Source organism: Pedobacter sp., assembly GCF_041645105.1.
GTDB lineage: Bacteria > Bacteroidota > Bacteroidia > Sphingobacteriales > Sphingobacteriaceae > Pedobacter.
This window is the reverse complement of sequence record NZ_JBAZQQ010000004.1, coordinates 230,687-461,372: the sequence shown is the minus strand read 5'-3', so window position 1 is coordinate 461,372 and position 230,686 is coordinate 230,687. Positions and strand designations below refer to the sequence as shown.

Sequence of the window (230,686 nt, the reverse complement as noted above, 5' to 3'; positions counted from 1 at the left end):
TAAGCGCAGATCCGGCAAGCACCTTTTTCAGCGCCTCATTGATATCTGCGTTTTTCAGGCTTATATCAACCAGTTTGTTTTTAGGTATTATTTTACCGTCATAAAAAAAGTCATACTGGCTCTGCGTTCTGATTTCTTTTAACAACGACTCTATAGAAACATTCTTTCGGTTAATCGTAATTTGCTGGCCATATGTTGATGCACTGACCTGCAAAATAGATGCTATTAATATTACGGTGGTTAATCGCATAATCAGCATAATTTTAAACAAGAGGGTTCTGGATATCCCCCCGTATCTGTGAGAAATTTTATACATTTGTTTAGTTTGATTATTACAGCAATCCTTGACTTTCGACGGACCAGGTTACTGTAGTTGACGTTTAGTTAATTTCAAGCTGTACCAGTTCCAAGCACATTGGGACTGGTTCTTTTTTAGGACTATGGTAGCTTTTTCTGCATGTTTGGTTGGTTTAGGTTCTATAATTAGGTTTGTTATATCTTAAATAGTTCAGCAAGCTTTGCTTCCAGTTCCTCGCCATGCAAATCCATAGCGACAATATTTCCTTTATGATCAATCAGCAGGTTTCTGGGAATAGCTATGATGTTATATTTTTTACTCATCGGAGATTCAAAGCCCTTCAAATCACTCAGATTCGTCCAGGTGTAGCCATCTGCCTGGCTCGCTTTCTTCCAGGCTTTTACATCAGTATCCAGCGAAACGGCAATCACATCGAAGCCCTTTGATTTATAATTGTTGTAAATGGGGATCAATTCGCGCCCCTGAGCTCTACATGGAGTGCACCAGCTGGCCCAAAAGTCAATAAATGTATACTTACTTTTTGAGGTAATGTCTTTAGATGAAACCATTTTACCATCCATGTCGGCCATTGTAAAATCCTCATAAGCAAATGAACTTGTGGTTTTAGTCTGCGAATTACTGGAATTCAGGGTACCCTCAGCTGCTGCAGCTTCATTGGCCTTATCGTTTAATTCAAGTGTAAACTGCTTTTTCGATGGCGGAAGACACATCTGATTGGTACATGCCATGTATTTAATAGTAAAAGCCAATGTGGTCTTCCTTTCAGACACTAATTTGACTGTCTGGGTAAATGTCACCCCTTTTGAGTAATAGGCTAAACTTCCCCCATCCTTCTGCTCTTCTCCCCGTTCTTTCATCTCACCAACAAATTCTACATTGTCATCTTGATCAAACAAAAATTCAGTAGGCATTCCCATACCTCCTGCAGACCCTTGTGGGTAAATGTGATAGGGTTCCTGCACAGTAGCGTGCAATTTGATTTGATAAGTTAGGGGCGCAATCTTTTCACTACTGAACTTCCAGGAAACCGGATGATTGTTCTGCGCAAGAGCCGAAAATGCTGCCTGAAAAATGATGATAAAGAAAATAAATCGTTTCATGTTGTACCTATTTAAATTATTGGATTACGTAGATTTTTCTGCCCTCTACCTTAAATTTCACCAGGCCGGAGGCTTCTATTGACTTCAACACTGCTGACAACGGCTTATCTCTTGATATCCATCCGCCTGATTCCATATTGTCGGGTACATTCTCATCGTAAATAATATCCATGTCATACCATCTTGCAATTTTTCTCATGGCTGTTTTAAAATCTATATGATTCAGGTTAAAGTCGCCGTTTTTCCAGTCCATAACATTATCCACGTCAATTTCGCGGACGGTCATACCACCAGATCTGCTTAGTACTTGTTCGCCCGGCCTAATGATTTTCTGCTGATTTCCGGCCTTAACTTTTACAGAGCCTTCCAACAAAGTTGTGACGGCACCTGGTTCATCGCTATAACTATTTACATTAAAATGAGTTCCCAATACCTCTATTTGCTGACCTTTACTAGAGACGATAAATGGGCGATGTTTGTCTTTCTTCACCTCAAAGTATGCTTCTCCTTCTAAGAATACCTCACGGATAGTATTATTAAAATGTTGTATGAATGAAATCTTTGAATCGACATTTAGCCAGACCCTGGTTCCATCAGGTAAGGTAAAAATATAAGTCTGCCCCCTTGCGGTAGTAGCGGTGATTTTTTGATCCTGAAGACCTTTTTCCGTACTTACTGCAGTTCCATCAGTATAAGCCAGACGATCAGTCCCAATTACTAACCCGTTTTTGCGGTCGCTTAACGGAATAACTTTACCACCAGCAAGGGTGATTGTTGCACCATTGCGGCCTGGTTTAATATCAGTAGCTGCCAATCCGTAGTCAGATTGTGCAGAGGTATCTGCGCGATGGGGTGCGTTGAAAAAATAAATGAAAAGTGCCAATGCGGTCACTGCCGCGGCTATGCCGGCAATGCGCGGCCAAAGTTTTATGCGTTTGCCAGTGGCGGCAGGTGCTGACACCGGGTTTTCTTTAAGTCCTGCTGCTGTGAGCTGCCAGATATGATCAGTGTCAAGTTGACTGAAATTTTTAAACTCCTGCAAAAAGTTGTCCCGGGCGACAAAACGGTTATAAAAAGCAAGGTGGTCGGGATCAGCATCTTTCCAGGCCTGAAGTTCCATAGCCTGCTCCTGGCTGAGCGTTCCTTCGAGTTCAGCACTGATCAGCTTAGCAATATGGAATTCTTGTTCTATCATTGTAGCCATTTTTATTCAATCTAACACTTTCTAAAATGTTTAATGATATAGAAACGGGATGACAGCCCAAAACAACCATATATATTTAAGTTTTTTTTCCTATTTATGCATAAAAAGCAAGAAAGCCAGCTGCATGGCGTCAGAAACGCCTTTTTTCAGTAAAGAATTTTTAATCATATCGACGGCCTTTGTCTTTTGGTTTCTTACCGTCTGTATGGATAGCCCCAGTTCTTCAGCAATTTCGCTGGTACTTTTCCCTTCTACATAAAGCATTTTAAAAATCACTTTCATTTTTTCGGGGAGGGCTTCAATCTCTTTGTTTAACCTATCCAGTACTTCGGTTTGGATCACATCATATAGCAGGGTTTCCTCGCCATGCTGTAGGTGTTCCATGTACCTTTGCTGTCCCGCAGTTCTGACTTTTAAACTCGCTAGATAATCCAGACATGCATTCCGACAGCTGATATAGAGGAAAGCTTTGATGTTTTGTTCGGAATCGAAATCTGTGTGCTTTTGCCAAAGTTTTAAAAAACATCTGGAAACGATATCATCCGCCTCCGTCTTATCGTCCAGCATACGTCCGGCGAAATAGGCAAGAGACTTACTGTGGAGTTTGAAAAAATAAGCTAGGGCCTGCTCCTCTCCATTCCGAAATGCCTCCATCCAATCGTAACCGATATGTATTTCCTTCTCTGCCATTAAGCGATATTTTTCCGGCGGCAATATCCGCAAATATTTTTATATCCAAGACATGAGGAATCTTGGACTGACGATGGATCATGCAGTTCATCTAGTCCTTTTACGACGACGCTACATAAATCCAGGCTTCCTGTCCTGATGCGAACTGCAGTTTAACCCGTTGATAAGCATCGGTTTCATACCCATCCGCTGCCAGCAGTTCGTCATGAGTAATTTCGAAAATAACACCATCAATGCTGTCAGTTGCCACTTCAGATGGTATGGCCAGAAGATGAATTTCCTGTTCGCTTTTAGCCAGGACATCTTCGTCGACAATCACGATCGTTGAAAGCTTATAACCTGGTAAAGTATCTTTGGAACCTTTCAATAACCTGCCGAAGGTTTCGAGCTGCACTTTATCTTTTTGCAGCGTGCCGTAAGAAAACAGATATTCGTTCATGCTAGGGCAAATTTAAACAAATAAATATATGTTATTATCCATCTGTGGATAATCTGATGAATATTATTTAAATTTGAAATATGGAAAGCATTGTTATACATCCGGAAAGCAATGAACAGCTTAAAACTATTAAAGCTGTACTGAAAGCGTTGAAAGTTCAGTTTGAAGCTCAGCAAACGCCATCTTTGCCTGATCATCTAATGAAAAGTGCCACAAAAAGTATTAAACAATACGAAGCTGGACAGACTATGTCTTTCAATGAATTTGCTGATAAGCATTTTATTAATAAATGAGTTTTGAGATCAGATTTACACCTGAATCAGGTATTACCTATACTGCGGTTGAAACACAACTTCAGGAAAAATGGGGTGAAAAAGTTGTGCTAAAATTTGAAGCCAAGCTAAAAAAAACTATTAAAACCCTTTCAAATAATCCTTATTTATACGCAGTTATTCACGAAGATCTACAATTAAGAAAATGCGTATTACATAGTAATTGTTCAGTTATTTACAGAATTTATAAAAAAGAAGTACTTATTGTTACTTTTTGGGACAATCGACAGGATCCAGCATTTTGATAAATGTCAGGCTATATATGCTAATCCCTCCACAAATACGGAAAAAGCATTTTTTTTCATCAATCAATGCTAATACTGATGTTCTCATTTTGACTTAATGCAGTGCTGAACGCTCCCTTTGAATAAAGCTGATGACCGAAATAAACGCCAGGCAGTAACTCCTTATCCGAAATGAGTTTTTCGATATGCATCACCGTAGAAAAGGCCGTTAAATTCGCTTGTCCCTTTTCATTGATCAAGCTGATTTTTATCGACTTACCTGTTTTGGATTTTATCTGTATATCAAAGGCAGTTTTATCTCCTGTGCCGTTGGCGTAAAAAAGCTTTTTACGTATCGACATGGGTAGTATATCAAATACATGCAACTTTTGCATAAGGTTTAAAAGGAGTCCTGATAGGTTATCCCCGTAGGTTATTGCACTTGAAACTGTGGGTATTTGTTCAACATGATGCAGCACATAATTGTCGGGCGCATCAAAGTGATACAAGGTTAAAACCGATTTAGAGAATGCAAACCGGTGTTTTATCCCCCCTTCAAAATGCCGGACATATTTCGTTTTACCCTGACTGTAAATCGGGAATTTCTGAGCCGCATTTTGTGCCATAAAATCAGCGGCACTCGCACCTGCTTTATCGCGCATCGAATAGTAAATCAGCAATTCTACCGCTTCTATATCCGACCACTTGACAGCATCCTGAATCAATCCCGGTACTACACTTCCCATCCAACTCGATGCCAGGACAATTTTGCTGTTTAATTTTTGAGATAAGGCTACCTTTTGCGCTTCTGCAATAGCCGTACTGGTCTTTGTTATGTCTAAATAATCCAAGCCATGCTCGATACAAAATTGCAATAATTCGTTTTTAGGATCAACGGTACACATTACCACCAAATCAATTGGAACAGTTAGTATGTTTTGAAAGGTATGTGGTTGAGCAACATCGATTAGAATTGTTGCCGAACCCTCTTTTCTACTGCTTATAAAAATCTTCGCTGAAGTTTGTCGCTCTTGCAGGAGTTGTTGCGTCAATTGACCTTGTAGTCCTGTGCCTCCTACCAATAAAATATTTTTCATATAGGGTTTCTCTTTTTGAAATCATATCCCATCACTACCCCTTCTTCGTTATTGGCTCGAGCTCAAACGAGTTTGATAGTGATTTTGTTTTTTTTCAAAGGTAGATCCGACAAGAACTCCAAAAAGTAGCCATTTGTCTATAAAAGCGATTTGCGAATTCGCGTTAATTGTCGGGTAGAGATTCCCAGGTAAGATGCTATATAGGGCTGTGGGATCATATTGAGTTGCTTCGAATAATTCTTTAACAGGTATTCATAGCGGTGCGAACTGTTCTGTTGCTGAAATTCCGTATGATGTAAATCCATAAAAATATACTGATTTTCAACAAGTTTACGTCCCAGTTTTTGCCAGGCCATACTGCTGTCATATAGTTTTTCTAAATCCTCAAAACGCATCACTTCTATTTCAGTGTGTTGCAATGCATGTATAGTTTCACGCGATTTTTGTTGTTGGATAAAACTCGGATAAGCCGCCATAAATTCATTGTCGAATGCAATACAGCTCGTCACTTGTTCGCCCTTATAATTCCAATAATAACTGCGTAGTACCCCGGAAACCACAAACAAAAGTTCTCGACAAACCTTGTTTTCCTCGAGTAATACCGCACCCTTTTCAACCCTGCGTTTTACGATATACGCATCGATTTGATTTAATTCGGATGTGGAGAGTATGTTTAAGGAAGCTAAATATTCTTTCATTGCTGCCGAAATTACCTTTTATCTGCAAATTATAATCCATAAATGTCGGATAAGTAATAATAAAGTTGAAATCATGATAATATTTAAAACTGTTAGCGTTAGAATAACAATTAAGATTATTTAATTTTGTTGTATGGGAATAATAGCGCAATATATACGGATAGACCAAAATACTTTAATGGGTTATCTTGATAACAGCCAGTTACTGCAAGATGACCTTTTTGCTACTCCGAATTCAAAAAAAACGAACCTATTAGACATAGGTAAAAGTTGGGATGGCTTGTTTTATGTCCTCACAGGTGAGCCTTTAAGTAATTACAAACAGGTCAGCCCGCCGCTACAATGGCTAATATTTGGTCCCAATATACTAGACGTGGAACAGGATATGGGATATGGCCCTGCGAAATACCTTACTGCAGCTCAGACTAAAGAATTATTTGAAGCTGTGAACGTCATCTCTGAATCCTCTTTATCAGATAGGTTTGATGCCGACAAAATGAATGAGGAAGGTGTTTATCCTGAGTTTTGGGAAGATCCTGAAGCACTAAATTACCTGATTCAGGAATTCAGAAAATTGAAAGAATTTTTGCAAATAGCGGCAGCAGAAGATCAAGCTTTGATTACCTTTCTTTGCTAATTTTATTTTAAGGACCAGAAGCTATATCAGCATTTTTTTTCTTTTTGAAAAATCAATATAGCATCTTATTATTCAAAAGGCAAACAAGAAAATCTATAGTGAAGAAGTATTTAGTATTAATTTTATTGACGTTCTTCTTCGGGAACCTTAACGCTCAGAATGCTGTTGAAACCGCTGCAAATGAATATCATAAGGTTGTAGAAGGTAGTAACCAGCAACTATTGTTGGCCGGTAAATATGCTCATGCACTTTTTTTTAATGGTCGGCAAAAGGAAGCCATGGAATTGCTGCAAAAAAATATCGATAGAGCTGCTAAAAAGGCTGATGGACAATATGCCGCGCAGTTATGTGGGATCGCCGCCATGAACAGCAAGCTGCTAGAAGATAATACATCTGCTAACAGATATCTTGCGCAGGCTAAAGTATTTGCAAAAAAAACCAAAGAGCTGAGCATTAAAGGGTATGTGTCGTATTGTGAGGGTTGGATGCATGCCAGGAATAACCAGGAGCATCAGGCCATCCGATGCTTCCAGCAAGCTTTAGAATTTTACGACAAAGCATCCCAGACAGATGTTGTTATATCTAGAAAAACTGCAATTTATAAGGAACTTTCCTCGATCTATTCAAACTGGAAAACATATGACTTACAGGAAAAATATGCTACACTGACCCTGGAAGTAGCCAAATTAAGAAATAAACCCATGGATATTTTTGACGCTTACATGTCTATGGGATATAATTATCAGGAGCAGTACATCAGCCAGCCCAAAAATGAAAATCTTCGTAATCAGTCCGAAAGCTATTATCTCCAGGCCATTAAATTCTATGAAAAGAACAGCCACTTAATGGCTGTGCCTTCTGACTTATCTTTTGCAGCAATTAACCTGGCAAACCTGTATCTGCAGTATTATCCACAATCCTACAAAACAAAATCACTACAGTACGCTCAACTGGGACTAGAAGTTGGGCAAAAAACAGAACAATATGCGCAGGTAGCTTCAGCCTATGGAATAATGGCAGAATACAGCATGAAAGAAGGTGATACACAAACCGCAAAAAAATACCTTCTGGCTTCATTAGCAGCTCTTATGAAGGATGCTGTAATAGAAAATACGATTGCCCTGAGCTTATATCAAAAGCTAGCAGAGGTATATGAGGCAGAAGGACAATACAATGAAGCCTATCACTACTACAAACAATATGTAAAGCTCTATGAAGAGGTTTTCAATGCAAATAAAATGGAACAGGGGCGCAGATTAGAAGCGCAGTTTGAAAAAGAGAGGCAACAACAACAGCTGATGCGACTGCGATTTGAGGCTGAAAAGAGAAAGCAACAAATCTCGTTGATGCATGCGCATAGTAAGGTGCAGCTGCAGGATTTGGAAAACTTGAAATTGAATAAAGAAATTCAGCGTCAGCAGATAGAAGTGATCCAGCTAGAGGCAGATAACAGAGGTAAAGAACTTAAACTTTCACGTGTTGAGATACAACAGCGTGCAGCACAACTTAAAACTTCTCAAAAAGAACTTGCCTATAAATCAAAAATAAATTCAGTCTATTTTTTCCTTATCCTGACATTTCTAATAGCCGCAATGTTGGTATATTATGCTTATCGCCAGCATCTCAAGACATTAAAACAGAAAGAAAGTCTACAGGTTTTGGTCTCCATGTTAGAGGGGCAGGAAACTGAACGCTCACGTATAGCGAGAGATCTTCATGATGGTTTAGGTGGTATTTTGTCCGGCACAAAAATCACTTTATCTGGTCTTACGCTATTGCATGAGAATGATTCCAGCAGAAATATGCTAAATAAATCTTTAGATCAGCTCGATGTTGCGGTGGTTGAATTACGCCGAATTGCGCATAATCTTATGCCTGAATTACTGGATAAATATGGCTTGAAAGAGGCTCTTAAGGAATATGTTGAACGAATGAGTAACGATGAGCTTGAGATTTCCAGTCATTTTGTAAATTTTGAGGCCGAGCTTTCAAAAGATAAACAAATAGTAGTCTACCGGATTATCCAGGAGCTGGTGAATAATGCAGTGAAACATGCTCAGGCTTCACAAATTATGGTGCAGCTTTCACAACATAATGATCATATACTGATCACTGTAGAAGATAATGGAAAGGGATTTGATCCGCATCTTGCAGATGAAAAAAAATCAGCCGGAATACACAATGTACAATCCCGCCTTGAATTTTTAAGCGGGCAGATGCATATTTATTCCGGTGCCGGAAAAGGTACAAGCATTGAAATAGAGTTCCCGATAAATAATAATACGCATTATGGTTAATATTGTAATTACTGATGATCACCCGATGATGCTGGAAGGGTTAAAAAATATTCTGGCAGCGGAACCCGATTTTAAAATTTTAGATTGCTTTACAGATGGTAAGTCAACACTTGAAAATATTAAACGTATTCAGCCTGATATATTATTGCTCGACATCAATCTTCCTGATACCAATAGCATAGAACTGGTCCCTTTATTTAAGAAACGGTGTCCAAATATGAAGATTGTTGCCATCAGTGTTCATAATGAATACGCTGTAATTAATAGTATGATTACCGAAGGTGCGGACGGATATATCCAAAAGAACGCTTCGGGACCTGAGATTATAGCTGGTATTCGGAGCGTGTTTCAGGGAGAACTCTTTTTATGTGCGAAGACCAAGCTCAAAATGAGTAAGAAAGACGATAATGGCCTGCAAAATGTACCTAAGCTCACGCGAAGAGAGAAGGAAATATTAATGGAAGCAATTAAGGGCTCAACTACCCTGCAAATAGCCGAAACTTTATTTATCAGTCACCATACAGTTGAAAGTCACAGGAAGAATCTCATAGAAAAATTTGGGGTGAAAAGCACTGCCTCTGTGATCAAACTTGCATTGGAATATGGCATTCTTCGTGACTAATGGCCCAAAAACCACTATATTCAGGGATTTACTGAAATCTTTTCATCCTTTAAATTTGTGTAACCTTCAGAAGAGGGTTTAACAAATTATCAACCTAAAAATTAAAATGAAATGAAAAAAGTGATTTCAGGAAGTGCTGCTTTGATTATGGTCTGCACACTTTTAAGCTGTGGTGGAAAAAAAGATCCTGTGGCCTACAACAATGAACTGATGACGGTTATCAACAGTGAAGAGGCACATATTAACGAAATGAACAGCGCAATGCAGTCTAAAAAATATGATGAAGCAGAAAAAGTGGCCCTTAAATGGGACGAAGCTGTGAAAGAAGATATTAAAAAGATTGAAAAAATCGGGGATTTCAACGGTGATGACCAATTGCAGCAAGCTATTCTTAATGGATTGAAAGGCTATGGTAAAATCGTTACAGACGATTATCCAAAATTGATTGCCATTAGAAAGAGTAGCACCCAAGACCCGGTAGCAGAACAAAAATTGCTGGATAATATTAATAAGGCATTTGAAGATATGGCAAATGGTGTCAATGTTGCTTCGGATAAATTTGAGAAAGATTACGCCAAAAAATAGTTATAAATAAGAATAAACAAAATAGCCGGTGATGGAGATCACCGGCTATTTTGTTTATTAACTCTTACGCTTTAATAGCTTAAGCGATCTCCTTCAATCGGCAGTGTAGTTCCCTTCTCTGTAAGAAACTTCCATTTATCTCCTTCCTTTACTGGCATTGGAAAAAACTGTACAGGTGAAGCGTAACCGTAGAAATCATAAACTCTCATTCCAACGTCATCAAAGGACAAGGGCACAACCCATTTACCTTCGGCATCTGTTATCCCATATTTACGTCCTTTTTTTACCAGTAAATATTGATCATTCTTTACAGGGCTGATCCGGTCATATATAGGTTCAAGTAATTCTTTTCCTGCACTATTGACAAGTCCATATTTCAGTTCCTGATTTTTAGGATTATATTTCGTTAACAGGATTTTTCCTACTACAAAGAAGTTGTCATAAAAAGAATCCAGATAACTATCGTTTAGAGGAATAACAAAATTGCCCTTTTTATTAATGAAGCCAATTTTAGAATAAGTATGGTAGTTATCTGCAGCATCATTTGCCACAAGGGCAACTCCTAAACTATCGAAACTGCTGGCCTTATCGAATGTGGCTGGTACGATCAACGTTCCACTTTCATTGATATAGCCCAGCTTGTTATTTTGACCAATTACTGCCATTCCGTTTTTAAACAGGTTCACTATTGCAGGCTGATCTGTAGCGTATGAAGTAGGCTCATCGCGAAATGAAAAACGATATTTCACAGGAAGCTCTTTGGAGGTATGGAAGTTGTAAAGTTTTGCCTTGCCATCTTCATTAGACACAGCCAACACTTGATTTGATCCTATATAAGCTGCGAAGTTATAGGGTAGATTTTTGATTGTTTTTTTTACAGCATTATATAAACCATACTTATTACTCTTCCAGTCGCTTAATAAATAGGTTGTACTATCAATCGAGGCAATTTCAGAATAGTACTGTTCAGTAAGTAGCTTTCCATCCTTAACCAAACGTAGTTCAATGCGAGGAGACTCATATTCACCTGACCGGCAAACTAAGGTCTGTTGATCCAGACCAATGAAATCAAAATAGTCGCGGTACATGGGAGGGATTAATTCCTGCTGTGTATCAAGGTCATAAATGCCTATCTTTCCATCTCTCTGCACCTGGACACGTTTATTTCCGAGTGGTGTTAAGAAGGTGTAGCCATTGTATTTACCGGGAACCAGCATGTTCCCTTCTAAATCAAATACGGTCTTTATTCCCTGTCGCTCTCCAATAATCAAATCATATATTTTACTCCCGGCTTTATGATCTACACCGATATCATAAAACTGCGGTTCATAATACTTACCAGTATTTGCAAAGTATAAACCCAAAAAAGCTTTCTTAACTATTCTGAAAATCGGAAGTGGTTCTATCCCCCCCTCACTACTGCCGTCAATATAAGTAATTTGTCCATCTTCCACACTGATCAGCTCTTTGAGTTTAGCATCTGCCAAAATGGTCATTGTCCCTTTTTTCAGTATAAAATAATTATTGCTAACCTTTACCTGTTCATACTGAATTGGAACAACAACTGCTCCGTTTAAATCAATCACCCCCTGAAATTCTCCTTTGGTAACAATCAGGTAATTGCCTGGGAAATTTTGATAGGCACCAGCACCTTCTATGTCAATACGGTCATATATGAAAGGAACGACAAGCTTCCCTTGCTGGTTATAAGCGCCAAACTTTCCCTTCTCCGTATAGATCAGCAAGCCCTTTGCGATAGTGCTGTGTTCCTGCACCGCAAACTCCTGCCCACTTTTTATGTTGACAATTACAGGTGTATTTTTTTTAGAAAAAGCCTGCACCCAGTTATCACTACGCATTTGAATATGTTCATGATCATATTCAAATGGTACAAGTACTTGTCCGTCGAAACCCACAATGCCCCATTTGCCGTCTTTTTTTGCATAGACATAATCTGATTTTCTTGAACAGCCTCCGCAATAGTCAAAAGCCTCATAGGAAGCATTGATAACCATTTCTTTTTTCTTTGAATCATAAACGCCCCACTTAGTACCTTGTTTTACATCAAAGTAGCGGCCATCCAGGTAATTGATTTCATCAAAAAAAGGAAGCTTAACCCAACCTGGCAGGTACATACTTTTCTTCCCATCTAATGAGAGCTTCCAATAGGACGGGTTCTTCAAATCTATCTGATCATACTGAGCCGGAAGGATTTCTTTTCCATCGGGCGACATTGCCCCTTTTTTACCATCTTTTACAAACAGAATGACTGTCTGTGGCATTTCACCTTTCTCCTTCAACTCTTTTTGAAAATCCAGGATATCGTATTTATCTCCCAGTTTAGCTTCTTCATTATTGACCATATAGTCAAAAGCTTTCTGTCCATTGACGTCAATGTAAAACTCCTTTCCATCTTTATTAATCCGGGCGAAACCCTGCCGAAAAGGACTGATTTCGGTACCCTTCATCAGAGGATCCTGACGCCCTGGTTTATATTCAGCGTTTCCTACCATAGGTGGAGAAATAATCTGCCCGGTTGACTTATTGACAAAAAAAACGGTAAGTATCAGTATATATGGTTTCATTTTCTTATTCAATTTTCGATTTCCCTAATATGATTGGTTTGTTTGTTCCTTCATTAATAAATGAGAACTCATTGCCTTCTTTAGCCAGAATTGGCCATGTACGATTTTTACCATTATAATTTCTTCTTAGATGATCAAACCTAGGCTCTAAAACTATTTTCCCATTTCTATCTACAAGGCCAGATTTGTCTTTTAATGTGATCTCTATCAGCTCAGGTGAAAAGCTATTGATCATATCATATATAGGCTCAAGTATCATTTTGCCCTGAAGGTTCAGAACTCCATACTTTTCTTTCTTTTTTACCAGCATCAGATCCGGATGGTCATTGATCGCATCCAGACGGTCAAATTGAGGTTCAACAACTACATTTCCTTTAGTATCAATCGCCCCATAAAGCATTTTATCTCCTCTTTTGCTAACTACCCAGGCCAGGTTGTCATAAAATTCGCCAACATAGGCAAAGTCATTAAAGTGAAACTGTTTTCCCTGTTCATCAATAAATAAATTATCTCCCTTAATCTTGATCTTGAAAAGTCCACTTTGAAAAGGTTTGGCATCCTCCTTTCCAGTTTCCGGTATTTTATAATTGTTGTAGTAGCCGCTCCTGTTCCATTCTGGACGTTCAAACACTTTTTCACCTTTCATGTTATAAATGACATATTGTGAGCCTTGTTCTGCCTGCAGGAGGTTATCGGTGAGCATCTTTACAAGATAAATATCTTTAGTGAACGGTATCACTACTTCTCCATTGCTGTTATATACTGCCGATTCTTGGGTATAGCCCGTTCCCTCCTCTTTTCTCCTAATCTCAAAAATTTGGGCATTTAACCAGGTGATTTCTACATTGCCTACTGGAATAATAAACTGTTTCTTTAGACTGTTGTAGATGCCCAGTCGTTTATCATCATAAACCGGGAAAATATAAGGACTTTCGTTAAGATCGCCATAGGTGTATCTTCGATTGATATAGATATCGGACTGTACACGGTATTTCGGAGGTAATATTTCTTTACCCAGTTTATCGTAAATTCCATAGAGATTCCCATTTACAGCATAAAAATAAGTTTCCCCTTGCTGATTTACGATGGCGATTTCCGTAAAATTTGCCGGCAAAATAGGTTTTGCCTTTTGCCAATCGAAAATTCCTACTTTACCCCTGTCTTTTACCCTTAGATAATAGGGCATCGCATCCACTTTAGCTTCAGCTGCTAGCCTTTCAAGGTATTCTTTGGAAGCATTTACAACAGAAGGCATGAGTGATATGCGCACACCATCAAACATTGTTTGTCCCGCTGAGTTTTTGAACTCGATCTCGTCATACTGGGGCGACAATAACAATTCACCCCTTTCATCAATTAGTCCTACCCTACCCGCCTTTTCGACAATAGCATGACCTCTTACAAAATCATTGATCTTATCATACAATGGAGGGGTGACTTCTTTTCCGGTAGCATCAATGAGCCCTTGCAGACCACGTTCTTCAATCTTAAGAAAATCACTTCCTCTAACAGGAATTAGTGATTTGTGGACTGCAGGAACTACTACAGTCCCCAGAGAGTCTATCAGACCATAGGCATTATTTTGAAAAAAAGCAGTGTACTTTCTGGTTTTAAGGAAGATGTTGCTCAGGCCTTCGTAGGTTGGAGGAATAACTACTTTACCACTTTTATGTGCTATTCCTTGTTTTCCATTGAGATGAATTTGAAGCATATCTTTAAATAGATAATTTCTGCCCAATTCATCATATAAAGGAGGCTGTATAATTTCACCATCCGTTGCACTTAGCCATCCCCATTTATTGTTTTCTTTAAAACCAATGATATCTTTGTTTATGATCTCCAATTCCTGGAAACGTGGTTCGCAAATTACTTTTCCCTGCTGGTCGATAAGTCCATACTTTCCCTTTTTTTTCGTTTGTGCAAACTGATAATTGTAATGGATTCCCGCATACCATTGCCCGTCATAATGGGTAAGTAAAGTCACCTCATCGTATTCAAAGTCGCTTAATAATTTTCCATTTGTGTGGACCACTGCATACGCTCCGTCTTTCACTACCGAAAGCAAGTCGCCTGAATGATCTTTAACATCATCGACTAACACTCCGGTAACTGGATGACAGAAATAAATTTCACTGGCTTTTCTCACTTTTACAAAAGGAGAACTATTATCAAAACCGATAGCATCAAAGATAACAGGGGTCTGGGCGGTTGCTGAACCGATTGTGAAAAGTATGAGGAATAGTAAAAGTTTGTTGATCATCGTTTTTGGTTTTGGTTTATTGCAATTTTTTTCAAAGGGAATTTCAGCTCCTGCGTGTTCGATACTAATGGTTTTTGATGAGATTCACTGTCTATAAAAACAGCGGACATTTTATATTTTCCAGCGGATAAACCGTCTGGAAAGAATGGTACATAAGGGTACTCATCCACCTCGTCGTTCTCACTTTTATCATGAAAAATAACGAACTGTTTTTTTTCAACATCCCATTGGACCATATTGTCATCAATTACAGCTCCAGGTTTAAACCACTTTCCATCCGCTTTATTGATATGCGTATCTTTAGGATTTTGTGGCGGTAGGTTTAAATCTCCTGTATTGTAAAGAGGGTATAGGAGTTTGTTGCCGTTCTCATTTTCCAAAAAAATGTAAATTTTTCCGTAAGAGGATTCGAATACTTTGTTGGAATAATTGTTCAGTGCGATACAGAAATAAAAGCTACCATTTCCATGCTGAGGATCTATCATGACAAGGTTTAGGCCATTTTTGTCCTCCACATACTGAAGTTTGCTAATATCCATCTTTAATTCTGAGACATTGACCCATCGTTCCAGGGTTTCTTTAGCATATTTATATTTTATTTTTAGCCACTCCTTTCCTTCAAAAGCGGTGATTTCGAGTAGAGCACCTTTTTCGACATAGATATTAGATCCAGCGTTATATCCTGGTTCATCGTATAATCGAAGCCTTGCTACCTGTACTTCAAGTAGAGGTATCTTTTCATTTTCAAAAGTTTCTAGTTTTACGCTTTTTACGCTCCCGTCTAAGTTATACATACGGATTTGATAGAGGTTAAGCGCAAGTTGATAGTCATTCAATACCCGTGACTCTCCACTGCGATACAGTTCTGATTGCTTATTAAATCCGAATTTAAGCCATTCCTGCGCATTGATATAGCTGATGATCATGCCAGGCTCTTGCTCGGTGATGATGAGGTTACTGAATTCATGGCCCGGATAGCTGAGTTCCTTATAAGATGAAGATTTAGGCTCAAATAAAAATATAAGGGCATGATTTGGCTGATGTTCTTCCGAGTTGAGAACCAGATCCATATGACCGTCATTATTGACGTCGTAAGTTTCAATAAAAGAAAGCGCCCGTTTCCATTTTTTAAGGAACACCGTTTTATTATTATTCAGCTTTGCAACAATGCCTTTTTCCGTTTCATCGACAGTAACTTTAAAAGTCTCGTTTACTTCCAAAGTAGGAAATCGCGATTGCGCATGTGTGCTCAGATTAGCGACAAATGAACATAATAAAAGACCGAGCAATTTTTTGTATGCTGTAGAAAATGTCATTTGCCAAAACTACGCATATCCTGTTTACAAAAACATCCCTGAATCCAGCGAAATTTTTAAGTTCTTTTGCTCTGGCTCCACCTTTTTGTCGGATATATTAGCTTAACTAACTCCACATACACTTAATCCCGCCACAAATACGGAAATAGCAATAGAGACACTGCCATAACCAGCACGTTGATGACCAGCAATATCCCAACCTCATCCCAGCTTACACTTCTGTCTAGTCCATCAATTGCATTTTTTGTGAGCTTGATCAATACAACCAATACTGGAATTATAATAGGGAAGCCAAGGATAGCCATCAGCATACCACCATTTCCTGCCTTGGATGCAATTGCAGAAATCATAGTAAATATGGTTGAAAAACTAAGACTCCCTAAAATTGTCGCGATAAAGTACATCAGTAAATCCTGAGGCACACGACCGAATACCATCATGTGAAAACTCAGTGCAATAACTGTAAGCAAGGTCATCAACAGTACGTTATAAATCGTTTTACTAATGATTAATGCTATAGGACTTGCAATGGTATATATGTAAAGTTGTCTGCCTTTGCTTTCCTGTAAAAAGCTTTTAGAAACTGCGTTTATTGATGCGAAAAGCATAATGATCCAAAACAACGCATTCCAGGTAATGATGTCAATACTTACAAAAGATAAGAAACATACAAACACTGTAGAAACCACATACAACAACACACCGTTTAGGGCATATTTTGAGCGCCACTCCAGCAGCAATTCCTTTTTAACTAAGTGTTTTACCTGGCTACTTAAATTCATGTAGCGACAAAGATACTATTTCGCTTTATATCCAACCAATTCAGGGGTTAAAATCCTGGCAATAACAACAATTTTTAGCCATGCTAAATAGGTCATAATTGATATTGGTTACTTGTTCCTTTTATAAAAATGGAAAGGATACCAAATATTAGTTCAAATTCCTAAAAAATTACACAAAATCTTAAATTATTACAAATACAGAAAAAATAAACACTAATAGTTATTTTATAATTACGTTTGATTAACAAACAATAAGCAAAATATGAAAAACCATCAATCCTCTTCCCTACCTATTTTTGAACAGATTAAAGAAATAGATGAAAATGGAAATGAGTTTTGGGGAGCAAGAAAACTCTCTAAAGCACTGGAATATACTGATTTCAGAAATTTCCTTGTCGTAATAGAAAAGGCTAAAGTTGCCTGTAAAAATAGCGAGCAGCAGATAGAAAACCATTTCGTTGACTTCAACGAAATGGTTACAATTGGTTCAAGTGCTAATCGAACAATATCCAATATTAAACTTTCCCGATACGCATGCTATTTAATTGTCCAGAATGCCGACCCATCAAAAGAAGTAGTGGCTCTTGGTCAAACTTATTTCGCTGTGCAAACCAGATTGCAAGAAATAAGGCAAATGGAAGAATATAGTCAATTAAGTACTGAGGATGAAAAACGAATTTTCCTACGTAAGGAACTTAAACGACATAATCTAAACCTTGCAGACGCAGCGAAGGATGCTGGCGTAATTAGTTCAAGAGACTATGCCATCTTTCAAAACCATGGATATAAAGGTTTATATGGTGGTTTCGATGCTAAGGCAATCCACACCAATAAAGGTTTAAAGAAAAGTGAAAATATTTTAGATCATATGGGCAGCACAGAGTTGGCGGCAAATCTGTTTCGCGCTACCCAGACTGAAGACAAATTGAAACGGGATCAGGTCAGAGAAAAATCAAAGGCGAATAAAACACATTTTGATGTTGGGACTAGGGTACGTCAAACGATCAAGGACATTGGTGGTACTATGCCCGAAAACTTACCTGTGGAAGAAAGTATAAAGAAACTTAATCCCAGCACAGATACAATTTACCCTCAGCAACACCCGAAACCGACTAAGTGACCGACTAAGTAACCGAACAAGTCATTAGTCTATTGATCTGCTTTGGGCAAGAAGCAGAATCTAGCAAAGAACTAATGATTAAATTAGGTATAAAGCATCGTCAAACATTCCTTTATACCTATTTACAGGTTGCTTTAACATTGGGATTAATCGAAATGACCCTCCCTGACAAACCAAATAGCAGATTTCAAAAATACAAGCTGACTCCTTTAGGAGCTAGATATCGGAAAGATAATTAACTAGTACCAAACACATCAGCGAATAAGTCACCGAACAAGTCACCGACCAAGTGACCGACCAAGTCACTTTGCTTTATATCCAACTAATTCTGGCGTCAAAATCCTGGCAATAACGGGATCCTTTGCAATCTGATCTGCACCTACCTGCAAGGGTTGTTTACGAGCCTGGCCATCCATATCAACTGTGATCAATGGATATACCCCAGTAGCATTTAAACCAGCGCTGGCAGCAGAAAGATGAAAAGTTCCGGTCGCATTTCTAACCATTTTAGGATCGAAAGTTTTATAACTTCCCTCAGGCATATTACCCGCTCCTTTTGTTTGGTAAATAATGTTCCCCTCCCATTTAGGATTAAGAAAAGGGCCATTGATCAAAGCGGCTTCTTCTCCACCTTGAATCACATTGTTGATAATGGTAATATGAGTAGCCCCTAATTCTACTGGTTTCCTCGGATTAAGAACAATGTTCTTTTTATTGTTAACCAATGTATTAAAAGCAATCAACACCCTATCTGGACGATCATGGGAAGTCAAGGGTGCTCCATCTGCAACTTCTGCACCACCATTTCCGATATTAATTGCAGGGTTACAGTTTTCGAAATAGTTGCTGTATATAAGATGATCGTCTCCAAAAATTCTTAAACCCGGTGTGTTACTGAAATAGTTACCATACACCTTATTGAAATTACCATGTCTTAAGGTAATATGTGCCTTGCAATCGCGCACAGTATTGTACCTAACAGTTACCGCAGAAGATTTAACAGACAACAATTCCGCTTCTCCATCACATTTTTCAAACAAATTATGTTCAAAAATGCTATTGCTGGAAGAAAGACTAAAGCCGCTTAAACCAAACTGCACTGCCTCTGCCCCATTCCCGGTCTGCGGAGAAAAGTTATAGAAGTAATTGTGATGAATCCATAAACGCTCAGCAATCTGTTTTCCTGTTCCCCGAACTCCAATAAATTTACCCATTGAATTTTTGTTCTGAAAAGTATTGTAATCCACCTGATGATCAGCTCCGTTTATAGTTAGGTAATTGCCTTCACCCGGACACTCGAAAATGTTCCTGGTCCACTGACAAAAAGCTGTTCCCCCAGCCAGATCATTCTTACCCGCCGAGTTGCTAAACTTAAAACCTCTTACGATGATATAGGCTCCCGGACTTTTAATACCGATACCGCCAGTTCCTGAGATTTCTGTCTCCCCTATCGTTTGAGCCGCAATGGTAATCGGCTTTTCTTTAGTACCTGCACGTTTAACGATAATATCTTCAGTACTGACATAAACACCGCTTTTAAGCAAAATCACATCACCGGCAACAGCCTTATCTATTGCTTTTTGTAACTCGGCTAAAGAAGCTACAGTAATTGTTGCAGCAAAGGTGGTTAATGGCCCTGTTAGTAATAAAATCAGTAAAGACATACATCTAAACATTTTCTTTCTTTTTCGGGTTTTATTGAAATTCATAATTGGAATAAGGTTACAAAAGCTGATGTAAGTTAACTCTTCTATACTTATTTAAAGTAAACTAAATACCCCTTTTTATATACAATAACAGCAGAAATATGTGTTATATTTATGATCATGAACGAATACCTGGACATTATCTTACGGAGTCTGGCTGTTTATGCTTTTATGCTGATAGCCATTCGCTTAACCGGGAAAAAAGAGCTTTCTCAGTTAAACACGACTGATGTCGTTTTAATTTTATTGATTAGTAATTCTGTGCAGAATGCGATGGTAGGTAACAACACCAGTTTAGCAGGTGGCCTGGTTGCAGCTGCTGTATTATTTCTGCTTAATTACCTGTTAAAGAAGCTGATGTTTAAAAATGCAAGATTCAGAAACCTTATTTCTGAGAAGCCGGAAATCCTTATCCACAATGGAAATCTTGATTTCACGATGTTGAGCAAGCTCGGCATCACTAATGAAGAACTTCAAGAGGCCATCAGAGAGCATGGGATAGAAAAGTATAAAGATGTAAAATTAGCTATTATGGAAGCTGATGGAAATATCAGCATCATTAGTGGGAACGAAAATCTGAAACAGAGTCAGTATAAGCGTAAGCGCAAACATAAATCATTAAGCGACCTGAACTGATCGCTTAATGATTATAAATATTATATAACTGGTTCCTGTACAACAACAACCGGTTTAGGTTTTCTAACCGTAATGAGTAAAAAGGCTCCGGCAGCAATTACATACCATCCCCATTTGTATTTTACCAAGCCGGCAGCAAAGTTTACCGCCTTTTTAAAGTGAAGGAAACCGAACGAATCATGTGCTTTAAAATATACTCCGGCAAGCGTAACTGCTACAAGTACAAGCGCTGCCCATCCGGCAAATTTTATCATGCCTGCTTTTCCGGTAAATGCTCCGATTAACCCGACAACAACCATTACATAAAAAGTAATGGCCAGTGTTTGGTCAAGATCAAAATAATTCCAGTTTCCCATAATTGGTACACGAACCAGTGGACACATTCCTCCAATAGCCATCAATGCCGCACCAACAATCCCTTGCGTTCTCATGCTGATTATCCTTGTGTATTGATCCCCATTTTATCTGCGAAATGCGCACAGTAATCACGCAAATCTTCTACAATCAGGTTTTCACCTGTAGCTTTTAAAAAGCTGTCTCCCATGGTCTGTAAAGTTTCGTAGAAGAACCTTTTCATTTCATCAACAGGCATATCTTTAGTCCACAGATCTATACGCATTGAGTTTTTGTAATTGTGATCCCAAAGGGCCAACATCATTGATTTAACAGGCACTTGCTCTTTTGTTTCCGCATCTGTCGATTCCCACATTATATTTTCGGGCACATTATTATCATCCAGTTGAACTGTGATTTTGATTTCTGCTTCTTTCATTATACTACACTAGATTTTATTATAAATATTAAAATGACGATAAAAACGATTAACACACTTTCGATTATCCACAGCTTTTTAAGGCTTGGAACGAATCTTCTGAAAATAAGGTCGGAGATAAAAGCGATTACTGCTGTTAACAAACAAAAGCCTGCTAACAGTCCTGTTATGTTGACATGACTGTTATATCCTGACGGTTTTTTTTCCAATAGTACCAATACAGCAACTACCAGAGATAATGCCGAAACAATATTAAGCGGGGTTAACTTTACTTTCAATTCCGTTTAGCTTTTAAAGACTACTTTTTAAACTTCTTCTTTTTCCAGGCCGGTTGTTTGTTGGTTTTGTTTCTAGCTGCAGCTGCAATTGCGGCCGCATGTTTTTTCTCATGGAATGCTCCTTTAAAATCAGGATCTTCCCTACGTTTCTGATCATCTATTGCACGGGCAATGGCTTGTTTCTCCTCGTATTGAGTTTCTTCAACAAAAACTTCTGGCGGCAAAGGTACAACAGGAATCTGTTGTCTGATGAGTTTCTCTATTTTCTCAATGTAATATTTCTCGGACGGATTACAGAATGTTAAAGCATCACCTTTAGAGTAAGCCCTACCTGTTCTTCCAATCCTGTGTACATAATCTTCTATAATGATTGGTACATCAAAATTAATTACATGACTTACCTCTGTCACATCAATCCCTCTGGAAGCAACATCTGTAGCCACTAAAACCCGTACATTACCTTCTTTAAAGGCATTAATGGAGTTGATTCTTGTATTTTGACCTTTATTGGCATGGATTACCCTTACAGCTTCTTCACCAAAACGGCGCACAATAAAACTGAATATATTATCTGCAACAGTTTTAGTCTTACAGAAAATGATTAGGCGTTTAAACTCCTCATCGTTTTTCAGTAGGTGCTGCAATAAATTGATTTTGGTTTTAAAGTTCGGAACTTCGTACAATGTCTGCGTAACTGTAGCTGCCGGAGTTGCCTGTTCTGCTACTTCAATAACGGTTGGATTTTTAAGGAAATCTCCTGCTATCTTTTGCACAAGGTTACTCATCGTTGCCGAGAAAAGCAGATTTTGCCTTTTACGCGGTACAATTTCCAGAATTCTGTGGATAGAACCAATGAAGCCCATATCCATCATTTTATCGGCTTCATCAAGCACTAAAAATTTTAAATATTGGGTATTGATATGTCCTGCCAGATAAATATCAAGGAACCTTCCAGGTGTAGCAATGATAATATCTACGCCAGCTTTTATTTGTTCAATCTGAGTTTTAGGACCTATACCTCCATATACTACTACTGAACGTAGATCTGTATAGGTAGAGAACATTTTTACATGTTCTGCTATTTGCATGGCCAACTCTCTTGTTGGTGCCAAAATCAATGCACGGGCTGAATCGCCCTGAGTATATTTCAGTTGCATTAAAATTGGTAAAACGTAGGCCGCAGTTTTACCTGTGCCTGTTTGTGCAATTCCAAAAATATCTTGTCCCGACAAAACGGGTGCAATTGCTTTTTCCTGTATCGGGGTTGCAGTAGTAAATCCTGCATCCGCCACGGCGTTTAAGATTTGCCTGTTTAAATTAAATTCTTCGAAGCTTTTCGCCATTGTGCAAAAATAGACAAAATTTATTTAGTCATTAGTGAAAACTACTTTTCCAACTTGATATCACAAACTGTGACATCAAGTTGAAAAAGTATATTACAAATATTACTACCTGTAATATATAATAAGAGTTTTTTGTAGTTTTGGCAATATGAATACCATTCTGATAAAAGCTGCTTCAATAGTGAACGAGGGGCAAATTATAGTTGCCGACCTGCTCATTAAAAATGGATTAATTGAAAAAATAGCACCTCATATTGATGCTCCTGCCGATCAGGAAATCAATGCTGAAGGCTTACATCTTTTTCCTGGGATGATTGATGATCAGGTGCACTTCAGAGAGCCTGGATTAACACATAAAGCAGATATTTTTACAGAAAGCATGGCAGCCGTTGCCGGAGGGATCACCTCTTTCATGGAAATGCCAAACACTGTACCCAATACTTTAACTCAAGAACTACTGGCAGACAAGTATGCAATTGCATCAGAAATGTCATTGGCAAATTACTCCTTTTTCATGGGAGCATCCAATAACAACCTGGATGAGGTATTGAAAACCGATCCTAAAAACGTTTGTGGTATTAAGGTATTCATGGGCTCTTCGACCGGAAATATGCTGGTTGATAATGAAAAAGTATTGGAAAACATCTTTAGAGAGGCCCCAATGCTTGTGGCTACACATTGCGAAGATGAACAGACCATACAACAGAATATGGCTGAGTATAAGGCAAAATATGGCGATAACATCACCATAGACATGCATCCATTAATCCGCAGTGCTGAGGCTTGTTATAAATCTTCTTCATTAGCAGTAGAACTGGCTAAGAAATATGATACAAGATTACATATCCTGCACATTTCAACAGCAAGGGAAGTAGCATTGTTCGACAATAAAACACCGCTTACAGATAAAAAAATAACTGCCGAAGCTTGTGTTCATCACCTTTGGTTTGACGATCGAGATTATGCTACAAAAGGCAACTGGATCAAATGGAACCCGGCAGTAAAAACAGCATCAGATAAAGATGGCATTTTAAAGGGTTTATTGGATGGTTATATCGACATCATTGCTACGGACCATGCGCCACATACGATTGAAGAAAAGGAACAACCTTATCTACAAGCACCTTCTGGTGGCCCATTGGTACAACATGCTTTACCTGCGTTGTTCGAAATGTATCACCAGAACAAAATATCATTAACACAGATCGCAGAAAAGACAGCTCATAACGTGGCTACTTGCTTTAACATCGACAGGAGAGGTTTTATCAGAGAAGGTTATTGGGCAGATCTTGTACTTGTAAACCTGAATGATCCTTTTAAAGTAACACGGACAAATGTATTGTACAAATGTGGCTGGTCGCCCTTTGAAGGACAAACTTTCCAGGCTGAGGTTACCCATACTTTTGTTTCTGGAAACCTGGCTTATCAAAAAGGGCGTTTCACAACGCAAGAAACCGGACAAAGGCTTTCATTTAACCGCTAATGTATATCGTATACCTGCCTAAGCTAAAGCAATTCATCTTGCTTTTTGTCCTTTCGGCATTGGTATATGCTATTGGCTTCAACAGCAATTGGGTAGAGCAATATTACGCACAGGGATTATACAGATTCACTTCTGTTATACAGCGATTTATCAGCAGTATAGTCCCCTTTGCTTTGGGTGATTTCCTGTACTTATTGCTCATCTTATTTGTACTGAGAAGTCTGTATTTATTTTATAAAAAGGTAGTTCAAAAGAGGTTAAAAAGAGCAGATCGTATAAATATACCCTTACAGGTTATTAATTTCTTTTTGATACTGTATTTGGTATTTAAAGTATTGTGGGGACTAAATTATTCGCGCTTACCAATAGCGAAACAGCTAAATATTAGTGATGAAAAGTATACTACTGCACAATTGGTTTCCCTTGGACAATACTTCATTAATCGTCTCAACCAATTTCAGCATGTTAAAAGAGTAAATTATAGCATCCAGGAACTCCGTCAAAAAGCCAAAGTTGCTTACGATGGGATGCAGCAAAAAAATGCTTTCTTTACTTATAAAAATCCTTCTGTTAAACCAGTACTAAATAGTTGGGTAATCACTAAAATAGGAATTGAGGGATATTACAGTCCGCTTTCCGGCGAGGCAAATGTTAATATGCGTTTACCCGGGACATCTTTACCCTTTATAACTTGCCATGAAATAGCTCATCAGTTAGGTGTAGCCAGAGAAGATGAAGCCAACTTAGTTGGCTACCTGGTGGGTAGCAATAGCAGCGATCCTCTTTTCCAATACTCAGCGACATACGAAGTATTTAAAAACATCATTTTTGAAATTAAAATGAAATCGCCGGAGGATTATGAAAAGCTTTACAATACTATAAACCCGGTTACCATAAATGATTTAAAAGTTGACAGAAATTTCTGGAAAATTTACAACAGCAATATGTTCGCTTATATGGATGTGGCTTTTGATCGGTTTTTAAAATTAAACAACCAATCTAAAGGCACTGATAGTTATCAGGATATTGTATTGTGGTTGTATAATATCCATAAGGCAGAGCTCGATATTCCTTAAAGGAATTACTGGCTATAGCTTCTCTATTTCTTCTATAGATAGTTTAGTGAATTTTGAAATTTTATCAACAGGAAATTTATCCTTTTTCATTTCACGGGCAATTTCCAAACTTCTTTGATAAATTCCTTTCTCAATTCCTTTTTCAATTCCTTTCTCAATTCCCTGTTTCTCCCGTCTTTCCATTAATATCTCTATAACGCCCATAGGTTCTTTATTTCCTTTTAATTGTTCAACTTCTTCTTCAAACTTAATCATCATTTCCGGCTTCTCAAAACTTACGTAGTAAGTCAGAAATGCCATAATTTTATCCCGTTTCCTTTTATCCAACTTCCTTTTGATCAATTCACGTGTCAAATCAATCTTAATCCTTTTTAAATCTTCGTCCTTAATTTTCTTGTTTTTTAAAGCCATTAGAACTGTTAATGCTACAACAGCAAAAGGATTAGGATTCGCCCTCAACTCTGCTTCATCCTGATCAAAAATCTTATAGGTATTAAATTCGTAACTAAGCTTTGTGCCCAGATATTCCTCTTTATATGATTTAGGATGGTAACTTTTAACATCGTCTATTAAAACTGCAAATGCAGTGATTGATGTATTGTGCTTGTCTTTGGTTCTATAAAAATACCGGAACATCCTTAATCCCAAATCTTCGTGTCCCTTGTTACCCTGAACCTCTACATGCACAAGTATAAATTTAGAACCCCCATCTTTTAAATACACTTTAACTAATTTATCAACGAATCTTACCCCAACAGCATTCACTTCTGGAGGGAAGAATCGATTAAATTCCTTGTCAAGAAAAACAAACTTCTTATTGAAATTAAATAGCCCATCAGCATCTGAAAAAAAGAAACGTAAAAAATCTTCAAAAACATCGTCCAAAATCCCTTTCCACAACTCATCATCTCTTCTGGATGGTTTTTTATTGGTTCTTTGTTCTCGTTTTGCGACTGGCTTCTTTCGCACAGTAACCAGGTTCAGGTCTTCTAACATATTTATATCTGAAAGTATGTTAGCAAACATAATGAGACTATAAACATGATCTCTCCTTTATTTCAATTTCAGAGGAAAACGCAGTTCCACCTTGTGTTTTTAAAATAAAATATGGCTTCCCTTATCCTAAACTTGATCATTTAAAATATACTATTGTTCGGCAGAACCTAGGCTGCTTATTAAAGTTCATTCTATAATCACCCTACCCTACAATTAACTCACTGAAAACAAAACAAATATTTCGTAGATCATGTTATAATCTCTATATTACAGATCAATTGAGCACAATAAATAAAGTATCCCTTTCTGAAGAAGAACTCATTAGTAAACTGAAAAGTCGGGATACGTTGGCTATACGCGCATTGTACGATATGTATTCCTCGGCCTTATTTGGAGTAATCTCCAGGCTAGTACCCCACACAGAAGTAGCCGAAGATATTTTACAAGAAACTTTCATTAAAATATGGAACGCTGCTGACAGCTATGATAGTAGTAAAGGTCGTTTGTTTACCTGGATGATGAATATTGCACGTAATCTGTCTATCGACAAAGTGCGTTCTAAAGATTTTAGAAATTCAGAAAAAAACCAAGACATCGATAATAACGTAGATTTCATTGATGCACAAAAAGAAATTACCTTTAATGCAGATTTACTGGGATTGAAAGATATAGTTGATACACTAAAACCTGAATACAATAATGTATTAGATATGGTGTATTTTAAAGGCTATACACATGTTGAAACTGCTGAAGAATTGAACTTACCTTTGGGTACCGTAAAAACACGCCTCAGAATGGCAATTTTAGAGCTTAGAAAGTATTTTAATTAAATTGGAAGAACTAAAAACATATATTGAATCAGGCATACTTGAGCTTTACGTTCTAGGGCAATTAAATGCAATAGAACAAGCCGAAGTAGAAGATATGGCAGCAAAACATCCTGAAATAAAACAGGAGATTGAAGCTATTGAAATTGCTATGGAACAGTATGCACAAAAAAACGCAGTAGCACCTAATCCCAATATTGAAAGTAAAATATTAGCCGAGATAAGTAAACCTTCTGTGCAGGATGCAATCCCTATTATTCCATTTAATTATGCGCCTTACGAATCGAAAATAAAAACCTTACGTATTGCACTTGCAGCATGTGCTGCATTACTTGTTGTTAGTGGCGTTGCACTGTATAATACACACAATGAATTAGGCAATGCTAAAGATCAAATTGCATTACTAAGCACTGAGAAAGAACAATATACTACTACAGTAAATTATATTAAGCAGTCGAATGCTGATTTGCAAAAGATTGCAGATATGGTGACCAATCCAGCCTGGAAAATTGTACAGCTTGCTGGAACAAAGATGGATCCCAATGCTAAAATGGTAGTTTATTGGGATACTTCTAAGCAAAATGTAATTGTAGATCAATCGAAAATGCAACTCCCACTAAATGATGCTGATCATCAATATCAGCTTTGGGCTCTTGTAAATGGTAAACCTGTAGATTTAGGTGTATTTGATGTGAAAGCTGACAGTTCACAAATTCTGATAAACATGAAAGCTATTGCGGATGCGCAAACTTTTGCTGTTACCCTGGAAAAACGTGGCGGAAGTCCAACACCAACCATGACTCAGCTTATTGTTGCGGGTAATGTTTCTATATAAATATTGAAAGTAAAATCTGACATACCAGTTTTTAATCAAAGTAGCGAAGCGATTGGCGGAATCCATGTTGTAAAATTATTTACCAAGGACACAGACTATCCAACTGAAAAAATGGGTGTCCATAGAGATGATTACTTTATCTTCTTTGTATTAACAGAAGGTAATGTTGTGATACTCTGCGACGGGGAAGAAGTTGTATTAGAATCAATTGGTGTTGGATTTATTAGACCTTTTCAAGTACATTCTGTTAAGCAAATTACGAACAATACGATTGGATATTTTATAAGCATTGCACCTTTTCTGATTCCTGACAGTTGTTTAGAAATATTTCAAAGTATAGCAATAGCTGAACAAGGAAAAAAAATAGATGGTATTTTTCAAGAAGATCTTATTAGTCATATTTCATTATTGTATAACTCTTTTCACACACAAAAACAAAACAAACCACAAATTATCAATGGACTTTTCAACGCTTTGATTTACGAATTTGCAGATTTGTTTCAATCGTCAGAAAAAACTATCCCTAAAGCCAAAAATCAATCAGCTTTGATTTCTACAAATTTTAAGAAACTCATCAATAGAAATAATTTTTTAAAAAGCCCTTCATTTTTTGCAAAAAAACTAAACATTAGTCCTTCGCATTTGACTGACTGTGTAAGCGAAAATACTGGAAAATCACCAACATATTGGCTTCAAAACGCTATGATTATAGAAGCTCAAAGGTTCTTGTATTACACCGAAAATGATGTAAAAGAAATTGCTTTTACTCTTGGATTTGAAGATCATTCCTATTTTTCAAGAATATTTAAGAAAGTAACTAATGAAACCCCAATAAGTTTTCGAAGAAAATTCCGTAAATAGTCCTATCATTACCCCTATATATCTATCTATAAATTTTCAGGCTTGTATCAATTTTGCATAAAATTAATACAGCGCAATTATGCCAACAGCACCAAAATTTATAGGCGATTTTCTTGAGTTTGCTTTTAGTAACAGAATTTGTAAAGTAAGTGTGGTTTCAACTGAAATGATAAGCAAAAAAGTTAAAGCTATTATATTTAAAGGGACATTTCCGAATGTCAAATTCAAAATAGGACAAGCTATAATAATTCGAGTTGACAACAGGAATTATAGAAATTATACGCCCAGTAAATGGGATAGCGAACTAGGAACATTTGAAGTCATTTTTCATATTCACGGAAATGGACCGGGAAGTCATTTTATAAATAATCTACAAACCGGCGACCAATTAACTATTGGTTTACCCAGAGGTTTTAATATTTATAAACAAGAAGCTAAACATCATTTCTTCTTTGGGGATGAAACTTGTATAAGTGTTTTCAAAAGCCTAAAGGACAAAGTAAATGGTGACGAGAATAATTACTTGGGCATTTTGGAAATGGACGATATTTCTATTCAAGAACTAAAAAACACAGGGCTGATGTTGGATATGGTACCAAAATCAATAAACAAAGCTGAATATGCAATTGATAGTTTAAGAAACTTAGATGTTAAAATTTGGGACTTATGGAAAAACGGATATTTTTATTTGATGGGCAATGCAAAATCAATCCAAACATTTAGAAAAGCGTTAAAAGAGAAAGGAATACAAAGTAATAACATTTATACACAACCATTTTGGGCAGACGGTAAAGTGGGACTTTAAAATATAAAACCCCGCAGGTGATTAGAAACCTACGGGGCATTACTATTTACCTAACTGTTCTTTATTTGATAAATAAACTAGCTATAGCTAAGACAGCTGGTTTAGTTAAAGGTTCGTCAAAGCTTTCTACAGCCGCAGCTTTTGTTACACCGGTAGCTATGCCTGTAATGGTTATACCAGCCTGCGCATCGAGATTTTCACCTGCATAAACATCATTAACGGCAGCAATCCCAGTATCATTGGCAACATCACCAGGTCCAAGACTGATCCAGGGTTTGATGGTCGCTCCGCGCGCCGCTCTCATTGAACGTATATGTGCAGCGTGACGAGCTTCTACTGAATGAATTTGCAAGGCTGTAGTTAAAACTGCCATTCCTTTTAGTGCGGTTGCTTGTCCTTTATATGCCCTTACCCCTGTATCCTCAAATGCTTGTGCTACGGCAAGAAAAGTATCATAATTTGTATATACTGTTGGAAAGGTGTTCTTGGCTGTAAAGTCGAACTGATCATAAGTAAAAGAAACCGGCGTACCACCATTAGCTGTAATTGCGCCTTTCAGTAAATCTACGTGTGCTTTTTCATGATCACGGATTGTCGTAATTGCGGTAGTTGCAGCTCCAGCCGGAATTAGACCAGGAGCTGCAAGTAAAGAATGGTTATAAAAATGATATTCCAGATATTCGAGAGTTAAAGCATAGTTTAACACATCAATGACCGCGGATGGCGCAGTTTGTCCGTATGCCTTTGTAAACATGGAACCCAATGCAAGTGGTGCGGCAGATAAAGCAACTTTTTTCCCAAGATTAAAAAAATCTTTCATTGCTGCTCTTCTCGGGTTTAATCTCTCATAGATCTCACCATCTACTTTTTCTATCTCTTCTAATATATTTACAATATTCATGTTTTCTAAGGTTTAAAGGTTAATGACATTAATTTTGGTCTTGATGAATTTTCCGGCAGCAGCCAAAACTTTATCAGGCGATAAAGCCATATCCAAGCCCTGAGCATTGACCACTTCTGCATTTGCAAAGCTTCCGTTCGAAATTAAATCGCGAACATAAGCTGCGTGGCGGGCTTCAACAGATACAATTTTACCAGCGGCTACCAGATAAGCATCTGTTTTAATACGAGCCCCGGCACCATTATATGCAGCAACACCTAAATCTTCAAAAGCCTTAGCCGCATTTAAAACACTAGTACGATCATTAAAATTTATAGTGGAAAAATCCACTTCCAGACTACCTATTGCAGCAGTATTCAATGCTTTTTTAAAAAACTCTCTGTGTGCGATTTCATGAAATTGAATATCCTGAAAATATGTTTTTTCGGCTGGACTGAATGTAGTAGGCGGTTTAGAAGCTACCTGAATATAAAATGCTGCTTCAAGTTGCTCTAAAGCATAAGCGTAATTTAATACGCCAAAATCATCCTTAAAATCTAATGTAACCCCCGAAGGCATCGGCCCATTGTTTCTGTCTTTTTTGCAACCCACTGCAACTAAAGCCATAGCTGCAGCTCCCGCCCCTGCAAACTGGAGGAAAGAACGACGCTGCAATGGTGCAGTCAGCATACTTTTTTCTTGTAAATTTTTCATAGTCTTTTAAGTTTAAATGTCTAAAGGAACTGCTTGTACAGTCCACTAACTTTTTGGTTCTAAAGTTTTATATGGAGACTTACGAAAGAAAAGTGCATCCGGTTTTCAAACATTGCAACATTCCAACAAAAAAGACCCGAAACATTCCTAAATTTGCCAGACTATGGCAAAGATCTCCATTAACCTGGCAACAGGTTCCCTGCAAAAAGAAGAAATCATCGTTGGAATTGATTTGGGTACTACGAATAGTTTAGTGGCATTTATCAATCCCGATAAAAAACCCATTGTGATTAATGATACTGGAAAAGGCCTTTTAGTTCCTTCTGTAGTTCATTTCAACAAACAAGGCGATTCTATTGTAGGTACTGAAGCTAAAGAGTTTTTAACCACAGATCCTGAAAATACTATATTCTCAGTAAAACGCCTATTAGGCCGTTCTTATAAAGATGTCGCTGGTCACCAGGATACTTTTTCTTATAAAATCATTGATGACGAGAACGATTCACTGGTAAAGATAAAAGCGGGAGATAAATTCTATACTCCTATTGAGTTATCAGCAGAGATTTTAAAAGAATTAAAAGCACGTGCAGAACATGCATTAAAGACGCCTGTAAACAGAGCTGTCATTACAGTCCCTGCTTACTTTAACGATAGTCAGCGCCAAGCTACCAGAGATGCGGGTAGATTAGCTGGATTGGATGTTTTAAGAATCGTTAACGAACCAACAGCCGCCAGTCTGGCTTATGGAATCGGTCTTGATCCTACTCAACAAAAAACTATTGCAGTATACGATCTGGGTGGTGGAACATTTGACGTTTCTATTCTTTCTATACAGAACGGCATATTTGAAGTTTTGGCTACTAATGGTAATACATTTTTAGGGGGCGATGATTTTGACCGTGCAATTGTTCACTACTGGATAGAGAAAAATAAAATTGATCCGGCTAAACTTGCAGAAGATGCGTCATTAATGCAATCATTAAGATTAAAAGCTGAAGCTGCTAAAAAAGCCTTAAGTACCCAGAACCTATTTAATGAACAAATGGGCGATATCTGGTGTACATTAGATAAACAAACATTTGAGCAACTTATCGCTCCAAAAGTTCAGGAAACCATTAGCTCCTGCAAACAAGCATTGAGTGATGCAAAATTAACTGTAGCTGAGATTGATGAAGTAGTATTGGTTGGCGGATCAACCAGAACACCTTATGTTAAATCGCAGGTAGCTGAATTCTTTGGCATTCAGCCTCATGATCAGATCAATCCTGATGAAGTAGTTGCCCTTGGTGCAGCAATTCAGGCAGATATTCTTGCCGGAAACCGTTCTGACATTCTTCTGCTTGACGTAACACCACTTTCGTTAGGGATTGAAACAATGGGAGGATTAATGGATGTGATTATCCCGAGAAATTCAAAAGTACCTACTAAGGCTGGCCGACAATACACAACTTCGGTTGATGGGCAGGTAAACATGAAGATCACTGTTTTCCAGGGAGAACGTGATTTGGTACAGGAAAACAGAAGACTTGCAGAATTTGACCTGAAAGGAATCCCAGCAATGCCAGCAGGCCTGCCAAAGGTTGACATTAACTTTATCCTGAATGCCGACGGTATTCTTACAGTACAAGCAGTAGAATTACGCTCAGGCGTTAAACAGGAGATAGATATTAAACCTAGTTATGGTTTAACAGATGATACAGTTGAAAAAATGCTGGTAGACAGTATTACTCATGCTAAAAGTGATGTAGAACAGCGTATGCTGATTGAAGCAAGAAGTGAGGGTGAACAATTGGTATATACTGCAGAACGTTTTATTGAAAAACATGCGACATACCTTACAGAAGCTGAAATAGCTGATACCAAAACACATATTGAAGCTTTAAAAGTAGCATTGACAAATCCCCAAAAGGATGAAATCCTTAAAAAGGCCGATGAGCTAAATGAATTCACCCGTCCATTTGCCGAAAGGGTGATGGATGTAGCAGTTTCTGCTGCTATGAAAGGAAAAAGTATAGAATAAATTACCAGGCAATAGCCCAATTGATATAGACTTACAGTAATGAAAAATCTATTCGTTACTGTAAGTCTAATCGTTATCCTTATCACCTGCAGCTCCTGGGGTTTCTACGCCCATATGCGCATCAACCATTTAGCCGTTTTTACGCTCCCTGCTGGCATCAATTCTTTTTATAAGAACAACATCAAATACATTTCAGATCATGCTGTAGACCCTGATAAACGGAGGTATGCAGATACGGCTGAAGCTGCAAGACACTTTTTGGATGTAGAATTATATGAGAAACATATAGATAGCATCCCCTACAAATGGGAAGATGCATTAAAACGCTATGGGTGGACTAAACTAAACAAGAATGGTATCTTACCCTGGCAGATCCAAAAAAGCTATTATAAACTTGTCAATGCTTTTAAAGAGAAAGATTCCTTAAAAATATTAATCTATTCCGCCTATTTAGGCCATTATATTGCAGATGCACATGTTCCACTGCATACCACACAAAACCATAATGGTCAACTCACAAGCCAATTGGGCATACATGCTTTTTGGGAAAGTCGTTTACCAGAACTATTTGCAAAACGTTATAACTATGTTGTTGGAACTGCCCGTTATATAGAGAATCCTTTAAAAGAAGCCTGGAAGATTGTGAAGAATACGCATACCATGGTAGATACGGTATTACATTTTGAAGCCAGGTTAAGTAAAGAATTTCCGGCCCACAAAAAGTATAGCTATTCTAAAAGAAACAATCAATTATTGAGGCAATATTCCTTTGCCTATTCAAAAGCATATCACGATAGAATGGAAAATATGGTTGAGCGACAAATGCGCTCAGCCATATTAAGTATCGGATCATATTGGTATACTGCCTGGATTGATGCCGGACAGCCAATATTAAAATATTAGTTTGTTTTTTCTTCTTCCTCTGGAGTAAGTGCTTCGTCCAGTACTTCCACTACAGGTTTCTTTTGAAATTTAGATTTCAAAGCTGCATATACTGCTGGGAAGAAAGTAACGACTGCGATTACAATAATTACAACATCGAAGTTCTTTTTAACTACAGGAATTTGCCCCAGTAAAAAGCCAGCCAATAATAAACCAGCAATCCAGGCTACCCCACCAACAACATTGAATAGGGTAAATCTTCCGAAAGGCATTTTTGCTACACCAGCCACAAAAGGAGCAATAGTTCTAAAAATAGGTAAGAACCTACTGAAGATTATAGCTTTACCACCATGCTTTTCAAAAAACTCATGCGATTGATTGTAGTATTCTAACTTAAGAATCTTATTCCCCGGTTTAAATACCTTTACACCAAAAAAGCTCCCGAGTTTATAATTCAGGGAGTTTCCTAAAATTGCAGCAACGATGAGCAAGATCATCATTACCCAAATACTCAAACCAGTATTTCCGCCGGCAATTAATGCACCCATTGCGAAAAGCAAAGAATCTCCTGGCAAAAATGGTGTTACCACAAAGCCTGTTTCAGCGAAAATGATTAAAAAAAGGATAGCGTAGGTCCAGGTACTGTAATCTCTGATGATTTCTTCCAGGTGCTTGTCAATGTGCAGGAGGAAGTCTATTAAAAAACTGAAAAATTCCAAATCTTATAAATTAAGCCCAAAAATAAATATATCATGGCATAAACCATGATATATTTATAAATAGAAATGTCATATTAATTTTATTCTTTATTAAACTAGTTCTGTTCGAAAATATGTCCGATTAACTGTTTATTGGCAGGATCAGTGTTTCCATCAATCCATATCGTATAAGTTTTACCGGCAACAATAGCACCATCATAATCAGTAGCAGTAAGCCAGCCAGTTGCAGAAAAAGAAAACTTTGTACCTGCATCAACTGGAAAAAAATCTGAAATAGCTTGAGCACCTAAAGAAGGAATAGTAGGAGAAACTACACCAACTGTATGCACTGTTAATTGACTGTTTAAAGTAGTGTTCAAATTAATAAATCTTACATTCGCTTTGCCAGCAACAGGATTACTTGCTACATCAGGAACCGGAGCCAATACCAATTTGCCTTCAGGATGTTTAAAATACAAAAAAGTAAATCGGTCGCCAATAGAAACGTTCCCTTGAATACTTGCATTTACTACAGTAGAACCCGCATCATTCAAGTTAAAAGCATTCTGCCCTGAAGTAATTGTCAAATTTTCGGAGGTTGCTCCATAGGCCAGAGGTGTTGTGCTTTTTTTAGTTCCATTCACATAGAAATCTTGTGCGGCTGAGCCATGTAAAGCATTAACAAATCTGATTTTAGCATCACCTACCGGCTCAGGTACAGGATCATATTTTTTACCACAAGAAGCAACTAATACTATTACGCTTAGACAAACTACCATGAAAACTTTTCCAGCTTTCGATGATAATAAAAATGATGGTTTCATATCTTTATTTTTAGAATCGTTAAAAACAAAATGGCTCGGTCAAAAACCAAGCCATTCTAGCTAATTATTTTAAGTACTAATTGTAATTGTTTAACATTACAGGCATTACAAGCATCAGAACATCCTCATTTTCATCATTAGTCTGAGGGATTAATAAGCCTGCGCGATTTGGTGTTGAAAGCTCCAGAGTTACTTCCTCTCCACTTAAATTACTCAACATCTCGATAAGGAATTTAGCATTAAATCCGATTTCAAGATCTTCACCTTCATACTGGCAGCTTAGGCGCTCATGTGCTTCATTAGCGAAATCAAGATCTTCAGAAGAGATGTTTAATTCACTGCCATTAATTTTTAAACGTACCTGGTGTGTAGTTTTATTTGCAAAAATCACTACCCTACGTAATGTATTTAAGAACAAAGCTCTGTCGATAACCAATTTGTTAGGGTTATTTGCAGGAATAACAGCTTCATAATCTGGATAACGCTCATCAATCAGGCGACAAACAAGGTTAATATTTTCAAATTTAAAGAATGCACTTGTAGCATTATAATCTACAGAAACATTGATATCAGTTGATGGTAAAGCAGCTTTTAACAAGGTCAAAGCTTTTTTCGGCAAAATAAAAGAAGAACTCTTTTCACCTTTGCTATCCATACGCCTATATCTTACCAATTTATGCGCGTCGGTAGCTACAAAAGTAATATGCTGCTCAGAAAGCTGACAAAATACACCAGTCATTGCAGGGCGAAGTTCATCACTACTTACCGCAAAAATAGTTTTTGTAATCGCTTCAGTTAATACAGAAGCAGGTAAATTCACAGAAGAAGCATTTTCTACTACTGGAATTTTCGGAAAATCGTCACCGTTCTCTCCACTTAATTTATACTTACCATCACCTGCACTGATCTCGATAGAGAAAGTACTGTCATCAATATTGAATGATATTGGTTGATCAGGTAATGTTTTTAAAGTGTCTAACAGGATTCTTGCCGGTACTGCAACTTTCCCGCCTTCTTTAGATTCAACAGGCAATGAGGTAGTCATACTAGTCTGCAAATCTGTAGCAGAGATCGTTAAATTTCCATCTTTAATCTCAAACAGGAAATTTTCCAGTATAGGTAAAACAGTGCTGCTGCTCGATGCACCGTTAACAGTTTGCAAATGTTTTAATAGCGTTGATGTGGATACAATAAATCTCATAATTATGATCTAGTAAGTTCTCAAAAATATAAAAATTACCGTGTATACTTATGTTTACGGTAATAATGTTGAAAAATTGCAAAGGATATTAACAATAGTAAAGGTACAATTATATTAATCAGTTGCCATTGTAACTTTTCGGCACGCAGCTTAGTCTTATCCAATAACCTGATCTTAACCTCTTTATTGCGTAAACTGATTAAATTATTATCATTGGACAGATAATCTGCGATATTTAATAACAATGCTTTATTTCCAAAATTTCTTTGTGAATACCTATCAAAACCCAATGGAAATGTAGATCCATCCCTCCCACTTACCTGATTTTTGAAAATATCACCATCTCCAATTACAATCATTTTTGTGGGTTTGCTAAGTTGAGGTGATCCATAATCCTTTTCAATGCCTGCAGGTAAGGCGCGGTTTAAAAAGACAGAAGGAAATTCTCCTTCTAATAATACCCCTACAGTACGTGGCACACTAGCATAGTCACGCGGATCAGGCTGTTCGGCCACCATTTGTAAAGAAAGCATTTGAGGTGCATTAAAAACCTTATTAAATGATGAGGTCTGAAGTATAGACTTTTTACTGATTCCTTTAACACCAATGGTATCAACTGTACTTACAAACTCAGTCCGGATATTATCAATATTTTTTACAATTGAGCTTGATGAATCTGGCATTAGTAAGGGGTAATATACCCATGGCGCCATTTGTATTTGTGCTTGTGCACCACCCATTGCCAAAGGTATTTCAGCACAGTTTGCATCAGCAACAAGGTTGTAATTGATTCTTGCACCATACATAAACAACATATCATCAAGATTCAGTTTTCTGTTAAAAGCCAGCTGTTCACCACCTTTTAAACTATCCAGATCTGCCCCTACCTGATCAATGCTCCATACTACTCTACCGCCATTCATCACAAAATAATTAATCTTGTACTTCTGGGCTTCAGTAAATTCCTTTTGTGGCTTGGTAATAAACAGTAATTTCAATTTATCCAACCCACTTTTATCAATCTGATCCAGATTCACTCGTCCAACTTCATAACTTTCAGAAAGGCTCTTGATGGCATCGTGTAAGTATACATCAGGCAATTCACCATTCCCTTCTGTAAAACCAATCCGAGGATGCTCACCACTCAGCACTTTTTGCATACCCGAAGTGAACAGATATTCCAGGTTTTGAATAGAATTATTTATATTTTCCTCATAATTACCAGTTGCGTCGAGATTCTGTAACAACTTTACTGGAAGAAGTTTCCCGTCGGCAGCAATCATTGCCATTGGAAAAATAGTCTTCTGAGCGAAGCCATTATCGTTCTTAATATTCAATGTTGTAGCTTCAATGCCGGCCTGATACAAATTATTAATTGCTGTATCTTGTTCAGCAGCAGATAAACCCGAAATAGGATCCACAAAAATCACCTTTATGTCTGTCCCAGCATAAGCTTTATAATCTGCCAATAAATCCTTCGTCGAATTTCTAAGTCGTTTAAAAGCAGCAGGTAGCTCACCATCTAAAAAAACAGTTATACTAACCGGGCTCTTTACATTCTTTAAGATTTCTTTAGATTTAGGGCTAAGTGTGTAACGTTGCTCTTTGGTAAAATCTATTCTGGTATAAAAATACTGCACGGCAATATTTAAAAGGACAATCGTTACTACAAAAGCAAGTATTCCAAGCCATTTACTCTTCTTATTTACCATTTCTTACCTCCAATTACTAAGCGGGTAAGACCTAAAAACACCATTACAAAACTGATAAAATAAACCAGGTCACGCGTGTCTAATACCCCACGACTAATAGACTGGTAATGTTCGTTGACACTTAGACTTAACAATACCGTTTCAAAATATTGTAGTCCAAATATCCTGCTCATTGCATCAAACCCCTGAAAAGTAATAAAACAGACAAATACAGCTACTGCGAATGCTATTACCTGGTTTTTCGTGATTGATGAAGCAAAAATACCAATAGCAGTAAATGCGGCTCCCAATAACAAAAGACCAATATAACTGCCAGTTACTGCACCTCCATCAATATTCCCTTTAGGAAAGCCCAATTCGGATATGGAATAGTAATAAATAAGCGTTGGGATCAGTGAAAAAAGCACCAATACCAAACAAGCCAGGTATTTAGCCATTATAATCTGCCAGTCTGTTATAGGCCGTGTGGCTAATAATATATAAGTTCCCTCCCTACGCTCTTCAGCAAAAGAGCGCATGGTAATTGCGGGAATTAAAAACATGAAAAGAAAAGGCACCAGGCTAAAAAAACCATTGAGTTCAGCATATCCATAATCCAGTATAGAAGTATCTGGAAAAAACCATAACAGCAAGCCCATGACCAAAAGAAAAATTCCGATGGTGATATAGGCCATCATGGAATTCAACAAACTAAATAATTCCCGTTTAAAAACTGCGTACATGCATTCAGATTATTAACGCCGAAGTTAGAAAATTATCCGCTAAAAATTGTATCCTGCCCTTATTCCTCCGAATGAACGTGTACCACCACTCCTGCTCCAGCTTTCATAACTCAGTCCAACATCTAATGTTCCGGAGTTCGAGATTTTAAATTCAGTGCCTATTTTTGGTGCATAAGTAAATGCAGTTCCTGTTCCGTAACCATTGGCTGTAGAGATCGCGACACCAAGCTCTGCGGCGCCATAAATTGTGGGAATGATAACATATCTTGCACCTGCTTTTATGGGTACATATCCTTCTTTGTATTTGATGTTGCTATAAATAGCAGGACCATGAAACCTCATATAACCGATGTTACCAGTGATACTTAAATTCTCGGTCAAAGGCTTTTGATACAGTAGTGAAACACCAATACCATAATCAGCAACGTCTTTATAACTTCCAACAGGAAATGCAGCATCCAGGCCTAGTCCAAGTTTAGCCTCGCCAGCTTTTGACTGAGCATATGTATTGCATAACATTAAAAATCCGGCTGCTGCCGTTAACAGTATTCTCTTCATTACAATCAAATTTTGATTAATCAGCGATATTATAAAAAATTATGTAGTTACACTGCCATATTCATGTTATTATAAAAATTCTAATTACTCGCATAGGATTAATAATGTTTAAAAGAAAAAGGTTGCCCGAAATACTTCGAACAACCTTTTTATAATATTCTTTACAGAATAAGTGTTTTAACTAGATACCGAAGTTAAATGCAGCTCTTAAACCGATGAAAGAAGCAGTTCCTCCACTTACTGAATGGCCTTCATAACGTGCACCTAATTCTACAGATGACTTATCAGAAACTTCAAATTCAACACCTGCTCCAGGAGCATAAATAAATGCAGTAGATCCTCCTTTTTCAGTAGAGAAACCAGCTCCCAATTCACCGTTTACAAAAAAGTTCTCACCAAAATAGTATCTCGCACCAGCTTTAACCGGAATAACCCCTACATTTCCACCTTTTACAGTAACACCACCAAAGTCAAAGTCCTTACCTTTGAAATTCAGATAACCTGCGCTTCCTGTTAATAATAAATTCTCAGCAACAGGATGTTGATATTGCAATGATCCACCAAATGCGAAGTCAGTTCCTTCACTTGCATCACCAATTGGAAATCCAAAATCCGCTCCAACACTTAATTTTGGAGATTTAATAACTTGTGCGTTAACACTTGAGAATGCAAATAAACCTGCAACTGCTGTTAATAGTAATAATTTTTTCATGTTTATATTTTTAATTTGATTTACTCCTTAGATACAAAAACTTTGCCATTGTTACACAATTAGAAAATTCCATATCTAAAACGCAAAAAAAAAGAGGTTACCTATGATCTTTCTTACCTCTACCCAGAAGTTAACTTTCTAAAAATATCCTCTAAACTACTACCTGGATGGCTAGCTTTCAATTCGGCAATAGAATTATTAGCTACAATATTCCCCTTGTTAATAATGATCACATCATCACAAATAGCTTCAACCTCCTGCATGATATGTGTAGAAAGAATAACCGTTTTATCTTTACCCAGACTTTTGATCAAATCTCTGATTTCTGAAAGCTGGTTAGGATCGAGCCCTGAAGTCGGTTCATCAAGAATCAATACTTCAGGATTATGAATAATAGCTTGAGCTAGTCCTACGCGTTGTTTATACCCTTTAGACAACATCGAAATCCTTTTATGTTGCTCTGCACCAAGCCCTACTTGTTTAATTGTCTCTTCAACTCTTAGAGATGCATTTTTCAACTGATAAGTATTGGCCACAAACAACAGAAATTCCTTTACATACATGTCCATATATAAAGGTGTATTTTCTGGTAGATAGCCCATGATCCTTCTTAAGGAGAGGCTTTGAGTCTGAGTATCAAAACCACATAAAGTTGCAGTACCTGAGGTAGGTGAAGTATAGCCAGTGAGCATACGCATAGTAGTAGATTTTCCTGCCCCATTTGGGCCCAAAAAACCTAAAATACGACCAGGCTTAACTTCAAAACTAATCCCATCAACTGCTTTTTGCTTATCGAAATGTTTGGATAATGCACTTACCTGAATACTCAATTTCTTAAATTTTTAATACTAATCGGATGATCAAACTCAAAAGTAGGAAAAACACCGTAATTTTATCTAAGTTTGCATCATTATGGCAAAGAATACTAACGACGAGCAACTTAAAAAAGTAATATCACACGCTAAGGAATACGGATTTGTATTTCAGAGCAGCGAAATTTATGACGGACTAAGCGCTGTATATGATTACGGCCAATTGGGTGCTGAATTAAAAAACAACCTTAAAACTTATTGGTGGAAATCAATGGTGCAAATGCATGAAAATATTGTAGGCATCGACTCTGCCATTTTTATGCATCCAAAGGTTTGGAAAGCCAGTGGTCACGTAGATGGTTTTAATGATCCGATGATAGACAATAAGGACTCAAAAAAACGTTACCGTGCCGACCAGTTATTAGAAGATAAAATTGCCCGTTATGAAAAAGACGGCAAAACAGATAAAGCAGCGCAGTTACAAGCTGATATGGATGATGCCTTAAAAGCGGAAAACTTGCCATTGCTTAAAAAACTAATTGAAGACCATGACATTGTGTGTCCTGTGAGTGGTACAAAAAACTGGACAGATGTACGACAGTTCAACCTGATGTTCAGTACGCAGTTTGGAGCTATGTCTGAAGATTCTGACGAGGTTTACCTACGTCCGGAAACTGCTCAAGGTATCTTCGTAAACTTCCTGAATGTACAAAAAACAGGACGTATGAAAATCCCTTTTGGAATTGCACAAATCGGAAAAGCATTTAGAAATGAAGTAATTGCACGTCAGTTCATCATGCGTATGCGTGAATTCGAGCAGATGGAAATGCAATTCTTTGTTCGCCCGGGCGAAGACCAAAAATGGTTTGCTTACTGGAAAGAAGCACGCTTAAAGTGGCATACTGCTTTGGGTACTCCAACGGAAAAATATCGTTTCCATGACCATGTTAAGTTAGCACATTATGCCAATGCTGCTACTGATATTGAATTTGAATTCCCATTCGGATTTAAAGAAGTAGAAGGTATTCATAGCCGTACTGATTTCGATTTGACACAACATCAGGAGTTCTCTGGTAAGAAGATGCAATACTTTGACAATGACTTAAATGAGGAAGGTAAGCCATATGGCAACTATGTTCCTTATGTTATTGAAACTTCAATTGGTTTGGATCGTCTGTTCTTGTTAACAATGACTAATGCACTTGAAGAGCAGGATCTAAGTGATGGAGATAAACAAGACAGCAGAACTTTATTACGCCTTCATCCTTGTCTGGCGCCTGTTAAAGTTGCCATATTCCCATTAACTAAGAAAGATGGATTGCCAGAAAAAGCAAGGGAAATCATGGATAGTTTAAAACTTGATTTCAACTGCGTTTATGAAGAAAAAGATGCTATTGGTAAACGCTACCGCCGTCAGGATGCTATAGGTACTCCTTTCTGTGTAACTGTAGATCATCAGACCCTTGAAGATAATACGGTAACGATTCGTCACCGTGATACAATGGAGCAGCAACGTATTGAGATCAGTCATCTTGATGAACTGATTGCAAGTAAAACAAGCTGGAAGACATTGTTAAGGAAGTAAAAAATAACCGTTCTCTTCGGAATCTGGCATCTTTTTCTGAAGTGAAAAAGCGCCTGAGGCTTCCTCAGTGAAGGTGATTTTTTCTTAAAGCATGATGCAGAAAAAAATAAAAAAAAGAGGATGTATTTATCATCCTCTTTTTGTACAAATAGTACTAAAGTTCTATTTGGGGTGACAGCCATGAACAAGGTATTTGCTTTAGATGCTGCTACAGGAAAGCTAAAATGGGAATACATAAAAACCCCATAACCTAAAGGTATACGGGGCTTTGTATTAAATGGAGATTATTTCTGATCGTTATAATCCTGATAATTGATCAATTATTTCTTTCAACTTTGGACTGTCGGGCATTGGCGCCTTATAAACCAACAATTTGCTTTCCATATCATAGATCATATAATGAGGAATTCCTGAAATATTTAGCTTTTTGGTAAAAGCACCAGTCTGGTCTAAATACTGATGACCATGCATATTTAGTTCTTTCATTTTGCTTAACCAGGCATGTTTATTACCATCAATTGAGATGGCTACAAAAGTAATGTTCCTTCCCTCATACTCCTTTTCTAACTTCTGCACCAGAGGTGTCATTTTGATACAAGGAACACACCATGAAGCCCAGAAATCAATAAAAAGATATTTCCCTTTAAACTGTTCGAGATCTACGGTTTTACCTTCTGCATCTTCAAATTTCAAGTCGGGTAAAGCACCTCCTCTCATTGTATACCTTAAGTTTTCAAAATCCTTCTTTACCTTAGATCTGATTGCAACGTCATTAATTTGCGCTGCAACTTTAACATAGGTTTTCAAGTCTTGCTCAAAATCATTGGTAATTTTATAGGAAGCAGTATAGCTACTCAGCAAACTTTCTATCACCTGATCAATTAATGGTACATTAGACACCATACTTTTTAACAAGTCAATCTGAGTATTGATTTCCTTCAGTGTTTTGCTTCTTTTATAAACAGGCATTTCTATATATACTTCAAGATACCTGATCACATTTGACACTCCATTTGCAAAAAGCAAAATTGTTGGGTCATTAAAGTAAAAAAGGGGATCTACAGGCTGAGCATAAAAGCCCGCCCCAACAGGAACAGTGTTTTTAGATCCCCTGCTGTATTCTAATGCAAGACGATATAAATGTGTATTGTACACATCAAAAGCTTTAAACTTTAAATACTTCTGAACTATAGGGCTGATTTTTTTAGCTGTCAACACCTGATCAGTTAATACATAAAATTGCTTTAACTCTTCTTTTTGATGAACCACATCTGCAGTACTGTTAAATAAAGCACGGAAGTAATCGTTAAATTTCTCGTTGATTTCTAACAGTGCCTTATTATCTGCATTGGTGATTTTACTATAATTACAAACCAATCCGAATTGATTGTTTCCTTGAAATTCCAATTTCAATTTATCATTCGGTTTTAAATAGATAGTACTATTATGTACAGATTTATTATTTTCTTTTTGTGTAACTACAGAAAGACTATAAAAACCGGCTTTATTAATATCCAGTTTCATTGTAAATGAACGTTGGGTTCCAATATTAAGTTCTTCCTCGTATGGCTTACCAACTTCATTACCAAGAACTTCTTTCAAATAAATAGTAACCGTACGGTTGTCTGCTACTTTAATAACGCCATTTAATTTAGTAATGGCCTGACAAATAATACTGCTTCCTAACAAAATGCAAAATAATAAGATCTTCTTCATCACACTAATTCCCCCTCTCTATCTTGGATTCTGTTTGATGTTATTGTTTAAACTAATCACTTTTGAAGGGATTGGTAAAACAAAACGTGGACTATTTGCGGGCAATGTTTTGCTACCATGAGTTACACTGATATTTCTTCCCTCAAGGTTTAACCTCTTGATATCTGCTAAACGTAATCCTGTAAAAGCAAGCTCAATACGACGTTCTCGTAATACCAGATTTAAGGCATCTGCAGGCGTTGCAGCAGTTAAGTCTGCATACTTAGCTGTAGGAATACGTTTCTTTCTAAGTGCATTGACATCATCCAAAGCAAGCTGTGTTTGATTTAAACGTGCTAAAGCTTCAGCACGTGTCAATATTAATTCCTGTGTAGTAATCCCACTATTGTTGTAATCGTAAGTACCATTGAAATCTCTAATTCCCTTTCCATTGTTTACGAAAGCGGTACCTGAAAAACCATAAGGAGATGAACCATAAGTCTCTCTTAAATCATTTACTTTATACGGATCAAAAGAGGCTGGATCTTGAGCAATAGGATTTAACAAGTTGAATTGCTCATTAGAGAAGAGATAGTTAAATTCATAGCTACCAACCTTCAAACTATATTTTAACAATACAATATGTTTTTTAGCTATTGAAGAACTAGGATAACCGGTAATCGCTGAAGATTGTGGTTTTGTTGGGGTTGCCAGGCTAAAGGTCGTATAATCATAAATAAAATTATAAATAGCTAAAGCCTTACCTGCATATTCTGACGCTTTTGTCCAATTCCCCATGTATAAGTACATACGAGCTAAAACACCATACGCCGCAGCCTTATTTGGTCTGTAACTATAAGTTGATTTTTCAGAGAGGATATCAGCAGCTTCCAACAAGTCTTTTTCTACCTGTGCATAAACAGCTTTAACGGAAGCTCTTGCAGGCAAATCATTGATGTCTACTTTTAAATTTAATGGTACACCCATGTCAGTTTCTGAAGTATTGCTATAATGCTTTGCATACTCGTTTACCAAAGTAAGATAGGTATAAGCACGATGAACCAATGCTTCTCCTTTAGCCTGGTTTCTTTTTGCCTGATTTGTTTCTGTATTTGTTTCCAACCCGGATAACACCGAGTTTGCTACATAAATTGTTCTATAGGCTACATTCCAATCTGTGTCTTCCTCAGATACATCATACAACTCTGCTTCAAAATCATAAGCCCTGATCGGACCAGTTCCTGGATAACCAATTGCTCCGGCGCGGTAGGCATCTGGTAAATTTATCTCATCAGTTAGGTAATGAGTATTATTTGAAGTACGTCCAATTTCAAGTGGTGCACTCATTAATGCAAGATAGTCATCTAACTTAGTAGGAATAACTACACCTTTAGGTTCTGCATCCAGGAACTTATTGCAGGAAGTGAAAAGTACTACTGCAAGCATTATTGCTGTATATTTATATATATTAAAAATTTTCATTTCTGTACCAATTAAAAGTTAAGATTTAATGAGAATACGTAGTTTTTTACCGGAGGAAAACCAATGCTTCCTGTAAGTAAATTAACGTAGTCAGGATCTAAGCCCTGTTTGTTGGCTGTCCACAACCATACATTATTAGCCTGTGCAGTTAAACTTGCTGCTGTAAATACATTAAACAAGAATTTTTTAGGCATCTGGTATGATAAACTCATTGATCTTAGACGTACAAATGATGCATCATCATCCCAAACATCAGACTTTCTATAATAGTCGTTCCATTTTGCATCAATGCTTGCTCTATCGAACATACGTGGGATATTGGTGTATTGCTCATCACCCGGATTTTTCCATCTGTTGGCAATATCAGATGTTACACCTGCAGTCATATCTGTTTTTGTAGTGCTCTGACGCATTACATGTCCCATTTTAAAAGTAAACTGCGGACTAAAAGTAAAACCTTTATAACCAACATTAATCATCATTCCTCCATAAACAGGAGGATCCATAGTTCCTACATATTTTAATGCATTGATATCAGTTATACGTGTTTGCGACCAGCTTCTGATATTACCTTCAGCATCATAAATCTGAGGTTCTCCTTTTGAAGATAAACCTGCCCATTTATAACTATATAAAAAGCTAAGTGGTAATCCTGAAATTTGTCCTTCTGAATTCGCATAAGCTGATGCCGTTTTATTTGGTGTCAATACATCTGTTACTTTATTCTTATTATATCCGATATTGAAGTCAGCATCTAAACGAACATCTCCCTCTAAAATACGAGCGTTTAAGTTCAGTTCTACACCATGATTGGTCATAATTGCTGTATTTTTCTCAGCTCTTGAAAAACCTGTTGTCGGGTCTAGAATGCTATTGCCTAACAGGTCATAACTCCTCTTTTTGTATAGGTCAACCGATCCTGAAATACGGCGATTAAATACTGAGAAATCTACCCCAAAGTTGCTAGATGCTGTTTTTTCAGGACGCAAGGCCTGATTTTCAGGATTCATATATGTCAGCATATTCTCTTGCGTATTGAAGTTTTTACCGGTTTGTGCGATTGGATACGGACTTGAATTACCAATGTTACCGTTTATACCATAGGTAGCTCTGACAATTAATTTATCTAAGAAACCTACTGAACTCATAAAATCTTCGTTCGTCATGTTCCAGCTTACACCGGTACTCCATAACGGACGGTAGCGATATTTTGGATCTGTACCAAACAAGTTCGACTGATCTATACGGATACTTCCTGACACCGTGTAACGGCTTTTATAAGTATAAGCAGCATTTGCAAATAAAGAAAAGAACCGCTTATCTGTATCCACAAAATTGGGCAACCATGTATAAGTGCTATAATCACCAAGTCCGTTAAGTTGTGTGATACCAAGCGAAGCCAGATCTATATTATCAGATGTAAGTGCTTTATAGTTATAATTGTAATAACGTTCAGAATTACTTGTAAAGCCTACTTTTCTTAACTCCATACCCGCGACAGCATTAATAGCATGGTCAGAACCAAACTGTCTGTCGAGGTTTGCCACGTTACGGAATGTCCAGCTGTTTTGGTTTTCCTTACCTTTATCAAATACAGGACCTACCGGAAACTTGTTTACAAAAGAGCCTGATCCCGTAGGCACTCTCCATGTATTAGCCATTAATCGTGGATAATAGGCATTGATACCTTGTAAATTTTCATTATTTGTAAACCTCAACTCTGTCTGGAACTGAGAACTGAAATTTAATCCCTTTATGATCTCGTAATCTGCACCAACGTTAATTCTTGAGGCAAAAGTACTTTTCTTAGTTGTTGTGTTTTGCATATTCTGCAAAGCGTTATCATCCCAACTTAAATAGCCATTGTCATAAAAGCTTTGTTTCATATGGTCTGGTACTCTGGATGTACGTGAAACATAGTTCCCATTTTCATCTAAAATTCTGTCATATGGTTTTGAAATGCCATAATCATAGCCGGTATTACTACCCTCGTTTTTTACATAAGTACTATTTATGCCCAATGACAAAACTACTTTAGGTAGAACCTGCAGACTATTTTTAAAGTTCAGGATCAGGTTGTCATTGTTTTTACCTGTCAGATTTGTTAACTCTTTAGTGTATAAAGATGAGATGGCAAACATATACTTTTCAGTACCACCACGTACAGATAAATTTAGCTGACGTTGTACTGCTTTGCGGTAAAAAAGATCTTGTTCATTGAGTGAATTGTATTGCTTTAGCTGATCTATTCCGCTATTAACCATGCTCATCGGAAAACCATTAGGATCTTTATAATTTTTATAATACAATCCTGCAACCAATGAGTAAGCATTCTTATCAGCATTGGTAAAAGGGATCCATCCCCTCTTAATGCTCTCAACTTCAGCATCGATATAATCTGAGCTATTGGCCAAACGCTGGAAGGAGAAATCTGGTTTACTGGTTACGCTTAAGTTACTGGTAAAGTTAAATACAGCTTTACCATCATTAGCCATACCACTTTTGGTTTTGATAACAACTACACCATTCGAGGCACGTACACCCCATATTGAAGCGGCAGCTGCATCCTTCAAAAATGTGATATTTTCTATATCATTAGGGTTCACTGTAAAATTACCAGTTTCAATAGGGAAACCATCTACAACGATTAAAACTTCGCGTGTAGCTGATCTAAGTGAGGATGCACCTCTGATCTGCATCTTTCCGTCTGGTCCTACCAACAATCCTGGGACTAATCCTTCCAATCCTTTTGCAAAATCAGTTGCACCAAGATTAGTTATCGCCAGTTTTTTCTGGTCAACAAAGCTAAATGATCCTGTAGCACGTTCCTTAGGTAAATTCTGGTAACCTGTAGATACAACTACATTCACTTCCTTTAGTTTGTTATCACTTTGAATCATGGTAACATTTAATGGCCCAGCTGCACCTATTGTTGCTATTTCCTGACTTTCGTAACCGATATAAGAAAATACCAATACAGCATTATCTGCAACATTACGCAGCTCAAACTCTCCATTGGCATTAGTTGCTGTTTTATTACCTGTGCCTTTTTCAGTGATCACTACACCTGGTAAAGGCTGCCCGTCATTTGTAATTACTTTACCACGGATTTCCTTAAAAGCCTGCCATTTTAAAACCCGATTGTAATCGGCATTAGGAACATCGTTATTAGTCTGAATAGGCTTAATCAGAATTATTTTATTAGTGATTTCGTAAGTGAAATTCTGACCTTTAAGTGAGGCTTTTAAAGCTTCTTCCAATCCGGAATTTTGCAAATTTACACTTACTGGTTTTGCATTTTGAATCAAATCAGTATTGTATAATAGCTGAAAGCCACTTTGCTTCCTTATTGCATGAAGCACGCTTTTTAATGAAGCGCTATTTTTTGAAAGCGTAATCTGTTGAGAAAAACCTTCAGCACTAACCTGTAGACAGGTTACTGTAAGAAGGATTGCAATTAGCTTCATAACTAATATCGTTTTTGATCTTAAAAAGCAAGATAAATTCAGGCTATGCATTAAGCCATACACCCTCTTGCTTAGAAGGTTGAAATTCATAAATTTGTTAGTGTTAAGGTTTGTTGATTTTATTGACTGATTCTCTCTTTTAATAGATAAGCTTACCTTATTGCCGGTAGTGTTCCCGCACTGCCGGCTCTTTATTATGTTCCCGCACAATAAAGTCGTAAAGCCATCCTTCTCTTTTTTGTATAGTTGTTACATATAATGTGTATTTTTGGTTATTTATATACTTTTATTACTTTTCCTTCTATTTTAAACTTTAAGTTCCCTGTTATTTCCAGCATGTTTAATACGTTCGATAGATTAACATTCTTGGAGATATAACCATTATAACGCGTATCTGGGATAGTCGAATAATCTACACCTACATCATACCAGCGTTCCAATTGTCTCATGATACTTGTCAAACGCTCATCATTGAACAGGAAGTTTCCATTTTTCCAGGCAATTACCTCTTCAGTATTTACTTTATTTACATCTACTCCTTTTTCATTTAGCACAGACTGTTCACCAGGTCTCAATTTTAAGTCTGCTGTTACTGAAGAATGTAGTTCTACTGAGCCTTCTAACAAAGTTGTTTTATTGTTTCTTTCGTTCTTGTATGTATTGACGTTGAAATGAGTTCCCAATACTTCTACTTCCTGAAGATCTGAAGCAACTTTAAAGGGCTTAAGCTTATCTTTATGAACTTCAAAATAAGCTTCCCCATTTAACTCCACCCTTCTTTCTTTAAGATCAGAAAATGTTACAGGAAACTTAATTGATGTAGCTGCATTTAGCCAAACCTTAGTACCATCAGGTAAATTAACCTGATATTGTCCTCCTTTAGGTGTTGAAATTGTATTAAACTGCTTAGATACCCCTTTACCAGAACTATTTGAATCTTTAAACTGATAAACCAATTGTCCATCTTTTGTTTTGGTAATAATTACACCACTTTGTTCGGCAAGTTTCCCGTCAGTAGCATCGTCAATTACAATTGTAGTTCCATCGGCCAGTGTAAGCAAGGCTCTGTTACCTCCAGGTTTTACATCCTCCTTAACCAAAGGATCATTACTCTCATAAATTTTATTAGGAGTATTAATAATATAAATTCCTGTTGATAATATCACTAATATCGCCGCTGCTGCTGCAATGCGATACCATAGCTTTAACGACCTTACCGGCTGAGCTGGATGAATATCTTCTTGCTTTAACACATTAGTATACAACCGTTGCTTAAGCTGAGAAACGGTTTCAGCAGAAACTTCATCCAATGAGGTATCGTCAAAAGAATCATACCATTGATTAAACTCAGTTTGTTCCTGAGCTGTAATGGTTCCATCTTTCCATTTCTGGGCAAGTTCAGATAAACGCTGATTGTTTTTTTGGGTATTCATTAAAGGCTACTTTTATATATAGCCAATCAGAATTGACAAATCCCTTAGTCCGAAATGAATTATTTTTATAAAAATATTAAAAAGAACAAACTTCCTAAGCTACCGAACTGATCCTTAATGGTTTTACGAGCTTTAGAAAGATGTGCCTCCACTGTTTTTTCGGATACATTCAATTGGTCTGCGATCTGCTTCTGAGACAATCCATCCTCGTGTTTTAACCGGAATACGATCTGACATTTTTCAGGTAGCTGCCGGACTGTTAATTCAATCTGTGCTTTAAGCTCATTAAAATCTACCTGTTTTGCAGTAGTATCGTCAAATTCTGTGAGTTGAATACTAAGATTCCTTTCAAGATTTTGGATACGCTCCCTTTTCTGAAGTCTGTTGATGACTTCAAATTTTACTGCAACCGAGAAATAATTATTGAATCCTTTATCGAGTTGAAATATTTCTCTTTTACGCCATAGGTTACAAAAGATTTCCTGTACGATTTCTTCACCTTCAAATGTACTGTCCAGACGTTTCCTGGCCACAACATAGAGCTTATCCCAGTAACGATTATAGATTTCACTGAATGCGGCCTCACTTCCGGTTTTTAACAAACCAGCAAGTTCATTTTCAGAATGTTCGCTTAATGAAACCATCGTATAATCAATGGCAAAATTACGATTAAATCCCCGCCTCTACAAAGGTGAACATCCATTTCTGCGGGTTTTTCCAATCTTTACCCTTCAATGATGCTATAGGTAATTTAACCAGAACCTTATTCCAACCTTTCTTAAGCTGAATTTTTGTCGGTTCACGGTATTCATATCCCTCGTCAATTAATGGAAGCTCCATGTCTCCTTTTGCTCCTGCTTGTTTCCATAATGGAGGTGTAACGAGCTGGCCATTTACATAGACCTGACTTGCCCTATTGTCCCATGTCCCCTTTTCAGGTGAATCTGAAGCATAAGAACGTGAAATATTGTTAAAGCCTATCCAGAAGTTACGGGTTTCTTCTTTATCACTCCATACCCTTCTAACCGCATACCAGGTAGTATTCTCCTGTGGATTGTCTAGAATACCTTTTACCAATGGAGCCCACCAATGTCTTAATATTAAAGTACCACCCACTGCCATTAGGTTTGCAGGAGTTGTCTGGATGTTGAAATTCTTATTTTGCGGTGCGAATGTTTTGCTTAAATCGCCTTCATTATTAAATGGTCCATAAAGTTTCCAATGCACATCAGATTGTCTTACATAAGGGAATGGAAGCTTTGCAAAATATAAAGCTTTGTGTGCCATTAAACGATTTTCAAATTCGGCAAAAGTCTTGGCAGCACCAGTTTCCGGAGCCCCGATACAGGCAGTCCAACCACTAGTACCACTACCACTCCAGCTTCTTTCAGCAAAAGCAAGCATTGCCGGGTAAACAGGGTTTTGTATCATTACATCATGTGGACTATTTACCCTCCTATCTGGCCATACACAAATAATTCCGCCCAATGCAGCATCATTCCCCTGATCGAGGTTACAAATCTGCCTGTTAAATATAGTAATCACACTTTCCAGGGGATCCATGTGGTTGATGTAAAGGTGTCTGGAATCTATGTATTTGATGTTTTTATTGCTGCTTACCTTAGTTGCTCCTTCCATCCATAACTGCCTGATGGTACTTTCTGTAAAATTACCTCCAGGCTCCCAGCCGATTACCTTTTTCCCTAGTTTCTCAATCAATGCTGTTACTTCTGGTAAAAAATTCTGATTGGTAATTTTTACTTCATCTGCACCAATATGCAGGTAAGGAAGATCATAGGTATTGCAAAATTCTGTAATGATATTTTTTACTATAGCCAGGCCGCTATCACTTTGCATGTCTGTTTTCATTGCCCTTTTAAAAGCAGCACTATGTCCTGGCATATCTATTTCCGGTATCAGCATAATATGCCTGTCCTTGCAATAACCAATCAACTCTTTCAAGTCTTTTTCTGTATAATATTCTCCCTTATTACGCAGCATAGTTTCAGGGTCAGTAAGTTGTGGGTACAATTTACTTTCTAGTCGCCAGGCAATATCTTCCGTAAAATGAAAATGAAAGATGTTCAATTTATATTTTGCCATCATATCGATCTGCTGTTTGATCAAATCCATTGGTACAAAATTCCTTCCTGCATCTATCATATAGCCCCTCCAATCAAAGGATGGCCAATCAGTAATATCACATGCTGGTATTTGCTTATCTTTCTGAACAAGCTGCTTTAAAGTTTCCAGTCCATAAAAAATCCCAGCCCCACCTGAAGCCGTTACCACAATGCTTCCAGGTGTTACAGCTAAATTATAAGCTTCTTTTGTAGATTTTACCGTTTTAATCTCGGCTTGTTTAAGTACAATTAAACCAGTTTTATAGATAGAGGCTCCATTCTTAATAAGTACATATATACCCTTACTTTTAAGATATTGTTGCATTTGCAAGGCTTCTTTAAAAAAAAGCTTATTACTTACCACAATGACCTTACAGTTTTTAAGATTAAAAAGACCAGTTTTAACAGCCATCTTTTGAGGCATAGGAATTATGTTACCTTGCTGTTTTACGGCCGACTGTGCTTTTACTGTATTGATGATCATCATTAAAACACCAAGACAGCGTACAAGAAAGATAATTTTCTTTTTAATCATTTCTTAATGCACCTTTATGGTTGCTAGTTCAGCAACAGGTTGATTTAAAAATTCATTTAATAAAGTCATGCAATACCACTCCTGTCTTGGCAAGTGAAACGGACCTTTGAACATATTTCCTTTAGCGGTTTGTGCTAAACTCCCATCTCTATGCAGATAACCGAACCATTCACCATTTGCTGCATCATGGAAGTGCTGATAAGAATAATCATGTACCATCTTGTGCCATTCAGCATATTTTTCATCTCCGGTAATGGTGTAGGCCAATAATGTAGCTATAATCACCTCATTATGTGGCCACCAGAACTTCATATCCTGCCAATATTCCTGCACTGGTTTATTGTACACATCTTTAAAATACATGATACCTCCATGCTCTTTATCCCATCCACGTTCCCACATATAATCAAGCATTTTACAACCCAACTTAATCAATCTGGGATCATTATTTCTATATTTTGCTTCATGAAGAATAAACCAGGCACCTTCAATAGCATGGCCTGGATTTAATGTTCTGCCATCAATATGGTCAATAATACTACCATCTGGAGCAACCTGCTCCATTACACAACGGATGTCATCCTTTACAAAATAGGTTTCGATTTCATTGATCCATTTGTCGATCCATTCATCACACCGCGGGTCGCCAATAGTTTCTCTTAACTGCTGAGCTGTATTCATCATGATCATGGGCACTCCAATTCCTTTTGCAGGTCTTGTATCTGTGAATTTACCTGGTAAAATACCGGGTGTAGTCGAATATTCGATACACTTTCCAAACAAATAACGAGCCCGTTCTGCAGCAGCTTCATCTCCACTTGCTTGTGCATAAGCCGCATTAGCAATCACAGCAAAGGTTTCGGAAAAATAATAACGACGTTTACGAATAGGTCTGCCATCACGGGTAACATGGAAAAACATCTGTCCATCTGTATCAAAACAGTACTTGTTTAAAAAATCTATTCCAGATTTTGCAGCATCCAGCCATTCTTGTTTCTGCTCAACTGTGTTATACAAAGTTGATAACAGCCAGGCTGCACGTCCTTGTATCCAAACCGCCTTATCATCATCAATCAGGGTTCCATCCTGATCCCGCATCAATAAGTAACCACCATATTCCTGATCAATTGACCTTGGAAACCAAAAAGGCACTGTATCATTTAATAACTGATGGCTGTAATAAGCCTTAAGTTGTTCTAAATCCTGTGATGTATAGCTCATTTTGAATATTTTTAATTGACTATAATTGAAAATGTAGAAGCTGGTAAGCCTGCTTCATTAGTTAAATTTGCACGGGTAAATGGTTTCCATGCATAATCTACTTTTTTAATATGCTGTCCGTTAGGGATGCTTAATCGTATTTGTTTATTCACAATCATTGCCTTTACAGGAATGATGTGCTGTCCTTTTTCTGTTACCAGTTCAAAGCCTGTAAGGGGTAATTTATCAGCCGTTAACAACTTGTCGCAGTCTGTAAATGAAATCAACACTTCGTTTTGCTGTTTTTTAGCACTCAATGCCACGGGCCCAGATGCGCGTATAGACTTATTGTAAGTATTTTTTAACGCCAGTAAGGCGAGTCGCTCGCCAACCTCTTTCTTTCTTGTTGGATGAACATCAAGAGAATCGCCCAGATCTGAACTTACTGCCATACCTGAATTTGGAATACTTAACTGAAGCTTGCGTTGCGCATCTCTAAAATATGGCCATGATGGCCTGTCTATACTAGAAAGCTGTACAAAATAAAAAGGAAAATTGTATCCCCATTTCGCTCTCCAGCTATTAACTAAGACAGGAAAAGAATGTTCATATTGCTCCACATTTTGAGCATTGCTTTCACCCTGATACCATATGACACCTTTAATAGGAAAATTCGTTAGCTGTGCAATACCAGCCTCATAATTGTAAGCAGGCTCATAAGGGTGACGCTGTTTTACCTTAGCTGCTTTTTTTAAATTTACGTCTGCACGACCTCTGGCCCATTCCTGTATGAAGTCGGATTTACGCCAATCTGTAAGCACATCAACCAATTGCTCATCATGTTCCATGGTATATCTGTCTATCCAGGATTCAATGATCGAACCTCCAACAGCAACTTCTATTAATCCTACAGGAACAGCTTCATCAACTGCGATCTTTTTCCCAAAATAATAGGCTACTGCAGAAAAATCTGCGGCTGAAGCTGTATTTGTTGTTTTCCATTCGCCTTTAAAGTATTTAAGCTGATTGATCTTTTCAAGTGTCGTAGTATCCCAGGCAACATTATTAGTTTCTGCTATCTGATTATATTTCAGCAATCGTAACTGAGGGTTGATTTTTAAATTAGCAAGTTCTGCCTTTCCTGTTGCTGCAGCTTTTAAAGGAAAAGCCATATTAGATTGCCCGGAACATAACCATACATCACCCACTAAAATATCTTTTATTTCAAGACTAACATTATCAGAACTTACCTTTAGCAGATAGGGACCGCCGTGTGTCATTTCAGGGAAAGACACTTTCCATTGTCCATCAGCATCTGAAATTGTTCTAAGCTTTTTATGATTAAAAACAACCTCAATATCTTGATACGCATTTGCTGTACCATATACAGGAATAGGCTTATTACGCTGCATCACCATGTGATCAGTAAATATTGCAGAGAGTTTTAACCCACCATAATTGCCACTTAATTTTTCATATACAGTTTGAGCGATAATAGCTGCTCCCTCTTTATCGGGATGAAGATTATCGGCAAAAAGATCTGGTCTGTAGTGTAGCGGTTTATTTAAGTCAATAATCTGTGCCTGATTTGCTTTTGCGATTACTGGAATGGTTTGTTGAATTTGCCAATACCAATCCCTGGTTCCCGACTTAAACCTAGGGTGGCCATTAAATACAGGCGTAAGCTTACATATGTAAAGTTTAACCTTAGGGTTTTGTTTTTTTAGGGTATCCAGCAGCCAGGCATAATCAGGTTCAAAATCATCTTTATAATCCGGCCAGTTACGAGGATCGGTATCATTTAAGCCCAGGTGTACAATAGCAATATCTGCTTTAAAATCCATTGCTGCAGCAAATTCCTTGGTTTTAAAATATGGCCTATGCCCTTTTTTTAACAGTGTAGCACCACTTAAACCAAAGTTTTTCACCTCATATCCATTTCCCATCAACTTTTGCAATAATGCAGGATAGGCTTCCGTAGCAGGGTTTTTCAAACCAGCACCAAAAGTTACTGAATTTCCAATACAAGCTACTTTTACAGTTTGCGCTGTAGCCATAGCCTGCATCAAAACGATCAGGAATATCAGACTTAAATTTTTAAGCATTTTATGAATTGTTGAGATCCTGTTTTATCACTTAATGATATCTTTGACAGGGATTTTCACAAATAGCATACTTCTTATTCCTTCATATAAAATACCCAGGGTTTGGTCATCTATTTTGGTAAGGGCCGAGTATCCATAGGATTTACGCTCATCAAGGTATAAAAGGTTTGCTGGCTGCCAACTTTCACCCAAGTCTAAACTAGCCTTAATGGTCGTATGCGCTCTTGGTGATTTTGAAGTATTCAGGTTACTAAAGAATAACACATCTTTATTTGCCCCCTTAACATTTACATCTGCTTTAATGAAACTTGCCATACATACCGGATCAGGTAAAGCACTGTAAGAAGTAGCATGTTCCGTCCAGGTTTGCCCCATATCAGTCGTAGTTGCTACGCTTCTGAACTTGCCCCTGTTATCTCTCATATTCAACATCAATGTTCCTGGGGTAGTTTCTACAAGCTGACTTTCGGTTGTGTTTGATTTAGCTCCCACACCAGATTTCCATGTTTTGCCATGATCGTCGCTATAAACTAAAGTTGAGTATGGCATTTTTACTGCATCCCAGTATTGGGCAGGGAAAACAATTTTTCCATCGGCCATTGCAATTCCATTACCCGGGCCAGGGAAAAATAAACGCCATTCTGGATTTTTCACTTGTGAAGTGATACTATACGGCTTACTCCAGGTTAAACCATCATCAGTACTGCTACATACAATGAACTGTCCCGTTTCATCGGGTGTTAAACCAGGTCCTGATCCTTTAATAGATTTATCCCCTTTACTCCATAAAGCCGAAACCCATATAGTTTTAGTAACCGGATCAAAAAGTATAGATGGATCACCGGCACCACTATTATCTAATGGGCCACCCATATCCATAATATTTTTCATTCCCTCCCAGGTTTTACCTTCGTCTGTACTTCTGCTCATGCCCACATCTATATTTCCTGGAAGATCTACATCATTATCGTAACGGATATCATAAACTGAAATCAGGGTTCCTTTATCGGTGGTGATGATCCCTGGGATACGGTACGTATGTACACCTTCATCCATAGGTTTGCGCAATGCAATTCCAAGGTAACGTGATGTTACTTCATTTTGAGTTACTTTATAAGCCAAGCCAGTTCCATCATTCATCTGATCTGCTTTGATGGTTAGTTTATGATCAATATCCGCATCATCATTTAGCGTAACGCTTAACCATAAATTGTGTTTTCCAGCCGTCAATGCAGTTGTAAAAGGGATAACAAATTTACTTGAAATCGTTGCTGTACTACCAACTAAGGTGCTTTTGGAAATATCTTCCTGATCATTACCAAGGTAAAGTTCCAGTTTTGCGATATCTTTCCACCCATCAGCAGCTATTGTGCCCTTTAACTGGCGATAATTGATTTCCTTTCCTTCTGGAATAACAAGCTCAAAGCGTAAATACGGATTGGTTTCCATTCGTTTAAAAATCGGATTTACCGTTGGCTTCGCAATAATTGTGATGGCATCTTTACCCGTTCCTTTATAAACTTTATCAGCACAGGCTGATACACTTAATATAGCGAGGAGCAAAAAGCAATTAAATATGTGATGTGTCTTCATTAGAATATATTTTAAAAGTTACACGCTGGAATCAGCGAAGTCATTATTTTTTGGCTTTAAAAAATAAAGCTGTACAACCAAAGCAACCAATACTATACCGGCAAGCATGGCAAAATCTTTACCGAGATGACCGGCATCGGTTGATTTTCCGAGTAAATCGGTGATATAAGCCCCAGAGAATACCCCAACCATATTCATCAGTCCGTAAGCTGTTGCACGGTATTTAGCCGAGACAAACTGACATAGGATAGGCATATTATTGGCATCAAACATTCCAAATCCAACCCCAAAACATACCGCAGCACCTACCACATGAAAAAGTGTGTGTCCGAAACCAAGCAATAGCAATGAAGGGATAGTTAGTCCTAAACCTATCGCACTGGTATATATCCTGCCTTTAAGATTTTTCTGCACCCATCTGTCTGATAAAATACCACCGGCTATAACACCAATAAAAGATGAAACAGCAATAGTTATAGTAGACAATGGCCCTGCTGTAGCCATTGGAATATTTAAGTTCTGTGCAAAAAGTGTTGGTAACCAATTTTTAGCAGCCCATCCTGGTAAGCTTGGAACAGCGAAATAAAACAGGATAATCCAAAATGAGATATTTGTAAAAAGCAATCCCAAACCTTTAAACAAGGATGGTTTTACTTTTATCTGATCGGTCGAGTGTTCTTCTGCTATTTTTGCTTCTCTCAGGAAAAACACTAATATAAAAGCATAGAAAATACCTACTATACCAAAATAATGAAAAGTGGATTGCCAGGAATATTCCTCAGCAATTGTAGCCCCAAAACCACCAAGCGCTTGCCCCATATATAAACCCGTCATGTGGATGCCTATAGCAAGAGACCTTGTTTTTGGAGAATGGAAATCTGCAATTAATGATAATGCTGCAGGAATATATAAAGCTTCACTAACGCCCATTAATGCACGTAACCAATAAATCTGATTGAAAGTTTCTGCATAACCCATCATATAAGTAACGGCTGACCAGACAAACAGACTACCAACGATTAACCATTTTCTATTAAATTTATCCGCTATAATTCCTGACACAGGACTCATAAACCCATAAATCCACAGGAAAATAGCCATGAGGTAACCAAAGTTAGTGGCCGACTGCAATTCGGCAATATCCAATTGCATAGCTGGTTTCATGGTCGACAACATTTGCCTGTCCATATAATTCAGTAATGCAACAACCCAAAGTAATCCTACAACAACCCAGGCATATCTACTTGTATCTTTCATCTCATTTTGGTCTAATAAAATTGCTTAGTTTTTAGTTTTAGATATTATTGTTTTATAGTACCTAACATTACGTTTGGCGTTCGTATACCTGGTTTTACTTCTCCATTAGAAAGAACAATCTTCCCATCCCACAATGTGGCTTTTGTAGTAACCTGAGCAAGAAAAGGCAAGTCGCCAATCTTAGTCCAAGTATTGGTTAAGGTATTGTATAACAACATACCCCGGTAAAACCCTTTATGATTAATATTTAGTTCATTCTTCTCTTTTGTGAGCTTTCTTTTAAGTTCATCATTACTGCTTTTGGCAATTTGCGTAAGGTAATTCTCTATTTTATTGAATGTTTTTCCATCGTCTCCGCCCGTAATCAGGATAAAATGATCTCCTATAGCAACACCCGAACCTGCAGAAAAGTTAGTTACATTTTTGCCATCACTTATTGGAGCAGCATCTCTCCATTTTTGTTTTTCAAAATCAAAAACAAAAGTGCTATGATACAGATTACTAATTCCTGATGAAGTTTTGGCTCTTCCTCCGATCATATAAATACTCTTCCCATGATTATATTGCTGAACCACTACTAGAGTATTAGCTAATGCAACTGGAAGATTGGGCATATTTTCCCATTTTGCGTTTTCTTTGGAAAGATCAAGGCTTAAAAATGCATTTGAAGACTTATTTTGTAAATCACCTCCTACTGCGTAAACGATATGACCAATATTAGTTAAAGCAATATTGGTTATAGCGACAGGCAGATTTGCCAATTGTTTTATAATAACACTTTCACTAGCATCATCCCAATTTAAAAGATAGGCCCGGTTTGAAAAACCATTATTATTTTCCCCTCCAGCATAAACAATTCCTTGGGCTGTTGATGTGTAACCACAATAACCTATAGGTTCCGGCAGTTTAGCTTTTACAGCCTTATTCCAAGCATATCCCTCCGTAGTTTTTTGCAGTACATGAATTTCGTTGGCATAATGCTTCTTACCACCATCCCAAGGCATTTTGTCGGGAAAATTTGCACCTCCCGCCACAATAAACACATCATTATCGATTGCATTAATAGCTCCGGCAAAACCCAGCGAGCGATTTCCATCACTATCTTTGAGTTCAGCTGCAAGCGTCCATTCCACGCTTTGTAGTTTTGCTTTTTGAGCAACAACAAGTTCAGTAATTAACATGATATAAAAGGATAGGAAGATGTATTTGTACATTTTTTAAAAATTTAACCAATCTAGCCGACTGATTTAAAGTGATCAAAGCCCAGGGCTTCAACATCCTTTTTAAACAGCACTGATTGAGTTTCATTCATATTTTTAACTGGCAATCTAAATTCACCGCAATTCAAGTTAATCAATTTCATGTAAGCCTTTCCTACAGAAATACCACCGTATTTACCTAACAATCGAATCATATCGATTGATTTTTGTTGCAATTCGCGAGCTTTTACCAAGTCATTAGCATTAAATGCATCAATTAAATCATAATAAAGTGGAGCCGCATAGTTAAAAGTACTACCTACAGCTCCTTTTGCACCTAATACCAAAGCAGATAACATGTTTTCATCACGCCCCCATAACATGTCGTATTTACCATCTTTAAAGCTCATGCAACTTTGAAAATCCATAAAATCTTCATGGGTGTATTTGATACCTGCAAAATTTGGAATTTTACCATCAACAGCATGTAAGAGATCAATCATTGCATAATTACCACCAGTTAAAACAGGAATGTGGTAATAATAAAAAGGCATTTCAGGAACTACAGATGCAATCTCCTCACAAATCTGGCCCAAAACTTCTGCATTTGCCGGTTTAAAATAAAATGGGGACGTAAAGGAAATGGCATATAATCCGATCTGACTTGCATATAGCGCAAGGTCTTTACAATCGGCAATACTTGTACCTCCTAAAAGCATCATTACCTTAAAATCATCATCGTCATCCGTACATTCTGCCCACTGAGCAGCTACTTTCTTTTTCTCTTCGGTGGTCATAGACACACCTTCTCCAGTCGAACCACAAATAAATGCACCAGTAACGCGATTTGATTTTAAGAAATTATAATACTTAGGTATTAAAGATAAATTTAATACTCCATTTTCATCCATTGGCGTAAATGGAGCGGCTATTAAGCCTTCTAGTTTTGAAACTATCATTTTGTGTAGATATTATTTGTAAAAGATTTGTGCATAACTTTAATAAACCAGCAGCAGTTTTAAACTGCCACTGATTAAACCAAAGGAAACAATATTTTAAAATTGCGGATAACCGTCTGTCTGTGTTAAAGCCCTGTTGTTTGTCAATGAAGCTCTATCTATTGGCCATAGAAGCTTGTAAGATTCACCAGCAGACAATCCAGTATTAGCATACACGTAGCTATCCCCCATACGTCTTAAGTCGTACCATCTTTTGCCCTCTCCTATAAACTCGAATAAACGCTCGTTCAGAATTACATTTTTGATATCTCCATCACCAGGTAGATTAGGAAATCCTTGCACTGCTACGTTGTAATTAGCACCATAAGCTCTGGCCCTTACTTCATTGATCTCTGCGGCCGGACTTTCACCCAAAACCTCTTTTGCTTCAGCCATTAACAGCAATAAGTCTGCATAACGATAAATCGGAAAATCGTTGGTGTATTTTCTATTTCCTGCATCTTGTTGCCCCTGGTATTTTCTTAGGAAACAGCCTGCAATCTTATATACATTTGGACTTACCAAAGAGTAAGCAGCCTGAATAGATGCATCTTTACGTGTATCTTTATCACTGAACTTTCTATAAGTAGCAATTTTAATTGGTGCACGTAGCAGGCCTCCATAATTTTCAGAAGAAGTATTAAACTTACGGTTTGCTAATGAATCGTAAAAGTTAGCTATCAGACCTGCTTGAGGTGTAAAGGATGTCGGAATAAATAACATCTCTGCTTCATTCAATTGATTTCGACTAACCATTATCATTTCCTTATTTCCTTTTGTTGCAAAAACATCAGCGTAAGGAGAATTTAAAGGATTAGATGAAACTGTAACCAAACCTAATGCAGGTATGTTGGTTTTGATGTCATTTAATGCAGTTTTTGCAATATTGGCATCAGTCATTCCACCAGTTCTATGTGCAGTCCACAAATAAACTTCAGCTTTCAACATTAAAGTGGCGGCTTTAGACCAATAGGATTTTGTACGTCTAATGGAATAATCCGCTCCAAAATTATCATTAGATGTATTAATGTCATCCTGAATTAATTTCAACACCTCAGCCTCAGATGATGCCGGTTTTGACAGATTAAAGAGATCCAGATTTGCTGCATCTATAAATTCCGTCTGGATTACAGTTTTCCCCCAGGTTCTATACATTTGGAAATAATAATAGGCCCGCATTCCATAAGCAATACCTAAGTAATATTTCTTTGCTGGTTCGGACAAAATTGTTCCGGTATTCAGCTTATTAATTAATAGATTCAGCTGATTGATATTGGTATAAAAAGTTCCAAAATTACTCACCCCAGCAGCATCTAAAGTTAATGTATGTAACCACATCCGTTCCAATCCCTGAGAGGCTTCACCGGTAAAGGAAGCCGTAGTTCCCGGATCATTACCATATATCCCCGAACGGAGCTCACCTAGAAACATAAAATTACCGTTATGTCCGCGGAACTTACTATGCATACCCGAGACAAAGGCATCGTATTGATCTGCATTTTTCCAATAAGTGTCATCACTTAAATTACTAATTGGTTTTAATTCCAGATCCTTTTTACAGGAACTCATGGTTACTGTGAGCAATACTAAGATTGCTATTAAATTTCTATAATACTTTTTCATGACGCTTAACCTTTAAAATGAAACTTCCAAACCGAATACAAATGTTCTAGGCGTAGGATAAGTTCCTGCATATATGCCTGTAATGTTATTATTAGCATCCATTGGCGCTTCTGGTGTTGGACCTGTAAAACCAGTTATGTAAAACAAATTGCTTCCTGTAGCATAAACCCTTGTGTTAGAAAGGAATTTAGTTTTTGTCATTAACGATTTAGGCAATGTATAAGAAAGGGTCACTTCTCTTAACGCAAGGTAATCTCCTTTTTCATAAAACCTTGAATTGTTACTATTTAGTACAGAATTTGCATTATTTGCCCTGGTGTAATTTTGTTTTGAACCTAAGACCTGATCAGCAAAGTATACTTTTGGAACATCGGTAACTGTGTTGGTTGGCGACCAGGATTGTTTCATTAAATCGATATAATTAAATGTACCCTGATAGTTACCCATAGTTCTTGATACTAAATCATTATAAATGGTATGACCAGTTGCAAATTCGAAACGAGTAGATAATGAAACACCTTTATAAGCTGCATTGGCACTAAAACCACCTGTCCATTTCGGCATAATATTACCCAGGTAAACCTGATCTCTTGAGTCGATGATGTTATCTCCATTTAAATCTTCCCAGTTTACATCACCAGGAGTGATACGACCGTTTGCTCCTGCAGGCAAATTTGGACCAGTAATCCCAGCTATTGCATCAGTTCTGTTTCCCGCTACACGAGCTACTTCTTCAGCATCTTTGAAGATAGACACTTGCTTATAAGCATAAATATCCCCTATAGCACGGCCTTCTTGAATTCCACCTACCCAAATGACCTGGCCAGATGCTGGATCATAGACCTGTAATCCACCTTGTCTATTATTTTCATTCCCATTGAAAGGAAGTTGCAAAACTTTGTTTTTGACAAAACTTGCATTGGCACCCAGGTTTAGCGTAAATCCACCTTGTGTACTTAATACCCTTGCATTTACAGCAACCTCATAACCCTTATTTTGTAAAGTACCCAGATTTGTTTTTAAAGGAGGATATCCGATATAACTTGGTAACTGAAGGTCAGTTAAAAGATCAGAAGTTCTACGATCGTAATAATCAAATAATAAAGTTATTTTATCATTCAACAAACCCACATCCAAACCAAAGTCGAGGGTTTTACTTTTTTCCCATCTAAGGTTTTGATTAGGTAATTTATCATGGAAAAATCCACCTAAACCATCATAATTAGCTGGAGAAGTGTACACCCCCTGCACATCATACCTCCCTAAACCTGCTATGTTCCCATTCACACCATAACTTACGCGTGGTTTTAAAGTAGAAACATAATTTTTCAACCCAGTATTTTGGAAGAATGCTTCTTTATGTACATTCCACCCTGCAGATACTCCAGGGAAATACCCCCATTGATTACCTTCAGGTAAACTAGAAACTCCATCTGCTCTAAATACTGCTGTAAATAAGTACTTCTGATCAAAATCATAAGCCAACCTGCTGAATACCGAATTGATTCGAAACTGAGACTTCTCACTATAATTCACTTTAGTTGTACCAATAGTTGCTGGAAATACTGTTGAAGCATTAATAGTTGGAATTTCATCAGTTGGTGCATTTTGTCCATAGATTTGTGCGTTTAATGTCTTGGTAAGAAATGTTTCCGCACCTACCATTGCATTCAGATTATGCTTCCCAAATTCTTTATTATAATTTAAGATTCCATTAAATTGTGTCTGAAAATCTCTTCTACGTAAATTAATTGCATCCCTGCTACTACTACTAATAGTTTGTGGGTTGGCAAATATGTTAGTATATAACTGTGTAGACTTTTGAAAAGACTCATCTAGCCTATCCAGCAAATATGCATTTCCTGTACCTTTAAAATACAAACCTGGAATAATGTCCCATTTTAAGGAACCATTTACGACTACTTTATTTACCTCATTCGATCTATTTAGTCTACCCAACCAATACAATGGATTACCATCATTTACACCATTACCAGGGTTTGGAAGTGTTTTTGCCTCATCTAACCATGGGTTAAAAGTTGGCCAGATAGCAAGATTCCGATAAAGGTTATTTACCTCACTACCTAAAGCTCCAATCTGTGATGACGTAGAAAGTGTAACACCTCCCCCCACTTCAACACTTGGTTTTACTTTGTATGAGCCATTGATATCACCTGTATAACGTTTGTATTTAGAACCAACAATTACACCATCTTCATTATAAGCATCAAAAGAAGCAAAATACTTTCCATTATCATTTCCACCCATTGCGCTTAGATAGTGGTCTTTAGTGTAGGTATTACGAAATACCACATCTTCAACTTCACCACCATGATCTTTAAACATAATCTGACCACCATATGGGTCATCCATAATTTCCCAACCTGTAGGTAGCGTCGTAGTTCCCGCAACATATGATCTGATATCAAAAGTAGCAAGATTGGCCGCATCAGTTAACAAACCCAAACCTCTGGAACTATTAACCTGTGCAAGTGTCCTGTTTGCATTAAGATATCCTAAACGGGTATAATAGATATAGTCTCTTGCACCTAAGTATTGATACCCCTCTCTTCGTTGATTGTATCCACCGGTAAATTTGTAATTGATCTGAGCCATTCCAGCTTTACCAGTTTTAGTGGTAATTAAAATAACTCCATTGTTAGCCCTTGCACCATAAATGGCAGTCGCTGAGGCATCCTTTAAAACTTCCATTGATTCGATATTCTCTGAAGAAATATCATTATAATCTCTGATTACTCCATCTACAATAACCAATGGAGTACCGGGACTATTAATACTTGCACCACCTCTAAGTGTGATTGTTGGCCCTGCACCAGGCTGTCCAGTTTTGTTTACCACCTGTAAACCTGCAATCGTGCCTTGTAAAGCACTACCCACATTTGACCTTGGTGCATTAGCCAGTACATCCTTGTCCAATTTAGCTATCGAACTTGTAACATTACGTCTGTTCTGTGTTCCATAACCTACTACCACCACCTCATCAAGATTAGCGGCAGCTGGTTTTAACACCACTTTTAAACTTGTACTTGTGCCTACTTTGATTTCTTGAGTTAAGTAACCCAGGTAAGTAAAAACTAAAACATCATTTGCTGTAGCCTCTAAACTAAACTTACCATTCATATCAGTTTGCGTACCTGCTTTGGTTCCTTTTACAGAAACACTAACACTTGGAATTGAGAGTCCGTCGTCTTCTCCTATAACCGTACCGGTTACTTTTTTACTTTGTGCGAATACGCCTATAGAGAACAGCGAACAACACAGCAAAATAAAGGATTTCAAATAAAACTGTTTCATACTATTGAGATTTGGTTTTGGCATTATGTATAACATAATAAATCTAAGGTAATGACTTTTCCACTTCATATGCAAGAAATATTTTATTTTTTTTATCGAATTATCCTCAATACCACTATATTTGAGTCTTAAAAGCAATTTAACCAGAAAAAATATTATAATACATAATAATGGAAAGCATAACCGAATCGTTTCAACCACTAGACACGAGCTCTCTGGTTGACAAAGTAGAAGCGAACCTTGTGAAACTCCTTCAGGAAAAGAAACTTAGAGTAGGAGATACTATCCCTACAGAGTTGGATCTATCCAAAACTCTAGGTGTAAGCAGGACTGTTACCCGTGAAGCTATCTTGCGTTTAAGAATGATGGGATTAATTGAAACCAAAAAGAAAAAAGGATCGGTAATAACCAGTCCTGACATATTTGGTATCATGAGTAAAACAATGAACCCTCATGTACTTGATCAAGATACATTAAAAGGGATATTTGAAATTAGACTTGCTTTGGAGATTGGAATGGCCGACTTCTTATTTCAGCGCATCACTCCTGAAGACATAAAAGAATTAAAAGAGATTGTAGAAAACGAGCCAGACACTGCTCAGAATTATATATTCCACATAGATCATGAGATAGTTTTCCATGGAAAACTATATGAAATTACAGGAAACGAAACTTTAAAAACCTTTCAAAGGATGCTCTTACCAGTATTTGACTATGTACACAACAGTGGCTTGTTAAAGAAGCAAACGCATATACAGAAATTTGTGTCTCACAAAGGACTGGTAGATATACTGGAAAATGGGTCTCCAGAATTATTTAGGAACGCCATGCGCAATCATCTTGAAAACCATTTTGCAAGGTTATTTGAATAACCTTGCTATTTTTTCAATATACTACTCAATGAGAATTCCCAGTTCATCCTGGCAATATTGAGTACCGAAATACCTTGCGGGCATTCTACTTCACATGCTTCTGTATTGCTACAATGACCAAATTGCTCTTCATCCATACGTGCAACCATAGTAAGCACACGCTTTCTTGATTCCATCTTACCCTGAGGCAATTTTGCCAAATGAGAAATTTTAGCAGATGTAAACAATGCAGCACTCGAATTTTTACAGGTTGCAACGCAGGCCCCACAACCTATACAAGCCGCTGAATCAAATGCTGATTCTACTGTTTCAGAAGTAATAGGAATGCTATTTGCTTCTGGTGCCTGTCCTGTGTTAACAGAAACAAAACCACCAGCCATGATAATCCTGTCGAAAGCAGAACGGTCTACTTTAAGATCTCGTTTTACAGGAAAAGCTTGGGCTCTAAAAGGTTCAACATAAATGGTATCTCCATCTTTAAATTCACGCATATGAAGCTGACAAGTAGTTGTATGCGCAATTGGGCCATGTGCCCTTCCATTGATCATCATACCACACTGTCCACAAATCCCTTCTCTGCAATCATGATCAAACTCGACCGGACGATCACCGGAAAGAACCAATTGTTCATTTAAAGTGTCCATCATTTCCAGGAAAGACATGTGTGAAATCACATTATCCAATTCATAATCAACCAATTTACCCGGGCTTCCCGAATCATTTTGTCTCCATATTTTTAGATAGATCTTCATAAGGCTGATTTATTATTTATAACTTCTTACTGCTAATTCAACATTCTCAAAATACAGAGGCTCAGGAACCAATACTTCTTCACTTCCTTCTCCCTGCCATTGCCAGGCCGATACAAAACAAAAGTTTTTATCATCTCTAAGTGCTTCTCCTTCTGGCGTCTGATATTCTTCTCTGAAATGTGCACCACATGATTCTTCTCGCGTCAAAGCATCTAAGCACATCAGTTCCGCGACCTCCAGATAATCACTAATGCGTCCTGCTTTCTCTAATTCTCCATTCATTTCATCGTCACCACCAGGAACTTTAACATTTTCATAAAAATCATTTCGCAGATTACGAATCTCATTAATGGCATAAGTCAATCCCTCCTTACTCCTTGATAAACCACAATAATCATATAGTAACTTACCTAACGTTTTATGATAGTCATCCACTGTCTTTGTACCATTCACGGCAAGCAACTTCCCAATATGTGCACGTACATTTATTTCAGCATCGACAAATGCCTGGTGATCTAGAGGAATAATTTCGGAACGGATCTCTCCGGAGAGATAATTAGAAATGGTATAAGGCGCTACAAAATAACCGTCGACACATGCCTGTAATAATGAATTTGCACCCAGTCGATTTGCTCCATGATCTGCAAAATTAGCTTCTCCCAATGCGAATAAACCTGGGATGGTAGTCATCAATTCATAATCTACCCACAACCCACCCATTGAAAAATGGGCAGCCGGCGATATCATCATAGGTTCAGCATAGGCATCAATACTTGTTATTTTACGATACATATCGAACAGGTTACCATATTTTTGTGCAATCTTCTCCTGCCCCTGCTCTTTAATAGCTTTAGAGAAATCCAGATAAACAGCATTCTTTTGAGCTCCGATACCATATCCTGCGTCAATTCTTTCTTTTGCTGCACGCGAAGAAATATCCCTGGGCGCAAGGTTCCCAAATGCAGGATATCTCCTTTCCAAATAATAATCTCTTTCAGTTTCCGGTATCTCATTAGGGTTTCTGGTATCATCTTTTTTCAATGGCACCCAAATACGACCATCATTACGTAAAGACTCAGACATCAAGGTTAACTTCGATTGATAAGCTCCCGACTGAGGCAATGAAGTAGGATGTATCTGTGTCCAGCTAGGGCATGCCATTAATGCCCCCTTTTTATGTGCACGCCAAATAGCAGAAGCATTACAGCCCATAGCAAGTGTAGACAAATAATAAATCTTCCCAAATCCTCCTGTAGCTAAGATAACAGCGTGAGCACTATGACGCTCCATTTCTCCGGTATCCAAATTCCGGACGATCACCCCCCTTGCTTTTTCATCCACAACAACTACATCCATCATTTCATGACGGGTAAATAACTGAACACTACCAGCAGCCACTTGTCTCATTAATGCCTGGTAAGCCCCTAGCAGCAATTGTTGCCCGGTTTGTCCTCTTGCATAAAACGTACGACTAACCTGTACCCCACCAAAAGAACGATTGTTCAAATATCCACCATACTCTCTTCCAAAAGGCACACCCTGGGCAACAGCCTGATCAATCAATTGTGCAGAGCATTCAGCCAATCTATATACATTTGCTTCTCGTGATCGAAAATCTCCTCCTTTTAAGGTATCGTAGAACATCCTATAAACACTATCTCCATCATTTTTGTAATTCTTCGCTGCATTCACGCCCCCCTGAGCTGCTACAGAATGTGCTCTCCTGGCAGAGTCCTGAAAGCAAAAAGACTTTACATTATAACCCATTTCAGCTAAAGAAGAAGCGATTGAGCTACCTGCAAGACCGGTGCCGACTACAATTACATTTATTTTTTTTCGGTTTGCGGGATTCACCAACTTTGCATGATCCTTGTAATAATTCCACTTATCCTTCAAAGGCCCCGGAGGTATTTTAGCATTCAGTTCCATAATCCTATCTGTTTAAGTAAATATAAATGGGTATAATAGCAAAGCCGATAGCTATAAAATAACTATAACCTGTACCAAACGCCCTGATCCAGGAAACATATTTTGGGTGATAAACCCCAAGGGAGCGAGCAGCACTAAAAAAGCCATGCAACAAATGGTATCCTAAAGCAAACATAGAAAGCACATAAAATAACACATACCACCAATCCTGATAGGCAGCGATGACGATACTATAAAGATCTTTGTTTCCCTGATCATCCATAGGTAATGTACCGAACTTATATTGGTACCAGAAATCCTTGAAGTGAAAAACAAGGAAAATTAAAATGATAGTCCCCAAGATCCCCATATTTCTGGAGTACCACTTGCTCACTTTAGCGCGATTATCTACAGCATACTTTCCCGCTATTTTTTTATTTTTCAAGGTAATGATCAGTGCATCGATACAATGAACTATGATTGAAGTATATAAAACATAGGAAATGATCTTTATAAAAATATTACCTGATAATAAACGTGAATAACTATTAAAACTTTCCCTGGCGTGTTCAGCTGGGAGTAAAAGCTGTAAATTCCCCAATAAGTGAATCACCAGAAAAAAACAAAGGAAAAGCCCAGTCAGCGCCATTAACGTTTTACGGGTTATAGTTGATAATTGCATTTTTCTATCCATAATTTTAATAAATTCCAATTACTTTCCACCAGGCACCACCAATACCCATCCATATTACCAGAAACACTAAACTTAATATAAATCCGCGCGACCACCATTCTTTGACCTCAACATAAGTACTTCCAAAAAACACTGGTGCCGGTCCGTGACCGTAATGAGTTAATGTGCCATAAATACCACCACAAAAACCCAAAGATAAAGCAAGCAATAGCGGGGGAATGCCCACAGATATTCCTACTCCTAGTAAAGCGGCATACATGGAAGCAACATGTGCAGTAGCACTGGCAAACATATAATGACTATAAAAGTAAACCAGGATAATGATCGGAAAAGCCATAGTCCAGCTCATCCCACCAATTTCGGACTTTACTAGTTCACTAAACCAGGGAATTAATCCTAAATGATTCAATTGACTACCCATCATGACCAGCGCCGAAAACCATACAATTGTATCCCAGGCTCCCTTTTCACTTTTAACATCGTCCCAGTTAAGCACTTGGGACAACAATAAAAACACCAATCCAATAAATGCAGTTGTGGTTGCGTCTATTTTGAAAATATCACCTGTAATCCATAAAAACAACAACACAAAAAAAGCTATAAGCATTAACCACTCGTTGCGTGTAACACTACCCATCTCTTTTAACTTCTCTGAAGCCATTTTAGTTGCCCCCTGTGTTCTTTTAAGTTCTGGCGGATAAATCTTATACAAAATATAAGGCACAGCGATCAACGAAATAAGCCCTGGTACAAGTGCTGCCCACATCCAGGACATCCAGGTAATGTTTATCCCTAAATCCGCAGCAAACTTCTGACACATAGGGTTACTAGCTGTACCTGTAAGGAACATAGATGAAGTGATCAAATTTACATTGTAACAATTTAAGCTTAAATAAGCGCCCAGCTTGCGATGCGTTTCAGGTTTTTCAGGAATCGAACCAAAATTCAAAGCCATAGATTTCATGATGGGATAAATGATCCCACCACCCCTGGCTGTATTACTAGGAATTGCAGGAGCAAGAACCAAATCCGCAAGACCAAGACCATAGCCCAACCCCAATGAACTTCTACCAAACACACGAATAAAGAGATAAGCAATACGACTACCCAGTCCTGTTTTTATAAAGCCTCTGGCGATAAAAAAGGAAATTCCTATCAACCAGATTACCTTATCACCAAAACTACTTAGTGCTAATGAGATGGATTTACCAGGGTCACCTGGGGCAAGAACACCAGTTAATGCCACAAGAGCTATGGCAATCATAGACATAGTTCCCATTGATGCAGCCTTAAGTATAATCCCCAATATCGTTGCTAAAAAAATAGCCAGTAAATGCCAGGCTTCTGGTTTAACACCTTCTGGGACTGGAATAAACCAAATCAACAAACCAAAGGCAAGCGTAACAAAAATCATTTTGTAATTAATTTCCTTCATGTTTTCTAGCATTTAATAAAACAGTTTTACCATTTGAGATTCAAATTAAAATCTCGCTTGTACCTGACAGATGATTCGATCAGTATTATATTGAATTGTGTTAGGAATATTTCGTTGATACCTATCGATCAGATAACCAACCTGCACTCTAATGGCATAAGCTTCGGCAAATGAAGCACTGACCATAGGAATATAACTTTGTCGAGCATTCCCCTCCTGCTTAAAATCAGCATCAAGATATTCGTATCGGAAAGCAAATTCCATTTTTTTTAGCCTTACATTTTTAAAGCTATAACCAATATTTGGCTGTAGATATACCCCACGCATTGCATACCTGTTAATTGGAATTACAGGATCTTCCTGAGCAAAATAAGCTACACTATTAATTCCTTGTTTATACTCTGAGACAAATTCAATATCCCATTTCTCATTTAACCTCTTCTTATAATCTACATCTGCGCCATAAGCCCATATTTTCTGTCCCATATTTTTTCCTGCACCTCCGCTCACACCAAGCTCAGTATTTTTTCCAAGTCCAAAGACCAATCTGGCAGGCACAATCTTTCCATCATCATTATCACCAACTTGATTACGATTATTGCCATTATATACTCCAATAGCGTACTTAACAGGGATGCTGACGTTTTTAATTTCACCAAAATAACTGACGCCAATCTGGAAACTTTGCCAACTATTTGATCCGAAAAGGTAATATTGATTAGAATAATCTATCGACCTGACAAAGTCCACCGGATAATTATCTTCCTGACCAAACTGAGGCCTGAACTGTCCGACCTGAAAATTAACGTAATCGTTGACACTATATTTGATATAGGCATTTTCTAATACTTTGTTCTGGGGATTTCCTGTAAAATCACCAAAGTTAACGAGCATTACAGCATTAATACGCTCATTTATCACTGCATTTACCTGAACACGCGCACGCTTTACTGAAAAAGAATTCCTTGAAAAATGTTCTGAACCAGTATGATGCTTACCTGCAATATCAATATCATTGTCTAGAGAATAGTTAAACTGAGTCTGAATCATACCTGAAAAATTTATTTTAGCTTTTTCAGATACTGCCACATTGATACCCTGAGCTTTTAAGACCTGCGAAAAAAACAAGGGGATAAGAGCGATGATGAGAGAACTATATTTCATAAGTAGGGATGTTTTTATGCAATTGTCTTCCATTTAACAAATTAGAATAAAAAAATGGCAAATAAAAATGTTTAAGATTGTTATTTCTCATGATCTTCGTCAATAAAAGCAATTACCATATCTTTTTAACGTTTAGATAATCGACATGCCGAATCGCTTATATTGATCTGGCTTAGTGAATGTAAAACATGAAATCAACTTTAACTTTTATCTGCCTTTTAATATTCTTCAACACATCGGGTTTAAAAGCTCAAAATGCGGGGATGTGGACCAAAGAGGAATTAAAAATGGCAAATACTGCCGGAAACGCTTCTTATTTAACAGGAGAAGAAAAAGATATAGTGATCTACATGAATTTAGTTCGTATGGATGGAGAGCGATTTTTCAATACATTTTTACAGGACTTCATTGATGATCACAACCAAAAAATGAAGCAGTACAGTAATTATGACCGTCTTAAAATAAGCAGAAATGACAGCTACTACCGAAGTTTGGAAAGAGACCTTAAAAACATCAAACTTCTACCTGTATTCTGGCCGGATGAGGCACTAAGTTGGGTTGCCAAGCAACATGCCAAGGACATGAACAAAAATAATTACGCTGCCCATAATTCAAAAGATGGCCGTACTGCCATCCAAAGGATTGCTAAAATGTATCCGAAAAAATCCAGTGGCGAAAACTTATCATTTGGATTTTCTTCTGGATTGGCAAATGTATGCATGTTATTAATAGACAAAGGCGTTCCTGATCTGGGCCACAGAAAAATGATCCTAAATACTTCCTATCAGTTAAACACTGTTGGTATTAGCATTCAACCCCATAAAACTTATCGCTATTGCGCAGTAATAGATTTTGTAGCATTGCCACATTAGCCACAAAATTCTTAAATTGGCGCCCTCAACTAAAGTCGATTTGAAAAGAAAGAATCCTATTGCAGTAAATCTGTACTTTGCGCTAGCCTACCGCTTCCTAATAGCAATGGAGCTATACACCTTATGCAGACTTGCATTTTATGCCTTTAATCAAGATCTGTTTCAGAATATAACCTTCTCAAAATACCTTTACATGCTATGGGGAGGATTAAAATTTGATGCTTCTGCACTGATTTACATCAATGCCATTTTTATACTTTTACATGTAATCCCCGCTCCTTTTAAATATAATGATGGATATCAACGCTTTTGCAAATGGCTATTTATTATTACAAACAGCATAGGTATTATGGCAAATTTTGCCGACTTTGCTTACTATAGATATACACTTAAACGTACAACTGCAACTGTTTTTAGTCAGTTTAGTCACGAACAGAATAAATTTAAGCTATTCATTGATTTTTTAAGTGATTACTGGTACTTATTTATTCTTTACGCTGTTACTATCTGGTTTTTCATCCGTCTTTACAACATGATAACTGTTAAAAGGGAGAGCCGTTTTAAATGGACAAACTACGCATTACAAACAGTTTTAATGCTAGGTATCGCCCTTGCATGTATCACCGGAGTACGTGGTGGATGGGGTTTTGGGACAAGACCAATTACCTTAAGTAATGCGGGAGAATATGTAGATACTCCAGATCAAATGAGCCTGGTACTTAATACCCCATTTTGTATTTTCAGAACACTTAAAGCGTCAAAACTAAAACCTGTAAATTATTATGACGAGAAAACTCTTAATTCAATTTACAATCCTATCCATCAGCCAGCAGATACCGCAGCCTTTAAAAAGTTGAATGTTGTATTCCTGATCATAGAGAGCTTAGGAAAAGAACATGTAGGTAGCTTAAACAAGGACTTGATGAATGGAAATTATAAGGGCTACACTCCATTCCTGGATTCTTTAATTGGTCAAAGTTTTACTTTTACAAATACCTATGCAAACGGGCGAAAATCTATCGATGCACTTCCTTCAGTAATCACAGGTATTCCCTCCAATAGAGAACCTTATATCTTGTCTATTTATTCAAGTAATGAAACAACAAGTATTGCAAAATTATTGGGCGATAAAGGTTATGAAACTGCGTTTTTCCATGGTGCTCCAAATGGCTCAATGGGATTTTCTTCATATACCCACCTTGCCGGCATAAAACACTATTTCGGACAAAATGAATATGGCAAAACTGGTGATACCGATGGCACATGGGGAATTTGGGATGATCCTTTCATGCAATACATGGCCGATGAAATGAATACACTGAAGCAGCCTTTTTTCTCTGCATTCTTCTCTTTATCTTCTCATCACCCCTTCCGTCTTCCTGAAGAATATGTAGGTAAATTTCCAAAAGGCCCACTTCCTGTGCAGGAAATATTCGGCTATACTGATATGGCACTACGTAATTTCTTCAATAAAGCATCGAAAATGCCATGGTATAACAATACCTTATTTGTATTATGTGCAGATCATGCGACTTTATCTTATTTCCCAGAATATCAAACGACTCCAGGCTATTATTCTATTCCAATTGTATTTTACTACCCAGGTGGTGACCTGAAAGGAAAAACAGATAAAATAGTTCAACAAATAGATATTATGCCTACTGTGCTTAATTACCTGAACTACGACAAACCATATTTCGCACTGGGTTTTGATGCTTTTAGTAAAAATCCAGATAACTTTGCCATCAATAACAATGATAATTTCTTCAGTTTTTACCAGGGAGATTACCTATTGATTGGTGATGGTAAAATAAACAATGCGTTATATAATTTAAAAAAAGACAGACTTACTAAGAATAACATAGTAGATCAGGAACCAGCGGTTACAGAAAAAATGAATAAATACCTTAGAGCATTTATACAGCAATACAACAATAGAATGATTGAGAATAAATTAACAGCGAAATAATACATGCGTAAATTTCTGTTAAGCATTATCGACTTCTTTTATCCACCCTTCTCCCGTTGGTTACCTTTGCATACATTCAGGTACCTTGTTTCTGGAGGTACTACTGCTGTATCTGGTATCCTGAGTTATTACATTGCCTATAATTGGATCTTAGAACAGAAGAATATAAATGTCGATTTCCCATTTCTGCCTAAGTTAATTACAGCACACTCTGCAGCACTCATCATCAGTACTTTCATCAGTTTTATAATTGGCTTTACCTTGAACAAATATCTTGTCTTCACTAAATCTAATTTAAAAGGGAGAATACAAATGTTCAGGTATGCAGCAGTTTTGACTATTAACTTTGGACTCAATTTTGCGATGCTTAAATATATGGTAGAGGGCTTACATTTCTATCCATCCATCTCACAGGCCTTTATCACCTTAACCCTATCTCTGTGTAGTTATTTCCTGCAAAAGCACTTTACATTTCGGGTTAAAAAACATCCTTAAATAAATTTCATATTAAGGTCATTGCGTTGCTTTTTATTTGGTTAACATCCCTGATAGCATTAACTTCGTCTAACTAACTATCATAAAAATGAGTGATTTTAATGACTTCAACAATCCACAGGTAGCTAATCTTCCAAAGCACCTAAGGCAATTTATTGTTGAGCAGCACTATGAAAAATACACGCCCATAGACCAGGCTGTTTGGCGCTATGTAATGCGTCAAAATTATAGTTATTTAAAACATGTAGCATTTTATCCATATATCAAAGGTTTACAACGTGCTGGCTTAAGCATTGAGCATATTCCAGATCTGCAAACTATGAATGACAACCTAGGTAAAATAGGTTGGGGTGCAGTTACTGTAGATGGATTTATTCCACCTGCGGCATTTATGGAATATCAGGCATACCGGGTATTGGTTATTGCTGCTGATATACGACAAATCAATCATATTGAATATACACCAGCACCAGATATCATTCATGAATCAGCTGGTCATGCTCCTATTATTGCAGATACCGACTACAATAACTACCTAAGTTATTTTGGTTCAATTGGTACCAAAGCAATGTTTTCTGCTAAAGATTTTGAACTTTATGAAGCCATCCGTAACCTTTCTATTTTAAAAGAAGCAGTAGACACTCCTGAAGATCATATTGCCAGGGCAGAAAAGCACTTGCAGCAAATCTCAGAAAATATGGGTGAGCCATCAGAAATGGCTTTATTAAGTCGTCTGCATTGGTGGACAGTGGAATATGGATTGATAGGTACATTAGAAAATCCAAAAATATATGGTGCCGGGCTCCTTTCTTCTATCGGAGAAAGTTCGACCTGTATGCAAGATGATGTCAAAAAACTATGGTATAACATAGATACCATTAACTATAGTTACGATATTACAAAACCTCAACCACAACTTTTTGTAACCAAAACATTCCAAAATCTTATTGACGTTCTGGAGACTTTTGCAAATACAATGGCCTTTAGAAAAGGTGGAGTGGAAAGCATTGTTAAAGCTATAGCGTGTAAAAACCCTGCAACAGCAGTATATAGCTCTGGATTACAGGTTACAGGTGTGTTTACAGATATGGGAGTTGATGAGAATGATCAGCTCAGCTTTATAAAAACAACTGGTCCTTCTGCATTGGCAATAGACAATAACCAGTTGGAGAACCATGGAAAATTTTACCATAAAGATGGTTTTTCATCTCCTGTAGGCAAGTTAAAAGGGCATCAGAATGCGCTGGAAGATTTAAACCTTTCGCAACTTGAGGAACTTGGAATCGTAGAAAATAAAAACACAAGCTTTACCTTTGAAAGTGGTATCCATGTGCAGGGACTTGTGAAAAGTATTTTGCAACACAAAGGCAAAACAATATTAATTTCCTTTGAAGATTGCACAGTCAAGGAATCGAATGGAAATATACTCTTCCAACCTGACTGGGGAATGTACGACATGGCAATTGGGCAAACGATCATCTCTGTATTTAATGGGGCAGCTGACAAAGGTGCTTATGAAGAAATTACTCATATTAGTGATAAGCAAACACATAAAGTAGTTTATGATGATACGACGAATGCACTTCATAATATATACAAGACTGTACGCCTGATCAGAGAGCGTGCAACTGGATATGAGCAGTTACCCATTTTATTTGAGGCATTAAAATCAGAGCACCGCCATGATTGGCTTTCAGCTATGGAGATCCTGGAAATTTTATACCACAAACAACAATATCCTGACCTGGAAAAAGAAATCCGTATCTATCTTGAGCTTAAGGCAGAAAATGAGCCTGAACAGAGCAAATTGATTCATGATGGATTACATGTTATTAAAAACCCGGTTACACAACTGATTAACGAAGAAGAAAAGTAATTTAGAAATAAAAATTAATGAATATTGTATTAACAGGCGCCAGCAGTGGAATTGGCTTTGAAGCTGCATTAGAATTCACACTAAATAAAGAAAACAAGGTTGTTTGCATAGCCAGATCAGCTGATAAGCTCCGAAAATTACTCGAAATTGCTAAAGGTATTAATCCAGATTGCACATTATTACCTGTGGAATTTGACATTATTAATGATGATTATGCTGCTTTAGTACCTTTTCTTAAGGAAAAACTAGGCAATATTGATATCTTGATCAACAATGCTGGTGCATTGATTAACAAACCATTTTCTGAGACCACTGCCGAAGATCTGGCCTGTATGTTTGAAAGCAATGTACTTGGACATTTTAATATGATTCAAAACTTACTTCCATTGATGGGCAGTGGAAGTCACATTGTAAATATAGGTAGTATGGGAGGTTTTCAAGGCAGCGTTAAATTCCCTGGACTTTCTGCTTACTCTGCCAGCAAAGCAGCATTACATACCTTAACGGAATGCCTGGCTTTTGAGCTCCTTGAAACTGGTGTAAAAGTGAACTGTCTGGCTCTTGGCTCTGCTCAAACAGAGATGTTGGAACAAGCATTTCCAGGGTACCAATCTCCCGTTCTTGCTTTCGAAATGGGCAAGTATGTGGCCGACTTTGCCCGTACTGGCCACAAATTTTTTAATGGAAAAATACTCCCTGTAGCAGTAACAACTCCTTAATCAATAAGTTATCAACATTTCTTAAACCTAAAGTATTAATTTAATACCTTAGGCAAAGTTAATATGAAGAGTCTCCCAATTGCATTATGTTTTCTTTTTTTGAGTGTGTTTGCGGCTAAATCGCAGACAACCGTACCACTCCAATACCAGCAATTGGTAAACAAACTTTCTGAGCAAAGTAAAGTGGTAAACAAACCGAAACCTGTTGAATCACCTAATCGTTTACTGGAATTCGCAAAATCAATGCTTGGTATAAGATACAGAGCTGCTTCCAGTAGTCCTAGCAAGGGTTTTGACTGCTCTGGTTTCGTCAATTATGTCTTCAGTAATTTTGGGTTTAAAGTTCCTCGTTCATCCAGAGAATTCGCAACAAGTGGAGAGGCTAAAAAACTTGAAGAGGCAAAAATTGGTGATGTGATATTGTTTACAGGCACCAACAGCAGGTCAAGAACACCCGGTCACGTGGGAATCATCTACTCCATAAATGGTGATGAGATTAAGTTTATCCATTCTTCATCTGGAAATGCTAAAGGAGTTACCATTTCAAGCTTAGAGGAAGGTTTTTATAAGAAACGCTTCTTAAAAGTGGTAAGCATTTTATAGCAATACCACTTTTAAAGCATCATTGACATTCCCTTTACTCAGCCATGCTCTGGCCAGTTCATGCAACTCACGTTCACGGTTATTCATATCTCCTATAGTTGCATCAAATATTTCTTTGACTTCCGGGTTGTTCTGAATAGCATCAATTTCATCAGCTTCAGGTAAATATTCAATATTCCCCAACATTCCCAGATCATTACCTGTCAACACTTTAGAATTCCTTACAGCCGCGGGTAAAGCATCAACACCAATACCCAAGGTTGTTAATGGTTTAGCTACCTTAAACAAGTTTTCTGATGTAACGCGGCAATACCAATCGCCACCCAGTCTGGCTACCAGATCTATCTTAGCCTGATCAATTTTACCATCTACATCAAGTATATTTTCTTTAATGTGAATCAGCTTGACTTCCGCAAGTATAAGATTTCCGGCTCCAGGATTTTCCCCAAGATGAATCACTTCTCTTACTACACATTCCATTTGCACAGGTGCCTCAGCCACTCTTGGCGGTTTCACAAGTACCGAGGGCATCATTGTAAAACCTGATTTCTCGAATTCATTAACCCCTTTTGGATATTCCGTACTCGCCAGGCTCATTTGCTGAACCATCGGATAATTCACAATATTGATGACACACTCCTTAACCTCGAGTATATTCTCTAAAGTATGTTTGGTAGTATTATCTCGCACCCTCCTTGCCGGCGAAAAGATGCACAGCGGTGGATTTGCACTAAACATGTTAAAGAAACTAAAGGGGCTAAGGTTAACATTACCCTCCAAATCAATTGTCGTAGCAAAGCAGATCGGCCTCGGTGCAATTGCATATTGCATATAGTTCTGCAACTGCGCCGGGGTCGCTTCAGCTGTATTTATTGTTAACATCAATTATTTTTTTAACGCCAGAATTGAAAAATCTGTATCTGCTTTTTTAATGGTATTACTTAAATGACCAAGACCAGTGACTTCCATTTCTACCACATCTCCATCTTGTAACCATTGAGGTTTAAAGTTAGGGTCATTCAATAAGCCTGTCCCATTCAATTCAAGAAAGCAGCCCGTGCCAACTGTTCCAGAACCGATTACATCTCCAGGTAAAATATCAGCACCATATGCACAACGTTCAATAATTTCAGCAAATGTCCAATCCATATCTGCCATATTCCCAGCCGACACTTCTACTCCATTTACTTTACAGGTCATCTTTAAATCATAAGCATTTCCTGTATGCCCAGCTTTGGCATCTGTCTTATATTGTTCAAGCTCATCAGGAGTAACCAGCCACGGACCAATTACAGTCGAGAAATCTTTTCCTTTAGCTGGCCCCAGGTTTAACAGCATTTCTTCCATTTGCAGCGTTCTGGCACTCATATCATTCATCACCATATAACCGGCAATGTAATCATCTGCTTCAGCAGCTGTTATATTACGCCCTTTCTTACCAATTACTACTGCTACTTCCAATTCGAAATCAAGCTTTTGAAAATGATCAGGCATACATTCTATTTCTCCTGGTCCTTGAATGGCATTGTGATTTGTAAAGTAAAAAATAGGATACTGGTCAAACTCTGCAATCATTTCTACTTTTCTGTTTCTACGTGCTGACGCTACATGCTGACGAAAAGCATAACCATCTCTACATGATGTAGGATGCGGAACCGGTGCAAGCAATTCAAAAAAAGCTTCCTGTTTTGGCTCCAGTTCACCAGATTTAATTTGTGCATCAATCTTTTTAGCTCTCTCCATCAATTCAGCACCGCCTTGCAAAAAAGCATTCATTTCATCAGGCAATAATTTATCACAAGAATTCAGGTTATAAATATGCCCATTTACATAAACACCAAGGTGCTCTATGTCTTCTGTTTTATAGGATACCAGCTTCATATATCAGTTCTTTTTTATTTTTTAAGTAGTTTTCCAAAGCTATATAAAATTAAACAAAAGCACTATAGCAAAGGCACGAGTTAAAGCAAAATGGCAGCTAACAAAAAGCCTACCGCAATGGTTACCGTTACTGTCGTTAAGCCTGGTGGGGTAAATGAATGATTCACCAAAAAACGACCAATCCTTGTTGTTCCTGTTCTGTCGAAACCCATTGCAGCTACCAATGTCGGATAGCTTGGAATAATAAAATCTCCATTAACCGCAGGGAACATTGCAATAAGAGCCGGAGCTGGAATTCCTAAAGCGATGCCTAAAGGCATTAATGCTCTTACAGTTGCTGCTTGACTAAACAGTAAAATAGACATTACAAATAAGGCAATGGCAAAAGTCCAGGGATGATCAGTAACAAATGCACTTAAATGCGTTTCAAAGAAAGGCATATGCGCTTGCAAATAAGTATCGCTCATCCATGCTACCCCAAATATACATATTACTGCTTCGGACCCTGATCTGAAAATGGTACTCTGAGAAACCTTTGTTGCAGGGATTTTAGATACAAAAACAATTACAGCTGCAGCCGCCAGCATTAATAATTCTATCATTTCAACCATCCTCATTGGTTGCATCTTCCCATCTACTGGAAATGATGGTCGAACAGAAGGAATTGCGGCAAAAATCACCACACTTATAACAGCTAACAGAAAAACATACACAGCTCTTTTTGACTCCGCAGTATAAGTTTTTTTTGCGTCCCCCTGCGAAGTATCACCATCTAATAACTTTACGAATTCCGGATCTCTTAGTCGTTCCAGAAACTCCGGATCTTTCATCAGGTCCTTACCTTGCCTATTAGCGATAAGAGCACCCGCCAGCACACCTATTATGGTAGCTGGGATAGCAACAATTAGTATATGAGTCAGCTCATACCCTTTAGGAGCAATTAAGGTAGTTAATGCAACAGTAGCTGCAGAAATAGGACTGGCCGTTATGGCCATATGTGCAGCAATTACAGATATACTGAGTGGACGTTCAGGCCTGACCCTTTTCTTCGTAGCCACCTCGGCTATAATGGGAAGCAGAGAATAAATAATATGTGCTGTTCCTGCTACTAAAGTAAATGTATAGGTAACCAGTGGTCCTAACCAGGTAATATGATTTGGGTTTTTACGCAAAATACGTTCAGCAATTCCAACCATAAAATCCATTCCCCCTGAGGCCTGTAAGGCAGCGGCAGCAGTTACAACAGACAAGATGATCAGCATCACATCAATTGGAGGAGTTGTTGGCTTAAGGCCAAAGCCCAGCGCAAAAATGAGTAGTCCTACCGCACCCATCACTCCTAGTCCTACACCTTTCATGCGCGCACCAACGAGTATAAGCAAAATTAAAATTGCCAATTGTATCCAGATCATCGTTTAATTATTTTGGTTTGTTTGTATGTTTTTTTAACGGTTTTAAATATATAAATTAATTACAACGAATAATATATCCTTTTTCATTAATCAGTAAAGCTGTTGCATAACGTAACATTTATAATTCAACAACATTACTTCGATCAATATGTGGCTTATTATTTTGGTTATTCATTGATTTAATACTTAAATTAGCAGACGTAAAAGAAAATGGTAAAAAGCTGTTTCATATATCAAAGTCAAATTGCCTCGCAAGCGCTGGCAGCATTCAGATATGGCATGCTTTCTAAAATCATTTTCGCACAATATTCCAAATAGCATTTCCATCTTTAATGCCTTCAGTTAAAACGCTTTTCATGGTTTTAACGTTTTACTTATTATTCTAACCAATTAACTGACATATTGCTATGCCTATTTATCATACATTAGGATCCATTCCCGCAAAACGCCATACGGTTTTTCGTAAACCCGATGGAAAACTTTACGCAGAAGAGCTCGTTTCTACGGAGGGTTTCTCAAGCTTATATTCTCTTGTATACCATTGTCACCCACCAACCATGGTAAAAGCACTTGGTGAACCCTATTCTGTTGAACCTAAAATTGCGAGAGAAAAGCATTTAAGGCATACCAGCCTGATTGGCTTTAATATAAAACCTGAAGACGACTATTTAAAAAGCAGAAAACCTGTTTTGGTAAATAGCGACCTTCATATTTCTCTTGCTGCACCTAAAAAATCAATGACCGACTACTTTTATAAAAATAGTCAGGCTGATGAGGTTATCTTTATTCATGAAGGGACAGGTATATTAAAAACAGGTTTTGGGAAGATTTCTTTTAAATATGGAGACTACCTGGTAATTCCGCGTGGCACGATTTACCAGATCGAATTTAATGATGAGAACAACAGACTGTTTATTGTAGAAAGCTTTAGTCCAATACGTACACCTAAACGTTACAGAAATGCTTTTGGGCAACTGGAAGAGCACTCGCCTTTTTGTGAAAGAGATATCAGACGTCCACAGGACCTGGAAACAATTGATGAATACGGTGATTTTAAAGTACTGATCAAAAAACAGGGAATAATGTATCCTTACACTTATGGTACACATCCTTTTGATTTTGTGGGCTGGGATGGCTTCCACTATCCATGGGCATTTTCTATCCATGATTTTGAGCCTATAACCGGCAGATTACATCAGCCTCCACCCGTGCATCAAACTTTTGAAGGACATAATTTCGTGATCTGCTCTTTCGTTCCTCGTAAATACGATTATCACCCACTTTCTATACCTGCTCCTTATAACCACAGCAATGTGGATAGTGATGAGGTGCTATATTATGTTGATGGCGACTTTATGAGTAGAAAAAGTGTGGTGAAGGGACAAATTACTTTGCATCCTGGTGGGATTCCTCATGGACCTCATCCTGGTACAGTTGAGAAATCTATTGGAAAGGAAAGTACTGAAGAATTAGCTGTGATGATTGATCCTTTCCGCCCGCTGATGTTAACAGAAGATGCGGTAAATATTGAAGATGAAGGGTATCATAAGAGCTGGCAAGAAAATATAGAATAAAAAATCCAGTGCTATTCACTGACTCAAACATTTTGCTGAAGGGCAAAATCTTTACATGTCAGCTCATAGCAACTGTATTTTTTTGGAAAGCAGGGAGGGTAAAGCAGGGAGGATAAAGCAAGGTGGAAATAACAGGGAGGATATAGCAGGGCATCGCGAAGAGGAATAGAGGGCAGGTAGCCAAAAAAGAAATAGACTAACTAACTTATTATCATAAAAAAAAAACTAAAAATGTCAACACAAACATTTGCAGAAAAGATTGCTAAAGCGCAGGATTTTCTTCCTATAAATGGAACAGACTACATCGAATTTTATGTCGGTAATGCTAAACAGGCAGCTCATTATTATAAAACAGCGTTTGGTTTTCAGTCGCTCGCCTATGCAGGGCCTGAAACTGGTGTTCGCGACCGTGCTTCTTATGTATTAAAGCAAGGAAAAATCCGATTGGTATTAACCACAGCACTTAAATCTGAAAGTCCTATTTCTGATCATGTGAAATTGCATGGTGATGGAGTAAAAATCCTGGCACTTTGGGTAGATGATGCTTATAGTGCATTTGAGGAAACAACAAAACGTGGTGGTAAACCATATTTGGAACCTGTGACTCTTAAAGATGAGTACGGCGAAGTACGCATGTCAGGTATATACACTTATGGAGAAACGGTTCATATGTTTATCGAACGCAAAAACTATAAAGGTGCCTTTTTACCTGGTTATAGAGAATGGAATAGTGATTATAACCCTACTGAAGCAGGTTTATTATACATAGATCATTGTGTAGGGAATGTAGGCTGGAATAGAATGAATGAAACAGTGAAATGGTATGAAGAGGTAATGGGTTTTGTAAATATACTTTCATTTGATGACAAACAGATCAACACAGAGTATTCTGCACTGATGAGTAAAGTAATGAGCAATGGGAATGGCTTTTCTAAATTCCCTATTAATGAGCCAGCAGAGGGAAAAAAGAAATCGCAGATTGAAGAGTATTTAGAATTTTACGAAGGCGAAGGGGTGCAGCACATTGCAGTAGCAACAAAAGATATTTTGACTACTGTAAAGGAATTAAAAGCTCGAGGGGTTGAGTTTTTAAGTGCACCCCCTGAAGCCTATTACAATATGATGCCCGAACGTGTGGGCGAAATTGATGAGGAAATTGCCCAACTTAAGGAATTAGGTATACTGGTTGACTGTGATGAAGAAGGATATTTATTGCAAATTTTCACAAAACCTGTAGAAGACCGTCCAACTTTATTCTTTGAAATCATTCAACGTAAAGGAGCCCAATCATTTGGTGCAGGAAACTTTAAAGCACTATTTGAGTCTCTGGAACGTGAACAAGAGTTAAGAGGTAATTTGTAAGTCATTGCATAGACTTATCAACAGAATGGCCTGCTCATCATTTATGAGTAGGCTTTTTTGTAAATTTGTCCAGCCCCATATTAAATAAAAATACTTATTTTCGGGCTTTAGGCACTTGCGGCGTATGGAATACAACTTAATCGACAGAACAAAGCTTTTTTTCACCAGGTTTACTGCTGCTTTCAAGTTATTCCAAAAAAACGATCCTCTGCGCCTTGCAGGAGCAACAGCATTCTTTGCAAACTTTGCACTTCCACCCATCCTTTTAATATTAATTCGGATGTTCGGTTTTTTCATTGATAAAAAACTACTAGCTTCCCGTTTATTTGACAGACTAGGCTCTATATTAGATGATGACAGCACAGGATTAATTAGGCAGGTATTACGTAACATCAGGGGTGTTGATCATCAATGGTATGCCACCTTAATCAGTTTTTTATTCTTTCTTTTCGTAGCAACAACTCTGTTTAATGTCATTAAGAACTCGATGGACCAAATCTGGTCCATCGGTAAAAAAGACCGTGTAGGTTTTATGTTCACCATGAAATTAAGAGCAAGATCTATGATTATCATATTACTTGCCGGGATATTATTACTGGTAGGCTTTCTTGCAGATATTATCCAGGACTTCATAGGAACCTATTTAAACACTGCCGCTCCAACATTTGGAAAATTTTTCCTGACAGCACTAAACCAATTGCTATTTATAATCATTGTAATGACCTGGTTTACCGTACTCTTCCGCTTTTTAACAAATGGCAGGCCCACATGGGTTACTGCACTTAGAGGTGGTATTCTTACAGCAATCTTATTTGCCATAGGCAAATATATTCTGCGAATACTACTCCCATTAAGTGGTATAGGAAATATATACGGCACATCAGGATCTATTGTACTGATCATGCTATTCGTATTTTATTCTTCTTTTATATTTTACTTTGGTGCCTGCTATGTAAAAATCCTGAGTGATGACAAATCAACACCGATACGTCCAATAAAGGGCACTTTTAATTATGAAATAAAAGAAGTTATCAAAAACACTTAACTATCTGACCACAACCTGCTCAAATCCCTGCATTTCAAACACAGCTAACTTATTCAGCAAGTTGTAGTGTAAAGTCCCAAAGAAATTTATAATTCCATCTTTGTTCTTACCCTCAATACAAATACTCTCTTTCACCACCTCCTGATGTTTCAAATACTGGTCAGAAAGTATGATCTCTTCGTCCTGAATCCGGACATCAGCAGCATCAATCGAGAACTGTTTAAGGAGCTCCGCGAAGCTCTTTCCATTTAAAAGCAACTCTTTAATATTCATAGCCGTATATATTAAGTTAGGGACAAATTTAAACTCAATTATAACGCCAAAAAGAAAGGGTAAATATCTAGTACTTACCCTTATTAACAAAATGTTGAAAACTTTCTGTTTTTTAAAATAGCTTCAGTGCTAAACCAAAAGTAAATAAGCTCAGTTTTGTATCATTATAACCATCTTTTCCAATTTTAGAAAGTCCGGTTTCATATCTCAAATCTAAACCAAGTTTACCAATATCTACACCTGCACCAAATTGCCAGGCAAAGTTCTGATCTTTAAAGTTACCTTTAAATACATCACCAGCAGCATCACCAAAAGACTGCTCTTTATCTAAAACAAAGGATACAACAGGGCCAGTATTTAAACGTATACCTACACCGGCAGCTCCAATTTTGGTTCCAACCAATACCGGCACATCTAAACTGGTAAAGGTTACTTTGTTTTCTTCTCCTGTATTAGCTTTAAGGGTCGTATTCTTACCACTTAAATATAATTCTGGTTGCAAATGAATACCAGCGGCACCAATCCGAGTCCATAAACCCGCATAATAACCAGCTCTGTTATCACTACTGAAAGTATTTTCTGTACTTAATTTAGAAAGGTTTAGTCCTCCTTTAAGTCCAAATTGGAAGCTCGGCAAAACCTGACTAAAAGCGCTGAAACTGAGAGCGACAAAGAATGCAGATAAGATTATTTTTCTCATATAGGGATGTTTAATTAATTTACTAAAGGTAAAAATAACAATATTTTCAATTGAAAAGTAAATTACGTAGTTTTATATTAAATAATCTCTTTAATGTCCACATACTTTTTCGCAGTTTATTATCATGAATATCTGAATGAATTTTATATTTAATTCGTACGCCACTACTTTAATTTTTTGCGGCATTATCACCTTATTCTTTTCTTATCAACTATTTCAAAAAAAGCGTGAAGCATTGCGTCTTTTTGGTTTTATGATGGTCTCAAACTCTGTTTGGTCAATAGCCTATGGCTTTGAATTGGCTAGCACCACCATAAACATGATGTACTTTTTCATAAAAATAGAATACCTTGGCATCACCACTCTCCCTGTAAGCTGGCTCTTATTTTGCCTTAATCTTTCAGGAAAAGAGAGCTGGTATAAAAACCGATTAAACTTATATGGATTACTTATTGTGCCATTCGTTACAGTATTATTGGTATGGACAAATAGTTATCATCATCTGCACTACCGAAATATAAGTATTGACCAAACTACCCCATTTCCATTATTAAAAATAGAGCCTGGTATTTGGTATAGCTTCTACATGGCTTATTTCTACATACTGCTTGGCTTAGGCAGCTCTCTGATTCTTAAAACAGTAAAAACTGAATCCATATACAAACGACAAAACTATACCATTTTCTTTGCAGCACTCATACCTTGGATAGTTAACTTAGCCTACTTACTCGGCTTTCGTCCCATTGCCAATCTGGATCTAACTCCCTTCGCTTTCATTATTGCTACTATGCTTATAGCCATAGCTATTTATCGATTTAAATTGTTCGATATACTTCCCATTGCCAGAGAAAAAGTTCTGGATCTGATTCAGGATGGCTACCTGGTTCTTGACGGCAAAAACAGGGTTATAGATTATAATCTTTCCTTTAAGCAATATCTACCTGATTTATTACGAAGTAAAATAATAGGAACACATATTGAATCACTGTTTCCACAACAAACCGACTTCCTGGACTTTCTAAAAAACCACAACTCAGGAAAAATAGAAATGAGAATACAGGTTCATAGTACAGTATCTGATCTTGAAGCAGATATCCAATATCTGAACCAACATCAGCTTAATAGCGAAGCAACTATTATTAAACTTCAGGATTTAACAGCAACAAAAGAAGACGCATTAAAATCTAAATTACAAACTGATGAGCTTAAGAAGCTGAACCAATTAAAGGATAAGATTTTTTCAATTATAGCCCACGATCTTAGAGCTCCTCTTGTCAATCTCTCAGAAGTATTAAAAATGATCAATACCGGGATGATTAGTCCTGATGAATTCAAGACCCTATCTCCGAAACTGAGTCGAGATATTCTATACACAACAGATTTACTGGAAAACATTCTACACTGGTCTAGAAGTCAACTTAAAGGGTACGGAATAAACAAAGTACATTTTGAACTAAGGAACTTGATTACCAATGAGGTAAACTATCACCTGCCATCAGCTACAATAAAGCATATTAAAATCCTTCAGGATGTGTTCCCGGGACAAATTGTTTATGGAGATATGTTAATGATACAAATAGTGATAAGAAATATATTAAACAACTCTATTAAATTCTGCAATGAAGGCTGCGAAATAATTATTAGTGCTGCATTTCAATCTAACCATCAGATGATGATTTGCATTGAAGATAATGGACAAGGAATGTCAGCAGAAGCATTAGAAACGGTCAACTCCGGCACAGGTTTATCAACCAGAGGAACTAAAGATGAAAAAGGGACAGGTTTAGGGTTAGTGATATGCAGAGATTTTATGGAACGTAATAATGGAACAATGGAAGTATACAGTGAGCGAGACAGAGGCACCACTTTCAAATTGTATTTACCAATTGATGAACAGAATTTATAAATGAATACTAAAAAACCGGGCCTAAAATCATTTATGAGATTTTAGGCCCGATATCAAAAAATTTATAAAAACCATTATTGCCCGTTAACCCCTTTAATAGCTTCTTGCTCTTTCAAGGCATCGACGTTATTTTTATTACCAAAATTCTGGGTCTTGTCTGCAAAGTATTCAAGAATTCCCACTATTGTATCTAAGTTATCAGAAACACGCTGGTGCATATCAGGAAGATCTTTATTTAATCTTGTATCCCCCAATTCAATGTTATCAACCTCAATTTTTCCTAACTTCTGAATAATAGCCTGTTGTGAGTGCTGTAAATCTTCAAGCTCTCTCACTATCTTTTCCATTAACTCAAACTTCTTTAAAGTATCCATATCACTCTTATTAATATTAACGTTCTAATGTATTATTATACCTAATAACCAATTGACTTGAAATTATGTTTTAATTAAATTCAATAATATCGGATTCTAAAAAATAGAAGCTAAAGTAAATACTCAATATATTTGCATTGCACAGCAATAACTAATAATTTAGTTTCAAATTAATTATCATGAAAAGACTACTGCTTATTTTAAATATACTTTGTACATATTACTATAGTATCGCCCAGTCTAAACGAATCGACAACGATAAGCTACTAGAATATTACCAATCGCAACAATATGTTGAGGCTGCAAACTACTTGCAAAATATCTATAATGAAGATACTCAGAATCCAAAAGAAATAAGACAATTGGCATATGCATATGTTATGGCAGGTAAGCTTCCTGAAGCTGAAAAAAACTATTTAAAACTATACGAACAGCAGCCTAAGAGTTTACCCATTCTATTTAGCCTGGCAAGTATTAATGTGAGGAGAGGAAATGATGAAAAAGCAAAAGAATATTACCAGGAGATCATAAGAAATGACACGACCAGCTTCAATGCCTATAAGGGTCTAGCACAATTATACAGAGGGGAAGACAGGAAAACAATGGATAAAAGGATGTCAATCCTATATACAGCAAACAAGCTAAATCCTATAGATCCTGATATCGCATTTGATTTGTGTGAAACATATTTAAAAATGGAAAACCTTAGTGATGCGATGAAGGTCTTGGATACTGCTTTGGTAGCCGACAGTACAAACCTAAGGTTATTAAAAATGAAAATGCCAATTGGTATTGCTACAAAAAACTATAAAATATCTGTGGAGACCGGCGAGCTACTGTTAAAATATGGTGACAGTTCTTCATTTGTATTGAACAACCTGGCCAAATCCTACTTCCTTCTGCTTGACTACAGAAATGCTTTGAAGTATTTCTTAAAATTGGATGGTCAGCAATTAGATAGCGAGGTATTATCCTATAACATTGGGATGAGTTATAGAGGAGTAAAAGATTATAAAAACGCAATCCCCTATTTACAAAAAGCAATTAACTATGGGATATCGCAAAAAATCGCCAGCTATTATGGATTATTAGGTGATTCATTTGAAGGCGTAAACAAAAATGCCGAAGCAAATGCGGCTTATAAAAAAGGTTTACAGTTTGAAAACAATGGAAGCCTCCTCTATAACATCGCTCTTGTTTACGAAACCAAACTAAATGATAAGAAGAATGCTATTGATTACTATGGTCAATACCTTAAAACTATTAATGTAGCCGAAAAACCCCGATTAGCAGGATTTATCAAAAACAAAATCGAAGAGTTAAAAAGGAGATGATTAAAGATTTGTCAACCTTGCTACATATTTACCTATAATATCAAATTCAATATTTACAGCATCTCCAACACTTACTTCTTGTAAATTGGTATGTTCAAACGTATATGGAATAATAAAAACTGAGAACTCATCCCTTTCAGAACCAACAACAGTAAGACTAATTCCGTTAACACAAACAGAACCCTTTTCTACTGTAACGTTTCCCGTACCCGCATCATACTTAAAACGATACTCCCAACTACCATCTAATTCAGCCCTTTTAATACAAATGGCAGTCTGATCTACGTGTCCTTGCACAATATGTCCATCAAGACGGCCATTCATTAACATACACCTTTCAAGATTAACCTTGCTCCCTAACTTTAAATCCTGTATGTTACTTTTTTCCAAAGTCTCTTGTATTGCTGTAACGGTATGACTGTTTTCTGTTAATGATACTACTGTTAAACAAACCCCATTATGTGCAACACTTTGATCTATTTTAAGCTGATTACTCATATCAGACTTAATCGTAAAATGTAGGTTCGTTCCCTCTGCAATTATATTTTCAACTTCACCAAGTGTTTCAATTATCCCTGTAAACATTCTTCTCTTCTTATTTATTTACCCTGTTTTTTCTCCAGTTACTTTCAATTTGTTCATTTAATACCGACTTCGTAGATGTCACTTGTTTTTTAAAAGAAATCGCACCAAATATTGCAGCTATCAAAGCTTCATCCTCATTGTCAATTTTCAAACTATCTGCATTAAAGTATTTAGTTACAAAATGCGTATCAAAATTACCTGAGCGGAATGCTTCATGTTGCATTACAAATTTACCAAAGCTCAATGTAGTCTGTATTCCTGTAATCTCATATTCATCTATAGCCCTAATCATACGCTCTAATGCTTCTTCTCTGTCCTTACCATATGTAATCAATTTGGCAATCATCGGATCATAATAGATAGGTATTTCCATCCCTTGTTCAAAACCATCATCCACTCTTACTCCATTCCCTTTAGGTGTTTTGTAAGTCTGCAATGTACCTATATCAGGAAGGAAATTATTTTCAGGGTCTTCCGCATAAACCCTTAACTCTATGGCATGCCCATTTATTGTCAGATCTTCCTGCCGATAAGATAGCTTTTCGCCTCTAGCAATTTTAATCTGCTCCTTTACCAGATCAAGCCCAGTAATCATCTCCGTTACGGGATGTTCAACCTGTAAACGCGTATTCATCTCTAAAAAGAAAAAATCCAGGTTTTCATCCAGAATAAACTCAACAGTACCTGCACCAACATAATTTACAGACCTTGCTACATCAACTGCACATTTACCCATTCTCTCTCGTATTTCTGTTGTCAGAACACTAGAGGGAGCCTCTTCAATTACTTTCTGATGCCTACGCTGAACAGAGCATTCTCTTTCAAAAAGATGGATAATATTTCCATGTGTATCCCCCAAAATCTGTATCTCAATATGTCTTGGAGAGGTTACATAACGTTCAATAAATACTGAACCATCCCCAAAGGCAGATAAGGCTTCACTTACAGCCAACTGCATTTGCTCTTCAAAGTCCTCAGCCTTTTCTACCACCCTCATCCCTTTACCACCACCACCAGCTGCAGCTTTAATCAAAATCGGGAAACCTACTTCAACCGCTCTTAGTTTTGCATCTTCAACATCAGTGATAGCTTCCTCAGTACCAGGAACCATAGGGATTTTATACTTTAATGCCGCTGCTTTTGCAGACAACTTATTCCCCATAGTCTCCATTGCTTCTGGAGTAGGGCCAATTAAAATAAGCCCCGATGCCTTAACAAGTCTTGCAAAAACTGCATTTTCAGACAAAAACCCATAACCAGGATGAATAGCATCAGCCCCTGTGAGTTTACACGCTTCTATGATTTTCTCTCCAATAAGATAGGATTGATTAGAAGGTGCTGGACCAATGCATACAGCTTCATCCGCATAAAGAACGTGTAACGACGCTCTGTCTGCTTCTGAATATACTGCAACCGTTTTTATTCCCATTTCTCTGGCCGAACGCATAATACGTAAAGCGATCTCTCCCCTGTTCGCAATAAGAATTTTCTTCATGTTTTATATAATCCTATCTTTATATTTATCAGAAATATATTAATAACATTTCTGAGGTCAACTTAGGTCTTGTAAATTCTAAATACAATATTACTGAAGCTTGCTCATATTATGGTTAATATTATGATAAAACTTAATTAATATGACGCCATTTTAAGCTCATTTCATAGCCTTAAATTTTAAAATTTGGATTTTAAAATAACTAGTGTAATTTAGCTTAGTGTTTATTTAACAATATCCTAACATAAAAACACACAAAAAAGTAGCAAAAACCTGCTTTTTTTGCTATTTAAACACACATTACGATTTGACAACCAAAACCAAAAAAATTAAATTTATGAGTAAAACGGATACGAAAACAACAGGATTATTTACTTTTATCCCGAAAAAAACGAATTAAGATGATAGTTATTGCAGACGGTGGTTCAACCAAAACCAATTGGTGTTTAATTAATGAGGCAGGTAGAAAAATTCTTTTCAATACAGAAGGCTATAACCCTTACTTTTCCAAAACTGATTACATTGTAAAGTCATTAAAAGAGTCTCTTCCTGAACATTTGGAAACAGATAAACTTACCGAAGTAAATTACTACGGTGCTGGGTGCTCTACAGAGACTAACAGAAAAATTGTATCTGATGCGATGCAACAGGTATTTCCAAATGCAAAAATCAATATCGGTCACGATCTTTTAGCTTCTTGCAGAGCCTTACTTGGAGACCAACCTGGTTTTGCAGCAATTTTAGGAACAGGCACAAACTCATGCTTATATGATGGTACTGACATTACACTTAACATAGACTCATTAGGATATTTCCTGGGTGATGAAGGAAGTGGATGCTATATCGGAAAGAAAATTCTAAGTGACTATATGAAAGGCTACATGCCTAAAGGCCTTAGAGAAAGTTTTTATGACAACTATGCACTGACAAACGAAGATATTTTCGATCATATCTACAACAGACCACTACCTAACCGCTTCTGCGCTGGGTTCAGTAAATTCTTGTACGACTTTAAAGACAATTACGAAGACTATACCTTCAGTACTATTGATAATGCATTTACAGCATTTTTTGACAACCTTGTCGTACACTATCCAAATTATAAAGATTACAAGTTAAACTGTGTAGGTTCTGTAGGATATAGCTTTAGGGACATATTGAGTGTTGTTGCAGACAGATATGAAATGGGAATCGGAAAAATCATCCGCTCGCCAATAGATGACCTTGTTAATTACCATTTGCATATCGCAAAAAAGTAATCTAAATTATATTAAAACAAATCGGGCTGCATTATGCAGCCCGATTTGTTTTTAAGGAAAATTTCCAGCTCTTACAGTTTTGGTTAGAAAGATATCTCTTTACCAAACAACTTAGAGTATTTTCGCTTATCAAATTTATAAAGTGTTGCTGCTCTAAACGATACACCGTATTGCTTTTCATTCAAATCCTTTAGAACGCCAAAACTTAACATCTTTTTCCTGAAATTCCTTTTATCCAGCTTCTTATTCGAAATCACTTCATAAACATTCTGGAGTTGGGTTAAAGTAAACTTTTCAGGTAATAACTCAAATGCGATAGGTTGATGCTTAATTCGTCTTTTGATCTTCTCTAACCCCTTTTCAAAGATTTGCTGATGGTCAAATGCAAGCTTAGGTAAATCTTTTACATTTCGCCAATATGCTTGTTTAGCATAAGTACTTATAGGCTTCACAACCTTATCTCCCCCTAATCTTAAAAGAGCAAAATAAGCAATACTTACTACGCGACCTTGTGGGTGACGGTTTACATCGCCAAAGGTATAATATTGCTCCATATAAATATCACTCAGACCTGTAAGCTCATGCAGAATTCTTGTGGCTGATTGATCTAAACTTTCTTCCTCTTCAACCAGATTACCCGGCAAGGCCCACCAATCCTTAAAAGGTTCCTCGTTCCTTTCTATTAAAAGAATTTTCAATTCTCCTTCATCAAATCCGAACAAAACACAATCAATCGAGAAAGTGGAATTAAACTTTGGTAAGACTTCTTTCAAAACATTAATTTTTTATAATTTCCATGCATTTATCAGCTTTTCACAGCATAAATTTCTCAAAAAAACACATTTGACACCAAAATGCAAATAACTTTTGAGACTGCAAAAAACAAATTTTATCGAATGTAATTAATACATCCGGCATACTGTCAGTTAAATTTAGCAACAAACCATATTGACATTCAAATCATCATATTTATCAAAGCTTTTAAATGCACTTTATTTGAAAAAAACTTATTTATTAAGATCAAAAACAAGCTTTTTTTATTAATTTCATCCCCCTCTAAAGCATTAACAAAATCGACATCCCGACAAAATGTTAATTTTTTAATCAATAAAGCAAATAAATACACCTTGTTATAACTAACAAGGGAAAATAAAAAATAAATTACTTAGTGTAAAAAATACACGCTATATTCGTAAATATAAATGATGAAACCAAATATCAAAAATATCGCAGTATTAACATCTGGAGGAGATGCTCCCGGAATGAATGCATGCATCAGAGCTGTAGTCAGAACCGGAATATACAATGGTATAAATATGTTTGGAGTAATGCAGGGGTATCAGGGATTAATTAGTAATAACATTAATCCGATGGATGCAAGATCGGTTAGTAATATCATTCATCTGGGAGGTACCATTCTAAAGACAGCGCGTTGCCTTGATTTCAAAACAGATGAAGGAATGGAACTTGCTTATAAAAACCTGCAGGCTCGTGACATAGATGGACTTGTTGTTATTGGAGGAGATGGAACCTTTACAGGTGCAAAACGACTTGGAGAAACATTCGGAATAAAAGTAATCGGTGTACCGGGAACAATTGACAATGACCTATATGGTTCTGACTTCACATTGGGATACGACACAGCTATAAATACCGTTATTGAAGCAATAGATAAGATCAGAGATACAGCAGATTCGCATGATCGATTATTCTTTATAGAAGTAATGGGCCGTGATTCTGGTTGTATAGCTTTAAGAAGTGCTATTTCAAGTGGAGCTGAAGCAGTTTTATTACCGGAAAAAGAGACCAGTTTAAATGAACTGATCGCTCAACTGGAATCAGGAGCATCAACAAAAAAGACATCCAGCATTGTGATTGTATCAGAAGGTCATAAAGATGGTGGTGCTTATGATGTGGCAAAAAAAGTGAAAGAGCGCTTCAATCATTACGACACCAAAGTTACTATACTAGGCCACCTTCAACGTGGAGGAAGTCCAAGTAGCTTTGATAGGATTCTTGGAAGCAGACTTGGCTTTGCAGCTGTTAATGAATTGTTAAAAGGGAATACCATGCAAATGGTTGGTCTTAGAGGTAATGATGTAAAAACAACCACTTTAGAAGAAGCACTTTCAAGACATACTTTTAAACTGGAAAGTGATTTATTGGAAATGACTAAAGTTTTATCGATATAAACATGATAGCAATAGTATATAGTGGATCTAAAACTGCCTTCTGGAAAATTGCCAGAGATGGGAAGACTATTGCTGAATGTACGATGCCGGGAATTAACCCCTGCTTCAATGATCAGAAAACAATTCTTCAGTATCTAAACAAAAAAACAACGTTGATTAACCATGCAGAGAGCATAAAAAAGATATATGTTTTTGCCGCTGGAGCATCGTCCGAAGAGAGAAGAAAAGAACTTGCTGAAACCCTGGGCATATTTTTCAGATACAGTAAAATTACAGTTAAAGACGACCTGTACGGTGCATCTATATCTGCTTGCTACAACAACAGTGGTATTGTAGCCATATTGGGAAGTGGAGCTAATTGTGCTTATTTTGATGGAAAAAAGCCTGAAAAGAACAATTTTGGATTAGGCTATGTATTTGGAGAAGACGGATCAGCTACCTATCTTGGAAAAACGATTTTAAAACTTTTCCTTCAGAATAAGCTTCCTGCGGATTTACAAAAGGATTTTGAACTGAAATATAATCTGGACAGGCCTCAAATACTGGAAAGAATCTATAAAAAGCCTATGGCTCAACAATTCTTAAGTTCATTTTTCGACTTTTTCCTTGAAAACAGAACAAATAAATATATCCTGGAGATTATAGAAAATGCTTTTGAACGTTACTTTGATATATTTCTACAACCGACCTTAAAGCGTCACCCCGGAAAAGAAATACATTTCGTAGGTCTTGTTGCCGGTAGTTTTCAGGATGAGTTAAGAGGAATAGCAAAAAAACGAGGATTAGAAATCACAACCATAACCAAGGAACCTATATATAATTTACTAAACTACTATTCAAATTAATAATTTAAGATGAGCAAAATTGGAATTAACGGCTTTGGCCGTATCGGCAGACTAGTTTTCAGAGCTGCATTAAAAAGAGGATTAGATATCGTTGCAATCAATGATCTTGTTGAGCCAGATTATATGGCTTATATGTTAAAATATGATTCTACTCATGGTAGATTTGATGGCACTATCGCTGTTGAAAACGGAAATCTAGTGATAAACGGAAAAACAATCCGCATTACTGCAGAAAGAGATCCTGCAAACTTAAAATGGAATGAAGTTGGTGTTGAAACTGTAATTGAGTCAACAGGCTTATTCTTAACTCGTGCAGATGCTGAGAAACACATCGCTGCTGGTGCTAAAAGAGTAGTATTCTCTGCTCCTGCGAAAGATGCTGACATCCCTACTTATGTTATGGGTGTTAACCATCATAAATTAACAGCAGATCAAACTATTGTTTCAAATGCTTCATGTACTACAAACTGTTTAGCACCTATCGCTAAAGTATTGAATGATAACTTTGGTATTGTTGAAGGTTTAATGAGCACAATCCATGCAGTAACTGCAACTCAAAAAACAGTTGATAGTCCTTCGGCTAAAGATTGGAGAGGTGGCCGTGGTGGTTTCTCTAACATTATCCCTTCATCTACAGGAGCTGCTAAAGCTGTAGGAATGGTACTACCTGAATTAAAAGGTAAATTAACTGGTATGTCTTTCCGCGTTCCTGTGGCAGACGTATCTGTAGTTGATTTAACTGCACGTTTAGAGAAACCAGCAACTTATGAGCAAATCAAAGCTGCTATGAAAGCTGCATCTGAAGGTGAACTTAAAGGTGTGCTTGGTTATACTGAAGATGATGTAGTTTCTACTGATTTTATTGGTGATGATCATGCGTCAATCTTTGATGCAAAAGCAGGTATTTCATTGAATGACAACTTCGTAAAAGTAGTTTCATGGTATGATAACGAATGGGGCTATTCTTCTGCATTAGCGAAATTCGTAGAATACTACGGAAACTTAAAGTAAAACCCGTTCATACAGGTTTATATTTGGTTAGAAACAGGGATGTCGTGGATGCGACATCCCTTTCTTTTTGCTTAACCTTATGATTTATTTATAATCTATTTGCTGATCAGCTTTCTGAGATTCCGGATGCTAGCTGTCACATCAAAATCTTAAGCTTACCTTGATACAGCTTTAAGCATTAAAATGATAAATAATCCCACTTACCCCGGTATGGTCTCGACAACATTTGATTGCCATATGCCGAATTCAGAAATACTTCCTTTTTAGGATTCCATAGCAATGGCTTTTGAAGTTCATAAGCTATATTGACAAGGTTACATACACTCGCAGTTCGATGTCCAACTTCTACATTGGCAATTGGATCCTTCCTACTCTTCATCGCATTAACCCAATCTTGTTGATGTTGCTGACTCTTATAAAGGCGTATATCACTGGATCTGAACTGTATATTCTTTAATTTCGGCTGATTTACTTCTAGAAAACCTCTCGCAACTTTAATTGTACCTTCAGATCCTATAAATTGAATCGCATTTTTCTTTCCCCAATCCTTGTGATATACATTTATTCCATTTGCATACTTAAACGAAAGACCAGATACAGCACCTGGCGTAGAAGGAGGAGTAAATGATACCGGACCAGAGTCATCCATTCCTAATGCCCATTGAACAATATCAAACATATGCGCACCCCAATCGGTTATATAGCCTCCACCAAATCCGCGATAACCTCTCCACCATGCCCAAACGTCTTCTTCGATTGGTGGAGAAAGAATCGGATTGTATCCTCTATAAAGAGAAGGGCCAATCCACATATCCCAATCCAGGTAATCAGGTATAGGCATTGAAGGTAAATCGCAATCCTTTACAGGTTCTCCAATAGAAACATTCACTTCTTTTACTTGCCCGATATAGCCATTGATAACCAACTCTGCTGCATGCCTAAAATTATCCATTGAGCGCTGCATACTACCAGTTTGTAAAACACGCTTATACTTTCTAACCGCATTAACCATAGCCCTACCCTCCCCAACAGTTAATGAAAGTGGTTTTTCACAATAGATATCTTTACCAGCCTTTGCCGCATCTATTGTGATCTGAGCATGCCAATGATCAGGAGTTGCTACTACTACTGCATCAATATCCTTACGCTGTAAAAGCTCCCTATAATTACCATAACCTTTGACATCTGTTTTTACCTTTTGCTTATTGGCCTCCATTGCCATATTTACAAAACGTCCTAATTTTTTACTATCCACATCGCAGCTGGCAAGCACAAGTGTTTCGGGACAACTATTTATGGACTTGAGTAATGATCTGGCCATTTTGCCATTCCCAATGTACCCCAGATTAATGCGATCACTAGGTGCAACATAACCGCTTCCACCCAGAACATGCCTGGGTACGATCATAAATCCCGCAGCCATGAGGCTTCCTGCTTTTAAAAAATCTCTTCTTGATGACATACTTATTTCTTTATTTATCTACTTATACTTTCTGCTTTTAAAGATTCCGAAAACCGATAATGCGATGAAAAGTTAAATAATTTGCATCGTGATAATTATTTGGGCCACCTTCATTATCATCATGAGAAGTTCGGGACACTGCAACAATGTCCTGTCCATCAAACTGCCAGTCTACATACTGATAGCCATGTAAGTAAATATCAGGATTTTGAATGACAATTGAATTAACTGTCCAGGTTAACAAATCTGTACTGGAACAAAGAGCTAAAGTATTCCTTATTTTATCTAACTCAATATTACCAGTAAACTGACTAGGTACATGATTAGATAAAGTCCAGTATTTGTTACTTAGACTATCAAAACGTATACTGAATTTCTTTCCTCCACCTGGTAGATCATGAAACCCAGTTGTCGCATTAAAAGTAGATGTCAGTCCATCATCACTGACCTGAATATGAGCAGACCTTTCTCTGAATTTGTCAAATGTATGGACACGGATTACATTTAACATTTTTCCCTGCGGATTAATTACTGCATTACCTTCAAGCCATCCATAGAAATAACCATTTACATAAGTAGGATCATAAGGCATTTTGTTTGTACTTACCCAACTTGAAGAATCCAACAAATCTGCATTAATAGGTGCTGACATCATAAATGCTCTGAAACGCTTACCCCATTGCTGATTTGCCCCTCCTTCATCCTCCATTGCGCGCCAGATCCTCCCATTGTTTACCACAACTGGAGTAGGTGCAGTATGATGTTTCCCTATAAGCAAAATACCTGTAGTACTACTGGTAGGTTGGGTCCAGGTGAGCCCAGCATCAGTTGACTTCCTAATAACAACATTTCCCAAACTGCCATCTATCCCCATCACAAATAATGAATTCAAGTGATTAAACAGAGTAGAACTATTTTGACCGCTGATATCAGTAAGGTGTACCCAGGATATCCCTCCATTAGTAGACTTATATAATCTCGTAAAAGCTTTGCCACCAGGCCTTGCGGCATCATTTGGTCCAAAAAAATCATTCGAAGCAATCAAATGGCCATTAGATAATTTAACAATACTAGGCGAACCGATAAAGATCCTCTGATAAGATGGAGAATGAGCAATAATTACTCCTGGCACATTTTCTTCGGCCGTACCCGATTGCCCTTTAATACATCTTACACTAAATCCATTGCCTCTTATATCACTATTCGATGGCAATATAGATGTTTCCCAAAAATGTGTAGCAACTCCTTGTCCAATGTTACCAGAAGCTTTACTACTCCAATAATATCCCCGTGTACCAACTCGAAACAGTACCCCATTAACACCATTACGATGACCACCTCCAGGCAATTTTAAATTGGAAGTAAAAGCGGTTTGGATATTTGTGATCTCTTCTCTATCTATAATTCTAATCCATTCCGTATTGTAAGGGAGGCGCCAGCCATCTCCCAAAGCCCTACAAGGATCGCAACCATTGTCCGCATTCACCTGGGTTTGGTCGGCCGCTAACCATTTACTTGCGACCGTTCCCAAATTCCACCAGGTATTTGGAGAAGCATTATAATAATAAGACCCTGAATTTGTGATGGGTAATTGCGAAGGATTGTTAAAAGGCATCCCGTTTACCAAAGATGCTGGATTCCTTACTTCATGACCATCAGTCCACCTGCCCCATTGATACAAGCCACCATATGCACTGGTATCATTTACTGCAGTAGCGACTTGATTGCTACCTAAGTTCTGCTGCAACCATACATTTCCATCAGCAGCACGAACAGTAGCGTAAGTGATCGTATCTACTCCCTGGATAGCTTTAATCCAGCCAGTACTCCCTATAGTTGCAGCAGGAAGCTCTTCCAGATCATTGGTCAGGGACTTTTCATATTTCAGATCAGAAGGTGCTAAAACTTTCTTGCAGGATAAAACCATAGCTATTGAGCTTATGAGTAAACTCCATATAAAATACTTGTAATTCTTCATCAGTATATAATTTGATTTTATTGTCTTGATTTTATTTTATTCCATTGATACTTCTAAACTTTTTGATTCTGTGGAAAGTAAAAAAATTGTTGTTATGGTGGCTGTTTGCCCCTCCAATTCCATCATCATAAGCAGTTCTTGATACCGCAATAATATCTTCAGCTGCAAATTGCCAATCAACATACTGAAAGCCGTGCTTTAGTGTATCAGAATGGTGCAGAATAGTCGATTCTACTTTCCATTTCATTAAATCAGTTGAAGAGCATAATGCCAATGTATTACGGACACGATCCAGAGGAATAATCCCACGATAAGCTTCTGGGACATAATTAGACAAAGTCCAATATTTGTTTGAAAGAGAATCGAAACGAATAGTAAACTTTTTACCACCACCTGGGAAATCCTTAAATCCATTTGCAGGATCAAACGTTGATATAGTTCCAGAATCATTTACCCGAACTATCGCTATTCTTTCTCTTAGTTTATCAAAGGTATGTACCCTCAGGATGTTAAGCATTCCTCCATTTGGGCCAGCAACAGCATTACCTTCTAACCAACCATAAAAATACCCCCCCAAATAACTGGAGTCATAAGCAAGAGGATTGGAATTTAGCCAACTATCTGCCTTTAATAAATCGGCATTTTCCGATGCAGATAACATAAATGCCCTGAATTTCTTCGGCCATTTTTGTATTAAACCCTCAGTATCTTCCATAGCTCTCCATAACCGTCCTCTATACAATGTAACAGGTGTTGGTGCAGTATGGAATTTCCCTCTCTTTAGTAATCCATTATCCTCATTTGTTGGGACAGTCCAGTTTAAGCCTCCATCCAGAGACTTTCTAATGATTACATCTCCTTCATTACCACTCAAACCAAGAATATATAGATTACCCTGATGAACAAAAAGGTTAGACATAAATTGTCCAATAATGTCCGTAAGAATAGTCCAGCTAGCGCCTCCATCATCAGACCTGTATATTCGGGTAAGGGACTTGCCATTCACTCGTGCTTCTGGATTTGGACCAAAAAAGTCATTCGAGGCAATGTAATCACCATTAGGTAGTATACATATACTGGGAGATCCTGGATAAATTCTGCTCGAACCAGATTTATAACCTAGTACTGTTCCGGGAACATTATCAAATGCTTTTGCACCTTCCATCTTATTTTGGGCAAAGCCAGATAAGGATAATATAACCCATAGCATGCTCAGTAGCATATTTAGTATGCCATTTTTAATTATTCTCATAATTCAATCCTTTTCAGTGTTATATTACTCAACAACAGTTACTGTAACTTGCTTAGCAACCTGTTTTGTCCGATCAAGATTTGCGTTTAGACCAACAAACGTAGCAGTATACTTACCTGTTTTGGAATACGTATAGCTATAAGATTTCAAGGCAGGATCTGAAATAGACTTGATAGCTACTGATCTATCCGGCCCCAGATCAGTAACCGTAACCGCAGGTATTGATTTACTGACCACCCAGGCTTCTGTTTCATCATCCTTTTTAGGCCCATTGGTTGCATTTCCAGTGAAAGTAATATTATTAGTATAGATATAACCCCTATTCGGTTCATAATTACTAGACTGTATCGACTTCCAGCCTCCCGCAGACTGCGCCATCATGGAGACTTTACCATTGATTTCATCTGATGATTGCAGCAGAAGATTTTGAATTCGCCACAAATTATATTGCCCGTAAGTAGTTTGAGGCTTTGTAATATATTTAAATGCGATATAAATAGGTTTGTTATTAACAATTAGATCAGTAATCTTTATTTCACCAGATGGAACCAAAGCCCTATTGTCTTCATGCGTTGCCATTCTAAACCGATCTGTGATATTTATCCAGTCAGCTTTATCAAGATTAGCTAAGTCATAGGTACCATTAAAATCGCTGGATACTAAAACCGAGAACTGATTTTCTTGTTTCCCATCTAATATTTGTGAATCAAATTTCAGGCTGATATCAGATTCCAATGCCCTACTTTGATCAACATATGCATAGCTACTACCATTTTCTCCCGAATAAAAAGAAATAATGTCTGAGGTTCCCTTAAAATTAAAGGTCAAACTCTCATTTACCTTTACAGTCAATTCTTGATTTTCTACATCAAAATCTGGTGTAACAATCTCTATTTCTTTTTTACAGGCACTAGCTGTAAACAATAAAAAGGTCAGAAAAAACAGATATATCTTCATTTTGTTTATTTTTAAAACTACCAGCCTTTATTTTGGCTCAAATTTGGATTAACACTCATTTCATACGAAGGAATAGGCCATAGAACATCTCTTTCAGAAAAATTACTATAACAAATCAATGCATTATTCCGATCTACTGAATTGGGAGAATTAATAACTTCAGCTTTAACAAGATTCATCTGTTCCATAAATTTCCCCCAACGTACCACATCTCCCTTTCTCAGTAATTCAAAATTTAATTCTCTTGCGCGTTCATTTTGAATAGCCGCTCGAAAATCGTCTTTGTCATTGATGTTTGCAGTTGTTAAATCCGCATCTGTAATCTTTGTTAATTCTGCCTGAGCCTGAGCACCGTTACCCCCACCACCAGTAATGGTAATTATTGGAGCCGTTTTAAATTGTCTACCAGAGTTGGTGATAGTAATTGCCGTAATCAGACCACCCGCAACAGTTGCCGTAGCAGTAGCGTTTAAACCACTTCCACCTGAAATAGTTACTATAGGAGCAGAAGTATATCCACTACCTGGATTGATGATTTTTATAAGCTTTATACTTTCAGAGACTTGTCCTATACCATTTAGATACTTACCATACCCTCGCCTTCTTACATTGTTAACCGCATTGATGGCTAGATTTGTCGGCCCATTTAATTCATTTTCGGCTTCTGCATACATTAACAAGACATCGGAATATCTCAAAAGCGGAAAATTCTGTGGTGTACGTATATCTACCTTAGGGAGCAATATCTCACTTTCCCTACGCCATTTTCCGCAATAACGCTGATAGATTTGATTGCTGGCCCAATTTACTTTTATACTAGTGTTATTTCCTGAATATGAAAAAGGAGCAATAGACCAATCTCTTCTAAGATCGTTAGAATAAGTAGCTCCACTTGCCTCATATACATTAAACATCCAGAGTGTAGGGTGCAAATAACCAGGTGAGTATCCAATAGAAGGATCACCGCCGGTATTTTGTCTGATCCCATTATTTCGACCAACCATACCGCCAATATCATATGGACTATTATTGCCCCAGAATTCTATTTCTAGGATACTCTCTTTAATGTCATACTTATCTTGGGCATAGTTAATAAACACCTGTTCAAATGACGGATTTAAACTATGTGTACCGTCATCAATCACTTTTTCTGCCCATTTTTTCGCTTCAGCAAATTTTGAAACATCGTTTACAGGATAACCGGCCATATGTAAACATACTCTTGCCATCATACCCCAAACAGCAGTTTTGGAAACCTTACCACCAAAATTTAGATTCTTGATATCGTCAACTAATAATGAGGCCTCCTCCATATCTTTAAGAATTTGTACGTACACATCTTTGGCTGGAGTTCTTGGTATTTGAAGATCCTCAGCTGATGCTGATGGAGCAGTTTTTAATACTAATGGTACGCCATCAAATTTGCTAACCAACATGAAATAATAATAAGCCCTAAGAAACAGAGCTTCACCTCTTATTCTATCTCGTCTGACTTTATCCATGACTGGTTTGTCAATATTAGCAAGAAGCTGATTGGCCTTATTAATCCCTACATACAAAGTTTGCCAATATGACAATACCTTTGGGTCTGTTGATGCGGCATTAAATCCGGCCACTCCAGTAAGCTCAGATGCATTGCTACAAAACCCTTCATCTGTTTCTATTCCCATTCTGGCCAACATATTGTTACGATATAACCCTCCGTTTGCCCATGTTGCATATACACCATTTAATGCCGTATTAAGCTGGGCTTCTGTATTATAATAATCCTTTGGATTTATAAAATCTGCAGGCTTAGTGTCTAAAAATTTCTTACATGAAGTTATTCCGGTAATGCAGAACAACATCAAGAGTAAATACATATTTTTCATAAATTTTATATTTATTTATTCATCAATAATCGAACTGTTATAAAGATGCTTTAAGCCCAAAAACAAATGTCTGTTCTCTTGGATAGGCCGAATAATCAAAACCTGGTGTCAATATCGAGTTCGCTACAGAAACCTCTGGATCCATACCAGAATACTTAGTCCAGGTATATAGATTTTGAGCGGTAGCAAACAAGCTAAAGGACCTTAATTTCATTTTAGAAAGTACAATTTTAGGTAGTGCATAGGATAAGGAAACAGTTTTGAGCCTTAGAAATGAGCCATCTTCAATAGCACGAGAAGAGAACCGCCCCGTTGGCCCCTGACCACCAAACCTATAATACTCATTACTAGGGTTTTCCGGCGTCCATCGATTCACATAAGTGGCATATTGATTTAAATTGGATCGGGTTAACGCATTGCCTTCAAACATATCTCTATTTGCATTAAACAGGTCATTGCCATAAGACCATTGGAAAAACACATTAAGAGAAAGTCCTTTGTAACTAAGGTTATTGTTAAAACCGCCAATATGCTTTGGAAGGCCGCGACCAATAATGATACGATCTTTCTCATTAACTATACCATCGCCATTCATATCCTCATACTTGATATCTCCAGGCTTAATTGTACTTCTTAGATTTCCATTAGTGGCAATTGTATTTTTTAAGAGATAACTACCATTGGGTTGAAGCGTGAAATCATCAATCTGATAATTGCCTAGCCATTTATATCCGTACATAACAGCTGCAGGCCCACCAATTCTGGCTAGGTATAGCTGTGCATTACTATAGGGGGCAGGATAACCAACAGTGGAGATCATAGTCTCCTGAAGATCAGCAAGGGCTAATATCGTATTTGAATTAAATGAAATATTAAAATCACTGCTCCATTCAAATACCTTATTCTTGATATTTACTGTGTTTAAAGTGAATTCCAAACCCTGGTTTCTAACCTTACCAATATTCTTTAAAATTTTTGAATACCCACTACTATAGGGTACGTTCGCATTGAGCAAAAGATCTGTGGTAGTTTTTCTATACAAATCTATAGTAATATTGATTTTGTTTTTCAAGAAAGCAACATCATAACCAAAATCCAATTGTCTTGTGCTCTCCCACTTTAAATCAGAATTACCATAATTGCTCAACATTGCGGTTTGCTGAGGATCTTGATTATTAAACGAGTAATAACTGTTGTAAGGGAAAGTGATGGAAGACAAATAGGAAAAATCTCCTACACGGTTGTTCCCAGTAATCCCATAACTAACCCTAAGTTTGGAGTTAGAAACAAAAGATAATGCTTTCATAAATGGCTCTTGATACATGTTCCATGCAAATGCTGCTGATGGGAAATAGCTCCATCTATTATTCTCGGCAAATTTTGAAGATGCGTCAGCCCTAAAAGATGCAGTAAATAAATAACGGGACTTGAAGTTGTAATTTGCTCTTCCCAAAAATGAAACCAGCGTATTTTCAGTGGAAGAAGCTACCAAACTAGACAATTCACCTTCATCTATCCCATTTACTCCCAGCTCCGGGTTGGGAATATTCTTAGATAAATATCCACTTCGCTTGTTTTGAGTACTCTGTAGCGTAAAACCACCGATAATATTCAATTTGTTGTTTTTATCGATTTGGTGATTATAAGTAAGAAGGTTTTCATTTACCCAACCACTGGTTAAAGCATTGTAAATAGCCCCATTAACTCCTAATGTATTATCAGGAAAAGGGTACCCTCTAGAAGTTTGGGCATTATAAAACTCCTCATTTCTAACCGCAACGCTATTCACTCCACCTCTAACAGTTAATGCAAATTTCTTTGAAATTGAATAGTCAATTTTAGCATTTAACAATAAGGTATTTGTAACCTTAGTTTTAATTTCATTTATAGCAGAAATGTATGGATTAGCTCTTGCATCACCCGCATCAGGATCCAGCAGTTCATCTTCAATATTTTCCCCTCCACTAACCGGTCTCGCACCCCAAATCTGATACATCAGATAAGTAGCATAAGGTTGAGTACTTGTGGTTCTGGTTGATGTTGGTGAAACGCCATAATTCTTTTCGTTACCAACGTTAATGTTAAAAGATCCCCTAATATTTTTACTGATTCGTTGATCTAGGACAATTCTTCCCTGATAACGGTTATAGCCGGAATTAACAATAACACCATTCTGATCAAAAATAGAACCTGATACCGCATATTTTGTATCCGCTGTACCTCCCGTTAATGCAAGGTTATGAATCTGCACCATGCCAGTTCCGAACATTTTGTCCTGCCAGTCAATGGGAGCAATACTTTTATAGTCATCAAGCGTTCTTCCTGGTTCTGTTAAATAAGCAGCTTCGGCAATAGACGGATTGATTTCAAGTTGATATTTTACAAATTCATAAGGATCCATTAATGGTATTTTCTTAGTCACACTGTTAAATCCCAACGAACCATCATAACTTACAGCAGGTTTTCCTATACTCCCTTTTTTTGTTTCTACAATGATTACTCCATTAGCTCCACGAGCTCCATAAATAGCTGTTGCAGAAGCATCCTTTAGAATACTGATCGATTCAATATCGCTTGGATTCAATACAGCTCCTGCAGACTCTTCCAGCGGAAATCCATCTACAACATACAATGGGGCATTACTTTGTGTTAAAGAGTTCCCTCCCCTAATCACGATGTTCATACCTGATCCCGGCTGTCCATCATTAGAGCTGACCTGAACTCCGGCGATTCTTCCAGCCAAAGCTTGTTCAAATGTAGCTACCGGGGCCTTTTTCAAGTCATCCATTTTAACTTCTCCAACAGAACCGGTTAGATCACTTCTATTAACACTGCCATAACCAACCACTACCACTTCATCTAATGAGGAGGCTTGATCAATCATAACTACTTTTATATTCTTTTCTGCCCCAACCTTTCTTTCGGTAATCTGATATCCTAAATAACTGAATATTAAGATATCAGTTTGCTTTGCACCACGGATTGTAAAATTCCCATCGATATTGGTTACTGTTCCGCTGACGGAACCTTTGATCCTTACACTTACTCCTGGTATAGGAATATCATTTCGATCAACCACTTTCCCTTTGACCTCAGTTTGCCGGATTTCCTTTTCCGGAATCGACTCTTCTTTTTTTACAACAATGGTTTTATTTTCAATGGTATAATTTAACCCATTTGGTGATAAAGCCTGATCTAATGCCACTCTTAACGCCGCATTTTTAAAATTCACCTTTATTCCAGGTGTTTCTTTTAAGATTTGACCATTGCATAAAACATTATAGCCGGTTTGTTTCTTGATTTCCCTGAACAGGTCTACTAGTGAAATGTTATTTTGAGACAAAGTTATAGTCTGGGCATAGCCAGATGCATTAACCTGAACAATGGCGATAAAAACAATCAGCACTATTAACTTCATTATAACTAGATATTTTAACATAGGAGAGGCAATTCTCTCCCAGCCATAGAAAATGTAATTTTTCATTACCTTTGGTTGATTTAGGTTTAAGAGTAGTTCACATAATTATCATCTATAAACCAGGTCATTTACCGGGGAAAGACGCAACCTTTCTCCGGTTAATTAAACAGGTTTATCAAGTAGATTGTAAAATCAATCCATAACTAATACCCTCCTTCCCTCAACTTTGAAATGAACTGAGCCTGTCAATTCTATTAATTTCAATACATCCGTTATGCTTTTAAACCGGGAAATGGATCCCCAGATCAATACATTTTTTGCTGAAGACTTGTAAACAATCTCCACATCATACCAACGGGAAATTTTATTCATAACACTTCTTATATCTTCATTATTGAACATAAACTCATCATTCTTCCAGGCGATAACTTCTTCTGTATTTACTTTCCTCACTTCTATAATACCTTGCAACACTTCCCCCTGCTCTCCAGGTTTAAGAATTTTTGTATGGACATTACCTGAGCTTCCATTTGGAGAAACACTTACCTTTCCTTCTATAAGAGTAGTTCTTGAAAAACTTTCATCCTGATAAGAACTCATATTGAAGTGGGTTCCCAATACCTTAACCACCTCTCTGTCTGTATGGACAATAAAGGGAAATGCTTCATTTTTAGCAACTTCAAAGTAGGCTTCACCGTTCAACTCCACCGACCTTGTTTTAAGTCCAGAAAAAGACACTGGATATTTAAGAGTAGAGGCTGCATTTAACCAAACCATTGATCCATCTGGCAAGCGCACCTGGTAAGTCTCCCCCTTATTAGTCGAAAGTGTATTCTGTTGTCCTTTCTTTGAATCACTCTGATTCTTGATCTCATAAACCAATTGCCCATCGGCAGTCTTTGTAATAATCACCCCAGCTTCCTGGGCTAATTGGCCTTTATTGGCCGATGAAAGGACTATTTTTTCGCCACTTGCGAGAATCAATGTAGCTCCTTGTTTGCCAGGAACGACTTCCTGTTTAACTGCAAACTGTTGTTGAACCTGATTAGCCTCTCTTTTTGAAAAATAAAACAAGCCAGCAAGTCCAACAACAAGAACAACAGCTGCTGCAACATAAAAATATCTTCTCTTTTTTACTTTAGGGGTCTTATTTTCCTGATCAAGAATAACCCTTTGCGTCAGTGATTGATAGATTTCAGCCTTAACTGTTTCTTCGTCTCGCATCTGTTCCTTATCCCATTCAGTATATCTACGTAGCATTAAATGATAGGCATGATCAAAAGCAATTCTCTCTTCTTCTGAAGCAGAATTGTCATGACACTTACGGGCCAGTTCTTTAAATTCTCTGTCGGTCATATTTGGTTATATACCAATACGTCTGATTAAAAGAACTTAACCCTAGTAAGAATTAAAAATATTTTTTTTAAAAAATGCTGAAAAAATAAACGGATTAGTTAAGTATCATCGGTGTCAGGATACATACCCAAAATAAAAAATCGCCCATAGAGATACGCAACTGCTTCAATGCCAATGTAATTTGAGCTTCTACAGCCTTAACAGTTATATTTAACTTCTCTGCTATTTCTTTATTACCCAGATACTCTTTTCTACTCATTACAAATATCTGGCGACAACGCTCCGGGAGTTCGGATATACTTTTATCCAAAAGACTATTGATGTCACTTTCATTCAGCCTATCATGCATCTCCTCTTTACCTGCCAATAGCTCTAGTTCACCAGGTTCTAAGAAAACCTTACGATTTGAGGCTGCCTTGATATGCGTTAAAACTTTGTATCGTATCGCAGTAAAAAGATAAGGTTTAAGTGCCATAATGCTTGACTCATTTCTTCGGACCCACAACTGAAGCAATACATCCTGTACTATATCTTGAGCAGCGGCATCTTCCCGTAAAATAGAATAGGCGGAAAGATACAAACGCTTCCAATATTTATTGTAAATATGCTTTAAAGCTATTTGGCTATTCTCCCGGAGTAAATCCAGCAGTTCATCATCATCATATTCCTGGCTGATCAGCATGTTATATTTGGTTGTTCCTAATTTACATTAAAATAGGAATATGCAAAGCATAAAACTAAGTGCAAAACACAAATATGCAAGATACAAAGCTTATCCCTTTTTAACTTTTTATCTACTACCTATACTATATTACCAATTATTGAACTATAGGTCTTTAAGAGAGAATAAAAAAAGCAGAAATTAATTTGAATGAAATGTAAAACAATTGTTATACAGCAAATAAAAGATCATTCTACACGTTAACATTCAACGGATATTTCCGTGTAAACATTACTTTTGCCAAAATTTAAACTATCTCATTCCCAATTATGAAGAAAACATTGTACGCCCTCGTTTTGTCTGTTCTTTTTTTTAGCTGTCAACAAAACCAAGAAAACGCTGCTACTTACACGCCTCGTGTATTAACTGCCAATGAAAAATTTAATGGATATCTGGAAGGTTCAGATAGTGCTTTTACAGTTCTTATTCATAAAGATGAAGCCAGCTCAAGCGAAGTAAAAGAAGAATTTAAAGTAAAATTCAAAGATACACTTGTTAAAATTCAAATTAACAAAGCTGATCCTAACTCTGCAACAGAAAAGTTCTCATCAGTACAATTCATTAATACACAGAAAACAACCATGCTTGTTCAGATTTCTGATAAATCTGGTTTAACTGCTCCTTGCTATTTATTATCCGTAAAAGATGGAAAATTGGAAGTAATCAGTTTATACAGACCTTCAACTGGTAAACAAGACACTAAATACACTACTGGTATAATCAAAGTAGGAAGAGCGGGATATGTAGTTAACAATGATTTCTATATCACCAATGTTAACGCTCAAGTTTATCTAATAAAAAGACAAAACCCTGAAGAGCGTATACAAGGTCAGTTTATTCTTAATTCACCTGATAAATCAACAATTGTATTTCTTACAGACAAATCTTTATACCAGGTACATTATGTGAGTGATGATGTGTATAACGAAACATTCTCTAAAAAGGTTCCGCAGTCGGCAGCTGACCTTCCTGAATGGGTAAGAAACAATTTCATGTGGCAAAAAAATAAAAAAGGAATAACCTTTTTGAAATTTAATGACAGCGACAGAATTGTCGACATCAGAGAGTTCCAATAAGGAATAAACCTATCAAATTCATTACAGAATAAGTTTTGGGAGGCGAATGGATGCAATTATGTGTACATTAGACTAACAAAACTTATTTTTTTATGAAACCATCCTTAAAGCTACCTTTGGTAGCCATGTTGGCAATTTTTGCATCTTGTGACAATACTAACAAGAAAAATGATGCTGCACAGACTGGTATTTCACCGTCAAACCCCTTCTTAAAAGAAAGTACGCTACCGTACCAGGCCGCCGATTTTAACGCTATAAAAGATGAAGATTTTAAACCCGCCATAGAGGAGGGAATGAAAATTCATCTGAATGAAATCGATAGAATCGCTAACAACCCCGATGAGCCGACTTTTGAGAATACGCTTATTGAAATGGAAAAAAGTGGTCAGATGCTTCAGCGTGTAAATAACGTATTTGGCCTGATTACAAGTTCAAATACAAATGACAACTTGCAAAAAATACAAGAAGAATTAGCACCAAAGCAAGCCGCTCATCAAGATGCTATATATCTGAATGCTAATTTATTTAAACGTATTGAAGCAATCTACAACAGTAAGACGAAACTTAAATTAGATTCAGAATCTTTAAGATTAATAGAATATTATTATCAAAAATTTGTATTGGCCGGTGCCAAATTATCTGAGGATGCTAAAGCAAATCTTAAGAAACTTAATGAAGAAGAAGCTTCACTTAGTGCTAAATTTGCAAATCAAACACTTGCAGCAGCTAAAGCTGGTGCTTTAGTTGTTGATATGGTAGCAGAATTAGCGGGCTTAACCGAAGTTGAAATTACCGCAGCAGCACAGGCGGCTAAATCTGCGAATAATGAGGGGAAATGGCTATTATCTCTTCAAAACACCACACAACAGCCATTCCTGCAATCATTATCAGATAGAGATACCCGCAAAAAATTATTTGATGCTTCCTGGAACAGAGCCGAGAAAAATGATGACAACGATACCAGAAAAACAATTGTTCAAATCGCAAAAGTTAGAGCAGAGAAAGCTAGCTTAATGGGTTTCCCTAATTATGCAACCTGGAAACTTCAAGACCAAATGGCTAAAACACCTGCTGCCGTAGAGTCGTTCTTTGCCAAATTAGTACCTTCTGCTACTGCAAGGGCAAAAACCGAAGCTGCAGAAATCCAGACATTAATTGACCAGCAAAAAGGAGGTTTTAAACTAGAAGCGTATGACTGGAATTACTATGCCGAACAAGTACGTAAGGCGAAGTATGACCTGAACGAAAGTGAGATCAAGCCCTATTTCGAAATGAATAACGTGCTTAAAAATGGCGTCTTTTATGCAGCTACCAAACTTTATGGAATAACTTTTAAAGAACGTACTGACCTGCCTGTTTACCACAAAGATGTTAAGGTTTATGAATTGTTTAATGAAGATAAAACTGCAATTGGTTTGTTTTACTATGACTTTTTTAAACGTGATAACAAATCTGGTGGGGCTTGGATGGACAACATGGTAGGCCAATCTAAATTACTGGGTACTAAACCTGTTATTTTTAACGTGTGTAACTTTACCAAACCAGCAGAAGGACAACCTGCTCTGATCAGCTTTGATGAAGTGACTACTATGTTTCATGAATTCGGTCATGCTTTACACGGATTTTTCGCAAATCAACAATATCCAAGCTTATCAGGCACGAATGTCGCTAGAGATTTTGTAGAACTCCCTTCTCAATTTAACGAACATTGGGCTGTAAATCCTGAGGTATTTAAAAATTATGCCGTTCATTACAATACCGGCGAGCCTATGCCACAGGCATTGGTAGACAAACTAAAAAAAGCCGCTGATTTTAACCAAGGTTACGCATTAACTGAAGTCCTTGCAGCAGCTGCTTTAGATATGCAATGGCATAGTCTTTCAGCAACAAGTCCAGTTCAGAATGCCAATAAGTTCGAAACAGATGCATTAAAGAAAACCGGATTGAGCTTATCATATGTACCTCCGCGCTATCGTTCAAGCTTCTTCAAACACATTTGGGGTAGTGGTTACGCTGCAGGCTATTATGCTTATCTGTGGAGTGAGATGTTGGATCATGATGCTTTTGCCTGGTTTGAAGAAAATGGCGGTTTAACAAGAGCAAATGGACAACGTTTTCGTGATATGATTTTGTCTAAAGGTAATACAGAAGATTATGGAAAGATGTTCCGTGATTTCAGAGGTCAGGAGCCAAGTATCAAAGCTTTACAAAAATACCGCGGCCTACTTTAAACAGCTGCCCAAATCAATAGAAAGGCCTAATCATTAAATTTTGATTAGGCCCTTTTATTTCTAAGGCAATATTTAATCTTTATGTTTTACAGCATTTTGATAAGCTCTTGTGCTTTATCAAAATTGCTAGTTCCAGAAGGAATTTTTTCCATCCATGCTATTGCATCCCGATTGTTTTTTTCTTTAATATAACTTAAAGCTATATAATATGCCGCATCATATTTAAACACCGATGCTCCATCATATATTTTTGTTAAAACTGTTCTTGCTTCAACAGTCCTCCCTGTTTCAATAAGCGATACACCATAATAATAAGCAACCATAGAATTTTCTGGACTATCTGCATATTCCTTTTGTAAAATATCAGAAGCTGAGATAAAATCACCGGAATTATAAAAATCCGCGGCCTTTTCCAGGTTATTTTTATTATCCTCACCACGTTCCACTACAGACATTTCTTTACTGATAGCATATTTTTCGTACAGTCCAGCCGACCAGGGTGCCCAAACCAATAAACCAATAATTAAAATAGCAGCAACACTCATCCATTTTAAATAAGGCTTTATTGAAATTATTTTAGGAGTTGTAATAGTTTTTGTCTCTAAAAATATTTCATCTTTAAAATATTCTTTATTTAATGAGGCTAGTGTTGCTTCAACCTTTGCATCTGCCTCAGATGGGGCAATCCTCATTTTTAATGTCTGATGAACATTTTTATATTCAGCAAGCATTCCCTGCAGTTCAGGATCTGTTTGAATAGCAAGCTCAAACTCCGCCTGCTCTTGGTGCTCCATGTCGCCCTCAAGGTAACGTGCCACAGCTAATAATTTCTCCTCGTTCATCATTATTCTTCCGTTTTATCAGATTGAACCATTTTTATCAGAGATGCCATGCATTCAGATTTCTTTTTTCTCAGGTAACCATAAGTAACACCAAGGGTTTCGGCCACTTTTTCCTGTGCTTCACCTTTCATGCTCCATGAAATGATTTCTTTGCAGCGTTCTCCTAATTTTTCAAATGCTTTGAAAAACAACTTCGACTGCGCTTCCTGCTTTTCCAGATCATCTGCATTTGCAAAAGTATCTTCTCCGATATGTAATAAATCCTCCTCACTATTTGTTACCGGTAGAATCGATCTTTTTTTTAATTCATTCAACCATTTACGCTTACAGATCAATAAGATATATGGCTCAAATGGACAGGTGAGTTCCAATGTTTTATATTTCGCCTGCTTATACACGTCCATCAAGGCCTCTTGAAAAATATCTCCGGCATCGTCTTCACTCCCGCTATTGAATACAATCCAGGATTTTACTTTAACCGCGCAACGCTTATAGATCTCATTAATAACCATGGTATCATTATTTACCAGGCCAATAATAAAACGCTGATCAGAATGTATGTTTTTAGCCATTAACGAATTTATAAAGGATCATCTAATCACGAATTTATAAATCTTTTGATAGCTGAGTGAAAAAAATAATTAAAGATGGGGGTAACAATTTCTGAAGTGCATTGATATCTATTCAAATCATCCAATGGCGGACGCTGAAAAGCCTGAAAAGAGTAAGCAAATTTAAAAATTAGAACCATGAAATCTTTAAACTTAACATCAGCATTATTTATCGTATTGATTGCTTTAGGCATAGCCTGTAAAAAAGAAAATCATGGCGGCGATAAGAACACTACAAAATCAGCTAAAGAATTTACAGCCAAATATGGCGCTCAAAAACAAGTTAAAGAAATTAACGCTTCAGCGCTTCCTCAAACTATTACCTTTTTAGACGGTACAAAAATAACTTTCCCGGTTGGGTCCTTAACTAAAGGAGGTGTTCCAGTAACCGGAACTGTACGTGTAGAAGTTTATGAAGTATTAAAAAGAAGCGGTATTATTTTCTCTGGTGCAAATACCAATCATTCATCTGGCGCCCCACTTTCTTCTGATGGTTTCATCTTTATTGATGTAAAATCAAATGGTGTAAGTGTAGATCAAAATCTGATTGTACCAGTTCAAATCGCAATTCCTGCAAAAAGAGATGGTAGTACTCAACTTTGGGTTGGGGTAGATCAGGAAGGTAAGCCTTTAGTAGCTGATGAAGACAACAAAATGGCATGGGCTGATCCAAGAAAAGGTGATGGTGCCGGTCCAAATGGAGTAGTTGCTGTTCAAAATGCTTTTACCTTTAATTTTGGAACACTAGGATGGATTAACTGTGATGTCTTTTATAACTATACTAACCCTAAAACTACGGTAAGAGTTGAAGTTTTAAATAATCCGGGTTCAATGGCAAGTTTCTTCTCTTACACAGGTGAAACTTACGTATACTTTTGTGCAAAAGGTAGCAACGTAGTCGCTCAATTATATACTCCTGATGGCCCGAGTAAAGTAAAAAGCTATGATAATATGATGCCAATTGGTTCAGAAGGCCGTATGATTTCTTTCTCAATCAAAGATGGTAAATTCTACTATGCAGCACAGGACATCACTATTTCCGCTAATCAAAATATAACACTGACACTTGCAGAGACTACAGAAGATGCAATTCAAACCGCCATAAATAGTCTTAATAATTATTAGAAATCCCTATGAATGCGCTATCACGGTAAGGCCCCTATAAATGGGGCTTTGCCTTTTTCTATTTATTTTTAATTGCAACTACGCTCTGATTTATAAATATATTGTTAAATTCATTTTCAATTATGAAAAGACGGCTACAATTGCACTCACTATTTTTCGGAACCGTTTTAGCACTCTCGTCGATAGTGTCCGACTTACATGCACAAACTACTCAACCTCCGGTAACAAAAACACTTCCTGTATTGACTTTGCCAGAGGATACTGTTCCTGCAATTATTCATCATACTACAGAGAATGGAGTAGTAAAGTTCAGTTCTACATTACGAGCACTCAGAAAGATTGCCGGTGCTCCTGAACCTTTTTATTCTTATTTCTGGGAATTTGGAGATGGTCAGTTTTCATTTGAAAAAGAACCTCAGCATATTTATCCTAATGACCAGACATACAATGTACGTTTATATGCCACTAACAGTTACGATGATGGGAAACGTCCTCCAACCAGGCCCAAACCTCTGAAACCTGGAAGTAGCAGACCTGTATTGGCTGCTATAAATCCGGCTGGAGGGTCTCAGTTTTTTAAATCAGGTGGCACTATTGAAATGAGAACCAATTGCATGCCTAAACCAGGAGATGATATGATGCTGGTTTTAGGTTACCGCAATAAACTTGAAAATGGTATTGCCAGCTTAAATGGCACCTTATCCATTTTATATAATGATAAAGAATTTAACAAGGATAACTTTGAACTTGCCGAAAGTCGTACATATAACCAGGAAAAGGAAACCACATTAAATCAACGGGGAAGCTATACTTCATTAAAGGTAAATAAAACACCTGTTTATTATGCTGCACTAAAAGGCCCGAATATGAATGATTTTATCGGAGAGAAGTATAATAACCTTGTAATAGACCCTGAGGGCACAGCTTTGATCAAGGAAAAAATGGATGCATATAGGAAAAATCAAAGCTGGAAATTTGAAAATCTTAAATCCGGAGAGGAGAAGTTTATATTCCTTAATTTCAAGACTACCCCGGAAATGATTAAAGACACCAATGCAGTAATAAAACTTACAGGCGTCTTCATGCCCGACAATCCTTTAGCTGCAACAGAACTTTTCACCATAGAATTGCAAATTGTTGCTTCTCATGACCCCAACAAAATGATGCTGAAAAACAGCAGAATGAATTTCCGTTTTACAGGAAAAAACAGAAAATTAACCTACAAAGTAAAATTCCAGAATACTGGTAAGGGACCCGCAAAGAAAGTAGATGTGGGTGTTGCTATTGCTGAAGTACTTGATAAAGGCTCAATAGAAATACTAGACTCAAAACCGAAAATCACTCCAGGCAAACCTACCTATGTCAACCAGAGTTATCTGGATACCATTAGTCGGGCCGATAGTATTCACTTTGTATTTAACAACATTTACTTACCTGGAACCCTGCAAAAAGGTGTTAAAGATGCCGATTCTACCATGGGTTTTATCGAATACAAAATAGGTTTCAAAGAAAAGCCTAAAAAGTTGCCTTTTAAAAGTGGAGCAGCAATTGTCTTTGATAAAAATGAACCTATTTACACAAACAAAGCCACAGGAAGATACAAAATGGGTTTATCTCCAGGTATTATTGCTGGTTATGGCTTCCCTTTTAAGAATGGAAATACGCCTTTAACAGGACAAAAAAACATCACCTTTGGACTAAGTCTTGCACCTTATGCACCTCATAGGTACTACTGGCAGGTAGAAGTATATGCAAGTACTTTTGCTGAAAAAGAATATCCAGTCACCCAAATTATGGGTAGTGAGAGACTAGTCCCCATTGAGGTAAATGGCAAGCTTCAGGAAGCAAGGTTAAAATACGCAGACAGTACGGTAACAACTAAAGTAATGACCATTAATATTGTTCCGTTGCAAATGCGTTATAATTTTAACAAATACTTCGGTGCAGGTATAGGCACGATGGTTTCTATTGATGTTGATAAGCAGTCGACCCCTAAAAAAGAAGCTCACTATGAAGTACCAAATGCTGTTGGGGTAGGTCAGGAGGTCATTATAGAGAAAGCTTTTGATAAATTGAGCAGTAGCTTTAAAGATTTTCAAAACACCATGTTTGCCGATATACAAGTAGGCAAGGTACGTGTAGGTCCTGCACTTGGTTTTAGATACATGTATACCTTTCAGGGTAATGGGAACAGGCTAATCACTTATTTAACGTGGAAGTTTTAACTAAAATCCTACTGATTTGCTTTTCCTTTCCTGGCTTTGCAATGGCACAAAAGCCAATCGCCCACACACAAGTAATTGCTAAAACACTAGACTCCTTAAAAAAAGAAGACAATTTATCGGATTGGTTGTATACAAGAATAGATTACAGCTATACTACCCCACGGCAAAGCCTTCCCTTCCTGATGAATACGGAAAAAGAAATGTGGCGTAAACCCAACTCTACTTCTGAAAAAGAAGCATGGTTAATGCTCTTAAGTAATCAGGGTTATAATCAAATGTATACTGGCAATATCCTCAATTCTATCAATTGTTATGAGCAAGCTTATAATTACGTTGTTAAACATAAATTGAATGTAGAGGGTATTGCAGATTATGTGTTAAAGCCCTGGGCAAATAATTATACACGCCTGGGTGATTATGAGAAAGCGTTATTTATACAGCAAAAGACACTTGACTATGCTAAGAAAGAACATAATGATGAATTAGCGATTTCTGTTTACAACAACATGGCTATTTCTTATCGTTCATTGGGTGATTTCAAAAAAGCAGAAGAATCCATTCGATTAGGGACAAAAAAGACAAATGCAAATACGGTATCATTGGTACTGTTAGACAATACACTTGCTGATATCTATAATGATAAAAATGAGCTTGATCGCGCAGAACAAGTCATTAAAAGAAATATTATTCGCCAACAGAAACTAAAAGCAAATTTTGAAACGGCTTACTGGCTCTTAAGCAGTTATATTACGGCTGGTGATATTCAACAAAAAAAACAGAAGTTTGCAAATGCACAAAATAGTTATAAGCGTGCTTTAGCTATTAATGATCAATATTACAAAGGAAACAGACTTAGAGAAAAAGCTTATACGCTTATACAACTTGGTAAAATTAAACTTGCACAGAAAGACGCCGTTCAGGCTATTGACTTCTTTAATCAGGCACTAACAACATTCGGACTTACAGATTCTATTCTACTGTTCAACAAGGAAAGAATATTTGGAGACAATCGTCTGATCGATGTTTTCTATCAGAAATCAATCGCCTACAATCAAGTTGGACAGGATAAGCTGGCTTTAGAGAATATTCGATTATCATTACTATCTGCTGATAGGATTCGCTTTGAATTAGCAGATGTAAAAACCAAACAACGTTTCCAATCGGCCACAAAAGACATGGCAGAAAAGGCTATTGGCATTGCTTTCCAATTACTTGAAAAAACAAAACAACATCAATATGCAATCATTATTATTGATATAATAGAACAAACACGTGCTCGCACTTTATTGGATGATATTCGAAGAAATCAGCAACAACTTACTTTATCGACCAAAGACCCCCTATTTGAGCAGAAAGCTAAACTTGAGCAAGCTATTGCTTATAATGAAAAAGAACTTTTACAGGGTACAGAAATCTCAATTGAGGTTGAAAAACGTAATTCCGAACTGAAGTTTAAACTAGAAACTCTTGAAAAAGATTTAGTAAGACGTTATCCATCATTGGCTATAAATAAAGACATTAGTTCTGCTAAAAGATTATTGTCCCAGTTGCCATCGAACATTCATTTTTTAGAGTTTTTTTCTGGCAAAGAGTACCTTTATGTAGCAGAAATCTATAAAAATCGGGTGAAACATGTTAAAAGAGTCGCTAATGCGGAACAAGTAAAGAAAGACATTTTTGATTTTGTACACACCTATTATCACCATGGTCCGGCAGCTATGATGAACCAGCCGGAAACTTTTTTCAAATCATCAAATCAAATCTATAACGCTTTACTAAAAGACTTTAACTTTCACAATAACGACAAATTGATCATTATCCCTGATGAGATAATAGGTTATCTTTCCTTTGATGGTTTAATTACCGATAATAAATACAAATCTAATATTTCCGAATGGCCATATCTTATTAAAAATCTTTCCGTTTCTTATGCCTTTTCTATTCAGACATGGATTAATCAATCAAAAAAAAGAAGTTATCCTGAAAAAAAATTCGCAGGTCTGTTTATCACGCATCAGAATAAAAGTAAGCAGCATATTCCTGCAGTAGCCAAAGAAGCAGAAGCAATAGAAAAGATTATTGATGGTGATTTTAGAAAAGACAATGACGCACAAGTAAAAGATTTTTTCAATTCCTTTGATAAAGCTGGGGTTTTACACATCAGTACCCATTCCTATCTATCGGGTGTACAAAAAGAGCCTACATTAGCCTTTGATGATGCTGAGGTTTTCTTATTCGAATTATCAGCCAGAAAAGCAGCTCCAGACCTGGTAGTACTCAGTGCATGCAGAACCGCGGATGGTGTCATGAACAGCGGCGAAGGAATCATCAGTTTAAGTAGAGGTTTTGCTGCCATAGGAACAGGTGGTACCATTGCAGGTTTATGGAATGTAAATGATAAAGCAGCTTCAGAAATTACAGTTAATTGTTATAACAATATATTACAAGGTCAGAAAATCAGCACAGCATTACAGCTGGCAAAACTACAATGGCTGGAAGATAAACAACGTCCTGTACAGGAATTTCTCCCTTATTATTGGGACGCATTAATTTATATGGGCTACGACCAAAATATTGATTTAAAGCCTGCGCGTAATCACTTTACATATTACGCGCAGCTTGGAGCACTGTTATTAACTGCTCTTTTAGGAATCTGGTTTCTTGTAAAAAAGAGATCTATTTCTCCTGTTTCAAAATTGTAACTCCCAATGGCGGAATATTTAATAAAATAGAGTATTCCCTTTCATGACAGCCTACCTTTTCAGCTGAGATTAATTTATTATTCAGCTTTCCGCTACCAAAAAACTCTTTCGCGTCCGTATTAAAAATTTCTTTCCATTTGGCTTTAAAAGGTATACCTATACGGTATTTCTCTCTGTAAACAGGTGTCAGATTCAAGATTACAATTAATGTATCTTTTGCTTTCTTCCCTTTTCTGATGTAGACATAAATGGAGTGTCTTCCATCATCAGCACTAATCCATTCAAACCCTTCATAGGAAAAACTATGTTCATACAAAGCGGGTTCTGATATATAAAGTTTATTTATCGCACGAACCGTTTTCTGCATTCCTAAGTGTGGCGCATGCTCCAGCAAATGCCAGTCTAGTGAATTTTTAAAATCCCATTCATGAGTCTGCGCGAATTCATTACCCATAAACAATAACTTAGTACCCGGATGTGTAAACATATATGCATAAAGTACCCTTAGGTTAGCAAACTTCTGCCATTCATCACCAGGCATTTTATAAATCATAGATGATTTACCATGTACCACTTCATCATGTGAAAACGGAAGCATAAAATTCTCCGTGAATGCATATGTAATACTAAAAGTAAGCTGATAATGATGGTATCTGCGATTTATAGGGTCATTTTTAAAGTACTTTAATGTATCGTTCATCCAACCCATCATCCATTTCATACCAAAGCCTAAGCCCCCATCATGTACAGGATGCGTAACCCCAGGATAGGTACTGCTTTCTTCGGCAATCGTGTGTACCCCATCATAATTCCCATACACCGCTATATTCAGATCTTTAAGAAATTGTATGGCACCAAGATTTTCGGAACCACCAAATTCATTTGTAGCAGCTTCTTCGGCCTTTCTGGAGAAGTTGAAATAAAGCATAGAAGCAACAGCATCTACCCTTAATCCATCAATATGGAAATGATCAAGCCAATACAAGGCATTACTAATTAAGAAGGACCGCACCTCATTTCTATCATAGTTGAAGATATAAGATTTCCAATCAGGATGAAATCCCTTTCTCATATCAGAATGCTCATACAAATGGGTACCATCAAAATGATAAAGACCATGTGCATCCCCAGGAAAATGCGATGGAACCCAATCTAATATAACTGCAATATTATTTTTGTGTAGCTCATTGATCAGGTACATTAATTCCTGTGGGGTACCATGTCTGGAACTCGCTGCAAAATACCCTGTAATCTGATACCCCCAGGATGGAAAATAAGGATATTCCATAATCGGCATTAGCTCTACATGTGTAAAACCCATATCCAATACATAAGGAACAAGACTATTCGCTATTTCCACATATGTCAACACCCTATCCGGCTCACTAGGATCACGTTGCCAGGATCCCAGATGCACTTCATAAACCGACATTGGTTTATCTAAAGCATTTAACTTTGGTCTTTTATTTAACCATGCTTTGTCTTTCCATTTATAGTCATTATCCCAAACTATGCAAGCTGTTTTAGGGGGGTGTTCCCATCTTTTTGCATATGGATCACCCTTTTCAACTTCTAGTCCGTCAAAACCTTTAACCAGAAATTTATACATATCCCCTTTAGATACGCCAGGGATAAATCCCTCCCAGATACCAGAACTATCCAACCGGAGGTTTAATGGATGACTGGTCCTATTCCATTCATTAAAGTCACCAATAACATGTAATTTCTGCGCATTTGGCGCCCAGACTGAGAAATAAACTCCCGCAACCTCATTAACAACAATAAGGTGTGCACCAAACTTTTCGTAAAGGCGGAAGTGCTTGCCAGATACAAATAAAGAAATATCAAATTCAGTAAATAAGCTATGTGCAAGCACTTTCCTCATCAGTTATATATTTTTATACTAGTGAAATTCTTATTTGATTTAAAACGCAGACAGTTGTTTTCATCAATCTGATAATCAACAACATCATTCTCATCAACTGTGATCTTATTTACATTAAATGGCAATCCGATAATTTTAAAATCGTACAGCTCATAATTTGGTGTGTAAAGGCCGTCTACAGTTTGCTCGATATTCATTAAATACTGCGTTCCTTTAACGTTAAACTTCTTTTCCGAATAGATATCCTGCTCATACGCAAAAGTATCTCCATGATCTTCAAACAAGAAAGAGTTTACCTCGTAATCGCTATAATAAATATTCAACAAAACTTCATCAATATTTTTTTCACCGACATACTGCATTACAGGATATTCTGGGATTACAGAACCTGCTCTTACAAACAAAGGCATCTGATCTAATGGAGCCTGTATATTGTGCTCACTTTCTCCTTTTAATATTTCATGTGTCCAGAAGTTATACCATTTGCCTTTAGGCAGATATACCATTCTTGATACAGCTCCTTGTTCTAATACAGGACAAACTAGAATTTTATCGCCAAATGTAAACTCATCCTGACGGAAACTCGTACTTGCATTCTCTTGCTCCAACATAACCAATGGTCTGAGGATAGGGAATCCATAACGGTGGTGTTCCCAAAAAACCGAGTACAAGTACGGCATTAACCTATAACGTAATTCTATATAGGTTCTGTTGATACTTGTATATGGTTCTCCAAAACTCCATGGTTCACGCTCAGCCGTATCTCCAGCAGAGTGAGCACGCATAAATGGAGAGAATGTACCTAACTGAATCCACCTCGTAAACAACTCGCCATCTGGCTCTCCACTAAACCCACCTATATCTGTTCCACAAAATGGCACTCCTGAAATAGACATTCTCTGACACTGGATATTTCCTATTTTCAAATGCTCCCAGGTTGCCACATTATCTCCTGTCCAAACACAGCCATAGCGTTGCATACCTGAATACCCTGCACGAGTTATGGTAAATGGACGCTTGTTCCGCATTAACTTTTTAAGGCCATCGTATGTAGAACGCACCATTTGCATTCCATACACATTATGTGCCTTGCGGTGCGAACCACGATAACCATCGAAGTTATGCCTTACATCATTAGGGAAAGTACCTGAACCAAATACTGCCGGCTCATTCATATCGTTCCATACACCTGCAACGCCTATATCGACCATCTCTTTATACAATTTACCCCACCAGTCTCTTACAGCTGGATTCGTAAAATCTGGAAACTGACACCTGCCTGGCCAAACATGTCCCTCCATAAAGTAATCGTCACTTCTTCTACAGAAAAAATTATTTTCCTTACCTTCCTTAAACACCCAGTAATTATCATCCACTTTAATCCCCGGATCAATCATCACCACCGTTTTAAAACCATCATTTGCCAGCTCCTTAATCATCCGCTTAGGATCAGGGAAATGATTTTTATTCCAGGTAAAACAACGATAGCCATCCATATAATCAATATCCAGATAAATAGCATCACAAGGGATATTTCTAGACCTGAAGCCTTCAGCTATTTCCTTTACCTTTTTCTCCGGATAGTAACTCCATCTACACTGATGATAACCTAATGCCCATTTTGGTGGCATTGGATGGGTACCGGTAAGCGTTTGATATCTTTTAACCACGTCCATCAAATGAGGACCATGAATATAATAATATTGCAATTCTCCACCATCAGCCCAAAAGCTGGTCTTATTTTGATCTTCTTTACCAAAGTCAAAATAAGAACGGAAAGTATTATCGAAAAATATACCATAGGCGGCCTGATGATGTACCCCGGTATAAAAAGGTATGGTACGGTATAAAGGATCCTGGTCCCAACCAAAAGAGTAGGCATCTGTATTCCAGTTTTGGAAATGTCGTCCTCTTAAGTTCATGTTACCAGATTTATCGCCCAGTCCAAAGAAATTCTCATCAGGAAGACATTTTTTGGTAGCATACACATAATAACCGCCAAATTCAATATTCTCTTCCCAGTGCATAGCAGAATCATCTTCACTCATTACCATCTGGCTACTGTTTTCAACAAAAGAGATATTGAAATCACTCTTTCTGACCTTGCAGGTTATGGTATTAGTTGAAATGGCATAATAATCATCCAGATTTTCCAACTTAAAAGTAGTTACCTTCTGGTCTACTACTGGAACTGCATATGAAAAGTCCTCTAGAAAAACACCATGCGGTGCCATTCTTACCCTAATTATCTCATCGCTAACTACTCGGATTTCAACACGAGCATCACCATCTGATAAATAGAACTTGTTACCTTCGGCATGAACCTGCTGTACAGCACTTAGGTATTTTTTAACGATTGGCTTAGGCCCTGAAACAGGATTATTTAAATGCTGTACAGTTTCTTCTGTTTCAGCTCCTGCAACTACATTCTCGTTTATGTCGTTTTGTTGATTATTTAATTCTTCCATGAAAACCCCTCATTAAGTAGAAAAAACACGAGTCATTTTACTTCGTGTACTTTATACAACTAAGGTGTTAAAATTTCTATTAAAACCAAAGAGTTATTATCAGATAAAATTAAGGCAACAAAAAGGCCCTGACGTGAATGTCAAGGCCTTAAACTTAAAAAAAGAATATTTTTATGGATTAAATGTATACGACACATAGTACAATGCACCTACTGAAGGGTTACCATATGAAGTGAAATAGTATTTATTCAGAAGGTTTGAACCACCAATTTTAATCATGGAATTCACAGATGGAACTTTAAGATTAACCTGTGCATCTATAGTGCCATATGCAGGAACTTCGCCAGATGAAAATGAGCTGTTCCAGTAAAATTTCTCCTGCCAGCGATATGCGGCATTAAAACCGACATTTTTAATGATTTCCTTGTTTCCGAAACCTAAATTATAACGCATTTTAGGTGTGTTAAAATCATTAATATAACCATCAGGAAGATCTCCAATCTCATTATAAGATACGTTTCCACTCAAATTAAACTTACCAAGCAAATAATCTAAACCGAGTGCAGCACCATATGAGTCTACTTTTCCTTTGGCATTAACAGGCACTCCGAATTTAGTGAAAGTACCATCCTTATTGTCCTGATATACATCAACAGCTGTAATAAAGTCTTCATAAGTATTATAATATGCATAAGCATCTATCATGAACTTAGGACCTAATAACCCTTTATAACCAACTTCATAGGCTTGGACACTTTCCGGACGAACCCCCTTAGGATCAAAATCATAAACTTTTAACAATGATGGATTTGGTGTTCCATTAGCTGCAGAAGCAAGGAAAGCCCGATAACTTACGTCTGTGTAGGGCTTATTGGTAAATAAGGAATACTTGTTTAAACTGGAGGGCAAGCCACCTATTAAACGTTGCGAACCACCTCCAACAGAAAGGTCAATATATTGATTTTGAGTAGTAGGATTACGATATCCTGTTTGATAAGAAAGACGGATGTTATTATTTGGAGCTACCGTAAATACACCGGTTACCCTTGGGGTAAAACGCCCTTCAAAATTACTACTCTTATCATATCTTCCGGATACGGTTAGTTTTACTTTTTCATTGAACATTTTTTTCCCCAATTGGGCAAAGGCTCCATACTCCTTAATATCAATTTTATTATTCAAATCGTCGAATATTGTACCACCAGAACGTAACTGAAAAATACGATAGGAAGACCCTAACTGAAACTCCACTACATTATTAAAGGCATTACTGAAATTGTACATGCCTTCATAATGATAAAGGTTCGTTTTATCGTTAAACTTAGCACCATATTCTCTTTTCTCGAAATCTGTACTAGCAATTGTTGTATTCATAATTTTATCCTTCGCGGCTTCAAATTGTGGCGAACCAGGTTCAAAACGTCCCTGATTAGCAACAGTTCTGGCCGCCGCATGTGCTTCTGCATCAGTTTTACCCAAAGCTTTTGCACCGATATAATTTCCTACATATTGAGGGAACCAATCTTTTGAAGCCTTAGATTGTTCATTTATATAACTCCCCAAAATTGAAGATATATAAGAGTCACCTGATCTTTCCTGGGTAGTATACCCTTTAATAAAGAAATCTTCCCCTTTCAATTCCAGCTTAAATTGACCGATACTGAAATTACGTAATGAATAACGGTCGGATCCGGTATAAACAGAAGTTCCTGTTCCCCAATTTGCCTGTGCAATACCTTCAATGGTATTGGTAAACTTATAGTGTAAGGATCCTGATGCTTTTAAGGATTGTGTTTTATAATCTACAAGATAACGCTCGTCATATCCTGTTCTTGACACATTCTGATCTGGAAGCAATCCTGGGTTGGCTAAACCCGCAACAAAGGGCTTAAACCTCGCATCAGTACTCAAAAAGCCATTGAGAGCCGCTAAACCATTTGGGTCAGATTTAAAAGCTGCAATCTGGCTTGCGGTTGGCGGAACAGGTAAATTCAGGGCAGCCTGTACGAAACCAGATGTACCTGCATTTAATACCGCTTGTGCTACATTTTTCATATTCTGACTGACCTCATCTCCGTAAACATTCACACCGTCATAATTTGGATCTGAATTTCTATCACCAGCTTTAACCTGGCGTGAATTTCTGTCAAAATTTTTAAAGTTATCCGCTTGCCAGTCCTGCGCCTGAAGGAATGAGAAAGTACCTTTTACTGCAAACTTATTGTTCCATGCTTTTGCCATGCGAACATCTAACTGATTAAATTGCTGATTGCTTGTATTGGCATCATTCACATGATTAACTCCTGTCTTAAAAGAAAAACTTGCACCTTGATAGTTAAATGGATTTTTTGAAGTCATTAACATTGTACCGCTAATCCCTCCAGCACCATACAAAGCCGAAGATGCACCTGGCAGCAACTCCACATTATCTAAATCAAGATCTGAAATACCAATGATATTACCTACGGAGAAATTTAAGCCTGGTGCCTGGTTGTCCATCCCATCCACATATTGATTGAAACGAGTATTACCGTTTGAGTTAAATCCACGGGTATTAACTGATTTAAAAGTTAAACTTTGAGTACTGATCTCTACTCCTTTCATATTCGCTAAAGCATCATAAAAAGAAGGGGCGGAAAGCTCCTTAATAGCTGCCTGGCCCATGCGTTCTACAGAAACCGGTGATTCAAGAATTCGCTCTGGTGTCCGCGACGCTGAAATTACGACCTCCTGCCCTAAAATAACTGCTGGCTCCAATTCAGTTGTTACGCCTGAACTATTACCTGTAATCTCCCGCTCTACCGATGTATACCCCAAAAATGAGATGACCAGGATAAAGGGAGCTTTTCTTGTTGTACTAAATGAATACCTGCCATTTGCATCTGTTGCCGTTCCACTGGTAGTGCCTTTTACTGTGACCCCAACACCTGGTATTGGTTGCTTAGTAAGCTTGTCGGTAACCAAGCCACTAATAACGACACTTTGTGCCTGAGCCGACAAGCCGGCCAGACATAATAAAAGTGCATAGGTCGCTTTTGTAAACATTTTCTTCATACAATTTAATTAAGTTTTGATTTAACATAAACTTAATTAAATTCTTCTGATTAACAAATAACATTCCTCAATTATTTCTTATATAAAAAATCAAATCATTGCGTTCAATAAAGTTTTATGTTAAATTGCCGTAGGAAAATTTCAGGATAATAGATTATAGCATAATTTATATTTTTATACCAGATTATGACAAGTAAAATAAAGGCATTCATTTGCATTATCATCCCTATATTATTGGTTTTCGCTCTTAATACCAAATTCGGGAATATCCCTCCAATATTAAAGTTTTTAAATCCATTTACTGGATTCTGGCAAAATGCAGAACATATAACAGTTAAAAAGAACAATAAAATTATTTTAAAGGGCACACAACAAACTGTTGATATTGCATTTGATGACCGTATGATTCCTCATATTTTTGCACAAAACGACCACGATGTATACTTCGCTCAAGGCTATGTTACTGCGATGCATCGTTTACTGCAAATGGATTTTCAAACCAGGTTTGCCGCCGGAAGAATATCGGAAGTAGTTGGTGAAAAAGCATTGGAATTGGATAAATATCAACGTAGAATGGGGATGGTATATGGTGCTGAACAATCCTTAGAAGGGATAATGGCTTCACCTGAATCCAAAGAAATGATCATGGCATATACCGCTGGTGTGAACGCTTATATCAATTCACTTTCTGCAGCAAAATTACCGATTGAATATAAAATACTAGATTTTAAACCTGAAGCCTGGACACCCCTGAAATGTGCATTACTATTAAAACAGATGTCGGCCGTTCTAGCCATGGGCTCTGATGAATTTTATATGACCAATATCAAGGAAAAGTTCGGAGCAGATGTTGTTAAAGACCTTTTTCCTGACTACCCTTTTAAAGAAGAGCCCATAATTCCAGTAGGCACTAAATGGAATTTCACGCCGTTGCCTATTCCAAAAACTCCTGCATCTTTTGATGAAGCTATAACTTCTCCTATTAAAACAAAACAGAAAGAAGAAGGGATTGGCAGTAATAACTGGGCCTTATCAGGCTCAAAGACTGCATCAGGTTTACCAATTCTTGCGAACGACCCGCACCTTGATTTATCATTACCCTCTATATGGTACCAGATTCAGCTCCATGCTCCCGGTTTAAACACTTATGGTGTATCTTTACCTGGTGCCCCAGGTGTTGTTATTGGCTTTAATCAGGATATTGCATGGGGTGTAACTAATGTCGCTGCGGATGTATTAGATTTTTACCAGGTTAAATTTAAAGACAATACCCATAAAAATTACTGGTATAATAATCAATGGAAGAGCACTACAACCAGATTGGAAAAAATTGTAGTCAGAGGACGCAAAAATATAATCGATACAGTTATTTATACCCATCATGGTCCTGTAGTTTATCTTCAGCAACCTAAAGATTTCTCAAAAGCAAAGAATATCCCGGTTGGAAATGCCTTAAGATGGATTGCTCATGAAAAATCAAATGAGTTAAAAACATTCTACATCTTAAACAGAGCTAAAAATTACGATGAATATCGTAAAGCGCTTACATTTTATACTGCCCCTGCACAGAACTTTATTTTTGCATCTGCACAAAATGATATCGCAATAACTGCCAACGGGAAATATCCCTTAAAATGGAAAGATCAGGGTAAATTTATTCTGGATGGTTCAGATCCACAGAATGACTGGCAGGGCTGGATTCCCGCTTCCCAAAACCCAACTGTTAAAAATCCAGATAGAGGCTTTGTAAGCTCAGCAAACCAATCGTCCACAGACCCTAGCTATCCCTATTATATCAATTGGGAGTTTAGCCCATACGAACGTGGAAAACGCATAAATGATCGACTAAGTGTAATGAAAAACGCAACGGCCGACAGCATTATTAACATGCAAACTGACAGCTATAGCATTCATGCACAAAATATCCTCCCAACCATTCTGGGCATGATTGACAAAAGCAAACTGAATGCAACACAAAAAGAAGCATTACGTTCTGTTACCGACTGGAACAAATTTTATGACGCCAAATCAATAGCAGCCAGTGTATTTGATTTATGGACTAAAAGATTACAATTTGAGATATGGGATGATGAATTTACTGTTCCTGATATTCCTATGCGTTACCCTTCGAGAGACAGAACGGTACAATTGATCTTACATGAACAAAATGCTAAATGGATAGACAACATCCATACCCCAATAAAGGAAACGCTGGCAGAGCTGATCAACCAGTCTTTTAAATTCAGTTGCGATAGCCTCGAAAAGAAATATGGACCTATCGGTAAATCCTGGGAATGGGCTAATGTAAAACACACTCAAATTCAACACCTGGCAAAAATACCGGGTTTTGGTTCTAAAGTTTTATTAACTGGTGGAGGCAAAATGACCATCAATGCTTTAAATGAGGGAAATGGCCCTTCCTGGAGGATGGTGGTTGAACTAGGTAAGAATCCTAAAGGACATGGCGTATTTCCAGGTGGACAATCGGGTAACCCGGGTAGTCCATTTTACGACAATATGATTGACAAATGGGCTAGCGGAAAATTATATGATCTGTTCTTTATGCAGTCGGCTGATGATAGCTCCGCCACAATAATTTCAAAATTAAAAATATCCAAAAAATAATATCATGGTATTTATAGTCATCATTATCCTCTCTTATCTATTACAAATGGTACTTCCATGGTGGATTGTTATCATCATTTCTTTTGCCACCTGTGGTTTGATAGGTAAAACGGGAAAAATAGCTTTATGGTCACCTTTCTTTGCAATTTTACTCCTATGGACAGGCATGGCACTTTTTAAGAGCTTGCCTAATAACAATATATTGGCCATGCGCGTTGCCCAGATGTTTGGTGTACAAGCATGGTGGTTAATTCTAGCACTTAGTGCTTTACTAGGTGCATTCGCAGCAGCTGTTAGCGGGTTTTGTGGATATCATTTCAGAAAAGCGGTATTGGTCACAAAAACCAAGTCCTAATTAGAAATTCTTGCGTATTTTTGCACTGTGACCGATCTTACAAAGCATATTTTCTCTATCAGCAATGCGCATGAGTTTGAACAAGCCAGCCTTGCAATATTCAATCAACAGGCCGAAAACTGTCAGATTTATAAGGAATATTTATATCACCTCAGAATATTAGCAAAGGATGTTACTAGTTTAACCCAAATTCCATATTTACCCATTAGTTTTTTTAAAACTCACGAAGTACTTAGTTCCCGCAATACTCCTGAGATTATCTTCAGCAGTTCCGGTACCACTGGAATGATTCAGAGTAAACATTTAGTGACTGATGTTAGCGTATACGAGCAGAGTTTTAATATGGCATTTGAACAATTCTACGGAAGCGTAACAAATACCTGTTTACTTGCACTCCTACCCTCTTACCTGGAAAGAGACGGCTCTTCCTTAATTTATATGGTAGACGCTTTACTAAATAAGAGTAAGCACCCGGACAGCGGATATTTCCTGCACAATCATGATGAACTTTATCTAAAATTAAAAAAACTACAATCGACAAATCAAAAGACAATATTGATTGGAGTTACTTATGCACTACTTGATTTCATAGAGAAATATAAAGTAGATTTCCCAGAGCTGATTGTTATGGAAACCGGAGGAATGAAAGGCAAAAGGAAAGAAATGGTACGTGAAGAGCTTCATCAATTACTACAGAGAGGCTTTGGTGTCCAGGCCATACATAGTGAATATGGAATGACAGAACTTTTATCACAGGCTTATTCTTATGGAAATGGGGTCTTCAATTGTCCACCATGGATGAAGATTTTTCTTCGCGATACCAATGACCCTTTAAGCTTATCACCAAATAACAAAACCGGGGGGATCAATATCATTGACCTTGCCAATGTCAATTCATGTTCATTTATAGCAACTCAAGATCTTGGAAAGCTATTTCCTGATGGCTCCTTTGAAGTGTTGGGCCGTTTTGATAATGCCGATATCAGAGGTTGCAACTTACTGGTTAATTAATACAATCTTTTATCGAACAGGAATGATTTTGTTTCTACAATTTTAACCTTTGACAATAATGGATGATTTATATTTATAATCCGCTTACTACAACTTGTATCCAACGAGTTATGATAAGCGGAGTAAATTATTTTTGTCTGATTTAATTTTCAGCAATAAGTAGATAGTAATTCTTCTTACCTTTTTGAACAATAATAAACTTATCGTTTAGCAGGTCATTAACCGTTAGCTTATCTGCAGGATCTTTCAATTTTTCTTTATTTACAGATACACCACCACCTTGTATCAGTTTCTTTGCTTCCCCTTTTGAAGCAAAGACGCTTGATTTTTCGGCAAGTAAAGTAGCTGCATCAATTCCTTCAGCCAATTCATTTTTTGAAACTGAAAATTGAGGAATGCCTTCAAATATTTCTAAAACCTGAGCATCCGACAGGGTTTTAAAAAACTCCAGAGATCCATTTCCAAATAAGAATTCAGATGTTTTCACGGCTGTTTCCAGTGCTTCTTCAGAATGGGTCCTGATTGTAATATCCTCCGCCAGAGCCTTCTGCAAAACACGAAGGTGCGGAGCAGTATCATGCTCAACTTCTAATGCTTCAATTTCTGCCTGTGTTTTCAAGGTAAATATCTTAATCCACTTTTTGGTATCTTCATCAGAAGCATTTAACCAAAACTGGTAGAATTTATATGGGGAAGTCTTTTTAGGATCTAACCATACAGCACCACTTTCCGTTTTACCGAACTTAGTCCCATCTGCTTTTTTTATCAACTGAGTAGTAATCGCAAATGCCGTTCCTGCATCTTTTCGTCTGATTAACTCTGTTCCGGTAACAATATTACCCCACTGATCTGAACCACCCATTTGAATAAGACAGTTCATGTTTTTCCATAAATAATAGAAATCGTATCCCTGAATTAACTGGTAGCAAAACTCAGTAAATGAAAGACCTGAATCACCTTCAAGCCGTCTTTTTACACTATCTTTAGCCATCATATAGTTAACCGTAATGTGCTTACCAACATCCCTGATAAAGGTAAATAGGTTCATATCTTTAAACCAATCTGCATTATTCACCATTACAGCACCATTTCCTCCCTCAGAAAAGTTAAGAAACTTGGAAAGCTGATGTTTCATCCCGGCAAGGTAAAGTTCAATGGTTTCTTCTGTCTGAAGATTCCTTTCATCAGATTTACCAGAAGGATCACCAACCATTCCTGTAGCCCCGCCTACCAAAGCATAAGGTTTATGTCCGGCACGCTGAAAATGAATCAATGTCATAATCTGTGTAAGGTGCCCGATATGCAGTGAATCTGCAGTCGGGTCAAAACCTATATAGCCAGATACCATACCTTCATTTAATTTTTCCTCAGTTCCGGGCATCATATCCTGCAACATGCCTCTCCAGCGTAACTCTTCAACGAAATTGGTCATTATAATCTATTTTGTGCGCAAATATAGGAAAAGCTAAGTTATCCTTAAATTTCATAGTGCTATAAAACCCTCTTATTAAACAATAATCATTATTTTTAGCTCGATGAACTTCTTATCCCATTTTTATTTTGAACGAAATAACCCCGATGAAAATATGGTAATGGGAGTTGTACTACCTGATTTCATCAAAAATGCCCATAAGGAAGAGAACCTATATCCTCTTAAAATCAGCCACCTTTTTCAATCAGAGCCTGCACAAGCTTCTATTTTAAAGGGTTGGGAAAAGCACATATCTGTAGATAAGATTTTTCATTCTTCTGAATATTTTGTACTGCATAGCAATCAACTAAAGCAACTGATTCTGCCATCATGTGAAAACAGTCCGGTAAAACCTTTCTTTCTTGCTCACATCGGACTTGAACTTGTTCTTGATCATTTGTTAATTTCCCAGGGGCAAATTAATATCAGTGCTTTTTATGAAAAGCTCAGTTCAGCAAATAAAGGGGCTTTGAAACGTTTCCTACATACGTCTTCCATTAAAGATAGTGCTGTATTTTTCGAATTCCTCACTAACTTTATCTCCAGCAGGTATCTTTTCAGCTATCAAAAAATGGAAAATATTGCTTATGCACTCAATCGCATATGCATGCGTTTATGGGATAAGCCATTTACAGAAGCACAGCTTGAGCAGTTAACTTTACAACTGGAAATATTTAAAAACAATATTCAGAGCGACTACTTATCTATTTTTATTGACATAGAAAAAAAACTTAGCAATTCTCGCTAATTCGTATCTTCGCAATTATGTCATTATTCGAGGTTAAAGAGCAGATGGATGCATTGGTTAAGGAGCTTAACCAGCACAGTTACAACTACTATGTGTTGGCTATGCCGACTATAGCTGATTATACATTTGACAAGAAATTAGAGGAGCTACAGCAATTAGAGCTGACACATCCGGAATTTGCTGACCCAAATTCACCGACTCAAAAAGTTGGAGGAGAGATTACCAAGTCCTTTACTACAGTAAAGCATAAGTGGCCTATGTTATCTCTGGGAAATACTTATAATGAACAGGATTTAAGAGATTTTGATGAACGTATCAAGAAATCTATTGGAGATGATTTTGAATATGTATGTGAATTGAAGTTCGATGGACTTTCTATTAGCCTGACTTACGAAGGTTCAAAACTGGTAAAGGCAGTGACACGTGGTGATGGAACAAAAGGTGATGACGTTACTGCAAATGTAAAAACAATCCATACCATTCCCCATCATTTAAAAGCCGCTGACGTCCCTACTGTATTCGAAATAAGAGGTGAAATATTTATGCACCGTGCTGCATTTCACAGGCTAAACAAAGAGCGGGAAGAGCTAGGTGAAGTACAATATGCCAACCCTAGAAACTTTGCCGCAGGAACGGTTAAAATGCAGGATTCAAAAGAGGTAGCAAAAAGACCTTTAGATTGCTTTTTGTATTCACTAAATACAGACAAAAACTATTTCAAGACACACTGGGAGAGTCTGCAGACTCTAAAAACCTGGGGTTTTAATATTTGTGAACACACCAGATTAACCAATAGCATTGAAGAAGTATTACAATTTATCCAACATTGGGAGAATGAAAGGTTTAAATTATCATACGATATTGATGGAATTGTCATCAAGGTTAATAGTTATGCACAACAGCAGGAGCTTGGCTTTACAGCTAAATCTCCAAGGTGGGCGATTTCCTATAAATACAAAGCTCAGGAAGTAGAAACAGTACTTGAACAGGTAACCTACCAGGTAGGTCGTACCGGAGCCGTCACACCAGTTGCCAATCTTAAACCAGTCCAACTGGCTGGAACTACTGTAAAAAGAGCAACACTGCACAATGCCAATGAAATTGAAAGACTTGATCTGCATGAGGGCGATAGTGTATTTGTAGAAAAAGGTGGTGAGATCATTCCCAAAATCATCAATGTAAACCTGGAAAAACGTAAAGCAGGTGCAAACCCCATTATTTACCCATCTAGCTGCCCGGAATGCAATACCCCTTTAATTAGAAAAGAAGGTGAAGTCGCCTTTTATTGTCCTAATGATGAAGCTTGTCCACCACAGATTGTAGGTAAAATCCAGCATTTCATTAGCAGAAAAGCAATGAACATTGACGGCTTGGGCGACGAAACCATTGAAGCTTTTTATCAGCGTAAACTGGTTGCGCACATCAGCGACTTATACACACTTCATGAAAAAGCTGATGAATTAAAGACCCTGGAAAGATTCGGAGAAAAGTCTATCGAAAACATGTTAAAGGGAATTGAGTTATCTAAACAAATGCCATTCGAAAAAGTATTGTTCGGCCTGGGCATCAGGTATGTGGGGGAAACTGTCGCTCGAAAACTGGCTTTTGGAACAAAAAGTATAGACAAATTGATGACCTCCAGCCTGGAAGAGCTGACTTCAATTGATGAAATTGGCCAGCGAATAGCCGAAAGCATCATAGAATATTTCAGCAAGGAAGAGCATATACATCAAATAACACGCTTAAAATCATACGGTTTGCAATTTGAAGCCATAGAAAATGAAATTACCTTAGAAAGTGAGAAGTTAACTGGAAAAACATTCGTAATTTCAGGCGTTTTTGAGAACTATAGTAGAGAAGAGCTTAAAAGCATAATTGAAAGTAATGGTGGTAAGATATTAAGTGGCATCTCTGCGAAACTTAATTATCTTGTTGCCGGAGATAATATGGGTCCATCAAAACTGGAGAAAGCGAAAAAACTAAACGTTCCGCTGATTTCAGAAGATGATTTATTAGAGCTATTGAAGTAAAGAATAAAAAATGAACAAATTTCACGGAACAGGTGTGGCATTGGTTACGCCTTTTAATGCAGATGGAACGGTAGACTATGATGGGTTAAGAAAACTCATCAACCATTTAATTGACGGAAAGGTTGAATACCTGGTATCTTTAGGTACTACTGGTGAAGCCTCAACACTAAATAAAGCAGATAAGAAGAAGATATGGGAATTTACTGCAGAAGTTAACAATGGTAGATTGCCACTAGTTGCAGGTATTGGTGGAAATGACACAGCTGAAATTACTGACAGTATCAGGACTTTTGAGGTAAATGGTTATGATGCTATATTATCTGCCAGTCCTTACTATAATAAGCCTACTCAGGAAGGAATATATCAACATTATAAAGCCATTAGTGAAAGTAGTTCATTACCTATATTACTTTACAATGTACCTGGACGTACAGCAAGCAATGTGAGTCCGGAGACAACATGTAGATTAGCTAACGATTTTAAAAATATTATCGGTACTAAAGAAGCATCTGGCAACTTCGATCAGTTTAATCAGATCATGCGCGATAAGCCAGCAGATTTCATGTTGATTTCTGGGGATGATCCAGTTGCTATGCCAATGATTTCAATAGGTGCTGTAGGTGTTATTTCTGTTATTGGTAATGCTTTGCCTCAACAATTATCAGATATGATCAGGCTATGCCTTAAAGGTAATTTCAACACGGCTTTACCACTGCACTTAAATTTAATTGAGTTCACTAGAATGATGTTTGCGGAAGGAAATCCAGGAGGAGTAAAAGCAGCATTAAAACATTTGGGTATTTGTGATGATCACGTACGTTTGCCACTTGTAAAGGTTACTGATTCTTTAAGAACAGCAATTATAGCAGAGACAAACAGAGTCATTAAATAAAACACAAATTAATACATAAAAAAAGTGTCCTGAATAACTCAGGACACTTTTTTTTTATCAAAACAATTAAAACTGGTTAGGCCTTATTTTTAGTGTCTTGAATCTCCAGTCTGATAGACTGTGCTAAGTTTTTAAGGTCTTGCATACCTTTACGTACACGAGTACCTGCTGCGCTGTTAGCTTTGTTGTAGAATTTGTCAGCATCAGCTTCTAAAGCTGCAACAAGTTCCTTTACTTCGTTAAATTTTTTCATCGTTAATTTTACTACTTTAATTGGTTTAAGGTTTTGATTAATACTCTATTACTAAAGTAAGATGTTTATTTCAATAAATGAATAGTTGCAATAACAAATAAATACGCAAAAACCCTCTTTTTTTCCACATTTCAGGGGGTTATAAACAATTTTAGTCGCTTTTAATAATTCATCTAACTGATTTTTAAGCAATTACAAAATATTAAAAAACAAAAACGCCCTTCATACAGCTATGAAGGGCGTTTTTGTTATACTTATAAATACTATGCGATAGAGAACTGATGTTCCTTATAGTATCCGCTTTTCAATTTATCTGACACTTCGCTAAAAGCATCCAGGGTACGCTGTACGTCTTCCAGTGTATGAACTGCAGTAGGAATCAACCTAAGTTCAATTAATCCCTTAGGGATAACAGGATAAACTACAATCGAACAGAATATACCATAGTTCTCACGAAGATCCATGGTTAATGCAGTAGCCTCTAATAGTTCACCTTTAAGAAAAACAGGCGTAACCATAGTATCAGTAACACCAAGGTCAAAACCACGCTCTCTTAAGCCCTTTTGAAGTGTAGTAGCGATATTCCATAGTTTATCTCTTAACTCACTATTGTTTTTCAATAACTCCAGACGTTTTAACAAACCTATTACCATTGGCATTGGCAATGCTTTGGCAAAAGTTTGTGAACGCATGTTATACCTGAAAAAGTTAGTCATTTCTTCCGTTGAGGCAACGAATGCACCAATACCAGCCATCGACTTAGCAAAAGTTCCGAAATAAACATCTACACCATCAATACAACCCTGAGCTTCATGTGTACCAGCACCAGTTGGCCCCATTGTTCCAAAACCATGTGCATCATCAATTAACAAACGGAAATTAAAATCCTTTTTTAAATCAACTAGTTCTTTGAGCTTTCCTTGTGCACCTGACATTCCAAAAACACCTTCTGTAATCACCAAGATACCACCACCACTCTGCTCTACTAATTTAGTAGCTCTTTCCAGCTGTTTACGTGCACTTTCAATATCATTGTGTTTATAAACAAAACGTTTACCCATGTGCAACCGCAAACCATCTATAATACAAGCATGAGACTCTGCATCATAAACGATTACATCGTTTCTATCTACTAAACTATCGATGATCGAAACCATGCCCTGGTAACCATAATTCAAAAGGAATGCGTCAGGCTTGCCTACAAATGCAGCAAGCTCCTGCTCTAGTTGCTCGTGGTATTTTGAGTTACCAGACATCATACGGGCGCCCATTGGGTAAGCCATACCAAAGTCTTCAGCACCTTTCCTATCCGCTTCTCTTACTTCAGGGTGATTTGCTAAACCCAAATAATTATTTAAACTCCAAACCAAATGCTCTTTACCACGAAAAGTCATGTGTGGAGCTATATCGCCTTCTAATTTAGGAAATGAGAAATATCCATGTGACCATTTGTGATGTTGTCCAATCGGCCCCATGTGTTTCGCTATCTTTTCAAAAATATCCAATGTTATATGTTTTTATGTTACTATTTTTTTTGCAAAGTTATGTTTAATATGCCTTATATCAAATAATTAGCCAGCTATTACACAATGCTTACATACTTGCTTTTTAAAGCCAAAAAGCCCTAACAATAATTTGTCAAGGCTTTTTGTGATCCGTTACGATGATGAATTAATCAACATTATCGTGCAGGAATGAATTATTTGGTCTGATCTCAGTAGATCCGTCTTCATCGTTACTTAAGGTAAATCTTGAAACCTGCGATTCTGAGGAATGCTGAACTTGCTGTAATTGCATTTGTTTACGCTTATAAGCAGGTTCATTTTCAAGTTCCTGTAAACCATTACTGGTACGTAATTTCATGCTCAGGTCTTTCAATCTGAGAATTCTCTCTTTAGATTTCTTTAACTGATCTTCAATCGATTCATCGCTTTTATCATCATCAGCTCCTGGCTCTATCACTTCTTCCCTTTGAGGAACTGTATCATTATTGAAAACTACTTCAGGAGTTTCGAACACAAAATCTGTTTCGGCCACCTTAATTTCGAATTCAAATCCAGAATCTTGAGGCGTTTCATCAAAAGCTTCTTCTTCTACTAGCGTATGTCTGATTGTAGCATTTGCAGGCTCTTCAGCAGTACGATTTTTATTCCCGTTAAACAAGTCACCAAAAAGATCTGATTGCTTTGTTTCTTCTTTAGCCTTCATTACAGGCTCATTCGAATAAACTGGTGCTTTAGGTTCTATAAATGAATTTACAGGTTCAACCGCTCTTACCAATGGAGCTTCCTCAGGTGTAAGCAAAGAAATTTTCTTTACATTCTTTTTCTCTTCATCTCGTTGCTCTGTAGTTTGGAAGCCGGTAGCAATGATCGTTACCGATAATTTATCTTCCAGGTTTTCATCAATACAGTTACCCCAGATCAGATCAGCAGAAAGACCTGCTTTTTCCTGTATATAATCTGTAATAATTGTTACCTCGTCCATGGTTACTTCACGTAAACCAGAACTAATGTTTAGAAGGATATATCTTGCACCTTCAATTTCATTATCTTTTAACAGAGGAGAAGCTAATGCTCCTTCAACTGCATTTAAAGCTCTGTTCTCACCATCACAAGCAAAACTACCCATGATAGATACACCACTGTCTTTCATAACAGTACGAACATCTTTAAAATCCACGTTGATGTATCCCGGTACAGTAATGATCTCGGCAATACCCTTTGCAGCCGTTGTTAAAATATCATCGGCTTGTGAAAACGCAGATCCTAAAGTCAGGTTACCGAAAATTTCACGCAGCCTGTCGTTGGAGATAACCAAATAAGAATCTACATATTTTTTCAGTTCATCCAGTCCGTCATTTGCTTGCATCTTACGTCTTTTACCTTCAAAGGCAAATGGCGTAGTTACTATAGCAACAGTTAAAATATCAAGTTCCTTAGCTGCTTTGGCAATAATCGGACTGGCTCCTGTTCCGGTTCCGCCCCCCATACCTGCAGTTATGAACAACATTTTTGTTGTACTGCCAAGCATTTGTTTGATATCGTCTATATTCTCAATAGCCGAGTTCTTTCCAACTTCAGGAATTGATCCGGCACCCATTCCTTCCGTAAGACTGGCACCTAATTGTACCTTGTTGGGAATAGGACTAAACTCCAAAGCCTGGGCATCTGTATTACAAATAATAAAGTCTACACCAGTAATTCCTTGACGGTACATATGGTTTACCGCGTTACCACCACCGCCACCAACACCAATTACCTTGATGATTGATGACTTATCTTTTAACATTTCGAACTGCATATCTTTATGAATCAGTTATTTAAAAATTCGTTTTGGCTGTTCATCTCTCTATGTAATATTAACACTTTTTCAACACACGTTTTCCACAAATGTTAGCAATGTGGAAAACTTGCATATTGTGGATAAATATTACGGTTTTATATAATCTTCATCACTAACATTCATGTCATCTTTGATGAAATCCTTGGTCTTTGCAAGGAGTTTATCAAACAATCCACCTCCTGTACGCTTTGCTTTTTCCTTGGCTTCTTTTGGCTTATCAACAAAAACACCAGGCTGTTTCATTTCCTCCAAAAGTTCTTCGGCTTTCTGTATACCTTTAATTAACAAACCAACACTAGTTGCATACATTGGGCTTTTCAAATCGTCGTAAACCGTTTTCGCCATGTCTTCATACTTAGACAAGTGCTCGTTAGGATAACCTACACGGCAGTCCAAACCGGTTACATATTCTACCAATTGCGATAAGTGTTTCAGTAAAGCTCCACCACCAGTAATAACAACTCCACCGATCAGTTTTTTCTCGTATCCTGATGATTTAATTTCGTAATATACATGCTCAATGATTTCTTCCATACGGGCCTGGATTACAAAAGCAAGGTTTTTAACAGAAATCTCTTTAGGCTCTCTACCTCTTAAGCCAGGAACACAAATAATTTCATTTTCTTTATTCTCTCCTGCCAATGCCGAGCCAAAACGGGTCTTTAATAGCTCAGCCTGGTTTCTCATTACAGAGCAGCCTTCACGGATATCTTCTGTAACACTATTACCTCCAAAAGGAATTACCGCTGTATGACGGATAATGCCTTCATGGAAAATAGCAATATCTGTAGTACCACCACCGATATCAACAAGCGCAATACCTGCTTCTTTTTCTTCGTCGCTCAACACCGATTCCGAAGAAGCCAGAGGTTCTAATATCAATTCCTGAGTTTGTAACCCTGCATTGGTTACGCATCTCATGATATTTTTCACCGCCGTAACCTGACCTGAAATAATATGGAAGTTAGCCTCCAGGCGTACTCCAGCCATGCCAATAGGATCTTTCACACCAGGTTCATTATCAATTGTAAACTCTTGCGGTAGAACATGAATAATCTCCTCCCCTGGAGGCATAACCAGTTTAAACATATCGTCAATCAACTTATCAATATCTTTTTTACTGATTTCGCTGTTTAACTCACGTCTGGTTAAAATACCTCTATGTTGCAAACTCTTGATATGCTGCCCGGCAATACCTACGTTCACAACCCGGATTTCAACATTTGACTGTCCGCTCGCCACTTCAACGGCCTGTGAAATTCCCTGAACTGTTTTTTGAATATTAGAAACCACACCACGGGTCACCCCTGCAGATTCTGCTTTCCCTATTCCTAATACTTCTATTTTTCCATGCTGTGTTCTGCGACCAACGATCACACAGATCTTAGTAGTTCCGATGTCTAATCCGACTACTATTGGAGATTGAACGGTAGATTTTTCTTTGCCCATAACTATATCGATTTGCTGAGTTTATTAATTGTATTTTTTGTATCAGTTTTTGCAGCTCCCCCAATCACCTCACCTGTCAGGGAATCAAGCTTGTTTTTTTCACAAACAATCTGGTTTGTGTATTTAATATTGATGGTTTTATAAGTGTTCCATCCCACTTTCGGCATTGCTTTTTTATAAAAAACCCTAAGGTTTCTCATCTTCGTTTCCAGTGAATCTGCACTACCTAAAATTATACGCTGATTTCCCAATCTAGGTATCATTTCAATATCCTTGGCTGGATTCACATAAAGTTGCTCTATCTGCGCATCCCATAGTGTATCTTTCTTTACATAAAGCGCAACCTTATAAAGATCAACCGCTATTTTAGTAATCAATGTATCCACCTTTCCACTAAAATGCTCCATGATATCACCGTTTGCAGCCAGTACATTAGCTGTGAAATTTGGTGATACAGGCATCTTTAGCCCATCACTATCTATGTAATAATCCTGCCCCGCCGCATTGATCAATCTTAAAACAGGCTGTCTTTGTTTTACCTCAATTTGTATAACCCCATTCATATCTGCATAAACAGTAGCATAAGCTATATATGGATTTGCGATAATACTTTTTTCAATATGCTGTAAGTTAAGACCTGCCAAATTCTGCCCAACTAGAGTACCCTGGCTCTGCTTTAAAATCGCATCAATTTCTTCCCGTTCTATAAAATTATCTGCCCCCGGTATTAATATTTTAACCTTTGTACAAACCACGGTCTTTTTCTTCTCGCTAACAAAACTCATCAGCACAACCAGGCCTGCCAGAGTAATTACCCACGCAAAACACTTAAAAACAGGTCTCCAGTTAATCCTTTTAAGCATAAGTCAAAATGGCTTTAAGTGGTTGTATCAATGTATCTATATCTCCTGCCCCAACTGTTAAAAGTAACTCAGGGTTCTTATTCTTTATATGTTCTACAACAGATTCTTTTCCACATATCTCTTTGGTTTCCAATGTAATCTTATCCAATAGAAACTGTGAATTTATACCTGTCAACGGCAATTCTCTTGCTGGATAAATCTCCAGCAATATTAAATCGTCCACAGTGCTTAAAACTTTTGCAAAATCATCAGCAAAATCACGTGTACGTGTAAACAGATGTGGCTGAAAAATTACTGTCAGCTTTTTTCCCGGATATAATTGACGCACAGCATCAAAACAAGCACGAAGCTCTTCTGGATGATGTGCATAATCATCTATATATATATGTTCAGGAGATTTCACTATGTATTCAAACCTTCTTTTAACTCCTTTAAATGCGGCTATAGCTTTTTTGATCGACTTAGGATGAATTCCCAGGCTTAAAGCAACGCCAATTGCAGCTACAGCATTTTCTACATTATGCTTACCAGGCAAAGCCAAGCTCAAATCTTTAATCTTAACGTAACCATCCTCAAAGTCAAAAACAAAATTCCCATCTACAACGCGGATATTTTTAGCTTTCAACAATGAATCTGAATTTGCACTATAAGTAATACCGTTTAAAGGCAAGCCTTCTTTTACAAATAATTTTCCGTCATCTTTTAACTGTGCTGCAAACAACTCGAACGACTCAGTCAAATGAGCCGCATCTCCATAAATATCCAGGTGATCAGCATCCATTGAAGTAATCACCGATATATCTGGATGAAGCGTTAAAAAGGAGCGATCATACTCATCCGCTTCCACTACCACTACATCATTATCTCCAATCAAAAAATTACTGTTATAATTGCTACTAATGCCACCCAAAAAGGCTGTACAACCATAACCACTATGCGTTAACAAATGAGCAATAATACATGAAGTAGTTGTCTTACCATGTGTCCCGGCAACAGCAATACAGAACTGCCCCTTACTAATGATACCTAAAACTTCTGAACGTTTTTTTAACTTAAACCCTCTGTCTTTAAAATAATTTAAGATGACAGCATCCTTAGGAATAGCAGGTGTATAAACGATAAGCGATTCGGCAATATCTTCAACAAAACCCTCATTAATAGAGGCAATATCATCTACATAAACTATCGCAATTCCTTCCTGTTCTAAAGCTTTGGTAAGGTTAGTTTGTGTTTTATCATAACCACATACCTTACATCCACGCTTAGCAAAATAACGAGCAATAGCACTCATGCCAATACCACCAATCCCTACAAAATAAACACGTTTTATATGATTCAACTCCATCAATCAAGCCCTCCCTTCCTTGCAAGTAACATTACCTGGTCAGCTATCATATCATCAGCATCCGGCAAAGCCATCTTACCTATATTATCAGCATAGATTTTACTTTTATCTTTATCATTCAGCAGACTCAAAGCCTCTTTAACTAAAGTATCTTCAGCTGAACTGTCTGTAATCATCAAAGCGGCATTATTCTTAACCAACGCTAAAGCATTTTTAGTCTGATGATCTTCTGCCACATTTGGAGAAGGCACCAGAATTACCGGCTTTTTAATCAAGCATAATTCAGCAATAGTACCAGCGCCTGCCCTTGAGATAATCAGATCTGCTGCTGCATAGGCCAAATCCATCTTATTTAAAAATTCAAGAATCCTAATATTAGGATTAAAATCAAGTCCTAACCGCTCAATTATACCCTTGTAATAAAACTTACCAGTTTGCCAGATTAATTGTACATCAGCATCAATAAAATCAAGAATATGTTTTTCGATACTTTTATTTAAAGTTCCAGCCCCTAAACTTCCACCAGTTACTAATATTGTTTTCTTGAGTGGATCAAGTTTCAATAATTCTGCTCCTGCATGATGTTTATTTAAGACATCGACCACATCCTTACGTACCGGATTCCCAGTTTTCAATATGCGATCTGCTGGAAAAAATTGTTCCATACCGTCAAAAGCAACACAAACTTTAGAAGCATTTTTCCCAAGCCACTTATTGGTAATTCCTGCATAGGAATTTTGCTCTTGTATCAGGTAAGGTATATTTTTAGATGACGCAGCATAAAGAATAGGTCCAGATGCATATCCACCCACTCCAACTACAACATCAGGTTTAAAATCAGCAATTAACCGCAAGGCTTTACGCACACTTCCAAGTAGTTTAAATGGCAGACTTAAATTCTTGACAATGGAACCTCTTTGGATACCGCTGATATTTAAACCGACTATCTTATATCCTGCCGCGGGAACTTTTTCCATCTCCATACGGCCGGTAGCACCAACAAATAAAATCTCACAGCCCGGCTCCATGCGCCTCAACGCATTAGCAATGGATATGGCCGGAAAAATGTGTCCGCCAGTGCCGCCTCCTGAAATTATTATCCTTGTCGCTCTCATTATATTATCTTTAATCCATAACCGGAATCTCTCCCACCACTACCTTCTTACCTTTTACATGCTCTTCAACATCTTTACTTACACTTAGAATAATGCCAAAAGCGATACTAGTAAACAAAATTGAAGTTCCACCCATACTCACAAGTGGTAATGGCACCCCCGTAACAGGCCCTAATCCTACTGCAACAGCCATATTTGCAAAAGCCTGAATAGTTAAACTAAAACTAAGTCCTGCTGCCAGCAAGGCTCCGAAGGCTTTCGGACTTCGTGTTACAATTCGTACACATCGATAAAGCAGTACCAGATATAATACAACCATCGTCATAGCCCCAAACAAACCATACTCTTCGACAATAATTGCGAAGATAAAGTCTGAATAAGGGTGCGGCAGAAAGTACTTCTGTGTACTATTTCCTGGCCCTTTACCAAAAAAACCTCCTGATGCTAAAGCAATCTTAGATTGATCAGCCTGATAAGATTTATCCGAGTTAACCAACTCAGGATTCAAATAAGTTTTAATCCTTGAACGGTATGTCTCACCCCTTGGTCCAACCATCATAACCGTCCCCAGCAAAACACCTCCAGCAACACTAACGATGGCAATCTGTTTGATACTGATACGACCTATAATTAACAATAAGATACTCACACCAAACAACATTAAAGCGGTCGACATATTTGCAATTGCAATTAATAAGGTTACAGCACATACTGAACTGATAATTGGAATAAATGCATTTTTTACATCCTTAATATTTTCCTGCTTCTTGGTCAACATACGAGCCAGAAAAGTAATCAAAGCCAGTTTAGCCAAATCGGATGTTTGAAAAGTAAGTCCAATTCCCGGAATCTTAACCCAACGCGAAGCATCGTTAATATGTGAACCAAAAATCAAAGTATAGAATAACAATGGAATCGTTATGATCATTAATATCTTGGAAATACCAGCATAGTATTTATAATCCAATAAATGGGCTATATAAATCATACCAATACCCAAAACAACGAAAATCACGTGTTTGAACAATAAATATTTCTCAACAGCTATCCCTTTATTATAGGCAATAGTCCCCGTAGCACTATATACAGTCAGTATAGAGATCAACGACAAAAGTATAATGATCAGCCAAATCCAGCGATCACCTTTTGTTTTATCAAGAAGATTATTTATCGCAACCATAATCTATAATTCTTTCACAGCAGCCTTAAACTGGTTACCGCGGTCTTCATAATTTTTAAATAAATCAAAACTTGCACAAGCGGGCGACAACAATACCGTATTACCTTTTTTAGCTAAATGATAGGCAACCTGAACAGCCTCATGAGCAGAAAACGTATTTACAATAATTTCTACATCATCCTCAAAAGCATCATGAATACGCTTATTATCCTTACCTAAACATATAATAGCCTTAACTTTCTGCCGAACCATCTCTTTCAGCATTTCATAATCATTGCCTTTGTCAACACCCCCCATAATTAAGATCACATCAGCCCCAACACTTTCCAGCGCATACCAGGTCGAATTCACATTTGTTGCTTTCGAATCGTTGATATAATCTACGCCAGAAATTTTGGCTACATGCTCCAACCTATGCTCAATATTTTTAAAATCGCCCATACTTTCACGTATCGACATATTTCTTATATCTAATACCTTAGCTACTATGCCCGATGCCATAGAGTTATAAATATTGTGCTTTCCCTGTAGGGCTAATTCTGTAATAGACATGGTTAATGGATCGTTTAGGTTTATATTGATGTGTATGTTGTTGCTCTCTAAGTACGCTCCGCTTTCAATCTTCTTCCTGATTGAAAATGGATACATTTTTGATTTGATCTTAGCATTTCTCAATGCTTTTATAGTCTCTTCATCATCAGCACAATAGATAAAAACATCATCACTGCCCTGGTTCTGGGTGATACGCATTTTTGATGCAGCATAATTCCCAAGTTTATAATCGTACCGATCCAAATGATCGGGTGTAATATTTAATAAAACAGCTACATCTGCTTTAAAACTGTACATGTCGTCCAGCATAAAACTGGAAATCTCTAACACGTACCAATCGAAATTTTCAGTTGCAACCTGCGCAGCAAAACTATGCCCTATATTACCCGCTAAACCAACATTTAACCCTGCGCTCTTTAAAATATGATAGGTCAGCATCGTGGTCGTGGTTTTACCATTTGATCCCGTAATACAAATGGTTTTCGCGTTGGTATAGCGTTTTGCAAATTCAATTTCAGATACTACTGGAATTTTCTTTGCTTTAATCGCCACAATGATAGCAGCCGTATCAGGGATACCTGGACTCTTAATCACTTCTACTGCTTTAAAAATCTCTTCCTGCGTATGTTGCTGTTCTTCGAAAATAATATTCAGCTCCTGTAATTTCTTCTTGTACTGTGATGATATTATACCGAAATCAGACAAAAAAACGTCAAAACCTTCCTTTTGCGCCAATATAGCAGCACCAACACCACTTTCTCCACCTCCTAAAATTACTATCCTCTGTTTTTCCATTACCTTAATTTTAAAGTGATAATGGTTATGATTGCCAGTAAAATGCTGATAATCCAAAACCTCGTTACAATTTTAGCCTCATGGTAGCCTTTCTTCTGATAATGGTGATGCAATGGAGCCATTAGGAAAACCCTCTTACCCTCACCATAACGCTTTTTGGTATATTTAAAGTAAGTCACCTGCATGATCACAGATAAATTCTCGATCAGGAATACACCACATAATACTGGGATCAAAAGCTCTTTTCTGATCATGATGGCAAACGCTGCAATAATACCCCCAATAGCCAAACTTCCTGTATCTCCCATAAAAACCTGGGCAGGATAAGAATTGTACCATAAAAAGCCGACACAGGCCCCAACAAAAGCCCCAGCAAATATCATCAGCTCACCTGAATTGGGGATATACATAATATTAAGGTAATCTGCGATGACAGTGTTACCAGAAACATAAGCAAGCAAGCCCAGTGTAATTCCAATAATAGCAGAGGTGCCCGTTGCGAGGCCATCAATACCATCTGTAATATTTGCTCCATTAGAAACCGCAGTAACAATTATGACCACAAAAATCAGAAATACAAAAACTGCATATTTTTCATAACCAGGACCTAAAAACTTCAGAACCTTAGCATAATCAAACTCATTATTTTTATAAAAAGGAACATTAGTCAGGGTCGACTTTACATCCTGTGTATAATAGAAACTCTCACCTTTCTGTCTTAATACCATTGGAGCTGTTGTCGCTTTAGAAACACTTGCTTCATCAACTGTCTGTCTAACCACAATATTTGGATTAAAATACATGGTCCAACCAATAATCAGCGCCAATCCAACTTGCCCAACTATTTTAAACCGGCCAGCTAAACCCTCTTTATTTTTTCTAAAGACTTTAATATAATCATCCACAAAACCGATTACTCCCATCCAAATGGTAGTTACAATCATAAGAATTACATAAATATTGGTCAGGTTAGCCAGCAATAATGTAGGCACCAGAATACCTAATAAAATCATAATACCACCCATAGTCGGGGTACCTTGTTTTTGCATCTGACCTTCAAGTCCAAGATTACGTACTGTTTCCCCAACTTGCATTCTATGCAGATAATTGATAATTCTCCTACCATAAACAGTAGTAATGATCAGAGAAATAATAATAGCCAATGAGGTACGGAAAGTGATGTATTGAAACAACCTCAATCCAGGGAAATCATAATGCTGATTCAGATATTCAAATAAGTAATATAACATTAGCCGATCAAGTTTAATTGTTCCATTAATACTTCCTTATCATCAAAATGATGTCTCACTCCATTTATTTCCTGATATTTTTCGTGCCCTTTACCAGCAAGTAAAATAATATCACCTGGTTTAGCCAAATGACATGCTGTTTTAATCGCTTCCCTTCTATCTACTATACTCAATGTTTTACGTCTGTTTGTCGGAGAAACTCCTACTTCCATTTCTGCTACTATCGTTTGCGGATTTTCTGTCCTCGGATTATCTGAAGTCAGAATTACCTTATCGCTCCAATCACAAGCCACCTGTGCCATAATCGGGCGTTTTGTTTTATCACGGTCTCCACCACAACCAATAATGGTAATCACCTGCTCTGTTCCCTTCCTGATATCCTGAATCGTGCTCAGCACATTCTGAACTGCATCGGGTGTATGTGCATAATCAACTATACCAATAATGCCATTTGAAACTATGTAATCAAACCTACCTTCGGCACCTGTTAGATTACTCAATGTAGTCAGCACCGTCAACTGGTCCTGATCAAGCAACATAGCTGTACCATAAACCGCCAATAAATTATACGCATTAAATGAACCTACCAGTTTAAAGAAAACCTCTGTGTGATCAATATCTAAATGCAATCCATTAAAACTATTTTCTACTATTCTAGCCTTAAAATCGGCCATTTGCTTTAAAGCATAAGTCTTCTTAACGGCTTTCGTATTCTGCAGCATCACCATACCATTCTTATCATCAAGATTGGTTAAAGCAAAAGAAGATGAACCTAATCCATCAAAAAATGCTTTCTTAGCTTTGATATAATTATCAAATGTTTTATGAAAATCCAGATGGTCATGTGTAATATTTGAGAATACACCACCAGCAAAGTTTAAACCCTCAATTCTATGTTGCACTACCGCATGTGAACTTACTTCCATAAAGCAATAATCACAGCCGGCATTTACCATATCTTGCAACAATGCATTCAATGCAATTGGATTTGGGGTTGTATGAGTCGCAGGAATAATCTGGTCATTGATATGATTATCAACTGTCGAAATTAAACCAACCTTGTACCCAAGCTCTCTGAACAATTTGAAAAGCAAAGTTGCAATTGTAGTTTTGCCATTCGTCCCTGTAATTCCGACCAATTGCAAATTAGAAGAAGGGTTGCCATAAAAATTGGCTGCCATTTTACCCAAAGCAACCGAACTATCCGCTACCTGAATATAGGTCACACCCTCTACAGTTTCTTGAGGGACTTGTTCACAAACAATTACCGAAACACCCTTTTCAAGTACGCTATTTATATACGCATGACCATCCGACACAGTACCTTTGATTGCAAAAAATACAGCATCACTAGTCACCTGCCTTGAATCGAAAGTCAAAACACCAACTTCCCTGTTGGTTTTTCCAATCAGGTTAGTTATTGTAATTCCATATAAAACATCCTGCAGCTGCATCTTATTGTAAATCTATTTGTACTGATAATCCTTTTCCTATTTTACTTCCGGCAGCAATAGATTGAGTTACAACTCTTCCACTGCCTTTTACCTTGGCTTTCAAACCCGCATTTCCTAAAAGATATAAAGCATCTTTTAACCCCATTCCACTCACGTCAGGCATCACTCCTTTTACTACATTATATTCTTCATACACAATACCATTGCTGGTATCCACACTGTTAAAGTAGTCAGACTTAGCAGCATACAAAGCTTTAATACCTAAAGCATTATACACTCTTTTAACAGCCTTACTATGACCAGCTTTAGCTTCCGGCTTAACTGTATTTCCTACAAAATGTTCAGGAATGTTGTTGTACATTTCCATATCACTTGCATAAATACGATCTGCAATCTCTTTAAACACCGGCCCGGCTACTGTTGAACCGTAATAACCATTTTTCGGACCGTTGATAGACACCATGATAGAGTACTTAGGCTTATCTGCAGGAAAATAACCACAGAAAGAAGCTTGGTAACTACGTTTCCCCTTATACCCCCTGTTTGCATCTGCAACTTGCGCAGTACCTGTCTTACCCGCAACCCTATACAATGGCGACCCCATTAGTTTACCAGTGCCTTGTGTAACCACATTTTCAAGCATAGCTTGTAACTTTCTAACTGTTTCAGGAGAACAAATCTCCTCAGAAATTACTCTGGCCTGAAACTGTTCAATCGGATTACCCAAACGTCTGATCTCCTTAACAAAAATTGGTGCGATGTATTTACCATTATTGGCAACAGCATTATAAAATGCCAGTATCTGCAATGGTGTAATCTGCATTTCATAACCATAAGCCATTTGCGGCAAAGTCATATTCTTGTTCCAGGTTTTTGACTTTGGATTTTTTATTACAGGCTTAGTTTCACCCGGAATCTGTAAACCCAGTCGCTCATTCATATGAATATCATATAAATGATCTGTAAACCGGGAAGGATTATCCTGATAATGCTGATTAACCAATTTAGCAATCGCTGTATTTGCCGATTGCTCAAATGCTTTCATTACAGTAACTGTACCTATCCCTCCATGAGAATCTCGAATAGTATGTGACGGAATCCGGTAAGTCCCATCCCCTGTAGCTACCAAAGTATTAGTATCTACTTTCTTATCCTCTAACAAGGCCATATACGAGGCCAATTTAAAAGTAGAGCCAGGATCCTGACTACCTCCTATCGCATAATTAAATTTCTCTTCATATATACCTTTGCTCACTCTGGTATAATTAGCAACAGCCCTAACCTCTCCAGTATTCACCTCCATCAAAATCACCGTCCCATGATCAGCATCGCTAATTTTTAATTGTTTTTCCAATGCACTCTGCGCAAGATCCTGCATATTTATATCAATAGTTGATATGATATCTGCTCCCTCTTTAGGTGCAACCTCAGCCTCATCATTAACCGGCATCCAAACCCCACCAGAAATTCTCTGCACTAATCTTTTACCACGCTCACCATTAATATAATCACCATAAGCACCTTCCAAACCCACACCATTATCTACATTCTCATTCTTATAACCAATAGTTCTGGCAGCTAAGAATTTAAAAGGCCTGATCCTCTTATTTTGCTGAACAGCAATAAGCCCACCTGTATACTTTCCTATATTATATAAAGGAAAAGTTCTGATTGTTTTCAGTTCCTGATAACCAACTTTACGTTTAATCAATAAATAACGAATACTATCCCTACGTGCATTGCGCAGGTAACGAGAATACTCTTTAGGTGTTTTATCTTTAAAAAACTGCGACAACTTCATTGCCAGAGAATCTACCTTCGAGTCAAAAATATCTTTATCCTGTATCCCACCAGCATACATATCCATACGCAATTCGTATTCAGGGATAGAGGTAGCCAGCAAACTTCCATCTACAGAATAGATATTTCCTCTTGCAGCATCAATATTGACATACTTTGTAGAGAGACTATCGGCCATGGCACGCCACTTATGTCCCTCCACAAACTGTACATCGCATAGTCTGACCAATACCGCCACGGCAAGCAGTACAATCAGTCCGAAAGACAGATAAACACGCAATAATATGTTATCTCTAATATTCATTACTGTTTATTACAATTTTTTTAGGTGGCTCAGTTAATTCTTTAATTCCTAACGTATCTACTTTTTTCGCTACTTCTGTCAGCTTACTCTTAAACATGAGATCAGCTTTCAGCGACTTATATTCCCAACTCAGCTCTTTTACTTCTTTATTCAATTTGTCAATGCTTCTGATATTCTTAATAGCCATATGGCTATTGGCTATGTAAAGCATACATAAAACCGAAATAAATATCAAAAATGGCAACATCTCCGTTGCCGACTCTTTACTCACTACACCTTCAGTAAACAGCTTTTTAAAAAAAGCATTACTACTTTCAGTGTCTTTGCGTTTAGGCTGAGGCTTAACCTTAATCTCTATCTCTTCCTCTAATTCCGGTTCTTCATCAAGATGCTCCCTAAACCTATTGCTCATAACCTTTCCCCCACTCTTAATTTTGCACTCCTAGAGCGGCTATTCCTTTCCAGTTCAAGTTCATCCGCCACTATAGCTTTTCTTGTTACAGCTTTAAATGGTTTCTGTTCATTACCAAAAAAATCCTTATCGACTTCCCCCCTAAACTTTCCCTTTGCTATAAAATTCTTAACAGGTCTATCTTCTAATGAATGGTATGACATGACCACTAGCCGACCACCCTGCTTTAAAACATCAGCGGTCTGAACTAAAAAATCCTCCAGAACCTTCATCTCAGCATTTACTTCAATACGCAAGGCTTGAAAAACCTGCGCCATATATTTATGCTCTTTACCTTTAGGAATATGAGCAGCAGCTACAGCTTTAAAGTCAGCCAATGTTAAAACTGGTCGTTCTACACGTCCTGTTACAATTACCCTTGCTAAAGATTTTGCATTTTTAACCTCACCGTAAATACCAAAAATTTTATGCAATTGATCTTCCGTATACGTATTCAAAACATCAGCCGCTGTCAGCTTACCTTGTTTATCCATACGCATATCCAGCGCTGCATCAAAGCGAGTTGAAAAACCTCTTTCAGGCTCGTTAAACTGGTGTGAAGAAACACCCAGATCAGCAAGAATACCATCTACAGTTTTAAAACCCAATAAACGAAGGTTATTTTTAAGGAAAGCAAAGTTCTGATCAACAAAATGGAAACGCGGATCTTCAATTTTATTTCTTTGCGCATCAGGATCCTGATCAAAAGCAATCAACACACCATCTTTACCTAAATTCTTAAGTATTTCCCTGGAATGTCCACCACCTCCAAAAGTCACATCCACATACACTCCGTCCGGTTTGATATTCAACCCATCAATACACTCTTTTAACAATACAGGAACATGATAATTATTTTCCATCTTCCCCCCTGTTTTTATTTCCCATTACTTCCTGAGCAAGGAAAGCGAAATTCTCTGGCTCAGTATCAAACAAAGCTTCATAAGCTTTTTTGGACCAAATTTCAATCTTGTCAAATTGACAAGCTAAAACAAGTTCGTCACTAATTTCTATACCTACCGACTCCAATAAAGACTTCGGTAAATTCACTCTTCCAGTAGCATCGAGCGACAAAAGCGTCGCGCCACGGGTAAAATATCTAATAAACTCTCTGGTTTTTGGTTCGTATTGGTTCAACTTACTCATCTCTTCAACCATGCCTTCCCATACTTTTTTTGGATAAAGCACTAAATGCTTCTCAAAGCCACGGTTAATCACAAGTCCCTCACCCTCAACATTAGGCAATTGCTTTTTGAGACCGGAAGGCACCATCAAGCGGCCTTTCGCATCCAATTTACAATCAAATTCTCCTAACAGTTGAACCATTTCTATGTGTACACTTTTTATGTAGTGTAAAAATAGATATTTCTACCACTTTTTACCACATTCTACCACAAAAAATTATCAACATAATTTTTACCAGCACATTTCTGCCTTTAAGGCATCAAAAACGCAGAAAATAAGGTGGTAAACAAAAACAGGCGTTTCGCAAAAACGAAACGCCTGTTTTAAAAATAATTTCTATTATTAATCATTAATTGCCTTAACACCAGGCAATTCTTTTCCTTCCATATATTCTAGCAATGCTCCACCACCAGTAGAAACATAGCTCACTTTATCTTCTAAATTGAATTTTGCAATTGCCGCAGCTGAATCTCCACCACCAATTAGTGAAAATGCACCATTATTTTGTGTTGCAGCTACAACCGCATCTGCCACTGCACGCGTTCCTTGCTCAAAATTAGCCATTTCAAAAACACCCATCGGTCCGTTCCATAATAAAGTTTTAGAATTGGCGATCACTTTTGAAAACAACTCAACAGTTTTAGGACCAATATCCAATCCCATCCAATCTGCTGGAATCTGACCCGAATCTACAGTACCTTTACTAGCCTCATTATCAAACTTATCAGCAATCACAGTATCTAAAGGCAAGTATAAATTCACGCCTTTTGCTTTTGCTTTTTCTACCAGCTCCAGACACAAAGCCATTCTATCTTCCTCTAATAAAGATGTACCAATCTCACCACCAGCAGCTTTAGCGAAAGTATATGCCATACCACCACCAATAATCAAATTATCTACTTTTTCAAGTAAACTTTCGATCAACAAAATCTTATCAGACACTTTAGCACCGCCCATAATTGCAGTAAAAGGTTTCTCAGCTCCATGATTTACTTTTTCTGCATTTTTCAACTCTTCAGCCATTAAATAACCAAAATACTTCTCTGTAGGGAAAAATTCAGCAACAATAGCTGTTGAAGCATGTGCACGATGTGCCGTACCAAAAGCATCATTCACATATACATTACCCAATTTTGCTAATTTCTCAGCAAAGTCTCGATCACCTTTTTCCTCTTCCTTGTAAAAACGAAGATTTTCTAAAAGCAAAACTTGACCTGGAACCAGGTTTTTAGCTTTTTCTGTAGCTACAGTACCAACACAATCGTCAGCAAACTTAACTTCCAGATCAAGCATTCTCGAAAGATCGCCTAATATATGTTTCAATGAATATTTATCTTCCGGCCCACCTTTTGGACGCCCCAAATGAGACATTAGGATCACAGATCCGCCATCGTTCAATATTTTATTGATGGTAGGCAATGCTGCACGCATTCTTTTATCATCAGTAATGTTAAATTCCTTATCCAAAGGGACGTTAAAATCTACCCTTACCAGAGCCTTCTTATCTTTGAAATTGCATTGATCGATTGTTCTCATTTTTAATTTTATCTTTTATTATTAAGGTTTGGTTTGCGGTTGTTTACGAAATGATTGGATCATATCAAAATGCGGACCTATTTATTCCCTGCATCTCCGCGTGTGACACCAAATATAAGAAGCATTAGCCGATCTCAACTCATTAATTACAAATTTTATAAGTTAAGCCCTCTAGCCCTTCCTAAAAAACTCAAAATCTGTTTATTTAATTATAATTTTTAGCGATTCTTTGCACAAGATCAACCAACCTTGTAGAATATCCTGATTCATTATCATACCAGCCAACAACTTTAACAAGATCACCAACAATAGAAGTCAGCTGTGCATCAAATACACAGGAATGCGGATTATCTAAAATATCTACCGATACAATTGCATCTTCCGTATACTCCACTATCGTTTTCATTTCATGCTCAGCAGCTCTTTTAAATGCTGCATTGATTTCTTCTTTAGTCGTCTTCGACTTTAAAATACAGGTAAAATCCGTCAAGGAGCCATTCAACACAGGGACTCTTATTCCAGCTCCTCCAAGTTTACCCTCTAAATGAGGAAAAATATTTGTAATTGCTTTTGCTGCACCAGTACTTGTAGGAATAATAGACGCTGATGCTGCTCTGGCCCTTCTCAAATCTTTATGTGGTGAATCATGCAGGCTTTGATCGCCAGTCATTGAGTGTACAGTAGTAATATACCCATCTCTTATTCCCCAATTATCATCTAAAATCTTAACCATTGGAGCCACATTATTTGTAGTACAGGAAGCATTTGAAAGTATTGAAGCTTTTAAATCAACTTCATTATCATTTACCCCCAACACAAACATGGGTATATCTTTATCTGCTGATGGTGCCGAAATCAGCACTTGTTTTGCTCCTGCTTTTAAATGAAGTTCGGCTCCAGAACGACTGGTAAACTTACCTGTTGATTCTACCACAAGATCAATTCCTAAGCTTGCCCATGGCAAATCCTCCGGCTTAACCTTGTTATAAACATAAATTTTCTTTCCATTAATGATTAAAGCTCCATCTTCATGTTTAACAGTCCCTTTAAATCCACGGTGTATACTATCGTATTTAAAAAGATGAGCCAATGTTTCAGGATCACCTAAATCATTTATGGCTACAACATTGATATTTCGCTCAAGAGCAGTACGCAAAAAAATACGTCCAATTCTTCCAAAACCATTAATTGCTAATTTCATTCTACTCGTATAAATATGTGTGCAAAAGTACCCATATTCTTTAAATCAGCGGTAGTATAATAAGTCATAAAATTATCCCAAAAAAGAGATTTTTATGGGATTTGAAATGAACTGAATAGTCAAGCTATGAACAGCTCTACTATTGCTCTTATTTACAATTAATTTTATTTGATTTTTCCCGAACAAAGCAGAAGGAGAGAGCAAGGAGGTCCCTCTTAAATTCGGTATAACCACGAAGCCCGATACTAGCTCCATGCAAGCCCGGTTTTGATTCAAAAAAATGGTTCAAATTTGAGAGGCAGATTTTCCCTTACTCAAACTTACCTTCTTTCTTCAATAATTCAAAATATTTAGTCAGGTTAATACCGAGCGACTGTTCTAATGAAGCTTTGAAATCTTCAGGTTGAGGATGTTTTCCTTTCCATTGCTTAAAATACAACTGAAAAGCATTGTCCATTTTCTCTCTTCCAACTGAATTTTCCAAAATATACAACCATAATGCTGGCTTAAGATAAGAAGCGGTACTATAATCATCAGATGAAGCAAATTTTTCCGATGGAACATCAATTGCAGATTTCATAGGAATCCCACTTAATGCTCCATAAATAGAAGATAAGAACTCTTTGGCTGGCAATGCCTGGACTTCGATAGGAATGTCTCCAAAAACAGAGTTAGCCCTGTATTTCTCGGCCTCATATCTAAACTGAAAAAACGTATTCAAACCTTCGTCTAACCAGGCATATTGACGCTCATTACTACCCAGCATACTCATAAACCAATTATGCCCTACCTCATGTGTAATTACACCATCAAGAAATTCCTTCTTTGCTCCCGGGCTTGTAATCAGTGTAATTGTAGGATATTCCATTCCACCACTCGATTCATTTTTAGGCCCTTCCACTACCTGAACTACAGGATATTCATACTCTCCAATCCATTTACTATATTTTTTCACTGCATCTTTCGTATAATCAATACTATAATTCCATAAAGTACTGTCACTATCATGGTAATAAGTAAATGCATCTACAACCTTTCCTGATTCCAGTTTTAAAGTATCATACTGAATTACAAACCCCTTATCTGCAAACCATGCAAAATCTGGCACGTTATCGATCTTATAATTCAATTTCTTCATGCCTGTTTTAATTTTTGGAGTATACAAAACAGGCTTTGCTTTCCTGTCAGCAACATTTTTTGTACCAATACTTTTATACATTGCCAGTTCATCCGTATTTTGCAAAACACCTGTAGCACCAACCACATAACTCGTAGGAACGGTAATATTCACATTAAATGAAGCATAATCACTATAGTACTCACCCATATCTAAATATGGGAATTCATGCCAGCCATTTTTATCAAAAACTGCAGGTTTTGGATACCATTGACATACCATAAATTCACCTTGAGCAAAACCAGATCTGGAGAAATAAGAAGGTAACTTCACATTAAAATCAGTAGTAATCGTTACAGAATCTCCAGATTTCAATGGTGTAGACAAATTCAGTTTAATGACATCTATATATTGAGGATTAGGATGAGCTTCTGTCTTTGCTACTTTCCCGTTTACTTTAAAGTTCAATCCATCTATACTACCATAAGTATATTTCTCCATCTTCTTCGCCCTTGCTGTATCATTTTTTAACTGATGAAACAAGGCAGTATTTTCATTCTTATAAGCATTTGGCCAGATATGAAACCAGATGAAGTTGAGACTTGATGGCGAGTTATTTTTATAAACTATCTTTTCAAAACCTTTTAAAGATTTATCCTGGTCATTTAAAGTTACATCAATATTATACTTTACCTGTTGTTGCCAATATTTTTCCTGTGCAAAAACAATTGAACTACAAATAACAAGAATGAAGGTTAAACACTTTTTCATAAGCAACGTTCTTTACATCAAATAAAACCTGTCATACGCACAGGTCTGGAAAGGTAATAATTTTTTTAAAACCTATTGTATCACTATAACGTTTAATAATAGTAAAGCTTTTAATTTCCCTTCAAATGAAACATCCGAAATCAAAAACAAAAAAAGTTAACGTTAACCTTATTAAGAAACATCCCCATCCAGATGCCTTAGACAAATGGAACGATCGTTTAGATCAAAATCTGGAAAGTGAAAAGGAAGGTAATACATTAGCGGATGAAAACGCCAGAGACTATTCAGAAAAACATGGAAGTGGCGATCAATCTGATAAAGATTAATCGTCATTAAATCAATCTAGATCAGCAAATTCCCATGCACTTTTATATGCATCAATCTTTTCAGTATAAGTAATAAAATCAGCATAAAAAGGGAGTCTGGATAAAGTTGCACTATCTCCGATCACCACCAACTTTTTTCTTGCACGGGTCATGGCCACATTCATCCTGCGGATATCAGATAAGAATCCGATCACACCATCAGCATTACTTCTTGTCATTCCGATATAAACAATATCTCTTTCCTGTCCTTGAAAACTATCGATCGTATTCACAGATATTTTTCCATGATAAGGCTGTAAAACGGGATGGTTGAGCAGCAAGTCTTTCATTACCTGTATCTGTTGCTTGTAAGGCGAAATCAGTGCTATACTAGGAAAATTCTCAATGGTATAAACACTATTCAGTTGTACTACCAATTGCGCCAAGTGTTTCAATAAGAATGCAGCCTCTTCAGTATTATATGTACTTGTTCCTTCAGTTTGTTCTTCAAAACCGCAACCCGCAGTATCCACAAAGTTCAACGCGGTATCTTCTGGAAATAACAGATGAGCAGCTACAGATTCATGCGCTTTTAATTTCCCACTGTAAAACACATCAGAAGAATAACCCATAATTTGTGCATGCATTCTGTATTGTTCTTCCAGTAAAACTACAGCCTGAGGATGCAAAGCCACGCACTTTTCCAATAAAGTAGTGCTTAAACCTGCTTTTGCAGCTTCGTTAGACTTTATAGTTGGGGATAATTGACAATGATCTCCAGCTAATATCACTTTCTGCGCTTTCAATATGGGTATCCAGCACGCCGGTTCTAAAGCCTGTCCGGCCTCATCAATTACAACTGTATCAAACTTTCGGTCTTTAATCGTATAATGACTTGCACCCACTAAAGTTGCCGTAATTACCTGTGCTTTATCTATCAGATCCTCTACAATATACTGTTCCGTGTTTGCAACAGATTTCATGATCTTATGCGCTTCGTCGAAAAGTGCTTTTCGCTGCTCCTTCTCTGCTCTTCCAAAATTCCTTTTGTACTTATGAGCCATATTTTTATACTCTGCAGCTTGTTTTTTCAACTCCTTAACCTCTTTGATGCTGTTATGAACGGCCATCTTACTATCTAAAGTTAAAGAAAACAGCTTTTCAGATACCCTTGCAGGATTACCGATACGCAAAACATTCATTCCCTCATCAGCCAGCTTTTCGCTTAAAAGGTCGACCGCAGTATTACTTGGTGCAACCACTAAAATCTGCTTCCCATACTGCTTAATTAATGCCTTGATGGCCTGTACCAGTGTGGTAGTTTTGCCTGTCCCCGGTGGGCCATGAACAATAGCCAGATGCTGTGCAGCAACAATACGATTTACTGCAAGCTGCTGAACCTCATTCAATTTAGGAATCGGATAATGAAAAATATCATCTGCAAAATAAGGTGTACCCGCACCTGTCAGCACTTTAATCAAATCATGATCTTCGCCCTGCTCATTCCGATTAGCAGCACGTTTAACCGCTCCCTGCATTTCATCATAACTATGATCATCAAAAAGGACATCAATACCTAATTTACCATCTCTTGCCCAATCAGGCAATTCATCTGTACGTAAAGTAATTTTTAAACTGCTACCTCCCTGATAAGCAATTACCCCTTCGACCCTATCATTTTTGGGATCATGATTCGAAAATAATACCGCAGGCATACCAAATCTTAACTGATGTGGTAAATCCTGATGAGTTGTCCGTTCTACTTCAACAGTTAAATAATCTCCCCTACTCATTTCTGAGCCGCGGATTGCAATGGGATACCAGGTTAAACCATTCGCTCTACGTTCTGCGACTGAAAGTGTTTCTTTCTGTTTGATATAGCTTTGTAAATCTTCCTCACGTTCCGTTTTTAGAAGATCAAGCAGTTTTTTAAAATATGGCATTCGCGCAAAGATAAGTATAAAGCTGTAACATAATGCCTCAGAACTACATAGGAGCTAAATAACTGAGATAAAATAATTTTTTCTCAGTTATTTAGAATGAATATAAATAATAGACACTATATTTATGGCCGAATCAAATCTTGCGATAATCATCTAATGAAAAAAAATAATTGCGATGTGTATAAACAAAATATTAAGTCAAAAAGGACAAACGACAATTAGTAACTGTATAGGCTGCAAAACATTTTACATCTGGCATGACAACCTGATGTTGAGTTTTACAGAGGAGGGATTTATATCTTTTAAAGAAGTGCTCCATAGCCTTTCTTTTGAAGACAGGTGTCTTCCATTTCCTGGTGGAGAAGAAAGAATAATCCTTCATACACCTCACGATGACATTAGCTTTGCTTTTGCTGAAGAAGAATTTGAATTGTGCAAAGCAGCAATTGACGAAGCTATTTTTATGAAAGAAGTATACGAATTAATGCAATAAAAAACCCTATAAACACTCGTCAACCAAATATAAAATTGACTCATAATTTTTACTTACCGCATCAGACATTGCCATTTCGCAGGTTTTGGCAGTAGAGTAATAGCCATCATATACTTTCTTTTTTACTTCAGCTGATTCTGGTGCAGTTGCCGCCGCCGTAAGTTCAGGAAACAAAAAGCCCCTATCCCCTGCCATTCCACAACAGCCGGCATTTATAGGAACATCAACCTGTTGTGCAAAATGGCTTGCAATATGGAATAGCTTAGTTTCCAATCCCATCTTTTTTAATGTACAAACAGGATGCAACACAATATTATCCTTTTTACGAACATCCTTTAATACAGGAAGGATATGATCATATAGATAATCAATACTATCTATAATATTCATTTGATCAAAATATGCTCGATTCTGATCAGAAAGCACCGGACGGCAAGTCTGTAAAGTATGCGTACAAGAACTTACATCCAATACAACTGGAAGTTTCCCTCCTGAAGTCCATGCCCAAAGTTTTCTCACGGTTTCATTTGCCGTATAAACATATGCATCCTGATAACCTTTAGAAGAGAATAGCTGTCCACAACATGAACTGTTGATATCGTCAGGCACCAATACTTTAATTCCAGCTTTTGCAGAAACACTCATGAAAGTTTCAGGCATACTCTTCTTATTGTCCTTGGCACCGCCCATCATCCGATTGATACAAGTAGGGAAATATACTACAGATCCGTTACTATCCCCATAAATCCGACCTTTTGTGGCCTGTAATTGATTACTCCAAAGTGGCATCGCAGGAATCATCTTTTTTAGTCCACCAGTAATATTTCGCATAGTTGATGCACCAAAAACGCTGTTTATGCCATCCCCAACCTTAACAGCTGTACCTACCACAAATGCTGTAGCTCCAAAATTCTTTGCTACCATGACAGCCAGTCCGTTAGCTGTTTTACTATGACTTTCCCTGCGTAAACGTTTAACCAGATCGCCTGTATTGATATCAACCGGGCAAGCAGTAGCACACAAACCGTCAACGGCACAAGTATCTAATCCATCATATTGGTATTCATTAACCAGCAAATCAAAATCACGTTTGTTACCCTGTGCTTTCAATCCTGCAAGCTCCCGTCTCACTACAATCCTTTGTCTTGGTGTTAAGGTTACATTACGACTAGGGCATTTATGTTCACAATAACCACATTCTATACATTTATCCACCTCACTTTCCACAGATGGTAAAGGCTTCAAATTTGCGATATGCGCTTTTTTATCTGCATTTATAATGACTCCCGGATTCAGCAGGCCCTGTGGATCAATAACAGACTTTAAAGCCTTCATGATCTCATAAGCTTCCCCTCCCCATTCTGTTTCAATGAATGGAGCCATGTTACGCCCCGTTCCATGTTCAGCCTTTAAAGTTCCATCGTAAGTTTCGACCACAAGTGTCACTACATCCTGCAAAAACAAATCATAGCGTTCTATTTCTGCAGCCGTATGGAATGCCTGGGTAACTACAAAGTGAATATTCCCATCTTTAGCATGACCAAAAATGATGGCTTCATGGTATTCATATTTTTTAAATAAAGCCTGAAGGTCAATAATAGCATGTCCAAGTTTTGCGACCGGAAAAGCAATATCTTCAAGAATAACAGTTGTACCACTTGCTCGTACAGCGCCGACTGCCGGGAACATACCTTTCCTCAATTTCCAGAAAAATGCCTGTTCCTTTACATCCTCCGTAAATACCGGAAACTCCAGCATAGATAAATCACCAGCCGATGACATAAATACGTTTGTCTTGGCATGTAATTCTTCTAAATTATTGGCCTGAAACTCGACCAACAAAGCAGCAGCTGTTTCAGGTAAAGTCTTTAAACGCTCCGGCACACCTTTTAAACTATCAATAGACCTTAATGAGGCTCTATCCATCAGCTCAACAGCCTCAGCACCAGCATTTGTTAAAGGTATAATGGCCTGACAGGCGGCATACATATCAGGGAAATATAAAAAGGCAGTAGTTTTATAAGGGTAATCAGGCACAGTTTCCATTACTGCTTCAGCTATAAAACCCAATGTTCCTTCGGCACCAATTAAAAGATGTGCAAGCACATCCAATGGATGATCATGGTCAATAAAAGCGTTTAAGGAATAGCCAACCGTATTTTTAGTTTCATACTTTTTCCTCACCCGATCATATAATTCTGCATTGCTTTTCAGCTGTTGCTGCATACTTTGAATGGCAGTGTAAATTTCGGTACAATCCTGTTCAAACCGATTATAATCCTCAGGCTTTTCAGTACTAAAAGTTTTGCCATCTGGTAAAATGAAACGGATATGTTTAGTGGTATGATAAGAGTTCAACTTTACACCGCAACACATTCCGCTCGAATTGTTGGATAAAATCCCACCCATCATAGCCGCATCAATGCTTGATGGATCCGGGCCAATCTTTCTTTTATAGCGCTTCAGATAAGCATTTACCATACTTCCAGTAATACCTGGTTGTACCCGTACCTTTGCTCCTTCCTCCTCAATCTGCAATTTATTCCAGTACTGGCTCAAGTCAACCAGAATCCCATCTGTAATAGATTGTCCTGATAAACTGGTACCACCAGTTCTAAAAGTTAATGGAATACGATTTTCATGAGAAAATCTGAACAAAGCAATGATTTCTAATTCCGTAATTGGCTGTACAACAGCCTTAGGACGTAAATAATAGAAGCCCGCATCAGACGCATAGGCCACAAGGTCAATCAGACGTGATTTAATACGTGCTTTGGGTAAAATACTTTCTAAAAGTTCTCCAGTTTCCATTTAAAGACAAAATACTTATACAGGCAATACCTATAGGGTGATATACAATGCAATAAACAAAGAAACAATAAATTTTATTAAATCCCGGTTGGCCTACTCAAAATTATGGAACTTGCAAATGTCAAAATGTAAAATATTAAAAACACTTTGTTATAGTTTTGAGTTTTATTATCTATTGACAGAAGGTTCCATCAACTGAAAGAAAAAATACAGATAGATGAAAACAGATCCAGTAATCATAGAAAGAACATTTAGCGTTTCTGCTAATAAAGTATGGGAAGCACTGACAGACGCTAATAAAATGAAAGAATGGTATTTTAACATTGAAAACTTTAAACCAGAAATTGGCTTTAAATTCCAGTTCCTGGCAGGAAGTGAAAATAAAAACTATTTACATATCTGTAAAGTTACCGAAGCTGAAGAAGGTAAAAAATTAACCTACACCTGGAACTATGACAATTATGAAGGCAATTCATCAGTTACATTTGAATTGTTTGAAGCCGGGACAGGCACCAGGGTTAAACTAACCCATTCGGGGCTGGAGACCTTTCCATCTAAAGATGATGTTAATTTTTCTAAAGAAAGCTTTACTACCGGCTGGAAAGAAATTATTGGCACCAACCTTAAGATTTTTTTAGAAAAATAGGAATATTTATTCTTTATTTATTGCCTCCCAAAGCATGTCTTTTAATTCTAAAAGGCCCTTTTGAGCTACAGATGAGATAAAAATTGATGGAACATTTGCTGGAAGTTCTTTTTTCATTTCTTCCTTCAATTCTTCATCTAACATATCTGATTTGGTAATCGCAAGAACATGCGGTTTTTGCATCAACTCTGAATTATAATCTTTCAGTTCCGACTTTAAGATTTCATATTCTTCGGCTATGCTTCTATGTGTATCAGCAGGGACCATGAATAATAATACAGAATTCCGTTCAATATGACGTAAAAACCTATATCCAAGACCTTTACCTTTCGATGCACCTTCAATAATACCTGGAATATCGGCCATTACAAATGACTTACTTCCACGGTAAGAGACGATCCCCAAATTTGGCACCAATGTAGTAAAAGGATAATCCGCAATTTCTGGCTTAGCAGCAGAAACGACCGATAACAATGTAGACTTACCCGCATTTGGGAAACCGACCAAACCTACGTCAGCAAGAATTTTAAGTTCAAGAACCATCCACTCTTCCTTTCCCGCTTCACCCGGTTGTGCAAAGCGCGGCGTTTGCATAGTTGGCGTTTTAAAATGCCAATTACCTAGGCCTCCTCGACCACCAGGAGTAAGAATTTTAGTTTCCCCGTCAGCTGTAATTTCAAAAAGGACTTCACCAGTTTCCGCATTTTTAGCAATAGTACCTAGTGGTACATCAAGAATTTCATCTTTACCAGATTTACCAGTTGATGTTCCGCTTGATCCAGGAAGACCGTCAGGAGCAATAATATGTTTACGGTATTTTAAATGGAGAAGAGTCCAGAACTGCGAGTTGCCTCTTAGTATGATATGACCACCACGACCACCATCACCACCATCGGGACCACCAGTTGCAGTTCTTACGTCGCGGTGCAAATGTGCAGAACCTGCCCCCCCTTTACCGGAACGACAACATATTTTAACATAATCTACAAAATTGGAACCCTGCGACATAATCTTTCTCTGTTTTTTTATAAATAACAATAGCGGGCAGCATAAAGCTTTGTCCCGCTATCCGTAATGTTTTTTTGTACTAGTACTTATCTACAACGGCACAAAGCTCTGCAAAGATATCATCGATTTTTCCGATTCCATTTACTTTGCTTAATTTACTTTGTGACTCATAGTATGGCAAAACATGAATAGTTTTGCTAAAATATTCTTCAATACGTTTTTGAAGTTTATCTGCCTGATCATCAACACGACCTGTTTCAAGCTGACGTTGTGCAATACGTTTAGTCAGCTCTTCCTGATCTACATCTAATGCAATTACACCATCAATAGCACTTCCTTTACTCACTAAAAACTCATCCAGAGCCTGTGCTTGTGGAACTGTACGTGGAAAACCATCAAATATAAATCCTTTAGCCTGTGGGTTTTTATCCACTTCTTCTTCCAACATCGCGATGGTAATTTCATCAGGTACCAATTGGCCGTCAGCAATTAATGCACTCACCCTTTGTCCAAGTGGTGATTGATTTTTAATGTGTGCTCTGAAAAGATCTCCTGTTGAGATGTGGATCAATTGATATTTTTCAATCAATTTTTCAGATTGGGTGCCTTTGCCTGCACCCGGTGGGCCAAAGAGAACAAAATTCAGCATTTGGGTTGTCTTTAAAGTTAAAAAGCCTTCAACCCGCGGGCTTAAGGCTTCTGTTTCATTATTTAAGCTCTCAAAGTTAAAAATGCAATACAATCTATGGAAGTTTTAAATAAATATGCTTCTGTAAATTGTAAGTTAACCATTGAAAATATTTTGTTTTTACTTATTAATTCATCATAACTTTCCCTTTTTCAATTCATTAAATCTTTGAACATGAAAAATTTGGTGGTAAGTTTTGAGGTTGCAAATATATAATTATTAATTTATTATATTCATTTTTTTACAAAATAGCCCCAGAGTACAATGTATGATATTAGTTTCTTTTCAGTTTTATTGCTTCCTTTTTAGAAAGTACAACCGCATTAAAAACAACTGCTTTTAATGGTACATCATTTTTATCTGTAGCAACCCTATTGATGGCATCAGCAACATCCATTCCTTCTACTATTTCGCCAAATATGGTATAATCCTGATCGAGGTGGGGTGTACCGCCTATCGTTTTATAAACGGCTCTTTGCACAACAGGTATTTTTCTATTCTTTTTCTGTTCTATAACATCTAACTGATCATCAGTTTGCTTCTTTCCCACCACCAGATAAATCTGTGAAAAATAAGAGGCTTTGCCTGGGTTATCATCTCTACCTGCACCCAAAGCACCTTTTTTATGAAATATTGATGGCCTTATTTCGGCGGGGAACCGTTTTACACCTAGCTGGGGGTTCATCTTTTCCCGATTCAGAATGGTATCGTCCAATTCACCACCCTGACTTACAAAATCTTTAATAACCCGGTTAAATTCTGCATTTCTATATAACCCTCTTTTAATCGATTTTAAGAACATATCTCTATGTGCAGGAGTTTCATCATACAACATAACCGTGATATTTCCTTTATTGGTTGCAAAACGTACAAAAGTAGATTGAGCCTTTCCTGCTATAACAAACAGCATAAAAAGCAAAAACAAACTAAGATTTTTCATATAGAATTCAACTACTTAAATGCTTAGTTTCTTATGTATTGCAGGAATTCTTCTTTCCTTTTAGCGTCCAGAAAAGCTCCATCAAAGGATGTGGTAATCGTACTGCTACTGGTATCTTTTATGCCTCTTGAAGACACACATAAATGAACTGCATCAATATATACTGCCACATCATCTGTTTCCAATATAGTCTTCAATTCATTAGCAATCTGTATCGTTAAGCGTTCCTGAACCTGTGGTCTTTGTGCGTAATATCGAACAATTCGATTTAGCTTAGATAAACCGATTACCTTTCCAGATGAAATATATGCCACATGTGCCTTACCAATAATAGGCACAAAATGATGCTCACAATTCGAATAAAGTGTAATATTCTTTTCAACCAGCATTTGGTTGTATTGATACTTATTCTCGAAGAGTGCAATCGCTGGTTTATTTGCAGGGTTTAATCCACTAAAAACTTCCTTTACAAACATTTTGGCCACACGTCCCGGGGTTCCATTCAGACTGTCATCAGTTAAGTCTAGTCCTAATGTTTGCATAATTTCACGAAAATGATGACTTATTTTATTCATCTTCTCCTCATCGCTCAAATCAAAAGCATCGCTTCTTAATGGCGTGTCATAAGAAGTTCCGATATGCTGCTCACCTAATAAATCTTCTATTTCCGTTGCAGATAGATCTTGCTGTGTCATATTTCTTTTAATTGATTTTTAATGTTTAATAGTTTTGGGATTACTGTTGATAAACATAGGTTCCTCTGATGAAGCGACTGATAATTCAAGTGCATTACCAGGTACAATGAACTCCACCTCATCAAAAGTCAATCTACGTGACCCTAATAGACTAATCACCGAATCTTTCGCTTCAACTCTTGCATTTTTGACTGTAAAGCCATTTATATCACTTGCTGTAAATAGCTTACCTGATTTAATATCAGCATATTCTATAAGCACGTTACTTAAAGGACTTTCGGGAATGCCATTAACCTTTACGAACTGACTAGAGCGTTCGACCACGATATTTCTGGCTACAATATTTTTAAACGAGGGAGTGAGTGCATTAATCGTTCTGGCAGGAAGTCTATCTGCCAACTCCCCTACATGTTGTGAACTTCCCAGCATATCCCAATTAAATGCACTGCCTGTAAGATTCATTCTGATTCTGTTGTAATATATATTTTCAGCACCACCACCTCGGGGTCTGCGGGTTTTAAACCTGATCCCGCTTCCAGTTTCCTCAAATACACAGTCATGCACATATAAGTTCCGAATCATTCCTGCTGTCTCACTACCAACGGTAATTGCGCCATGGCCTTCTCTTGCCAGGCAATACCGGATTACAATGTTTTCTGATGCTTTATTAACACGAACACCATCTTCACCACGTCCCGCTTTAATGGTAAAGCAATCGTCTCCACTACTTAAAGTGCTATATTCAATCAATACATTTCTTGAAGATTCAATGTCTATGCCATCCCCCCTCGGAATACCTACAGAATTTACAGTTATACCACGGATAATCACATTTTCACAGTATATAGGAACGATATTCCAGAACGCTGTGTTCTCTAATGAGATTCCTTCTATAAATACATTTTTGCAATTGATAGGCGAAATAAACATTGGAGGAAGCACCGGGCTCCCATTTTCTCCTTCATAAACCCTTTCTGAAACAGGTTTACTCAGATCTACAAATCCCTCTATGACCTGGGTGGTCATGGTTTGTTTACGGACAGAGCCGCCTTTTGCAGGGCCTATTAATCGTCCTTTCCCAGTAAGCGCTATATTTTCTTGTCCATTGGCATAAATGCATGCACCTAGTGACATAACCTCTATGCCTTCATTTCTAGTAAAGACCGCTGGCAGATAATCTTTTACTTCTCCACTGAAGTACAACTCTGCACCATCTTCTAAATGCAGGTTTACATTACTTTTTAAAATGATACGCCCTGTTTGCCATTTCCCTTTCGGAAGAACTGCTGTACCACCACCCTTGGCATTCAGTTCATCTATAGTCTGCTGAATTTCCTTAGTTATAATTATACCTTCCTTAGCTCCATTTGATGTAATCAATTTTGTTAAGGCAGGAAAAACTGGTCTTTTCAACTTCGGCATTTGGAAAGGTGCTTCAATTGGAGCTATTTCCACTGGTAAATTAAATGCACCAACCTGTTCTTTAAAAGGAACTGAATCTAACTGATTTATAGCAACTTTATCCTTACGAACAGAACAAGAAATTAAAAAGGCAGACAAAAACGCAAATCCTAAATAGCGTTTAAGACTAACGTCAGCAAAATTATTCATTTAGCTAAGGTCGTATTCCTTATTTGAGTTTACAAGTTGCAATTAAAGGTTTAAAAAAAATGCCGTAGAAATCTACGGCATTTTCCATTATTTTTTATTTAATTACTTGATACTTGTACCTTCCTCCATTTCTTCATTCGCCATTTTCAAAATTTCATCACCTTCATTTAGCTCACCAAATACTTCAAACTGATCAGGCATTACACGGCCTTTGGCCACAGGTACGTTTTTAGTCTTCCCATTCTCTACACGAATTACGTAAATACCAAGACTGCTTTCTACCAGCGCTGTTTTAGGCACAAAGAATGTTGCTTTAGTATTTTGTAATCCGATCATAGTCTCTGCTACCATAAAAGGTTTTAACTCTTTATTCACGTTTAAGAAATCTGCTTCTATTTTTTCAGAACGTAATTTTAAATCAAGAGTCCCTGACTTTCTTGAAATGACGGCAAAATATTTCTTTTCCGGAGCAGATCTGATTTTAAATTTAATGGTATCTCCTATTTTTAAATAAGGTGTATTCGCTTCTGGAATAGAGAGACTTAAACGTAGCTTTTTGGTATTTTGAATAACTAACAAAGGTGTTTTTTCCATTGGCCCAACATAAGCACCTAAATCCACATTTTTCTCTGTCACCACCCCATTAAAAGGGGCACGAATTACCAGATAATTATCCATATCACGCAATTCATTATAAGCTGATTTTGCAGCATTAAGCTGTGCCTCATCCGCTAACTTTCTAGCTGTAATCTGATCCAGCGCATCTTTAGCTATAGCCCCCTTGGTTTCATTGGCTTTCATCATTCTGTCGTATGTAGATTTTGTAGACAAATAAATTGCTTCTTGTGCCTGCCACTTGGCTTTAGCACTAGCTACCTGCGATTGAATCTCCGGCGCCTCTAAAGTGATCAATACCTGCCCGGCACTTACCACCGACCCAATATCAACTTTAATCTGCTTTACATAACTATTCACTTTTGCGTATAGATCCGTTTGTTGATCAGGGGCCAATTCCCCTGCCAACTTCAATTGAACCAGTGGATTACTTTTACTAATGGTAACCTTTTCAAAAGGATTCATCATCATCATTGATTTATCAGTCTTTACATCTTTTGTCTTTTCTGGCTTGGCATTGTTGCAGGCTGATAAAGTAGCTGCAGTAGCGACCAATATATATGTTAATATCTTCATGTTTTTACGATCTAATTGTTTGTTTAATAAAGTGAATACTATTTTCGTCTTCCGGATCTAATGATGGTGATTGCGTTTTGCTTTTCCCTTGTATCCAGGCAAAAATCAAAGGCAGGATAATCAACACTGAAAATGTGGAAGCGAACAATCCACCGATTACTGCTCTTGCTAAAGGAGACACCTGATCTGCGCCCTCACCGAAACCGATCGCTATTGGCAACATACCTGCAATCATAGCTAGGGTAGTCATGATAATTGGACGAATACGTAAGCCCGCAGCCTCGATGGCCGATTCTAAGGCATTACCATTTTTTAAACGAAGTGTTTCTGCATTACTAATTAATAATACCGCATTGGCTATAGATACGCCGACCGACATAATAATTCCCATGTAGGATTGCAGGTTTATCGTTGAACCAGTTGCCTTAAGTAAAAGCAATGCACCTAATACCACAAAAGGAACCGTAGTTAAAACTACAAAAGAGACTTTGAAAGATTGGAAGTTAGCCGTAAGCATCAGGAAAATCACGATGATGGCAATCAATAAACCGTTGGCGAGACTATCCATTGTATCATCCAATACTGGAATCATTCCGGCTACTTTTACGTTCACACCCTTAGGCAACTCCCCTAAAGAAGCAATGGCAGCATCAACATCTTTTTGTGCCCTGGCCAAATCAGTTTTGTGAACATTAGCAGTAACCGTTGTATATCCCATAGTACCCAGGTTATAGCTTTCTCCCAATGTTTTAGTTGGCGTAATCGTTGCTACATCACCTAATACTGGCCGGTCAGCGTTTTTAGACAATGGAATATTTGCCAATTCTTCTTTACTGTTTAACAGATTTTGAGGCATTTGCACCTGTACATCATAGGCAATTCCCATCATACCACCAACCCACATATTTTTACTGGTATAGCGTGATGACGCTGTACTTGCAACTAATGATTTAGCAATATCTTGTGCATCTAAGCCCAATTGAGCAGCTCTGGCTCTATCTATATTAATCTCTAAAGCCGGATAATTCATAGATTGAGGAATCTGTACATCCCTTAGATAATCCAGTTTCTTCAACTCCATCATTAATTTATTAGCCGTCATAGCATTCATCTTCTTCATCATCCCTGATATCCGAATCTCTACAGGTGTATTGGCACCCTGACTAAGGATCTTTTCTGTCAGCTCTATTGGCTCAAAAGACAATTTCAAATCTGGCATTTTCTGCTTGATGTGATGGCGAATTTTGTCTTTCAACTCATCTGAATTACCATCAAACTTTTTCATAGCCACTTGCATTAAAGCTTCATGCGGTCCTGCATTATAAAGGTAAATTGGACTTACCGCAAAGGTTGATGGGTGTTGCCCTACAAAGGCTGATGAAATGGCAATATTATCTTTACCCAATAAGGAGTCCAGCTCTTTTAAAACAGCTTTAACCTTTTGCTCGGTTTTTTCAATGCGTGTCCCCTCTGGTGCAGTAATCCTTACCTGGAACTGGCTTGAATTAACAGTAGGCAATACGTCTTTTCCTGTATATTGATACATAAAGACCGCAGCAATTAATACCAGGATCATACTCGTCAATACGATCAGCTTCTTTTTGCTCATCAGGCTTTGCAGTAAATCCGTAAAACGTTTTTTAAACCTATCAAATCTGGTTTCTTTAATTTCATCTGCTGCTGAATGTTTGTTTTTCATTAACCAATTAGCCATAATTGGCACAAAAGTTTGAGACATTAAAAATGAAACAATCATTGAAAAACTAATTGACAAAGCCAATGGCATAAATAAAGAACCTGGAATACCTGTCATAATAAACGCTGGTGCAAATACAGCAAGAATACAAAGGAGGATTAATAATTTTGGAAAAGCTATTTCCTTACATGCATCAAAAATGGCCTGTGCCTTTGATTTTTTCATTGCAAAATGCTGGTGGATATTCTCTATCGTAACTGTACTTTCATCGACCAGAATACCAACCGCCAATGCCAATCCAGATAACGACATAATGTTAATCGTTTGTCCGAATAGCTTTAAAAACAATACTCCAGAAATGATAGAAATTGGTATAGTCAGAATCACAATAATCGCCGCCCTGGTATCACGTAAAAATAGCATAACCATTAAACCAGTAAGCAAAGCCCCCAACACACCTTCCATAATCAAACTTTTTACAGCATTGATTACATACACTGATTGGTCAAATTCATAAGAAATGCTCACATCATCCGGCAAGTTCTTTTGAATATTCGGTATTGACTTTTTCAGGTTTTGGACTACATCATAAGTAGAAGCTTTACCTGATTTTGCAATATTGATATATACTGAACGTTTACCATCAATTAAAGCATATCCGGCTGTAATATCTGCACCATCTTTTACAGTGGCTACATCTCGGATATAAACATTATCGACTGTTCCTTTAAAAATAGGGATATCACCAAATTCCTCAACCGTTTTTAGCGTGTTGTTCGTTGGAGTTAAATAATTAAGGTCGTTGATATACACATTTCCAGAAGGAGAAGTTATGTTTTGGCGACTAATCGCTTCTACAATTTGCTCTGGTGACAACTGATGCGTCCTTAATTTATTTGGATCAATATTGATCTCGATAGTACGTGGACTTCCTCCAAATGGAGGAGCTGTTGTTAGTCCAGGAATGGCAATCAGAAATGGACGTGCTGTAAAGTTAGCAATATCCTGTAACTGGTTATTTGTTTTAGTTGGACTTTTAAACACCAACTGCCCCACTGGCTGCGAAGAGGCATCGAAACGAATGATAAACGGCGGTGGTGCACCCGGAGGTAGAAACACCTGTGAACGATTAGACAAGGCCGAGATTTGGGCAATGGCTTCCCCGATCTCTGTCCCTTCATAAAAATTCACTTTCATTAAGGTAAGGCCTTGCGTATTTTTAGTTTCTATGCTTTTTATTCCATTGGTAAAAAGCATCATATTCACATACATTTTTGTGAAATATCCTTCCATTTGCTGTGGTGTATAACCATTAAACGAATGGGCAACATAGACAACCGGCAAATTCATTTCCGGCAAAATGTCTACCTGAATGTCCTTGGCAGACCGTATTCCAAAGAATAACAATCCTACCACTAACACCATAATAGATATGGGTTTGCGGAGTGCAAAACGTATTAAATTCATAGATTTATTTTTGGATAGCGTTTAATAAAACATTTAAATCTCCATGTGCTGCGGCTTGTAACAGCAAAGCCTGCCAGACATTATTTTGAGCTATTTCAAAATCAATTTCTGCACGGTTTAAGCTATAAAGGGTTTGAGTATAATCTACCAGGTTTGTCAGGCCGTTTTCATATAAAGCCTTGTGCTGCAAATAAGCCTGTTGCGCTGCAGTCAACTGCACTTTGGTTTCTTCAAAATTCTCTACCGCATTTTTAGTTTTAGCTTTTGCCAGAGCGGCTTGCGCATTTAGCTCTTCATTTAACAATTGATGCTCGTGTATTAATGATTTGGTAATAAATTGTTGCTCTCCAACTTTGCTGTTTTGACGAAAGATATTTGTTAAATTCCAACTGAGTGTTAAGCCCAATAGATAGTTACTTCTATCAATTCCAACACCTTTAGTATAAGATGAAGAGTAAGCAGAATTATCCTGTACATAATTCCAGTCAAAACCAGAACCTCTGCCTTGAACCACTCCAAATGCTGAAATAGCAGGCAATCTATATTTTCGCATCAAAGTTTCTGATTGAACACTCTGATTGATTTTACTTTGTTGCCAGTTCAATAAAGGATGTTTAATTAACACCTCAGCGGTTTGTCCCGCAGTTATGAAAGGTATTGAAGTGCTAAACAAACTATCCAATTGATACGGTTGAAATTTATCTCCCAACAGTACAGCCAGATTTTTTGAAAACTCCAATTCCTTATCATACGCTTTAATCTGCTGTGACTGTGCGTTTGATACCTCAGCCTTAGCTAATGAAGCCTCTACTTCCGGGATTAATCCACTATTGGCTCTGGTAGCAGTGATTTCATGAAATACCTTTGCTCTGTCAAGGTTTTTCTCTTGTACATATTTGATACGTTGGCTCGCCAATAGACTTAGATAATTAGCACTTACCTTAATTTGATGCTGAAAGATTTCTTGTTCCAAATCTGCAAAAGCGGTTTTCTCCTTTGATTTAGCGACGTTAACTTCTTGTTTCAGCTTTCCGAAAGTAAAGACATTCCAGTTGACATTCGCAAAATAGAGTGATCCGAAAGCGGCATTCCAGTTTTGCTCTGCCAATGGCATAGAAGTCGAAGCTGCTCCTAATCCCCCATAAGCATACAATGGTCCATTTTGGGCATTAATTGTTCCAAAACTCTGTTGTGCTGCCAATGTGAGATCTGGCAATAATTGTTTCCTTTGATAAGCTATATTTTGTTCCGAAGCCTGTAATAAGGCCTGTTTCGACTTGATTCGATCAAAGTTCTCTATGGAACGATTTAACGCATCTTGTAGGTGTAATACCTGGGAAAAGCCCGAAAGACCAAAACCAAATAACACACTAAAAGACGCAATGAATTTAAGTTTCATTGTGTATATATTTAGACATAAGACATAAAGAATTTTAGCATTGATAAATGCTGAAATAAATTCCGTAAGTCGGTCTAAATTCTATAAACGCAATTTAAAATATAGATTGGATTGCCCGGAATGGGGACATTTGAAGGGGTTGTATAAACCGTTTTGAGTTGACTTTCAATATTAATATCGAAAACTGCACCCAATGTCTTGTTAGGAATTACATCACCCCATACCTTTAAGCAAACTGTTTGATTAGCTGCCTTTTTAACTGAATCAGTTACTTTAACAAGTTCCGATTTATGTTTGCAACATCCCTTCTTTTTCTTCTGCTGTTTATTTTTTACAACACAGATATTACAAGGTCTATCAGGCTGCTCATTGATTGAAAAAGCTTTTCCTTGTTGTATTCCATTGCAAAAATGTGTGTACATTGTAAAGCCCGAAGACATTACAACGTATAACATAGAAAGGAATATGACAACGAGTCTTTTCATTGCCACAAACATGCCCTTTCTCTTTTAAGATTATTTACACTATTCTGTAATTTTCTTACATAATTCCGTTAAAGCATAGAAAATGTGTCAAAAATTCCTCCTATATCTTTTGGCGCTTTTAGATTAAATTTTATATAATTGCACCCGAAATATTCAACGAATATTCGGGATGTAGCGTAGCCCGGTATCGCGCCAGCATGGGGTGCTGGAGGTCGTGGGTTCGAATCCCGCCATCCCGACAATTAAAAACTGAGAATAATAATTACTTTATCTTGTCTGTACTTAGTTCCCAGTTATCTGTTCTAAATGGTGCGACAGGCAAACCTTCTTTACTTATTAAATTACCAATACCAGCATTGCTAAATTGATAGCGAACAGCTACAGGTGTTTTTACCTGCTTACTTGAAACCACAATAGTCTTCCCTTTTATTTTTACTGTTGCCGGATAAAATGCCTGATCTGTTCCGGCAATAAAGATTTCTCTGACCGTATTGCCTTTAATCTCTAGCCCTGTATCAGTATTATAAAAATCAATTATTGCATTAGCTCCTTTTATTGTAACAGATTTAAATAGCGGATTTTTAGGTGAAGCACTTTTGTTTAGACCGTAAGTTTCATCTATTGCCAGATTTGCCAGCCTTATACCTACATCCTTTTTATTTACCGGGTGGATATTTAAAGTATCGTTCACTAAGTCTGACACCACAACCATTCCTGTATTTTTTATAGAAAGACTTTTGATCTGAGCTTCCCTTAACAAAGCGCCTATATTTTTATTACCATATTTATATGGAGCTATTTGCACATAATAAAATGGGAAGTCTTTATTCCATGCTTGACGCCATGAAGCAATCATGGTATTCATCAGCTCCGCATAAGTTGATGCAGTTTCGGTGTTACTTTCTCCCTGATACCATATGGCACCTGCTATCTGAAAATTAACCAATGGAGCAATCATTGCATTATAAGCATAGCCCGGACTAACAGGCCAGCTCGCTTTGGGTTTATTTTTTGCTGCCGCCTCTTTTAACACAGGATTACTTTCTACCATACTATCAGGTGTCCAGGCTTCAGCAGGTGTACCACCCCAATTGCTGCTAATTAATCCAATGGGTACGTCCATTGCCTGATTTAGGTTTTTACCGAAGTAATAGCCAACGGCACTAAATGCCTTTAAATTATTGCTATCAATTACAGCCCAATTGCCATCAACATTATCCTGAGGTGTTTTAGCCGTAGTTTTAGGGATATGGAATAACCTGATTTTTAGTTTACTCAGCTGAGCAAATTCATCTTTAATGGTTTTTACACCATTGTTAAAACTCCACTCCATATTCGACTGCCCACTACATATCCATACTTCTCCAATTAATATATTGTCGAGAACTATTTTATTCTGCCCTTGTAAGGTTATGACATAAGGACCACCGGCTACTGGTGTTTGAATGTTGACTTGCCAGTTTGCATTTCCATCAGCTTTTGTATCAATAGTCTTATTATCCCAAGAGGTCGTGATTTTAATCTTTTCTCCTGGTGATGCCCATCCCCAAACCTTAGTATTCGATTTCTGTTGCAAAACCATATTGCTCCCAACAATATTTGGAAGTCTGATTTTTGCATGTAGCGATAAAGTAATAAATGTAAAAACGAGAAGAAAAAAATACTTTTTCATTAATATAATTTTATGGTTCGATTCATTTACCGTTCAATCCTTGTCTGGATTTGGCATTACAAAGTAAACATTAAAAATACAGCTTTCAGATAATGTAAATAACTTCTGCAATGCCATAAACAACCTATAAAACCAACAGTCCAAACTCTCTTAAACTATAAATAGGTTTTGAATACCAAAATAGTTCAAAAAGCTCCATTTTAGTTTCAAAATCTGCTTTAATATCTTGAAAAGTATAAACCTGTGTATTTGAAACTGCTATTTTTTGTAAAATTGAAATTAACCATTCTCCTTCATTTTTAGTAGTCTGAATGCTAAAACTTTCCTTTTTATCATGAAAAACCAGATTAACCATTTCCAGAGATTTACCTTTTTTATAATTTGTAAAGACCTCCATTTCCGGCATTCCTCCCAACCAAACAATTTTAGCTGTCGACTTGGTATTTAACAGCCTATTTTCCCCTAATAAAGCCTGATCAATAAAATCTGATGGGATCGTTGTTTTAGGAATCTTAAAATCAAACCAGTCCTGCAGTTTGTAATCGAAGCAGATACCATGCATAAAATTAAACAGAGATTTCTTTAAACCATAGCTAAACTTATCGTGGTCTATTCCCGTTTTATCGGTGTAATTAATATCATTATTAGCAAAGGTTCCAATTACTTCGGTTTCCTTAACAACACCGAATTTCTCTGGATACATCCCCACCGGACTGTGAGCTGTCATTGCAAACTGATGCCAGAAGCCCGATTGTAAAATACCTGCTTCAAATAATTGCCTTACCATTTCGAGACTATCTACTGTTTCCTGTATAGTCTGTGTTGGATAACCATACATCAGATAAGCATGAACCATCACCCCTGCTTCCGTAAAATTACGCGTTACCTGAGCAACTTGTTCAACCGTTACACCTTTATCAATTAGCTTTAATAACCTATCCGATGCGACTTCCAGACCGCCAGAAACAGCTATACACCCAGAAGCCTTAAGCAAAAGACATAAATCTCTGGTGAAGCTTTTCTCGAAGCGGATATTGGTCCACCAGGTTACAGAAATCCCCCTTCTTAAAATCTCCAGCGCTACTTCACGCATCAAAGCCGGTGGTGCAGCCTCGTCTACAAAGTGGAAGCCATTCTGCCCTGTTTTTTCGCTTAACTCTTCAATCCGATCTACAATAAGTTTAGCGGCTACAGGTTCGTAAACCTTGATATAATCTAAAGAGATATCACAAAATGTACATTTTCCCCAATAACATCCATGCGCCATTGTTAATTTATTCCAGCGCCCATCACTCCACATCCGGTGCATTGGATTAACAATTTCTATAACAGAAATATATCTATCCAGCTGCAAGTCGCTATAATCTGGTGTGCCTACATCAAACTGCTTGTAATCACTTCTTAAAGCATCATTTTTATAAATAACATTCCCATTCTCTAACAAAAAAGTTCTTTTATAAAGTTTAAAAGCCTGTTCTTTTGTGATAGAATCGTAAAGCAATTCAATAGGCAATTCTCCATCATCTAAGGTGATATAATCGAAAAACTCGAATACCCTTTTATCAGAAAGAGAACGGAGTTCGGTATTAGGAAAACCACCACCCATTGATATCTTAATTTCAGGGTAATGTTGTTTTACATACTGTGCACATCGAAATGCAGCATACAAATTCCCTGGAAAGGGAACAGAAATCAAGAATAATTTAGGTTGAATCTCAGCAATCCTTTCCTCTAAAATTTTAATCAGAATTTCATCCATATAGGTATAATCCTGATTTAAAACTTCGTAAAGCTCATCGAAAGAGTTGGCACTCCTGCCTAACCTTTCGGCGTAACGACTAAAACCAAAATTGGGATCAACACATTCGATAATGAAATCTGAAATATCCTCAAGGTATAGCGTAGCCAGGTGCTTAGCCTTATCTTGCGTTCCCATTGCACCAAATGCCCAATCGAGTTCTTCCAATTGTTCAAACCTTGATGCTTCAGGTAAAAAATCCTCCTGACAAATCTGTAAAGCCAGGGTTGGATTTTTACCTTGTAAAAAAGCTATAACAGCATCAACTGTCTTGATATACTCGTTTTTTAAGGCAATTATCCGCTTTGCATTTAAGCTTTTTTTCTGGTCAGATGATGCTTCAGCATGTAGAAAAAGACCTTCCAAACCTTTCTTTGAAAACAAAGCCAAAATTACTTCAATACCTAAATCAGCTTGTGTTGAAGTAATACCTTTAGTATTCAAAAAACCTTTGATATATGCGGTTGCAGGATACGGGGTATTGAGTTGAGTAAAGGGAGGAGTAACAAGGAAAAGATCTGTTTTCAAAATAGAATATAATTGTATTTCTCTACAAAAATATCCATAATTATTTTAGTATTATAGCTTATCAGGTGATATAATATTTTGAACTGTCGTCAATTTGTCGACAGTTCAAAATATTATGCTTTTACACTAGATCCGTTTTATCAGTTTATCAAGGAAAATAAAACTTTCTGATATGGTACGGCAAATTCAATATTTTATCCCCACTTGCACCTAAAACAACAGTTGTCCCATCTTTAATATACAAAGTATGATTGGATGGGCGATATACTGCCAAATCGGTCTTACCATCCCCATCATAATCCCCTGGGACAGGAATATCACCTGCCTGACCATGATGTGTGTAACTCATTGTAGTACTGTCCCAGTTTCCCGTTGAAGGCCTAAAAATAGCGATCTCCATCTTCCCATCCCCATTATAATCCCCAGGAACAGGAATATCACCTTCCTCACCATACTTAACTGTCGTAAACGCAGTTGAGGCCCAGTTACCACTGATTGGATTAAATACAGCAAAATCTACTTTCCCATCACCATCATAATCGGCCGGCACAGGAATATGATTGGACATTCCATATTGCTCGGTAATAATCCCCCGCACATACCAGGTGGCGTTAGATGGTCTCCAAAAAGCGATATCAGCCCTTCCATCGCCATTATAATCTGCAGGAACAGGAATGTCCCCGGTTTGTCCGTGATTAATGCTTTGGGCACCATTTGTTGCCCAATTACCATTATTTGCGTTAAATACCCCGAAATCTGTATCACCATCCCCGTCATAATCAGCTGGCACCGGAATATATCCTGCTATTCCATAAGTTACAATAGGTTGTCCTGCTATTTTCCAAACTCCGTTGCTGTAAAAACCAAGTTGAGATTTTCCATCATTATTAAAATCGAAAACCCTTGAAGCAGTAGGACTATATAACATTGGCACCTTAAATTCACTATCTGCATCCGTTTCGTACGTACCCAAATGTGGGTTGTAAGTTTTTATACTAATCAGGTCTTTTGCAACAGAAATATTGATTAATCTCATCCAACCGTTCCCACCATTAATCCGTCCCTGATAACCCGATACAAATGATTTTACAGTTCTACCATTATACGTATCTAACCGATATCCCTCTCCATTACCTGCTACGTGCCCGCCAAGCATCATAAAAACATTTCTACGGGATTTGAGCTTATTATAAACTGCTTGTGCTCTCGAATAAAAAACAGCAGGTGTGCCTAAATTAGACCCTACAGTTCCATTGTTCGAGGCCAGGGCATGCATAACAATAATTGCCTTTCTAGCTGAATAAGTACCTAGTAAATTATAAGCCCAGGTTTCCAGTTCGGTACCGTATTGATTAACTTTCTGATCGTATTCAAGGTAGATCACAATAAAGTCTTTGCCTCCGGCACTAAAAAGGTCATAATGACTATCATTATTATTGGCTTCTCTAGCAGTATAGCTCCCTCCATAGTATGCTCTTCCAGCAAAATGAGCTACACCAAAAAACTGATTAAAGTACTTCGTAGTTTCAGTTGTTCCATTTGGATTAACAAGTGGATACTCATGAAATGTTTGATCATGATTTCCAACGGCTATCCCATAAGGAATACCGTGAGGAAGTCCAGGAAGAGACGCTTCAAGTTGATAATAACCAGCTGTTGCCTTATTCCATTCGCCAATATTATCGGTTGGCGGACTTCCGGCTTTTAAGTCTCCATTGTCTACAATATCACCTAACCCTACTACATACACTATGTTTTGTCCTATTCGATTGTTCTTAATCCAGTTAATCTGACTGTAAAACATTTGTGGTGTCCCACCATTATATTCCTCTATATAATACTGTGTATCAGGTATTACAGCAATTGTAAATTCATCTCCACTAACCGCAGCAGCGGCTTCTCCCATACGTTTCGGCATTTTTAATCCAGAAGTTTCATGAGAAAGCTCCTGATTTTCATACCGCTTACATCCCATTAAGCAAATAACCGCTGTTATAAACAGGACATTTTTAAGCAAAAAATGATTAATGATGTTCATAATAAATAGTTTTAAGTTTATTACTTCCAGAAAGGATTTTGAATAATATTAGGATTCAGTGTAATGTCTTCTGATGGGATCGGATAATAATAATCTTTACTTTCATCAAATTTTAGAGTGATACTTAATGGTTTTAAATTACCTGAAGTACCATTAGTTAGCGGTCTCTGATTGATATTGATGAAAGAGGTAATACCTACCGGAGCTCCTGAAGTATTACCGTTATGTACGTATACATCAGCCTTACCATCGTTATTAAAATCGAAAGCCCCTAATCCGGAAAAATAAATCCCTACCATAGGCTGTTGTACTTTACTCCCTTCTTTCCAGCGTATCAAATCATCCCATCTAAAACCTTCATTTACTAATTCAATTCTACGTTCTCTGCGGATTTCTAAAATAAGACCTTTGAGTGCACCGTTATTTACATTCGGATACATAGACATAAGAAATGGATCAGGACTTGCATTAGCCGTAATCATATTTAAATGTGGCATATTAACTCTATCACGGAGTTTATTGATACTCTTATCTAAATCTGTTTGCGTTATGGTTCCAAGTTCTGCCTTTGCTTCAGCAAAAATCAACAAGGCCTCTGCATAACGGAATAAAATAATATCATTAAAAGCTGTACTCCACTGATCTCTGGTAGCAAGGGCCTTAATTACCCTATATCCTGTGGTAGTAGCATTTAGATTAACAGGTTCTCTTGTTGTCTCGCCAAAGGCTGTAAAATCGGGTCCCGCAGTTGTTTGCGTTAAACGAGGATCTCTATTCTGCATTTCATCATAAAAACCTTTTGTCTGGTATCCCGGAATATCTGTAAATCTATTTCCATCTTTAAGCAGATAACTGTTTATCAAATCTTTAGCGATACCCCATGAACCCATTGTAGGAGAAGTCATCAGATTACCAAGGCCATGTCTTTCAAAATCAGGATTATAATCTCTGGCCAAAATAGTCTCGCCAGTGGTCTGATTGTTTCTGGCAAATAAATCCCTGTAGGCAACATTAGCCCCGCCAGCAACATGCAAAGAATAGGCTCCACTGCTAATCAATACTTCCGAAGCAGCAACAGCTTCATTTAAAAACTTATCGTGATCACCAAGGTTATGATATTTTCTAAAAGTCCCTTCAAATAAGCATATCCTGGCCTTAAGTACTAAGGCCGTATATCTTGTAATTCTGCTCAATTGAATTTCTACAGGTATATTTTCAATTGCATAATTGATATCTGCCAAAACAGAGTCCATAACCAGCTTACGTGAATCCCGTGCTTTATACAAATCTTCATCACCAGCTTTTAACGGACGGTTATACCAAGGTACATCTCCAAACATTTTAACTTTGTCGTAATAAAAATTTGCTCTAAAAAATCTAGCAATTCCACTGTACTTTGCTCGAGCAACAGGATCCTCACATTTCGTATAATTCTCAAGAAAGTAATTTATGGAACGCAAATCAGTCCACTTCCAACCACCTAGTCCACGTCCCACAGGAACCAGTCTATTTCCTCTGATTCGTTCGGGTACTATTAATGGAACGATATCGTCAGACGATTCTCCGTATGATGCATCATAAACAGTTGTACTTGGTAACATTTCATAAAATCCGTTAGTATATACCTCCAGGTCTTTTGCTGTATTAAAAAACACATTGGCATCTAATCTGTCTTTTGGAGTCGTATCCAAAAACCCTTTTTTACAGCCAATGTTAAATAAGCAAAGGAATGCGATAGCCGATATTATATGTATTTTGTTCATTGTCTTTCTATTTGGATTTCAATTATTTCTATAGGGTTAAGCTCAGACCAAATGAGTAGGTTTTACCCATTGGATAATCTTCAACACGGGCTTGCTTCACTGCATCACTTGGATTATTATAATTAATACCAGAACCCGCTTGCTCAGGATCAATGTATCTGGTTAAATCACCAAATCTCCAGGTAAATAAGTTTTCGCCACTGAAATAGAATCTTAACTTATTAATGTGTAATTTTTGAGTAAGCTGCGAAGGAATTGTATATCCGATAGTCAAATTTCGAACCCTTAAGTAGCCAACATTAGTCAAGTAATAATCATTAACCTCACCCAATGAGCGTTGTGCACCTAACGAAACATATCCCCGATCAATCTGAGGAAAAGTATTGCCTGGACGATCTGTTGTCCATGCATTGTCTATTAAATCTTTTCTTATAAATGATAAATAAGGACGTTCATAAGTACCCCAAAATATATCACCCGTAGGATACCAATCCTGACGTGACACACCTGTTCCGGCAACAGAAAAGTCAATTCCTTTCCAGTCTGCTCCAAAAGTAAATCCAAAAGGGAATTGCGGCATTGAATTACCAATTTCCTCCAAATCTCCATGATCAGCTAATGTATTTTTTCCCTTATTAATTGCCCCATCACCATTTATATCAAGGTATTTGATATCTCCAGCTCTCAGCCCTTTCCATTGGTTATTCTGAACGGTATTGAGTTCAAATTTGTACACCTGTCCAAGACTGGTTGAAGGATTCGTAAATGAATTTTGATAAGCTAAGGCCTCTTCGTCCGACTGAAACTGTCCATCTATGCGATAACCATATAACTTACCTAACTCCTGGCCTTCCCAATAAGAGCTCATAATGCCGTTAGGATTTGGGTATTTGGTAATTACCCCTCTAAAATTATATACACTGGCTGTAGCTCTGAAATTTAAAGGTGATCCTCCTAAATCAATTTTGTTAGTATAGCCTAAACTAAGTTCGAAACCACGATTCCTTAAACTTGCAATATTCTCTTTAGGTTCTGATGCTCCAAAAACAGCAGGTAAAGGCTGACCAGGTAAATACATCCCCGAAGTATTCTTCTCATACCAGTCAAACGATGCAGTAAATTTATTTCCAAAAAAAGCAACATCAGCACCAACATCAATTGTTTTAGTACTCTCCCAACTTACAGCACTAGGAAGTGGTGCAGGTATTCCTGCATAGTTTATCTTACTTCCATTAACTAGCCATTTTCCCTGTCCGAGGCCTAGTATTTCAGAAAATGTATAAAGTCCAACATTCTGATTACCAAGCTTACCATAAGAAGCACGTATTTTCATAGAACTTACCACGTTTTCTATTGGCTTCCAGAATTCCTCCCTACTTAAATACCATCCCGCAGAAACTGAAGGGAACAAACCCCATCTGCTTTGCTTAGGGAAACGCGAGGATCCATCATAACGTGCATTAACCTCAACCAGATATTTATTTTTGTAATTATAATTGAAACGACCGAAATATCCCCTCACTGCCCATAAACTCGCGGATCCGTCTGCCCTAAGTAATTCCGTCCCCAGATTAAGGTTGGAGAGATCATTAAATAATAGTCCACCCTGTTCCGCTAAGACATTATCTTCATCATAATGCTCCTGATTGAAACCAGCCATAATTTTAAAATGATGATCAGAGAAGTCCTTTGCATAAGTACTGAAAATGTTGAGTGCGTTATAGTAATTCCTATTCCTGTTTTCAGTTAATCTGTTAACACCCGCTGTTTGTAACAAAATTTTTGGCCCCGTTAGCCTTTGATAAGTATTTAACCGGGTTGAGTTTGAAATATGATTTATTCTATTACTGTAATCAAAATTAACAACAAGATCCTTTAAAGGCGTTACTTTTACACTAAAAGTATTGATCAGTTGTTCAGAGTAGTTACGAATAAAGTTACTTGCATCCTCCAAAGCAGGATGTGCTGCTCCACCATAGAAATCGAATGGTAAACCATTAATTTCTTTAGGTAAAAAAGGGAATTGATAATACCAGGTTGTAGTACTCCATATACCGCCAAAACTGGTTCCGGCACCACCATATTCTGTTTGATCGCTTGTATTAAATTGGATATTATCAGAAATCTGAAGCCAGTCTGTCGCATTAAAATTTATATTGGTCTTTAAATTATACCTGGTTAAAGGTGCTTCAACAATATTCTGGATACTACTACTATTGTAATACCTTCCAGATAGATAGGCTTGTAATTTTTTATTCCCTCCAGAGATTGATATGTTATGATTTTGAGTTGGCTGCCATTGTCTGAACAAATAATTGTACCAATCTGTCTTTCCATAAAATTTGTAATTCCCATTAGTCTGAAGTTCCTGATAAGGAGCTATTTCTCCTGAAGCTACCTTTTTAATAATTTCATAGTCTGCATCATTATAGCCTGTATATGTGGTTCCATTATACCCGAAAAGTGCTGCATCAACCGTTTTCCCATATACATAAGGATCTGTAATGTAATCCGTACGGGTTGTTGTGGTTGTCGTACCAATATTATTGGTATAATTGACCACCATCTCTCCCTCTTTCCCTTTTTTAGTGGTAATCAGGATAACACCGAATGCACCGCGTGCACCATAGATAGCTGAAGAAGCAGCATCCTTAAGCACTGTTACGCTTTCAACGTCAGAAGGATTTACTCTCTCTATATTACCCTCAATTCCATCGACTAAAACGAGTGGGCCTCCTCCATTTAATGAATTGAATCCACGAATATTGATGTCAGGGTTTTTGCCTTGATCTCCACTGTTCGACTGGATATTTAAACCAGGTAAAAGTCCTTGTAATGAAGTTGCAATACTAGATACAGGTCTTGATTCAATATCTTTTGAGCTAATCTGATCTACTGCTCCTGTTAGGTTTCGTCTTTCTTGAGTACCATATCCCACTACTACCACCTCACTTAACTTAGCCAGGTCCTCCTTTAAGGATATCGTAAGTTGAGTACGGTTATTTATGGGAACTTCATTAGTCAGATACCCAGTATAAGACACTATCAAAATGGCTTCAATACCAATTCCTTTAAGTGTAAATTCACCATCTGAATTAGTTATTGTGGCCTGGCTTCCATCTTTAATTCTTATAGTGGCTCCCGGCAATGCCTTACCAGTTTCATCGATTACTTTCCCTTTCAAATCTAGGTAAACAGCCGCGCGCTGCCTCTTTATGGGCAGTCTAGAAACTACTATTGTTTTGTCTTCGATTGAATAGGTAAATGGTATATCATTAAACGTCTGTTTAAGCGCCTGCTCCAACGTAACATTTTTTAAATTGATATTAATTGGTTTGGCTTTTTCTATTTCATCATATTTATACAAAAAGAAATACCCACTTTGCTTTTCAATAGTCTTAAACACTTTTTCAAGAGAAATATTCCTCCCTGATATACTCAAGGTTTGCGAAAATCCTGCAGCATTAACCTGTATAAATGCTGCAGTAAGAAATAAAGCAATAAGTCTCATAACACGACGGATTTGCGTAGATAAAGTAAATTTTGAGCATACTCTATCCCATAAAATAAATTTCATACTTATTTAATTGGTTTGGTTATTTAAATGATTCGTTCTTAGGGGGGGTGGGACATTAATTCAGCCAAGTGTTTACCCGCACTTAGTTGAATTAATTTTTAGTCAGCGTAGTCTTCTTCTCATAGTTTCTTTTAGTTTTAAATATGAGGCATTTGCTTACATTTTTTAAATGCAAGTTCAAATCGTTTCATATCTTTGGTTTGAGTTTATTATTAATGATTCGTTCAATAATTAATTTTAGCTTAACCATAACCAGAGGTGTTACCCCACTTCTGGTTTCTTTTTAGAATTTTCTGTCTCTTTATCCAGTCATATTGGTTTGATTTAATTGTAATCTATTCATCAGATATTATAATCTTTCGACCTTCCTTGCGGAACTTAATATTACTATGGTTCAATATTTTTAGTACTTGCGACAAGTTCACACTTTTTCTGATTTTCCCCACCAACTCAAATTTGGGCACATCCCCCTCGAATACAACTTCTATATCATACCACCTGCTGAGCTGTTTCATTACATCCTCAATGTTACTTCTGCTAAATTGGAAATACCCATCTTTCCAGGCCACACTTTGTTCTGTGTCGGCTTCTGTTATATTAATCAATTGATCTTTTCCGATATTAGCTTGCTGACCTGGCTTAAGCATAATTCCATTAGTCGAAATTTTGTTAGAAACCATAACAGCCCCTTCCAATAACGTTATAGCACTGTTCTTTTCGTCATTATAAGCCATAACGTTAAAATGTGTTCCTAACACTTCTACTTTGGTTTTCCCAACATTTACTATGAATGGCATTTTATTATTCTTCGCAACTTCGAAATACGCCTCACCAGTTAACACGACATGTCTTTCATTGCCTTTAAATTCCGCAGGATATTTTAAAGAAGAAATGGAATTGAGCCAGACCTTAGTTCCATCTGAAAGAATTAGCTGGAATTGTCCACCTCTAGGAGTATTTATGGTATTAAAAAGGCTCTCCTTTAATTCCGAATTAGTAGCTTTAGATGAGTGTAGATAATGTAATTGTCCTGCTTCATTTTTACTGATTACAGTATTGGCTTGATGAGCAAGTTCACCATTTTTGGTGTCATCAAGTAAAATACTTGTTCCATCAGCAAGTGTTAGCGTTGCTTTATTTCCTCCTGGAGAAACATCATTCTGATCAAGTGCAATCATTTCATTTGTTGTTGACTGCTTTTGCTGTATTTTAAAAATCGTAATAGTCAACGCTAATAAAGAAATAACAGCAGCATACCTGAAAATAAGCCGCAATGGACTTTTCCTTTTTACAGTTTCAGTGATTTGTGTTTCTTTTTTTATTCTTTCCCAGGCCGTTGATTTATCAGCAGCAGAGAATCTCACCAATTCTTCTTGAATGAAGCTTTCTGCAGTTATTCGCCTAAATAATAAATTATTTTCTTTGCTTTCAGCTATCCAGATATTTAACCTTTCCTTTTCATCCACGCTTAGCTCGTTTCTTAGGTACTTCCCTATGAGATTACTAACATCAAAAATATGATTAGGTTGTTTCATTTTCTTCTTTTACAACATTAAGACACTCCAATTTGAAAAGAGGATAAAAAAAATTGAAAAAAAGAATTTTTTTAGGTTTACACAAAAAAAGAGCTGGATTGATCTTAGAAATCGGAATAATCGGAATAATCGGAAAGCCATAAAATGACGGCAAACAGATCAGCAGACAGCTTAAGCCTAAGTAACTGCAAAGCTCTTTGCTTTTGTTTTTTCACTGTATTTATAGAAATACCAAGTTCATCGGCTACTTCCTGATTTTTCTTCCCTTCTAAAAAACCAAGATATGAGACGACTCGATAGTTTTCAGGCAGCGATTTTATTGCCGACTGAACCTGTGCAATTACCTCTGCCGTTATCAATGCATCGATAAAGGATCTTTCCTCTAGTTCTTCAGCCTGGCGTTTGCTGACATACTGGTTCACAACTTTACCGTGTCTGATATGATTTAAACTAAGATTTTTTACGGTACTATAGAGATAATTTTTAATGGAATGCTTTTCTTCAGATATGTCACCTCGCTGAGCCCAGTATTTTATAAAAGACTCCTGAGCGATATCTTCAGCAGCAGCCTGATCCCTGAGCATCTGTACTGAAAAATAAACCAACCGATCATAAAACTCATCGAACAATGCTTTAAGCTGTCTATTGTCTACAGAAAGCTTAAAAAAGTCTACGTCCGAAATCTCGTCTTGTGTATTCAAAATTATATTGGTTTTATAACTATAGATAAATTAAAATACAATTTAAATATAAAATGCTAAAGAAAAAGATTTAATCATTCATATATTTTTTCTGAAGAGATAACTTACAAGAAGTTACCCTGGTTCAGTTCTACAATAGTAACGTATTAATTTTATCTTATTATTGCCATTATATTAAATTAAATACACCATGAAAGAGAGTATTAATGCTGTTTCAAATATTTAATTACCGCCATCAAGTCTTCCTCTCCAAGCCCATCTGCTGCCGCAGCTTCAAATGTATTCAATAAGGGTTCAGAAAGAGGTGATTTTAGTCCGGCCTCTTTAGCCAGTTTTAAATCTTTAACAATGTATTTCAGGGCAAAGGCTGGAGGATAATTATCGGCCAATACAGCAGGTGTTTTTAATTTGATGATTCCATTCCCACAGGCCCCTTCATTGATAATTGTAAGCATATCTTCCTTGCTAATACCATTTTGTTCAGCAAAAAGCACTGTTTCGGCCATTGCCTGAATATTGATACCTAATAAATAATTGATGGCAACTTTAGCAGAACTACCTGCCCCAACAGGCCCTAAGTGCAAAGCTAGCTTACCAAGTACATCCAAAATAGGTTTAGCTTTTTCAAAATCTTGTAACTCAGCACCCGCCAGAATGATCAATTTGCCTTCCTTTGCCGGCTGTACACTACCTGAAACAGGAGCATCTATAAATGCTACTTGTTTGGTTTTACACTGTGCAGCAAGATAACGTGATGTTTCTGGTGCTACAGTACTCATATCTATCAATAACATTCCAGCTTTTGTTCCAGAAAGCAAGCCATCATTTTCGTTATAAACAGATTTCACTGCTGTATCATCCGAAAGCATTGTGAAAATGATATCACAATGTGATGCCAGCTCCTGAAGACTATTGACAGCCCCTGCACCCGCAGCTGTTAACTCCTGTTCCTTATTTTTATTACGGTTATAAACGGTTAGTTCGTATCCAGCTTTAAGAATATTTAAAGCCATTGGAGTTCCCATATTGCCTAGCCCGGCCCAACCTATCTTTAATGTCTTCATAATATAACTTGTGCGTGTTTAAATCACACGCCCCAAGTTACGATAAATCCTGCTTATCCAAATATTAGTTCCAGTTGTCTATCTTGACATCATTTGGATCAGGAGTACCTCTTCCAGTCTCTAGAAGAGATTTAAGACTCATCAAAAATATCGCCCATTTAGTACTGCAATGATGCATAAACTCTATAGGCTCTTTCCAGTTCAGATGTTTGAAAAGCACAATAATGTAATCACCATCCTGTTTCAAGTCCCAAATAACAGTTGTTCCTACCCATTCATCTGGTCCTGCTGCAACTGTCCACTCGACATGATCAGGTGCATTCAAATCAGTAACTTTCATATCAAAACCTCCCGCACCAAAGCGGAATTCGATAATGTTACCAACTTGATCGCCTTCTCCTTTGGTATTGCTTGTCCACCATCCGGCAAGACCTTCCCTTGTAGTCAGTGCCCGGTAAACATCATCTATAGATGACGATTTGATTCCAATTCTATGCAAGATATCTGCCATAATTGATTCCTCCAATTTTTGTTAATTAAATCTGTTAAGTAAAGATAAGATTTAAAAACCTCCAGTTCAGGGTGCTAAATAGACATTATAGCGGGCTGGTTTGGACAGCTTTTTTTATCTTCGTTAAAAAAGAAGAGATGAAACACCTTACTATACTTGTTCCGGATGGAAAGAATAACCTGAGTAGCATTATAGGTGCATATAAGATATTTACCAGAGCCAACGAGCACTGGGTAAATACAGGAAGAAAACAAATATTTAATATTCAACTTGCGGGTATTTCTAAGAAAGTCGATTTATATGAAGGGTTATTTACTGTTAAACCGCATGTCAATATTGCTTCAATAAAGAAAACAGACCTCATTATTATTCCTTCATTAAATCATAATTATCAGGAGGCAGTAAAAGGGAATCAATTAATGATCGATTGGATAACCAAAAAGTATAAAACAGGAGCTGAAGTTGCCAGTATTTGCACTGGAGCATTTTTACTTGCGTCTACCGGATTGCTAGATGGAAAAAATTGCTCTACACATTGGGCAGCAGCAGATAGCTTTAGGACATTCTTCCCTAAGGTTAACTTACATGCTGATCAACTGATCACAGACGAAAATGGAATTTACACCAATGGTGGGGCTTACTCATTCCTTAATCTGATGATTTATCTGGTAGAAAAATATTATGACCGGCAAACTGCCATCTTTTGTTCCAAAGTATTTCAAATTGAAATAGACAGGCAAAGTCAGTCTGCCTTTACCATTTTTACCGGGCAAAAAAAGCACGACGATGAAGTGATAAAACAAGCACAAGCTTATATTGAAAGTAAACTTGAAGAAAAAATCTCTATCGAACATTTATCAGCTCACTTTTCAATAGGCAGGCGGAATTTTGACCGAAGGTTTATCAAAGCTACGGGCAATACACCTGTGGAGTATACGCAAAGAGTAAAAATTGAATTCGCTAAAAAGACATTTGAAACTTGCCGGAAAACCATTACTGAAGTCATGTATGCAGTAGGCTATACAGACATCAAGGCATTTCGGGAAGTCTTTAGAAAAATTACAGGCTTATCCCCATTAGAATATAAACAGAAATATAATAAGGAAGCACTAAATTAAAATCAATGTATGCTATCAAGATCTACTTCGAATTAACCAATTTACTTACTTCATCTATGATATACCCACTTTTAAAATAAGAATAGATATCTTCTCCGGGACAAGCGGTTTGCTTACTATGGTCTCTATGAGTGGATATGTCTTTAGCTGATATATTGTATTTAATACATTGATCTGCCAATAGATTGATCAATGCTTTAAGAAGCTTATCGTCTAATTTTTGCTGATTATAATTACCTAAGAAGCAGATCAATAAATGACCCGTAGGATCATATTCTGTATTGGTTTCACCTACAGTTAATGGATTTCTCCCCTGGTAAACAGTTCCATCAGGAGCAATCAATAAGTGATATGGAATATCTGTCCATTTACGATCAGGTCCCATTGTCCAGGTTTGTATATTCTTTAACCGTTGCCTCGCATCATCGGCGATGGTTAAGACCTTGCCTCCTTCATGGTGGACAGTGATCTTTATTGGTACATGTTGTTTATAAGGTCTGGCCTCTTGCGCTTTCCATTCAGCCCTTGGTAAAATCACAACAGTATCTCTAGTGGTCAGTTGATGTGATTTTCTTAATTGAGCAAAACCTTGTTCAGAAAAGGAAAGTACTATTCCAATAAAAAGGAGAGCTCTTGAAGTGAAAAAATTCTTTATCAGCACCATTGGATTTATTTTAAGAATGATAGTTAATTTCACTGATGTATTGAGTTAAAATTATCTAGAATATACTGGCGGGCTTGCTCTTGGTTCAATGCAGAAAAATCGCTGTAGCGCTCATGTACATCAATAATTTCTTCCAGTGCATCAGCAACAAGTTCTTTGTTTTCCCAACACTTAAGATGCTCAATGACTTTTTCTATACATCCTTTTTTATAAGCAATTTGGCCAATCACATGAACTAAGGTCTTTCTTACTCTCGACGTTTTATCATGCTGCAATTCCTGCAATAATGGTAAAATATCATTCGGATGCTTACGTCCTCTGAGTTCTATACCATGACAAATCTCTCTGCGGATCTCTTTATCTTCATGATGCAGGTATAGTTTTGCCCAGTTTAAAACTGGAACAGGGTTTACTTCCCCCATCTTCTTTATAGAGCCAATAACTGCATTGCGCGGAGAATGGTGTTCATCGAAAAGACCACGGTCAAAAAAACTTTTTACAGAACCAAAATCCGACTTCCCAATTTCTCCAGCTGCATTAATGACTGTTTGGCGTACTTTAAAGTCAGCATCCAGAAACAGCTTTTCCAGTATATTAATAAGTTGAGGCCTCAGACCTATGTGAATTCCATAAATCCTCCCAATAGATAGGTAAGCAGATTTTCTAATATAAGTATCATCATCTTTAAAATAAGTAAGTATGTTTTCCGTTTGAACTTCCTTCAAATCATTCAGTATATTAGTATTGATTTCTGCAACAACATTTAAACGTTCCGTTTTACTTAAATCATAAAATCCCATAGTACAATTATTTTAATGCCCTCATCTTTTCAACCAGCAAATCCAGTATAGCTTGCTTGGCAATCACATTAAAACTCCAAATATCATCAGTCATAAAAATGTAGTTACCATCAAAACTGTAAATATAATCCCCTCCTTCCATTCCAATGAACCAATCCTCCTTTTTCAGATCGGGATAAGTGCGCAACACTTTCCAGCAATACTCCCTGATTTCTTCTTCATCTTTAAAATCATCCAGCAAAGGCAAAATACTTACTTCTTTGTCTAGCTTATATTGTGATAGCATTTCATCAATCTTATTTGCCATGGATACTTAATATGATGTTATGAAAAACTTTTGCTGATAACATTTAAATATTCTTCATTATTGGATTTCTTGAAAATGATATCCTGACATTGATTGAACTGCACAAATTCTTTTAACACTTGACTAAACTTTTCAAGAATGACTTGTCCGAGATCCACGGGTTCAAAATGAATATTATGTACAATTAATACCTTTTGTTTACGGTCGGCCTTGGCATCCATTCTTGCGATAAAAGTTTCTCCCGCGAGTACAGGTAAAGAAAAATAACCATATACACGTTTAGGCGCAGGTACAAAGCATTCAATCTGATATTCAAAATTGAAGAAATCCTTTAAACGGTGACGAAAGACATTCAGTATATCGAATGGAGAAAGAATGAAAACATCATTTGATAGTTTTATATTAATTTCCTGATTTGGGAGCATATAGAACACAGCTTTCAGATCATCGACCATTACCACCTTTACTTTGCCGGAATGAGCCATTTTTTCCAATTCCTTTTTAATGAGGTTGCCTTTCACACGACGACCGCGCCAGGCTATTTCTTTGACATTGGCAATTCCAAGTGCCCCTATAGTACGTAGGATAACAAACCTTGCATACTCCTCGTCTGTAGGCATGCTTAAGTCTGTTTCCTGTGGTACTAGATTAAGCGGTAGGTCGTATACTTTTTGGAAGGATTTAGTGCGACTAATCATCAACTTTCCATTAAGGTAAAGCCCTTCAAGTGCAACCTTAGCAGGCCGCCAATCCCACCAGCCCGAACTGGCTTCTAAACGATCGTTCTCAAAATCCCCAATCATAAGTGGTCCTTCCCGTTCTATACGATCCAGAATTTGCCTCATTAAATTGATTTCCGACTTAGAGTTTGGTTTACCTTGCGTTTCAAAAGCCTCTTTTACAGGCAATGAAAAGCGGAAATCCTGCATTGGCAGATAACCTGCATCCGAAATGAAGTACTCATAGATACGGCCTTCTTCACAAAGGTTGGCCAGCCATTCCGTTTGATAATCCGGTACACGCGCTGCCATAACATGATGATGAGCACGCTCCACGACATAATTCGTATCCAACTGTACAAAACCAAGGTGGTCAATCACTCTATAAACAGCCTCAATTCCCTCCCCGAACTGTGCTTTCCGGGCTAGCCCGGCAGCATCAATGATAATGTTCCGCGCCTGTTCTTTCGTTAGGGAGATATGTTCCATTACTTATGGAAATTTACCGATCAAACTTTAAAACCGTCAGTACAGGAAAATGATCCGAAGGATAAACATCCCCCTCATAGTCATCAATCACCTTATATGCCATAGAAGATTTAATATTACGAACAAAAATATGGTCAATCTCCGTACCTTTTGTTCTGGAGTTTACCATCAAACCAGAACCTGAAAAAGAAGGGCCTGATGCTGGAGTAGAGCAAATTCTTTTGCTGTCCACCAATGTCATTTCTCCTGTCGTATCAATCAACATGCTAAAAGATTTGTCGCGTACCAAATCAGAATTGAAATCACCCGTTACAACCACCTCGGCATCGTCGCCTGCAATTTCCTTAATCTTCGACTTCAACATTATCACCTGCTTTTGCCGCATATCATCTTTAAGTGAAAAATGGGTATTAAATACATAGAAAGTTCTACCCTTTTTACCCTGCTCTTTGAACTTACCCCATACACAATTCCTGAAATGCTTATCCTCACCAGCGAATATGCCTGGTACATTTGGCTGGTCAGCATACCAAAAAACACCTTTTTCCAATACCTTCAACCTCTTCTGATCATACATAATTGGATTCAGGCTCTGGCGCTTCCCTGGATTATCCAGATTTGATTTCCCATCATCAGTACCCCAACCAAAATAATCGTACTTAACTTCCGATGAAATATATTCCATCTGACTGATGAAACCCTCCTGAATACCAACGATGTCCGGATGATGTCTTTTTATTAAATTCACCATCCCCTGCTTACGAAAAGTCCATTGTGTTGGCCCCTTTGTCATTTTATCCCACAGGATATTAAATGTCATTACATTAAGGCTTTTGTGTGCTTCACTTGAAGGAGTTTCGGTTTTTAAAGCCTTTTCTTCATCAGAAGGTCCTACCACCTCTGCTGTTCTAAGCACAATGGAATTTATAGTTCCCATTGCTACACTACTATACATAGCACCCGTAACTAACAGGGTCAGTAGTGCAAATTTTTTCAATATATCAAGTCCTCTATTTTGTATCATTTTTTGTTTGAATTTTTTTTGGATCAAAATCTATTAATCTAATTCTTTTTTACAGTTGGCTACAGGATGATTCGGGATCCAAATTACAAATATTAAGGTCTAATTTAACTCCTTTTCATTCAAGAGTCACAATTACCAGAAATATATTATTGTCTTTTAAATGCATAAAGCCCTAGATTTTCTCTAAGGCTTTATTATCAACACATTTTAAATTCAAAAAAGCTTATTCTCGATTTTGTCTCGCCAGTTCCAATGCTGATGTTGTAGTGAAGTATTTAGCAATCATATTAGGCACTTCCCATTTTGGCAATGCACCTGCTTTGATATAACTTAAGAAATTTTCTGTTACCCGGGCGAAGTGTGCTTCGTGTCCTTCTTTATATTTGCCAGGGATAACAACCTGCCAGCCTTTCTCAGTATCAACAATATCAATACCTGGGTATTTCTGCTGTAATCCCTTTACTTTTGAAAGCAAAGCATCTTTAAAGATCTGGTTCTTCCCATTTACGGGCTCTATGTACAACTCTGGTTTGTATTTTTGCTCCTCTGCCTGACGGATAATCAAGTTTGACTTTGTTCCTCTCATAATTGAGTAATGGGTATCAGCAGTTCCTTCAGGCGCCTTGTAATTCCATTTCACCAATACTTTAACATGCACTCCTTTCAAAACATAATTAATCTCTCCATTGGCATACACTTTTAAAAGGTTGTTCTTTATGTCTTTATTTAGTGAAGCAGGAAATGTATTTAGCTTAGTAATGTCCGAAAATTGTTCCAGGGTCAAATCTGTACTCCAACGTTTTGCGGCAGTAATTTCGATATCCTTTTTGTAATCCAGAATTTGCTCTGGAAAACATCCCCACTGTACCAGATCTACCAAATGGGTGGTCACATCTACTATTCCTTCTCCTTGTTCATTAACATCAAAAAACCAATAAGGACGGATCAAAGTATTTCCGGATACCTTCTTATAAAAGTGATGTACACTCTCTTTTGTTACTGCTGGATGCTCTAAAGTACCCCTTTCCAGACTTCCGAAAACTTCTGGCAATTGAGAGAACTCCTTTTGTAAAACACTAGTGATCTCATAACGTTCAGTCATAATATCATAAAGTAGAAGATGCTTATCGGCTGCTTTTTCAAATGCAGTTTTTAAAGTTTCAAAACCTGTTTTATCAATAGCCATTGGTTTGTCAGACAGCACATTTAAACCTCCATTTATTGATTGATCGATATAATTGATCTTTTTAAGATTATTACCCGCTAAAACAACCACATTCCCTTTCTTTTCAGCGAGCATTTTTTCAAGGAAATCATCTTCTGTATAAACAATTTCGTTCCATGCTGTAGGATTCTCTGGATCTGAATTGTATTTTTTTATCAGTCCCAAATAACTGTTTAAGTCATCTCCTTTAGGCGCATAGACATAAACATTTGAGTCTACATCAGGATACATAGATTTTTGAACTAAAGCTGCATGAAAATGACCTGGATCTAACGTAATCAACTTTACCTTTTCATCAGTATCCTGGCTTAACTTCTTTGAATTTCCACAGCCTGAAACAATCAGAACTGAGAGTATAATATAAATATTCTTCATCCTATTTAAACCTTGTAGTATTGCTCCCAGCCTTTACGTGGTGGTGGCCCAACCAACAGAGCATTGGCAACTTTATTATTCGTAATTACTTTGTTTTTTCGGTCAAAATCAAGCTTTGTATTTAATTTCTGTGCAAGAACCCCTAAACAGAATACCTGACTAAGCGGACCTGCTATTGAAAATGGTGAACGTGTTTTTTCTTCCCCTTTACAGGCTTGAAGGAAATTCTTAAAGTGGTTTGAAGGGCTTTTTGGTACTTCTGGCAATGAACCAGCCATAGCAGCTCCTTTTTCTGCAGGAATAATTGAGAGTGTACTACCATGAGAACCTCCTTTAAAAATAAGATCCTTGCTATATATGATCTTTCCTGGGTTCAATTTCGCAGGTTCAATTTTCCCTGTGCTTGGCGGTGGTATATTCGGGTCTAAACCAGATACGCCATATCCCTTAGGAATCGGAGGTAAGTTATTTACACCATCATACCAGTTAATGTCCAACGCCGGCATATTTCCTCTCTGTGGGAATTTAAAAGCTATTGTAGAACACAATGGGAAAAAGAAATCGTTATGTCCTACCAATTTAGGAACGATTTGGTTTGGTAATCCCAAATCCAGAAACTCGTGTGCAGTATCCAAAATGTGTGCACCCCAATCCCCAAGAGCTCCCATACCTAAATCAAACCAGCAACGCCATTGTCCATTCACATAATCCTTGTTATAATTATGACCAGATGTTGCCATTTGCCATACATCCCAATCCAGTGTATCCGGCATGGTTTGAGCAAGTGGTAAAGAGGTCATGTTGAGGTTCCATGAATGCCAACGTCTTGGCGCATTCATATGTGCAGTTATTGAGGTGACATCTTTAATAATGCCTGCTTCTTTCCAGGCTTTAAACTGAAAGTAATTTGCATCAGAGTGACCTTGGTTACCCATTTGCGTAACCACCTTATTGTATTTCTTTGCGGCTTTCATCATGAGCTCTACTTCATTAAAAGTACGAGCCATTGGCTTTTCTACATAAACATGCTTACCTAAGCCCATAGCCATCATTGTGATCGGGAAATGCGAAAAATCAGGCACGCCAACAGTAACCGCATCTATCTGATTACTCATTTTATCAAACATCTTCCTGAAATCCTGAAAGCGGGGTACATTTGGAAATTCTTTCAAAATTGCCTCAGTATGCGCTGCACCCATATCTACATCACATAATGCAACAATATTAACAAGTCCTGTTCTATACAAATCACGTATAATTTCAGCTCCTCTATTTCCAATTCCGATACAAGCCAAATTTACCCGCTCATTCGCGCTGGCAAATTTTATATCTCCCTTACTCATCCCCATCAGTATACCCGGGGTAACTGCGGCGGCGGCAGACAACATCATTGTCTGCTTTAAAAAATGTCTTCTCGAAAAGTCTTTTGTGCTCATTTTAATTTTGAAAAAGTTTATATTCGGTATTGATCTATCATTCTGTTCTTGATTAAGACGACCTACTCTTAGTCAACAAGAGTAATTTAAATGCTTTTTAAGTAAGCCAAACTTTTAGGAACCTGTTGCTTTACTCCTTTACTTTCGTCTTCAATATAGAAATACTTAATTGATGTTTTCTTAGCTGCTTTGAGTAATTCCTTCATATCAATCTGACCACTACCCAGCGCTACGTTTTCACCACCAGCTTTAGGGCGATCTTTTAAATGCATCAGTTTAAAGCGTTTTGGATATTTCTTCAGGTATTCTATCGGATCATATCCTGGTACCAACACCCAAAGCACATCCATTTCAAAGGAAACATATTTAGGATCGGTTTTTTGAACAAGATAATCGAACAGACTTTCTTTAAAGAAGTCTCCTCCTGGTACAAACTCCTGACCATGATTATGGAAACAAAACTCCAAACCTCCTTCTTTAAGTTTTTTACCAAAAGCATTAAAATCAACAACAGCTTTTTTTATGATGTTTGAATCAATAGCTTTTTTGTGTGGAATTGAAGGTATACGAACAAACTCAGCTCCTAATATTTTAGCTGTTTTTATTACATTCTCAGCATTATTGATATCCCCATAACCAACACCATAGGTCGTGCATTTCATACCTCGTTCATCCAATAATGCCCGCATCTTTTCAGGGCTTAATTTGAATAGACTTGAAAATTCAATGTTGGTTATTCCCATAGCTTTAATCATATCCAATGTACCAGGTACATCTTCAGAAAAAGCATCTCTGAAAGTATAGGAAACTACTCCAGGTGCTTCTTTTAGAAGTTTCCCAAAACGTTGTGCAAAAGAAGATTGAACCAATATTGAGCATAGGATCAAACAAAATAATGTTTTTTTCATGTGTTTATTTTTTTAAAATTTAGTACTAATGCTAACGCCGTAAGTCCGTGGAGTTCCTAAGTGTGTAGCTCCAAAGTCGTAGGCATAATCTGCATATATTTTATTCCCCAGATTTCTTCCCCAAACAAAAAAATCTAGTTTCTTCAAGGAAATTCCAAATTTGGCATTAAACAAGTCATAAGCCTTTTGTTCCAGCTTATTCTCCAGATCAAAATATTGCTTACCTGTTGCAGCCCACTCAGCCCTTCCAACAAGTTTTATGTCTTCTAAAGCAGAAAGGTCATATGCATATTGTAAGGCAAGCATAGAGGTGTAATCAGGTGTAAATACCTGTCTGTTATTATCCAGGTTTAATACATCTTCTTCCTTACCCAATTTCAGGTCAGTGTATTTAGCATCTGTAAAGCCTAGGTTGTAATCTATAGACAAACCTTTTACAGGTATAGCCGAAATTTCTAATTCTGCGCCTTTACTCCTTAGCTTACCTGCATTTTTAGTAACAGTAATCGCTTCAGGAAGGATTAAAGTCGGTACCTGAGCATTGTTTACACTGGTATAAAATACCGCTGCATTAACTCTCAAACGCTCCTTAAAAAAGGTATTCTTAGTTCCAATCTCAAAGCTGTTACTGTTTTCTGGCTTATAAGTTACAAACTGAAGCGACTCAGAACTCGTTTGGTTGATACCGCCAGCCCTGAACCCTTTATTATAACTCGCGAACCAATTACTGTATGCCAGAGGCTGATACTTCAGACTTACTTTGGGAGAAAAGGCATGATAACTTTTTAATCCGCTTTCAAAATCAGGAGTTGGTGAAGGCTGCATTCCATCCATAATGATTTCATCAAAGCCATGTAGCTTCTTGTGCTCATAATCATATCTAAAACCTGCTGTTGCACTCAGTTGAGTGGTAATGGTATACCCCAATTGAGCATAGGTTGCTACGCCCATACTTTTAGCAGTATGCGTCGCAAGGTCCGTAAAGTTAATGATTGGGCTACCAAATAAGCCCGCATCTTCACCATAATGTGTCCCTTGTTTTGTTGGACTATATTGATAAAAACCATACAGACCGGCAGTCCAATTAAACCTGCTTTCTAAAGCGGTCGGAGAGCTGAATTTAAACTCCTGACTTAAGACCTGAACTTTGTTCCAGTCCTTACCAAAATTGTTTTGTATGGAAACAATATCCAAGGGCGAAAAATCACCATCAATAGGTGTTTTATAATACCTGTAATTCGATTGATATGCAGTTTGAGATGAGATATGAATTCGATGAGTTAAGTAATTAACAGAAAATGAAGCATTGATTAAATTATCAACCATTTGAGTAGTTGCATCCTGATTCACTTTAAAGGGATTTTCAAATGCTGTATCCATTGAACCTACCAGAGGAAAGGCTCCATTGTTCCTGTTGGCATTATGCTTTACATTTAAAATCATGGACAGCTTATCATTTACCAGGTACTTTAAGAAGTAACTTCCCATAATTCCCTTAAACTTATCAAAGCGTGCATCTGTAAACTCATTGACATAAATTCCACTCTGTACATTATACATACCAGTCGCCCCAAAAAACAGTTTATCCTTTATCAATGGAGTCCGTAGACCAAGTGTATAGCGCTGCTGACCAAAACTACCTGCATCTATCCCTGCAAAACCTGATGTTGTATTGTTTGGTTGCTTTGTGATGATGTTAATTACGCCTCCCATGGCATTTCTACCATATAAAGTACCCTGCGGGCCTCTCAATACTTCAATCCTATCTACATCCAGTAAATCCGAGATATAAGTATCCAGGCCAAATTGGTTTACGCCATCAACATAGGTGGCAATTGCCGGATCATATGAGGTACTTACCATTCCTCGCACAGATACGACATTTCTGCCATCACCAGGATTACCTGCATACAGGTTAGGTATAATGGTGCGGATATCTCTAATGTTTCTGATACCGTATGCCTCAATCTGATTTGCTGAAATTGTGGTTATGCTAAGCGGTACATTGGCTATATTTTCAGCACTTTTTTGAGCAGTAACGACCACCTCATCCAATTGTTTGTTAGAAGCGTTGAGTTTTAAATCAACATGAGCAATATTGTTGTTAACAATGATATTTTTAATTGAAGCAGCATAGCCCGTAGCAGTAACCTGAATACTATATTTGCCAAAAGGTACATTTACAAAATTGAAATCACCTTTTGAATTGGTAGAAATACTATAATTTGTATTGAGGATATGGACCGTCGCGGCAGTAATAGAAACTCCATTATTATCACGTACTGTTCCAGTTAGCGCACTTACATCCTGTGCATGTAGGCTACTTTGAATTAGCAACAAAGCACAAAACAGATAAATTTTTTTGATCATTTTTAAGTATTAGTTATTTAGCGACAATCTCCAATTGAGTTTTATCAGAACTAAATCGAATATTATCTATTTTCATTTCCTGAGTAGTTGTATCATCCTGTAGATTATACAAAACGATCCTAAAATAGTTAATAGCTGCTAAATTTGGGGCACCCTTAACATCTTTAAATTCCTTTAAAGAAATAATTACGTTATTCCAGCCTGCTACAAGCTTGTTGGAGCCTACTTTAAGACCACCAAAAGCATACCCATAGGCGTCAACATTTGAATTCGCCGCACTTGATATGGCTACCTGTCCGCTACCTTTTAGTAATTCTGGTTTTTCAATAAAAAACCAAAATGAAATGAAACCATTATCCTGCGTTACACCGGTATCAAAAGATTGACCATAGATTTTTCTTAGTCGTTCAGGTTTGTAACCATTTGAACTAATAGAATAGCTTCCTTCCTTGTGATCTGAATTTAATTTTGTTGGACTTCCATCACTGAACCACTGATGCGGTTTATCATCCAGTGATTCGCAACGATCTAATATCTGAACCTTCTGGGCATTGGCATAAGAACATGCTGCTAACAGCAATACTGTAGTAATCGTTTTTATCATATCGTTTATATTTGATTTAGTTTGATACTAAAATCATTTTCCTACTTAACAAAAACATAATAAAAGATTAATAATAATATCAGGCTCCTAAAAATCTTGAAAAAACTAAAAACCGATAGCTGTTAACTAATTATTAAGGCTTTTTTAATTACCTGATTATACATTAGAAGCTAAAACCAAATTAATTAATGTATGAAAAAAACAATCCATCTGACAATCCTGTCGATAGTCCTTGCTGTAATTATTGCTTATACCCCAGCATATGCAAAAAAACAAAGAGTCCTGGTGTTTAGCAAAACTCTCGGATTTCATCACAATTCAATTAAGCAGGGTATTGCAGCAATCCAAAAACTAGGTTCTGAAAATAAATTTGATGTCGATACGACTACAAATTCAACTTATTTTAATCTCCAAAACTTAAAAAAATATGCTGCTGTTATATTTTTAAGCACAACTGGCGACGTACTAAACGATGAGCAGCAAGCTGCTTTTGAAAAATATATACAAGCTGGTGGTGGATTTGCAGGAGTACATAGTGCCACAGATTGTGAGTACAACTGGCCCTGGTTTGGAAATCTGGTAGGTGCATATTTTGCAGGCCACCCAAATCAGCAAAATGCAACATTAAATGTTGTAGACCGCAAACATATTTCAACCAAACACTTACCGGAACAGTGGAAAAGAAAAGACGAGTGGTATAATTTCAGAAATGTGGCAAAAGGTTTAAGTGTTCTGATCTTTATGGATGAGAAAAGCTATGACGCAGGTAAAAACAAAATGGGCGACAATCATCCAATAGCCTGGTATCATAAATATGATGGTGGTCGTTCCTTCTATACGGGCCTTGGTCATACAGAAGAATCCTTTTCGGAGCCGCTATTTCTGGAACATTTACTAGGTGGAATTAAATACGCCATGGGTAGAAAAAAGTAACCATCATTTAAAACCAAACTTATGACTCAAATTCATACAACCAAATTATTCTGGGCAAGTTGCCTGGCATTATTAGTGACTTCGCTTTCATTCGGTATACGTGCCGGAATGATGAACCAATTGGGAATTGATTTCCAATTAAGTGCAACCCAACTTGGCACTATTACCGCTACCGCATTTTGGGGTTTCCCATTAGCCATTGTTATTGGTGGCTTTATAGTGGATATTATTGGAATGAAGCGACTACTGGTTATGGCTTTTATTTTTCATTTGGCTGGCATTATGCTAACCATCTTTGCACAGGGATACTGGACTTTATTCTTTTCCACGTTACTTATTGGGATAGCCAACGGTACAGTAGAAGCAGCCTGCAACCCCTTAGTAGCTACCCTATATCCTGAAAATAAAACTACCCGTTTAAATTACTTCCATTTGTGGTTTCCTGGAGGTATTGTTATTGGTACACTTCTGGTTACCCTTTTTGTACAAATCGGACTGGGGTGGAAAATTCAAGTTGCGATGATGCTGATTCCAACAGTAATTTATGGATATTTATTTTCAAAACTACAATTTCCCGTTACCGAAAGGGTATCGTCAGGTTACTCAAATAAAGACATGTATAAAGCGGTACTCTCTCCCCTCTTTATTTTTATGTTTATTTGCATGTTTGGAACTGCCATTACCGAATTATTTACCGGTCAGTGGATAGGTCTTTTGCTAAAAAATGTAACAGATAATGCCATTTTGCTGCTTACTTTAACTACAGGCATTATGGTTATTGGCCGTGCCTTTGCTGAGCCTGTGGTAAAGCGTCTGGCTCCTCAGGGTGTATTACTTTTCTCCGCAATTTTTGCAACTGCCGGCTTGTATATGCTGAGTACTTTCAGTGGCAATTCAATTTTCTTAGCGGCTGTTATTTTCGGTATTGGTGTTTGTTATTTCTGGCCTACCATGATTGGCTTTATAGCCGAGAACATACCTCAATCGGGGGCATTGGGATTAAATCTGGTGGGCGGTGCAGGTATGTTTGCCGTATCCATTTATACTATTTTCATGGGCGGTTTTTATGATAACCTGATTGTAAAACATTTACCTGCTGACGCCAATCTGGAAAAATACTTAGTAGCACCTGAAAACTCTGCTGATGCATTAGCACTTGCGAATGCCAAAAATCTAGCAGGCCCAGAGGTATTGCAAGTCACATTAATTATCCCAATAGTATTGGTTATTGCATTTACAGGATTGGTGATATACATGAGATCAAAATCTAAGCGAATTTCAGAATCAGTTCTCCTATCAAAGGTACAGGATTACTAGTCTTACGATATGTTATACACTTAACGTGCGAAAGCCTGTTGTGGAAAGCAACTGGCTTTTTTAAGCTGAAACCTTAGTCAGACAAAATAAATCAAGAATAAAATATTAATCTTGCATTTAACCAAATTAAACCCAATAAATTAATCCTTTATTAGTGTTTTATTAATTGGTCACCGCGTAATTTATATAAGATTAAAACATGCCAATGTGATAATCCTATTAATTAACCAAATAATAAATTCACTAACCTAAACCGTGTATGATGAGAAAACATTACTTATTTCACATATATTATCTGACCTTACTCCTGACATTTCTATTCGGAGTAACTTATGGTCAGGAAAAACAAGTTAATATTAAGGGTACGGTCCTGGACAAAACCAATCTACCTATTGTAGGTGCTTCAGTAAATATAATAGGAGCGCCAAATTCAAAAGGGACATTAACTGACCAGAACGGAAAATTCAAGATCAGTGCCCCTCTTAATTCAAATTTAAGAATCAGCTACCTTGGTTTCCTTACCCAGCAAATCAATATCAAATCAGATGCTGAGTTAAAGATCATCTTGGAAGAAGATTCAAAAAGTCTGACCGAAGTAGTTGTTACAGCTATGGGCATTAAACAAGAAGCAAAATCCTTAGCTTATGCTCGTCAAAGTATTGATGTTTCCTCCATGACGGAAGCAAGAGGAAGTAGTCTTTTAGATATGCTTTCTGGTAAAGCCGCAGGTATGCAAATTATATCTGGTGGCGGTCCTGGTGCTTCAACCAGGGTAGTATTAAGAGGGAATAATTCACTTACTGGCAATAACCAACCTTTATTTGTAATAGATGGGATACCAGTATTGAACAATTCAGGAGAGAGTGGGGACCTTGATTTTGGTAGCCCTGTAAACAGTATTAATCCTGATGAAATTGAAAATATTGAAGTCTTAAAAGGTGCCAATGCGGCTGCACTTTATGGTTCCGACGCCGCAAATGGTGCAATATTGATTACAACCAAGAAAGCAGGAAGAAAACAGGGTTTAGGTCTCAATTACGGATTTAATGTAATGGTTGGAAACCTTTATAACTTTCCTACCCTTCAAAACATATATGGTGCCGGTCAGGGTAACCAGTTTAAAAGAGAAGGGATGAACTATTACGGCAATTTCGGCAACGGTGTATCATTCGATCCAAATCTTCCTTATGGTATCTGGAACCCAAATATGGGTAACCAGGATCAACGTTCATGGGGTATGCCAATGTTAGGGTTTGATGTTGTAGGTAGAAATGGAGAAGTAAAACAGTACATACCTCGTCCACAGACAATAGAAAGCATGTTCAAAACCTCTAACACCATCACCAATAGTTTTGCTATCGACAAACTGACAGATGCCATGAGTATCAGGTTTTCTTACACCGGACAAATTGCAGATGACATTCTCGAGAACTTCAATTTATTTGACAGGCACAACTTTACCCTTAGAAGCACCGCTAAGATTACCAATTATTTAGATATTGATGCCAACATCAGGTATACATTTGAGAATATGGACAACAGAGGTTTCCGTAATGCATCGAACAGAAACCCTTTGTATGTCATTGCAAATTTACCCAGGGATGCCTCTTATGAAGAATTGGTTCCATGGAAACAAAACGACAACAGGCCATTTAATTTTAATGGATTCAACAATCCCTTCTGGCTATTAAATGAGACTTCCAATAAAGATATCAAGAACCTGTTAAACGCCAGTCTTACAGCAAATATCAGACTAAACAGCTTGTTAAGATTCCGGATTCGTGCATCTACAGATATTCAGCAGTCTAAAGGTTGGGATTTCACCAATCTCCACTCTCCTTTTGATATTGATGGCGAATATTTTAACTGGAGTCGTTTAATGACAAACAATAACTTTGATGCCTTATTATCCTTTAACAAAAAACTGAATAAAGATTTCAATCTTAATTCAAACCTTGGCGCCTCGGTACAAGACATAAAAGGAGAGAGAGTATCTGCCAGAGCTTCAATGCTTATTGCTCCAGACCTGGCTAGTGTAGCAAATTCCAGAGGGCTTATCGGCACCTTACAAGAACCAGAGCGTAAAAATAAGCAAGCAATTTTTGCGATGGGTAATTTAGGGTACAAAAACTGGGCGTTTTTAGAAGCTACAGCTCGTAACGAGTGGTCGAGTGCTTTACCTATAGATAATGCTTCTTATTTCTATTATTCACTAGGTACCAGTGTCGTATTAACAGATGCTTTAAAAATAAATAAGAAAGTACTTTCTCATTTAAAGCTCCGTGCCTCTTTTGCTCAGGTGGGTAATGATACTGGATTTGACCGTCTTTACAGCGGATACTACAGAGGAGAAACAGGTTCATTCAATGGCATTCCCTTCTTCATAGGTGAAGATGTTCTAAAAAATAAAAGGCTTAAGCCAGAACAAACACAATCCTGGGAGTTTGGTACAGAGATCAGACTATGGAATGGACGTGTGAGTACAGACATCACTTATTATAACAAAAGCACTAAAAATCAAATTGTTGAAGCCGATGCCATATCGGCCAGTGGATACCGCAGAGAGATCTTAAATGCTGGTGAAATACATAATGAGGGTATTGAAGTGAGTTTGACCGTCAATCCTGTTAAAACAAAATTATTCAATTGGAACACTACATTCAATTGGGCTAAAAACAGATCAAAAGTTGTTTCATTGGTAGAAGGTATTAGCAGATATGAAATGGCTAGTGCAGATAATATTAAGCTTTATGCAGAAGTAGGAAAGCCTTATGGTGTTTTTTATGGTAATGATTATAGAAGAAATAGCGATGGTGCTATCTACGTTGGTACTGATGGAAAACCTAAGTTTTTACCTGATCAATATTTAGGATCTATCCAACCTGATTGGTTTGGCGGATGGCAAAACTCTTTTAGAGTTGGTCCGGTTGATTTAGGCTTTATGATAGACTTCCAGTCGGGTGGAAAAGTATGGTCTTATACTGCATTTAGAGGCGGTATTGATGGCAGTACTGTACAATCATTGGATGGTCGATATGATGCGCTTGTGTCTGAATTGATTCTGGGAGAAAACAGTGAGGAACGAAGAGGTTTTCTTCAGCCAGGAAATACAATTAAAGCGAATGCAGATTACCTGCAAAATTACGTAGCCTATCCAGATGGATGGCGTCCAAAAGGTGTTCAATTAGGCAATACCGTTTATGACCCTTCGTCCGGTTTTTGGGCCGACAAGCCCTCAATGGCATGGGTAAGTCCGATGGACCATTGGACACACAACAACGCTTCAAGTGCCGCCAGATATATCTATGATGCAACTTATATGAAGTTAAGAGAAGTTACTATTGGATACAGTCTGAAAAATTCCTGGTTCAAAAAAACGCCAATAAAAAATGCAAGAGTTGCTTTAGTAGGACGTAACCTGGCTATTTTATATCAGAACACACCAAAAGGATTAGATCCACAAGCGACATCAACAACGGGCAATGCTCAAGGTTTTGAACGTGGCTTCAACTTACCAATGTCTACCTGGGGATTTGACCTTAAACTATCATTCTAAAAATACTACGATGAAAAAAATAGCTTATATATTGACTATCATAACCTTTTGTACTGCTTCCATCAGCTGTAAAAAGAACTTTGAAGAGATCAATACCAATAACAACAAAATCTATAAAGTAGATGTTAACGACATTTTTTCCGGTACTGTTTCCAGAACCATGAGGTTGATCCAGGATTTAAGTTTTAACAAACTAATGAATTTCTCCCGTTACGCTGTGGTTGGTTTTGCTACTAATCCTTCACAAGTAATGGATGATAATTATTTCAATCAATTTTACGTAGGCATTCTTCGGGATTTGTTGAGAATGGAAAAAGAATATGAAGGGAAGCCAGACTATGCCAATCGTTTGGCTATGGTAAAAACCTGGAAATCTTATGTATTCTATATGATGACTTCGATGTATGGAAGTATTCCAATGAGTAAGGCTTTGGCGGATAGCGATCATAGTCCGAGGGAATATACTTATGACACAGAACTGGAAATATATACCCAAATATTGAAAGATTTGAAAGATGCTGGCGAATTATACGGTGTATCAGCCTCATACCCAAGTGACATTTTAATGCGTGACCCTGTATTTGGTGGAAGTAATTTTGGAAAATCTGACATATTAAAATGGCAAAAATTCACCAATACATTACGCTTAAATATTGCCCTTCATGCGCAAAATCTATCCTTGGACCTTGCCAGAACACATGCTTTAGAAGTAATGGCTGATGAAACTAAACTGATTTCTTCATTAGATGATATGGTGAGACTACAATGGGGTTCAGATGAAGCTCTTAGTGCTTCTTACTATTTCACCAGATTAATCAAAACTGCTACGACCTTTAATGATTCAACCTACCCTGCCCTGGGAGAGTATTTTGGAATTTACTTATTTTCATACAAAGATCCTCGTTTGAGCGCTTTTGTTCATAAAGCAAACCAACTGTCGCCAATACCAGTAAAACCGATGTTATACACGGATACTTTGACCAGAAAACACGCCAATTTCTGTACAAACGCTGAATGCCCAACATTCGCCGCTCATCAGGCCGATGGTTTAAATGGTTCAAGGATTGATGATATTCTAGTTGATTATTCGATGCCTTATGTACCACTTCCTGAAGCTAATAGTTTGGCCGCGGGATGGGAATGGGAATTTATACCCGGAACAACTAATCGCTACAACGATCCATTAGGTAGTAAAAGCAGTCCTTACAATTTTTCTTTTGTACACACTGATTTTTTAAAAGAAAATACAACCACAATATTATTAAACTGGGCCGACAGCTACTTTCTCAGAGCTGAAGCCGAAATCCTTTTCGGCTCAGAAGTTAAAGCTGCACAACATTACGAAGCAGGTATACGTGCCTCATTTGCACAATATGGCCAGTCAGGGGTTGAAACATACCTTGCTCAAAATGGCATAAAATGGAATACAGATGGAAGAGGATTTGCAGATAGAAGGCTGTTATACCGTGCAAACATCCGTGGCAAGGGAGGTAAGGAGAATCATTTGGAACAAATTTATAAACAAAGGTATATTGCTGATTATTTAAACTGTCTGGAGGGCTGGAATTTAGAACGCAGAACACGTGTCTTGCGCTTTCCACCTTATTTTGCCAATGGTGCTGCCAGTGATGTGGAAGGATATAATCCGCAGTATAACTACTGGACTGAACGATTTATTTACCCCATTGTTGAACAAAGCAAAAATAAGGAAGCTTACTATAAAGGAATTGAAAACCTGAAAGCTACAAGTCCTTATTACAGGGGTGATAGATGGGGCGATAATGTTTATACAACCTTAGGCTTTGCTAAATTGAATCCTGATTTGGTTTTTGCGCAGCAATTGTATGGAGGGAATAAAAAAATCACGCCAAATGCAGAGTACTTCAATAAAAAATATGGTAAAACCTATGAAGAAGTTGTTGCTACGGCCAAAAGTATGACCGGTGAAACAGATGATAACCAGGCCTTAATTAAAGCCTTTGACTACAAGTTCAGACAGCGTCTGGTTACCTACATACCATAATAAAATTGAATAATAAGATTATCTATATATAAATCATCATGATGAAAAGATATATTAAAATGTCGTTAGTCGGATTAATGGCAATAACTACCGCTACTTCCTGCAAAAAAGATACAGGGCCGTCCATTGAGGATTATCCGTTGAATTACGAAATACCAAAAGTTCCGGTTACTGCCAATATACCTGTTGGTGCTTACCTTTACGAGCCATCCAATCCGCTTGTTACTGATGCAGTAAAATGGACACGTATCACCGAAAGCTACAATGTTAGTAATGGAAAAATAGGCCCTTATGTAAAACCAGAATTAGATCGTTATGATTTAAAGGCTACGGAAGCAGGTGCAAAAAATATGGCCAGGATAGTTGAATGGGCAAAAATGGCGAAGATTGACTTTTTAATTAGTCCTGCGCTTAAAGAGATCAATAACACCTTGTTCCCTAACAACCTCAATAGAGACGATTCGTTAACTGTAAATATGTTGGCCGAACACAACTTCCTACTCCCATCTGTAAATATGGGTGATTTGAAATATGCCATTTCAGTTGACGTTAATAATTTTGGTGGTGGTTTATCCAATAATCTACTTATTGAGAATGCCCCTACAACTACTTACACCATCAACGGAATACCAACTGTACTAACTCGTGTTGAGCGATTACTTAGTTATATGAAACGGGTTTCACTTTATTTCAAAGACGAGACCTATTACCATTTTCAGGGTCGCCCTGTACTTGTTTTTTTAGGTGCAGACAGATTGTATAGTGCAGATAGTAAGAAATTATATGATGATATACGGAATGTTATAAAAGAACAAACAGGTAAGGATGTATACATTATTGCTCGTCAACCTCAATGGACGCCATCTGCTCGCTTTGAGTATTTCTTTATGAGGGGTAAAGCTGATGCCATATCAATGGACAATATGTGTAATGTTGGAAGTGGTGTTACTGGCTGGGATAGAACGTATTTATTAAATCGTCTCATCAATGAAAATTACAAGTTGAATAAAGAATATACATCTAAAAACTTTGGTATTGACTTTATTCCTTCGGTATCTCCTTCTTTCACTACATACATTAATAACACCAGTCCTGATTACACTATTCCCTCAGTTCGTAAAAATGAAAATGATTTCAGGGAACGTTGTAATGTCGCAAAAATGAACTTAGGAAGTAATCGGATGGTATTGATTGAATCTATGAACAATTGGAATTGGGATTCTCAAATAGAGCCAACAGTGGCTGATTATGGACAAGGATATGGGACAAAATATCTGGATATCGTTCGTGAAGAGTTTAAAGTTCAATAAACTTTAAACCAATTAATTCTATTTAAATTAACTCGTTTAATGATCATACATTATGAAAAGAACATTACTATTCGGCTTGACAATCCTGATGATTGTTTTGACCAATTGTTCAAAAGATAAAAATGAAATACCCCTTAAGCCAACACTAAACATAGAGCGTGACGTTTATGAATATTTAAATACAGATAAAACAGGAAATTTTGCAGTTTCCCTATCAGATAATAGCGATTGGATTGTGGAAAGTTTAACTACACAGACCTGGCTTATCGCAACAAAAACTGGAGGAAAAGTGGAATTTACCATGGAAGAAAACTCCAGTTTGTATGAAAGAGTAGCTAAAATAAAGATACTAAGTGCTGACAAAAGCCTCAGCAAGATCATTGTAATTAAACAACATGGTAATACCCCTACCATTATCTTGGACAATAATGCGCTGAAATTTAAAAATCCTGGTGATAATGGTATTGTTAACATCAATAGCAATATGAGTTGGTCACTCAGCTCAGATGCAAGTTGGTTAAGTTGGGAGGTCAATGGAAATGAAGTGAAATTGATTGCCACGGCGAATCCAGAAACGGGTGAACGTACTGGGGTGGTAATTGTGAATACAGATTCACCTGTTTTCAATAAAGCCATTACAGTTACTCAAAAAGGAACAATCGAATTTGAGATTGACAAGAAAAGTCTGCTCTTAGCAAGAGAAGGAAGTACCCAGGTTGTTACTATTGAAACCAACCAGGTATGGACTTACGAAATCAGCAAAAACACGACCTGGTTTACCGTTGAAAGAGATGGAAGTAAATTGACAGTTACTGCAGCAAAAAACAACTTTGTTGAACTAGCAGGTACAATTACCATTATTTATGGAGGTACCAGGGTTGTGATTGATGTAAAACAAACTGGTATTGCAATTGGAACAGAATTGGATAGACAAGTGTTGATTGCAATTTATGAAAGTATGGGTGGTGATGCATGGTCTGGAACGAAATGGGATATTACTGCGCCATTGACAGAAGCTAATGCAGCAGCAAAATGGAATGGTGTAACAGTAGCAAAAGTAAATGGGGTTGATCGGGTAACCAAGATAGGCTTAAATGCCAGGAATCTTAAAGGCCCAATACCTTTAGCTATAGGCTATCTAAGCGAATTAACACAACTTGACTTGAACAACAATAATCAACAGTTGACTGGTACAATCCCTCCATCAATTGGTAACCTCAAGAGACTGACGGCTTTAACATTAAGCAGATCAGGTTTAACGGGTACGATTCCTGTGGAGTTTGCAAATTTAACAGCCTTAACATCGCTTCAAATGCATACCTCCAACTTCATTGGCCCTATTCCTCCTAATGTTTTAGGAAAAATGACTAATCTTAATTCATTGGAATTAAAAGCAAACAATTTTTCAGGACCATTACCAGCAGATGTGCTGGGCCATCCTAAAAAAGCAAGTTGGAATTTTACTAATATATGTCCCCAAAACCCCGGATATGGATTTACAACTTGTCCATAAGTAAATAACTAAGTGAAAAGCAAAGGGTTTGTAGTACATACTACAAACCCTTTGCTTTTTTATAACCCCCAGCGCCTTAAAAGATGAAATTATAAAAGATTATTATTTCATAGTTTTTTGATGTAAAAAACTGCTCCAGGACTTGTTGTAAACGATATTTTATTCTGATCAATCACCTTTTTAGTTACAAGAGCACCTTTACTGGTTTTAATTACCCAATCCTTTGCATTTGGATATTTAATGATGCATTCTTTTCCTGAGTTTGATATTACTTCAGCAGAAATAAGGCCCGCATTATTCCATTTTACATTGATTTCAAAATTACCTCTTGCCTTTAATCCATTAAATGAACCTTCCTCCCACGCATCAGGCAAAGCCGGTAGCAGTTCAATATAACCACCTTGACTCTGAAGTAACATTTCGGCAATACCAGCAGTAGCACCAAAATTCCCATCAATCTGAAAAGGCGGATGTGTATCAAAAAGATTTTGATAAACACCTCCAGTATTAGCGGGATTGCCCGGATAAGTAAGAGCCAATGCTTCCATAAGTAATTTATGTGCACGGTTACCGTCTCTCAATCTTGCCCAAAAGTTAATTTTCCATGCTTTGCTCCATCCAGTGCCACCATCACCACGCGTTTCCAGAGTTTTCTTCATCGCATCTACATATTTATCTTCCTGTGTACTTCTACCTGCCACAATCTGAGATCCCGGGTGCAACCAAAATAATTGATTCACATGCCTATGTTTACCGTCACCAGTTACATCTTTAGTTACTTCATCCTTCCATTCCATAAACTGACCGCCCAAGCCAATCTGGGGGCCAGACAATTTACTTTTAGCATTTTTAATTTCCGTAACTTCTTTCGTATTTTTTCCTAATACCTGACTCGCTTTAATCACTATATCAAACATCTCTGTTATAATTGCCTGATCGCAAGAGGCACCCAAAGAATACTCCCCATGCTCCGGTGAGTAAGATGGGTTGGCAACCAGTTTCCCATCTCGTTCATCTGTCCATAAATTATCAACCCAAAATAAAGCCGCTCCAAGCAAGGTATTATAATTTTTCTCCAGAAACTTTTTATCATCATTAAACTGGTAATATTCCCATATATCCTGACACATCCATCCAGCTCCTGCCGGAAAATGAAAAGCTGAGTAATATGCTGCCGGAGCTGTGTTCCCCCAAATGTTGTTTTCGTGATGTGTTGCCCATCCACGTACATCAGTTCCGTAATAATGCTTTGCAGTCACTTCTCCACGCGGAACCAGACTATTAATATAATCAACTATTGGTGCGTGACATTCGCTTAAATTAGTCGTTTGTGTAGGCCAGTAATTCATCTGTACATTGATATTTGTATGATAATCGGCATTCCAGGGATTAGCTAATTTATCTGCCCAAACTCCTTGTAAATTGGCTGGTAAAGAATTTTTTCTTGAACTGGATATTAACAAATAACGACCGAATTGATAATACAACATTTCAGTAAACAAATTCTCAGCTACAGTATTGCTTTTATATAAATCCGTCAATAATTTATCTGTCGTTTTTTCTGGTACACTTTTTACATTTCCAAGGTTCAGACTCATTTTATCATACAGCCCTTTATAGTCTTTCTGATGAGTTAACAGTAACTGATCGTATGATTTCTTTTCAGCTATAGCCAATCTTTGCTTGACAACAAGCAAGGGGTCAGTCTCCGAAAAATAATTAAAAGAGTTATCCATAGACTGATGGTAATTGGTAGCGGCAGACATCAATATGATCACTTCGTTTGCATTTTCTACTATTATTTTATTTCCATCTTTAGTAGATATTTTCCCACCTGTGTTCAACACTTTTACCTGTTGAGCGAACTTCAAACCATTTTCTCCCTGACCAGCCGGTTGTCCAGTCATCGTAAGTGTATTGCCAGATACTGTAATCGCTTTTTTCTTTTGTGGACTTGTGATCGTAAATGTTCTGGATATTTTACCGTTCTGCGATGCTTTCAATCTCATCACCATCACATTGTCAGGATAGCTCATAAAGTACTCACGCATATAATTTACACCATCCTCTTTGTAGCTTACGGTATGTGTAGCATTATCTATATCAAGTACTCGCTTATACGCTGTAAAAGGAGCTAATGGCTTTGATAGCTGCGCGTATTCGAAATCTATACCTGCTAATTGTGGTGGTGTATTCTTATTATTTGCAGCAACCCCTAAAATTTCAATCTTAAAGGTTTTATAATTTACTGCCTTTTTAAGAGAGAATTTCTTTATTTCCTTACGTTTAGAAAATACCACATCTGTCTGCTCATCAATTAAGGTATAATTTTTACCATCGTAACCGTATAATCTCCATGAATTGGGATCTCTTTCAGGAGCATCATTACCTGAAACTATAGTGTACGACTTTACATCGAGGTTTGTTCTGTATTCCCAGGTAATATAGCATGGGAATCCTTTATCCGGACCACCATCTGCAAACCATTTGGTATTCATATCTCCATCAAATAACCGATCTACTGATTGCGATGGATTCTTTTTATTATCACAATCAGTCTCTATTTTCACAACCTCTGGCATCACCATCGAATTATAGCTGATTTCTACATTCCCCAATGTCTGATAGGACCCGAAATTATCTTTAGACCCCATAAGTGCTTCAATGAGAGCCCTTACACCATCTTTTCTTTCATCTCCATAGTCTTTGGTAATCAATTTTCCATTTGCATCCAGGTAAGCCTTATCATTTTTGGTAAAATCATTCATCTTCTTTTGCAACGCGGTCCTTGCTTTCTGAAGATTCTCTTTGTTTTGCTGAGGTGTTCTTAGATGACCACCGTTATAACTGGGGTTTTCACCAGGTCCCCCAGACCAAAGTGTATGTTCATTCGTCTGGATAACATCATGATAAACGCCGCCAAAAATCATAGCACCCATATATCCGTTTCCAATAGGTAAAGCCTCACTTTCCCATAGTTTAGCAGGAGCATCATAAGTTGCGATCATCCTGATCTTTTGAGGCTTTACAGAGGAGGATTTCTGTGCTTTAAGTGCCAGGCTATAACTCAGGATAGTTAAAAGAATCCCTAAGAAAGGAATAATTAATTTTTTCATCATTTATAGTTTAGTTTATTGGTCTAGTCTTTTCTTTACTCCCTAAGATTACTCATTGGTTCTACCAAAATCATCCTGAACTCTGATGATATCACTTTCATCCGATGGATTTTCAAGATCAGTATGCTGCCATATCTCTGAAACAATGCCCCAGTCATCTAAGCCTATTAAACGATGACGTTCGCCTTGCTTTAATCTGATGGTCTCTTTAGCACTAAGTTGCTGCAAATCTCCTTCCTCATCTGTTTCACTGGTAATCACCCCAACAGTTCCCGTCACCACACTCCAGATTTCTGCACGACGGTGATGATATTGCCATGAAAGCCTGGTTTGAGGTGCAACAATTAGAATTTTTGGACTTAGCTTCCCCGAAATCTTCAAATCATCCACATTCAATTGATCAAAATATGTATTGGCAAACTCTTGTGCCTGATTCTCATCAATCACGAAAAAACCTCCCCAAGGACGCGTTTCATCACGGTTCACAATATTAAATCCATCGGCTTTAAGTAGCTCAGCTACACTTTCAAATAATTCTTTTTTACGAACTAACATTTTTTATGGTCTAAATGGTAAATACAATTTACTAAAATCCATTCTGCCGCTTAATAAAAGCATAAAAAAAGGTTAATTCAAACAGGAATAAAGCTTCAGGAAGAATTTCCTGGAACGAATGGTTTTAAAACCTTCGTGAATAAATAACAGCAAAAAAAACTGCCTATTTTAATGATTTAAAATAGGCAGCCTAAATAATATTGAGCTTATTTTTTTAATGCTAGTGCTTTACTTTATAATACTTATAAGCAAACATAAAAATAACCAGATAGCAGATGATTGGTGTATAATAAGCATTTGCAATACCAGCACTATCTGCAACAGCGCCCATAATGAATGGGAAAAATGCACCTCCAACTACCCCCATAGATAAAAATGAAGAAGCTTGTTGTGTACGCGAGCCAAGATTTTTTAACCCCAAACTAAAAATAGTCGGGAACATAATGCTAAAAAAGAAATTGATCATGAGCAAGGCGATGAATGATACCAGACCAAAGCCCTGTGCTACAATAATACACATCAGAATATTCCCTAGAGCAAATAAGGCCAATAACTTATTAGGAGCAATTACACGCATTAAAAATGTACCTATAAAACGTCCTGCCAGCATCATCCCCATAAATAGCACCATATAATTACCGGCTTCAGCATCAGTAAAGCCCATTTTTTCGTGCCCATAATTGATAAAGAATGCCCATGTACCTGCCTGAGCTGCAACATTAAAAAATTGTGCTGCCACTGCCCATACAAAATGTTTATGATCAAATAATTTTTTATCAGGTGCAGTGTCAATATTTACAGCATCCAGATCCACTTCAGCAACTGCATGAGGGTCGACTGTAGGAGGCACTTTTACAAAGGAAAAAGAAATGGCAACTAATAAAATAACTACTCCAATTACCACATATAACATCTTTACAGAAGTTAAATCTGTACTACCCTCTACATTATTCCGTAGTAAAAAATAACTACCTATTGCTGGCCCCAACATAGCGCCCACGGCATTGAATGATTGAGCAAAGTTAATGCGCTGGTCACTTGTACGCTGATCACCTAGAGAAGCAACAAAAGGATGGGCAACAGTTTCTAATGTTGACAAGCCACAACCTACAATAAATAATGCTATGCCAAAAAATGCAAATGATGAAATATTGGCAGCAGGCACAAAAAGAAATGCCCCAGCAGCAAAAAGCGACAAGCCCAGCAATACTCCTTTTTTATAACCAAAACGTTTCATAAACAATCCCGCAGGTATCCCCATTACTGCATAGGCACCGAACACTGCAAACTGTACAAATGCCGATTGTGATTTTGTAAGGCTCATTGTATGTTGAAAATGCTTGTTTAGTACATCAGCCATTGTAATGGCTATGCCCCAGAACATAAAGAGTGAGGTAACAAAGACAAGGGTAATCATAAACTTCTTGTCTGTAAATTTGGCTTTAGTTGCAGCTTGGTTCATTTCTTAGTTATAATTGGTTATTATTTCTGTTTAGTTGAAGATGTAATATATTATTTTTTTAGGATAGGAGCCGGAATTTTACTTTGAAAAGGGACTTCTTTTCTAAGCATTTTAGCCGCATAACCACTCAGGTATAAATAATAATCAGAAGGAATATCCTCCTCTGGTTTAACAAATTCCACATTTCCTACCGGAGGATTTTTACTGATTTTAAAAATTGCTGTTCCTTCGTCAACTTCATCAAACATGGCCAGATAAATCATTTCAGCACCATTTTGTATGGCTCCGGACAATTGCTTCCAGAAAAACTGTCCTCTATTTCTGGGAATCTGGTCTAATGGAGATTCAGGTTTCATATTATGCCAGCTAAAGCCTGGGTATATCACAGGTACATAATCTACTTTATTCGTTTTACACCAGGCTATGTCTCCCTTTATTCTCTCCATCATTTTAGGAAGTCGGGCTTCTGTAAAACGACCGACAAACCATGGATGGATAATATCTGCTTTTTTAAACATTTCAAGCAATTCAGGATCATTCATTGTGTCACCCGTTAACTCTCTCCATTGTGTAGGAACTCCCAATAATATAGAACAACCACCATAAACAGGATCATTTTGTAGAAAATTTATGATAGTTTGTACATTTTTTAAGGAGTACTTCCTATTGTCATTAAAACCTACCCCCCATAATGCCACCAATGGTTTACCATTATGGTACAAATAACTTTGTTTATTTCCTCGATTGGTAATTTTCAGATCATCTACCAGTTTCTTGAAATCATCGATTACAATCTTTTCATCTCCTTCCTTCATTCCAGAGAAATCATACATAATTGCGATTGCTCTCTTATTTTTCTCCGCAGCATCAAATGCTGTTGTGAGTACTTTATTATTGTGGTTAATGCCTTGTTTGTATTTAAGATTGGCAATGAAACGCTGTATAAATGCCCCATCTATTCCATAATCTTTCATCCATTTAAAATGAAGCTGCACAGAGGAGTCATCATAGGAACTGAACAATTGCGCATGATCACCATTAGCTAGCTTAAATGGTGTTTTATAGGTGACTTTATATTCAGTCATTTCCGGCCAGATTTCTATACCAGCATTTTTCTGATCAATTTGACCATAATGATTCCAGCCTCTATCCCCACCATCTCCTTTGGCATTAAACCAGCCTTGATAACCAGTCATCACCAACCCTTTATAACTTGGAAATCTGGATTGCTTTGCATGTTTATTTTGAGCATAACCCCAAAGGGTTATACTCAAAAAGAGCATCAGTAAATATATCTTTCTATTCATCTTCTTTACTTGGAAATATTTGTATTCTGTCCCATTCCCCAGGCTTTATTTGGTAAGGGCCCCATTTCAAGCTCCAGCTTACCTCCTGCAACTAATTCCTGATGAGTAAACCAGGGAGTATCTAAAACCTTACCATTAAACTTTGCACTTTGAATGTATTTATTTTGAACTGAGCTTTTATTTGCAATAACCTGGAAGGTTTTACCATTTGGTAAATCAATAGCTACTTTTTCAAATACAGGACTACCAATTGTATAAACCGGAATCCCTGGTGTTACCGGATAAAATCCCATAGCAGAGAAAACTACAAATGCCGTCATTCCTCCACCATCTTCGTCACCTGGAATGCCAAATACATTATCTTTAAACCACGTATCCAATAAGAAGCGGATACGTCTTTGAGTTTTCCATGGAGAAGATGTATAGTTATACAAGTACGGGATATGGAAACTTGGTTCATTCCCCATAGAGAATTGTCCGACTAAACCTGTTGCATCTGGGAAAGTACCTTGAAATTCATATTGACTTCTGCCTAAAGACTCACGGAAAAGCTGATCAAGTCTATTTTCAAAAGCCTTTGAGCCGCCCATCAAATTCATCAAACCAGGAACATCATGTTGTACCTGCCACATATAAGTCCAGCCATTATTTTCATCATAATAATCTCTTCCTCCCATTCCACCATCAAACTTCGGATCAATTTTAATCCAATCACCATTCCTATCTTTCGGCATAAATAATTGTGCCTCATTGCTCCATAAATTCTTATAGTTATAACCTCTCTGATTGAACTTTTTATAATCATGATCTTTACCCAAATCCTTAGCAAGTTCTCCCAATGCCCAATCATCATAACTATGACCTAAGGTAACTGCTACTGCCTGACGTTTTTCAAATTTATCTACTGTTTCTACATATTCTTTTTCTCCTTTATGTAATGCAGGAAAAAAGCCTTTACTATGGTAAATATCATCTAATTCAGTTTTCGGACCATTTCTCCAGGGAATCATTGTTGCCTCGTTGGCATTCTTAGCTGAGCCTTCATAAGCCTTTGCCAGGTCGAAATTCTTTAAGCCTTTCCTATGTGCATCTAAAAAACTCACGGTAGAATGAAAACCATTCATACAAGCATGATCTCCAAAAAGCACTGGAAAAGTCGGCATCCATCCACTTTGCTCATACATCTTCACATATGATTGTAACATATCCTCTTCTTGTGCAGGATCCAGAATTATACGTAATGGATGATGTGCCAGATAGGTATCCCAAGCCCAATCGTCCACATAAAACGGACGGTTTGTTTTGTGTATTTTGTTGTCAAAACCACTAAAATACTGGCCGTCTTCAGTAATATCAACCATACGTTCATAACAGCGGTACAAGGCCGTATAAAATGATCGGCGCTGAGCCTCTGTTGCACCAGTAGTTTTAATCTGATTCATAACTTTTGCCCAGGCAGCTTCAGCAATCGTTACCTGCTGAACAAAACTTGTATTTTTCAATTCATTTTGATAATTCTTCCTTGCTTGCTCTGCGCTTACATAAGATATGGCATATTTAAATTCAACGCTACCAGTAGTATTCTCAGGAAAACGGATCCACGCTCTGGCATCTTTTCCGGTAACTTTTCGATTTGTAGAAAGTTTGTTGTCTTGTATGGTACCAACTGTAGCTCCATCACTAAAAACACCGTACATAAATACTTTAATATTCCCATGATAGATTTCTACACCAGTAATTTCTGTAGCTGAAATAAAGTTAAACTCATTTAAACCCTGATTATAGTTTTCGAGAAGTAATGCTTTACTACCCTTTAAAGGGAATTGAAACTTATAATATCCAGTCTTTTTTCCAGGAGTAAAAGCAACTTTAACTTCATCCTCAATTAAATTGGTGCTGTAAAACCATGGGCGGTTAACCTCAAGATCGTAATCGTAAGTCATTCTCTTCTTCCAACTTGCAGCTTCCAAATTCTGTGTGGAAGGTTTCAATGCAAATACCTGACCCAGACGGTGTGAAACAACATTCAAGGGAAAACTTGAGATCTGATCATCCATATAATCCTTTCTTTGAGGAAACATTCTGATCATTTGATTAGGTAATTGCACAGTTGGACGTGTGGGTTGTAAAAGATGTCCTACGTTTCCAATCAAAGGATCAATGTACTTTAAATTACCCGCTCCCATATTTGATTGTTCCTGTGCATTAGCCAATCCACTGGAAGCTAGAATCAGAATTGGAATCAACGATTTTCTAATATTTAATAGAAAAGTATTTGTTATCATATTATCGGCTTAATGTTTATTGTGTTGACTATTTTTTTTATATAATACGCTCCCATTTGGCCTCTTTTCAGCGGCCATCGTTGTATAAAATATGTTTATTAGTTTATTTTTTTGTGTTCAGCAATTCTTGAGTGGTCCAATTTTTATCTCTGCCCTTATGCTCATCTCTCACCTTTTTCACATCTGCAGGTTTTACGATAGATCCTTTGTTCCCCATATCATTTCTGATATAGCTAATTACAGAAGCAATATATTCGTCATCATTAGCACCCAGGGCAGGCATTGCATCTGCATAGGTTTTTCCATCAATTGGCCCGGTCAATCCGTGAAGAAGGATTTTTATAAGTTTTTCCGGATCTCCATTAACATCCTTTACACCTGCCAAAGGTGGTGCTGGCATATCACTTCCTCCTATGGTTACACCTTTTCCATCGGCACCATGACAAATTGCACAGAGTTGTTTATAAATCGCGGCTCCCTTAAGTAGAAATTTTTGATCTTCTTCTTTAAGTGTTGCAGCTTTTTTTGCTGCCAAAGCACGCTCATTATTTTTATGCTCAAAGTTTTTATGCGATTCGACCAGCATTTTGTTTTTAGGGTACTTTTGAATCATGTAATTGATCATTCCCTGTGCTTTCTCAGCCTTACTAAATCTCATCGTCAATGCCAATTGAAAACGAACGTCGGCACTTGGATCATCTTTAAGGAAGTCCATTGCGCTGATCAATTGGTCATTTCCCTTTTTAACTGCATCATCTGCTATCCAAACAGCTGTTTTACGAACTTCGGCATCCTGATCACGAAATGCTTGAAGAAGTGTTTCATTATCTAAGGCTTTTAATCCTTGCAATGTCCATAAAGCATGTATACGACCAAGCTGTGTGGTCCCCTTATTTAGTGCCATTGCTTTTAATGCCGGAGCTACTGATTTATCTCCACGCACAACAATCAGTTTTTGTGCATTATCTCTCCACCAACCATTGGCATGAGCCAGATAAGGGACTAACTTATCAGAAGTCTGATCTAACATCTTTGGTTTATTTTTATCGGGTTTTATGCCATCATATACCACCCTGTAAATTCGACCACGGCCAATATTCTTATCAAATTTCTTTTCATCAATCTGATCGCGCAGATAACTTCCTTTTTTAGTCCAATTCCCCTCCTGTATTATTCCACGATACATATCTACGATATACAAACATCCATCTGGCCCTGTTACACTATTAACAGGTCTAAAATTCATATCTGTCGATGCGATAAATTCTTCCTTATTGTAAGCATTAGTTAAGGTTATTTTTCCATCTGTATTGGTCACTTTAGCACGTCTGATCAAACGCCCAACAGGTTCGCAAATAAAAAGGTCTCCCTGAACATCAGCGGGTAATGTTGTACCTCTAAATACAGATTGTCCAGTACAAGCAGTGAAATGATTAAGTGTACTATCAGCCCTTAACCTTCTTGGACCACCTTGAACATCGGGTGTAGAAATAATTGGCCAAACCGCTTTAAACTCATTATCATATTGATCATTAAAATCAAATCTTCCATAAGAAGGGTTTTGCTGGAAGTTAAGTGCTGGAACCTCTGCACCTGCTGCAGAAAAGAATAATCTTCCATAATTATCGCTGGTCAGTCCCCATTGTCCTCCTGGCCCTTCATGTAGATACTCTTCTTTAAGCATACCATCTTCATAGTAATAGCGCTTATTTTCTACAGTTACATAAATTTTATTGTCCAGGTTCCATATCAATCCACTTTTCTGATGCTCTAAATTGCTGGTGCTGACTACATCATTCCTATAAACCATTTTCTTTTCATCAGCTTTACCATCTCCATTTGTATCGCGATAACTATAAATATGATTTGAGTTGGTCTCATTCACCAAAATTCTATCATCAAGAGCAAGGATCATTCTTGGTAAAAGCAATTTGTCAATAAACACTGTAGACTTATCCATTTTACCGTCACCATTGGTATCTTCAAGCATCTTAACCGTACTTACAGCTTTCATTTCACCTGTCCCATCAGCATCTTGCATATAAGTATTCATCTCTGCAACATACATTCTACCGTTACCATCCCATGTTATGGCCACAGGTTCGTGAATCATTGGTTCATTTGCTACTAACTCTAAGCGATACCCTTTTGGTAACTGCATTGTTTTTAAGCTCTCCTGAGGAGTTAAATAAGCCGGTGATGGATTTGTATTTACAATAATGTTCCCATTAGCATCACGCTTTACGACTTGCTTAGATACCTTACATGTATAAATAAGCATTGACAATGTCAAAATACTCAATACAAGCTTCTTACTTTGTTTCATGTGTGTGGTTATTCTTATTTTAGAGATAGTATGTATTTCACCATCTTTTTTGCATCAGGCTTAGATAATGTTGAATGAGCTGCCATTGGAATCTGTCCCCATACTCCTGTTCCTCCGTTTATGATTTTATCTGCCAATAAAGTATAGTTGGCTTCGATTGCCGGATACTTTTTTGCGATCTGAACGAAACCGGGGCCAACCAGCTTTACATCAGTCTTATGGCAGGCCATACAATCAGACTTCTGTATAAGAGCTTTCCCATTTTGAATATCCTCTGCAGAGGTAACTACAGAAGTGACTTTCTTAACTGGAACATTCTTCTTTTTCGTTGTTTGAGCAAAACTGCAGTTTGCAAAGATTAATGTTGCAACTGCAGTACAATAAATAAAGTTCATACTTAAAATTCTACTTGGTTAGATTCCGGTTCTTATTTTAGTTTATCTCTTAGTTTTACCAAGATTACGTACCAACGATTAATTATTCCATAATAAATCATTAATAAAAAGCTTTTTTTGACGGATTAAGCTAATTAATTCAACAATAACAGAAAAAAACAAGAATTATTTAAATAGGGTCTCTTTGTTTGAAAGATAAGTTATCCCAATAAAACATCATTAAAACTTTTATCGAAGTCATCCCCGTACAATAGCTTGTATTCCTTACAGAAATTTTCGTAGGTATTTTTAGCTTGAGAATGCTTTCCTAAATGAGCAAGTGCTTTACATTGTATAGCCATTGCCTCTTCATTTATTGAGTCGAAATAAAAGATATATCCTGCCAATTCAATTAATAATTCAGGATCATCGGAGATGGCAATTGACTGCGCAAAATGAAGATAGGTATCAATGATTTCATTTGAGACTTCAGCCTTAAACTGATCCATCCACTCATAACTGGTATTTGGCAAAAAGGATCCACGCTTAATAATTTCAGCTAACTCAGACACCTTTTCTTTATTCAATTTCTTCTTATCTTTTATGATCTCGTAATACTGCTGATAATCTACATAAACACTTTCGAAATCACAGTTGATTTTCCAGTATCCTGTATCTTTTGACACCATACAATGGTCTATCTTTTCCAGGATACTTTTCAATTTTGCAATGTTAACAGAACGGTTATTCCTTGCACTATCTTCAGACTTATCAAACCACAATAATTCTTTTAATTTTTCAGAACTAATGCCACGCTCCCACCTGATGGTATACAATAAGATCACCAGAAAAAGCTCTTTGATCAATGGGGTAAACAGTTTGGTGATTTCCTGCCCTTGTTTATCGAATACCTGCATATCACCAAATAAAAAAATTGAAGACTTATATTCATCTGCTACTTTCTTTACAGCAATAGGTTTTACAGTATCGGGAACCACAGGATTAGATTCAGTTGAAACGAGGGGCGTTGAAACAGCAGCTATAGATTCTTTAGTACTTTCTCTGGAGATGCCAGCTAAAGAAAGGCTTTTCTTTCTTCTTTTATAAAAGAACCATGCAGCTATAAATGTTGTCAGTATAATTATTGAAATAATAATATAAACATTATTACCACTCTTTACAGACTGCTTTGCAACCGTATCAATTGGAGGTCCATATAATGAATAGATCTGAATATTTGTACGATCATTTTCATCTCTGAACAAAGTAACAGCAATAAACCTTTTACTTACTGTGCAATAGAAGAGGTCAGCAAATGAATTGATATCATGAAAGCGGTAAGGAATCGGACTACCAACGAATTTATACTCTGGTTTTAAGAATGACCCCTGTATGAGCTGCAAATGCGATTTAAATTTATGCTTTGGAAAAGTTAAAGCATAATACGTATCAGCCTTCTTATTAATTACTAAAGAATTAGCAAATGCAAAATGCTCCCCCTCTACATTAAGCTCATAAATTTTCTTCATAGACTTTGTCTTCACATCAAAGTAAAGCAAGTCATACAAGTTCCTTGGATTTAACATTTGCTGGCCTGTAGAACTGCCGTATCCTCCAAGAATGTAGGCTCCATCCTTGGTTTTTCCAAGTGCGGCCAGATATCTCGGAATAAAACGATCACCAGTCAGTTGTATGGTCTCCCAGGTTCCCGTAGGGAAGTGAAATCGCTGAATTTGGTTCTTATAAAAGAAGTGCCCATATCCACCAAAGAAGTACAAAGATGAATCTACACTAGA

General features: G+C 37.3%; 180 protein-coding genes and 1 tRNA gene (2 of these 181 cut by a window edge). 57 read left to right on the top strand and 124 right to left on the bottom strand.

The features are described 5' to 3' along the window. From WC623_RS15285 to WC623_RS15265, 5 genes are all read right to left on the bottom strand, one after another. A protein-coding gene (locus WC623_RS15285) for a SusC/RagA family TonB-linked outer membrane protein (RefSeq protein WP_372852569.1) crosses the window boundary here: on the bottom strand, window positions 1–316 show its beginning. 3,272 nt of this gene lie to the left of the window's left edge; 316 of the gene's 3,588 nt are visible here — the first part of the coding sequence; the start codon lies at window positions 314–316; its stop codon lies beyond the left edge, outside the window. Between the two features lie 176 nt (window positions 317–492). Beyond that, window positions 493–1,419: a peroxiredoxin family protein gene (locus WC623_RS15280; protein ID WP_372852567.1), complete on the bottom strand. Its 927-nt coding sequence runs from the start codon at window positions 1,417–1,419 to the stop codon at window positions 493–495. 16 nt (window positions 1,420–1,435) lie between these two features. Then, on the bottom strand, window positions 1,436–2,614 hold the full coding sequence (locus WC623_RS15275) for a FecR family protein (RefSeq protein ID WP_372852564.1): 1,179 nt from the start codon (window positions 2,612–2,614) through the stop codon (window positions 1,436–1,438). Between the two features lie 99 nt (window positions 2,615–2,713). After that, window positions 2,714–3,313, bottom strand: a complete 600-nt coding sequence (locus WC623_RS15270; protein WP_372852561.1) for an RNA polymerase sigma factor — start codon at window positions 3,311–3,313, stop codon at window positions 2,714–2,716. Between the two features lie 100 nt (window positions 3,314–3,413). Continuing rightward, window positions 3,414–3,752, bottom strand: a complete 339-nt coding sequence (locus tag WC623_RS15265) for a gamma-glutamylcyclotransferase family protein (RefSeq protein ID WP_372852559.1) — start codon at window positions 3,750–3,752, stop codon at window positions 3,414–3,416. 80 nt (window positions 3,753–3,832) lie between these two features. Here WC623_RS15265 and WC623_RS15260 point away from each other — a divergent pair, with 80 nt between their 5' ends. After that, a complete protein-coding gene (locus tag WC623_RS15260) occupies window positions 3,833–4,045 on the top strand; it encodes a DUF2683 family protein (protein WP_372852556.1) in 213 nt (70 codons plus the stop codon). After that, entirely contained in the window at window positions 4,042–4,329 is a 288-nt protein-coding gene (locus tag WC623_RS15255) for a type II toxin-antitoxin system RelE/ParE family toxin (protein ID WP_372852554.1), read from the top strand. Before WC623_RS15260 ends, WC623_RS15255 begins: the two co-directional genes overlap by 4 nt. Window positions 4,330–4,388: 59 nt before the next feature. Here WC623_RS15255 and WC623_RS15250 read toward each other — a convergent pair whose 3' ends face one another. Both WC623_RS15250 and WC623_RS15245 read right to left on the bottom strand, forming a co-directional pair. After that, the gene (locus WC623_RS15250; RefSeq protein WP_372852552.1) at window positions 4,389–5,405 is read right to left on the bottom strand and encodes a hypothetical protein; all 1,017 of its coding nucleotides are present in this window, start codon (window positions 5,403–5,405) and stop codon (window positions 4,389–4,391) included. 137 nt (window positions 5,406–5,542) lie between these two features. After that, window positions 5,543–6,103, bottom strand: a complete 561-nt coding sequence (locus WC623_RS15245) for a Crp/Fnr family transcriptional regulator (protein ID WP_372852550.1) — start codon at window positions 6,101–6,103, stop codon at window positions 5,543–5,545. A gap of 133 nt (window positions 6,104–6,236) precedes the next feature. Between WC623_RS15245 and WC623_RS15240 the strand changes: the two genes are divergently transcribed. The 4 genes from WC623_RS15240 to WC623_RS15225 all read left to right on the top strand — a co-directional run bounded on the left by WC623_RS15240 (window position 6,237) and on the right by WC623_RS15225 (window position 10,244). Beyond that, window positions 6,237–6,740 (top strand): YfbM family protein, encoded by a 504-nt coding sequence (locus WC623_RS15240; RefSeq protein WP_372852548.1) that lies wholly within the window; start codon window positions 6,237–6,239, stop codon window positions 6,738–6,740. Window positions 6,741–6,838: 98 nt separating this feature from the next. Continuing rightward, window positions 6,839–9,037: an ATP-binding protein gene (locus tag WC623_RS15235; protein ID WP_372852546.1), complete on the top strand. Its 2,199-nt coding sequence runs from the start codon at window positions 6,839–6,841 to the stop codon at window positions 9,035–9,037. Further along, window positions 9,030–9,659, top strand: a complete 630-nt coding sequence (locus WC623_RS15230; RefSeq protein ID WP_372852543.1) for a response regulator — start codon at window positions 9,030–9,032, stop codon at window positions 9,657–9,659. The genes WC623_RS15235 and WC623_RS15230 overlap by 8 nt, the downstream gene beginning before the upstream one ends. Window positions 9,660–9,770: 111 nt before the next feature. Beyond that, window positions 9,771–10,244, top strand: coding sequence for a hypothetical protein (locus WC623_RS15225; RefSeq protein WP_372852540.1), 474 nt, complete (start codon window positions 9,771–9,773; stop codon window positions 10,242–10,244). A gap of 71 nt (window positions 10,245–10,315) precedes the next feature. On the opposite strand, the gene WC623_RS15220 is transcribed toward WC623_RS15225, so the two are convergent. From WC623_RS15220 to WC623_RS15205, 4 genes are all read right to left on the bottom strand, one after another. Then, entirely contained in the window at window positions 10,316–12,829 is a 2,514-nt protein-coding gene (locus WC623_RS15220) for a WG repeat-containing protein (protein WP_372852538.1), read from the bottom strand. A gap of 4 nt (window positions 12,830–12,833) precedes the next feature. Then, window positions 12,834–15,089 carry a WG repeat-containing protein gene (locus tag WC623_RS15215; RefSeq protein ID WP_372852536.1) on the bottom strand — a complete coding sequence of 752 codons (2,256 nt, stop codon included), beginning with the start codon at window positions 15,087–15,089 and terminating at the stop codon, window positions 12,834–12,836. Continuing rightward, window positions 15,086–16,405 carry a hypothetical protein gene (locus tag WC623_RS15210; protein ID WP_372852534.1) on the bottom strand — a complete coding sequence of 440 codons (1,320 nt, stop codon included), beginning with the start codon at window positions 16,403–16,405 and terminating at the stop codon, window positions 15,086–15,088. Before WC623_RS15210 ends, WC623_RS15215 begins: the two co-directional genes overlap by 4 nt. A 122-nt stretch (window positions 16,406–16,527) precedes the next feature. Then, window positions 16,528–17,187, bottom strand: a complete 660-nt coding sequence (locus tag WC623_RS15205) for a heme exporter protein CcmB (RefSeq protein ID WP_349785444.1) — start codon at window positions 17,185–17,187, stop codon at window positions 16,528–16,530. A gap of 262 nt (window positions 17,188–17,449) precedes the next feature. On the opposite strand from WC623_RS15205, the gene dinD reads away from it, so the two are divergent. Beyond that, window positions 17,450–18,307, top strand: coding sequence for a DNA damage-inducible protein D (dinD, locus tag WC623_RS15200; RefSeq protein ID WP_372852532.1), 858 nt, complete (start codon window positions 17,450–17,452; stop codon window positions 18,305–18,307). A 23-nt stretch (window positions 18,308–18,330) separates the two neighbouring features. Then, on the top strand, window positions 18,331–18,546 hold the full coding sequence (locus WC623_RS15195; RefSeq protein WP_372852806.1) for a Fic family protein: 216 nt from the start codon (window positions 18,331–18,333) through the stop codon (window positions 18,544–18,546). A gap of 63 nt (window positions 18,547–18,609) precedes the next feature. Here the strand turns inward: WC623_RS15195 and WC623_RS15190 are convergent, their stop codons facing one another. After that, entirely contained in the window at window positions 18,610–19,971 is a 1,362-nt protein-coding gene (locus WC623_RS15190; protein WP_372852530.1) for a polysaccharide lyase 6 family protein, read from the bottom strand. A gap of 162 nt (window positions 19,972–20,133) precedes the next feature. Here WC623_RS15190 and WC623_RS15185 point away from each other — a divergent pair, with 162 nt between their 5' ends. After that, a complete protein-coding gene (locus WC623_RS15185; protein ID WP_372852528.1) occupies window positions 20,134–20,649 on the top strand; it encodes a DUF421 domain-containing protein in 516 nt (171 codons plus the stop codon). Window positions 20,650–20,669: 20 nt separating this feature from the next. Here WC623_RS15185 and WC623_RS15180 read toward each other — a convergent pair whose 3' ends face one another. The 3 genes from WC623_RS15180 to WC623_RS15170 form a co-directional block, all read right to left on the bottom strand. After that, on the bottom strand, window positions 20,670–21,080 hold the full coding sequence (locus WC623_RS15180) for a hypothetical protein (RefSeq protein ID WP_372852526.1): 411 nt from the start codon (window positions 21,078–21,080) through the stop codon (window positions 20,670–20,672). A 5-nt stretch (window positions 21,081–21,085) separates the two neighbouring features. Beyond that, the gene (gldC, locus tag WC623_RS15175; protein WP_316817375.1) at window positions 21,086–21,421 is read right to left on the bottom strand and encodes a gliding motility protein GldC; all 336 of its coding nucleotides are present in this window, start codon (window positions 21,419–21,421) and stop codon (window positions 21,086–21,088) included. A gap of 298 nt (window positions 21,422–21,719) precedes the next feature. After that, window positions 21,720–23,042 (bottom strand): DEAD/DEAH box helicase, encoded by a 1,323-nt coding sequence (locus WC623_RS15170; RefSeq protein ID WP_372852523.1) that lies wholly within the window; start codon window positions 23,040–23,042, stop codon window positions 21,720–21,722. Window positions 23,043–23,190: 148 nt separating this feature from the next. Between WC623_RS15170 and WC623_RS15165 the strand changes: the two genes are divergently transcribed. Together WC623_RS15165 and WC623_RS15160 are read left to right on the top strand one after the other, a co-directional pair. Continuing rightward, window positions 23,191–24,525 carry a dihydroorotase gene (locus WC623_RS15165; protein ID WP_372852521.1) on the top strand — a complete coding sequence of 445 codons (1,335 nt, stop codon included), beginning with the start codon at window positions 23,191–23,193 and terminating at the stop codon, window positions 24,523–24,525. Beyond that, window positions 24,525–25,601 (top strand): DUF3810 domain-containing protein, encoded by a 1,077-nt coding sequence (locus WC623_RS15160; RefSeq protein ID WP_372852519.1) that lies wholly within the window; start codon window positions 24,525–24,527, stop codon window positions 25,599–25,601. Before WC623_RS15165 ends, WC623_RS15160 begins: the two co-directional genes overlap by 1 nt. Window positions 25,602–25,613: 12 nt before the next feature. Here the strand turns inward: WC623_RS15160 and WC623_RS15155 are convergent, their stop codons facing one another. Then, window positions 25,614–26,627: an Rpn family recombination-promoting nuclease/putative transposase gene (locus WC623_RS15155; RefSeq protein WP_372852517.1), complete on the bottom strand. Its 1,014-nt coding sequence runs from the start codon at window positions 26,625–26,627 to the stop codon at window positions 25,614–25,616. A gap of 248 nt (window positions 26,628–26,875) precedes the next feature. On the opposite strand from WC623_RS15155, the gene WC623_RS15150 reads away from it, so the two are divergent. From WC623_RS15150 to WC623_RS15135, 4 genes are all read left to right on the top strand, one after another. After that, window positions 26,876–27,427 carry an RNA polymerase sigma factor gene (locus WC623_RS15150; RefSeq protein ID WP_372852515.1) on the top strand — a complete coding sequence of 184 codons (552 nt, stop codon included), beginning with the start codon at window positions 26,876–26,878 and terminating at the stop codon, window positions 27,425–27,427. Between the two features lies 1 nt (window position 27,428). After that, window positions 27,429–28,259 carry an anti-sigma factor domain-containing protein gene (locus WC623_RS15145; protein WP_372852513.1) on the top strand — a complete coding sequence of 277 codons (831 nt, stop codon included), beginning with the start codon at window positions 27,429–27,431 and terminating at the stop codon, window positions 28,257–28,259. A 3-nt stretch (window positions 28,260–28,262) separates the two neighbouring features. Next, window positions 28,263–29,120 carry a helix-turn-helix domain-containing protein gene (locus WC623_RS15140; protein WP_372852511.1) on the top strand — a complete coding sequence of 286 codons (858 nt, stop codon included), beginning with the start codon at window positions 28,263–28,265 and terminating at the stop codon, window positions 29,118–29,120. Window positions 29,121–29,199: 79 nt separating this feature from the next. Then, complete coding sequence (locus tag WC623_RS15135; RefSeq protein WP_372852509.1) at window positions 29,200–29,925, top strand: FAD-binding oxidoreductase; 726 nt, start codon at window positions 29,200–29,202, stop codon at window positions 29,923–29,925. Between the two features lie 61 nt (window positions 29,926–29,986). On the opposite strand, the gene WC623_RS15130 is transcribed toward WC623_RS15135, so the two are convergent. Next, window positions 29,987–30,826: a ferritin-like domain-containing protein gene (locus tag WC623_RS15130; protein WP_372852507.1), complete on the bottom strand. Its 840-nt coding sequence runs from the start codon at window positions 30,824–30,826 to the stop codon at window positions 29,987–29,989. 12 nt (window positions 30,827–30,838) lie between these two features. Beyond that, window positions 30,839–31,519 carry a ferritin-like domain-containing protein gene (locus WC623_RS15125; protein WP_372852505.1) on the bottom strand — a complete coding sequence of 227 codons (681 nt, stop codon included), beginning with the start codon at window positions 31,517–31,519 and terminating at the stop codon, window positions 30,839–30,841. A 163-nt stretch (window positions 31,520–31,682) separates the two neighbouring features. On the opposite strand from WC623_RS15125, the gene hscA reads away from it, so the two are divergent. Both hscA and WC623_RS15115 read left to right on the top strand, forming a co-directional pair. Continuing rightward, window positions 31,683–33,539 carry a Fe-S protein assembly chaperone HscA gene (gene hscA / locus WC623_RS15120; RefSeq protein ID WP_372852503.1) on the top strand — a complete coding sequence of 619 codons (1,857 nt, stop codon included), beginning with the start codon at window positions 31,683–31,685 and terminating at the stop codon, window positions 33,537–33,539. Between the two features lie 39 nt (window positions 33,540–33,578). Then, entirely contained in the window at window positions 33,579–34,442 is an 864-nt protein-coding gene (locus WC623_RS15115) for a zinc dependent phospholipase C family protein (protein WP_372852502.1), read from the top strand. Here the strand turns inward: WC623_RS15115 and WC623_RS15110 are convergent. From WC623_RS15110 to WC623_RS15075, 8 genes are all read right to left on the bottom strand, one after another. Beyond that, a complete protein-coding gene (locus WC623_RS15110) occupies window positions 34,439–35,140 on the bottom strand; it encodes a DedA family protein (RefSeq protein WP_372852500.1) in 702 nt (233 codons plus the stop codon). The two genes, WC623_RS15115 and WC623_RS15110, sit on opposite strands and share 4 nt — an antisense overlap. Window positions 35,141–35,235: 95 nt before the next feature. Further along, window positions 35,236–35,943: a DUF4397 domain-containing protein gene (locus WC623_RS15105; protein ID WP_372852498.1), complete on the bottom strand. Its 708-nt coding sequence runs from the start codon at window positions 35,941–35,943 to the stop codon at window positions 35,236–35,238. A gap of 76 nt (window positions 35,944–36,019) precedes the next feature. Next, the gene (dnaN, locus tag WC623_RS15100) at window positions 36,020–37,144 is read right to left on the bottom strand and encodes a DNA polymerase III subunit beta (RefSeq protein ID WP_349785465.1); all 1,125 of its coding nucleotides are present in this window, start codon (window positions 37,142–37,144) and stop codon (window positions 36,020–36,022) included. Window positions 37,145–37,179: 35 nt separating this feature from the next. Further along, window positions 37,180–38,856, bottom strand: a complete 1,677-nt coding sequence (gene gldG, locus WC623_RS15095; RefSeq protein ID WP_372852496.1) for a gliding motility-associated ABC transporter substrate-binding protein GldG — start codon at window positions 38,854–38,856, stop codon at window positions 37,180–37,182. Further along, complete coding sequence (gene gldF / locus WC623_RS15090) at window positions 38,850–39,578, bottom strand: gliding motility-associated ABC transporter permease subunit GldF (RefSeq protein WP_372852494.1); 729 nt, start codon at window positions 39,576–39,578, stop codon at window positions 38,850–38,852. The genes gldG and gldF overlap by 7 nt, the downstream gene beginning before the upstream one ends. A 39-nt stretch (window positions 39,579–39,617) precedes the next feature. Beyond that, window positions 39,618–40,136: a hypothetical protein gene (locus tag WC623_RS15085; RefSeq protein WP_372852492.1), complete on the bottom strand. Its 519-nt coding sequence runs from the start codon at window positions 40,134–40,136 to the stop codon at window positions 39,618–39,620. Between the two features lie 181 nt (window positions 40,137–40,317). Further along, window positions 40,318–40,848 carry a hypothetical protein gene (locus tag WC623_RS15080; RefSeq protein WP_372852490.1) on the bottom strand — a complete coding sequence of 177 codons (531 nt, stop codon included), beginning with the start codon at window positions 40,846–40,848 and terminating at the stop codon, window positions 40,318–40,320. Between the two features lie 119 nt (window positions 40,849–40,967). Continuing rightward, on the bottom strand, window positions 40,968–41,678 hold the full coding sequence (locus WC623_RS15075) for an ATP-binding cassette domain-containing protein (protein WP_372852488.1): 711 nt from the start codon (window positions 41,676–41,678) through the stop codon (window positions 40,968–40,970). An 82-nt stretch (window positions 41,679–41,760) separates the two neighbouring features. On the opposite strand from WC623_RS15075, the gene WC623_RS15070 reads away from it, so the two are divergent. Together WC623_RS15070 and WC623_RS15065 are read left to right on the top strand one after the other, a co-directional pair. Continuing rightward, complete coding sequence (locus WC623_RS15070; RefSeq protein WP_372852486.1) at window positions 41,761–43,245, top strand: glycine--tRNA ligase; 1,485 nt, start codon at window positions 41,761–41,763, stop codon at window positions 43,243–43,245. 120 nt (window positions 43,246–43,365) lie between these two features. Next, window positions 43,366–43,494 carry a hypothetical protein gene (locus tag WC623_RS15065; protein ID WP_372852484.1) on the top strand — a complete coding sequence of 43 codons (129 nt, stop codon included), beginning with the start codon at window positions 43,366–43,368 and terminating at the stop codon, window positions 43,492–43,494. A 48-nt stretch (window positions 43,495–43,542) separates the two neighbouring features. Here the strand turns inward: WC623_RS15065 and WC623_RS15060 are convergent, their stop codons facing one another. The 14 genes from WC623_RS15060 to WC623_RS14995 all read right to left on the bottom strand — a co-directional run bounded on the left by WC623_RS15060 (window position 43,543) and on the right by WC623_RS14995 (window position 67,270). Beyond that, window positions 43,543–44,961 (bottom strand): TlpA family protein disulfide reductase, encoded by a 1,419-nt coding sequence (locus WC623_RS15060; RefSeq protein ID WP_372852482.1) that lies wholly within the window; start codon window positions 44,959–44,961, stop codon window positions 43,543–43,545. A gap of 18 nt (window positions 44,962–44,979) precedes the next feature. Beyond that, a complete protein-coding gene (locus WC623_RS15055) occupies window positions 44,980–46,422 on the bottom strand; it encodes a RagB/SusD family nutrient uptake outer membrane protein (RefSeq protein ID WP_372852480.1) in 1,443 nt (480 codons plus the stop codon). An 11-nt stretch (window positions 46,423–46,433) separates the two neighbouring features. After that, complete coding sequence (locus WC623_RS15050) at window positions 46,434–49,889, bottom strand: SusC/RagA family TonB-linked outer membrane protein (RefSeq protein ID WP_372852478.1); 3,456 nt, start codon at window positions 49,887–49,889, stop codon at window positions 46,434–46,436. A gap of 272 nt (window positions 49,890–50,161) precedes the next feature. Next, window positions 50,162–51,322, bottom strand: a complete 1,161-nt coding sequence (locus WC623_RS15045; RefSeq protein WP_372852476.1) for a FecR family protein — start codon at window positions 51,320–51,322, stop codon at window positions 50,162–50,164. 65 nt (window positions 51,323–51,387) lie between these two features. Further along, the gene (locus tag WC623_RS15040; RefSeq protein WP_372852474.1) at window positions 51,388–51,966 is read right to left on the bottom strand and encodes an RNA polymerase sigma factor; all 579 of its coding nucleotides are present in this window, start codon (window positions 51,964–51,966) and stop codon (window positions 51,388–51,390) included. A 25-nt stretch (window positions 51,967–51,991) separates the two neighbouring features. Next, entirely contained in the window at window positions 51,992–53,980 is a 1,989-nt protein-coding gene (locus WC623_RS15035; RefSeq protein WP_372852472.1) for a family 20 glycosylhydrolase, read from the bottom strand. A gap of 3 nt (window positions 53,981–53,983) precedes the next feature. Next, window positions 53,984–55,201 (bottom strand): AGE family epimerase/isomerase, encoded by a 1,218-nt coding sequence (locus WC623_RS15030; RefSeq protein WP_372852470.1) that lies wholly within the window; start codon window positions 55,199–55,201, stop codon window positions 53,984–53,986. An 11-nt stretch (window positions 55,202–55,212) separates the two neighbouring features. Next, the gene (locus WC623_RS15025; RefSeq protein WP_372852468.1) at window positions 55,213–57,285 is read right to left on the bottom strand and encodes a GDSL-type esterase/lipase family protein; all 2,073 of its coding nucleotides are present in this window, start codon (window positions 57,283–57,285) and stop codon (window positions 55,213–55,215) included. 27 nt (window positions 57,286–57,312) lie between these two features. Next, the gene (locus WC623_RS15020) at window positions 57,313–58,878 is read right to left on the bottom strand and encodes an exo-alpha-sialidase (protein WP_372852466.1); all 1,566 of its coding nucleotides are present in this window, start codon (window positions 58,876–58,878) and stop codon (window positions 57,313–57,315) included. 18 nt (window positions 58,879–58,896) lie between these two features. Next, complete coding sequence (locus WC623_RS15015; RefSeq protein ID WP_372852464.1) at window positions 58,897–60,135, bottom strand: MFS transporter; 1,239 nt, start codon at window positions 60,133–60,135, stop codon at window positions 58,897–58,899. A gap of 44 nt (window positions 60,136–60,179) precedes the next feature. After that, window positions 60,180–61,349, bottom strand: a complete 1,170-nt coding sequence (locus WC623_RS15010) for a galactose oxidase (RefSeq protein ID WP_372852462.1) — start codon at window positions 61,347–61,349, stop codon at window positions 60,180–60,182. A 20-nt stretch (window positions 61,350–61,369) separates the two neighbouring features. Continuing rightward, window positions 61,370–62,293 (bottom strand): dihydrodipicolinate synthase family protein, encoded by a 924-nt coding sequence (locus WC623_RS15005; RefSeq protein WP_372852460.1) that lies wholly within the window; start codon window positions 62,291–62,293, stop codon window positions 61,370–61,372. 96 nt (window positions 62,294–62,389) lie between these two features. Then, a complete protein-coding gene (gene nanU / locus WC623_RS15000) occupies window positions 62,390–63,955 on the bottom strand; it encodes a SusD family outer membrane lipoprotein NanU (RefSeq protein ID WP_372852458.1) in 1,566 nt (521 codons plus the stop codon). Between the two features lie 12 nt (window positions 63,956–63,967). After that, window positions 63,968–67,270, bottom strand: coding sequence for a SusC/RagA family TonB-linked outer membrane protein (locus WC623_RS14995; RefSeq protein ID WP_372852456.1), 3,303 nt, complete (start codon window positions 67,268–67,270; stop codon window positions 63,968–63,970). A 170-nt stretch (window positions 67,271–67,440) separates the two neighbouring features. Here WC623_RS14995 and WC623_RS14990 point away from each other — a divergent pair, with 170 nt between their 5' ends. Then, on the top strand, window positions 67,441–68,142 hold the full coding sequence (locus tag WC623_RS14990; RefSeq protein WP_372852454.1) for a FadR/GntR family transcriptional regulator: 702 nt from the start codon (window positions 67,441–67,443) through the stop codon (window positions 68,140–68,142). A 5-nt stretch (window positions 68,143–68,147) separates the two neighbouring features. Here WC623_RS14990 and WC623_RS14985 read toward each other — a convergent pair whose 3' ends face one another. From WC623_RS14985 to WC623_RS14965, 5 genes are read right to left on the bottom strand one after another with little or no spacing between them, the layout of a single operon-like run. Next, the gene (locus WC623_RS14985; RefSeq protein WP_372852452.1) at window positions 68,148–68,894 is read right to left on the bottom strand and encodes a succinate dehydrogenase/fumarate reductase iron-sulfur subunit; all 747 of its coding nucleotides are present in this window, start codon (window positions 68,892–68,894) and stop codon (window positions 68,148–68,150) included. 12 nt (window positions 68,895–68,906) lie between these two features. Next, on the bottom strand, window positions 68,907–70,823 hold the full coding sequence (locus WC623_RS14980) for a fumarate reductase/succinate dehydrogenase flavoprotein subunit (RefSeq protein WP_372852450.1): 1,917 nt from the start codon (window positions 70,821–70,823) through the stop codon (window positions 68,907–68,909). A gap of 4 nt (window positions 70,824–70,827) precedes the next feature. After that, entirely contained in the window at window positions 70,828–71,496 is a 669-nt protein-coding gene (locus WC623_RS14975) for a succinate dehydrogenase cytochrome b subunit (protein WP_372852448.1), read from the bottom strand. 4 nt (window positions 71,497–71,500) lie between these two features. After that, the gene (locus tag WC623_RS14970) at window positions 71,501–72,931 is read right to left on the bottom strand and encodes an anion permease (RefSeq protein ID WP_372852446.1); all 1,431 of its coding nucleotides are present in this window, start codon (window positions 72,929–72,931) and stop codon (window positions 71,501–71,503) included. A gap of 45 nt (window positions 72,932–72,976) precedes the next feature. Then, window positions 72,977–74,095: a porin gene (locus WC623_RS14965; protein WP_372852444.1), complete on the bottom strand. Its 1,119-nt coding sequence runs from the start codon at window positions 74,093–74,095 to the stop codon at window positions 72,977–72,979. Between the two features lie 188 nt (window positions 74,096–74,283). On the opposite strand from WC623_RS14965, the gene WC623_RS14960 reads away from it, so the two are divergent. From WC623_RS14960 to WC623_RS14935, 6 genes are all read left to right on the top strand, one after another. Continuing rightward, window positions 74,284–74,967 carry a CAP domain-containing protein gene (locus WC623_RS14960; RefSeq protein ID WP_372852442.1) on the top strand — a complete coding sequence of 228 codons (684 nt, stop codon included), beginning with the start codon at window positions 74,284–74,286 and terminating at the stop codon, window positions 74,965–74,967. Window positions 74,968–75,007: 40 nt separating this feature from the next. Then, a complete protein-coding gene (locus WC623_RS14955) occupies window positions 75,008–76,936 on the top strand; it encodes an LTA synthase family protein (protein WP_372852440.1) in 1,929 nt (642 codons plus the stop codon). A 3-nt stretch (window positions 76,937–76,939) separates the two neighbouring features. Beyond that, a complete protein-coding gene (locus WC623_RS14950; RefSeq protein WP_372852438.1) occupies window positions 76,940–77,431 on the top strand; it encodes a GtrA family protein in 492 nt (163 codons plus the stop codon). Window positions 77,432–77,519: 88 nt separating this feature from the next. After that, complete coding sequence (locus WC623_RS14945) at window positions 77,520–79,307, top strand: aromatic amino acid hydroxylase (RefSeq protein WP_372852436.1); 1,788 nt, start codon at window positions 77,520–77,522, stop codon at window positions 79,305–79,307. Window positions 79,308–79,324: 17 nt separating this feature from the next. Beyond that, on the top strand, window positions 79,325–80,026 hold the full coding sequence (locus WC623_RS14940) for an SDR family NAD(P)-dependent oxidoreductase (RefSeq protein ID WP_372852433.1): 702 nt from the start codon (window positions 79,325–79,327) through the stop codon (window positions 80,024–80,026). 63 nt (window positions 80,027–80,089) lie between these two features. Continuing rightward, on the top strand, window positions 80,090–80,629 hold the full coding sequence (locus tag WC623_RS14935) for a C40 family peptidase (protein WP_372852431.1): 540 nt from the start codon (window positions 80,090–80,092) through the stop codon (window positions 80,627–80,629). Here WC623_RS14935 and WC623_RS14930 read toward each other — a convergent pair. The 3 genes from WC623_RS14930 to WC623_RS14920 all read right to left on the bottom strand — a co-directional run bounded on the left by WC623_RS14930 (window position 80,624) and on the right by WC623_RS14920 (window position 83,922). Further along, window positions 80,624–81,511 carry a flavin reductase family protein gene (locus tag WC623_RS14930; protein WP_372852429.1) on the bottom strand — a complete coding sequence of 296 codons (888 nt, stop codon included), beginning with the start codon at window positions 81,509–81,511 and terminating at the stop codon, window positions 80,624–80,626. The two genes, WC623_RS14935 and WC623_RS14930, sit on opposite strands and share 6 nt — an antisense overlap. A gap of 3 nt (window positions 81,512–81,514) precedes the next feature. Next, a complete protein-coding gene (locus WC623_RS14925) occupies window positions 81,515–82,510 on the bottom strand; it encodes a fumarylacetoacetate hydrolase family protein (protein WP_372852427.1) in 996 nt (331 codons plus the stop codon). A gap of 80 nt (window positions 82,511–82,590) precedes the next feature. Then, on the bottom strand, window positions 82,591–83,922 hold the full coding sequence (locus tag WC623_RS14920) for an anaerobic C4-dicarboxylate transporter family protein (RefSeq protein WP_372852425.1): 1,332 nt from the start codon (window positions 83,920–83,922) through the stop codon (window positions 82,591–82,593). Window positions 83,923–84,329: 407 nt separating this feature from the next. Between WC623_RS14920 and WC623_RS14915 the strand changes: the two genes are divergently transcribed. The 3 genes from WC623_RS14915 to WC623_RS14905 all read left to right on the top strand — a co-directional run bounded on the left by WC623_RS14915 (window position 84,330) and on the right by WC623_RS14905 (window position 87,903). Then, complete coding sequence (locus WC623_RS14915) at window positions 84,330–85,496, top strand: homogentisate 1,2-dioxygenase (RefSeq protein ID WP_372852423.1); 1,167 nt, start codon at window positions 84,330–84,332, stop codon at window positions 85,494–85,496. A 231-nt stretch (window positions 85,497–85,727) separates the two neighbouring features. After that, window positions 85,728–86,858 carry a 4-hydroxyphenylpyruvate dioxygenase gene (hppD, locus tag WC623_RS14910; RefSeq protein ID WP_372852421.1) on the top strand — a complete coding sequence of 377 codons (1,131 nt, stop codon included), beginning with the start codon at window positions 85,728–85,730 and terminating at the stop codon, window positions 86,856–86,858. A gap of 124 nt (window positions 86,859–86,982) precedes the next feature. After that, on the top strand, window positions 86,983–87,903 hold the full coding sequence (locus WC623_RS14905; RefSeq protein ID WP_372852419.1) for a YihY/virulence factor BrkB family protein: 921 nt from the start codon (window positions 86,983–86,985) through the stop codon (window positions 87,901–87,903). Here WC623_RS14905 and WC623_RS14900 read toward each other — a convergent pair whose 3' ends face one another. Together WC623_RS14900 and WC623_RS14895 are read right to left on the bottom strand one after the other, a co-directional pair. Then, a complete protein-coding gene (locus tag WC623_RS14900; protein ID WP_372852417.1) occupies window positions 87,904–88,176 on the bottom strand; it encodes a hypothetical protein in 273 nt (90 codons plus the stop codon). It abuts the gene before it with no gap. Window positions 88,177–88,288: 112 nt separating this feature from the next. After that, entirely contained in the window at window positions 88,289–88,876 is a 588-nt protein-coding gene (locus tag WC623_RS14895) for a porin family protein (protein ID WP_372852415.1), read from the bottom strand. Between the two features lie 136 nt (window positions 88,877–89,012). Between WC623_RS14895 and WC623_RS14890 the strand changes: the two genes are divergently transcribed. Further along, window positions 89,013–90,782, top strand: coding sequence for a histidine kinase N-terminal 7TM domain-containing protein (locus WC623_RS14890; protein ID WP_372852412.1), 1,770 nt, complete (start codon window positions 89,013–89,015; stop codon window positions 90,780–90,782). A 74-nt stretch (window positions 90,783–90,856) separates the two neighbouring features. Here the strand turns inward: WC623_RS14890 and WC623_RS14885 are convergent, their stop codons facing one another. Then, the gene (locus WC623_RS14885; RefSeq protein WP_372852409.1) at window positions 90,857–91,156 is read right to left on the bottom strand and encodes a hypothetical protein; all 300 of its coding nucleotides are present in this window, start codon (window positions 91,154–91,156) and stop codon (window positions 90,857–90,859) included. Between the two features lie 179 nt (window positions 91,157–91,335). Here WC623_RS14885 and WC623_RS14880 point away from each other — a divergent pair, with 179 nt between their 5' ends. Then, complete coding sequence (locus WC623_RS14880) at window positions 91,336–92,490, top strand: tetratricopeptide repeat protein (RefSeq protein ID WP_372852407.1); 1,155 nt, start codon at window positions 91,336–91,338, stop codon at window positions 92,488–92,490. Here the strand turns inward: WC623_RS14880 and WC623_RS14875 are convergent, their stop codons facing one another. Both WC623_RS14875 and accC read right to left on the bottom strand, forming a co-directional pair. Then, entirely contained in the window at window positions 92,491–93,075 is a 585-nt protein-coding gene (locus WC623_RS14875; protein WP_372852405.1) for a riboflavin synthase, read from the bottom strand. Window positions 93,076–93,085: 10 nt separating this feature from the next. After that, window positions 93,086–94,570, bottom strand: coding sequence for an acetyl-CoA carboxylase biotin carboxylase subunit (gene accC / locus WC623_RS14870; RefSeq protein ID WP_372852403.1), 1,485 nt, complete (start codon window positions 94,568–94,570; stop codon window positions 93,086–93,088). 401 nt (window positions 94,571–94,971) lie between these two features. Here accC and WC623_RS14865 point away from each other — a divergent pair, with 401 nt between their 5' ends. Next, window positions 94,972–95,829, top strand: coding sequence for an N-acetylglucosamine kinase (locus tag WC623_RS14865; RefSeq protein WP_372852401.1), 858 nt, complete (start codon window positions 94,972–94,974; stop codon window positions 95,827–95,829). A gap of 83 nt (window positions 95,830–95,912) precedes the next feature. Here the strand turns inward: WC623_RS14865 and WC623_RS14860 are convergent, their stop codons facing one another. After that, a complete protein-coding gene (locus tag WC623_RS14860) occupies window positions 95,913–96,602 on the bottom strand; it encodes an NUDIX domain-containing protein (protein ID WP_372852399.1) in 690 nt (229 codons plus the stop codon). A 432-nt stretch (window positions 96,603–97,034) separates the two neighbouring features. On the opposite strand from WC623_RS14860, the gene pfkA reads away from it, so the two are divergent. Genes pfkA through gap (WC623_RS14845) form a run of 3 tightly spaced genes read left to right on the top strand, consistent with a single transcriptional unit; the run spans window position 97,035 to window position 99,877 of the window. Further along, entirely contained in the window at window positions 97,035–98,021 is a 987-nt protein-coding gene (gene pfkA / locus WC623_RS14855; RefSeq protein WP_372852804.1) for a 6-phosphofructokinase, read from the top strand. A 2-nt stretch (window positions 98,022–98,023) separates the two neighbouring features. Continuing rightward, complete coding sequence (locus WC623_RS14850; RefSeq protein WP_372852397.1) at window positions 98,024–98,866, top strand: hypothetical protein; 843 nt, start codon at window positions 98,024–98,026, stop codon at window positions 98,864–98,866. A 9-nt stretch (window positions 98,867–98,875) separates the two neighbouring features. After that, on the top strand, window positions 98,876–99,877 hold the full coding sequence (gene gap, locus WC623_RS14845) for a type I glyceraldehyde-3-phosphate dehydrogenase (RefSeq protein ID WP_349785521.1): 1,002 nt from the start codon (window positions 98,876–98,878) through the stop codon (window positions 99,875–99,877). 178 nt (window positions 99,878–100,055) lie between these two features. Here the strand turns inward: gap (WC623_RS14845) and WC623_RS14840 are convergent, their stop codons facing one another. The 8 genes from WC623_RS14840 to WC623_RS14805 all read right to left on the bottom strand — a co-directional run bounded on the left by WC623_RS14840 (window position 100,056) and on the right by WC623_RS14805 (window position 112,853). After that, window positions 100,056–101,339: a Gfo/Idh/MocA family protein gene (locus WC623_RS14840; protein WP_372852394.1), complete on the bottom strand. Its 1,284-nt coding sequence runs from the start codon at window positions 101,337–101,339 to the stop codon at window positions 100,056–100,058. 37 nt (window positions 101,340–101,376) lie between these two features. Then, window positions 101,377–103,317 (bottom strand): hypothetical protein, encoded by a 1,941-nt coding sequence (locus WC623_RS14835; RefSeq protein ID WP_372852391.1) that lies wholly within the window; start codon window positions 103,315–103,317, stop codon window positions 101,377–101,379. 31 nt (window positions 103,318–103,348) lie between these two features. Further along, window positions 103,349–104,569, bottom strand: coding sequence for an exo-alpha-sialidase (locus WC623_RS14830; RefSeq protein ID WP_372852389.1), 1,221 nt, complete (start codon window positions 104,567–104,569; stop codon window positions 103,349–103,351). A gap of 24 nt (window positions 104,570–104,593) precedes the next feature. Continuing rightward, window positions 104,594–105,526: a DUF5017 domain-containing protein gene (locus tag WC623_RS14825; protein WP_372852387.1), complete on the bottom strand. Its 933-nt coding sequence runs from the start codon at window positions 105,524–105,526 to the stop codon at window positions 104,594–104,596. Between the two features lie 17 nt (window positions 105,527–105,543). Further along, window positions 105,544–107,397, bottom strand: coding sequence for a RagB/SusD family nutrient uptake outer membrane protein (locus WC623_RS14820; protein ID WP_372852385.1), 1,854 nt, complete (start codon window positions 107,395–107,397; stop codon window positions 105,544–105,546). A gap of 37 nt (window positions 107,398–107,434) precedes the next feature. Beyond that, a complete protein-coding gene (locus tag WC623_RS14815; RefSeq protein WP_372852383.1) occupies window positions 107,435–110,815 on the bottom strand; it encodes a TonB-dependent receptor in 3,381 nt (1,126 codons plus the stop codon). Between the two features lie 192 nt (window positions 110,816–111,007). Beyond that, complete coding sequence (locus WC623_RS14810; RefSeq protein WP_372852381.1) at window positions 111,008–112,171, bottom strand: FecR family protein; 1,164 nt, start codon at window positions 112,169–112,171, stop codon at window positions 111,008–111,010. Window positions 112,172–112,265: 94 nt separating this feature from the next. After that, the gene (locus tag WC623_RS14805) at window positions 112,266–112,853 is read right to left on the bottom strand and encodes an RNA polymerase sigma-70 factor (protein WP_372852379.1); all 588 of its coding nucleotides are present in this window, start codon (window positions 112,851–112,853) and stop codon (window positions 112,266–112,268) included. A 308-nt stretch (window positions 112,854–113,161) separates the two neighbouring features. Here WC623_RS14805 and WC623_RS14800 point away from each other — a divergent pair, with 308 nt between their 5' ends. Together WC623_RS14800 and dcp are read left to right on the top strand one after the other, a co-directional pair. Further along, window positions 113,162–113,968 carry a hypothetical protein gene (locus tag WC623_RS14800; protein ID WP_372852377.1) on the top strand — a complete coding sequence of 269 codons (807 nt, stop codon included), beginning with the start codon at window positions 113,162–113,164 and terminating at the stop codon, window positions 113,966–113,968. A gap of 92 nt (window positions 113,969–114,060) precedes the next feature. Continuing rightward, on the top strand, window positions 114,061–116,199 hold the full coding sequence (gene dcp / locus WC623_RS14795) for a peptidyl-dipeptidase Dcp (protein WP_372852375.1): 2,139 nt from the start codon (window positions 114,061–114,063) through the stop codon (window positions 116,197–116,199). Between the two features lie 86 nt (window positions 116,200–116,285). On the opposite strand, the gene WC623_RS14790 is transcribed toward dcp, so the two are convergent. Together WC623_RS14790 and WC623_RS14785 are read right to left on the bottom strand one after the other, a co-directional pair. Further along, a complete protein-coding gene (locus tag WC623_RS14790) occupies window positions 116,286–117,044 on the bottom strand; it encodes a hypothetical protein (RefSeq protein WP_372852373.1) in 759 nt (252 codons plus the stop codon). Next, window positions 117,044–117,613: an RNA polymerase sigma factor gene (locus tag WC623_RS14785; protein ID WP_372852371.1), complete on the bottom strand. Its 570-nt coding sequence runs from the start codon at window positions 117,611–117,613 to the stop codon at window positions 117,044–117,046. Before WC623_RS14785 ends, WC623_RS14790 begins: the two co-directional genes overlap by 1 nt. Before the next feature lie 177 nt (window positions 117,614–117,790). On the opposite strand from WC623_RS14785, the gene WC623_RS14780 reads away from it, so the two are divergent. From WC623_RS14780 to WC623_RS14770, 3 genes are all read left to right on the top strand, one after another. Next, window positions 117,791–118,777, top strand: a complete 987-nt coding sequence (locus tag WC623_RS14780) for a hypothetical protein (RefSeq protein WP_372852369.1) — start codon at window positions 117,791–117,793, stop codon at window positions 118,775–118,777. A gap of 122 nt (window positions 118,778–118,899) precedes the next feature. After that, window positions 118,900–121,002, top strand: a complete 2,103-nt coding sequence (locus tag WC623_RS14775) for a PKD domain-containing protein (RefSeq protein WP_372852367.1) — start codon at window positions 118,900–118,902, stop codon at window positions 121,000–121,002. Between the two features lie 41 nt (window positions 121,003–121,043). Further along, complete coding sequence (locus tag WC623_RS14770; protein ID WP_372852365.1) at window positions 121,044–123,704, top strand: CHAT domain-containing protein; 2,661 nt, start codon at window positions 121,044–121,046, stop codon at window positions 123,702–123,704. Here WC623_RS14770 and glgB read toward each other — a convergent pair. The 3 genes from glgB to WC623_RS14755 all read right to left on the bottom strand — a co-directional run bounded on the left by glgB (window position 123,679) and on the right by WC623_RS14755 (window position 131,111). Beyond that, window positions 123,679–125,589 (bottom strand): 1,4-alpha-glucan branching protein GlgB, encoded by a 1,911-nt coding sequence (glgB, locus tag WC623_RS14765; RefSeq protein ID WP_372852363.1) that lies wholly within the window; start codon window positions 125,587–125,589, stop codon window positions 123,679–123,681. The two genes, WC623_RS14770 and glgB, sit on opposite strands and share 26 nt — an antisense overlap. Further along, window positions 125,589–128,057 carry a glycoside hydrolase family 31 protein gene (locus WC623_RS14760; protein WP_372852361.1) on the bottom strand — a complete coding sequence of 823 codons (2,469 nt, stop codon included), beginning with the start codon at window positions 128,055–128,057 and terminating at the stop codon, window positions 125,589–125,591. Before WC623_RS14760 ends, glgB begins: the two co-directional genes overlap by 1 nt. Window positions 128,058–128,228: 171 nt before the next feature. Then, a complete protein-coding gene (locus tag WC623_RS14755; RefSeq protein ID WP_372852359.1) occupies window positions 128,229–131,111 on the bottom strand; it encodes a TonB-dependent receptor in 2,883 nt (960 codons plus the stop codon). Window positions 131,112–131,297: 186 nt separating this feature from the next. Here WC623_RS14755 and WC623_RS14750 point away from each other — a divergent pair, with 186 nt between their 5' ends. Genes WC623_RS14750 through WC623_RS14740 form a run of 3 tightly spaced genes read left to right on the top strand, consistent with a single transcriptional unit; the run spans window position 131,298 to window position 135,102 of the window. After that, on the top strand, window positions 131,298–133,736 hold the full coding sequence (locus WC623_RS14750; RefSeq protein ID WP_372852357.1) for a penicillin acylase family protein: 2,439 nt from the start codon (window positions 131,298–131,300) through the stop codon (window positions 133,734–133,736). A gap of 4 nt (window positions 133,737–133,740) precedes the next feature. Continuing rightward, entirely contained in the window at window positions 133,741–134,091 is a 351-nt protein-coding gene (locus WC623_RS14745) for a hypothetical protein (protein ID WP_372852355.1), read from the top strand. A 27-nt stretch (window positions 134,092–134,118) separates the two neighbouring features. Then, window positions 134,119–135,102: an acyl transferase gene (locus WC623_RS14740; protein ID WP_372852353.1), complete on the top strand. Its 984-nt coding sequence runs from the start codon at window positions 134,119–134,121 to the stop codon at window positions 135,100–135,102. 142 nt (window positions 135,103–135,244) lie between these two features. Here the strand turns inward: WC623_RS14740 and tyrS are convergent, their stop codons facing one another. Next, window positions 135,245–136,534 (bottom strand): tyrosine--tRNA ligase, encoded by a 1,290-nt coding sequence (gene tyrS, locus WC623_RS14735; RefSeq protein WP_372852351.1) that lies wholly within the window; start codon window positions 136,532–136,534, stop codon window positions 135,245–135,247. A 103-nt stretch (window positions 136,535–136,637) separates the two neighbouring features. Here tyrS and WC623_RS14730 point away from each other — a divergent pair, with 103 nt between their 5' ends. From WC623_RS14730 to dapA, 3 genes are read left to right on the top strand one after another with little or no spacing between them, the layout of a single operon-like run. Further along, complete coding sequence (locus WC623_RS14730) at window positions 136,638–137,321, top strand: hypothetical protein (RefSeq protein ID WP_372852349.1); 684 nt, start codon at window positions 136,638–136,640, stop codon at window positions 137,319–137,321. Window positions 137,322–137,338: 17 nt separating this feature from the next. Next, on the top strand, window positions 137,339–139,351 hold the full coding sequence (gene ligA / locus WC623_RS14725) for an NAD-dependent DNA ligase LigA (RefSeq protein WP_372852347.1): 2,013 nt from the start codon (window positions 137,339–137,341) through the stop codon (window positions 139,349–139,351). A gap of 10 nt (window positions 139,352–139,361) precedes the next feature. Further along, complete coding sequence (dapA, locus tag WC623_RS14720; protein WP_372852345.1) at window positions 139,362–140,243, top strand: 4-hydroxy-tetrahydrodipicolinate synthase; 882 nt, start codon at window positions 139,362–139,364, stop codon at window positions 140,241–140,243. A gap of 76 nt (window positions 140,244–140,319) precedes the next feature. Here the strand turns inward: dapA and WC623_RS14715 are convergent, their stop codons facing one another. From WC623_RS14715 to WC623_RS14630, 18 genes are all read right to left on the bottom strand, one after another. Beyond that, on the bottom strand, window positions 140,320–140,496 hold the full coding sequence (locus WC623_RS14715) for a histone H1 (RefSeq protein ID WP_349785553.1): 177 nt from the start codon (window positions 140,494–140,496) through the stop codon (window positions 140,320–140,322). 263 nt (window positions 140,497–140,759) lie between these two features. After that, the gene (locus WC623_RS14710) at window positions 140,760–142,001 is read right to left on the bottom strand and encodes an aminotransferase class I/II-fold pyridoxal phosphate-dependent enzyme (RefSeq protein WP_372852343.1); all 1,242 of its coding nucleotides are present in this window, start codon (window positions 141,999–142,001) and stop codon (window positions 140,760–140,762) included. Window positions 142,002–142,167: 166 nt separating this feature from the next. Further along, window positions 142,168–143,799, bottom strand: a complete 1,632-nt coding sequence (gene ftsZ / locus WC623_RS14705) for a cell division protein FtsZ (protein ID WP_372852341.1) — start codon at window positions 143,797–143,799, stop codon at window positions 142,168–142,170. 129 nt (window positions 143,800–143,928) lie between these two features. Then, on the bottom strand, window positions 143,929–145,290 hold the full coding sequence (gene ftsA / locus WC623_RS14700; RefSeq protein ID WP_372852339.1) for a cell division protein FtsA: 1,362 nt from the start codon (window positions 145,288–145,290) through the stop codon (window positions 143,929–143,931). Between the two features lie 2 nt (window positions 145,291–145,292). After that, complete coding sequence (locus WC623_RS14695) at window positions 145,293–146,153, bottom strand: cell division protein FtsQ/DivIB (protein WP_372852337.1); 861 nt, start codon at window positions 146,151–146,153, stop codon at window positions 145,293–145,295. Next, window positions 146,146–147,498: a UDP-N-acetylmuramate--L-alanine ligase gene (murC, locus tag WC623_RS14690; RefSeq protein WP_372852335.1), complete on the bottom strand. Its 1,353-nt coding sequence runs from the start codon at window positions 147,496–147,498 to the stop codon at window positions 146,146–146,148. The genes WC623_RS14695 and murC overlap by 8 nt, the downstream gene beginning before the upstream one ends. Continuing rightward, window positions 147,498–148,613: an undecaprenyldiphospho-muramoylpentapeptide beta-N-acetylglucosaminyltransferase gene (gene murG, locus WC623_RS14685; RefSeq protein ID WP_372852333.1), complete on the bottom strand. Its 1,116-nt coding sequence runs from the start codon at window positions 148,611–148,613 to the stop codon at window positions 147,498–147,500. Before murG ends, murC begins: the two co-directional genes overlap by 1 nt. Before the next feature lie 10 nt (window positions 148,614–148,623). Next, window positions 148,624–149,793 (bottom strand): FtsW/RodA/SpoVE family cell cycle protein, encoded by a 1,170-nt coding sequence (locus tag WC623_RS14680; protein WP_372852331.1) that lies wholly within the window; start codon window positions 149,791–149,793, stop codon window positions 148,624–148,626. 3 nt (window positions 149,794–149,796) lie between these two features. Next, window positions 149,797–151,140, bottom strand: coding sequence for a UDP-N-acetylmuramoyl-L-alanine--D-glutamate ligase (murD, locus tag WC623_RS14675; protein WP_372852329.1), 1,344 nt, complete (start codon window positions 151,138–151,140; stop codon window positions 149,797–149,799). After that, entirely contained in the window at window positions 151,140–152,390 is a 1,251-nt protein-coding gene (gene mraY, locus WC623_RS14670; protein ID WP_372852327.1) for a phospho-N-acetylmuramoyl-pentapeptide-transferase, read from the bottom strand. Before mraY ends, murD begins: the two co-directional genes overlap by 1 nt. Further along, complete coding sequence (locus tag WC623_RS14665; protein WP_372852325.1) at window positions 152,390–153,844, bottom strand: UDP-N-acetylmuramoyl-L-alanyl-D-glutamate--2,6-diaminopimelate ligase; 1,455 nt, start codon at window positions 153,842–153,844, stop codon at window positions 152,390–152,392. The genes mraY and WC623_RS14665 overlap by 1 nt, the downstream gene beginning before the upstream one ends. Window position 153,845: 1 nt before the next feature. Further along, the gene (locus WC623_RS14660; RefSeq protein WP_372852323.1) at window positions 153,846–155,948 is read right to left on the bottom strand and encodes a penicillin-binding protein; all 2,103 of its coding nucleotides are present in this window, start codon (window positions 155,946–155,948) and stop codon (window positions 153,846–153,848) included. Continuing rightward, window positions 155,938–156,360, bottom strand: coding sequence for an FtsL-like putative cell division protein (locus WC623_RS14655; RefSeq protein WP_372852321.1), 423 nt, complete (start codon window positions 156,358–156,360; stop codon window positions 155,938–155,940). The genes WC623_RS14660 and WC623_RS14655 overlap by 11 nt, the downstream gene beginning before the upstream one ends. Then, a complete protein-coding gene (gene rsmH, locus WC623_RS14650; protein ID WP_372852319.1) occupies window positions 156,357–157,262 on the bottom strand; it encodes a 16S rRNA (cytosine(1402)-N(4))-methyltransferase RsmH in 906 nt (301 codons plus the stop codon). Before rsmH ends, WC623_RS14655 begins: the two co-directional genes overlap by 4 nt. Continuing rightward, entirely contained in the window at window positions 157,252–157,725 is a 474-nt protein-coding gene (gene mraZ, locus WC623_RS14645; protein WP_372852317.1) for a division/cell wall cluster transcriptional repressor MraZ, read from the bottom strand. The genes rsmH and mraZ overlap by 11 nt, the downstream gene beginning before the upstream one ends. Window positions 157,726–157,926: 201 nt before the next feature. Then, window positions 157,927–159,120: a phosphoglycerate kinase gene (pgk, locus tag WC623_RS14640; RefSeq protein ID WP_372852315.1), complete on the bottom strand. Its 1,194-nt coding sequence runs from the start codon at window positions 159,118–159,120 to the stop codon at window positions 157,927–157,929. Window positions 159,121–159,325: 205 nt separating this feature from the next. Continuing rightward, window positions 159,326–160,321: a type I glyceraldehyde-3-phosphate dehydrogenase gene (gene gap / locus WC623_RS14635; protein ID WP_372852313.1), complete on the bottom strand. Its 996-nt coding sequence runs from the start codon at window positions 160,319–160,321 to the stop codon at window positions 159,326–159,328. A gap of 310 nt (window positions 160,322–160,631) precedes the next feature. After that, the gene (locus WC623_RS14630) at window positions 160,632–162,209 is read right to left on the bottom strand and encodes a M1 family metallopeptidase (RefSeq protein ID WP_372852311.1); all 1,578 of its coding nucleotides are present in this window, start codon (window positions 162,207–162,209) and stop codon (window positions 160,632–160,634) included. A gap of 125 nt (window positions 162,210–162,334) precedes the next feature. On the opposite strand from WC623_RS14630, the gene WC623_RS14625 reads away from it, so the two are divergent. Continuing rightward, on the top strand, window positions 162,335–162,535 hold the full coding sequence (locus WC623_RS14625) for a hypothetical protein (RefSeq protein WP_372852309.1): 201 nt from the start codon (window positions 162,335–162,337) through the stop codon (window positions 162,533–162,535). 11 nt (window positions 162,536–162,546) lie between these two features. Here WC623_RS14625 and WC623_RS14620 read toward each other — a convergent pair whose 3' ends face one another. Next, window positions 162,547–164,457: an AAA domain-containing protein gene (locus tag WC623_RS14620; RefSeq protein ID WP_372852307.1), complete on the bottom strand. Its 1,911-nt coding sequence runs from the start codon at window positions 164,455–164,457 to the stop codon at window positions 162,547–162,549. A gap of 175 nt (window positions 164,458–164,632) precedes the next feature. On the opposite strand from WC623_RS14620, the gene WC623_RS14615 reads away from it, so the two are divergent. Further along, a complete protein-coding gene (locus tag WC623_RS14615) occupies window positions 164,633–164,950 on the top strand; it encodes a DUF6686 family protein (RefSeq protein WP_372852305.1) in 318 nt (105 codons plus the stop codon). Window positions 164,951–164,956: 6 nt separating this feature from the next. Here the strand turns inward: WC623_RS14615 and WC623_RS14610 are convergent, their stop codons facing one another. Beyond that, window positions 164,957–167,761, bottom strand: a complete 2,805-nt coding sequence (locus tag WC623_RS14610) for an FAD-binding and (Fe-S)-binding domain-containing protein (protein ID WP_372852303.1) — start codon at window positions 167,759–167,761, stop codon at window positions 164,957–164,959. A 217-nt stretch (window positions 167,762–167,978) separates the two neighbouring features. On the opposite strand from WC623_RS14610, the gene WC623_RS14605 reads away from it, so the two are divergent. After that, window positions 167,979–168,407, top strand: coding sequence for an SRPBCC domain-containing protein (locus WC623_RS14605; RefSeq protein WP_372852301.1), 429 nt, complete (start codon window positions 167,979–167,981; stop codon window positions 168,405–168,407). Between the two features lie 6 nt (window positions 168,408–168,413). Here the strand turns inward: WC623_RS14605 and obgE are convergent, their stop codons facing one another. The 9 genes from obgE to WC623_RS14560 form a co-directional block, all read right to left on the bottom strand. Next, the gene (gene obgE / locus WC623_RS14600; protein ID WP_372852299.1) at window positions 168,414–169,415 is read right to left on the bottom strand and encodes a GTPase ObgE; all 1,002 of its coding nucleotides are present in this window, start codon (window positions 169,413–169,415) and stop codon (window positions 168,414–168,416) included. 79 nt (window positions 169,416–169,494) lie between these two features. Beyond that, entirely contained in the window at window positions 169,495–170,064 is a 570-nt protein-coding gene (locus tag WC623_RS14595; RefSeq protein WP_372852297.1) for an adenylate kinase, read from the bottom strand. A gap of 313 nt (window positions 170,065–170,377) precedes the next feature. After that, entirely contained in the window at window positions 170,378–171,043 is a 666-nt protein-coding gene (locus tag WC623_RS14590) for a peptidylprolyl isomerase (protein WP_372852295.1), read from the bottom strand. Window positions 171,044–171,066: 23 nt separating this feature from the next. Continuing rightward, window positions 171,067–171,738 carry a GTP cyclohydrolase I FolE gene (gene folE, locus WC623_RS14585; protein WP_372852293.1) on the bottom strand — a complete coding sequence of 224 codons (672 nt, stop codon included), beginning with the start codon at window positions 171,736–171,738 and terminating at the stop codon, window positions 171,067–171,069. 18 nt (window positions 171,739–171,756) lie between these two features. After that, window positions 171,757–173,349: a glycoside hydrolase family 28 protein gene (locus tag WC623_RS14580; protein ID WP_372852291.1), complete on the bottom strand. Its 1,593-nt coding sequence runs from the start codon at window positions 173,347–173,349 to the stop codon at window positions 171,757–171,759. A 102-nt stretch (window positions 173,350–173,451) separates the two neighbouring features. Further along, the gene (locus WC623_RS14575; RefSeq protein ID WP_372852289.1) at window positions 173,452–174,540 is read right to left on the bottom strand and encodes an efflux RND transporter periplasmic adaptor subunit; all 1,089 of its coding nucleotides are present in this window, start codon (window positions 174,538–174,540) and stop codon (window positions 173,452–173,454) included. Between the two features lie 4 nt (window positions 174,541–174,544). After that, the gene (locus WC623_RS14570; RefSeq protein ID WP_372852287.1) at window positions 174,545–177,703 is read right to left on the bottom strand and encodes an efflux RND transporter permease subunit; all 3,159 of its coding nucleotides are present in this window, start codon (window positions 177,701–177,703) and stop codon (window positions 174,545–174,547) included. A gap of 4 nt (window positions 177,704–177,707) precedes the next feature. Further along, a complete protein-coding gene (locus WC623_RS14565; protein ID WP_372852285.1) occupies window positions 177,708–179,102 on the bottom strand; it encodes a TolC family protein in 1,395 nt (464 codons plus the stop codon). A gap of 74 nt (window positions 179,103–179,176) precedes the next feature. After that, window positions 179,177–179,587 carry a hypothetical protein gene (locus WC623_RS14560; RefSeq protein WP_372852283.1) on the bottom strand — a complete coding sequence of 137 codons (411 nt, stop codon included), beginning with the start codon at window positions 179,585–179,587 and terminating at the stop codon, window positions 179,177–179,179. Between the two features lie 165 nt (window positions 179,588–179,752). Between WC623_RS14560 and WC623_RS14555 the strand changes: the two genes are divergently transcribed. Further along, window positions 179,753–179,826 (top strand) — tRNA-Pro (locus WC623_RS14555). 23 nt (window positions 179,827–179,849) lie between these two features. Here WC623_RS14555 and WC623_RS14550 read toward each other — a convergent pair. From WC623_RS14550 to WC623_RS14510, 9 genes are all read right to left on the bottom strand, one after another. Next, window positions 179,850–181,259, bottom strand: a complete 1,410-nt coding sequence (locus WC623_RS14550) for a sialate O-acetylesterase (RefSeq protein ID WP_372852281.1) — start codon at window positions 181,257–181,259, stop codon at window positions 179,850–179,852. Between the two features lie 124 nt (window positions 181,260–181,383). Continuing rightward, the gene (locus tag WC623_RS14545) at window positions 181,384–183,585 is read right to left on the bottom strand and encodes a radical SAM protein (RefSeq protein ID WP_372852279.1); all 2,202 of its coding nucleotides are present in this window, start codon (window positions 183,583–183,585) and stop codon (window positions 181,384–181,386) included. A gap of 148 nt (window positions 183,586–183,733) precedes the next feature. Next, entirely contained in the window at window positions 183,734–185,623 is a 1,890-nt protein-coding gene (locus WC623_RS14540; protein WP_372852277.1) for a metallophosphoesterase, read from the bottom strand. 20 nt (window positions 185,624–185,643) lie between these two features. Then, a complete protein-coding gene (locus WC623_RS14535) occupies window positions 185,644–187,386 on the bottom strand; it encodes a RagB/SusD family nutrient uptake outer membrane protein (protein ID WP_372852274.1) in 1,743 nt (580 codons plus the stop codon). A 28-nt stretch (window positions 187,387–187,414) separates the two neighbouring features. Next, window positions 187,415–190,963 (bottom strand): TonB-dependent receptor, encoded by a 3,549-nt coding sequence (locus WC623_RS14530; RefSeq protein ID WP_372852272.1) that lies wholly within the window; start codon window positions 190,961–190,963, stop codon window positions 187,415–187,417. Between the two features lie 335 nt (window positions 190,964–191,298). After that, window positions 191,299–192,498 (bottom strand): FecR family protein, encoded by a 1,200-nt coding sequence (locus WC623_RS14525; protein ID WP_372852269.1) that lies wholly within the window; start codon window positions 192,496–192,498, stop codon window positions 191,299–191,301. Between the two features lie 104 nt (window positions 192,499–192,602). Beyond that, entirely contained in the window at window positions 192,603–193,199 is a 597-nt protein-coding gene (locus WC623_RS14520) for an RNA polymerase sigma-70 factor (protein WP_372852267.1), read from the bottom strand. A 203-nt stretch (window positions 193,200–193,402) separates the two neighbouring features. Then, the gene (locus tag WC623_RS14515; protein WP_372852265.1) at window positions 193,403–194,263 is read right to left on the bottom strand and encodes an NAD(P)-dependent oxidoreductase; all 861 of its coding nucleotides are present in this window, start codon (window positions 194,261–194,263) and stop codon (window positions 193,403–193,405) included. Between the two features lie 64 nt (window positions 194,264–194,327). Further along, a complete protein-coding gene (locus WC623_RS14510) occupies window positions 194,328–194,774 on the bottom strand; it encodes an SRPBCC domain-containing protein (protein ID WP_372852263.1) in 447 nt (148 codons plus the stop codon). Between the two features lie 137 nt (window positions 194,775–194,911). Between WC623_RS14510 and WC623_RS14505 the strand changes: the two genes are divergently transcribed. Further along, window positions 194,912–195,892, top strand: a complete 981-nt coding sequence (locus tag WC623_RS14505) for a GlxA family transcriptional regulator (protein ID WP_372852261.1) — start codon at window positions 194,912–194,914, stop codon at window positions 195,890–195,892. 22 nt (window positions 195,893–195,914) lie between these two features. On the opposite strand, the gene WC623_RS14500 is transcribed toward WC623_RS14505, so the two are convergent. From WC623_RS14500 to WC623_RS14455, 10 genes are all read right to left on the bottom strand, one after another. After that, window positions 195,915–196,589 (bottom strand): N-acetylmuramoyl-L-alanine amidase, encoded by a 675-nt coding sequence (locus WC623_RS14500; protein ID WP_372852259.1) that lies wholly within the window; start codon window positions 196,587–196,589, stop codon window positions 195,915–195,917. Beyond that, window positions 196,586–197,356, bottom strand: a complete 771-nt coding sequence (locus WC623_RS14495) for a HEAT repeat domain-containing protein (RefSeq protein WP_372852257.1) — start codon at window positions 197,354–197,356, stop codon at window positions 196,586–196,588. The genes WC623_RS14500 and WC623_RS14495 overlap by 4 nt, the downstream gene beginning before the upstream one ends. 7 nt (window positions 197,357–197,363) lie before the next feature. Continuing rightward, entirely contained in the window at window positions 197,364–197,663 is a 300-nt protein-coding gene (locus tag WC623_RS14490; RefSeq protein WP_372852255.1) for a hypothetical protein, read from the bottom strand. A 17-nt stretch (window positions 197,664–197,680) separates the two neighbouring features. Further along, complete coding sequence (locus tag WC623_RS14485) at window positions 197,681–198,871, bottom strand: winged helix-turn-helix domain-containing protein (protein WP_372852253.1); 1,191 nt, start codon at window positions 198,869–198,871, stop codon at window positions 197,681–197,683. A 13-nt stretch (window positions 198,872–198,884) separates the two neighbouring features. Further along, window positions 198,885–199,895 (bottom strand): endonuclease/exonuclease/phosphatase family protein, encoded by a 1,011-nt coding sequence (locus WC623_RS14480; RefSeq protein ID WP_372852251.1) that lies wholly within the window; start codon window positions 199,893–199,895, stop codon window positions 198,885–198,887. Window positions 199,896–200,118: 223 nt separating this feature from the next. Beyond that, a complete protein-coding gene (locus WC623_RS14475; protein ID WP_372852249.1) occupies window positions 200,119–201,495 on the bottom strand; it encodes a putative oxidoreductase C-terminal domain-containing protein in 1,377 nt (458 codons plus the stop codon). A 5-nt stretch (window positions 201,496–201,500) separates the two neighbouring features. Further along, window positions 201,501–202,931, bottom strand: a complete 1,431-nt coding sequence (locus tag WC623_RS14470; RefSeq protein WP_372852247.1) for a Gfo/Idh/MocA family oxidoreductase — start codon at window positions 202,929–202,931, stop codon at window positions 201,501–201,503. An 86-nt stretch (window positions 202,932–203,017) separates the two neighbouring features. Beyond that, the gene (locus WC623_RS14465; protein ID WP_372852245.1) at window positions 203,018–203,839 is read right to left on the bottom strand and encodes a sugar phosphate isomerase/epimerase family protein; all 822 of its coding nucleotides are present in this window, start codon (window positions 203,837–203,839) and stop codon (window positions 203,018–203,020) included. Between the two features lie 12 nt (window positions 203,840–203,851). Then, entirely contained in the window at window positions 203,852–206,209 is a 2,358-nt protein-coding gene (locus WC623_RS14460; protein ID WP_372852243.1) for a TonB-dependent receptor, read from the bottom strand. Window positions 206,210–206,222: 13 nt separating this feature from the next. Then, window positions 206,223–206,813, bottom strand: coding sequence for a hypothetical protein (locus WC623_RS14455; protein ID WP_372852241.1), 591 nt, complete (start codon window positions 206,811–206,813; stop codon window positions 206,223–206,225). 192 nt (window positions 206,814–207,005) lie between these two features. On the opposite strand from WC623_RS14455, the gene WC623_RS14450 reads away from it, so the two are divergent. The 6 genes from WC623_RS14450 (at window position 207,006) to WC623_RS14425 (ending at window position 217,465) form a co-directional block, all read left to right on the top strand. Then, complete coding sequence (locus WC623_RS14450) at window positions 207,006–207,746, top strand: ThuA domain-containing protein (RefSeq protein ID WP_372852239.1); 741 nt, start codon at window positions 207,006–207,008, stop codon at window positions 207,744–207,746. Window positions 207,747–207,767: 21 nt separating this feature from the next. Then, window positions 207,768–209,063 (top strand): sugar MFS transporter, encoded by a 1,296-nt coding sequence (locus tag WC623_RS14445; protein ID WP_372852237.1) that lies wholly within the window; start codon window positions 207,768–207,770, stop codon window positions 209,061–209,063. A 259-nt stretch (window positions 209,064–209,322) separates the two neighbouring features. Next, on the top strand, window positions 209,323–212,619 hold the full coding sequence (locus tag WC623_RS14440; RefSeq protein WP_372852235.1) for a SusC/RagA family TonB-linked outer membrane protein: 3,297 nt from the start codon (window positions 209,323–209,325) through the stop codon (window positions 212,617–212,619). Between the two features lie 10 nt (window positions 212,620–212,629). After that, window positions 212,630–214,642 carry a SusD/RagB family nutrient-binding outer membrane lipoprotein gene (locus WC623_RS14435; protein WP_372852232.1) on the top strand — a complete coding sequence of 671 codons (2,013 nt, stop codon included), beginning with the start codon at window positions 212,630–212,632 and terminating at the stop codon, window positions 214,640–214,642. Between the two features lie 38 nt (window positions 214,643–214,680). Beyond that, complete coding sequence (locus tag WC623_RS14430; protein ID WP_372852230.1) at window positions 214,681–215,952, top strand: hypothetical protein; 1,272 nt, start codon at window positions 214,681–214,683, stop codon at window positions 215,950–215,952. 52 nt (window positions 215,953–216,004) lie between these two features. Continuing rightward, entirely contained in the window at window positions 216,005–217,465 is a 1,461-nt protein-coding gene (locus tag WC623_RS14425; RefSeq protein ID WP_372852228.1) for a BACON domain-containing protein, read from the top strand. Between the two features lie 107 nt (window positions 217,466–217,572). Here WC623_RS14425 and WC623_RS14420 read toward each other — a convergent pair whose 3' ends face one another. From WC623_RS14420 to WC623_RS14385, 8 genes are all read right to left on the bottom strand, one after another. After that, the gene (locus tag WC623_RS14420) at window positions 217,573–220,584 is read right to left on the bottom strand and encodes a glycoside hydrolase N-terminal domain-containing protein (protein ID WP_372852226.1); all 3,012 of its coding nucleotides are present in this window, start codon (window positions 220,582–220,584) and stop codon (window positions 217,573–217,575) included. A gap of 45 nt (window positions 220,585–220,629) precedes the next feature. Beyond that, entirely contained in the window at window positions 220,630–221,136 is a 507-nt protein-coding gene (locus tag WC623_RS14415) for a phosphoheptose isomerase (RefSeq protein WP_372852224.1), read from the bottom strand. Window positions 221,137–221,356: 220 nt separating this feature from the next. After that, window positions 221,357–222,598 carry an L-fucose:H+ symporter permease gene (gene fucP, locus WC623_RS14410; RefSeq protein ID WP_372852222.1) on the bottom strand — a complete coding sequence of 414 codons (1,242 nt, stop codon included), beginning with the start codon at window positions 222,596–222,598 and terminating at the stop codon, window positions 221,357–221,359. Between the two features lie 50 nt (window positions 222,599–222,648). Further along, complete coding sequence (locus tag WC623_RS14405; RefSeq protein WP_372852220.1) at window positions 222,649–223,905, bottom strand: glycoside hydrolase family 71/99-like protein; 1,257 nt, start codon at window positions 223,903–223,905, stop codon at window positions 222,649–222,651. A gap of 5 nt (window positions 223,906–223,910) precedes the next feature. After that, window positions 223,911–226,190, bottom strand: coding sequence for a GH92 family glycosyl hydrolase (locus tag WC623_RS14400; RefSeq protein WP_372852218.1), 2,280 nt, complete (start codon window positions 226,188–226,190; stop codon window positions 223,911–223,913). Window positions 226,191–226,293: 103 nt separating this feature from the next. Then, entirely contained in the window at window positions 226,294–228,516 is a 2,223-nt protein-coding gene (locus WC623_RS14395; RefSeq protein WP_372852216.1) for a c-type cytochrome, read from the bottom strand. Window positions 228,517–228,530: 14 nt separating this feature from the next. After that, window positions 228,531–228,911, bottom strand: a complete 381-nt coding sequence (locus WC623_RS14390) for a c-type cytochrome (RefSeq protein WP_372852214.1) — start codon at window positions 228,909–228,911, stop codon at window positions 228,531–228,533. Between the two features lie 200 nt (window positions 228,912–229,111). After that, window positions 229,112–230,686 carry the 3' portion of a galactose oxidase gene (locus WC623_RS14385; RefSeq protein ID WP_372852212.1) on the bottom strand. The gene runs 1,017 nt beyond the window's last position, so the window shows 1,575 of its 2,592 coding nt (coding positions 1,018–2,592); the start codon falls outside the window, past its right edge; its stop codon occupies window positions 229,112–229,114.

Excerpts from the sequence above, each read along its gene's own strand:
- WC623_RS15280 (WP_372852567.1), bottom strand. The coding sequence starts at position 1,419 with ATGAAACGATTTATTTTCTTTATCATCATTTTTCAGGCAGCATTTTCG.
- WC623_RS15275 (WP_372852564.1), bottom strand. The coding sequence starts at position 2,614 with ATGATAGAACAAGAATTCCATATTGCTAAGCTGATCAGTGCTGAACTC.
- WC623_RS15270 (WP_372852561.1), bottom strand. The coding sequence starts at position 3,313 with ATGGCAGAGAAGGAAATACATATCGGTTACGATTGGATGGAGGCATTT.
- WC623_RS15265 (WP_372852559.1), bottom strand. The coding sequence starts at position 3,752 with ATGAACGAATATCTGTTTTCTTACGGCACGCTGCAAAAAGATAAAGTG.
- WC623_RS15260 (WP_372852556.1), top strand. The coding sequence starts at position 3,833 with ATGGAAAGCATTGTTATACATCCGGAAAGCAATGAACAGCTTAAAACT.
- WC623_RS15255 (WP_372852554.1), top strand. The coding sequence starts at position 4,042 with ATGAGTTTTGAGATCAGATTTACACCTGAATCAGGTATTACCTATACT.
- WC623_RS15250 (WP_372852552.1), bottom strand. The coding sequence starts at position 5,405 with ATGAAAAATATTTTATTGGTAGGAGGCACAGGACTACAAGGTCAATTG.
- WC623_RS15245 (WP_372852550.1), bottom strand. The coding sequence starts at position 6,103 with ATGAAAGAATATTTAGCTTCCTTAAACATACTCTCCACATCCGAATTA.
- WC623_RS15240 (WP_372852548.1), top strand. The coding sequence starts at position 6,237 with ATGGGAATAATAGCGCAATATATACGGATAGACCAAAATACTTTAATG.
- WC623_RS15230 (WP_372852543.1), top strand. The coding sequence starts at position 9,030 with ATGGTTAATATTGTAATTACTGATGATCACCCGATGATGCTGGAAGGG.
- WC623_RS15225 (WP_372852540.1), top strand. The coding sequence starts at position 9,771 with ATGAAAAAAGTGATTTCAGGAAGTGCTGCTTTGATTATGGTCTGCACA.
- WC623_RS15220 (WP_372852538.1), bottom strand. The coding sequence starts at position 12,829 with ATGAAACCATATATACTGATACTTACCGTTTTTTTTGTCAATAAGTCA.
- WC623_RS15215 (WP_372852536.1), bottom strand. The coding sequence starts at position 15,089 with ATGATCAACAAACTTTTACTATTCCTCATACTTTTCACAATCGGTTCA.
- WC623_RS15210 (WP_372852534.1), bottom strand. The coding sequence starts at position 16,405 with ATGACATTTTCTACAGCATACAAAAAATTGCTCGGTCTTTTATTATGT.
- WC623_RS15205 (WP_349785444.1), bottom strand. The coding sequence starts at position 17,187 with ATGAATTTAAGTAGCCAGGTAAAACACTTAGTTAAAAAGGAATTGCTG.
- dinD (WP_372852532.1), top strand. The coding sequence starts at position 17,450 with ATGAAAAACCATCAATCCTCTTCCCTACCTATTTTTGAACAGATTAAA.
- WC623_RS15190 (WP_372852530.1), bottom strand. The coding sequence starts at position 19,971 with ATGTCTTTACTGATTTTATTACTAACAGGGCCATTAACCACCTTTGCT.
- WC623_RS15185 (WP_372852528.1), top strand. The coding sequence starts at position 20,134 with ATGAACGAATACCTGGACATTATCTTACGGAGTCTGGCTGTTTATGCT.
- WC623_RS15180 (WP_372852526.1), bottom strand. The coding sequence starts at position 21,080 with ATGAGAACGCAAGGGATTGTTGGTGCGGCATTGATGGCTATTGGAGGA.
- gldC (WP_316817375.1), bottom strand. The coding sequence starts at position 21,421 with ATGAAAGAAGCAGAAATCAAAATCACAGTTCAACTGGATGATAATAAT.
- WC623_RS15170 (WP_372852523.1), bottom strand. The coding sequence starts at position 23,042 with ATGGCGAAAAGCTTCGAAGAATTTAATTTAAACAGGCAAATCTTAAAC.
- WC623_RS15165 (WP_372852521.1), top strand. The coding sequence starts at position 23,191 with ATGAATACCATTCTGATAAAAGCTGCTTCAATAGTGAACGAGGGGCAA.
- WC623_RS15160 (WP_372852519.1), top strand. The coding sequence starts at position 24,525 with ATGTATATCGTATACCTGCCTAAGCTAAAGCAATTCATCTTGCTTTTT.
- WC623_RS15155 (WP_372852517.1), bottom strand. The coding sequence starts at position 26,627 with ATGTTTGCTAACATACTTTCAGATATAAATATGTTAGAAGACCTGAAC.
- WC623_RS15135 (WP_372852509.1), top strand. The coding sequence starts at position 29,200 with ATGCCAACAGCACCAAAATTTATAGGCGATTTTCTTGAGTTTGCTTTT.
- WC623_RS15130 (WP_372852507.1), bottom strand. The coding sequence starts at position 30,826 with ATGAATATTGTAAATATATTAGAAGAGATAGAAAAAGTAGATGGTGAG.
- WC623_RS15125 (WP_372852505.1), bottom strand. The coding sequence starts at position 31,519 with ATGAAAAATTTACAAGAAAAAAGTATGCTGACTGCACCATTGCAGCGT.
- hscA (WP_372852503.1), top strand. The coding sequence starts at position 31,683 with ATGGCAAAGATCTCCATTAACCTGGCAACAGGTTCCCTGCAAAAAGAA.
- WC623_RS15115 (WP_372852502.1), top strand. The coding sequence starts at position 33,579 with ATGAAAAATCTATTCGTTACTGTAAGTCTAATCGTTATCCTTATCACC.
- WC623_RS15105 (WP_372852498.1), bottom strand. The coding sequence starts at position 35,943 with ATGAAACCATCATTTTTATTATCATCGAAAGCTGGAAAAGTTTTCATG.
- dnaN (WP_349785465.1), bottom strand. The coding sequence starts at position 37,144 with ATGAGATTTATTGTATCCACATCAACGCTATTAAAACATTTGCAAACT.
- gldG (WP_372852496.1), bottom strand. The coding sequence starts at position 38,856 with ATGGTAAATAAGAAGAGTAAATGGCTTGGAATACTTGCTTTTGTAGTA.
- gldF (WP_372852494.1), bottom strand. The coding sequence starts at position 39,578 with ATGTACGCAGTTTTTAAACGGGAATTATTTAGTTTGTTGAATTCCATG.
- WC623_RS15085 (WP_372852492.1), bottom strand. The coding sequence starts at position 40,136 with ATGAAGAGAATACTGTTAACGGCAGCAGCCGGATTTTTAATGTTATGC.
- WC623_RS15080 (WP_372852490.1), bottom strand. The coding sequence starts at position 40,848 with ATGAAAAAATTATTACTATTAACAGCAGTTGCAGGTTTATTTGCATTC.
- WC623_RS15070 (WP_372852486.1), top strand. The coding sequence starts at position 41,761 with ATGGCAAAGAATACTAACGACGAGCAACTTAAAAAAGTAATATCACAC.
- WC623_RS15065 (WP_372852484.1), top strand. The coding sequence starts at position 43,366 with ATGTATTTATCATCCTCTTTTTGTACAAATAGTACTAAAGTTCTATTT.
- WC623_RS15060 (WP_372852482.1), bottom strand. The coding sequence starts at position 44,961 with ATGAAGAAGATCTTATTATTTTGCATTTTGTTAGGAAGCAGTATTATT.
- WC623_RS15055 (WP_372852480.1), bottom strand. The coding sequence starts at position 46,422 with ATGAAAATTTTTAATATATATAAATATACAGCAATAATGCTTGCAGTA.
- WC623_RS15050 (WP_372852478.1), bottom strand. The coding sequence starts at position 49,889 with ATGAAGCTAATTGCAATCCTTCTTACAGTAACCTGTCTACAGGTTAGT.
- WC623_RS15045 (WP_372852476.1), bottom strand. The coding sequence starts at position 51,322 with ATGAATACCCAAAAAAACAATCAGCGTTTATCTGAACTTGCCCAGAAA.
- WC623_RS15040 (WP_372852474.1), bottom strand. The coding sequence starts at position 51,966 with ATGGTTTCATTAAGCGAACATTCTGAAAATGAACTTGCTGGTTTGTTA.
- WC623_RS15035 (WP_372852472.1), bottom strand. The coding sequence starts at position 53,980 with ATGATTAAAAAGAAAATTATCTTTCTTGTACGCTGTCTTGGTGTTTTA.
- WC623_RS15030 (WP_372852470.1), bottom strand. The coding sequence starts at position 55,201 with ATGAGCTATACATCACAGGATTTAGAACAACTTAAGGCTTATTACAGC.
- WC623_RS15025 (WP_372852468.1), bottom strand. The coding sequence starts at position 57,285 with ATGCTTAAAAATTTAAGTCTGATATTCCTGATCGTTTTGATGCAGGCT.
- WC623_RS15020 (WP_372852466.1), bottom strand. The coding sequence starts at position 58,878 with ATGAAGACACATCACATATTTAATTGCTTTTTGCTCCTCGCTATATTA.
- WC623_RS15015 (WP_372852464.1), bottom strand. The coding sequence starts at position 60,135 with ATGAAAGATACAAGTAGATATGCCTGGGTTGTTGTAGGATTACTTTGG.
- WC623_RS15010 (WP_372852462.1), bottom strand. The coding sequence starts at position 61,349 with ATGTACAAATACATCTTCCTATCCTTTTATATCATGTTAATTACTGAA.
- WC623_RS15005 (WP_372852460.1), bottom strand. The coding sequence starts at position 62,293 with ATGATAGTTTCAAAACTAGAAGGCTTAATAGCCGCTCCATTTACGCCA.
- nanU (WP_372852458.1), bottom strand. The coding sequence starts at position 63,955 with ATGAAAAAGTATTATAGAAATTTAATAGCAATCTTAGTATTGCTCACA.
- WC623_RS14995 (WP_372852456.1), bottom strand. The coding sequence starts at position 67,270 with ATGAAACAGTTTTATTTGAAATCCTTTATTTTGCTGTGTTGTTCGCTG.
- WC623_RS14990 (WP_372852454.1), top strand. The coding sequence starts at position 67,441 with ATGGAAAGCATAACCGAATCGTTTCAACCACTAGACACGAGCTCTCTG.
- WC623_RS14985 (WP_372852452.1), bottom strand. The coding sequence starts at position 68,894 with ATGAAGATCTATCTAAAAATATGGAGACAAAATGATTCGGGAAGCCCG.
- WC623_RS14980 (WP_372852450.1), bottom strand. The coding sequence starts at position 70,823 with ATGGAACTGAATGCTAAAATACCTCCGGGGCCTTTGAAGGATAAGTGG.
- WC623_RS14975 (WP_372852448.1), bottom strand. The coding sequence starts at position 71,496 with ATGGATAGAAAAATGCAATTATCAACTATAACCCGTAAAACGTTAATG.
- WC623_RS14970 (WP_372852446.1), bottom strand. The coding sequence starts at position 72,931 with ATGAAGGAAATTAATTACAAAATGATTTTTGTTACGCTTGCCTTTGGT.
- WC623_RS14965 (WP_372852444.1), bottom strand. The coding sequence starts at position 74,095 with ATGAAATATAGTTCTCTCATCATCGCTCTTATCCCCTTGTTTTTTTCG.
- WC623_RS14960 (WP_372852442.1), top strand. The coding sequence starts at position 74,284 with ATGAAATCAACTTTAACTTTTATCTGCCTTTTAATATTCTTCAACACA.
- WC623_RS14950 (WP_372852438.1), top strand. The coding sequence starts at position 76,940 with ATGCGTAAATTTCTGTTAAGCATTATCGACTTCTTTTATCCACCCTTC.
- WC623_RS14945 (WP_372852436.1), top strand. The coding sequence starts at position 77,520 with ATGAGTGATTTTAATGACTTCAACAATCCACAGGTAGCTAATCTTCCA.
- WC623_RS14940 (WP_372852433.1), top strand. The coding sequence starts at position 79,325 with ATGAATATTGTATTAACAGGCGCCAGCAGTGGAATTGGCTTTGAAGCT.
- WC623_RS14935 (WP_372852431.1), top strand. The coding sequence starts at position 80,090 with ATGAAGAGTCTCCCAATTGCATTATGTTTTCTTTTTTTGAGTGTGTTT.
- WC623_RS14930 (WP_372852429.1), bottom strand. The coding sequence starts at position 81,511 with ATGTTAACAATAAATACAGCTGAAGCGACCCCGGCGCAGTTGCAGAAC.
- WC623_RS14925 (WP_372852427.1), bottom strand. The coding sequence starts at position 82,510 with ATGAAGCTGGTATCCTATAAAACAGAAGACATAGAGCACCTTGGTGTT.
- WC623_RS14920 (WP_372852425.1), bottom strand. The coding sequence starts at position 83,922 with ATGATCTGGATACAATTGGCAATTTTAATTTTGCTTATACTCGTTGGT.
- WC623_RS14915 (WP_372852423.1), top strand. The coding sequence starts at position 84,330 with ATGCCTATTTATCATACATTAGGATCCATTCCCGCAAAACGCCATACG.
- hppD (WP_372852421.1), top strand. The coding sequence starts at position 85,728 with ATGTCAACACAAACATTTGCAGAAAAGATTGCTAAAGCGCAGGATTTT.
- WC623_RS14905 (WP_372852419.1), top strand. The coding sequence starts at position 86,983 with ATGGAATACAACTTAATCGACAGAACAAAGCTTTTTTTCACCAGGTTT.
- WC623_RS14900 (WP_372852417.1), bottom strand. The coding sequence starts at position 88,176 with ATGAATATTAAAGAGTTGCTTTTAAATGGAAAGAGCTTCGCGGAGCTC.
- WC623_RS14895 (WP_372852415.1), bottom strand. The coding sequence starts at position 88,876 with ATGAGAAAAATAATCTTATCTGCATTCTTTGTCGCTCTCAGTTTCAGC.
- WC623_RS14890 (WP_372852412.1), top strand. The coding sequence starts at position 89,013 with ATGAATTTTATATTTAATTCGTACGCCACTACTTTAATTTTTTGCGGC.
- WC623_RS14885 (WP_372852409.1), bottom strand. The coding sequence starts at position 91,156 with ATGGATACTTTAAAGAAGTTTGAGTTAATGGAAAAGATAGTGAGAGAG.
- WC623_RS14880 (WP_372852407.1), top strand. The coding sequence starts at position 91,336 with ATGAAAAGACTACTGCTTATTTTAAATATACTTTGTACATATTACTAT.
- WC623_RS14875 (WP_372852405.1), bottom strand. The coding sequence starts at position 93,075 with ATGTTTACAGGGATAATTGAAACACTTGGTGAAGTTGAAAATATAATT.
- accC (WP_372852403.1), bottom strand. The coding sequence starts at position 94,570 with ATGAAGAAAATTCTTATTGCGAACAGGGGAGAGATCGCTTTACGTATT.
- WC623_RS14865 (WP_372852401.1), top strand. The coding sequence starts at position 94,972 with ATGATAGTTATTGCAGACGGTGGTTCAACCAAAACCAATTGGTGTTTA.
- pfkA (WP_372852804.1), top strand. The coding sequence starts at position 97,035 with ATGAAACCAAATATCAAAAATATCGCAGTATTAACATCTGGAGGAGAT.
- WC623_RS14850 (WP_372852397.1), top strand. The coding sequence starts at position 98,024 with ATGATAGCAATAGTATATAGTGGATCTAAAACTGCCTTCTGGAAAATT.
- gap (WP_349785521.1), top strand. The coding sequence starts at position 98,876 with ATGAGCAAAATTGGAATTAACGGCTTTGGCCGTATCGGCAGACTAGTT.
- WC623_RS14840 (WP_372852394.1), bottom strand. The coding sequence starts at position 101,339 with ATGTCATCAAGAAGAGATTTTTTAAAAGCAGGAAGCCTCATGGCTGCG.
- WC623_RS14835 (WP_372852391.1), bottom strand. The coding sequence starts at position 103,317 with ATGAAGAATTACAAGTATTTTATATGGAGTTTACTCATAAGCTCAATA.
- WC623_RS14830 (WP_372852389.1), bottom strand. The coding sequence starts at position 104,569 with ATGAGAATAATTAAAAATGGCATACTAAATATGCTACTGAGCATGCTA.
- WC623_RS14825 (WP_372852387.1), bottom strand. The coding sequence starts at position 105,526 with ATGAAGATATATCTGTTTTTTCTGACCTTTTTATTGTTTACAGCTAGT.
- WC623_RS14820 (WP_372852385.1), bottom strand. The coding sequence starts at position 107,397 with ATGAAAAATATGTATTTACTCTTGATGTTGTTCTGCATTACCGGAATA.
- WC623_RS14815 (WP_372852383.1), bottom strand. The coding sequence starts at position 110,815 with ATGAAGTTAATAGTGCTGATTGTTTTTATCGCCATTGTTCAGGTTAAT.
- WC623_RS14810 (WP_372852381.1), bottom strand. The coding sequence starts at position 112,171 with ATGACCGACAGAGAATTTAAAGAACTGGCCCGTAAGTGTCATGACAAT.
- WC623_RS14805 (WP_372852379.1), bottom strand. The coding sequence starts at position 112,853 with ATGCTGATCAGCCAGGAATATGATGATGATGAACTGCTGGATTTACTC.
- WC623_RS14800 (WP_372852377.1), top strand. The coding sequence starts at position 113,162 with ATGAAGAAAACATTGTACGCCCTCGTTTTGTCTGTTCTTTTTTTTAGC.
- dcp (WP_372852375.1), top strand. The coding sequence starts at position 114,061 with ATGAAACCATCCTTAAAGCTACCTTTGGTAGCCATGTTGGCAATTTTT.
- WC623_RS14790 (WP_372852373.1), bottom strand. The coding sequence starts at position 117,044 with ATGATGAACGAGGAGAAATTATTAGCTGTGGCACGTTACCTTGAGGGC.
- WC623_RS14785 (WP_372852371.1), bottom strand. The coding sequence starts at position 117,613 with ATGGCTAAAAACATACATTCTGATCAGCGTTTTATTATTGGCCTGGTA.
- WC623_RS14780 (WP_372852369.1), top strand. The coding sequence starts at position 117,791 with ATGAAATCTTTAAACTTAACATCAGCATTATTTATCGTATTGATTGCT.
- WC623_RS14775 (WP_372852367.1), top strand. The coding sequence starts at position 118,900 with ATGAAAAGACGGCTACAATTGCACTCACTATTTTTCGGAACCGTTTTA.
- WC623_RS14770 (WP_372852365.1), top strand. The coding sequence starts at position 121,044 with ATGGCACAAAAGCCAATCGCCCACACACAAGTAATTGCTAAAACACTA.
- glgB (WP_372852363.1), bottom strand. The coding sequence starts at position 125,589 with ATGAGGAAAGTGCTTGCACATAGCTTATTTACTGAATTTGATATTTCT.
- WC623_RS14760 (WP_372852361.1), bottom strand. The coding sequence starts at position 128,057 with ATGGAAGAATTAAATAATCAACAAAACGACATAAACGAGAATGTAGTT.
- WC623_RS14755 (WP_372852359.1), bottom strand. The coding sequence starts at position 131,111 with ATGAAGAAAATGTTTACAAAAGCGACCTATGCACTTTTATTATGTCTG.
- WC623_RS14750 (WP_372852357.1), top strand. The coding sequence starts at position 131,298 with ATGACAAGTAAAATAAAGGCATTCATTTGCATTATCATCCCTATATTA.
- WC623_RS14745 (WP_372852355.1), top strand. The coding sequence starts at position 133,741 with ATGGTATTTATAGTCATCATTATCCTCTCTTATCTATTACAAATGGTA.
- tyrS (WP_372852351.1), bottom strand. The coding sequence starts at position 136,534 with ATGACCAATTTCGTTGAAGAGTTACGCTGGAGAGGCATGTTGCAGGAT.
- WC623_RS14730 (WP_372852349.1), top strand. The coding sequence starts at position 136,638 with ATGAACTTCTTATCCCATTTTTATTTTGAACGAAATAACCCCGATGAA.
- ligA (WP_372852347.1), top strand. The coding sequence starts at position 137,339 with ATGTCATTATTCGAGGTTAAAGAGCAGATGGATGCATTGGTTAAGGAG.
- dapA (WP_372852345.1), top strand. The coding sequence starts at position 139,362 with ATGAACAAATTTCACGGAACAGGTGTGGCATTGGTTACGCCTTTTAAT.
- WC623_RS14715 (WP_349785553.1), bottom strand. The coding sequence starts at position 140,496 with ATGAAAAAATTTAACGAAGTAAAGGAACTTGTTGCAGCTTTAGAAGCT.
- ftsZ (WP_372852341.1), bottom strand. The coding sequence starts at position 143,799 with ATGCAGTTCGAAATGTTAAAAGATAAGTCATCAATCATCAAGGTAATT.
- ftsA (WP_372852339.1), bottom strand. The coding sequence starts at position 145,290 with ATGGGCAAAGAAAAATCTACCGTTCAATCTCCAATAGTAGTCGGATTA.
- WC623_RS14695 (WP_372852337.1), bottom strand. The coding sequence starts at position 146,153 with ATGCTTAAAAGGATTAACTGGAGACCTGTTTTTAAGTGTTTTGCGTGG.
- murC (WP_372852335.1), bottom strand. The coding sequence starts at position 147,498 with ATGGAGTTGAATCATATAAAACGTGTTTATTTTGTAGGGATTGGTGGT.
- murG (WP_372852333.1), bottom strand. The coding sequence starts at position 148,613 with ATGAGAGCGACAAGGATAATAATTTCAGGAGGCGGCACTGGCGGACAC.
- WC623_RS14680 (WP_372852331.1), bottom strand. The coding sequence starts at position 149,793 with ATGGTTGCGATAAATAATCTTCTTGATAAAACAAAAGGTGATCGCTGG.
- murD (WP_372852329.1), bottom strand. The coding sequence starts at position 151,140 with ATGGAAAAACAGAGGATAGTAATTTTAGGAGGTGGAGAAAGTGGTGTT.
- mraY (WP_372852327.1), bottom strand. The coding sequence starts at position 152,390 with ATGTTATATTACTTATTTGAATATCTGAATCAGCATTATGATTTCCCT.
- WC623_RS14665 (WP_372852325.1), bottom strand. The coding sequence starts at position 153,844 with ATGCAGCTGCAGGATGTTTTATATGGAATTACAATAACTAACCTGATT.
- WC623_RS14660 (WP_372852323.1), bottom strand. The coding sequence starts at position 155,948 with ATGAATATTAGAGATAACATATTATTGCGTGTTTATCTGTCTTTCGGA.
- WC623_RS14655 (WP_372852321.1), bottom strand. The coding sequence starts at position 156,360 with ATGAGCAATAGGTTTAGGGAGCATCTTGATGAAGAACCGGAATTAGAG.
- rsmH (WP_372852319.1), bottom strand. The coding sequence starts at position 157,262 with ATGGAAAATAATTATCATGTTCCTGTATTGTTAAAAGAGTGTATTGAT.
- mraZ (WP_372852317.1), bottom strand. The coding sequence starts at position 157,725 with ATGGTTCAACTGTTAGGAGAATTTGATTGTAAATTGGATGCGAAAGGC.
- pgk (WP_372852315.1), bottom strand. The coding sequence starts at position 159,120 with ATGAGAACAATCGATCAATGCAATTTCAAAGATAAGAAGGCTCTGGTA.
- gap (WP_372852313.1), bottom strand. The coding sequence starts at position 160,321 with ATGAAATTAGCAATTAATGGTTTTGGAAGAATTGGACGTATTTTTTTG.
- WC623_RS14630 (WP_372852311.1), bottom strand. The coding sequence starts at position 162,209 with ATGAAAAAGTGTTTAACCTTCATTCTTGTTATTTGTAGTTCAATTGTT.
- WC623_RS14625 (WP_372852309.1), top strand. The coding sequence starts at position 162,335 with ATGAAACATCCGAAATCAAAAACAAAAAAAGTTAACGTTAACCTTATT.
- WC623_RS14620 (WP_372852307.1), bottom strand. The coding sequence starts at position 164,457 with ATGCCATATTTTAAAAAACTGCTTGATCTTCTAAAAACGGAACGTGAG.
- WC623_RS14615 (WP_372852305.1), top strand. The coding sequence starts at position 164,633 with ATGTGTATAAACAAAATATTAAGTCAAAAAGGACAAACGACAATTAGT.
- WC623_RS14610 (WP_372852303.1), bottom strand. The coding sequence starts at position 167,761 with ATGGAAACTGGAGAACTTTTAGAAAGTATTTTACCCAAAGCACGTATT.
- WC623_RS14605 (WP_372852301.1), top strand. The coding sequence starts at position 167,979 with ATGAAAACAGATCCAGTAATCATAGAAAGAACATTTAGCGTTTCTGCT.
- obgE (WP_372852299.1), bottom strand. The coding sequence starts at position 169,415 with ATGTCGCAGGGTTCCAATTTTGTAGATTATGTTAAAATATGTTGTCGT.
- WC623_RS14595 (WP_372852297.1), bottom strand. The coding sequence starts at position 170,064 with ATGCTGAATTTTGTTCTCTTTGGCCCACCGGGTGCAGGCAAAGGCACC.
- WC623_RS14590 (WP_372852295.1), bottom strand. The coding sequence starts at position 171,043 with ATGAAAAATCTTAGTTTGTTTTTGCTTTTTATGCTGTTTGTTATAGCA.
- folE (WP_372852293.1), bottom strand. The coding sequence starts at position 171,738 with ATGACACAGCAAGATCTATCTGCAACGGAAATAGAAGATTTATTAGGT.
- WC623_RS14580 (WP_372852291.1), bottom strand. The coding sequence starts at position 173,349 with ATGAATAATTTTGCTGACGTTAGTCTTAAACGCTATTTAGGATTTGCG.
- WC623_RS14575 (WP_372852289.1), bottom strand. The coding sequence starts at position 174,540 with ATGAAGATATTAACATATATATTGGTCGCTACTGCAGCTACTTTATCA.
- WC623_RS14570 (WP_372852287.1), bottom strand. The coding sequence starts at position 177,703 with ATGAATTTAATACGTTTTGCACTCCGCAAACCCATATCTATTATGGTG.
- WC623_RS14565 (WP_372852285.1), bottom strand. The coding sequence starts at position 179,102 with ATGAAACTTAAATTCATTGCGTCTTTTAGTGTGTTATTTGGTTTTGGT.
- WC623_RS14560 (WP_372852283.1), bottom strand. The coding sequence starts at position 179,587 with ATGAAAAGACTCGTTGTCATATTCCTTTCTATGTTATACGTTGTAATG.
- WC623_RS14550 (WP_372852281.1), bottom strand. The coding sequence starts at position 181,259 with ATGAAAAAGTATTTTTTTCTTCTCGTTTTTACATTTATTACTTTATCG.
- WC623_RS14540 (WP_372852277.1), bottom strand. The coding sequence starts at position 185,623 with ATGAACATCATTAATCATTTTTTGCTTAAAAATGTCCTGTTTATAACA.
- WC623_RS14535 (WP_372852274.1), bottom strand. The coding sequence starts at position 187,386 with ATGAACAAAATACATATAATATCGGCTATCGCATTCCTTTGCTTATTT.
- WC623_RS14530 (WP_372852272.1), bottom strand. The coding sequence starts at position 190,963 with ATGAAATTTATTTTATGGGATAGAGTATGCTCAAAATTTACTTTATCT.
- WC623_RS14525 (WP_372852269.1), bottom strand. The coding sequence starts at position 192,498 with ATGAAACAACCTAATCATATTTTTGATGTTAGTAATCTCATAGGGAAG.
- WC623_RS14515 (WP_372852265.1), bottom strand. The coding sequence starts at position 194,263 with ATGAAGACATTAAAGATAGGTTGGGCCGGGCTAGGCAATATGGGAACT.
- WC623_RS14510 (WP_372852263.1), bottom strand. The coding sequence starts at position 194,774 with ATGGCAGATATCTTGCATAGAATTGGAATCAAATCGTCATCTATAGAT.
- WC623_RS14505 (WP_372852261.1), top strand. The coding sequence starts at position 194,912 with ATGAAACACCTTACTATACTTGTTCCGGATGGAAAGAATAACCTGAGT.
- WC623_RS14495 (WP_372852257.1), bottom strand. The coding sequence starts at position 197,356 with ATGGGATTTTATGATTTAAGTAAAACGGAACGTTTAAATGTTGTTGCA.
- WC623_RS14490 (WP_372852255.1), bottom strand. The coding sequence starts at position 197,663 with ATGGCAAATAAGATTGATGAAATGCTATCACAATATAAGCTAGACAAA.
- WC623_RS14485 (WP_372852253.1), bottom strand. The coding sequence starts at position 198,871 with ATGGAACATATCTCCCTAACGAAAGAACAGGCGCGGAACATTATCATT.
- WC623_RS14480 (WP_372852251.1), bottom strand. The coding sequence starts at position 199,895 with ATGATACAAAATAGAGGACTTGATATATTGAAAAAATTTGCACTACTG.
- WC623_RS14475 (WP_372852249.1), bottom strand. The coding sequence starts at position 201,495 with ATGAAGAATATTTATATTATACTCTCAGTTCTGATTGTTTCAGGCTGT.
- WC623_RS14470 (WP_372852247.1), bottom strand. The coding sequence starts at position 202,931 with ATGAGCACAAAAGACTTTTCGAGAAGACATTTTTTAAAGCAGACAATG.
- WC623_RS14465 (WP_372852245.1), bottom strand. The coding sequence starts at position 203,839 with ATGAAAAAAACATTATTTTGTTTGATCCTATGCTCAATATTGGTTCAA.
- WC623_RS14460 (WP_372852243.1), bottom strand. The coding sequence starts at position 206,209 with ATGATCAAAAAAATTTATCTGTTTTGTGCTTTGTTGCTAATTCAAAGT.
- WC623_RS14455 (WP_372852241.1), bottom strand. The coding sequence starts at position 206,813 with ATGATAAAAACGATTACTACAGTATTGCTGTTAGCAGCATGTTCTTAT.
- WC623_RS14450 (WP_372852239.1), top strand. The coding sequence starts at position 207,006 with ATGAAAAAAACAATCCATCTGACAATCCTGTCGATAGTCCTTGCTGTA.
- WC623_RS14445 (WP_372852237.1), top strand. The coding sequence starts at position 207,768 with ATGACTCAAATTCATACAACCAAATTATTCTGGGCAAGTTGCCTGGCA.
- WC623_RS14440 (WP_372852235.1), top strand. The coding sequence starts at position 209,323 with ATGATGAGAAAACATTACTTATTTCACATATATTATCTGACCTTACTC.
- WC623_RS14435 (WP_372852232.1), top strand. The coding sequence starts at position 212,630 with ATGAAAAAAATAGCTTATATATTGACTATCATAACCTTTTGTACTGCT.
- WC623_RS14430 (WP_372852230.1), top strand. The coding sequence starts at position 214,681 with ATGATGAAAAGATATATTAAAATGTCGTTAGTCGGATTAATGGCAATA.
- WC623_RS14425 (WP_372852228.1), top strand. The coding sequence starts at position 216,005 with ATGAAAAGAACATTACTATTCGGCTTGACAATCCTGATGATTGTTTTG.
- WC623_RS14420 (WP_372852226.1), bottom strand. The coding sequence starts at position 220,584 with ATGATGAAAAAATTAATTATTCCTTTCTTAGGGATTCTTTTAACTATC.
- WC623_RS14415 (WP_372852224.1), bottom strand. The coding sequence starts at position 221,136 with ATGTTAGTTCGTAAAAAAGAATTATTTGAAAGTGTAGCTGAGCTACTT.
- fucP (WP_372852222.1), bottom strand. The coding sequence starts at position 222,598 with ATGAACCAAGCTGCAACTAAAGCCAAATTTACAGACAAGAAGTTTATG.
- WC623_RS14405 (WP_372852220.1), bottom strand. The coding sequence starts at position 223,905 with ATGAATAGAAAGATATATTTACTGATGCTCTTTTTGAGTATAACCCTT.
- WC623_RS14400 (WP_372852218.1), bottom strand. The coding sequence starts at position 226,190 with ATGATAACAAATACTTTTCTATTAAATATTAGAAAATCGTTGATTCCA.
- WC623_RS14395 (WP_372852216.1), bottom strand. The coding sequence starts at position 228,516 with ATGAAACAAAGTAAGAAGCTTGTATTGAGTATTTTGACATTGTCAATG.
- WC623_RS14390 (WP_372852214.1), bottom strand. The coding sequence starts at position 228,911 with ATGAACTTTATTTATTGTACTGCAGTTGCAACATTAATCTTTGCAAAC.